Origin of the sequence: Streptomyces sp. TSRI0107 (assembly GCF_001905845.1) — a bacterium.
Classification (GTDB): Bacteria; Actinomycetota; Actinomycetes; order Streptomycetales; family Streptomycetaceae; genus Streptomyces.
In genome coordinates, this window is the sequence record NZ_LIVZ01000001.1 from 226,605 (window position 1) to 454,983 (window position 228,379).

General features: G+C 72.5%; 198 protein-coding genes, 2 tRNA genes and 1 pseudogene (1 of these 201 running past the window's edge). 95 read left to right on the top strand and 106 right to left on the bottom strand.

What is annotated here, in order from left to right:
- Nucleotides 1–25: 25 nt before the first annotated feature.
- Nucleotides 26–1,885 (top strand): putative bifunctional diguanylate cyclase/phosphodiesterase, encoded by a 1,860-nt coding sequence (locus AMK31_RS00990; RefSeq protein WP_073938328.1) that lies wholly within the window; start codon nt 26–28, stop codon nt 1,883–1,885.
- On the opposite strand, the gene AMK31_RS00995 is transcribed toward AMK31_RS00990, so the two are convergent.
- The 5 genes from AMK31_RS00995 to AMK31_RS01015 form a co-directional block, all read right to left on the bottom strand.
- Nucleotides 1,864–3,063, bottom strand: coding sequence for an LLM class flavin-dependent oxidoreductase (locus AMK31_RS00995; RefSeq protein ID WP_079186672.1), 1,200 nt, complete (start codon nt 3,061–3,063; stop codon nt 1,864–1,866). The two genes, AMK31_RS00990 and AMK31_RS00995, sit on opposite strands and share 22 nt — an antisense overlap.
- Before the next feature lie 223 nt (nt 3,064–3,286).
- Nucleotides 3,287–4,645 (bottom strand): AAA domain-containing protein, encoded by a 1,359-nt coding sequence (locus tag AMK31_RS01000; RefSeq protein ID WP_073938329.1) that lies wholly within the window; start codon nt 4,643–4,645, stop codon nt 3,287–3,289.
- On the bottom strand, nt 4,642–6,240 hold the full coding sequence (locus AMK31_RS01005; RefSeq protein ID WP_073938330.1) for a hypothetical protein: 1,599 nt from the start codon (nt 6,238–6,240) through the stop codon (nt 4,642–4,644). The genes AMK31_RS01000 and AMK31_RS01005 overlap by 4 nt, the downstream gene beginning before the upstream one ends.
- Nucleotides 6,231–7,388 (bottom strand): hypothetical protein, encoded by a 1,158-nt coding sequence (locus AMK31_RS01010; RefSeq protein ID WP_073938331.1) that lies wholly within the window; start codon nt 7,386–7,388, stop codon nt 6,231–6,233. The genes AMK31_RS01005 and AMK31_RS01010 overlap by 10 nt, the downstream gene beginning before the upstream one ends.
- Nucleotides 7,339–8,292 carry a phosphatase PAP2 family protein gene (locus AMK31_RS01015; protein ID WP_073938332.1) on the bottom strand — a complete coding sequence of 318 codons (954 nt, stop codon included), beginning with the start codon at nt 8,290–8,292 and terminating at the stop codon, nt 7,339–7,341. The genes AMK31_RS01010 and AMK31_RS01015 overlap by 50 nt, the downstream gene beginning before the upstream one ends.
- A gap of 156 nt (nt 8,293–8,448) precedes the next feature.
- Here AMK31_RS01015 and AMK31_RS01020 point away from each other — a divergent pair, with 156 nt between their 5' ends.
- The gene (locus AMK31_RS01020) at nt 8,449–9,045 is read left to right on the top strand and encodes a histidine phosphatase family protein (protein ID WP_073938333.1); all 597 of its coding nucleotides are present in this window, start codon (nt 8,449–8,451) and stop codon (nt 9,043–9,045) included.
- Nucleotides 9,046–9,051: 6 nt separating this feature from the next.
- Here the strand turns inward: AMK31_RS01020 and AMK31_RS01025 are convergent, their stop codons facing one another.
- Nucleotides 9,052–10,491 (bottom strand): tetratricopeptide repeat protein, encoded by a 1,440-nt coding sequence (locus AMK31_RS01025; protein ID WP_073938334.1) that lies wholly within the window; start codon nt 10,489–10,491, stop codon nt 9,052–9,054.
- 307 nt (nt 10,492–10,798) lie between these two features.
- On the opposite strand from AMK31_RS01025, the gene AMK31_RS01030 reads away from it, so the two are divergent.
- Together AMK31_RS01030 and AMK31_RS01035 are read left to right on the top strand one after the other, a co-directional pair.
- Nucleotides 10,799–11,260: a hypothetical protein gene (locus AMK31_RS01030; protein ID WP_073938335.1), complete on the top strand. Its 462-nt coding sequence runs from the start codon at nt 10,799–10,801 to the stop codon at nt 11,258–11,260.
- 71 nt (nt 11,261–11,331) lie between these two features.
- Nucleotides 11,332–12,201, top strand: coding sequence for a spermidine synthase (locus AMK31_RS01035; protein WP_073938336.1), 870 nt, complete (start codon nt 11,332–11,334; stop codon nt 12,199–12,201).
- Between the two features lie 21 nt (nt 12,202–12,222).
- On the opposite strand, the gene AMK31_RS01040 is transcribed toward AMK31_RS01035, so the two are convergent.
- Nucleotides 12,223–12,750: a hypothetical protein gene (locus AMK31_RS01040; protein ID WP_073938932.1), complete on the bottom strand. Its 528-nt coding sequence runs from the start codon at nt 12,748–12,750 to the stop codon at nt 12,223–12,225.
- A gap of 138 nt (nt 12,751–12,888) precedes the next feature.
- Here AMK31_RS01040 and AMK31_RS01045 point away from each other — a divergent pair, with 138 nt between their 5' ends.
- The 3 genes from AMK31_RS01045 (at nt 12,889) to AMK31_RS01055 (ending at nt 16,603) form a co-directional block, all read left to right on the top strand.
- Nucleotides 12,889–13,608, top strand: a complete 720-nt coding sequence (locus AMK31_RS01045; RefSeq protein ID WP_073938337.1) for a response regulator transcription factor — start codon at nt 12,889–12,891, stop codon at nt 13,606–13,608.
- Entirely contained in the window at nt 13,605–15,014 is a 1,410-nt protein-coding gene (locus tag AMK31_RS01050; protein ID WP_073938338.1) for a sensor histidine kinase, read from the top strand. The genes AMK31_RS01045 and AMK31_RS01050 overlap by 4 nt, the downstream gene beginning before the upstream one ends.
- 116 nt (nt 15,015–15,130) lie before the next feature.
- Entirely contained in the window at nt 15,131–16,603 is a 1,473-nt protein-coding gene (locus tag AMK31_RS01055) for a glycoside hydrolase family 18 protein (RefSeq protein ID WP_073938339.1), read from the top strand.
- 125 nt (nt 16,604–16,728) lie between these two features.
- On the opposite strand, the gene AMK31_RS01060 is transcribed toward AMK31_RS01055, so the two are convergent.
- The 4 genes from AMK31_RS01060 to AMK31_RS01075 form a co-directional block, all read right to left on the bottom strand.
- Nucleotides 16,729–18,189, bottom strand: a complete 1,461-nt coding sequence (locus AMK31_RS01060; RefSeq protein WP_073938340.1) for a GH1 family beta-glucosidase — start codon at nt 18,187–18,189, stop codon at nt 16,729–16,731.
- A 111-nt stretch (nt 18,190–18,300) separates the two neighbouring features.
- On the bottom strand, nt 18,301–19,206 hold the full coding sequence (locus AMK31_RS01065) for a carbohydrate ABC transporter permease (RefSeq protein ID WP_073938341.1): 906 nt from the start codon (nt 19,204–19,206) through the stop codon (nt 18,301–18,303).
- Nucleotides 19,207–19,217: 11 nt separating this feature from the next.
- Complete coding sequence (locus AMK31_RS01070) at nt 19,218–20,237, bottom strand: carbohydrate ABC transporter permease (RefSeq protein WP_073938342.1); 1,020 nt, start codon at nt 20,235–20,237, stop codon at nt 19,218–19,220.
- 5 nt (nt 20,238–20,242) lie between these two features.
- On the bottom strand, nt 20,243–21,562 hold the full coding sequence (locus AMK31_RS01075) for an ABC transporter substrate-binding protein (protein WP_073938343.1): 1,320 nt from the start codon (nt 21,560–21,562) through the stop codon (nt 20,243–20,245).
- A gap of 354 nt (nt 21,563–21,916) precedes the next feature.
- Between AMK31_RS01075 and AMK31_RS01080 the strand changes: the two genes are divergently transcribed.
- Nucleotides 21,917–22,972: a LacI family DNA-binding transcriptional regulator gene (locus tag AMK31_RS01080; RefSeq protein WP_073938344.1), complete on the top strand. Its 1,056-nt coding sequence runs from the start codon at nt 21,917–21,919 to the stop codon at nt 22,970–22,972.
- A gap of 97 nt (nt 22,973–23,069) precedes the next feature.
- Nucleotides 23,070–23,579 (top strand): hypothetical protein, encoded by a 510-nt coding sequence (locus AMK31_RS01085; protein ID WP_198948393.1) that lies wholly within the window; start codon nt 23,070–23,072, stop codon nt 23,577–23,579.
- A 33-nt stretch (nt 23,580–23,612) separates the two neighbouring features.
- Here the strand turns inward: AMK31_RS01085 and AMK31_RS01090 are convergent.
- From AMK31_RS01090 to AMK31_RS01105, 4 genes are all read right to left on the bottom strand, one after another.
- Nucleotides 23,613–23,685 (bottom strand) — tRNA-His (locus AMK31_RS01090).
- Between the two features lie 121 nt (nt 23,686–23,806).
- Nucleotides 23,807–24,415 carry an oligoribonuclease gene (gene orn / locus AMK31_RS01095; RefSeq protein WP_073938346.1) on the bottom strand — a complete coding sequence of 203 codons (609 nt, stop codon included), beginning with the start codon at nt 24,413–24,415 and terminating at the stop codon, nt 23,807–23,809.
- A 119-nt stretch (nt 24,416–24,534) separates the two neighbouring features.
- The gene (locus AMK31_RS01100; protein WP_073938347.1) at nt 24,535–25,833 is read right to left on the bottom strand and encodes a helix-turn-helix domain-containing protein; all 1,299 of its coding nucleotides are present in this window, start codon (nt 25,831–25,833) and stop codon (nt 24,535–24,537) included.
- A gap of 378 nt (nt 25,834–26,211) precedes the next feature.
- On the bottom strand, nt 26,212–26,514 hold the full coding sequence (locus AMK31_RS01105) for a hypothetical protein (RefSeq protein ID WP_073938348.1): 303 nt from the start codon (nt 26,512–26,514) through the stop codon (nt 26,212–26,214).
- A 349-nt stretch (nt 26,515–26,863) separates the two neighbouring features.
- Between AMK31_RS01105 and AMK31_RS01110 the strand changes: the two genes are divergently transcribed.
- Together AMK31_RS01110 and AMK31_RS01115 are read left to right on the top strand one after the other, a co-directional pair.
- A complete protein-coding gene (locus tag AMK31_RS01110) occupies nt 26,864–27,391 on the top strand; it encodes a universal stress protein (protein WP_073938349.1) in 528 nt (175 codons plus the stop codon).
- Between the two features lie 163 nt (nt 27,392–27,554).
- Nucleotides 27,555–28,112 carry a GPR1/FUN34/YaaH family transporter gene (locus AMK31_RS01115; protein WP_073938350.1) on the top strand — a complete coding sequence of 186 codons (558 nt, stop codon included), beginning with the start codon at nt 27,555–27,557 and terminating at the stop codon, nt 28,110–28,112.
- A 115-nt stretch (nt 28,113–28,227) separates the two neighbouring features.
- On the opposite strand, the gene glmS is transcribed toward AMK31_RS01115, so the two are convergent.
- From glmS to AMK31_RS01130, 3 genes are all read right to left on the bottom strand, one after another.
- Complete coding sequence (gene glmS, locus AMK31_RS01120) at nt 28,228–30,045, bottom strand: glutamine--fructose-6-phosphate transaminase (isomerizing) (protein ID WP_073938351.1); 1,818 nt, start codon at nt 30,043–30,045, stop codon at nt 28,228–28,230.
- A 24-nt stretch (nt 30,046–30,069) separates the two neighbouring features.
- Nucleotides 30,070–30,327 carry a hypothetical protein gene (locus AMK31_RS01125; protein WP_073938352.1) on the bottom strand — a complete coding sequence of 86 codons (258 nt, stop codon included), beginning with the start codon at nt 30,325–30,327 and terminating at the stop codon, nt 30,070–30,072.
- A gap of 86 nt (nt 30,328–30,413) precedes the next feature.
- Nucleotides 30,414–31,295: a DUF4429 domain-containing protein gene (locus AMK31_RS01130; RefSeq protein ID WP_073938353.1), complete on the bottom strand. Its 882-nt coding sequence runs from the start codon at nt 31,293–31,295 to the stop codon at nt 30,414–30,416.
- Nucleotides 31,296–31,372: 77 nt separating this feature from the next.
- Between AMK31_RS01130 and AMK31_RS01135 the strand changes: the two genes are divergently transcribed.
- A complete protein-coding gene (locus AMK31_RS01135) occupies nt 31,373–32,962 on the top strand; it encodes a beta-N-acetylhexosaminidase (protein WP_073938354.1) in 1,590 nt (529 codons plus the stop codon).
- A 64-nt stretch (nt 32,963–33,026) separates the two neighbouring features.
- Here AMK31_RS01135 and AMK31_RS01140 read toward each other — a convergent pair whose 3' ends face one another.
- The 11 genes from AMK31_RS01140 to AMK31_RS01195 all read right to left on the bottom strand — a co-directional run bounded on the left by AMK31_RS01140 (nt 33,027) and on the right by AMK31_RS01195 (nt 47,641).
- On the bottom strand, nt 33,027–34,796 hold the full coding sequence (locus AMK31_RS01140; protein WP_073938355.1) for an IucA/IucC family protein: 1,770 nt from the start codon (nt 34,794–34,796) through the stop codon (nt 33,027–33,029).
- Entirely contained in the window at nt 34,793–35,323 is a 531-nt protein-coding gene (locus AMK31_RS01145; RefSeq protein ID WP_073938356.1) for a GNAT family N-acetyltransferase, read from the bottom strand. Before AMK31_RS01145 ends, AMK31_RS01140 begins: the two co-directional genes overlap by 4 nt.
- Nucleotides 35,320–36,603, bottom strand: coding sequence for a lysine N(6)-hydroxylase/L-ornithine N(5)-oxygenase family protein (locus AMK31_RS01150; protein WP_073938357.1), 1,284 nt, complete (start codon nt 36,601–36,603; stop codon nt 35,320–35,322). Before AMK31_RS01150 ends, AMK31_RS01145 begins: the two co-directional genes overlap by 4 nt.
- A complete protein-coding gene (desA, locus tag AMK31_RS01155) occupies nt 36,587–38,029 on the bottom strand; it encodes a lysine decarboxylase DesA (RefSeq protein WP_073938358.1) in 1,443 nt (480 codons plus the stop codon). Before desA ends, AMK31_RS01150 begins: the two co-directional genes overlap by 17 nt.
- Nucleotides 38,030–38,172: 143 nt before the next feature.
- Nucleotides 38,173–39,030: a siderophore-interacting protein gene (locus tag AMK31_RS01160; protein ID WP_073938359.1), complete on the bottom strand. Its 858-nt coding sequence runs from the start codon at nt 39,028–39,030 to the stop codon at nt 38,173–38,175.
- A 121-nt stretch (nt 39,031–39,151) separates the two neighbouring features.
- The gene (locus AMK31_RS01165) at nt 39,152–40,198 is read right to left on the bottom strand and encodes an ABC transporter substrate-binding protein (RefSeq protein ID WP_073938360.1); all 1,047 of its coding nucleotides are present in this window, start codon (nt 40,196–40,198) and stop codon (nt 39,152–39,154) included.
- Nucleotides 40,199–40,390: 192 nt separating this feature from the next.
- Nucleotides 40,391–41,662, bottom strand: a complete 1,272-nt coding sequence (locus AMK31_RS01170; RefSeq protein ID WP_073938361.1) for a serine hydrolase domain-containing protein — start codon at nt 41,660–41,662, stop codon at nt 40,391–40,393.
- A 323-nt stretch (nt 41,663–41,985) separates the two neighbouring features.
- A complete protein-coding gene (locus AMK31_RS01180; RefSeq protein WP_073938362.1) occupies nt 41,986–43,146 on the bottom strand; it encodes an acyl-CoA dehydrogenase family protein in 1,161 nt (386 codons plus the stop codon).
- Nucleotides 43,147–43,152: 6 nt separating this feature from the next.
- On the bottom strand, nt 43,153–44,097 hold the full coding sequence (locus AMK31_RS01185; protein ID WP_073938363.1) for a hydroxymethylglutaryl-CoA lyase: 945 nt from the start codon (nt 44,095–44,097) through the stop codon (nt 43,153–43,155).
- Nucleotides 44,094–46,010, bottom strand: coding sequence for an acetyl/propionyl/methylcrotonyl-CoA carboxylase subunit alpha (locus AMK31_RS01190; protein WP_073938364.1), 1,917 nt, complete (start codon nt 46,008–46,010; stop codon nt 44,094–44,096). The genes AMK31_RS01185 and AMK31_RS01190 overlap by 4 nt, the downstream gene beginning before the upstream one ends.
- A 14-nt stretch (nt 46,011–46,024) precedes the next feature.
- Nucleotides 46,025–47,641 (bottom strand): carboxyl transferase domain-containing protein, encoded by a 1,617-nt coding sequence (locus tag AMK31_RS01195; RefSeq protein ID WP_073938365.1) that lies wholly within the window; start codon nt 47,639–47,641, stop codon nt 46,025–46,027.
- An 86-nt stretch (nt 47,642–47,727) separates the two neighbouring features.
- On the opposite strand from AMK31_RS01195, the gene AMK31_RS01200 reads away from it, so the two are divergent.
- From AMK31_RS01200 to AMK31_RS40845, 4 genes are all read left to right on the top strand, one after another.
- Nucleotides 47,728–48,354: an SACE_7040 family transcriptional regulator gene (locus AMK31_RS01200; RefSeq protein ID WP_073938366.1), complete on the top strand. Its 627-nt coding sequence runs from the start codon at nt 47,728–47,730 to the stop codon at nt 48,352–48,354.
- A gap of 137 nt (nt 48,355–48,491) precedes the next feature.
- Nucleotides 48,492–49,649, top strand: a complete 1,158-nt coding sequence (locus tag AMK31_RS01205; protein WP_073938367.1) for an acyl-CoA dehydrogenase family protein — start codon at nt 48,492–48,494, stop codon at nt 49,647–49,649.
- A gap of 8 nt (nt 49,650–49,657) precedes the next feature.
- Nucleotides 49,658–50,524, top strand: a complete 867-nt coding sequence (locus tag AMK31_RS01210; RefSeq protein ID WP_073938368.1) for an acyl-CoA thioesterase — start codon at nt 49,658–49,660, stop codon at nt 50,522–50,524.
- A gap of 302 nt (nt 50,525–50,826) precedes the next feature.
- Nucleotides 50,827–51,174: a hypothetical protein gene (locus AMK31_RS40845; RefSeq protein ID WP_198948394.1), complete on the top strand. Its 348-nt coding sequence runs from the start codon at nt 50,827–50,829 to the stop codon at nt 51,172–51,174.
- Between the two features lie 87 nt (nt 51,175–51,261).
- Here AMK31_RS40845 and AMK31_RS01220 read toward each other — a convergent pair whose 3' ends face one another.
- Both AMK31_RS01220 and AMK31_RS01225 read right to left on the bottom strand, forming a co-directional pair.
- Nucleotides 51,262–52,050, bottom strand: a complete 789-nt coding sequence (locus AMK31_RS01220; protein ID WP_073938370.1) for a phosphatase — start codon at nt 52,048–52,050, stop codon at nt 51,262–51,264.
- 85 nt (nt 52,051–52,135) lie between these two features.
- Nucleotides 52,136–53,611 (bottom strand): PucR family transcriptional regulator, encoded by a 1,476-nt coding sequence (locus AMK31_RS01225; RefSeq protein ID WP_073938371.1) that lies wholly within the window; start codon nt 53,609–53,611, stop codon nt 52,136–52,138.
- 164 nt (nt 53,612–53,775) lie between these two features.
- Here AMK31_RS01225 and AMK31_RS01230 point away from each other — a divergent pair, with 164 nt between their 5' ends.
- The 5 genes from AMK31_RS01230 (at nt 53,776) to AMK31_RS01250 (ending at nt 59,379) form a co-directional block, all read left to right on the top strand.
- A complete protein-coding gene (locus AMK31_RS01230; protein ID WP_073938372.1) occupies nt 53,776–55,239 on the top strand; it encodes a sodium:solute symporter in 1,464 nt (487 codons plus the stop codon).
- 61 nt (nt 55,240–55,300) lie between these two features.
- Nucleotides 55,301–56,290, top strand: a complete 990-nt coding sequence (gene speB / locus AMK31_RS01235) for an agmatinase (protein ID WP_073938373.1) — start codon at nt 55,301–55,303, stop codon at nt 56,288–56,290.
- Nucleotides 56,287–57,984: a thiamine pyrophosphate-binding protein gene (locus tag AMK31_RS01240; RefSeq protein WP_073938374.1), complete on the top strand. Its 1,698-nt coding sequence runs from the start codon at nt 56,287–56,289 to the stop codon at nt 57,982–57,984. Before speB ends, AMK31_RS01240 begins: the two co-directional genes overlap by 4 nt.
- A 35-nt stretch (nt 57,985–58,019) precedes the next feature.
- On the top strand, nt 58,020–58,661 hold the full coding sequence (locus AMK31_RS01245; RefSeq protein WP_073938375.1) for a DUF7019 family protein: 642 nt from the start codon (nt 58,020–58,022) through the stop codon (nt 58,659–58,661).
- Nucleotide 58,662: 1 nt separating this feature from the next.
- Nucleotides 58,663–59,379 carry a hypothetical protein gene (locus AMK31_RS01250; protein ID WP_073938376.1) on the top strand — a complete coding sequence of 239 codons (717 nt, stop codon included), beginning with the start codon at nt 58,663–58,665 and terminating at the stop codon, nt 59,377–59,379.
- 16 nt (nt 59,380–59,395) lie between these two features.
- On the opposite strand, the gene AMK31_RS01255 is transcribed toward AMK31_RS01250, so the two are convergent.
- From AMK31_RS01255 to AMK31_RS01280, 6 genes are all read right to left on the bottom strand, one after another.
- Complete coding sequence (locus AMK31_RS01255) at nt 59,396–60,613, bottom strand: protein kinase domain-containing protein (protein WP_241842499.1); 1,218 nt, start codon at nt 60,611–60,613, stop codon at nt 59,396–59,398.
- On the bottom strand, nt 60,610–64,146 hold the full coding sequence (locus AMK31_RS01260; RefSeq protein ID WP_073938377.1) for a WD40 repeat domain-containing serine/threonine protein kinase: 3,537 nt from the start codon (nt 64,144–64,146) through the stop codon (nt 60,610–60,612). The genes AMK31_RS01255 and AMK31_RS01260 overlap by 4 nt, the downstream gene beginning before the upstream one ends.
- A gap of 39 nt (nt 64,147–64,185) precedes the next feature.
- Complete coding sequence (locus AMK31_RS01265) at nt 64,186–64,989, bottom strand: endonuclease I family protein (RefSeq protein WP_073938378.1); 804 nt, start codon at nt 64,987–64,989, stop codon at nt 64,186–64,188.
- Between the two features lie 128 nt (nt 64,990–65,117).
- A complete protein-coding gene (locus AMK31_RS01270; RefSeq protein ID WP_073938379.1) occupies nt 65,118–65,579 on the bottom strand; it encodes a hypothetical protein in 462 nt (153 codons plus the stop codon).
- Nucleotides 65,576–65,797: a DUF397 domain-containing protein gene (locus AMK31_RS01275; protein ID WP_073938380.1), complete on the bottom strand. Its 222-nt coding sequence runs from the start codon at nt 65,795–65,797 to the stop codon at nt 65,576–65,578. Before AMK31_RS01275 ends, AMK31_RS01270 begins: the two co-directional genes overlap by 4 nt.
- Nucleotides 65,790–66,587, bottom strand: coding sequence for a helix-turn-helix domain-containing protein (locus tag AMK31_RS01280; protein WP_073938381.1), 798 nt, complete (start codon nt 66,585–66,587; stop codon nt 65,790–65,792). The genes AMK31_RS01275 and AMK31_RS01280 overlap by 8 nt, the downstream gene beginning before the upstream one ends.
- Before the next feature lie 117 nt (nt 66,588–66,704).
- On the opposite strand from AMK31_RS01280, the gene AMK31_RS01285 reads away from it, so the two are divergent.
- Both AMK31_RS01285 and AMK31_RS01290 read left to right on the top strand, forming a co-directional pair.
- Nucleotides 66,705–66,887 (top strand): hypothetical protein, encoded by a 183-nt coding sequence (locus AMK31_RS01285; RefSeq protein WP_073938382.1) that lies wholly within the window; start codon nt 66,705–66,707, stop codon nt 66,885–66,887.
- Nucleotides 66,888–66,895: 8 nt separating this feature from the next.
- Nucleotides 66,896–67,198 carry a hypothetical protein gene (locus tag AMK31_RS01290; RefSeq protein ID WP_073938383.1) on the top strand — a complete coding sequence of 101 codons (303 nt, stop codon included), beginning with the start codon at nt 66,896–66,898 and terminating at the stop codon, nt 67,196–67,198.
- 6 nt (nt 67,199–67,204) lie between these two features.
- Here AMK31_RS01290 and AMK31_RS01295 read toward each other — a convergent pair whose 3' ends face one another.
- Nucleotides 67,205–67,582, bottom strand: coding sequence for a hypothetical protein (locus AMK31_RS01295; protein ID WP_073938384.1), 378 nt, complete (start codon nt 67,580–67,582; stop codon nt 67,205–67,207).
- 87 nt (nt 67,583–67,669) lie between these two features.
- On the opposite strand from AMK31_RS01295, the gene AMK31_RS01300 reads away from it, so the two are divergent.
- The 5 genes from AMK31_RS01300 to AMK31_RS01320 all read left to right on the top strand — a co-directional run bounded on the left by AMK31_RS01300 (nt 67,670) and on the right by AMK31_RS01320 (nt 75,471).
- The gene (locus tag AMK31_RS01300; protein ID WP_073938385.1) at nt 67,670–68,527 is read left to right on the top strand and encodes a serine hydrolase; all 858 of its coding nucleotides are present in this window, start codon (nt 67,670–67,672) and stop codon (nt 68,525–68,527) included.
- Nucleotides 68,528–68,618: 91 nt separating this feature from the next.
- A complete protein-coding gene (locus tag AMK31_RS01305) occupies nt 68,619–69,638 on the top strand; it encodes an esterase-like activity of phytase family protein (RefSeq protein ID WP_073938386.1) in 1,020 nt (339 codons plus the stop codon).
- Nucleotides 69,639–69,742: 104 nt separating this feature from the next.
- Entirely contained in the window at nt 69,743–73,450 is a 3,708-nt protein-coding gene (locus tag AMK31_RS01310) for an ABC transporter ATP-binding protein (RefSeq protein ID WP_073938387.1), read from the top strand.
- Between the two features lie 109 nt (nt 73,451–73,559).
- Nucleotides 73,560–73,949 carry a hypothetical protein gene (locus AMK31_RS01315; RefSeq protein WP_073938388.1) on the top strand — a complete coding sequence of 130 codons (390 nt, stop codon included), beginning with the start codon at nt 73,560–73,562 and terminating at the stop codon, nt 73,947–73,949.
- 103 nt (nt 73,950–74,052) lie between these two features.
- Complete coding sequence (locus AMK31_RS01320; RefSeq protein WP_073938389.1) at nt 74,053–75,471, top strand: S28 family serine protease; 1,419 nt, start codon at nt 74,053–74,055, stop codon at nt 75,469–75,471.
- 28 nt (nt 75,472–75,499) lie between these two features.
- Here AMK31_RS01320 and AMK31_RS01325 read toward each other — a convergent pair whose 3' ends face one another.
- A complete protein-coding gene (locus tag AMK31_RS01325) occupies nt 75,500–76,141 on the bottom strand; it encodes a hypothetical protein (RefSeq protein WP_073938390.1) in 642 nt (213 codons plus the stop codon).
- Nucleotides 76,142–76,250: 109 nt separating this feature from the next.
- Entirely contained in the window at nt 76,251–78,068 is a 1,818-nt protein-coding gene (locus tag AMK31_RS01330) for a glycoside hydrolase family 3 protein (RefSeq protein WP_073938391.1), read from the bottom strand.
- Between the two features lie 391 nt (nt 78,069–78,459).
- Here AMK31_RS01330 and aroA point away from each other — a divergent pair, with 391 nt between their 5' ends.
- Nucleotides 78,460–79,701, top strand: a complete 1,242-nt coding sequence (gene aroA / locus AMK31_RS01335) for a 3-phosphoshikimate 1-carboxyvinyltransferase (protein WP_073938392.1) — start codon at nt 78,460–78,462, stop codon at nt 79,699–79,701.
- A gap of 77 nt (nt 79,702–79,778) precedes the next feature.
- On the opposite strand, the gene AMK31_RS01340 is transcribed toward aroA, so the two are convergent.
- From AMK31_RS01340 to AMK31_RS01350, 3 genes are all read right to left on the bottom strand, one after another.
- A complete protein-coding gene (locus AMK31_RS01340) occupies nt 79,779–80,582 on the bottom strand; it encodes a sugar phosphate isomerase/epimerase family protein (protein WP_073938393.1) in 804 nt (267 codons plus the stop codon).
- A gap of 31 nt (nt 80,583–80,613) precedes the next feature.
- Nucleotides 80,614–81,555, bottom strand: a complete 942-nt coding sequence (locus tag AMK31_RS01345) for a bifunctional helix-turn-helix transcriptional regulator/GNAT family N-acetyltransferase (protein ID WP_073938394.1) — start codon at nt 81,553–81,555, stop codon at nt 80,614–80,616.
- A 107-nt stretch (nt 81,556–81,662) separates the two neighbouring features.
- Nucleotides 81,663–82,259: a dihydrofolate reductase family protein gene (locus AMK31_RS01350; RefSeq protein ID WP_073938395.1), complete on the bottom strand. Its 597-nt coding sequence runs from the start codon at nt 82,257–82,259 to the stop codon at nt 81,663–81,665.
- 166 nt (nt 82,260–82,425) lie between these two features.
- Between AMK31_RS01350 and AMK31_RS01355 the strand changes: the two genes are divergently transcribed.
- Nucleotides 82,426–83,175: a bleomycin resistance protein gene (locus AMK31_RS01355; protein ID WP_073938396.1), complete on the top strand. Its 750-nt coding sequence runs from the start codon at nt 82,426–82,428 to the stop codon at nt 83,173–83,175.
- A gap of 29 nt (nt 83,176–83,204) precedes the next feature.
- Here the strand turns inward: AMK31_RS01355 and AMK31_RS01360 are convergent, their stop codons facing one another.
- Nucleotides 83,205–84,251, bottom strand: coding sequence for a LacI family DNA-binding transcriptional regulator (locus tag AMK31_RS01360; protein ID WP_073938397.1), 1,047 nt, complete (start codon nt 84,249–84,251; stop codon nt 83,205–83,207).
- 357 nt (nt 84,252–84,608) lie between these two features.
- Here AMK31_RS01360 and AMK31_RS01365 point away from each other — a divergent pair, with 357 nt between their 5' ends.
- From AMK31_RS01365 to AMK31_RS01380, 4 genes are all read left to right on the top strand, one after another.
- A complete protein-coding gene (locus tag AMK31_RS01365; RefSeq protein WP_073938398.1) occupies nt 84,609–85,760 on the top strand; it encodes a Gfo/Idh/MocA family protein in 1,152 nt (383 codons plus the stop codon).
- A complete protein-coding gene (locus AMK31_RS01370; protein WP_073938399.1) occupies nt 85,757–86,908 on the top strand; it encodes a dihydrodipicolinate synthase family protein in 1,152 nt (383 codons plus the stop codon). Before AMK31_RS01365 ends, AMK31_RS01370 begins: the two co-directional genes overlap by 4 nt.
- Nucleotides 86,909–86,940: 32 nt before the next feature.
- Nucleotides 86,941–87,738: a sugar phosphate isomerase/epimerase family protein gene (locus tag AMK31_RS01375; RefSeq protein WP_198948413.1), complete on the top strand. Its 798-nt coding sequence runs from the start codon at nt 86,941–86,943 to the stop codon at nt 87,736–87,738.
- 62 nt (nt 87,739–87,800) lie between these two features.
- Nucleotides 87,801–88,532 (top strand): MOSC domain-containing protein, encoded by a 732-nt coding sequence (locus tag AMK31_RS01380; RefSeq protein ID WP_073938934.1) that lies wholly within the window; start codon nt 87,801–87,803, stop codon nt 88,530–88,532.
- Nucleotides 88,533–88,726: 194 nt separating this feature from the next.
- Here AMK31_RS01380 and rbsD read toward each other — a convergent pair whose 3' ends face one another.
- The 8 genes from rbsD to AMK31_RS01420 all read right to left on the bottom strand — a co-directional run bounded on the left by rbsD (nt 88,727) and on the right by AMK31_RS01420 (nt 97,560).
- A complete protein-coding gene (gene rbsD / locus AMK31_RS01385) occupies nt 88,727–89,116 on the bottom strand; it encodes a D-ribose pyranase (RefSeq protein WP_073938401.1) in 390 nt (129 codons plus the stop codon).
- Entirely contained in the window at nt 89,113–90,015 is a 903-nt protein-coding gene (locus AMK31_RS01390) for a ribokinase (protein WP_073938402.1), read from the bottom strand. The genes rbsD and AMK31_RS01390 overlap by 4 nt, the downstream gene beginning before the upstream one ends.
- Before the next feature lie 18 nt (nt 90,016–90,033).
- On the bottom strand, nt 90,034–91,998 hold the full coding sequence (locus AMK31_RS01395; RefSeq protein ID WP_073938403.1) for an ABC transporter permease/substrate-binding protein: 1,965 nt from the start codon (nt 91,996–91,998) through the stop codon (nt 90,034–90,036).
- On the bottom strand, nt 91,988–93,550 hold the full coding sequence (locus AMK31_RS01400) for a sugar ABC transporter ATP-binding protein (RefSeq protein WP_073938404.1): 1,563 nt from the start codon (nt 93,548–93,550) through the stop codon (nt 91,988–91,990). Before AMK31_RS01400 ends, AMK31_RS01395 begins: the two co-directional genes overlap by 11 nt.
- On the bottom strand, nt 93,547–94,566 hold the full coding sequence (locus AMK31_RS01405; RefSeq protein WP_073938405.1) for a LacI family DNA-binding transcriptional regulator: 1,020 nt from the start codon (nt 94,564–94,566) through the stop codon (nt 93,547–93,549). Before AMK31_RS01405 ends, AMK31_RS01400 begins: the two co-directional genes overlap by 4 nt.
- Before the next feature lie 628 nt (nt 94,567–95,194).
- Nucleotides 95,195–96,127, bottom strand: coding sequence for a DUF4344 domain-containing metallopeptidase (locus tag AMK31_RS01410; RefSeq protein ID WP_073938406.1), 933 nt, complete (start codon nt 96,125–96,127; stop codon nt 95,195–95,197).
- Nucleotides 96,128–96,265: 138 nt separating this feature from the next.
- Nucleotides 96,266–97,150: a hypothetical protein gene (locus tag AMK31_RS01415; protein WP_073938935.1), complete on the bottom strand. Its 885-nt coding sequence runs from the start codon at nt 97,148–97,150 to the stop codon at nt 96,266–96,268.
- Nucleotides 97,150–97,560 (bottom strand): ATP-binding protein, encoded by a 411-nt coding sequence (locus tag AMK31_RS01420; protein WP_073938407.1) that lies wholly within the window; start codon nt 97,558–97,560, stop codon nt 97,150–97,152. The genes AMK31_RS01415 and AMK31_RS01420 overlap by 1 nt, the downstream gene beginning before the upstream one ends.
- Nucleotides 97,561–97,785: 225 nt before the next feature.
- Here AMK31_RS01420 and AMK31_RS01425 point away from each other — a divergent pair, with 225 nt between their 5' ends.
- From AMK31_RS01425 to AMK31_RS01445, 5 genes are all read left to right on the top strand, one after another.
- Entirely contained in the window at nt 97,786–98,637 is an 852-nt protein-coding gene (locus tag AMK31_RS01425; protein ID WP_073938408.1) for a helix-turn-helix domain-containing protein, read from the top strand.
- Between the two features lie 4 nt (nt 98,638–98,641).
- Nucleotides 98,642–98,839, top strand: coding sequence for a DUF397 domain-containing protein (locus AMK31_RS01430; protein WP_073938409.1), 198 nt, complete (start codon nt 98,642–98,644; stop codon nt 98,837–98,839).
- Entirely contained in the window at nt 98,836–99,030 is a 195-nt protein-coding gene (locus AMK31_RS01435; protein ID WP_073938410.1) for a DUF397 domain-containing protein, read from the top strand. The genes AMK31_RS01430 and AMK31_RS01435 overlap by 4 nt, the downstream gene beginning before the upstream one ends.
- A 39-nt stretch (nt 99,031–99,069) precedes the next feature.
- Nucleotides 99,070–101,337, top strand: coding sequence for an SF1B family DNA helicase RecD2 (gene recD2 / locus AMK31_RS01440; RefSeq protein ID WP_073938411.1), 2,268 nt, complete (start codon nt 99,070–99,072; stop codon nt 101,335–101,337).
- 241 nt (nt 101,338–101,578) lie between these two features.
- Complete coding sequence (locus tag AMK31_RS01445) at nt 101,579–102,868, top strand: citrate synthase (protein WP_073938412.1); 1,290 nt, start codon at nt 101,579–101,581, stop codon at nt 102,866–102,868.
- A gap of 588 nt (nt 102,869–103,456) precedes the next feature.
- Here the strand turns inward: AMK31_RS01445 and AMK31_RS01450 are convergent.
- Together AMK31_RS01450 and AMK31_RS01455 are read right to left on the bottom strand one after the other, a co-directional pair.
- Complete coding sequence (locus tag AMK31_RS01450; RefSeq protein WP_073938413.1) at nt 103,457–105,736, bottom strand: heavy metal translocating P-type ATPase; 2,280 nt, start codon at nt 105,734–105,736, stop codon at nt 103,457–103,459.
- A gap of 89 nt (nt 105,737–105,825) precedes the next feature.
- A complete protein-coding gene (locus AMK31_RS01455) occupies nt 105,826–106,065 on the bottom strand; it encodes a heavy-metal-associated domain-containing protein (protein WP_073938414.1) in 240 nt (79 codons plus the stop codon).
- 168 nt (nt 106,066–106,233) lie between these two features.
- On the opposite strand from AMK31_RS01455, the gene AMK31_RS01460 reads away from it, so the two are divergent.
- The gene (locus AMK31_RS01460) at nt 106,234–107,277 is read left to right on the top strand and encodes a zinc-dependent alcohol dehydrogenase family protein (RefSeq protein ID WP_073938415.1); all 1,044 of its coding nucleotides are present in this window, start codon (nt 106,234–106,236) and stop codon (nt 107,275–107,277) included.
- On the opposite strand, the gene AMK31_RS01465 is transcribed toward AMK31_RS01460, so the two are convergent.
- A complete protein-coding gene (locus AMK31_RS01465) occupies nt 107,258–107,848 on the bottom strand; it encodes a GNAT family N-acetyltransferase (protein ID WP_073938416.1) in 591 nt (196 codons plus the stop codon). The genes AMK31_RS01460 and AMK31_RS01465 overlap by 20 nt on opposite strands.
- A 70-nt stretch (nt 107,849–107,918) precedes the next feature.
- Nucleotides 107,919–108,119, bottom strand: a complete 201-nt coding sequence (locus AMK31_RS01470) for a helix-turn-helix transcriptional regulator (RefSeq protein WP_073938417.1) — start codon at nt 108,117–108,119, stop codon at nt 107,919–107,921.
- 338 nt (nt 108,120–108,457) lie between these two features.
- Between AMK31_RS01470 and iolC the strand changes: the two genes are divergently transcribed.
- The 5 genes from iolC to mmsA all read left to right on the top strand — a co-directional run bounded on the left by iolC (nt 108,458) and on the right by mmsA (nt 114,587).
- The gene (gene iolC, locus AMK31_RS01475; protein ID WP_073938418.1) at nt 108,458–109,408 is read left to right on the top strand and encodes a 5-dehydro-2-deoxygluconokinase; all 951 of its coding nucleotides are present in this window, start codon (nt 108,458–108,460) and stop codon (nt 109,406–109,408) included.
- Nucleotides 109,409–109,479: 71 nt separating this feature from the next.
- Nucleotides 109,480–110,373, top strand: a complete 894-nt coding sequence (locus AMK31_RS01480; protein ID WP_073938936.1) for a Cgl0159 family (beta/alpha)8-fold protein — start codon at nt 109,480–109,482, stop codon at nt 110,371–110,373.
- Nucleotides 110,374–110,380: 7 nt separating this feature from the next.
- Nucleotides 110,381–111,196 carry a 5-deoxy-glucuronate isomerase gene (gene iolB, locus AMK31_RS01485; RefSeq protein WP_073938419.1) on the top strand — a complete coding sequence of 272 codons (816 nt, stop codon included), beginning with the start codon at nt 110,381–110,383 and terminating at the stop codon, nt 111,194–111,196.
- A complete protein-coding gene (gene iolD, locus AMK31_RS01490; RefSeq protein WP_073938420.1) occupies nt 111,193–113,070 on the top strand; it encodes a 3D-(3,5/4)-trihydroxycyclohexane-1,2-dione acylhydrolase (decyclizing) in 1,878 nt (625 codons plus the stop codon). The genes iolB and iolD overlap by 4 nt, the downstream gene beginning before the upstream one ends.
- 14 nt (nt 113,071–113,084) lie before the next feature.
- Nucleotides 113,085–114,587: a CoA-acylating methylmalonate-semialdehyde dehydrogenase gene (gene mmsA / locus AMK31_RS01495; protein ID WP_073938421.1), complete on the top strand. Its 1,503-nt coding sequence runs from the start codon at nt 113,085–113,087 to the stop codon at nt 114,585–114,587.
- Between the two features lie 59 nt (nt 114,588–114,646).
- Here the strand turns inward: mmsA and AMK31_RS01500 are convergent, their stop codons facing one another.
- The gene (locus AMK31_RS01500) at nt 114,647–115,492 is read right to left on the bottom strand and encodes a hypothetical protein (RefSeq protein ID WP_073938422.1); all 846 of its coding nucleotides are present in this window, start codon (nt 115,490–115,492) and stop codon (nt 114,647–114,649) included.
- Between the two features lie 208 nt (nt 115,493–115,700).
- Here AMK31_RS01500 and AMK31_RS01505 point away from each other — a divergent pair, with 208 nt between their 5' ends.
- The 3 genes from AMK31_RS01505 (at nt 115,701) to AMK31_RS01515 (ending at nt 120,878) form a co-directional block, all read left to right on the top strand.
- Nucleotides 115,701–118,355 carry a CocE/NonD family hydrolase gene (locus AMK31_RS01505; RefSeq protein WP_073938423.1) on the top strand — a complete coding sequence of 885 codons (2,655 nt, stop codon included), beginning with the start codon at nt 115,701–115,703 and terminating at the stop codon, nt 118,353–118,355.
- On the top strand, nt 118,352–119,212 hold the full coding sequence (locus AMK31_RS01510; protein WP_073938424.1) for an ABC transporter permease: 861 nt from the start codon (nt 118,352–118,354) through the stop codon (nt 119,210–119,212). The genes AMK31_RS01505 and AMK31_RS01510 overlap by 4 nt, the downstream gene beginning before the upstream one ends.
- Nucleotides 119,213–119,354: 142 nt before the next feature.
- Nucleotides 119,355–120,878 (top strand): vWA domain-containing protein, encoded by a 1,524-nt coding sequence (locus AMK31_RS01515; protein WP_073938425.1) that lies wholly within the window; start codon nt 119,355–119,357, stop codon nt 120,876–120,878.
- A gap of 258 nt (nt 120,879–121,136) precedes the next feature.
- On the opposite strand, the gene AMK31_RS01520 is transcribed toward AMK31_RS01515, so the two are convergent.
- Together AMK31_RS01520 and AMK31_RS01525 are read right to left on the bottom strand one after the other, a co-directional pair.
- Complete coding sequence (locus tag AMK31_RS01520) at nt 121,137–121,544, bottom strand: rodlin (RefSeq protein ID WP_073938426.1); 408 nt, start codon at nt 121,542–121,544, stop codon at nt 121,137–121,139.
- A gap of 212 nt (nt 121,545–121,756) precedes the next feature.
- Nucleotides 121,757–122,167: a rodlin gene (locus AMK31_RS01525; protein ID WP_073938427.1), complete on the bottom strand. Its 411-nt coding sequence runs from the start codon at nt 122,165–122,167 to the stop codon at nt 121,757–121,759.
- 272 nt (nt 122,168–122,439) lie between these two features.
- Between AMK31_RS01525 and AMK31_RS01530 the strand changes: the two genes are divergently transcribed.
- The 3 genes from AMK31_RS01530 to AMK31_RS01540 all read left to right on the top strand — a co-directional run bounded on the left by AMK31_RS01530 (nt 122,440) and on the right by AMK31_RS01540 (nt 124,465).
- A complete protein-coding gene (locus tag AMK31_RS01530) occupies nt 122,440–122,850 on the top strand; it encodes a rodlin (RefSeq protein WP_073938428.1) in 411 nt (136 codons plus the stop codon).
- A 190-nt stretch (nt 122,851–123,040) separates the two neighbouring features.
- Nucleotides 123,041–123,295 (top strand): chaplin, encoded by a 255-nt coding sequence (locus AMK31_RS01535; RefSeq protein ID WP_198948395.1) that lies wholly within the window; start codon nt 123,041–123,043, stop codon nt 123,293–123,295.
- Nucleotides 123,296–123,433: 138 nt separating this feature from the next.
- Complete coding sequence (locus AMK31_RS01540) at nt 123,434–124,465, top strand: chaplin (RefSeq protein WP_198948414.1); 1,032 nt, start codon at nt 123,434–123,436, stop codon at nt 124,463–124,465.
- Between the two features lie 41 nt (nt 124,466–124,506).
- Here AMK31_RS01540 and AMK31_RS01545 read toward each other — a convergent pair whose 3' ends face one another.
- A complete protein-coding gene (locus AMK31_RS01545; RefSeq protein WP_073938431.1) occupies nt 124,507–125,715 on the bottom strand; it encodes a carboxylate--amine ligase in 1,209 nt (402 codons plus the stop codon).
- A gap of 382 nt (nt 125,716–126,097) precedes the next feature.
- Here AMK31_RS01545 and AMK31_RS01550 point away from each other — a divergent pair, with 382 nt between their 5' ends.
- The 8 genes from AMK31_RS01550 to AMK31_RS01585 all read left to right on the top strand — a co-directional run bounded on the left by AMK31_RS01550 (nt 126,098) and on the right by AMK31_RS01585 (nt 131,573).
- A complete protein-coding gene (locus tag AMK31_RS01550) occupies nt 126,098–126,337 on the top strand; it encodes a chaplin (RefSeq protein WP_073938432.1) in 240 nt (79 codons plus the stop codon).
- A 244-nt stretch (nt 126,338–126,581) separates the two neighbouring features.
- A complete protein-coding gene (locus tag AMK31_RS01555; RefSeq protein WP_241842500.1) occupies nt 126,582–127,478 on the top strand; it encodes a hypothetical protein in 897 nt (298 codons plus the stop codon).
- A gap of 235 nt (nt 127,479–127,713) precedes the next feature.
- Nucleotides 127,714–128,004 carry a hypothetical protein gene (locus AMK31_RS01560; RefSeq protein WP_073938433.1) on the top strand — a complete coding sequence of 97 codons (291 nt, stop codon included), beginning with the start codon at nt 127,714–127,716 and terminating at the stop codon, nt 128,002–128,004.
- A 195-nt stretch (nt 128,005–128,199) separates the two neighbouring features.
- Nucleotides 128,200–128,697 (top strand): DUF5949 family protein, encoded by a 498-nt coding sequence (locus tag AMK31_RS01565; protein ID WP_073938434.1) that lies wholly within the window; start codon nt 128,200–128,202, stop codon nt 128,695–128,697.
- Nucleotides 128,697–129,314 (top strand): vitamin K epoxide reductase family protein, encoded by a 618-nt coding sequence (locus tag AMK31_RS01570; RefSeq protein ID WP_073938435.1) that lies wholly within the window; start codon nt 128,697–128,699, stop codon nt 129,312–129,314. The genes AMK31_RS01565 and AMK31_RS01570 overlap by 1 nt, the downstream gene beginning before the upstream one ends.
- A gap of 128 nt (nt 129,315–129,442) precedes the next feature.
- Complete coding sequence (locus AMK31_RS01575; protein ID WP_073938436.1) at nt 129,443–129,958, top strand: hypothetical protein; 516 nt, start codon at nt 129,443–129,445, stop codon at nt 129,956–129,958.
- A gap of 159 nt (nt 129,959–130,117) precedes the next feature.
- A complete protein-coding gene (locus AMK31_RS01580) occupies nt 130,118–130,723 on the top strand; it encodes a tyrosinase family oxidase copper chaperone (protein ID WP_073938938.1) in 606 nt (201 codons plus the stop codon).
- Nucleotides 130,707–131,573, top strand: coding sequence for a tyrosinase family protein (locus AMK31_RS01585; protein WP_073938437.1), 867 nt, complete (start codon nt 130,707–130,709; stop codon nt 131,571–131,573). The genes AMK31_RS01580 and AMK31_RS01585 overlap by 17 nt, the downstream gene beginning before the upstream one ends.
- 87 nt (nt 131,574–131,660) lie before the next feature.
- On the opposite strand, the gene AMK31_RS01590 is transcribed toward AMK31_RS01585, so the two are convergent.
- The 3 genes from AMK31_RS01590 to AMK31_RS01600 all read right to left on the bottom strand — a co-directional run bounded on the left by AMK31_RS01590 (nt 131,661) and on the right by AMK31_RS01600 (nt 132,688).
- The gene (locus AMK31_RS01590; RefSeq protein ID WP_073938438.1) at nt 131,661–131,984 is read right to left on the bottom strand and encodes a chaplin; all 324 of its coding nucleotides are present in this window, start codon (nt 131,982–131,984) and stop codon (nt 131,661–131,663) included.
- Between the two features lie 249 nt (nt 131,985–132,233).
- Nucleotides 132,234–132,458 (bottom strand): cold-shock protein, encoded by a 225-nt coding sequence (locus tag AMK31_RS01595; protein WP_073938439.1) that lies wholly within the window; start codon nt 132,456–132,458, stop codon nt 132,234–132,236.
- Nucleotides 132,459–132,612: 154 nt separating this feature from the next.
- Nucleotides 132,613–132,688, bottom strand: a tRNA-Arg gene (locus tag AMK31_RS01600).
- 320 nt (nt 132,689–133,008) lie between these two features.
- On the opposite strand from AMK31_RS01600, the gene AMK31_RS01605 reads away from it, so the two are divergent.
- The 7 genes from AMK31_RS01605 (at nt 133,009) to AMK31_RS01635 (ending at nt 142,467) form a co-directional block, all read left to right on the top strand.
- The gene (locus AMK31_RS01605) at nt 133,009–134,613 is read left to right on the top strand and encodes a dynamin family protein (protein WP_073938440.1); all 1,605 of its coding nucleotides are present in this window, start codon (nt 133,009–133,011) and stop codon (nt 134,611–134,613) included.
- Between the two features lie 597 nt (nt 134,614–135,210).
- The gene (locus tag AMK31_RS01610) at nt 135,211–137,121 is read left to right on the top strand and encodes a GTPase (RefSeq protein ID WP_385310545.1); all 1,911 of its coding nucleotides are present in this window, start codon (nt 135,211–135,213) and stop codon (nt 137,119–137,121) included.
- A gap of 219 nt (nt 137,122–137,340) precedes the next feature.
- Nucleotides 137,341–137,823 carry a single-stranded DNA-binding protein gene (locus AMK31_RS01615; protein ID WP_073938442.1) on the top strand — a complete coding sequence of 161 codons (483 nt, stop codon included), beginning with the start codon at nt 137,341–137,343 and terminating at the stop codon, nt 137,821–137,823.
- Nucleotides 137,824–138,086: 263 nt separating this feature from the next.
- Entirely contained in the window at nt 138,087–139,502 is a 1,416-nt protein-coding gene (locus tag AMK31_RS01620) for a Cys-Gln thioester bond-forming surface protein (RefSeq protein WP_073938443.1), read from the top strand.
- A 213-nt stretch (nt 139,503–139,715) separates the two neighbouring features.
- A complete protein-coding gene (ettA, locus tag AMK31_RS01625) occupies nt 139,716–141,380 on the top strand; it encodes an energy-dependent translational throttle protein EttA (RefSeq protein ID WP_073938444.1) in 1,665 nt (554 codons plus the stop codon).
- 2 nt (nt 141,381–141,382) lie between these two features.
- Nucleotides 141,383–141,793: an acyl-CoA thioesterase gene (locus AMK31_RS01630; RefSeq protein WP_073938445.1), complete on the top strand. Its 411-nt coding sequence runs from the start codon at nt 141,383–141,385 to the stop codon at nt 141,791–141,793.
- Entirely contained in the window at nt 141,790–142,467 is a 678-nt protein-coding gene (locus AMK31_RS01635; RefSeq protein ID WP_073938446.1) for a hypothetical protein, read from the top strand. Before AMK31_RS01630 ends, AMK31_RS01635 begins: the two co-directional genes overlap by 4 nt.
- A 97-nt stretch (nt 142,468–142,564) precedes the next feature.
- Here the strand turns inward: AMK31_RS01635 and AMK31_RS01640 are convergent, their stop codons facing one another.
- Nucleotides 142,565–142,978, bottom strand: a complete 414-nt coding sequence (locus AMK31_RS01640; RefSeq protein WP_073938447.1) for a globin — start codon at nt 142,976–142,978, stop codon at nt 142,565–142,567.
- Between the two features lie 102 nt (nt 142,979–143,080).
- On the opposite strand from AMK31_RS01640, the gene AMK31_RS01645 reads away from it, so the two are divergent.
- Complete coding sequence (locus tag AMK31_RS01645; protein WP_073938448.1) at nt 143,081–144,067, top strand: methyltransferase domain-containing protein; 987 nt, start codon at nt 143,081–143,083, stop codon at nt 144,065–144,067.
- 19 nt (nt 144,068–144,086) lie between these two features.
- Here AMK31_RS01645 and AMK31_RS01650 read toward each other — a convergent pair whose 3' ends face one another.
- The 11 genes from AMK31_RS01650 to AMK31_RS01700 form a co-directional block, all read right to left on the bottom strand.
- Nucleotides 144,087–145,700: an FHA domain-containing protein gene (locus AMK31_RS01650; protein ID WP_073938449.1), complete on the bottom strand. Its 1,614-nt coding sequence runs from the start codon at nt 145,698–145,700 to the stop codon at nt 144,087–144,089.
- An 83-nt stretch (nt 145,701–145,783) separates the two neighbouring features.
- Nucleotides 145,784–147,133, bottom strand: a complete 1,350-nt coding sequence (locus AMK31_RS01655; protein WP_073938450.1) for a vWA domain-containing protein — start codon at nt 147,131–147,133, stop codon at nt 145,784–145,786.
- Between the two features lie 102 nt (nt 147,134–147,235).
- Entirely contained in the window at nt 147,236–148,903 is a 1,668-nt protein-coding gene (locus tag AMK31_RS01660) for a protein phosphatase 2C domain-containing protein (protein WP_073938451.1), read from the bottom strand.
- A 3-nt stretch (nt 148,904–148,906) separates the two neighbouring features.
- The gene (locus tag AMK31_RS01665) at nt 148,907–151,438 is read right to left on the bottom strand and encodes a serine/threonine-protein kinase (RefSeq protein WP_073938452.1); all 2,532 of its coding nucleotides are present in this window, start codon (nt 151,436–151,438) and stop codon (nt 148,907–148,909) included.
- Nucleotides 151,435–152,727 carry a hypothetical protein gene (locus AMK31_RS01670; protein ID WP_073938453.1) on the bottom strand — a complete coding sequence of 431 codons (1,293 nt, stop codon included), beginning with the start codon at nt 152,725–152,727 and terminating at the stop codon, nt 151,435–151,437. Before AMK31_RS01670 ends, AMK31_RS01665 begins: the two co-directional genes overlap by 4 nt.
- A 27-nt stretch (nt 152,728–152,754) precedes the next feature.
- The gene (locus AMK31_RS01675; RefSeq protein ID WP_073938939.1) at nt 152,755–153,771 is read right to left on the bottom strand and encodes a glutamate ABC transporter substrate-binding protein; all 1,017 of its coding nucleotides are present in this window, start codon (nt 153,769–153,771) and stop codon (nt 152,755–152,757) included.
- Nucleotides 153,772–153,785: 14 nt separating this feature from the next.
- Nucleotides 153,786–155,210, bottom strand: a complete 1,425-nt coding sequence (locus AMK31_RS01680) for a hypothetical protein (RefSeq protein ID WP_073938454.1) — start codon at nt 155,208–155,210, stop codon at nt 153,786–153,788.
- A 298-nt stretch (nt 155,211–155,508) separates the two neighbouring features.
- Nucleotides 155,509–156,480: an N-acetylglucosamine kinase gene (locus tag AMK31_RS01685; protein WP_073938455.1), complete on the bottom strand. Its 972-nt coding sequence runs from the start codon at nt 156,478–156,480 to the stop codon at nt 155,509–155,511.
- The gene (locus AMK31_RS01690) at nt 156,471–157,739 is read right to left on the bottom strand and encodes a 6-phospho-beta-glucosidase (RefSeq protein WP_073938456.1); all 1,269 of its coding nucleotides are present in this window, start codon (nt 157,737–157,739) and stop codon (nt 156,471–156,473) included. The genes AMK31_RS01685 and AMK31_RS01690 overlap by 10 nt, the downstream gene beginning before the upstream one ends.
- A 25-nt stretch (nt 157,740–157,764) precedes the next feature.
- Complete coding sequence (locus AMK31_RS01695; RefSeq protein WP_073938457.1) at nt 157,765–158,979, bottom strand: ROK family transcriptional regulator; 1,215 nt, start codon at nt 158,977–158,979, stop codon at nt 157,765–157,767.
- Between the two features lie 178 nt (nt 158,980–159,157).
- Complete coding sequence (locus AMK31_RS01700; RefSeq protein WP_073938458.1) at nt 159,158–160,246, bottom strand: mechanosensitive ion channel family protein; 1,089 nt, start codon at nt 160,244–160,246, stop codon at nt 159,158–159,160.
- A gap of 305 nt (nt 160,247–160,551) precedes the next feature.
- Here AMK31_RS01700 and AMK31_RS01705 point away from each other — a divergent pair, with 305 nt between their 5' ends.
- The gene (locus AMK31_RS01705; RefSeq protein ID WP_053763139.1) at nt 160,552–161,088 is read left to right on the top strand and encodes an HNH endonuclease; all 537 of its coding nucleotides are present in this window, start codon (nt 160,552–160,554) and stop codon (nt 161,086–161,088) included.
- 80 nt (nt 161,089–161,168) lie between these two features.
- Here the strand turns inward: AMK31_RS01705 and AMK31_RS01710 are convergent, their stop codons facing one another.
- The 4 genes from AMK31_RS01710 to AMK31_RS01725 all read right to left on the bottom strand — a co-directional run bounded on the left by AMK31_RS01710 (nt 161,169) and on the right by AMK31_RS01725 (nt 166,697).
- Nucleotides 161,169–162,521, bottom strand: coding sequence for an FtsX-like permease family protein (locus AMK31_RS01710; RefSeq protein WP_073938459.1), 1,353 nt, complete (start codon nt 162,519–162,521; stop codon nt 161,169–161,171).
- On the bottom strand, nt 162,518–163,228 hold the full coding sequence (locus AMK31_RS01715) for an ABC transporter ATP-binding protein (protein WP_073938460.1): 711 nt from the start codon (nt 163,226–163,228) through the stop codon (nt 162,518–162,520). The genes AMK31_RS01710 and AMK31_RS01715 overlap by 4 nt, the downstream gene beginning before the upstream one ends.
- Nucleotides 163,225–163,758 (bottom strand): PadR family transcriptional regulator, encoded by a 534-nt coding sequence (locus AMK31_RS01720; protein WP_073938940.1) that lies wholly within the window; start codon nt 163,756–163,758, stop codon nt 163,225–163,227. The genes AMK31_RS01715 and AMK31_RS01720 overlap by 4 nt, the downstream gene beginning before the upstream one ends.
- A gap of 77 nt (nt 163,759–163,835) precedes the next feature.
- A complete protein-coding gene (locus AMK31_RS01725) occupies nt 163,836–166,697 on the bottom strand; it encodes a beta-N-acetylglucosaminidase domain-containing protein (RefSeq protein WP_073938461.1) in 2,862 nt (953 codons plus the stop codon).
- A gap of 277 nt (nt 166,698–166,974) precedes the next feature.
- On the opposite strand from AMK31_RS01725, the gene AMK31_RS01730 reads away from it, so the two are divergent.
- From AMK31_RS01730 to AMK31_RS01740, 3 genes are all read left to right on the top strand, one after another.
- Nucleotides 166,975–167,202 (top strand): hypothetical protein, encoded by a 228-nt coding sequence (locus tag AMK31_RS01730; RefSeq protein ID WP_073938462.1) that lies wholly within the window; start codon nt 166,975–166,977, stop codon nt 167,200–167,202.
- Nucleotides 167,203–169,317: a 4-alpha-glucanotransferase gene (gene malQ, locus AMK31_RS01735; protein ID WP_073938463.1), complete on the top strand. Its 2,115-nt coding sequence runs from the start codon at nt 167,203–167,205 to the stop codon at nt 169,315–169,317.
- A gap of 71 nt (nt 169,318–169,388) precedes the next feature.
- Nucleotides 169,389–169,667 (top strand): hypothetical protein, encoded by a 279-nt coding sequence (locus AMK31_RS01740; RefSeq protein ID WP_073938464.1) that lies wholly within the window; start codon nt 169,389–169,391, stop codon nt 169,665–169,667.
- Between the two features lie 125 nt (nt 169,668–169,792).
- Here the strand turns inward: AMK31_RS01740 and AMK31_RS01745 are convergent, their stop codons facing one another.
- Complete coding sequence (locus AMK31_RS01745) at nt 169,793–170,374, bottom strand: TetR/AcrR family transcriptional regulator (RefSeq protein WP_073938465.1); 582 nt, start codon at nt 170,372–170,374, stop codon at nt 169,793–169,795.
- A 130-nt stretch (nt 170,375–170,504) separates the two neighbouring features.
- On the opposite strand from AMK31_RS01745, the gene AMK31_RS01750 reads away from it, so the two are divergent.
- Nucleotides 170,505–171,977 carry an FAD-dependent monooxygenase gene (locus AMK31_RS01750; protein WP_073938466.1) on the top strand — a complete coding sequence of 491 codons (1,473 nt, stop codon included), beginning with the start codon at nt 170,505–170,507 and terminating at the stop codon, nt 171,975–171,977.
- On the opposite strand, the gene AMK31_RS01755 is transcribed toward AMK31_RS01750, so the two are convergent.
- Together AMK31_RS01755 and AMK31_RS01760 are read right to left on the bottom strand one after the other, a co-directional pair.
- Nucleotides 171,974–172,684 (bottom strand): alpha/beta fold hydrolase, encoded by a 711-nt coding sequence (locus AMK31_RS01755; protein ID WP_385310558.1) that lies wholly within the window; start codon nt 172,682–172,684, stop codon nt 171,974–171,976. The genes AMK31_RS01750 and AMK31_RS01755 overlap by 4 nt on opposite strands.
- A gap of 79 nt (nt 172,685–172,763) precedes the next feature.
- A complete protein-coding gene (locus AMK31_RS01760) occupies nt 172,764–173,285 on the bottom strand; it encodes a MarR family winged helix-turn-helix transcriptional regulator (RefSeq protein ID WP_073938468.1) in 522 nt (173 codons plus the stop codon).
- 137 nt (nt 173,286–173,422) lie between these two features.
- On the opposite strand from AMK31_RS01760, the gene AMK31_RS01765 reads away from it, so the two are divergent.
- The 4 genes from AMK31_RS01765 (at nt 173,423) to AMK31_RS01780 (ending at nt 176,895) form a co-directional block, all read left to right on the top strand.
- Nucleotides 173,423–174,376 (top strand): EamA family transporter, encoded by a 954-nt coding sequence (locus tag AMK31_RS01765; protein WP_073938469.1) that lies wholly within the window; start codon nt 173,423–173,425, stop codon nt 174,374–174,376.
- A 42-nt stretch (nt 174,377–174,418) separates the two neighbouring features.
- A complete protein-coding gene (locus AMK31_RS01770; RefSeq protein WP_079186631.1) occupies nt 174,419–175,327 on the top strand; it encodes a DMT family transporter in 909 nt (302 codons plus the stop codon).
- Between the two features lie 29 nt (nt 175,328–175,356).
- Complete coding sequence (locus AMK31_RS01775) at nt 175,357–176,262, top strand: LysR family transcriptional regulator (protein ID WP_073938470.1); 906 nt, start codon at nt 175,357–175,359, stop codon at nt 176,260–176,262.
- 108 nt (nt 176,263–176,370) lie between these two features.
- On the top strand, nt 176,371–176,895 hold the full coding sequence (locus AMK31_RS01780; RefSeq protein WP_079186632.1) for a hypothetical protein: 525 nt from the start codon (nt 176,371–176,373) through the stop codon (nt 176,893–176,895).
- A gap of 217 nt (nt 176,896–177,112) precedes the next feature.
- On the opposite strand, the gene AMK31_RS01790 is transcribed toward AMK31_RS01780, so the two are convergent.
- Nucleotides 177,113–177,745, bottom strand: coding sequence for an NADPH-dependent F420 reductase (locus tag AMK31_RS01790; RefSeq protein WP_073938471.1), 633 nt, complete (start codon nt 177,743–177,745; stop codon nt 177,113–177,115).
- A 302-nt stretch (nt 177,746–178,047) separates the two neighbouring features.
- On the opposite strand from AMK31_RS01790, the pseudogene AMK31_RS41255 reads away from it, so the two are divergent.
- A pseudogene (locus tag AMK31_RS41255) lies at nt 178,048–178,282 on the top strand (alkene reductase); the annotation flags it as partial.
- 91 nt (nt 178,283–178,373) lie between these two features.
- Here AMK31_RS41255 and pepN (AMK31_RS01800) read toward each other — a convergent pair.
- Nucleotides 178,374–180,953 carry an aminopeptidase N gene (gene pepN / locus AMK31_RS01800; RefSeq protein ID WP_073938472.1) on the bottom strand — a complete coding sequence of 860 codons (2,580 nt, stop codon included), beginning with the start codon at nt 180,951–180,953 and terminating at the stop codon, nt 178,374–178,376.
- Nucleotides 180,954–181,065: 112 nt separating this feature from the next.
- Here pepN (AMK31_RS01800) and AMK31_RS01805 point away from each other — a divergent pair, with 112 nt between their 5' ends.
- Nucleotides 181,066–181,548: a DUF1203 domain-containing protein gene (locus AMK31_RS01805; RefSeq protein ID WP_073938473.1), complete on the top strand. Its 483-nt coding sequence runs from the start codon at nt 181,066–181,068 to the stop codon at nt 181,546–181,548.
- A 3-nt stretch (nt 181,549–181,551) separates the two neighbouring features.
- Here the strand turns inward: AMK31_RS01805 and AMK31_RS01810 are convergent, their stop codons facing one another.
- A complete protein-coding gene (locus tag AMK31_RS01810) occupies nt 181,552–182,445 on the bottom strand; it encodes a LysR family transcriptional regulator (protein WP_073938474.1) in 894 nt (297 codons plus the stop codon).
- Between the two features lie 69 nt (nt 182,446–182,514).
- Here AMK31_RS01810 and AMK31_RS01815 point away from each other — a divergent pair, with 69 nt between their 5' ends.
- Nucleotides 182,515–183,735 carry an MFS transporter gene (locus AMK31_RS01815; RefSeq protein WP_073938475.1) on the top strand — a complete coding sequence of 407 codons (1,221 nt, stop codon included), beginning with the start codon at nt 182,515–182,517 and terminating at the stop codon, nt 183,733–183,735.
- Nucleotides 183,736–183,752: 17 nt separating this feature from the next.
- Here AMK31_RS01815 and AMK31_RS01820 read toward each other — a convergent pair whose 3' ends face one another.
- The gene (locus tag AMK31_RS01820) at nt 183,753–184,781 is read right to left on the bottom strand and encodes an aspartate-semialdehyde dehydrogenase (protein WP_073938476.1); all 1,029 of its coding nucleotides are present in this window, start codon (nt 184,779–184,781) and stop codon (nt 183,753–183,755) included.
- Between the two features lie 118 nt (nt 184,782–184,899).
- On the bottom strand, nt 184,900–187,161 hold the full coding sequence (locus AMK31_RS41260) for a TerD family protein (protein ID WP_241842502.1): 2,262 nt from the start codon (nt 187,159–187,161) through the stop codon (nt 184,900–184,902).
- A gap of 106 nt (nt 187,162–187,267) precedes the next feature.
- Here AMK31_RS41260 and AMK31_RS01830 point away from each other — a divergent pair, with 106 nt between their 5' ends.
- Both AMK31_RS01830 and AMK31_RS01835 read left to right on the top strand, forming a co-directional pair.
- Nucleotides 187,268–187,816, top strand: coding sequence for an RNA polymerase sigma factor (locus AMK31_RS01830; protein ID WP_198948396.1), 549 nt, complete (start codon nt 187,268–187,270; stop codon nt 187,814–187,816).
- 1 nt (nt 187,817) lies between these two features.
- Nucleotides 187,818–188,579, top strand: coding sequence for a hypothetical protein (locus AMK31_RS01835; RefSeq protein ID WP_107468487.1), 762 nt, complete (start codon nt 187,818–187,820; stop codon nt 188,577–188,579).
- Nucleotides 188,580–188,643: 64 nt separating this feature from the next.
- On the opposite strand, the gene AMK31_RS01840 is transcribed toward AMK31_RS01835, so the two are convergent.
- Nucleotides 188,644–191,949: a S8 family serine peptidase gene (locus AMK31_RS01840; protein ID WP_073938944.1), complete on the bottom strand. Its 3,306-nt coding sequence runs from the start codon at nt 191,947–191,949 to the stop codon at nt 188,644–188,646.
- 204 nt (nt 191,950–192,153) lie between these two features.
- Nucleotides 192,154–192,696 carry a CGNR zinc finger domain-containing protein gene (locus AMK31_RS01845; protein WP_073938479.1) on the bottom strand — a complete coding sequence of 181 codons (543 nt, stop codon included), beginning with the start codon at nt 192,694–192,696 and terminating at the stop codon, nt 192,154–192,156.
- A 125-nt stretch (nt 192,697–192,821) separates the two neighbouring features.
- On the opposite strand from AMK31_RS01845, the gene AMK31_RS01850 reads away from it, so the two are divergent.
- From AMK31_RS01850 to AMK31_RS01870, 5 genes are all read left to right on the top strand, one after another.
- Nucleotides 192,822–193,265: a VOC family protein gene (locus AMK31_RS01850; RefSeq protein ID WP_073938480.1), complete on the top strand. Its 444-nt coding sequence runs from the start codon at nt 192,822–192,824 to the stop codon at nt 193,263–193,265.
- A gap of 11 nt (nt 193,266–193,276) precedes the next feature.
- Entirely contained in the window at nt 193,277–194,164 is an 888-nt protein-coding gene (locus AMK31_RS01855) for a pyridoxamine 5'-phosphate oxidase family protein (RefSeq protein WP_073938481.1), read from the top strand.
- Between the two features lie 9 nt (nt 194,165–194,173).
- Nucleotides 194,174–194,617 carry an NUDIX hydrolase gene (locus tag AMK31_RS01860; RefSeq protein WP_198948397.1) on the top strand — a complete coding sequence of 148 codons (444 nt, stop codon included), beginning with the start codon at nt 194,174–194,176 and terminating at the stop codon, nt 194,615–194,617.
- Nucleotides 194,618–194,644: 27 nt separating this feature from the next.
- Nucleotides 194,645–196,099 (top strand): argininosuccinate synthase, encoded by a 1,455-nt coding sequence (gene argG, locus AMK31_RS01865; protein WP_073938483.1) that lies wholly within the window; start codon nt 194,645–194,647, stop codon nt 196,097–196,099.
- Nucleotides 196,100–196,382: 283 nt separating this feature from the next.
- Complete coding sequence (locus AMK31_RS01870; RefSeq protein ID WP_073938484.1) at nt 196,383–198,155, top strand: TIGR03767 family metallophosphoesterase; 1,773 nt, start codon at nt 196,383–196,385, stop codon at nt 198,153–198,155.
- 27 nt (nt 198,156–198,182) lie between these two features.
- Here the strand turns inward: AMK31_RS01870 and AMK31_RS01875 are convergent, their stop codons facing one another.
- Complete coding sequence (locus AMK31_RS01875; protein ID WP_073938485.1) at nt 198,183–199,226, bottom strand: hypothetical protein; 1,044 nt, start codon at nt 199,224–199,226, stop codon at nt 198,183–198,185.
- 221 nt (nt 199,227–199,447) lie between these two features.
- Nucleotides 199,448–202,027, bottom strand: coding sequence for an aminopeptidase N (pepN, locus tag AMK31_RS01880; RefSeq protein WP_073938945.1), 2,580 nt, complete (start codon nt 202,025–202,027; stop codon nt 199,448–199,450).
- A gap of 146 nt (nt 202,028–202,173) precedes the next feature.
- On the opposite strand from pepN (AMK31_RS01880), the gene AMK31_RS01885 reads away from it, so the two are divergent.
- Nucleotides 202,174–202,818: a mycothiol-dependent nitroreductase Rv2466c family protein gene (locus tag AMK31_RS01885; protein ID WP_073938486.1), complete on the top strand. Its 645-nt coding sequence runs from the start codon at nt 202,174–202,176 to the stop codon at nt 202,816–202,818.
- A 23-nt stretch (nt 202,819–202,841) separates the two neighbouring features.
- Here the strand turns inward: AMK31_RS01885 and AMK31_RS01890 are convergent, their stop codons facing one another.
- The 9 genes from AMK31_RS01890 to AMK31_RS01930 all read right to left on the bottom strand — a co-directional run bounded on the left by AMK31_RS01890 (nt 202,842) and on the right by AMK31_RS01930 (nt 212,770).
- Nucleotides 202,842–203,933, bottom strand: coding sequence for a glycerophosphodiester phosphodiesterase family protein (locus AMK31_RS01890; protein WP_073938487.1), 1,092 nt, complete (start codon nt 203,931–203,933; stop codon nt 202,842–202,844).
- Nucleotides 203,934–203,960: 27 nt separating this feature from the next.
- Nucleotides 203,961–205,382 (bottom strand): FGGY-family carbohydrate kinase, encoded by a 1,422-nt coding sequence (locus AMK31_RS01895; RefSeq protein WP_073938488.1) that lies wholly within the window; start codon nt 205,380–205,382, stop codon nt 203,961–203,963.
- 171 nt (nt 205,383–205,553) lie between these two features.
- A complete protein-coding gene (locus AMK31_RS01900; protein ID WP_241842503.1) occupies nt 205,554–206,585 on the bottom strand; it encodes an NAD(P)-dependent oxidoreductase in 1,032 nt (343 codons plus the stop codon).
- Nucleotides 206,586–206,626: 41 nt separating this feature from the next.
- The gene (locus tag AMK31_RS01905) at nt 206,627–207,703 is read right to left on the bottom strand and encodes an ABC transporter ATP-binding protein (RefSeq protein ID WP_073938490.1); all 1,077 of its coding nucleotides are present in this window, start codon (nt 207,701–207,703) and stop codon (nt 206,627–206,629) included.
- Nucleotides 207,681–208,526 carry a DeoR/GlpR family DNA-binding transcription regulator gene (locus tag AMK31_RS01910; protein ID WP_073938491.1) on the bottom strand — a complete coding sequence of 282 codons (846 nt, stop codon included), beginning with the start codon at nt 208,524–208,526 and terminating at the stop codon, nt 207,681–207,683. Before AMK31_RS01910 ends, AMK31_RS01905 begins: the two co-directional genes overlap by 23 nt.
- On the bottom strand, nt 208,523–209,602 hold the full coding sequence (locus AMK31_RS01915) for an ABC transporter ATP-binding protein (protein ID WP_073938492.1): 1,080 nt from the start codon (nt 209,600–209,602) through the stop codon (nt 208,523–208,525). Before AMK31_RS01915 ends, AMK31_RS01910 begins: the two co-directional genes overlap by 4 nt.
- Nucleotides 209,599–210,423: a carbohydrate ABC transporter permease gene (locus AMK31_RS01920; RefSeq protein ID WP_073938493.1), complete on the bottom strand. Its 825-nt coding sequence runs from the start codon at nt 210,421–210,423 to the stop codon at nt 209,599–209,601. The genes AMK31_RS01915 and AMK31_RS01920 overlap by 4 nt, the downstream gene beginning before the upstream one ends.
- The gene (locus tag AMK31_RS01925) at nt 210,420–211,346 is read right to left on the bottom strand and encodes a carbohydrate ABC transporter permease (RefSeq protein WP_073938494.1); all 927 of its coding nucleotides are present in this window, start codon (nt 211,344–211,346) and stop codon (nt 210,420–210,422) included. The genes AMK31_RS01920 and AMK31_RS01925 overlap by 4 nt, the downstream gene beginning before the upstream one ends.
- Before the next feature lie 2 nt (nt 211,347–211,348).
- Complete coding sequence (locus AMK31_RS01930) at nt 211,349–212,770, bottom strand: ABC transporter substrate-binding protein (RefSeq protein WP_073938495.1); 1,422 nt, start codon at nt 212,768–212,770, stop codon at nt 211,349–211,351.
- Between the two features lie 176 nt (nt 212,771–212,946).
- On the opposite strand from AMK31_RS01930, the gene AMK31_RS01935 reads away from it, so the two are divergent.
- Nucleotides 212,947–214,425 carry an FGGY-family carbohydrate kinase gene (locus tag AMK31_RS01935; protein ID WP_073938496.1) on the top strand — a complete coding sequence of 493 codons (1,479 nt, stop codon included), beginning with the start codon at nt 212,947–212,949 and terminating at the stop codon, nt 214,423–214,425.
- A gap of 6 nt (nt 214,426–214,431) precedes the next feature.
- Nucleotides 214,432–215,040, top strand: coding sequence for a histidine phosphatase family protein (locus tag AMK31_RS01940; RefSeq protein ID WP_073938497.1), 609 nt, complete (start codon nt 214,432–214,434; stop codon nt 215,038–215,040).
- 170 nt (nt 215,041–215,210) lie between these two features.
- Here the strand turns inward: AMK31_RS01940 and AMK31_RS01945 are convergent, their stop codons facing one another.
- Nucleotides 215,211–216,590, bottom strand: coding sequence for an amino acid permease (locus AMK31_RS01945; RefSeq protein WP_073938498.1), 1,380 nt, complete (start codon nt 216,588–216,590; stop codon nt 215,211–215,213).
- A gap of 359 nt (nt 216,591–216,949) precedes the next feature.
- On the opposite strand from AMK31_RS01945, the gene AMK31_RS01950 reads away from it, so the two are divergent.
- On the top strand, nt 216,950–217,534 hold the full coding sequence (locus tag AMK31_RS01950; RefSeq protein ID WP_073938499.1) for a biotin transporter BioY: 585 nt from the start codon (nt 216,950–216,952) through the stop codon (nt 217,532–217,534).
- A 13-nt stretch (nt 217,535–217,547) separates the two neighbouring features.
- On the opposite strand, the gene AMK31_RS01955 is transcribed toward AMK31_RS01950, so the two are convergent.
- Nucleotides 217,548–218,855, bottom strand: a complete 1,308-nt coding sequence (locus AMK31_RS01955; RefSeq protein ID WP_079186633.1) for an FAD-binding oxidoreductase — start codon at nt 218,853–218,855, stop codon at nt 217,548–217,550.
- Between the two features lie 62 nt (nt 218,856–218,917).
- Nucleotides 218,918–219,637, bottom strand: coding sequence for a hypothetical protein (locus AMK31_RS01960; RefSeq protein WP_073938500.1), 720 nt, complete (start codon nt 219,635–219,637; stop codon nt 218,918–218,920).
- A 145-nt stretch (nt 219,638–219,782) separates the two neighbouring features.
- Here AMK31_RS01960 and AMK31_RS01965 point away from each other — a divergent pair, with 145 nt between their 5' ends.
- Nucleotides 219,783–221,243 (top strand): protein kinase domain-containing protein, encoded by a 1,461-nt coding sequence (locus AMK31_RS01965; RefSeq protein WP_443333937.1) that lies wholly within the window; start codon nt 219,783–219,785, stop codon nt 221,241–221,243.
- A 63-nt stretch (nt 221,244–221,306) separates the two neighbouring features.
- On the opposite strand, the gene AMK31_RS01970 is transcribed toward AMK31_RS01965, so the two are convergent.
- On the bottom strand, nt 221,307–222,779 hold the full coding sequence (locus AMK31_RS01970) for an amino acid permease (RefSeq protein ID WP_073938502.1): 1,473 nt from the start codon (nt 222,777–222,779) through the stop codon (nt 221,307–221,309).
- Nucleotides 222,780–222,983: 204 nt separating this feature from the next.
- Here AMK31_RS01970 and AMK31_RS01975 point away from each other — a divergent pair, with 204 nt between their 5' ends.
- Nucleotides 222,984–223,472 carry a ribose-5-phosphate isomerase gene (locus AMK31_RS01975; RefSeq protein WP_073938503.1) on the top strand — a complete coding sequence of 163 codons (489 nt, stop codon included), beginning with the start codon at nt 222,984–222,986 and terminating at the stop codon, nt 223,470–223,472.
- A gap of 36 nt (nt 223,473–223,508) precedes the next feature.
- On the top strand, nt 223,509–224,318 hold the full coding sequence (locus AMK31_RS01980; RefSeq protein ID WP_073938504.1) for an Fpg/Nei family DNA glycosylase: 810 nt from the start codon (nt 223,509–223,511) through the stop codon (nt 224,316–224,318).
- 10 nt (nt 224,319–224,328) lie between these two features.
- On the opposite strand, the gene AMK31_RS01985 is transcribed toward AMK31_RS01980, so the two are convergent.
- On the bottom strand, nt 224,329–225,570 hold the full coding sequence (locus tag AMK31_RS01985; protein WP_073938505.1) for a GNAT family N-acetyltransferase: 1,242 nt from the start codon (nt 225,568–225,570) through the stop codon (nt 224,329–224,331).
- Between the two features lie 168 nt (nt 225,571–225,738).
- Between AMK31_RS01985 and AMK31_RS01995 the strand changes: the two genes are divergently transcribed.
- Nucleotides 225,739–226,950 carry a PP2C family protein-serine/threonine phosphatase gene (locus AMK31_RS01995; RefSeq protein ID WP_073938506.1) on the top strand — a complete coding sequence of 404 codons (1,212 nt, stop codon included), beginning with the start codon at nt 225,739–225,741 and terminating at the stop codon, nt 226,948–226,950.
- A 33-nt stretch (nt 226,951–226,983) separates the two neighbouring features.
- Nucleotides 226,984–227,421, top strand: a complete 438-nt coding sequence (locus AMK31_RS02000; RefSeq protein ID WP_073938947.1) for an HD domain-containing protein — start codon at nt 226,984–226,986, stop codon at nt 227,419–227,421.
- Nucleotides 227,422–227,438: 17 nt separating this feature from the next.
- Here AMK31_RS02000 and AMK31_RS02005 read toward each other — a convergent pair whose 3' ends face one another.
- Nucleotides 227,439–228,379: the 3' portion of an acyltransferase family protein gene (locus tag AMK31_RS02005; protein WP_079186635.1), read on the bottom strand. 256 nt of this gene lie beyond the right edge of the window; the window shows 941 of its 1,197 coding nt (coding positions 257–1,197); its start codon lies off the right edge, out of view — the gene reads right to left on this strand; it ends in the stop codon at nt 227,439–227,441.

Consider the following 228,379-nt stretch of genomic DNA (forward strand, 5'->3'; position numbering starts at 1 on the left):
ATCGAGTGCACTGCGGGAGCTTGCGGTGAGCGGAACCTCCGAAGGGCCGACGCCCGCGGCAGACCTCATCCGGACGGCCGTCACAGAGAGTAACTTCGAGGCGGCAGGTGGTACCGACGCCGGCGGTGTGCCCGGCCTCGGCGGGGCGGGCGGCGACCCCTACCGCCCGGCCTTCGCCGCCGCCCCGCTCGCCATGGCCGTCATCGGCCGCGAAGGGCAGGTCGTCACCGCCAACGACGCACTCGCCGCCCTCTTCGGCGGCACCCCCGAGGCACTCGTCGGACGGGTCGCCGCCGACTTCCTCGACCTCGCCTCCGACGCCCGCACCTGGCACGCCTACCGCGAGGTGCTGCGCGGCCGGCAGGCCAGGCTGCGCTGCACCCGCCGGCTCAAACACCCCGACGGACACGCGATCTGGGCGCAGATCAGCGTCGTCCCGCTCGCCGACCGCGCCCCCGGAGTGCTGCTGTCCATCACCGACATCAGCGCCCGGCGCGAACTCCAGGCACAGCTGCGGCACTTGCAGATGCACGACCCGGTGACCCGGCTGCCCAACCGCACCCTGTTCTTCGAACGCCTCTCGGCCGCCCTCGACACCGAGTCCTACACCCGCGGCGGCACCGGCCGGATCGGGCTGTGCTACCTGGACCTGGACGGCTTCAAGGCCGTCAACGACACCCTCGGCCACCGCGTCGGCGACCGGCTGCTGGCCGCCGTCGCCGAGCGCCTCACCCGCTGCGCCGACGAGGCGGGTTACGCGCGGGCCGGCACCCCGCTGGTCGCCCGGCTGGGCGGCGACGAGTTCGCCCTGCTCGTCGAGGACTCCACCGGCACCGAACAGCTGGCCGACCTCGCCGAATCCGTCCTGACCGCGCTCCAGGAGCCGTTCGACCTCTCAGGGCAGCGGCTCAGCCTCTCCGCCTCCATCGGCGTCATCGAACGCCAGGCCGCCGGGACCACCGCCACCGGGCTGATGCAGGCCGCCGACACCACGCTGTACTGGGCGAAGGCCGACGGAAAGGCCCGCTGGACGCTGTTCGACCCCGAGCGCAACGCCCACCGCATGACCCGCCAGGCGCTCGCCTCCACCCTCCGCCCGGCCATCGACCGCGGCGAGTTCACCCTGGAGTACCAGCCGCTGGTCGGCATGGCGGACGGACGGCTCAGCGGTGTCGAGGCGCTGGTGCGCTGGAACCACCCGCAGTTCGGAACCCTGACGCCGAATCGGTTCATCGGACTGGCGGAGGAGGAGGGCGCGATCGTCCCGCTCGGCCGCTGGGTCCTCGCCACCGCCTGCCGCCAGGCCCGCCGCTGGCAGCTCGAACACCCCGACGAGCCGCCCATCTTCGTCAGCGTCAACGTGGCGGTACGCCAGGTGTGGGACTCGGACCTGGTCGCGGACGTCGCCGAGATCCTGGCGGAGACCGGCCTCGCCCCGCACCTGCTGCAACTGGAACTGACCGAGTCCGCCGTGATGGGCTCCTCCGGCCGCCCCCTGCGCACCCTGCAGGCGCTCAGCGACATGGGCGTCCGCATCGCCATCGACGACTTCGGCACCGGCTACTCCAACCTCGCCTACCTCAGCCGGCTGCCGGTGTCCGTGCTGAAGCTGGACGGGTCCTTCGTGCGCGGCTTCCAGTACGAGGACGCCGCCGCGCACGCCAGCCCCGCCGACGAGGTCATCGTCGAGGCGATGATCCAGCTCGCGCACCGGCTCGGGCTGACCGTCACCGCCGAGTGCGTGGAGACCTCCGCGCAGGCCGGGCGGCTGCGCCGGATCGGCTGCGACACCGGCCAGGGGTGGCTGTACTCCCGGCCGGTGGCGGCGGATCGTATCTCCGAGCTGCTGGCCTGCCCGGAGGGTCAGGCCGCGGGCAAGCCGTAGGCGTCGGCGATGAGTTCGTAGCTGCGCAGCCGCACGTCGTCGGTGGGTGTGTTGGCGTTGATCATCAGCTCGTCGGCGCCGGTGCGCTTCTGCAGGTCGTCGAGACCGGTGCGGACCTCGTCCGGGGTGCCGTGGATGATGTTCGAGCTCCACGACGCCGCGAAGTCCCGCTCCATCGGGCTCAGTTCGTACGCCTCCGCCTCCTCCGCGCTGGGCACCAGACCGGGACGGCCGGTGCGCAGCCGGATCATGCTCAGCACCGATGCCTTCACCTCACGCCGGGCCACCCGCTCGTCCTCGGCGGCCAGCGCGGCGACACCGATCAGCGCGTACGGCTCCGCCAGCACCTCCGACGGCTTGAACGACTCCCGGTACAGATCGAGGGCCGGGATCGTGTTCTGCGCCGAGAAGTGGTGGGCGAACGCGAACGGCAGGCCCAGCAGACCGGCCAGCCGGGCGCTGTAGCCGGAGGAGCCCAGCAGCCAGATCGGCGGGCGGTTCGGGGACTGGACGCCGCCCGGGGAGGTGCCCTGCACGGGGCCGGGAACCGCGTGGATCCTGCGATACGGGTGGCCGTCGGGGAAGTCGTCGTCCAGGAACCGGGTCAGCTCGGCGAGCTGCCGCGGGAAGTCGTCGGCGGCCTCCTCCGGGCGGTCCGTGCGGCGCAGGGCGGCCGCGGTCGCCCCGTCGGTGCCGGGGGCGCGGCCGAGACCCAGGTCGACCCGGCCCGGGGCCATCGCCTCCAGCGTCCCGAACTGCTCCGCGACGACCAGCGGGGCGTGGTTGGGCAGCATCACGCCGCCCGAGCCGAGCCGTATGCGGTCGGTGTGGGCGGCGAGGTGGGCCAGGATCACCGCGGGCGAGGAGGACGCCACGCCCGGCATGGAGTGGTGCTCGGCCACCCAGTACCGGTGGAAGCCCCGGGACTCCGTCAGACGGGCCATGGCGACGCTGTTGCGCATCGCGTCGCTCGAGGTCCGGCCGGCGCTCACGACGGCCAGGTCGAGGACCGACAGGGGCACGGGGGCGGAGCCGTGGACGGTGCCTCGGATGCCGTGGCCTTCGCCGCTGGGGTTCCCGGCGTCCCTGTTGTCGTCTGCCGCCACGGTGGGGCCTCCTGCTCTCGTCGCGCATGCGGTGGGGTCATGAGCGTCAACGGGAGGCGGAGGGGGGTTCATTCCCCGGGGGGCGGACATAGGGGGGTGGGGGGCGGGGAACGCCCCCGTCCCTCAGGGCCGCCAGCTCACCCGGTGCTCCGACAGATGCGCCAGCACCGCATGGTTCGCCTCCCAGCCGTCCGGGGCTGTGACCATCGGCCGCCCCCGGCGGCGTGCCGGACTCCGTCCGGCCGTTGAGCGGGGTCGGGCCGCGTGCTCGCTTATCGGGCGCCCGGCGCGTCGGTCAGGGCCGCCAGCTCACCCGGTGCTCCGACAGATGCGCCAGCACCGCATGGTTCGCCTCCCAGCCGTCCGGGAACTTCACCAGCGTTCCCAGCTGGACCGGTTCCGTCGACGGATAGTCGTCCAGCAGTTCGTCGACGCCCGCGCGGCAGACCACCACGCACGCGTGCCGGTGCCGGGAGGCGAGTACGCACAGGCGGCCCGTCTCCAGGTGGAACGCGGTGGCGTCGGGGCGGCCGGAGAGCGGGTGCAGGACGACCGTCACGTCGTACTCCCGGCCCTGGAGGCGGTTCGCCGTGTCCACGGTGACGTCGCTCACGCCCAGCTCGGCGAGGGCCGCGCGGACGGCCGCCGCCTGGTCGCGGTGGGCCGTGCCGACCGCGATCCGGTCGGCGGTCAGCGGGGTGGGACCGGAAGACCGCTCGGAGGTGGCCGCGCCGCCCCGGTCCAGCAGCCGGCGCACCACCGTCGCCACCGCCCGCACCGCCTCCGGGTCGGTGCGCGGGGTGTGCCGCGCGGGCAGCTCCAGCAGGCCCCAGCCCGACTCGGCGGCCTCGTCGATCACCCGGTCCGGGCCCGAGCCGTCCGACGGCACCGCGAAGGCCAGCCTCCGGTCGCCGTGGCCCGTGCCGCTGCGGAACCGGGTGTACGGATAGAAGGCGTCCGAGACCAGCGGCGCGGCCGAGGCGGGCAGCCGCCAGGACACCGGCAGCCGGTGCTGCGGCAGCCCCGGGTTGTGCGCGAGCAGCGTGCTGACCGCGGAGGCCGACGGGTCGTACGACAGCCCCGCCCACTGCTCGCTGCCGACGATCGCGAACGGGTCGAGCTGCCCCGGGTCACCCACGAACAGCGCCCGCTCGAACAGTCCGGCGACGGCGAGCAGCGAGTCCGAGCGCATCTGGTACGCCTCGTCGACGATCGCGTGCCGCCACGGCTCGTCGACCTTGACGTGGGCCCACTTGGCGGCGGTCGACAGCACGACGGGCAGCCCGGCCAGGTCCGCCGCCTTCGCCGACGTACGGACGTTCGTCAGGTCGTCGAGCGCCTTGTCGTACGGGTCGGCGTCGCTGCTGTGCAGGCGGCCCACCGGCATCTCGGGGTCCTTCTCGGCGAGCCGCAGTACCAGGTCGTCGACCTGGGCGTTGGTCTGCGCGACCACCATCAGCGGACGCCCCGCGGCGGCGAGTTCGAGGGCTGCGCGGACCACGAGCGTGGACTTCCCCGCGCCGGGCGGGGAGTCGACGACCACACCGCGGTCCGGGCCGTGCAGGGTGTCGCGGAGGATCGCCTCGGTGGCCCGGGCGGCGGCGGTACCCGGGTCGAACGGCGTACCGGGGGCGGCGACGGCCTCGGCGGTCACAGGATGTCCTCCTCGGTCACGGGGTCGGCGACTTCGGGTACGGCGGCCTCCTCGCCGGGCGGCCCGCCGTGCGTCCAGGGGGTGTCCTCGGGGTCGGGCAGCTTGGCGCCGCCGCGCTGCTCGTGCTCGAACAGGGTGAAACAGAGCCGGTCGCCCTTCTCGGGCACCGAACCCGGCTCCGGCTCCTTGCCCCGGCCCATCTTGTCCAGGACGCGCAGCACGACCAGCGCGCCCTCCTCCTCGCTCGCCACGAACTCCGCGGACTGCGGCTTGCCGCCCAGCGAGCGGTACACCTTGGCGCGCTCGCCGAGGTGCGGCCGGTCGTCCGTGCGGACCGTGACCAGCGGGCGCGGGCTGGGGCGCTTGCCCTCGCTGTACGCCATCGTCACCTCGACGACCTCGCCCGCGAACGCCTCCCCGGACAGCCGACGGCCCGCCATCACCAGCGGGTCGTCGAGGGCTTCCTGCGCCTCCAGCCGGGCCTGCTCCCGTTCGCGGGTGGCCAGCTTGTTCGCCGCGGTCACCGCGTCGTCGTGGCGCGGCTGCGGCGGCTCGCCGGACCGCACCCGGTCACGGTGGCCGGTGAACGACCAGCGGTCGCGCGTCCAGCGCTCCTCGACCCGCCCGCCCTCGGGCAGCGCCCGCAGCAGGTCCAGGCCCCGCCACACCGCGTCCCACGTGGGGCGCGCCACGCTCTCCACCAGGGCGCGGATCTCCCGCTCGGCGGCGGTGAGGGCGCCGAGCCGGTCGTCCGCCTCCAGGCCGTCCTCGGCGGCGGCGAGGGCGCCGCGCGCCCGGTCGTAGCGCTCGATCGCCGGGGCGAGCAGCTTGTTGTCGAACGCCGGGTCGGTGGCCGGGCCGGCGGGCGGGCACAGCAGCTGCCCCCGCTCGTCCCGGGCCAGCTCGGCCCGCAGCGCCGCCTCGGCGCCGGAGCCGCCCTCGGGCGGGTCGATCCAGGCGAGCAGCGCGCCCAGGTGCTGGTCCTCCAGGCCGGACTGACCGGTCGCCCAGTGCCGGGACAGCACGTCGGTCATCGCCAGCAACAGGGAGGAACCCGGCACCCGGGAGCGCTCCGCGTAGTGCGTCAGCCAGCGGCCGAGCAGCGGCACGCGCGGCGGGGCCGGATGCGGTGTCTCCGGGTCCTGCTCGGCCGTGCGGCGGAACCGCATGGAGCGGCCCAGCAGGCGTACGAACTCGATGCCCGCGCGGCTCGGCACGATCAGCTGCGGGGCGTCCGCGCACAGGTCGACCTCGACCTTGGTCCGCTTGCCGGTCTCCGGGTCGGTCTCGGTGCGCTCGGCGGCCTCCACGGCGTCCGTGTACGCGTCGACGTACGGCAGCACGACGTCCGCGAGCTCGGCCAGGAACGCGAACCGCAGGTCGCGGTCGCGCGGCTGCGGGACGACCAGCAGACGCGGCGCGTCCCGGTCGGTGCCGACCAGCGCGCCGAGCGGCGCCCCGGCCTCACCTGCGGTGATCAGCGGCACGAACACCAGCGGCCGCTCGGACACCCGCCGGTGCCGGACGGTGGTGACGGGCTGCGCCCGGCCGCTGTCGACGGCCTCCAGCCGCGCGAGCGTGGTGATCAGGGACACGGGACGACCTCCTGTCCGGCGCTGTCCCGGCCGGAGGCCGCCGCGGACAGGGCCTCCGCGCGGAGCCGGGCCGCCCGGCGCAGGGCGGCCACCGCCGGATCGTCCGGGTCGCCGCTCTCGCCGCGGGCCGCCGACAGGACGGCCTCGACCGTGGTCAGCCCGCCCAGCTCGGCGCGGGCCGCGCGGCCGAGGGAGGTCACCGCGCCGGCCGCGCGGGACCGGCCGCGGCAGTGGAACGCCAGCTCGCAGGCGGACAGGCACTCGGGCGCGTACGTCGCCGGGACCGACTCGACGGCGGCGGTCAGCTCGGCGGCCGGCAGCTCAGGGGAGAAGCAGGTGCCCTCCGGGAGGGTGTCGACGATCTCCTCGATCCGGGTGAGCCGGGCCAGCTGGCGGCTGGTCACCGCGCGCTGCTTGCGCACGTCCACGGCGGACGCGGCGGGCAGGTTGGAGAAGTCCTTCGGGCACACCAGCAGGATCCGGTGCCGCACCCGCGGGGCCGGGTCCAGCCGGGCCGCGACCGCCTCCAGCGCCAGCACGTACACCGCCGCCTGGCGGGCCGCCGCGCCCACCTTCGCCGGGTCCGCGGAGCCGTCCAGCAGCGGGAAGGACTTGATCTCGACGACCGTCCAGCTCCCGTCCGGATGCACCACGACCGCGTCCGGCTCCAGGAACGCGGGCGACCCGGCGACGTCGAGCGCGAGCATCGGATGGTCGAGCAGCGTCCAGCCGCCGGCCTCGACGGCCTCCCGCAGCGCCAGCGCCGTACGCGCCGCCCGCCCCGCCGGGCCGATCGCGGACAGGTCGGGCACCCCGGCCTGCTCCGGCGGCTCGGCGCCCGGGTCCAGCTTCCGGTGCGCCAGCCGCAGCAGCTCCGCGCCGCCGTCCGCCTTGACGCGCGCCTCGAACGCGTTGCCGCGCGTCAGCGCGAACTGGGACTGGCCGAAGCCGGACGGCGAGCCCAGCGCGGTCGCCAGTCTCGTCTTGTCCACCCCGGCGCCGTCGAGGATCGCGCGCCGCGCGCAGCCCGGGTTCGCGGCGAGCGCCGCGAGGGCACGCGCGTCGAGCGTCTTGGCCGGTACGTCGGGACCGCGCAGCTCAGCGAGCCGCTGCCGGAGCTCCGCCCCCCGCGTCCGAGGGTGCGGCACTGGGCTCGGCTCCCGGTCCGAACCGTGACTCGCGCTGCCGTGGAATTCGCTCACCCGCCGAAGTCTGGCATCCGGCACTGACAATCGTGGCCTGTGCGGTCCCCGCGGTCACCGTGACCGGTGTGGTCCGCGCCGTCAGACGGGCCTTGGCCCGGTCCGCGCCGCGCATCACGAGCGGCGCGAGCAGCAGCCCGGCGCCCATCACCGCCGCGCCCGCGGCGGCGTCGAGGAAGTAGTGGTTCGCGGTGCCCATCACCACGATCGTGGTCACCAGCGGGTACACCACCGCCGCGATCCGTGCCAGGCGCGTCCCGCCGTACCGCCACAGGATCACGCCGCACCACAGCGCCCAGCCGACGTGCAGGCTCGGCATCGCCGCGTACTGGTTCGTCATCCCGCCCATGCCGCGCGGCGCACTGGCCTCGCCGCCCCACCAGCCGTACGAGCTGTACTGGGCCATGGTGTCCACGAAGCCGTACCCCGCCGACAGCAGGCGGGGCGGGCAGGTCGGCAGCAGGGTGAAGCCGATCAGGCCGATGAACGTCGAGGTCATCAGCCAGGTGCGGGCCGCGCGGTAGTGCACGGTGCGGGAGCGGAAGAGCCAGATCAGGAGCGCCGGGGTGACCAGGTAGTGCAGCGAGGCGTACCAGAAGTCCGCCGGAATCCCTATCCACGCCTCCCGGGTGAACAGGCGGTTCAGCGGGTGCTCGGCGTTGAGGTGGAGCGCCTTCTCGATCCGCAGGATGGCCAGCCCGTGGTCGACGGCGGTGGAGACGTCGCCGCGGGCGAGGAGCCGTCCGGCCGAGTAGCAGGCGTACACCAGGACGAGCAGCGGCAGCTCGGTCCACCAGCGCGGCCGTGTCCCCTGGGCTGCCTCGATGCCTGCGCACTCGGACTGCGGCATCCGATCGCCCTCCCCCTTCGACTCACATTTCACGGTCACGCCTCTCAGGGGGTGTCCCGGCCCTCAAGACGCAGAGATCGCCCCCCAGGTTGCCCCATCAAAGGGTGCGCGATGATGGAGGGGTCACGCCTCTGGTTTCCCTGGGAAAGGTCGTCCATGGCACCGCGCATCCTGCTGGCCCGGCACGGACAGACGGAATGGTCGCTGTCCGGCAAGCACACCGGGAGGACCGACGTGCCGTTGCTGGAGGAGGGCCGGCGCGGCGCGAAGCTGCTCGGCGAGCGGCTGCACCGGGCGCCGTTCGACGGCCTGCCCGGTGTCGAGATACGCACCAGCCCGCTCTCCCGCGCGCGCGAGACCTGCGAACTCGCCGGGTTCGGGGACCGCGCGCACACCTGGGACACGCTGATGGAGTTCCACTACGGCGCCTACGAGGGCATGACCCCGGCGGAGATCCAGGCGGTCCGCCCCGGCTGGCTCATCTGGCGCGACGGGGTGCCCGAGGGCGAGACGCTGGCCGAGGTGGAGGCCCGCGCGGACGAGGTCGTCGCCTGGGCCAGGGAGGCCGACCGCGATGTCCTGGTGTTCGCCCACGGGCACATCCTGCGCACCATCGGCGCGCGCTGGCTGGGCCTCCCCATCGCCTTCGCGTCCCGCATCCGCCTCAACCCGACGTCGCTGTCGGTCCTGGGCTGGGCGTACGGCGAACCGGCGATCGAGAGCTGGAACGACGTGGGGCACCTGGCGGGATAGACCCGCTCACGCCGTCCGCTGCGCCCCCGCGTGGCGCTCCAGGAACTCCGACACCCCCGACGCCCGCCGGTGCGGCCCCAGCAACCGGGCCGTGCCCGCCAGCATCGTCTGCACCCGCGACGACTGCACCTGGTCCAGCAGATCGAGCACCCGCATCCCCGCCGCCGCGGCCTCGTCCGGCCGCCCCCCGCGCGCGAGGTCGTCGGCCAGCTCGGCGGTGTACAGCGCGATGTTGCGGGTGAAGTGCGGGTCCTGCAGCTTCGCGGCCCGGCCCGCGTGCCGCGCGGCCCGCTGCCAGTCGCCCAGTGTCGACCAGCACTGTGCCTCGAGCCCTTCCAGCTCGGCCTCGCCGTAGAAGCTCATCCACTCGGGGTCGGCGTCCGAGGGGCCTCGTCCGAAGAGGGCCTGCGCGCGCGTGAGGGCCTGTTCGCAGCCCGCGCGGTCCGCGAGCCCCGCCCAGCCGCCCGCCTCGCGCAGTGCGAGCAGCGACATCAGCCGGGCCGAGCCGAGGGGGCGCGCGATGCGCTGCGCGGCCTGCGCGGCGCGCACCGCCTCCCGGGGGCGCCCGGCGTCGCGCGCGAGGAAGGCCGTGTTGCAGAAGGCGTGGGCCTCCAGCGCGTCGTCGCCGGTCATCCGCGCGGTGGCGAGCGCTTCGGCGTAGTGGGAGCGCGCGTCGTCGTACCGCCCGGAGTCGTGCGCCAGCCAGCCCACGGAGATGGCCAGTTCACCGGCGCCGGAGTGCAGCCGGTCGGCGGTCGCCTGCCGGGTCGTGCCGGCGTCCAGCAGCGCGTAGGCGGCGCGCAGGGGGGCCGCCGCGCGCCGGTAGAGGCCGTCCGCGCCGTGCCGGTCGTCGAGCAGCCGGATCCGGCGTACGGCGTCTTCCAGGGCGCTCGCCTCGCTCGCCCCGACGCGGCGGACGGGGCGTTGTGCCGCCTGCGCGTCGAACGCGAGCCCGAAGGGGCCCAGCGAGGCGGCGGCCACGGTGGCGCCTCCGCCCGTCATGAATGCGCGACGCAGCACGTCGCTCTCCTCGTAGTTGATGTGCGTGTCGTACGGATCCTGCGTGTCATACGGCTCGTACGCCCCGCGTGTCTCACCGCTGGTGTCCGCCGGGGCCGGATCGTGCACGGGGGGCGTGTCGGCGGCGCGCGCCCCGCGTCCGCGTACGGACGAGCGGGGCGCGAACCCCAGATCGGTGAGCGTGCGGCCGGGGAACATGTGCAGGAACACCCGCTCGTACGCGTAGTTGGGGCAGCGGATCTCGCCCGCTTCCACCCGGCCGATGTAGCGCGCGTCACAGCTGACCCGCTCGCCGATCTCCCGCGCGGCCCGCCGGACCGCCGCGGCGAACTCGGCGGGCGAACGCCGTCCGCGCAACTGCCGGAAGGCGGTGTTCGGCCGCGGGGGCCGACTGGGCTGAGACGAGGTCACCGTTGACGACGCCATGGCCGGGTCCTCTCGTGCGAACCGTCGAACCATGCCGGACGCCGGGCGAGTTGACCCGAGTTTGACCCATGTGACGTATGTCTGGCTTTATCGGTGTCAGGCCCTGTTTCCGGCGGGCAAGAACGTACCTGCTGTTACGGCTTCGGCACGCAGTGTTTAGCTACAAACCGGATATGTCATCCGCGATCTGCCATGAACTGCCATCCTTTGCGGCGCACTTCCGCCGTAGCCGTTGACGCCGCCGCGCGTTGAGCACGACGGACCGGGAGCCGCCCGACTCCCGACCCGCTCGCCCAAGGAGGATTCCGTGGTGGAGGCCGGGATGGAGACCAGCCAGAGAATCGATCCTCGTACGCCGCCGCCCGCGCCGCACACCGCGTGGGACCTCGTGACGGTGCCGGCCCGGCAGGGGCTGGAGGCGGTCGACATCCTGCGACGCGGTGACGGCGACGGAGTGGGCCCCGTCCTGCACGACGACGACGGCGACACCCTCGGCTTCCTGGTGCCGCCGGGCACCGCGGCCGGCTGGGACGTACCGGGCAGCACCTGCACCGAGACGAACGGCCGCGGCCTCGTCCTCGCCCCCGAACCGCCGGCCGCGGGCACGGCCGGCGCGGGGAGCGTCGCAGCCCGGGCCGCCGCGGGCGCCGACTGCACCTGCTGGCTCCTCCCGCCCGGTGAGGCCGACCTCGCGACCGACCCCGTGGTGCTGCGCCGGGCCCTGGGCGAGGCGGCCCGGATGATCGAGGCCGCGGACAGCTGCCGCTGAGCGGCCGGACCGGCGGGCGGGGCCTGACGGCCGCCTGCGCTGATCCCGCCGTACCGCCCGATAATGGGTTGATGGGAAAGTCCAGGAACCCCCGGCGCGCGTCGGCCGCCGCCGACGCCGTCGTCGAGACCGTCGACGGCGGGCTCGCGCAGCTGATACCCGACCGCGACCGGGCGCGGGCCTGGACGCTGCTGATCGACGGGGCGCCGCAGTCGCACGTCGACCTGGACGACCCGGCGTACCTGTCGTTCGAGTACCAGCGGCGGCTCGGCCATGTCATCGACCTCGCCGCCCCGCCCGGCAAGCCGCTGACCGCCGTCCATCTCGGCGGCGGCGCCTTCACGCTGGCCCGTTACGTCGCCGCCACCCGCCCCCGCTCCACCCAGCAGGTCGTCGAGAAGGACGCGCCGCTCGTCCAACTGGTCCGGCGGGAGCTGCCCTTGGCGCCGAACGCCCGCATCCGGGTGCGGTCGACGGACGCCCGGGAAGGCCTCGCCAAGGTGCCGGACGGCTGGGCCGACCTGATCGTCGCCGATGTGTTCAGCGGCGCCCGCACGCCGGCCCACCTGACCTCGACGGAATTCCTGGACGAGGTCCGCAGGGCCCTGAAGCCCGGCGGCCTCTACGCCGCCAACCTGGCCGACGGCCCGCCGCTCGCCCACCTGCGCGGCCAGATCGCCACCGCGGCCGCCCGGTTCGCCGAACTCGCGCTGGTCGCCGACCCTGCCGTACTGCGCGGCAAACGGTTCGGCAACGCCGTCCTCGTCGCCTCCGACCTGCCCCTGCCGGTCGCCGAACTGACCCGCCGCGCGGCCTCCGACCCGCACCCCGCGCGGGTCGAGCACGGCCGGACGCTCACCGACTTCACCGGCGGGGCCCTCCCGGTCACGGACGCGGCGGCGGTCGCCTCGCCCGCGCCCCCGGCCTCCGTGTTCCGCTGACGGACCGGCCTCCCACGAGGCTCAGTACGTGCCGATCTCCACCCGCGGCGGGCCGTCGTGCCAGGTGCAGAACACCGAGACCCGGTCCGCGCCGGAGGTGAACTCCACCCGGATCCACGTCTCCGTCTTCCACACCTGCATCGACCAGCCGGCCCCCGGCGTCGCCGTCACCAGCGTCGCGGAGCGCTCACCCAGGTCGAAGACGGCCCTGCCGCCCTCGGTGGTGTAGCTGCGGACCCGCCCGGAGGCGGTGGCGGACGGCGAGGGGGACGCGCTCGGGCGGGCCGTCGGGGTGCGGGAGGGCGCCGGGTCCGGCGCGGGGGCGGTCGACGAGCCGGTGCTCCGCGACGGCTCCGGGCGACGGGTGCTCGCCGAGGTGGCCAGGGGCTTGTCCGACGCGGGGGTCGTCTCGGCCGAGACGACCGGCAGGGCACGCGGCGGGTCGTACGCCGTGCCCGCCATCACCGAGTGGACGCCCCACCACGACAGCGTGGTCGCCGCGCCGGTGGCGAGCGACCAGGCCAGTACGTGTACGACTCCTCTGAGCATCGCGGCCATACTGCACCACGACCGCCACCCCTGTCCCACCGGTCACCGCAGTCACGAGGCGTCAGGGGGTTTTCCACAGCGCGTCAGTTGTCCACAGGCGCCGGACCGGTCCCGCTCGCATGGCGTACGGTGCGGCGCATGGCAAGTGTGCTCGTGGTCGAGGACGACCAGTTCGTACGCTCCGCGCTCATCCGGCATCTCACCGACGCCGCACACACCGTGCGCAGTGTCGGGACCGCGCTGGAGGCGCTGCGCGAGGTCGCCCATCACCGATTCGACGTGGTCATCCTGGACCTCGGACTGCCCGACCTGGACGGGTCCGAGGCCCTGAAGATGCTGCGCGGCCTCACCGACGTCCCTGTGATCATCGCCACCGCCCGCGACGACGAGACGGAGATCGTGCGGCTGCTCAACGCGGGCGCGGACGACTACCTGACCAAGCCGTTCTCCGTCGAGCACCTGTCCGCGCGGATCGCCGCCGTACTGCGCCGCTCCCGCGCCGCCACGGGCGAGACCCCGCCGTCCCCGGTGCTCCGGGTCGGCGGACTGACCGTCGACCCGCTGCGCCGCCAGGCCGAACTCGACGGCGTGCGGCTCGACCTGACCCGCCGTGAGTTCGACCTGCTCGCCTTCCTGGCCGGCCGGCCCGGGGTGGTCGTCTCCCGCCGGGAACTGCTCGCCGAGGTCTGGCAGCAGTCCTACGGCGACGACCAGACCATCGACGTCCACCTGTCCTGGCTGCGCCGCAAGCTCGGCGAGACGGCCGCCCGGCCCCGCTATCTGCACACCCTGCGCGGCGTCGGCGTGAAGCTCGAACCCCCGGCCGTGGAGCCGCCGGTCATGGAGCCGTCCCGATGAGGTGGGCGCTGGTCAAGGTGTCGCTCGCCGTCACCGCGATGGTCGTCGTGGCCTTCGCCGTGCCGCTCGGGCTCGTCATCAGGGAGATGGCCCGCGACCGCGCCTTCTCTGACGCGGAGCGCGACGCCGCCGAGATCGCCCCCGCGCTGTCCATCACCACCGACCGCGCCCAGCTCGAACGCGTCGTCGCCTCCGCCGGCTCCGACGCCGGGATCGCCGTGCACATACCGGCGGCCGACGGCAGCGCCCCCGTCGAGATCGGGCGGCAGCGGGCCGCCGACGCGGACATCAGCACCACCCGCGACCTGGGCCGGGCCTCCACCGCGGACGTGTCCGGCGGATCCGCGCTGCTCCAGCCGGTCGCGCTCAGCTCCGGGAAGTTCGCCGTCGTCGAGGTGTACATCCCCGACACGGCGGTCACCAAGGGCGTCGGCACCGCCTGGGCGGTGCTCGCCGGGGTCGGCCTCGCGCTGATCGTCGGCTCCGTCGCGGTCGCCGACCGGCTGGGCGTGCGGATGGTGCAGCCCGCGCAGCGCCTGGTCGAGGGGGCGCGCGAGCTGGGCGACGGCAAGCTGGGCGCCCGGGTCCCGGAGGAGGGGCCGACCGAACTGCGGCTCGCCGCGGTCGCGTTCAACTCGATGGCCGACCAGGTCGTCCAGCTCCTGGCCAACGAGCGGGAGCTGGCGGCCGACCTCTCGCACCGGCTGCGCACCCCGCTGACCGTGCTGCGCCTCAACACGGCCTCGCTCGGCGACGGCGCGGCGGCCGAGCAGACCCGGGCCGCCGTGGCCCAGCTGGAGCGTGAGGTCGACACCATCATCCGCACCGCCCGCGAGGCCAAGCCGCAGACCGCCGCGGCCGGTCCGGGCGCCGGATGCGACGCGGCGGAGGTGGTGCGCGAGCGGATGGCGTTCTGGTCGGCGCTCGCCGAGGACGAGGGCCGCAAGGTGCGGCTGGCCGGCGTGGACCGGCCGGTGCGCATACCCGTCGCCCGGGCCGACCTCGCCGCCGCGCTGGACGCCTTGCTCGGCAACGTCTTCCGGCACACCCCGGAAGGCACCGCCTTCGCGGTCGACGTGCACAACGGCGAGGACGCGGTGATCGTCCTGGTCTCGGACGCGGGCCCCGGCATACCCGACCCCGAGGCGGCGATGGCGCGCGGCCGGGGCTCCGGCAGCGACGGCTCGACCGGCCTCGGGCTGGACATCGTGCGCCGGCTCGCCGAGTCCACCGGCGGTGACGTGCGGATCGGCTCCTCGGTGCTCGGCGGCACGGAGGTGCGGATCTGGATCCAGCTGGACGGGCGGGAGCCGGGGCCGTCGCGGCGGGGTCACCGAGGGGCCGTACGACGGCGCAGACCGGGCAGGACGGCCGTCGGCTTTAACCGGTCCCGATCCCTTCCTTAAGCGCACCCTAAGATCCGCAACCTCGGTCCGGATCAGGCGATTTGCCGGATTCCGGATCGCTAGCGTGCTGCCGCACCCGACCACGCAACCCCGTGAACAGTTAAGGCAGGCACGCGATGAGCACGCACCGGCGCAGGATCAGCGGCAGGAACAAGGCGATCGGGGGCGTGGTCGCGGCGGCCGTGGTGGGCGGCGGGGCCGTCCTGTTCACCGGCACCGCGCAGGCGGCCGGCGTCGGCGCCGCGTACACGAGGACCAGCGACTGGTCGACGGGCTACACCGCGCAGTACGTCGTCACCAACGACAGCGGCAAGGCGAAGGCCGACTGGACCCTGGAGTTCGACCTGCCCGCCGGGTCGAAGCTCGGCTCGCTGTGGAACGGCGAGTCCAGCGTCAGCGGCCGGCACATCACCGTGAAGCCCCCGAAGTGGGACGCGGACGGCTTGGCCGTCGGCGAGTCCGTCACCGTGGGCTTCGTCGTCAACGGCTCGGGGGACCCGACCGGTTGCCGCATCGACGGCACGAAGTGTTCCGCCGACGGCGGTGCCACCCCGGAGCCGACCGGCCGCCCCACCCAGTCCCCGACACCCACCGCGACACCGTCCCAGAGCCCCTCCCAGACCCCGGCCCCCACCTCGACCCCGACGCCCACCGCCACCCCTAAGCCCTCGGAGAGCACCGGCACCGGCAGCCCCGCCACCGCCGGCTTCGCCCCGTACGTCGACACCTCCCTCTACCCGGCCTTCGACCTGCTCGCCGCCGCCGCCGCCACCGGCGTGAAGGACTACAACCTCGCCTTCGTCACCGACGGGGGCGGCTGCACCCCGAAGTGGGGCGGTGTCACCGACCTGGCGAACGACGCGGTGGCCGCGCAGATCGGCGCGCTGCGCGCCAAGGGCGGCGACGTCCGGGTCTCCTTCGGCGGCGCGGCCGGCTCCGAGCTGGCCACCGCCTGCTCCTCGGCGGACGCGCTGGCGGCGGCGTACGGCAAGGTCGTGGACGCCTACGCGCTCACCAAGGTCGACTTCGACGTCGAGGGCGGCGCGCTGCCCAACGCGGCCGCCAACACCCGCCGCGCGCAGGCCATCGCCAAGCTCCAGAAGCAGCACCCGGACCTGGACGTCTCCTTCACCCTCCCGGTCATGCCCGAGGGCCTGACCCAGGACGGCGTGAACCTGCTCGCCGACGCCAAGAAGAACGGCGTCGGGATCGACACCGTCAACATCATGGCGATGGACTACGGCCCGGCGTACAGCGGCGACATGGGCACCTACGCCGAGCAGGCCGCCACCGCCACCCAGGCCCAGATCAAGAGCGTCCTCGGCCTGTCCGACAGCGCCGCGTGGAAGACGGTCGCGGTCACCCCGATGATCGGTGTGAACGACGTGACCTCCGAGATCTTCAAGGTCGACGACGCCGCGCAGCTGGTGGACTTCGCCAAGGCCAAGGGCCTCGGCTGGCTGTCGATGTGGTCCGGCACCCGCGACAAGCAGTGCGCAGGCGGCGCGCAGAACCACGCCGACGCCACGTGCAGCTCCATCGTGCAGGAGAAGTACGCCTTCACGAAGGCGTTCGCCGCCTACAAGTAAGCCCCGGCCTCCGGCCCCGGCCCCGGACCGCCGGCCCGGCAGCCGGCTCCGGCCCCCACGAGAAACGCGGGGCGCGACACCCCCCACGGTGTCGCGCCCCGCCCCCTTTCCCAAGGGTCCCCGGGTCAGGCGGTCTCGGTCGCCGGCTCGGGCAGCGCGCCGGAGCGTGCCGCGCGCCCGTACCAGAGGGCGCTCGACTTCGGGGTGCGCTCCAGCGAGGAGTAGTCGACGTACACCGCGCCGAACCGCTTGCCGTAGCCGTAGGCCCACTCGAAGTTGTCCATCAGGGACCACAGGTAGTAGCCGCGGACGTCGGCGCCGTCCGTGATCGCCCGGCGGACGGCCGACAGGTGGCCGTGCAGGTAGGCGATCCGCTCGGGGTCGTGGACGCGGCCGTCCGGGTCGGGCTTGTCGTCGTAGGCCGCGCCGTTCTCGGTGATGTAGAGCGGCAGCCCCGGGGCCTCCCGGGTGTAGCGCATGATCAGGTCGTGCAGGCCGGTCGGGTCGATGGTCCAGCCCATCTCGGTGCGCTCGCCCGGCGTCTGGTGGAACGCCACGTCGTCCGCGCCCGGCCACGGCGAGTGCTCGCTGGCCCCGTGACCGTCGGCCCGCGGCCCCTTCGCCGACGGGTCGGCCGCGGAGACCAGGGTCGGCGTGTAGTAGTTGAGGCCCAGCGCGTCCAGCGGCTGGTTGATGATCGCCAGGTCGCCGTCCTGGACGTACGACCAGTCGGTGACCGACGCCGTCGCCGCGAAGAGGGTCTCCGGGTAGGCGCCGTGCAGCATCGGGCCGTGGAAGACCCCGTTGGCCAGGTCGTCGATCTTCCGCGCCGCCGCCAGGTCCGCCGGGTCCTGCGAGACCGTGCGGATGACGGAGGAGTTGAGGGAGGCGGCGACCGAGTTGCGGGCCGGCATCACCGAGCGCAGCGCGGTCGCGCCGAGGCCGTGCGCCAGGTTGAGGTGGTGCGCGGCGCGCAGGGTCGCCGCCGGTTCGGTGCGGCCCGGGGCGTGCACACCGGAGCCGTAGCCGAGGAAGGCGCTGCACCACGGCTCGTTGAGGGTGATCCACTGCTCGACCCGGTCGCCCAGGGCCTCGCCGACGATCTGCGCGTACTCGGCGAAGCGGTAGGCGATGTCGCGCTCCGGCCAGCCGCCCGCGTCCTCCAGCTCCTGCGGCAGGTCCCAGTGGTAGAGGGTGACGGCCGGCTTGATGCCGTGCGCGAGCAGCTCGTCCACCAGCCGGCGGTAGAAGTCCAGGCCGACCTGGACGGCGGGGCCGCGGCCGGTGGGCTGCACCCGGGACCAGGAGATGGAGAAGCGGTACGCGGTGAGGCCCAGCTCCGCCATCAGGGCCACGTCCTCGCGGAAGCGGTGGTAGTGGTCGACAGCGATGTCACCGGTGTCGCCGCCGGCCGTCCTGCCCGGCGTATGGCTGAAGGTGTCCCAGATCGACGGGGTCCGGCCGCCCTCGCGGACCGCGCCCTCGATCTGGTAGGCGGAGGTGGCCGCGCCCCAGAGGAAGGCCGGGGGGAAGGAATCGGGGGTAGCCGGGGTCGCCGGGGGCACCGGATTGACGGGCTCAGGCATGGAAGCGCTCCCATTGGGGTCGTGGAGACCGACGTAGGAAAAGGTGAGGGAGAGGGGGAAGTGAAGAGGGGCCGAGGCTGCGGTGACCCGGCCCCCTGGGAGAAACGGGCGTCAGCCCTTGACCGCGCCCTGCATGATGCCGCCCACGATCTGCTTGCCGAAGATCGCGAAGACCAGCAGCAGCGGCAGCGTGCCGAGCAGCGCGCCCGCCATGATCAGGGACTGGTCGGGGGTGTAACCGCGGCCCAGGCCCGCCACGGCGACCTGCACCGTGGGATTGCCGGTCTGGGTCAGCACCAGGAACGGCCACAGGAAGTCGTTCCAGGTCTGCACGAACATCAGCATGCCCAGCACGGCCATCGCGGGCCGCGCCGCCGGGAACACCACGTGCCACACCACACGCCAGCTGCTCGCGCCGTCCATCCGGGCGGCCTCGATGATCTCGTCCGGCAGCGCCTGGATCAGGTACTGCCGCATGAAGAACACGCCGAACGCGCTCACCAGCGACGGGAAGATCACCGCCTGGAGCTGATCGGTCCAGTCGAGCTTGGCGACCATCATGTACAGCGGGATCACGCTGAGCTGCGGCGGCACCATCATCGTGCCGACGACGATCAGCATCAGGGCGTTGCGGCCCTTGAAGCGCAGCTTGGCGAAGGCGAAGCCGGCGATCGTCGACAGGAAGACGATGGTGACCGCGGAGATCCCGGCCACGATGGTGGTGTTGAGGAACGCCTCGCCCAGGTTGGCGTCGGTCCAGGCCAGTTCGAGGTTGTCGAAGAGGTTGGCGCCGAACCAGAGCGGCGGCGGGGTCTCGGCCAGCCGGTTGTTGTCGCGGGAGGCGGCGATCGCCGTCCACACCAGCGGGAACAGCGAGCCGATGGTGAACAGGGCGAGGATCACGTACGCGACCGGGCCGGCGTGCATCTGCCCGCCCGCGCGCGCGGACCGGGGCCGGCGCGAGCGCTTCGGCTGCTCCTCGATGTCCGGATCCGGCTCAGTCAGTGTCGTCGTCACGGCCGGTTCTCCTAACTACTGGCGCGCAGCCGGCGCGAGATGACGTAGTTGACGATCCCGATCAGGATGAGAATCAGGAACATCGTCCAGGCGATGGCGGAGGCCCGGCCGAGGTGCTGGTTGACCCAGCCCTGCTCGTACAGGTACAGGCCGAGCGTCTGGAACTGGTGCTGGGACCCGCCCGAGGCGCCCTTGTTCGCGTCGAACAGCAGCGGCTCGCCGAACAGCTGCGAGGCGCCGATCGTCGAGACGACCGTGGTGAACAGGATGGTCGGCCGCAGCGACGGCAGCGTCACATGGAAGAACTGCTGCCAGCGGTTGGCGCCGTCGAGCGCCGCCGACTCGTACAGGTCCTGCGGGATCGCCTGCATCGCCGCCAGATAGATCAGCGCGTTGTAGCCGGTCCATCGCCAGATCACGATCGTCGACACGGCGACCTGGGAGGCCCAGGTCTCGTTCTGCCAGTCGATGTTGTCGATGCCGACCATGCCCAGCGCCCAGTTGATCATGCCGTAGTCACGGCCGAAGAGCAGCACGAAGACCAGCGAGGCGGCGGCGATCGAGGTCGCGTACGGCGCGAGCATCACGACCCGGTAGAAGGTCGAGGCGCGCAGCTTGTAGTTCAGGATGTGGGCGATGCCCATCGCCATCAGCAGCTGCGGGACGGTGGAGATGATGCCGATGGTGAGGGTGTTCTGCGCCGCGTTCCAGAAGAACTCGTCGTCGAAGATCCGGGTGTAGTTGCGCAGCCCGACCCAGTTCATGTCGGTGGGCGCGGTCAGCTCCACCTGGTGCAGCGAGGCCCAGCCCGTGTAGATCAGCGGGAACAGGCCGAAGGCCACGAACAGCAGGAAGAACGGGGAGACGAACGCGTACGGGCTCCAGCGGACGTCCCGCTGCCAGCGGCGGGACAGCCGGGTCCGTCGGCGCTGCTCCTTCCCGTCGGACGCGGGGGCGCCGGCCGGGCGGCCCGGGGCCGCGCCCCCCTCCTTGGAGGGGGCCGCGGCGGCGGTGTCGTGCCCAGTGGTCATACGGGTCACTGGTCCAGGTTGTTGTCGATGGTCTTCACGGCCGTCTCCCAGGCCTCCTCGGGCGACTTGCCCTGGGTGACGAGGATGACGCCGTTGTCGGTGAGGCCCTGCTGGATGATCTGGTCCTTCGGGCCGATCACCTGGACGGGGGCGTTCTTGGCGGCCTCGGCGAAGATCTCGCCGATCGGGGCGTCACCGGTCATCTCGTTCTTGGCGCCGGTGACCTCGGGCATCGTGTACGCGGCCGGGGTGCTCGGGAAGCCGCCCTGCACCTTGAACAGCTTGGCCTGCTGCTCGGGCGCGGTCAGCCAGGCGGCCAGCTTGGCGGCCTCCTCGGTGTTCTTGCCGGACTTGGGCACGGCGAGGAAGGAGCCGCCCCAGTTGCCGGACCTGGGCGCCTGGGCGACGTCCCACTTGCCCTTGGACTCCGGCTTCGACTTGCCCTTGATGGTGCCGAGCATCCACGGCGGGCAGGAGACCGCGGCGAACTTGCTGTTGGCGATGGTCTGGTCCCAGGCGGGCTGGAACTGGGTCTGGTTGCCGAGGATCCCGTCCTCGGCGGCGGCCGCGGTGAGGTCGAAGGCGTCCTTGACGGCCGGGTTGGACTTGTAGATGACCTTGCCGGAGGAGTCGTAGAACCGCTCGGTCTCACTGCTGAGGATCGCGTTGATCAGACCGCCGGGGGAGTCCATGAAGTAGGTGCCCTTGGGCGCGTTCTTCTGGTAGTCGCGGCCGACGTCGACGAGCTTCTTCCAGTCGCCCGCCCAGAGCTTGCCGACCTCCTCGCGGTCGGTGGGCAGTCCGGCCTTCTCGAAGAGGTCGGTGCGGTAGCAGATGGCCATCGGGCCGACGTCGGTGCCGAGGCCGATCGTCTGGCCGTCCTGGGTGGTGGCCTGCTGCCACTTCGGCTTGAGGAAGTCGCTTTCCTTGCCGTACTTCGACAGGTCGAGCAGCTTGGCGGACTGGGTCGCCACGACCTCGGCGATGTTGCCGACCTCGACGGCCTGGATGTCCATCAGGCCGCTGTTGGTGGTGAGGTGGTTGACCAGCGCGGGGTAGTAGTTCTCGTTCCGCTCGGTGACGTTCTCCTTGATGGTGATGTCGGGGTTGAGTTTCATGTACTCGTCGTAGAGACCGGCTTCCTTGAAGCCCATCGTCCCGAAGAGTCCCAGCGTGATCGTCGTCTTGCCGCCGCCGTCGCCGCCGTTCGACTGGCCCGACTCGTTTTCGCCGTCGTCGGCACAGCCGGCCAGCAGCCCGGCGCCCAGCGACGCGACGGCCGCGAGGACGACCGCCTTGCGGCGGGTACGGGTAGATGCTCGCATTGGGTCCTCCAGTTGCCCTGACGTGCCGACCCCCCGGCCAGAAATACTTGGTTGGTCCCGTGGTGCGTGGTGCTGCGTGGGTGTCCCGTGGTGCTGTGTGACGCTGCGGCTCGGGCGGGGAACGTGCGGGTTGTGTATGTGCCAGGTAGTGTGGGAGCGCTCCCATCGGTGATGTGTTGAAGGTTCGTGGGTTCGAGCGGGGGTGTCAAGGGAGCGGACGCGGAGAACTGCGTTCAGTTATCGGCCTGTTAACTGGAATCCGGGAACCGGGATCACCCCCGGTCCGTCGGCGCCAGATGGCCGGGGCACTGTTACATTCCAGGCCAACGGGTGTACGACGGGAGGGCGAAGCCCATGGCAAGCCACGGAGCGCGGGGCCGCAGCGGCGGCCGGCCGACCTTGGAAGAGGTCGCCGCACGCGCCGGAGTCGGGCGGGGCACGGTCTCCCGGGTGATCAACGGCTCGCCGCGGGTCAGCGACGCGACCCGCGCCGCCGTCGAGGCGGCCGTCGCGGAACTCGGCTACGTCCCGAACACGGCGGCCCGCGCCCTCGCCGCCAACCGCACCGACGCGATCGCGCTGGTCGTCCCGGAACCGGAGACGCGGTTCTTCGCGGAGCCGTACTTCTCGGACATGCTGCGCGGTGTGGGCGCGGAGCTGAGCGAGACGGAGATGCAGCTCCTGCTGATCTTCGCGGGCAGCGACCGCGAGCGTCAGCGGCTCGCCCAGTACCTCGCCGCGCACCGCGTCGACGGCGTCCTGCTGGTCTCCGTGCACGCCGACGACCCGCTCCCGGACCTCCTCGCCCAGCTGGAGATCCCCGCGGTGATCAGCGGTCCCCGCTCGGCCGCGGAGACCCTGCCGTCGGTGGACTCCGACAACTACGGCGGCGCCCGCTCGGCCGTCGAACACCTGCTGTCCCGCGGCCGCCGCCGGGTCGCGCACATCACCGGCCGCCTCGACGTCTACGGCGCCCAGCGCCGCGTCGACGGCTACCGGGACGCGCTCGCCGACGCCGGCCACCGGGCCGACGAAGGGCTCATCGAGGCCGGCGACTTCACCGAGGAGGGCGGCCGCCGCGCGATGGCCGCCCTGCTGGCCCGTCACCCCGACCTCGACGCGGTCTTCGCGGCGTCCGACGTCACCGCGGCGGGCGCCCGGCACGCCCTGCGCGAGGCCGGCCGCCACATCCCCGACGACGTGGCCCTCGTCGGCTACGACGACTCCGCGATCGCCCGGCACCTGGACCCGCCCCTGACCAGCGTCCGCCAGCCCATCGAGGAAATGGGCCGCCGCATGATCGACCTCCTCCTCACCGAGATCGCGGACCGCCGCCCGGCGGCGTCGCGGGGGCTGGAGCGCAGGCAGATGGTGCTGGCCACGGAGCTGGTGGAGCGGGCGTCGTCATAGCGGAGGGGCGGATCCCGTTCCGTCTCCGCCGCGGGGCGGAGACGCGCTGCCGCAGCGGACGATGTGCGGCCGCCCCGCCCGGAGCCAGCATGTCCGCATGACGACAGCGACCGCCCCCGCGCCGGCGCCCCTGTGGGCCCGCCGCGCCGCCCACGCCATCGCCCTGTGCGCGCTCCCGTCCGGTCTGTGGCGCATCGCCATGGCGTCCGGGATATATGTCGGCTACAGCGACCGGGTCCTGCGCGACGTCTTCGGCATCCCGGGCTGGGGCGTCGCCTACGTCGTCGGCCTCTCCGTGCTCGCCGAGCTGGCCGCCCTGGCACCGCTGCTGCTCGTCAGCGACCGGTGGCGTCCGCTGCGCCCCCGGACGCTGGGCACCGTGGCCTGGATCACCTCGGGCGTCCTGGTCCTGGTGGCGCTGTGGCAGCTGGTGATCGCGTTCACCGTCGAGAGCCGGACGTACATGTCGAGCGGTACGGCACAGACGGTCTGGGCCCTGGCGTTCGCCCCCCTGTGCGCCATCCCGTTCCTGATGACGGCGCTGAGCTGGTCGTACACGAGGCGGCACCGGACGGGACCCCACCGGCCGAACGCAATCAGCCGGTGACTCTCTTCCGAGAGCCACCGGCTGATTACTCAGGGTGAGTGACGGGACTCGAACCCGCGGCATCCTGGACCACAACCAGGTGCTCTACCAGCTGAGCTACACCCACCATGACCGGCGATGGACTTTGTCGTTTCCCCGACCGGCCGAGAAAAAGTGTACAGGGTCCGAAGGGGTGCTCGCGCACGTGTTTCGCGGCGCCCCTTCCGGCGGGCTTCCGGCGGGCTTCGTCAGGCCTGCTGAGCGGGCAGGACGTGCTTGGCGGCGATCGCCTTCGCGGTGTCCGAGTCGGGGCCGGGCTGCGGCACGAAGACGGCCTCGCGGTAGTAGCGCAGCTCGGCGATGGATTCGCGGATGTCGGCGAGGGCCCGGTGGTTGCCGTTCTTCTCCGGGCTGTTGAAGTAGGCCCGGGGGTACCAGCGGCGGGCCAGCTCCTTGATCGAGGAGACGTCGACGATCCGGTAGTGGAGATAGTCCTCCAGCGTCGGCATGTCGCGGAGCAGGAAGCCCCGGTCCGTGCCGACCGAGTTGCCGCACAGCGGGGCCTTGCCGGGCTCCTTGACGTGTTCGCGTACGTACGCCAGGACCTGTTCCTCCGCGTCCGCCAGCGTCGTGCCGTTCGGCAGTTCCGCGAGCAGACCGGACGCGGTGTGCATCTGACGCACCACCTCCGGCATCGTCTCCAGCGCCTGGTCCGGCGGACGGATGACGATGTCCACGCCCTCGCCGAGCACGTTCAGCTCGGAGTCGGTGACGAGGGCGGCCACCTCGATGAGAGCGTCGTCGGACAGCGAGAGGCCGGTCATCTCGCAGTCGATCCACACCATGCGATCGTTCATGCGTCCACATTACGGCCGACGGCCGCGCGCGGATCCCCCGCGTCGGCGCCTTGCGCGGGCGGAGAACGCCGCGGGGCCACGAGGAAGGCTCCTCGTGGCCCCGCGGTGCGATCACACGGTCACGTTCCGCTGCGCTGTCCCGGGAGACTGGCGCGCGACGCCACATAGGCGTCCCGGTGGTCCCGGTGGTCCCGGTGGTCCCGGTGGTCCAGGGAACCCGCGCCGACGGCGCTCGCGGCCGCCGTGCGGCGGGCCTGGAGCGGGACCGGGTGGTCCTGGTGGTGCGCGGCCGCGTGCCCGGGGTGGCCGGGCTGACCGGCGCCCGGCTGCCCGGGACCCATGCCGAGGGCGCCGTGGCTCGGGGCCGGCGTGGCCTCGACGTCGGCCGGCTTGTCACCCTGCGGCCGGCGGGCCCGGTACGCGGCCCGGTACGCCGCCGGGGACGAGCCGAGCTGACGGCGGAAGTGGCCGCGCAGCGCGACGGGGGAGCGGAAGCCGCAGCGGCCCGCCACCTCGTCCACCGAGTAGTCCGACGTCTCCAGGAGGCGCTGCGCCTGGAGCACCCGCTGGGTGATCAGCCACTGCAGCGGGGCGCTGCCGGTCAGCGAGCGGAACCGGCGGTCGAACGTACGCCGGCTCATGTACGCCCGTGCCGCGAGCGTCTCCACGTCGAACTGCTCGTGGAGGTGCTCCAGTGCCCAGGCGACGACCTCGGCGAGCGGGTCGGCGCCGATCTCCTCCGGTAAAGAGCGGTCCAGGTAGCGTTCCTGGCCTCCGCTCCGGCGCGGCGGCACCACCAGGCGGCGGGCCAGCGCGCCGGCCGCCTCGTTGCCGTGGTCGGTGCGCACGATGTGCAGGCACAGGTCGATGCCGGCCGCGGTGCCCGCCGACGTCAGTACGTCTCCGTCGTCGACGAAGAGTTCGCGCGGATCCACGTGCACCGACGGATAGCGTTTCGCCAGCGTCGGCGCGTACATCCAGTGTGTGGTCGCGGGACGGCCGTCCAGCAGGCCCGCCGCCGCGAGGACGAAGGCGCCGGTGCACAGCCCGACGATGCGGGCGCCTTCCTCGTGCGCCCGGCGCAGTGCGTCGAGCGCTTCCTCGGGTGGTGGCGAGGTGATCGACCGCCAGGCCGGCACGACGACCGTGCCCGCCCGCGAGATCGCCTCCAGGCCATGAGGTGCGGTGAGTTCCAGGCCCCCTGTGGTCCGCAGGGGGCCTTCCTCGCCCGCGCACACCAGCAGCCGGTAGCGCGGCACTCCGGCGTCCTGGCGGTCGATGCCGAACACCGACAGCGGTATGGAACTCTCGAAGATGGGGCCGCCGCTGAACAGCAGTACCGCGACGACCTCCTTGCGGCGTCGCCCGGAGAGCTTCCGGGCCGCGGCGTCCGGCGTGGCAGTGGAGTCGTGGCTCATCCTGCTAAGCCCCCCTCGGTGGTCGCGGCTCCTCGGTTGTGTCGCTCCTGCACGTTTCCCCTCGGTCCTGCACGAGTCCCCCGCCGTAAAGACAGTCAAGATCGAATCTACTGCGTCACGCCGAGCCCCAATGGCCGGTTCGCACCGGGCTCATTGTCGACTTGGCAACTTGGCGTAAAGCATTCGATCACGAAGCGTTGCACTCACGGGCCGCGCAGGGAAGTGCGCCTCGTCGCAGTGGCCAAACCGCGTAGGGTGTGCGAGCCGCCGGAGACCCTTTCCATGCAGGTCAAACGGGGGGTGGAGGGTGTTCCGGACAGGGGATGCGCGACATCCAGAAGTTGGCTGAAAAGATGCGGGCGCGTGCGCGAAAACCGGTCAGCCGACCGGTGTATTTCCCCGCCCGCCGGAACGCCCGCCGCGATGCGCCCCGGTGCCCGTCCGCTGGTGCCTGCCGCGGTGCGGAGTGCCCTCCTCGGCGAGCAGCCGGGCCGCCCCGCGCTCCGACTGGCGCAGCAGCAGCCGGCACACGGCCGTGACCGCCCCGAGACCGAGCGCGGTGCCCGCCGCGCCGGCGAGCGAGGCGCCGAACCAGAGGAGGACCACCGGGACGATGACACAGCTGAAGGCCGCCCAGCGGACGATCTCGGTGGCGCCGTCCGGCCCGGACCGTGAGGACATGGTGGTGTGTGCTCCCTGTGGCACTGTGACGCCGTGTCGCTGTGACGCGGCGGCGCTGTGCGGGTCGTTGCGGCTGTTGCAGGGGGTTCAACGGCGGTTCGGCCGGTCGGTCACCTTGACATGGCCTGAATCCTGCGCAAACCGCCTGTACGGGGCAGCAACCATTGCGTTACGGGCGCACCCTCGTGCATGCTCCGGGGAACCGCCACGGACGGTGCGCGGGATCTGGGCGAAGGAGGCGTGCCGCCGTACCCTTGGGGGTATGGGGTTGGGAAGATGATTCCCGGACACAGCCCGCCTGCCGCACAGTGTCGTCCCACCCAATAAGGATCACAACGCCGAGACAGCCATGGCCGGTCACGAATTCTTCGAACCCGCGGACCGCAAGCGGCCCGTCGCCGATCCCACGGCGGCCGAGCCCCTGGCGGCCGAAGAGCCACGCCATGCGTGCGACCCCGCCTTCAAGCACGGGGTCGTCGTCGGCTTCGACGGCTCCACGTCCAGTGAGCGCGCCCTCGCGTACGCGATCGGCATGGCCCACCGTTCCCGTTCGGGCCTGATCATCGTCCATGTGGCCAACCGGCTTCCGACGACGGTGTGGGCGGGCTGCGAGCCGCCGGTCTTCGTGGATGTGCCGGACCACCGCACCGAGGTGCTGGGGCTGGAACTGGCCTGCGCGGACTATCTGTCCGAGGTGCCCTGGATCCTGGTCGAGCGCGGCGGCGACATCTGCCACGAACTCGAGGAGGTCGGGCGGGAGTACGAGGCGGACGCCATCGTCGTCGGCTCCACGCACGGCATCGTCGGCCGGATCTTCGGCTCGGTCGCCGGGCGGCTCGCGAAGCGGGCGAAGCGCCCGGTCATCGTGATTCCCTGACGTGATTCCGTAACTTGCCTCCATTCCGGGTGACATGGGCCGTGGGTACGGCCAACTCCCTTTGTGCGACGGGTGAATCTACTCACGCGTAGATGTGTTTGTGCTCTTGTGAAGGGCATATACCGGTCACCGCACAACTGCACATGCATGAAGGGAGCCCGCCGTGGACAACGACGTCTCTGCGGGAAGCACCACCACGATCGTCGGCCGACTCGCCCTCGGGATCACCCTCCTCGCCGTCGGTGTCGGGCACACCGGCGTGATCGACGGCGTGACGGCCTCCGACGCCGCCACCGTGGCCCAGTACGTGGGCGGGATCGCCCTCTTCCTCACCGGCCTGCTGGCCTTCCGCGACCATGACGCCGGCAACGGCACCGCCTTCACCGTGCTCGGGGCGCTCTGGTTCACCTGGGCCGTCTCCGGTGACGTCTCCGCCAACGCGGCGGGGCTGTTCCTGCTGCTGTTCGCCCTCGTGGTGCTGTCGCTCACGCTGGCCGGCGGGGACCAGCTCGGGCAGGTGTCGTACGGGCTGTTCTTCGTGGCCCTGCTGCTTCTCGCGGTCGCCGCTTTCGCCGGCAGCGGCGGACTGGGCAAGGCCGGGGGCTGGTTCGCCGTGGCGGCGGGGGCCGTCGCCTGGTACGCGGGGACGGCGGCGCCGGCCCACTGGCCGACCTCGTTGTCGCGGCGCGCGGCGGGCCGGGGGGTGACGGCCACCGGCTAGCCGCCGATGCCGGGGACCGGGGCTGCCCCGGCACATGAAACGGACCCCCCGTGTCCGGTGGCGACACGTGGGGGTCCGTCCTTTGTCCGTCGTTCGTCCGGCCTTCGAAGGCCTGCTACTCGACCGTCACCGACTTCGCGAGGTTCCGCGGCTTGTCGATGTCCCGGCCCAGGGCCAGAGCCGTGTGGTACGCGAGGAGCTGGAGCGGGATGCCCATGAGCATCGGGTCCAGCTCGTCCTCGTTCTTCGGGACGACGATGGTCTGGTCGGCCTTCTCCTGCTCCTGGTGGGCGACCGCGAGGATCTTGCCGCTGCGGGCCTTGATCTCCTCCATCGCGGCGCGGTTCTTCTCCAGCAGGTCGTCGTCGGGGACGATCGCGACGGTGGGGAGGGCCGGCTCGATGAGGGCCAGCGGGCCGTGCTTCAGCTCGGACGCCGGGTAGGCCTCGGCGTGGATGTAGGAGACCTCCTTGAGCTTCAGGGAGGCCTCGCGGGCCACCGGGTAGCCCCGGACGCGGCCGATGAAGAGCATCGAGCGGGCGTCGGCGTAGGCCTTGGCCAGCTTCTCGATCTCCGCTTCCTGCTCCAGCATCTCGGCGATCTGGCCGGGCAGCTTGCGCAGGCCCTCGATGATCCGCTTGCCGTCGCGCACGGAGAGGTCGCGGGTGCGGCCGAGGTGCAGGGCGAGCAGGGCGAAGGAGACGCAGGTGTTGGTGAAGCACTTGGTCGAGACGACGCAGACCTCGGGGCCGGCGTGCACGTAGATGCCGCCGTCGGCCTCGCGGGCGATCGCGGAGCCCACGACGTTGACAATGCCCAGGACCCGGGCGCCCTTGCGCTTCAGCTCCTGCACCGCGGCCAGCACGTCGTACGTCTCACCGGACTGGGAGACGGCGATGTACAGGGTGTCGGGGTCGACGACCGCGTTGCGGTAGCGGAACTCGGAGGCCGGCTCGGCGTCGGCGGGGATGCGGGCCAGCTCCTCGATCATCTGGGCGCCGATCATGCCCGCGTGGTACGAGGTGCCGCAGCCGAGGATCTTCACCCGGCGGATCCGGCGCGCCTCACGGGCGTCCAGGTTGAGGCCGCCGAGGTGCACGGTGGAGAAGCGGTCGTCGATCCGGCCGCGCAGCACGCGGTCCACGGCCTCGGCCTGCTCGTGGATCTCCTTGTGCATGTAGGTGTCGTGGCCGCCCATGTCGTAGGAGGCGGCCTCCCACTCGACGGTGGTGGGCTCGGCCGTCGTACGGGTGCCCTCCGTCGTGTAGGTGCGGAAGTCGTCGGCCTTCAGCGTGGCCATCTCGCCGTCGTCGAGGGTCACTATCTGCCGGGTGTGGGTGACCAGCGCGGCGATGTCCGAGGCGACGAACATCTCCTTCTCGCCGATGCCGAGGACGACCGGGGAGCCGTTGCGGGCGACGACGATGCGGTCCGGGAAGTCGGCGTGCAGGACGGCGATGCCGTAGGTGCCCTCGATCAGGCGCACGGTCTCGCGGACCTTGTCCTCCAGCTTCTCGGCCTGCGAGCGGGCGATCAGGTGGACGAGGACCTCGGTGTCGGTCTCGGAGAGGAACTCGACGCCGTCCGCCTCCAGCTTGCGGCGCAGGTCGGCGGCGTTGTCGATGATGCCGTTGTGGACGACGGCGACCTTGCCCTCGGCGTCCAGGTGCGGGTGGGCGTTCACGTCGGAGGGGGCGCCGTGGGTGGCCCAGCGGGTGTGGGCGATGCCGGTGGTGCCCTTGAAGCGCGCCGGGACCTTGGCCTCCAGGTCACGGACCCGGCCCTTGGCCTTGACCATCTTCAGGCCCGAGGCCTTGGGGGAGGTCACGACGATGCCCGCCGAGTCGTAGCCCCGGTACTCCAGGCGCTGGAGCCCTTCGAGGAGCAGCGGCGCCACGTCACGCTTGCCGATGTATCCGACGATTCCGCACATATAAAGGTGTTCCTAGCCGTAGATCTAGCCGTAGACGATCCGCCGCAGCTGCCGGAGCGTGAGCTCCGGCGGGGCCACCGCGCGATATTTGAGATCCGCCTCGATCCGCTCGAAGATCGTCGCGTTGACCAGGCCCTGGGCCTGGAGCTCGCGGTGGCGGCGACGGACGTATTCCTCGGTCGTCTCGTCGAAGAAGGCGAGCACGTCCTGGACCACGCGCAGCGCCTCGCCCCGGCTGAGGGGCGTGGACCGCGTCAGATGATCAACAAGTTCGTCGTGCACCCGGTAGATCCTGGAGTAAGGGGCTGGGTTTTGCAAGAATCCTGCCCGATTGCGGGCAGGACCCTGTGTGTAGGCCGTGTACGCCCTTATTGCATCCGCTTCAGGACCGCCTGCTTGGCCATCGTGAACTCCTCGTCCGTGAGGACCCCGGAGCGGTGCAGCTCGCCCAGCTCCCGCAGCCGGCGCAGCAGGGCGTCGTGGTCGTCCTCGGCGGCGGGCGCGGGCGTCGCCTCAGGCTGCCGCGGCGGGGCGGGGGCGGCGTCCGGTGCCGACGGGTGCGGCAGACGGGCCTGGACGGCCGCCGCGACCAGGGCCATCAGCGGGTCCTTCTTGAAGCCCCACAGCTCGACGGAGTTCGGGTCGTACTTGGGCGGCGCCTTGGTCGGGGCGTTCCTCACGGTGAAGCGGAGGTGGCCGTTCTCCAGGCCGACCGCCGGATACCACTCCACGGCCGTGATGTCGCCGACCGCCAGGGTGCGGGTGCCGGCGGCGGCCTTGGCGTCCTCCGTCTTCCAGTTCCACTCCAGCCGGACCCGGTCGCCGTCGAAGCTCGCGCTGCCGTCCCCGGCGGCGGCCGACAGCGGGACGGCCGGGCCCGGCAGCAGGTACTCGGTGGCCGGTTCCGCGGGCACCCGGTCCAGCAGCAGGGCGTTGCGCACCTCGTCCACGAAGTACTCGGCGACGCCGTACCGGCCCGGCTCGACGACCAGCTGGTACGGGTCGTGAGGTTCCGTCAGCCGCCCGCCGGTCGCCTGGATCAGCGGGTCGGCGCCGTCGCGCAGTCTGAGGCGCAGGCGCCCGGACTTCTTGCCCTGCTCGAACGATATGCCCGCCAGCGCGCCCAGGGGGACGACGAGTTCACCGAGCGTCCGGCGCAGCAGGCCGACGCTCTTGTCGCGTCCGGGAGTCAGCCGCAGGGCGTCGCCGTCGAAGGTCCAAGTGCCGTCCTTTTGAAGGATTTCCGCCATGCGGGGATTGTTTCACTCGTTCTGCGGGAGAGTGGTCTACACCCCTTGTGGTCTATACCCATCCGAAGGGAGCACGTGTGAGACGGCACAGACTGCACCTTCTCGGTTCGCTGCTGCTGGTCGCGGCGGCCGGCGTCCTCACCTCCGGCGCGGCACCCCGGCCCGCGCCCGGCCCCGCCGAGGCGAGGCCCCTCGGCCAGGTCGTCCCGGCCCCCGCCTCGGTCGCCCCGGGCGGATCCCCGTACCGCATCACCGACGGCACCCGCATCCGCGTCGACGGCACACGGGAGGCCCGCCGGGTCGGCGACTACCTCGCGGACGTCCTGCGGCCCTCCACCGGCTACCCGCTGCCCGTCACCGACCGGGGCGCGGGCGGCATCCGGCTCCGGCTCGCCAAGGGCCCGTACGGCGCCGAGGGTTACCGCCTCGACAGCGGCCGCACCGGCGTCACCATCACCGCCGCCGAGCCCGCCGGGCTCTTCCACGGCGTCCAGACCCTGCGTCAGCTGCTGCCCGCCGCGGTCGAGAAGGACACCGTGCAGCCCGGACCCTGGCTGGTCGCGGGCGGCACCATCCGGGACACCCCGCGCTATGCCTGGCGCGGCGCCATGCTCGACGTGTCGCGGCACTTCTTCACCGTCGCCGAAGTCAAGCGGTACATCGACCAGCTGGCCCTCTACAAGCTGAACAAGCTCCATCTGCACCTCAGCGACGACCAGGGCTGGCGGATCGCCGTCGACTCCTGGCCGCGCCTCGCCACCCACGGCGGCTCCACCGAGGTCGGCGGCGGTCCCGGCGGCCACTACACGAAGGCGGACTACACGGAGATCGTCCGCTACGCGGCCTCCCGGCACCTGGAGGTCGTCCCCGAGACAGACATGCCGGGCCACACCAACGCGGCCCTCGCCTCGTACGCCGAACTCAACTGCGACGGCGTGGCACCCCCGCTGTACACCGGCACCGACGTGGGCTTCAGCTCGCTGTGCGTCGGCAAGGAGGTCACCTACGACTTCGTGGAGGACGTCGTCCGCGAGCTGGCCGCCCTCACCCCCGGCCGCTACCTCCACATCGGCGGCGACGAGGCGCACTCCACCAGCCACGCGGACTACGTGCGGTTCATGGACCGGGTGCAGCCGGTCGTCGCCGAGTACGGCAAGACCGTCGTCGGCTGGCACCAGCTGACCGGCGCCACCCCGGCCGCCGGCGCGCTCGCCCAGTACTGGGGCCTGGACGGCACCGGCGCCGAGGAGAAGGCGCAGGTGGCGAAGGCGGCACAGAGCGGGACGGGGATCGTCCTGTCCCCGGCCGACCGGGTCTACCTCGACATGAAGTACGACAGGAACACCCCGCTGGGACTGTCCTGGGCCGGATACGTCGACGTCCGGCGGTCCTACGACTGGGACCCCGGCGCCTATCTGCCGGACACGCCCGCCTCCGCGATCCGCGGGGTGGAGGCGCCGCTGTGGACGGAGACGCTCGAGAACTCCGCGCACATCGAGTACATGGCGTTCCCGAGGCTGCCCGGCGTCGCCGAGCTGGGCTGGTCGCCGGCCGCCACGCACGACTGGGAGGCGTACCGGACGCGGCTCGCGGCGCAGGGGCCGCGCTGGGACGCGCTCGGCATCGGCTACCACCGGTCGCCGCAGGTGCCGTGGCCCGCTGAGTGAGCCGAGCGGAACGCCGACGGGCACCCCGGAGGACCGTCTCCGGGGTGCCCGCCTGGTCAGGGGGTCAGAACCCGGCGATCGGGTTCCTCAGGGTGCCGACGAGCTGGAGCGCGCCGGACGGGTCCGCGAGATCGACCATCTGCCTGTTGTTGCGCAGCTGGAGCCGGTTGAGGCAGGACAGCGCGAACTCCGGGGCGAACATGTCGTACTGCCGGAACTTGTCGGCGAGTTCGGGCATCGACTCCTGGTACTCGCGGGTGACCTCGGCGACCGTGCGCCAGAAGTCGTCCTCCTCCAGAACTCCCTCGGAGGCGAGGCCCGCGGCGAGGAAGCGGAAGAAGCAGTCGAAGACGTCCGTGAAGACGGACAGCAGCTTCTTGTCCTCGGGGACCTCGGCGCGGATCCGCTGGACCTCCGGCGGCAGCACCGCGTCCGGGTCCATGACGCAGATCTCCTCGGCGATGTCCTTGTAGATCGCGCGTTCGACCACGCCGTCCTTCAGGACCAGGATCACGTTCTCGCCGTGCGGCATGTAGACCAGGTCGTAGGCGTAGAAGCTGTGCAGCAGCGGGGTGTAGTAGGCCCGCAGATAGCGGCGCAGCCACTCCGCCGGGGCCAGGCCCGAGCGGGCGATCAGCGCGCCCGCGAAGGAGGCGCCCGCGTGGTCGACGTGCAGCAGCGAGGCCATGGTCGCCAGGGACTCGCCGTCCCGCAGCGACGGCACCGGGCTCTCCCGCCACAGCGCGGCGAGCATCTTGCGGTACGGCGAGTAGCGGTCGGTGGCCTTCTCGTACTCCAGGTGCCGGTAGCCGACCGCCGCCCGCTCCCGGATGATCGTCAGGCCCGTCGCCTTCAGCACCGGGTCGCCCTCGATCAGCTGGGCCAGCCAGTCGTTGATCGCCGGGGTGGCCTCCATGTAGGCGGCCGACAGCCCGCGCATGAAGCCCATGTTGATGACGGACAGCGCCGTCTTCACGTAGTGCTTCTCGGGGTGGCTGGTGTTGAAGAACGTCCGGATGGACTGCTGGGCCAGGTACTCGTCGTCGCCCTCGCCCAGGCACACCAGGTGCTGCCGGGCCACCTCGGCGGCGAAGGTGACGGAGAGCTTGTTCCACCACTGCCAGGGGTGGACGGGGATGAACAGGTAGTCGGCCGGGTCCAGGCCGCGCTCGCGCAGCACGCCGTGGAAGCGGTCGACGGTCTCCTCGCCCAGCTCCTGCCGGACGAAGGACTCGTAGTCGATGCCCACACCCGCCGTGAACGCGGCGCGCGAGCGGTGCGCGGCCAGCCAGACCAGGCGGACGGGGCTCGCGGTCTCCGGCGCGTACGACAGGTACTCGTGGATGCCGAAGCCGAGCCGGCCGTTGTTGGCGACGAAGCAGGGGTGGCCCTCGGTCATCCCCGTCTCGATGGCCTGGAAGCCGCCGGCCGCCAGTTCCGCGGCGGTGATCCGCGGCTTGGTGAGCTTGTAGCAGGTGCCGGAGAGGGTGGAGGAGATCTCCTCCAGGTAGACCGGCAGGATCTCGTCGCTCAGGCCGAGGGAGTCCTTCAGCTCGATGAAGAAGTCCAGGGCGGCGAGCGGGAGCTCTTTGCCGTCGCGGTGCCGGGATATGGAGTCCGCGTCGATCTGCCAGTGGTCCAGGGTGCGGACGGCCGCGGTGAAGCGGTAGCCGGTCAGACCGTCGTCGCTGCGGACGACGTAGACGTCGCCGTCCCGCTCGGGCGTGATCAGCCGCTCGTGCGCGAACTCGGCGAGAGCCTTGCGTATCAGGAGACGGTTGGCCTGCTCCCAGCGCTCGGGGGAGAGATGGGCCACGGAGTCGGCGAGGCTCATGCGGACACCCCCGTCGCGGCCAGGAACTGCGCCCGGGTGCAGAAGCTCAGCAGCGCCTTCTTCTCCGGCTTCTGGATCTCCCGCTCCGGGACGAAGCCGACGGCCGCGTTCAGGGCGTGCACGGCCTTGTTGCGGACGTCCGGTTCGACGACCACGCGTTCGGTCGCCGGGTCCTCGAAGAGGTGCGCCATGACGGCGGTGATGACGGACTTGGTGAAGCCGTGCACCGGCTTGTCCGTGGGCGGGGTGAGGAAGTGCATGCCGACGTCCCCGGGCCGGGCCTCGTACAGGCCGACCAGTTCCCGGTGGGCGGGGTCGTACTTCTCCATGAGGAAGGCAGGCTCGCCGTCCTGGAGGCCGAGCAGCGCGTGATGGTGCTCGTCGGCGGCTATCTCCATGTAGGCGCGCTCGACGTCCTCCAGTTTCGCGTCCTGCATCATCCAGAACGCGGCCTTGGGGTGGGTGACCCAGCCGTGCAGGAGCTCGGCGTCCTTCAGCGGGTCGAGGGTGCGGAACGTGAAGGTCATACCGAGAACTCCTGGAACGCGATCGTCTTCTCCACCGGGTAGTACTCGGTGCCGAGCAGCTCCCGGATGATGTAGCTGTTGCGGTAGGCGCCCATGCCCAGGTCGGGGCTGGTGATGCTGTGGGTGTGGACGCCGGCGTTCTGCAGGAAGACGCCTCTGCCGGTGACGTCGATCGCGTAGTTGCGGCCGACGTCGAAGCTGCCCTGGGAGTCGCGGACCAGGCGGTCGCCGATCGGCTTCAGGAACTCGGGCTCGACGTACTTGTAGCCGGTGGCCAGGATCAGGCCGTCGGAGCTGAGCTGGAAGTCCTTCTCCTGCTCCTCCTGGCGGAAGCCCAGGGTGTACGTGCCGTTCTCGTAGGACGCGCTGGTCAGTGCCGAGTTGGTGAGCAGCCGGGTGGGGACCGGGCCGCCGAGGTTCTTCTGGTAGAGCAGGTCGAAGATCTCGTTGATCAGGTCGCCGTCGATGCCCTTGAACAGGCCCTTCTGCTGGGCGGTCAGGCGGTAGCGGGTCTGCTCCGGCAGGGCGCGGAAGTAGTCGATGTACTCCGGGGAGGTCATCTCCAGCGTGAGCTTGGTGTACTCCAGCGGGAAGAACCGCGGGGAGCGGGTGACCCAGTTCAGCCGGTAGCCGTGGACGTCGATCTCGCCGAGGAGGTCGTAGTAGATCTCGGCGGCGGACTGGCCGCTGCCGACCAGCGTGATCGACTTCTTCTTCTGCAGCTCCGCCTTGCTCTGCACATAGCGGGAGTTGTGGATGAAGTCGCCGCCCAGGCCCCGGCAGGGCTCCGGGACGTACGGCGGGGTGCCGGTGCCGAGCACGAGGTGGCGGGCGCGGTACGTCTCACCGGCCGCGGTCGTCACGGCGTACAGCTCGTCCGTCTCGTCGTACGTCACCTCGGTGACGGTCGTGCCGAAGCGGATGCTGCTCAGCTTGTTCGCGGCCCAGCGGCAGTAGTCGTCGTACTCGACGCGGAGCGGGTAGAAGTTCTCGCGTATGTAGAACGAGTAGAGGCGGCCCTTCTCCTTCAGGTAGTTCAGGAAGGAGTACGGCGACGTCGGGTCCGCCAGGGTGACCAGGTCCGACATGAACGGCGTCTGGAGGTGGGCGCCTTCGAGGAACATGCCGGCATGCCACTCGAAGTCGGGCTTGGACTCCAGGAAGACGCCGTCGAGTTCGTCGATCGGCTCGGTGAGACAGGCGAGGCCGAGGTTGAAGGGCCCGAGTCCGATTCCCACGAAGTCGTAGGTCTTGGTGGCGGATTCAGGAAGCGCGGTCAAGGGAGTCTCCCAGGTACTGCTCGGCGTGGCCGGCGATCAGGTCGAGGACGGCGGCGATGTCGGACACCATCGTCTCAGGGTTGAGCAGGGTGAACTTGAGGTAGTGGCGGCCGCCCACCTTGGTGCCCGCGACGATGGCCTCGCCGGAGGCGAACAGGGCCTTGCGGGCGTAGAGGTTGGCGCGGTCGATCTCCGCGGGGTCGGTGACGGCGGCCGGGATGTAGCGGAAGACCAGGGTGGACAGCGACGGCTCGACGACGACGTCGTAGCGCGGGTCGGCGGCCAGCAGCCGCCAGCCCTCCTGCGCCAGGTCGCAGACCTCGTCGAAGAGCTGCCCGATGCCGTCGGCGCCCATGACGCGCAGGGTGACCCAGAGCTTGAGGGCGTCGAAGCGGCGGGTGGTCTGGAGGGACTTGTCCACCTGGTTGGGGATACGTTCCTGCACCATCCGGCGCGGGTTCAGGTACTCCGCGTGGTAGGTGGCGTGGCGCAGCGTCGACGCGTCCCGCACCAGCACGGCGGACGAGCTCACCGGCTGGAAGAAGGACTTGTGGTAGTCGACGGTGACCGAGTCGGCCCGCTCGATGCCGTCCAGCAGCGCGCGGCGCTTGAGGGAGGTGAGCAGTCCGCAGCCGTAGGCCGCGTCGACGTGCATCCAGGTGCCGTACTGCGCGCACAGCTCGGCGATCTCGGGGAGCGGGTCGATCGAGCCGAAGTCGGTGGTGCCGGCGGTGGCGACGACGGCCATGGGGACGAGGCCGTCCTTCGCGCAGCGCTCCAGCTCGTGGGCGAGCGCGACGGTCTGCATCCGCTTGTCGTGGTCGACGGGGATCGACACGACGGCGTCCTGGCCGAGGCCGAGCAGTTTCGCCGACTTCTTCACGCTGAAGTGGCTGACCTCGGAGGCGAAGACGCGCAGTTTGCCGAGGTCCTCGGTCTTGGCCTCCTCGCGGGCCAGCAGCAGCGCCTGGAGGTTGGACTGGCTGCCGCCGGAGGTGAACACGCCGTCGGCGTTCTCGCCGAGGCCGATGCGGGCGGCGGTCCAGTCGACGAGTTTGCGCTCGATGAGGGTGCCGCCGGCCGACTGGTCCCAGGTGTCCAGGGAGGAGTTGACGGCGGACAGGATCGCCTCGCCGAGCACGGCCGGGATGACGACGGGGCAGTTGAGGTGGGCGAGGTAGCGGGGGTGGTGGAAGTAGATCGCGTCCCGGAGGTAGACGTCCTCCAGCTCGTCGAGGACCGCCGTGGTGTCGTGCAGCGGCTGGTCGAGGTCGATCCGCTCGATGGCGGGAGCCAGGGCGTCGACCGTGACGCCGGTGAACGGGCGCCGGGTGGTGGCGAGTTTGGCGGCCACCCGCTCGACTCCTTCGGTCACGGAGCGGCGGTACTGCTCCGCGGTCGTGTCATTGAGCAGGTGCGAGCGCATGTGGGGGTCCTCCGGTGGGGACTGGCCGAGCGGACGGGAAGGGCCGGGGCGGAGCCGATGACTCCGGCTTACTTAGGTTAGCCTAACCTAAGTTGGCTGATCTCCGTGCGGTCGGAGAGTAACTTCCGTCACTTTCAACTGAATTACTCGCCCTGCTCCCGCAACTGCTCTTCCGTCAGCCCACGGCGCCAGTAGCCCACGAACGTCACCCGGCGCCGGTCGACGCCGCGCTCGCCGACGAAATGCCGGCGCAGCGCCTTCACCGAGCCGGACTCGCCCGCGATCCAGACGTACGGGTGCTCCGCCGGCGGCAGTCGCGTGTCGCGGATCGCGTCGAGGGCCATGGGGGACCCCTCGGCGTGGTCGCCCTCCTGTACCAGCCAGGTCACCTCGGCGTCCGCCTCGGTGGCCAGGTCCAGCACGTTCCCGGCGTCATGCACCTCCAGCCACACCCGGGCCCGCTGCCCGGCCGGCAGCGACTCCAGGATCGCGGCGACCGCCGGAAGCGCGGTCTCGTCACCCCAGAGCACCACCAGATCGGTGTCCTCCGGCGGCCGGAACCGGATCGCCCGGTTGTCCGCGATCGCCGGGCCGAGCAGCAGCACCTTGTCCCCGGCGGAGGCCCGCGCGGCCCACGTGGAGGCGGGTCCGGCGGGAGTGGCGGAACCCGGCTCCACGCCGTGCAGCACGAAGTCGATGTCGATCTCGTCGGGGTCGCGGCGCAGCGAGCGCAGCGTGTACGAGCGCATCACCGCCCGCACGTCGTCCGGCAGCGCCATCCACCCCTTCCACCAGTCCTCGCCCAACTCGATGGGGACGACCGGGGCGTCCTGCCCCGGATGCGGAATGAACAGCGACAGCGACTGGTCGCATCCGTCGGAGTGGAAGTCGGCGAGGTCGCCCCCGGCGAAGGTGACCCGGACCAGGGACGGCCCGAGCCGCTCCGTCCGCACGACCTGAAGAGAGAAGAAACGAAACGGAACGGCGACGGTCGTGGACATGCGGTGACTCCTGAACTGGCGGGGTGGGCGGCCGGCCTCAGGGGCGCGGGGAACTGCGCGACCAGCCACCAACTACCCGCAGCCGCCGGACTTCAGGAGCCCCCCGCCCCGAAGGCGCAGCTCAGCTGACCTTCTTCGCGTTCTCGATCGCCTCGGCGAGGTTCGTCAGCAGCGGCGTGCACTTGCCGTACGACAGGATCGGCTCCGGCGAGCGGGGGATGACCTGACCGGCCTTCACCGCCGGCAGCTTCTTCCAGGTCGCCTCGGTGATGGCGTCCGGCTGCGTCGCCTGCGCCCGGTCGTCCATCATGATGATGTCCGCGTCGTACTTGTCGACGTTCTCCCAGCTGAGGGCCTCGAACCAGCCGCCGCCCTGGGCCTTCGCCTTCTCCGACGGCTCGATGAAGTTCACGCCGAGCGCCTTGAAGTACTCGAGGTCGATCGACAGGTTGGTGCCGGAGACGTAGAACAGCTCCGCGCTCGCGGACCCGGCCATCACCTTGATCTCGGGCCGGGCCTTCGCGGCCTTCCGCAGGCGCTCCGCGGCGGCCTCGAACTCCTGCTTCGCCTTGACGGTCTGGTCGGCCTTCAGGTCCGCGCCCAGCGAATCGGCCAGCGCCCACATGCGCTCCAGCGACTGGGTCAGCTGGCGGTCGTAGACGGAGATGCCGACGCTCGGGGCGAGCTTGGTGATCTTGTCCTTGGACTCCTCGGGCACGTACCAGAGGGTGCCGGCGTCGTCGAACATCGTGGTGATGAGGACCTCGGGGGCGAGCGTCGCGTACTTCTCGACGTTGAACTGGCCCCAGACGTTGCCGAGGATCTCGACCTTGCTGATGTCCATGTCGCCGGCCTGGACGTCCGGCTTGCCGTCCTGGGTCTTGGTCGGGCCGAAGACGCCCTTGACCTCGATGCCGTAGTCGTGGAGCGCGGCGGCCACGCCGACGAAGGCGACGATGTTCGTGGGAACCTTGTCGAGCTTCACGGTCGTGCCGCGGTCGTCCTTGAACGTCCAGGGGCCGGACGGCTTGGCGGCCGCCGACGAGTCCGAGCCACCGCTTTTCGTGTCTTCGTCGCCGCACGCGGCGAGAACGGCACCGAGGCCGAGGGCACCGCCGGCGGCGAGGATCCCGCGACGGGTGAGGTGGGTGGCACGGGCGTTGGACATGAGCGTGGCTGCTTTCGAACAGGGCGGATGCCCGCCGGACAATTCGAAGGTAGGTTAGCCTAACCTCAGATCTTGTCCAGGGGTGGGGAGCCCCGGGTTCACGACCGTGCGCGACCCACACCTGTTCGCATTCCCAATGCGCCTACCCACTGCGGGAGTTGGCCGAAACGCCCTCCCGGAAGATGATCCAGATCACTTCTTCGGCGTCGGCGACACAGGGAGGTTGAAGACGTGGTCCGGCGTGACGATGCTCGTGATCGCGTCGCCGAACAGCGTGCTCGGCTCCTGCCCGTCGTGGACGATGTCGGTGTTCAGCAGGACCACCAGCGTCGCCTCCGCCGACGGCAGATAGATGGTCAGGGACTCGTAGCCCGGCAGTGAGCCGTTGTGCCCGATCCAGCCCTGCACGTCGAAGATGCCGAGGCCGTACCCGGCCCCCTTGATGCCGGTCGGGGGCGTCTCCAGGCGCTGCTTCTGCGTCGCGGGTTCGACCATCGCGCCGCCGTCGGGGAACTCGCCCGTGGCCACCGTGCGCGCCCAGGTGCGCAGGTCGTCCCGGGTCGAGATCATCGCTCCGGCGGCCCAGCCCCAGGACGGGTCCCAGTCCGTCGAGTTCTCGACCTCGCCGGTCGCGGTCTGGTTCGTGTACCCCTGCGCGTGCGGCTCGGGGAAGTCCGCGTTCGTCGCGAGGAAGCTGTCCCGCATGCCGGCCGGGTCGAGGATGTTCTCCTTGATGACGTCCTGCAGCGGCTGCTCGGCCACCTTCTCGACGACCAGGCCGAGCAGGATCAGATTGGTGTTGCAGTAGGAGAACTTCTCGTTCGGCTGGAACAGCACCGGGTGCTTGAAGGCGTAGTCCAGCAGTTGCCGAGGCGTGAAGCTGCGTTGCGGATCCGACGTCAGCGCCTTGAAGAAGTCCGGGTCCTCCGAGTAGTTGTACAGACCGCTGCGCATCCCGGCGAGTTCGCGCAGGGATATCTCGTCGCCGTTCGGAACTCCGTCCACGTACGCGCTGATCGGGTCGTCCAGGTCGACCTTGCCCTGGTCGACGAGCTGGAGCAGGGCGGTCACGGTGAAGGTCTTGGTCTCGCTGCCGATGCGCATGAACAGATCCGGCGACATCCGCTGCCCGGTGCTCTTGTCGGCCACGCCGAAGGAGCGCTCGTAGACGCCCTTGTCGGGGGTCCACAGCCCGACGGTGACGCCCGGTACGTTCGCTTCCTTCATGACCCGCTGGACGGCGTCGTCGAGCTGCCGGCGCACCTCCGGCGTCAGCTCGCGGAAGTCACCGTCCGCGGTGGTCGGACTCGGCGGATCCGTCTGCGTGACGGCCCCGGACACGGCCTCGGGGCCGACGGCCCGTGGCGTCGCCACGGCCGACACGGCGGTCACCGGCAGCAGCAGAACCGCCGCCATGGCGGCGGCGACGGCCCCCCTGCGAAGTCCTCTGCACGCGAACGTCATGAGCTGCTCCCGGCGGGTGGGAGATGGCCGTGGCCATGAGCGCGGACCTCTCGAGCCGAACAGCACCAGCTTAGGAGCGCCCCCGCCGGATCGCCTGTCGAGCCGACGGGGGCGCTCCCGGGCCCGGAGGCGGCGCTCTAGGCTCTTTCGTTTGGGTCAGCCCGGCTGTGAGGGACGGTGCGTCCCGGCCGAGTCGAGCGGGGTCTGGTGCGTGCAGCTGCAAGGCGGAGGAGGGAGTCGACGCGGCGCGTCGGCGACTGACGACAACGCGGCAGATGTGCGTGCCAGACCCCGCGACGCCGGGATGATCCAAACGGCAGGGCCTAGCCCGCCAGGCCCAACTCCCGGGCGATCAGCATCCGCTGCACCTCGCTCGTGCCCTCGCCGATCTCGAGGATCTTGGAGTCCCGCCACATACGGGCCACCGGGTACTCGTTCATGAAGCCGTAGCCGCCGTGGATCTGGGTGGCGTCCCGGGCGTTGTCGACGGCGATCGTGGACGAGTACAGCTTCGCCAGCGCCGCCTCCTTCTTGAAGGGCTCGCCCGCGACCAGCCGGGACGCCGCGTCGCGCCAGGCGAGGCGGGCCGTGTGGGCCTTCATCTCCATGTCCGCGATCTTGAACTGGATCGCCTGGTTCGCGCCGATCGGGCGGCCGAAGGCGTGCCGTTCCTTCGCGTACGTGACCGACTCGTCGACGCAGCCCTGCGCCAGGCCCGTCGCCAGCGCCGCGATGGCGATCCGGCCCTCGTCGAGGATCCGCAGGAACTGCGCGTACCCGCGGCCCTCCTCGCCCAGCAGGTTCTCGGCCGGCACCCGCACGTCGGCGAAGGACAGCTCACGGGTGTCGGAGGCGTTCCAGCCGACCTTGGAGTAGGGGGCGGCCACCGTGAAGCCCGGGGTGCCGGAGGGGACGATGATCGCGGAGATCTCCGGCCGGCCGTCCGGCTTGCGGCCGGTCACCGCGGTCACCGTGACCAGGCCCGTGATGTCCGTGCCGGAGTTGGTGATGAAGCACTTGGTGCCGTTGATCACCCACTCGCCGGTCGCCGGGTCCCGGCGCGCCGTCGTCCGGGTCGCCCCGGCGTCGCTGCCGCCGTCCGGCTCGGTCAGGCCGAAGGCGCCCAGGATCTCGCCGGAGCACAGCCGGGGCAGCCACCGCCGCTTCTGCTCCTCGGTGCCGAAGAGATGGATCGGCATCGCGCCCAGCGAGACGCCCGCCTCCAGGGTGATGGCGACGGAGGAGTCCACCCGCGCCAGCTCCTCGAGGGCCACGCCCAGGGCGAGATAGTCGCCGCCCATGCCGCCGTACTCCTCCGGGAACGGCAGCCCGAACAGGCCCATCCGGCCCATCTCGCGGACGATCTCGTACGGGAACTCGTGCCGCTCGTAGTAGTCGCCGATCTTCGGGGCCACCACGTCGTGCGCGAACTCCTCCACGGTGCGGCGGAGTTCTTCCAGCTCGGGGGAGAGACGGTGGTCCATCGTTCTTCACTGCTCCTTGTGGGAGAGGGCTCTGACGGTGCGGGACGGGCTGGGGCGGCCCAGTTGCTCGGCCATCCACACGCTGGTGGCGGTGAGCCGGCCGAGGTCGACGCCGGTGTCGATGCCGAGTCCCCGCAGCATCCACACCAGGTCCTCGGTGGCGAGGTTGCCGGTGGCGCTCCTGGCGTACGGGCAGCCGCCCAGGCCGCCCGCGGAGGCGTCGACGGTCGTCACCCCGTGCTGCAGCGCCGCGAGGGTGTTCGCGAGCGCCTGTCCGTAGGTGTCGTGGAAGTGCACGCCGAGCGCGGCGGTGGGGACGCCGGCGGCGTTCAGCGCGGTGAGGAGTTCCCGCACGTGTCCGGGCGTGGCCACGCCGATCGTGTCGCCGAGGCTCAGCTCGTCGCAGCCCATGTCCAGCAGGGCCCGGCAGACGCGGACCACCTGGGGGACCGGCACCGGGCCCTCCCAGGGGTCGCCGAAGCACATGGACAGATAGCCCCGCACATGCCCGCCCTCCGCCTTCGCCCGGCTCACCACCGGCTCGAACATGGCCAGCGCCTCGTCCACCGTGCGGTTGAGGTTGGCCTTCGCGAAGGACTCGGTGGCGCTGGCGAACACGGCGATCCGGCGCGCCCCCAGGGCCAGGGCGCGGTCCAGGCCGCGCTCGTTGGGGACCAGCACCGGGAGCGCCACCCCGGGCAGGTCGCTGACGAGCGGGAACAGCTGCTCGGCGTCCGCCAGCTGGGGCACCCACTTCGGGTGGACGAAGCTGGTCGCCTCGATAGTCTTCAGGCCCGCGCCGGCGAGGCGGCGGACGAACTCCGCCTTCACCTCCGTGGGCACGGTCGCCTTCTCGTTCTGCAGTCCGTCGCGCGCGCCCACCTCGTGAATGCGGACGCGGGCGGGCAGATCCGCCGCGGGGACGGCCATGGGGAGCCCGTCGACCGTCATTCCGCCGCCTCCTCGTGAGGGGTGATGACCGCCAGCACCTGGTCCATGGCGACCGTGCTGCCCGGGGTGACGTCCAGCTCGGCGACCGTGCCGGCGTGCGGGGCGGAGATGACGTGCTCCATCTTCATCGCCTCGACGACGACCAGGCTCTGACCGGCGGTCACCTCGTCGCCGACGGCCACCTTCACCACCGTGACCGTCCCCGGCATGGGGGCGGTGAGGGAGTCGGCGCCCGCGTGCGCGGCCCGGTCCAGGGAGGCGGCCACCGGGTCGTGGTCGCGCACCTGCCAGGCGTCGCCGTCGCGGCCCAGCCAGTCGCCGGCGCGGTGGAAGGTGTGGCGGACGCCGTCGAGGGTGACGGAGACGTGGTCCGGGGTGACGGTGTGGGTGCCGCGCGGGGTGTGCTCCACCGGGTCGGTGACCCGCAGCGGGAAGCCGAGCGGCCTGGGCGTGCCGCCGAGCCGCCAGCCGCTCGGCACCGAGAACGGGTCCGTCCAGCCGTCCCCGCGCGGCCGCAGCGCGTCCAGCCGTACGGCCGCCGCCGCCTCGTACACCTCCTCCGGCACCTCGGCCGGGATCAGCCCCGCCGCCTCCCGCTCGACCAGCCCGGTGTCCATGTCGCCCGCGACGACCGCCGGGTGGGCCAGCAGCCTGCGCAGGAACCCGGCGTTGGTGGGCACGCCCAGCGTGACCGTCTCGGCGAGGGCCGCGCGCAGTCTGCGCAGGGCGGTGGCGCGGTCCGGGCCGTACGCGATCACCTTGGACAGCATCGGGTCGTACAGGCTGCCGACCTCCGTGCCCTCGCTGAGCCCGGAGTCGGTGCGGATGCCGTCGCCCTGCGGTTCGCGGAGCTTCAGCACCGTGCCGCCGGAGGGCAGGAAGCCGCGCGCGGGGTCTTCGGCGCAGATGCGGGCCTCGACGGCGTGCCCGGTGAGCCGGACGTCCTGCTGCCCGAAGGGCAGGGGTTCGCCCGCGGCCACCCGCAGCTGCCACTCGACCAGGTCCCGGCCGGTGACCAGCTCGGTGACCGGGTGTTCCACCTGGAGGCGGGTGTTCATCTCCATGAAGTAGTACTGGGAGGGGTCGCCGCCGGGGACGATGAACTCCACCGTGCCCGCGCCGACGTACCCGCAGGAGCGGGCGGCCTGGACCGCCGCCTCGCCCATCGCCGCGCGGGTCTCCTCGTCGAGGAGCACGCTCGGCGCCTCCTCGATGATCTTCTGGTGGCGGCGCTGGAGGGAGCACTCGCGTTCGCCCAGGTGGACGACGTTGCCGTGGCCGTCGGCCAGGACCTGGATCTCGATGTGCCGAGGGCGGTCGATCCAGCGTTCGACGAGCAGCGTGTCGTCGCCGAAGGAGGCGCGGGCCTCCCGGCGGGCGGCGGCGATCTCGTCGTCGAGCAGGTCCAGGTCCCGCACCAGCCGCATGCCCTTGCCGCCGCCGCCCGCGGACGGCTTCAGCAGCACGGGCGCGCCCAGCTCGCGGGCGGCCTCGGCCAGCTCCGGATCGCGTCCGCCGGGCACCACGGGCACTCCGGCCGCGCGCACCGTCTCCTTGGCGCGGATCTTGTCGCCCATCAGGGAGATGGCGTCCGCCGGAGGCCCGATGAACACCAGCCCGGCGTCGGCGCAGGCGCGGGCGAAGCCGGCGTTCTCGGCGAGGAAGCCGTACCCGGGGTGGACGGCCTGCGCGCCGGTGCGGGTCGCGGCCTGAAGCAGCCGCTCCACGGACAGATAGCTCTCGGCGGCGGGCGCCGGACCGATCCGTACCGCGGTGTCGGCCTCGCGGACGTGCCGGGCGCCGGCGTCGGCGTCGGAGAAGACGGCGACGGAGCGCACGCCGAGCGCGCGCAGCGTGCGGATGACCCGCACCGCGATCTCGCCGCGGTTGGCCACAAGAACGGTGTCGAACATAGTCGTGAACCCCCTCACATCCGGAAGACGCCGAACTGCGGCTCGCCCAGCGGGGCGTTCGCGCAGGCCGTCAGGGCCAGGCCCAGCACCTGCCGGGTCTCCAGCGGGTCGATGACGCCGTCGTCCCAGAGGCGGGCCGTGGCGTAGTAGGCGTTGCCCTGGCGCTCGTACTGGGCGCGGACGGGGGCCTTGAAGGCCTCTTCCTCCTCCAGGGGCCAGTCCTCGCCGCGCGCTTCCAGCTGGTCGCGCTTGACGGTGGCGAGGACGGAGGCGGCCTGCTCGCCGCCCATGACGGAGATCTTGGCGTTGGGCCACATCCACAGGAAGCGCGGTGAGTACGCCCGGCCACACATGGAGTAGTTCCCCGCGCCGTACGACCCGCCGACCACGACGGTCAGCTTGGGGACGCGGGTGCAGGCGACGGCGGTGACCATCTTGGCGCCGTGCTTGGCGATGCCGCCCGCCTCGTAGTCCCGGCCCACCATGAAGCCCGAGATGTTCTGCAGGAACAGCAGCGGGATGCCGCGCTGGTCGCACAGCTCGATGAAGTGGGCGCCCTTCTGGGCGGACTCGGAGAAGAGGATGCCGTTGTTGGCGACGATGCCGACGGGGTGGCCGTGGATGCGGGCGAAGCCGGTGACCAGGGTCTGCCCGAACTCGGACTTGAACTCGGCGAACCGGGAGCCGTCGACCACGCGGGCGATGATCTCCCGGACGTCGTAGGGCGTGCGGGGGTCGGCCGGGACCGCCCCGTACAGCCCGTACGGGTCGACCTTGGGCTCCACGGCGGGACGCACCTCCCAGGGGAGCTCGCGGCGCGCCGGGAGGGTGGCGACGATGTTCCGGACGATGCGCAGGGCGTGCGCGTCGTCCTCCGCGAGGTGGTCCGTCACGCCGGAGACGCGGGAGTGCACCTCGCCGCCGCCCAGCTCCTCGGCGGTGACGACCTCGCCGGTGGCGGCCTTCACCAGCGGCGGCCCGCCCAGGAAGATCGTCCCCTGGCCGCGCACGATCACGGCCTCGTCGCTCATCGCGGGCACGTAGGCGCCGCCGGCCGTGCAGGAGCCGAGGACGGCGGCGATCTGCGGGATGCCCGCGCCGGACATCCGGGCCTGGTTGTAGAAGATCCGGCCGAAGTGCTCGCGGTCCGGGAACACCTCGTCCTGCATGGGCAGGAAGGCGCCGCCGGAGTCGACGAGGTAGAGGCAGGGGAGCCGGTTCTCGAGGGCGACCTCCTGGGCCCGCAGGTGCTTCTTCACCGTCATCGGGTAGTACGTCCCGCCCTTGACGGTGGCGTCGTTGGCGACGACGACGCACTCGCGCCCGCCGACCCGGCCGATCCCGGCGATCACGCCCGCCGCCGGGGCCTGCCCGTCGTACATCCCGTCGGCCGCGAGCGGGGCCAGCTCCAGGAAGGGCGAGCCCGGGTCGAGCAGTGTGTCCACCCGGTCCCTCGGCAGCAGCTTGCCACGCGCGGTGTGCCGGGCGCGCGCCTTCTCACCGCCCCCGAGCCGGGCGGCGGCCAGCTTGCCGCGCAGCTCCTCGACCAGCGCCTGATGCGCCGCCTCATTGGCCTGCCAGGCCTCCGACGCGGGGTCCGCCGCGGTCGTCAGCTCCGGTGCCTGGTCCATCCTGCGGTCCCCTCACCTTGTTAATGAGCGTTAACGCATTTCCTTCAGGTTAACGACCGCTAACCTCCCTGTCTAGAATCGACTTCATGGCCACCAGAACCGACGCCCCCACCCGTCGCGAGCAGATCCTCAAGGAAGCCGCGCGGCTCTTCGCCGAGCGCGGCTTCCACGGTGTCGGGGTGGACGAGATAGGCGCCGCCGTCGGAATCAGCGGTCCCGGTCTCTACCGCCACTTCCCGGGCAAGGACGCGATGCTGGCGGAGCTGCTGGTCGGCATCAGCGGCCAGCTCCTGACGGGTGCGAAGCAGCGGCTGAAGGAGGCCGCCGCGGCCGGGGGCGTGGACGGCGCGGCCCCGGAGACGGTCCTCGACTCGCTCATCGAGGGGCACATCGACTTCGCGCTCGACGACCGTCCCCTCATCACCCTGCACGACCGCGAGCTGGACCGCCTCCGGGAGAGCGACCGCAAGCTGGTCCGCCAGCTCCAGCGGCAGTACGTCGAGCTGTGGGTGGAGGTGCTCCGCGCGGTCTACCCCGCCCTCGCCGAACCCGCCGCCCGTTCGGCCGTCCACTCGGTCTTCGGCCTGCTGAACTCCACCCCGCACCTGGGCCGCCGCGGCTCGCTGCCCGGCCGGGGCGCCACGGCGGAGCTGCTGCACCGGATGGCCAGGGGGGCGTTCGAGGCGGCCGGGACGGACCCCGCCGCCGGCTGAGCGCCGTACGCGCCGGGCGGCGCGGGCGTGACGAGCGTTACGGCGTCCCCTGCCTCCCCACTCTGGACGCCCCTACCTACCCGCCGGTACGGTAAGCCTGAGCAAGCGCTTAGATACGTACCGGTGGAGGTGGCGGCGTGCGCCGTACGGTGTTCAACGAGGATCACGAGGCGTTCCGGGAGACCATCCGCGCCTTCATCGAGGCCGAGGTCGTCCCGGTCTACGACGAGTGGTTCGCGGCCGGCCAGGCGCCGCGCGAGTTCTACTACAAGCTCGGCGAGCTGGGCATCTTCGGCATCAACGTGCCGGAGGAGTTCGGCGGCGCGGGCCTGGACAGCCACAAGTTCGAGGCCGTCCTGTACGAGGAGACCGCCCGCGCGGGCGTCCAGTTCGGCGGCTCCGGCGTGCACGTGCTGCTCGCCCTGCCCTACATCAAGATGCTGGCGACGGACGAGCAGAAGAAGCGCTACCTGCCGAAGTTCGTCACCGGCGAGGAGATGTGGGCCATCGCGATGACCGAGCCGGGCACCGGCTCCGACCTCGCGGGCATGAAGACCACCGCCAAGCTCTCCGAGGACGGCACGCACTACGTCCTCAACGGCGCCAAGACCTTCATCACCGGCGGTGTGCACGCCGACAAGGTCATCGTCTGCGCCCGCACCTCCGCCCCGACGGCCGAGGACCGCCGCCACGGCATCTCCCTTTTCGCCGTGGACACCAAGTCCGAGGGCTACTCCATCGGCCGCAAGCTGGACAAGCTGGGCCTGCGCACCTCCGACACCGCCGAGCTGGCGTTCGTCGACGTGAAGGTGCCGGTCGAGGACCTGCTGGGCGAGGAGAACAAGGGCTTCTACTACCTCGGCCACAACCTGGCGTCCGAGCGCTGGGGCATCGCCTTCGGCGCCTACGCCCAGGCCAAGGCCGCCGTCCGGTTCGCCAAGCAGTACGTGCAGGAGCGCACCGTCTTCGGCAAGCCGGTCGCCCACTTCCAGAACACCAAGTTCGAACTGGCCGCCTGCCAGGCCGAGGTGGACGCCGCCGAGGCGGTCGCCGACCGTGCGACCGAGGCCCTGGACGCCGGCGAGCTGACCCCGGCCGAGGCCGCCTCCGCCAAGCTGTTCTGCACCGAGGTCGCGCACCGCGTGATCGACCGCTGCCTCCAGCTGCACGGCGGCTACGGCTACATGAACGAGTACCCGATCGCCCGCCTGTACGCGGACAACCGTGTCAACCGCATCTACGGCGGTACCAGCGAGATCATGAAGACGATCATCGCCAAGGACATGGGCCTGTAAGGACACGGGTGAGCCAGGCACTCCAGGATCTCCTCGATCTGCTCGACCTCGAGCAGATCGAGGAGAACATCTTCCGCGGCCAGTCCCGGTCCGCCGTCGTCCCGCGCGTCTTCGGCGGGCAGGTCGCGGCCCAGGCGCTGGTCGCCGCCGGGCGGACGGTCCCCGCGGACCGGCCCGCCCACTCCCTGCACGCGTACTTCCTGCGCATGGGCGACCCCGGCGCGCCCATCGTCTACAACGTGGAGCGCCTGCGCGACGGCCGCTCCTTCACCACCCGCCGGGTGGTCGCGGTCCAGCACGGCAGGCCGATCTTCGCGCTGTCCGCGTCCTTCCAGACGTACGAGGACGGCCTCGACCACCAGGCCCCCATGCCGCCCGCGCCGGACCCGGCCGCGCTGCCCACCTCCCGTGAGCGGTTCAGCGGCTACGACCACCTCGACCCGCAGGTCGTCGCCCGCTTCCTGGAGGCCCGCGAGGCGATCGACCTGCGCTATGTCGAGGAGCCGCCGTACGGCAGGTTCGGCGAGCCGCGCGAGCCGCACTCCCAGGTGTGGTTCCGGACCAACGGCAAACTCGCCGACGACCCGCTGCTGCACGTCGTCCTCGCCACCTACGTCTCCGACATGACCCTCCTCGACTCGGTGCTGCTCGCGCACGGTCGCGGCGGCTGGGCCGTCGGGGACGTGGTCGGGGCCTCGCTGGACCACGCGATGTGGTTCCACCGCCCGTTCCGCGCCGACGAATGGCTGCTCTACGACCAGGAGTCGCCATCGGCGTACGGCGGCCGTGGCCTGGGCCAGGCCCGGATCTACACACAGGACGGCCGCCTGGCCATCTCGGTGATCCAGGAGGGTGTCGTCCGCGTCCCCCGGTGACGGTGTGGTGCGCGGTGTCTCCCGAGGTGCCGATCAGCGATCGCGTAGCTAGGCTGAACGAGTGAGAAGCCGCACGCACGGCATGGCCGGTCGACCTGGCCCCCGAGAGCGTGAGCCAGGGCCACAGCGCTCGCTCGTGAACCAAGGCGAGTGTCCTGGAGGCGTCGGCGGTCACGCCCGTGCTTCAGAAAACATGCGGTGACGCCCGAGACCCTGTCGCAATGTTCACTTGCGGCTGCGGCCATCCATTCCCGCAGGGCCGTCCAGGCGAAGCGGGAGACGATGGAGCGAAAGGTATATCCATGCGAGCACAACGCGCGAAGCGTCTCGCCGCGGCGTCCGCTGCCGGCCTGATGTTGGCCGGTGGTATCGCGGTCGGTACTGCTGGTACCGCCACGGCGTCCGACACCAAGTCGTACAACGACAGTCGCTACTGCGACGACGACTGGTGGGACGACTGCGATGACGACGACTACGGCCGTGGCGGCAATGGCCACTACGACGACCACGACAACGGGCGTGGCGGCAACGGTGACCACGACCACGACAACGGGCGTGGCGGCAACGGCGACCACGACAACGGGCGTGGTGGCAATGGCGACCACGACAACGGGCGTGGCGGCAACGGCGGCCATGGCGGCCACGACTGAAGGAACTGACACACCGACGACGGCGTGCTGTGCGGTCCCGACAGGACCGCACGGCACGCCGTTCGTCTGAGCCGGGAGCCGGCCGGCCTACGCCAGCCCCGCCTCCGCCAGCAGATACGCCGTCATGGGGTCGTAGTACCGCGGGCTGACCACGTGGTCGTCCAGCGGCACCGTCACCTGTACGGTCCCCTCCGCCTCGGCGACGAACAGCGCCGGGTCGTTGCAGTCCGCGTACCCGACGGAGTCCACGCCGTGCTGTCCGGCGTAGCCCGCCCAGCCGTGGTCGGCGACGACCAGGTCGGGCAGCGGGCGGCCCGCGCGTTCCAGCCCGGTCAGGATGGCCTTCATCGGGTCGCCGGAGTGGGTGTGCCACAGCGTGGCGCCGTGCTCCAGCACCGCCACGTCCGCGAACTGCATGACGTAACCCTCCTCCGTCTGCAGCCCCTCCGGGATGACGACGATCTCGCAGCCGGCGGCGCGCAGCGCGGCGGCCGTCGCCCGGTGCACGTCGAGGAGCCCGCCGGGGTGACCGGTGGCGAACAGCACCCGCTGCTGCCCGTCCGCCGCCTTGCGCAGCCGCCCGGCCATCCGCTCCAGCGCGGAGACGGTGAGTTCCGGGTCGATGGTGTCCTGGCCGAACCGGTGCTCGGGGTCGTCGTTCACGCCGACCCGCTCCGCCATCACCGCGAGCACGTCCTGCTCGTCGGTCCAGCGGTCGCCGAGTTCCAGGCCGAACCAGTAGTTGCGGTTGCCGTTCGCCAGCTGGCGGTAGTGCGAGAGGTTGTTCTCACGCGGGGTGGCGACGTTCCCCGAGATACGGGTCCTCACGAGATGGTCGACGAGTTCGGCGCGGCTGGGTGTCCCGGGTATCGGCATGGCTCCCATTGTGGGGGCTGACGACCGGCTCCGTCCTTGCCGTGAGGGGCGCTGGGATGTGGATCACGCCCGCCCGTGCGCGCCCTCACGCCTGCCGCAGCGCGAACCACAACTCCATCCGCACATCCGGATCGTCGAGGTCCGCTCCCAGCAGCGCGGCACACCGCGCGATCCGCTGCCGGACGGTGTTGCGGTGGACGGACAGGGCGACGGCGGTGCGGTCCCAGCTGCCGTGGAGGGAGAGCCAGGTGCGCAGGGTCTCGGCGAGGGGCGGGGTGAGCGGGGCGAGCAGGGCACGGGCGTGGGACTCCGCCTCGGCGGGCGGCACCAGGTCCGCGAGGGACGGGCGGGGCGCCGGGCGGAGCAGGGGAGTGCGGGTGGCACGGGCGCGGGACAGGGCGCGGGCCGCCTGGATGTCCGCGGAGGGCAGGGCGTCGGGGGTGACCGGGGCGCTGACGCCCAGGGTCCAGCCGGGCTGCGGGGCGGGATCGCGGTCGGCGGGCAGCAGGACGCGTACGACGTCGTCGGCCGCGTCGACCAGCGGGGAGCCCAGGGCGGCGCCGAGGGCCGACGCGGTCACCGGGTCCGGTGCCCCCGGCGGCTGCGGGACCGCGTGGACGACCAGCCAGCGGTCCGTGCCGCCGAGCAGGGGAGTCACCTCCTGCGGCGGGGCGCCGAGGAGGAGGCGGACCAGGGCCGAGGAGCGGGCCGCGCCGGTGCCGCTCTGGTGTTCACCGGTGAGGAGGGAGAGGAGCACGGCGGCGACCGAGGCGATGGTGTGGTCGCCGGGGTCCCGGCGGGGGGACGCCACGCCGAGGACGAAGCCGTGTCCGGCTCCGAGGGCGTACGCGGAGAGATGGGTGCCGGCGACGGTGTCGGTGGCGGTGGTGGAGGCCCGGGTGAGCAGCACGTGCGCCAGGTCCGTCAGGGCCCGCGTCACCGGCTCGTCCGGGGCCCGGCCCGCGGCGGCGATCTCCGTGCCCTCCGGGCCGTACAGCACCGTGCGGCCGCCGACGCGCTGGGCGAGCTGCCGCAGGACCGACGGCACCGGGTCCGGGCGGGCCGCGGCGGCGGCGAGGCTCTGCTGGGCCTCCGTGACGCGGCGCAGTTCCGCCACACGGGCCTGTGCCATCAGCTGCCAGACCGCGCGGGCCACACCGGAGAAGGTGGTCTGGGGAGGGACCTCCAGCAGGGGCAGGTGGTACGCCTCGCAGGCGATGACCAGGGCGCGCGGCACCGTGTCGTGCACCGGGGCCAGCCCGAAGCCGAGCGCCGCGCCGCCCGCCTCGACGACCCGGGCGACGTAGTCGTCGAAGTAGGTGCCCGACCCCGCCGCCTCCGGGATGTGCACGCCGGCCGTCAGGAGCAGTTCGCCGCCCAGCATGTACGGGTAGGGGTCGGACATCTCCGACGTGTGTGCCGAGTGGACCGCGATGCCGGTGGCGGGCGGGCCGGCGATCTGGCGCAGGGCGAGGTCCTCGCGGGCCAGCAGGGCGGACAGCGGGACGGACGGGGTGGGCGGAACCGCCGGTGTCTCGGACATGATGTGCGTTTCCTCCATGCCGTTCTGCCCGAATGGATGAAACGTACACTTCGCAGTCGCTTTTCGGCCACCTAGGGTCGGTCGGGACCGGTGGCCGCGGGTACGGGCGGATGTCCCCGCGACCAGCCACCGCGCATCCCATCTGCACGACACGCCACCGAGAGTGCGCGAAGGAGGCCCCCATGGCCGTCGACTACATCGTGATCGTCGTCTATCTGGCCGGCATGCTGGCCATGGGCTGGTGGGGCATGCGCCGCGCCAAGTCCAAGAGCGAGTTCCTGGTCGCGGGCCGCAGGCTCGGCCCGGCCATGTACTCCGGCACCATGGCGGCGATCGTGCTCGGCGGCGCGTCCACCATCGGCGGCGTCGGCCTCGGCTACCAGTACGGGCTGTCCGGCGCGTGGATGGTCTTCACCATCGGCCTCGGCCTGCTCGCCCTGTCGGTCTTCTTCTCCGCGCGGATCGCCCGGCTGAAGGTCTACACCGTCTCCGAGATGCTCGACCTCAGATACGGCGGCCGGGCCGGCGTGATCTCCGGTGTCGTCATGTGGGCGTACACCCTCATGCTCGCGGTCACCTCCACCATCGCCTACGCGACGATCTTCGACGTCCTCTTCGACGTCAACCGCACCCTCGCGATCGTCCTCGGCGGCTCGATCGTCGTCGCCTACTCCACGCTCGGCGGCATGTGGTCGATCACCCTCACCGACATGGTGCAGTTCGTGGTGAAGACCATCGGCGTGCTGCTCCTGCTGCTGCCCATCGCGGTCGTCAAGGCGGGCGGCTTCAGCGAGATGAAGGCGCAGCTGCCCACCGAGTACTTCGACCCGCTGGGCATCGGCGGCGAGACGATCTTCACCTACGTGCTGATCTACACCTTCGGCATGCTCATCGGCCAGGACATCTGGCAGCGCGTCTTCACCGCCCGCAGCGACAAGACCGCCAAGTGGGGCGGCACCGTCGCCGGCACCTACTGTCTGGTGTACGCCGTGGGCGGCGCGGTCATCGGCACCGCCGCCAAGGTGCTCTACCCGAACCTCGACAGCGCCGACGACGCCTTCGCCACCATCGTCAAGGACGAGCTGCCGATGGGCGTGCGCGGACTCGTGCTCGCCGCCGCGCTGGCCGCCGTGATGTCCACCTCCTCCGGCGCCCTCATCGCCTGCGCCACCGTCGCCAACAACGACATCTGGTCCCGGCTGCGGGGCGTCGTGCGCTCCTCGGGCGAGGAGCACGACGAGGTCAAGGGCAACCGGACCTTCATCCTCCTCATGGGCGTGGCCGTGATCCTCACCGCCATCGCGCTCAACGACGTCGTCGAGGCGCTGACCGTGGCGTACAACCTGCTCGTCGGCGGCCTGCTGGTGCCGATCCTCGGCGGGCTGCTGTGGCGGCGCGGCACCGCGCCGGGCGCCCTCGCCTCCGTCGTCGTCGGCGGTCTCGCGGTGATCGGCCTGATGGCGACGTACGGAATCCTCGCCAACGAGCCGGTCTACTACGGCCTGCTGGCCTCCCTCGCCACCTACGTCGTCGTCTCCCTGGCGACGAAGCCGACCGACGAGGCGGTGCTCGCCGCATGGCGCGAGCGTCTCGCCGGACGAGCCCCCGAACCCGTGTCCGAAGAACCGGTGGCGGCTCAGCAGTAGAGTCGGTACCGCTCGGTAGTAGTACATACGCGATGAAGCGTAGGAAAGAAGGCATTTCCCGATGAGCAGCAACGAGACGCCCCGCGGCCCGGTCGACTCCTCCCGCATCCCGCGGTACGCCGGTCCGGCCACCTTCGCCCGGCTGCCGCGCCTCGACGAGGTCGGCACCGCCGATGTCGCCGTGGTCGGCGTGCCGTTCGACTCCGGCGTCTCGTACCGGCCGGGCGCCCGCTTCGGCGGCAACGCCATCCGTGAGGCGTCCCGGCTGCTGCGGCCGTACAACCCGGCCCAGGACGCCTCCCCCTTCGCCCTCGCCCAGGTCGCGGACGGCGGCGACATCGCCGTCAACCCGTTCAACATCAACGAGGCCGTCGAGACCGTCGAGGCCGCCGCCGACGACCTGCTCGGCACCGGCGCCCGCCTGATGACCCTCGGCGGCGACCACACCATCGCGCTGCCGCTGCTGCGGTCGGTCGCCAAGAAGCACGGCCCGGTCGCGCTGCTCCACTTCGACGCGCACCTGGACACCTGGGACACCTACTTCGGCGCCGAGTACACCCACGGCACGCCGTTCCGCCGCGCGGTCGAGGAGGGCATCCTCGACACCTCGGCGCTGTCCCACGTCGGCACCCGCGGCCCGCTCTACGGCAAGCAGGACCTCACCGACGACGAGAAGATGGGCTTCGGCATCGTCACCTCCGCCGACGTCTACCGGCGCGGCGCCGACGAGATCGCCGACCAGCTGCGCCAGCGCATCGGCGACCGCCCGCTGTACATCTCCATCGACATCGACTGCCTCGACCCGGCCCACGCCCCCGGCACCGGCACCCCCGAGGCCGGCGGCATGACCTCCCGCGAGCTGCTGGAGATCCTGCGCGGCCTCGCCTCGTGCAACCTGGTGTCGGCGGACGTCGTCGAGGTGGCCCCCGCGTACGACCACGCGGAGATCACGTCGGTGGCGGCGTCCCACACGGCGTACGAACTGACGACGATCATGAGCCGCCAGATCGCCGCGGCCCGTGAGACGAACAAGGAGAACGAGGGCAAGTGACCCACGACCACGACCTGGAGCTCCGCCCGACGGCCGCCCAGACGGAGGCCGCGCTGAACCCTCCCCCCGGCCGCAACGGCGGAGACCTGGTCGTGGAGACCCTGGCCGGGCTGGGCGCGACCACCGTCTTCGGCCTGCCCGGCCAGCACGCCCTCGGCATGTTCGACGCCCTGCGCCGCTCCGACCTCCGGTACATCGGCCTGCGGGTCGAGAACAACGCCGGGTTCGCGGCGGACGCGTACGGGCGGATCACCGGCGAGGCGGCCCCGCTGCTGCTGTCCACCGGCCCCGGCGCGCTGACCTCGCTCGCCGCGCTCCAGGAGGCGGCGGCGGCCTCGGCGCCCGTCCTCGCGATCAGCAGCCAGGTCCCGACGGCCGGCCTGGGCGGCGGCCGCCACGGCTACCTGCACGAACTCCCCGACCAGTCCGCCTCGTTCCGGGGCGTGGTGAAGTCGGTCCACACCGTGCGCACCCAGTCCCAGATCCCGTCCGCGATCGCCGCCGCCTGGAAGTCCGCGCTGACCGCCCCGCACGGACCCGTCTGGGTGGAGATCCCGCAGGACGTGCTCCTCGCCGGGACGCACCTGCCGGTGGTGACCGCCGTGGACGCCACCCCCGAGGACCTGCCGCCGCGCCCCGAACTGACCGCCGTCGCCGCCGACATGCTGTCGAAGGCGGCCCGCCCGGCGATCATCGCGGGCGGCGGAGTGGTCCGCGCGGACGCCTCCCGCAAGCTGCTGCAGCTCGCCGAACGCCTCCAGGCGCCGGTCGTCACCACCCCCGGCGGCAAGGGCGCCTTCCCCTGGGAGCACCCGCTCTCCCTCCAGTCCTGGCTGGAGGACCGGTACACGACGGACTTCCTGGAGGACGCCGACGTCCTGCTCGTCGTCGGCTCCGGACTCGGCGAACTCTCCTCCAACTACCACACGTTCAAGCCGCGCGGCCGGGTGATCCAGATCGAGGCCGACCTCGGCAAGCTGGAGTCCAACCACCCGGCGCTCGGCATCCACGCGGATGCCTGGCTGGCGTTGCAGGCACTGCTGGAGACGGTGGGGGAGCGGACCGACGCGACGGCCGAGGAGCGGGTGCGGGAGCTGCTGCGGCGGGTCCGCGAGCGCATCGACGCGCAGGAACTCACCCTGGAACAGAACCTGCTGGCGTCGATCCGCCGGGCGCTCCCCGCGTCCTCCCCGTCCTTCTGGGACATGACGATCCTCGCCTACTGGGCGTGGTCCGCCTTCGACGCCAAGGGCCCCAACACCCTGCACTCCGCCCAGGGCGCGGGCGGCCTCGGCTACGGCTTCCCGGCCGCCCTCGGCGCGGCGGCGGCCGACCCGACCACGCCGGTCCTCGCGGTGTCCGGCGACGGCGGCGCGCTGTACTCCATCGCCGAGCTGGCCACGGCCCGCCAGTACGACCTGAACGTCACCTGGCTGATCGTCGACGACGGGGGTTACGGCATCCTCCGCGAGTACATGACGGACGCCTTCGGCCAGGCGACGGCGACGGAACTGGCCCGGCCGGACTACGTGGCCCTCGCCGAGTCGTTCGGCGTCCCGGGAGTCCGTACGACCCCCGAGACCCTGGAGGCGGACCTGGCGAAGGCGTTCGCCACGCCGGGCCCCTCCGTCGTCGTACTCCCCGCGGTCCTGCGGATGTTCGCGCCGACGCATCTGGGCGGCGCGGAGCGGTAACCTCCGGCTTAGCCGTCGCGCCGGAGGAGGCGGGTGTGTCCGTCCGCTACTACCTGTACATCAGTGACGCCAAGGTCGACATGCTGCTCTCGCAGGTCGACCCGGCGTACGACCGCAAGCGGGTCACCGAGTTCAGCGTCGGGGTGACGATGGCGGGTGCGAAGCGCAGCGTGGAGTCCGCGGCACCCGATCGGGTGAACCGGCTGGAGCGGGTGGTTCGGCACCTGGAGGACCACGCCGACCTCGGCACGGTGGACGAGCCGGGGCAGTACGTGCACGGCGTGCTGCCCATGCAGTGGGCGGCGCTCGGCGACGACACCCTCTACTTCGGCGGCCGCACCGAGCGGACCGTCGTCGGGCTGGGCGGCTCGGCGGGCCACGCGCTGGGCACCGTCCCGGGCGAGGCCCCGCCGCGGGACCGGCTCAGTGCCTCCCTGCCGCTCGTCCTGCTTACCCGGCTCGCCGCCCTCGCCGCGCAGGACGGCACCGCCGACGCGGACCCCGACGCCCTGGCCTCGGTCCTCCACGCCAACGGGGCGCTGCGCGGCCCGGCGATGACGGTGGAGTTCGCCGCCAAGCGGCTGCTGCACGGACCGTGCCCCTACCCCGAGTTCTTCCCGGACCGCGCCATGAGCGTGCTGCTGGGCAGCCCGCTGTACGTCGCCCTGGTCGACTGACATGTGGCGGAATTCCGGGCCGAACCCCGCGGAACTGGTCCGTGCCACGTCCGACGTCATCACCGACCTGGCGCTCCACCCGCTGACGCTGGACCTCGACCGCCGGGGCGCGCTGATCACGGCCACGATGGACGAGACCGCGCTGGAGACCCGCAGCCGTGGCCCGTACGGCCCCGACAACCTGCCCCCGGAAGCCCTCGGCACGGCCGACGACGTCCTGCTGCGGTGGAGGTCGGGACTGGAACGCCCCGAGTTCACCGTCGAGGGCGGCGGAGCGTGGCCCGTACTGCTGGTGACCCTGCCGGCGAGCCGGGTCCGGGTGCGCTACGTCGTCCCGGAGGACGCCCCGCCCGTCTACCGGCCCGACCCCGGCAACGGATCCATGAGCGGCGGCATCAGGATGACGCTCCGGTACCTGGCCGACGCGCTGGACCTGCTGAACCGCCGCACCGGACCGCCCGTCGCCCTGACCCTCTCCTACCCGGACGACCCGCGCTACGAGGAGTACATCGCCGGGCTCGACGGGGACGCCCTGGATCTCGTCCCGCCCGTCGTCGCCCACTTCGAACTCGACGGCAGCCGCCTCAGGGCGCGGGATCGTGCCGCGCTCGGCGACGCCCTGCGCCGGGTCCTCGACGGCGGCTGGAACGTGGAACCGCTCGGTCCGCACGGCCTCACCTGCCGGTTCGGCTGGGCCCGGCTCCGGTACGGCGGGTGACCAGCCGTACGGCGGACTACCAGGCGTCCCGCAGCGCCGCCGCCAGTTCCTCCGCCCGGCGCACCGTGATGTCCGGGGTGTCGACGAGCGCCTCGTCCAGGACCCGCGCCAGCCGGTCCGGCACCGCCGGCTCGCGCTCCCTGACCGGCACGACCGGCTCGCGCAGCGCCACCGCCACCGGGTCCCGGTCCGGCGGGAAGTCGCGCGGGGTGGCGCCGGTCAGCAGCCAGTACAGACAGGCCGCCGTCGCCCAGACGTCCACCTCGGGCCCGGCGTACTTGAAGCGGAGCAGCTGGGTGCGCGGCGTGAAGGGGATCGTGCCGCCCATCGCGCCCGTCCTGGTGTGCCCGGACAGCCCCGCCAGCTCGAACGCCTTGGCCAGCCCGAAGTCGGCGAGCCTGACCCGCGGCCACTGCTGCCCGGCCGGTTCCGCGAGCAGGATGTTCGCGGGCTTCACATCGCGGTGCACCAGCCCGCGCACCACACCGGCCGCGCCCTCGGGGCGCAGCACCGCCCGGTGCGCGTGGTCCAGCGCCGACAGCACCTGCCGCACGACCGGCACGGCCTCGCCGGGCGGGACCCTGCCGCCGTGCCGGGCGGCGAACTGTTCGAGTGTGCCGCCGGGACAGTACGCGTAGGCGAGGAAGAACCCGTCGGGCCGCTCACCGCTGTCCCGTACACCGACGATGTGCGGGTGCCGCAGCGCCCGGATGCTCTCCACCTCCCGGCGGAACGCGAACCGCGCGCTCTCCCCGAGCATCCCGTCGAACGGCACGTGCTTCAGCGCGACGAGGTCCCCGGTGTCCAGGTGCCGGGCCAGACGGACGACCCCCTGGGAGCCGCGGCCCAGTTCGCCGAGGACTTCGTAGCCGTCGAACTCCGGGTGCGCCTCGTCGCGCGTGTCCCCGTCGGGCCCGCGTTCCTCCTCGACCGTGATCCGCAGCCGTACGTCCCCGATCCGGATCTCGTCCCCAGGGGCCACCGGGTGCTCGGTGAGCCGGTCCAGGCGGCGGCCGTTGACGTGGGTGCCGTAGCTGCTGCCCAGGTCGCGCAGGCGGACGTGGGGCGGGTCGATGTCGAGGCGGCAGTGGCGCCGGGACACCGAGCGGTGCCGGTCGCCGACGCGGATGGCGCACCCGTCCGCGCGGCCGACCTCGCAGGTGGCCGCCGCGCGGTAGACGTACGAGGTCCGCGCGGCGCCGGCCGTCACGACGACCGTCACCCGCGCGGTCACGACTCGCTCCCGGCGGCGCGGGCCCCGAAGTCGAAGTCCCAGTCCAGCACCCAGAGACGGATCGCGGGCCGGGCGTCGGCGGTCACCGCGTAGCGGCCGTCGGCGGTGAGGACGGCCGACGTGACCATCTCGGGATGCGGGTCGAGGGTGTGCGCGCAGGTGCCGGTGCGGACGTCCCACAGGCGCGGCACCCGGTCGGAGCCGACCGTCAGCACATGGCGGCCGTCGGGCGTCACGTCGAACACGTGGCTGTGGACGGGGAGTTCGCACAGGGTGCGGCCGGTCTCCGGGTCCCACACCTCGACCGTGCCCGGACCGCACGTCACGGCGGTGCGGGCGTCCGCGCTCAGCGCCAGGGTGTCGTGGTGGTACGTGGCCCTGCTGTGCACCTGCCGGCGGGTGCGCACGTCCCACACCGTCGCCCGCCCCGCGTCGTTGACGAGGAGACGGCGGCCGTCCGGGCTGAACCTGACGGTGCCGGAGCCGAACCCGACGGGAAAGCGGAGCAGCGGCATCCCGGTGGCCGTGCGCCACAGGGTGCCGGAGTGGTCCTCGGCGGCGATCGACACGGCGTGCTTCCCGTCGTCGCTGAGCCGGACCGCGTGCACCCGCCCCTCGGGCCCCAGCATCGTACGGACCCGGCGGGGCGCTCCCCGCGAACCCAGCCGCCACAAGGACAGCGCCCCGTCGTCGTCCCCGACCATCGCCAGCGTCCCGGCCCGGTCGACGCTGACGCACTTGACCCGGCCACCCCCGTTCCCGGCCAGAGTGCCCCGCCGGGTGCCGGTCTCCAGGTCCCAGACGTGGGCGGTGCCCGACCAGTCCGCGGTGACGGCGAGGCGGCTGTCGGCGGTGAGCAGCACGGTGTGCGGCGCGCCCGCCCGTTCGGGGAAGGCGTGCATCTCGCCGGTCTGGACTTCCCAGGCCCGTACGACCCCGTCGCCGCCGCCGGTGACCATCACCTCCCCGTCGGGGCTGAGGGCGAGGGTGACCCGCCGGGTGAAGGTGAAGGTGCCGCCGCGCAGTTCCCAGCGGCGCCAGATGCCGAGCAGGCCGGTCTGCCGGGCTCCGGCGAGGCGGCCCAGCCCGGACCACGCCTCGCGCACCGCGCGGTGCCGCTCGTAGCCGGGCACCGCGCGGGCCGCCCGCACCAGTGCGGCGGCATCCGCCGCACTGCCCTGCCCCGCCAGCTCCTCCGCCCGCTCCAGCAGGCGCCGGACGCGGGTCTCGTCGTCGTCCAGGGCGGCGGCGTGGCGCGGCCGGGCGTAGCTCCAGCCGGCGCGGAAGCCGAGTGGGGGCAGGTGGTGGACCTGGATGCCGCCCCGGTCGTCGCCGAGCACCGCGATCCGGCCGTCGCCGCTGAGCCGCAGGCACCGCTGCCCCACCAGGGGCATGCCGTCCGGCCGGGTGCCGAGCGTGCGCAGACAGCGGCCCGAGTCCGTCTCCCACACGCGCAGCGGCTGGTCCGTTCCCCCGCGCGGCACGGAGACGGCGATCCGGGCGTCCGCGCTCACCTTCACCGCCTGATGGGAGTTCAGCCCGCTGGGCACGGTGCGGCGGGTCCGGTCGGACCGGGTCTCCCAGACGTGCATCGTCCCCGCGAGTCCGCGCACCAGCAGGGCGTGCTCGGCACCCGGGCCGAGGGCGAGCGCGCTGATGCCGGTGAGGTGCCCGTCCCGGGACCGGACGAGCTGGTGCAGGGGCCGGCCGCGGGCCACGTCCCAGACGGCGACGGTGCCGTCCTCCGGCGCGGCCGTCACCACCAGGCCGGAGTCCCCGGAGACCGCCACGTCGTACACGGCGGCGGGCCGGTGACGCACCTCCGGATCGACCCGGCCGGTACGGATGTCGCCCTTCTGGTACGGCGTAGCGGGATGGGTCAGTTCCCGCAGCAGCCGCCCGCTCCGGGTGTCCCACACCTGGACGTGCCCTTCGTGGCAGCCCAGCACGGCGGTGCCGGCGTCGTTCAGCGCGACGGCGGTCACGGTCGACGGCGGGGCGGTGAGGGTGCGCAGCAGGTCACGGCGGGTCAGGTCCCAGACCTCGACCGGCTCGTCCCGGCGTACCACCAGCGCGGACGTACCGTCCCCGGACACGGCCGCATGCGTGACCTCGCCCGCGCCGCGGACCAGTTCGTGGCGCGGCCGCCGCTCGGCGGGCGCCCAGACCAGGACCCGCCCGTCCGCGCCGCCGCTGACCGCGACCGTGCCGTCGGCGTTCACGGCGAGGGCGGTCACCGCGCCCTCGTGGCCGTCCAGGCGTACGGCCTCCGGGCGCGGCTCACGCCGGGTCAGCTCCGCGCGGGCCGCCCGCACTTCGGGGACGTCGGGCGCGTCGGCCAGCAGGGCGCGGGCGGTGTCGTCGTCACCGCGCTCCACGTGGACGAGCCCGAGCAGCGGGTCCGTCTCCCCGTGCCCGCCCGTCAGGGAGCGGGCCGTGGTCAGCATCGCCACGACCTGATCGTCGGAGAGCAGGCCCCGCCGCCAGCGGTACACGGCCCAGTTGTAGACCGTGGGCGGGTGGTGCGGGTCGGCGTCCGAGGCCCGGCGCCACAGTTCCTCCGCCTCCTCCGCGCGGCCCAGGTCGAGCAGGGACAGCGCCTGGTTGGACAGCCCGTCGGCGAGCAGCCGGGGCCCGTGGGGCGGGGTGCGGGGATACGGGCCGCCGGCGGACTCCTCGTACACCTTCGTCACCGCCTCGGCCACCTCGTCGAGGCGTTGCGGACGGCGTGCCGGATCCGGCTCGAAGCACCGCCGCAGCAGCTCGGCGAGTGCGGCGGGCATGGGCGGCGTCCACGGCCGGCGCCCGGCCAGCAGGGCGTCGAACTCCTCGGGCGCCGCCTGCCCCAGGTCCCAGTCCCGGCCGCCCGCGAACAGTTCCAGGACGCACAGCGCCCAGGACCAGACGTCGGTCGCGGGGGTGAGCCCGACCTGCGGGTCGTAGCGCGCGAGGGCCTGCTCGGGGGAGCAGTACGCCCTCGTCTGCCCGCCGTAGCGCGCCCCGGACGTCTCCGTGTCGTAGGCGCGGGCGATCCCGAAGTCGGTGACCTTGGCGGTCCAGCCGTCGTCGACGTCGACCATCACGTTGGCCGGTTTGACGTCCTGGTGGACCAGTCCGGCCTCGTGGGCGTGGTGGATGCCCCAGGCGGTCTGCACCGCCAGGTCCAGCAGCCGGGCGAGGCCGCTGTCGTCGCCCTCGTACAGCCGCCGTCCGCTCAGCAGTTCGGCCAGGGATCCGCCGTCCACCCACTCGGCGAACACGCACGGATGTTCGTCGACGCGGCGGACGTACACGCAGTTGACGACGTTCGGATGCGGGCCGAGGCCGACCCAGGTGCCGGCCTCCCGCTCGAAGCGGGCGCGGCGGGCGAGCGTGTCCGTGCGGTCGGGTCTGGGCACCTTGACCGCGAGATCCGTGTTCCAGGCGCGGTGCCGGACCCGGTACACCAGGCCCATTCCGCCGCTCTCCACGAGGTCGAGCACTTCGTACAGCCCGAGAAGGACCGCCCCACGCCGCCAGCCCACCTGCTTCATGGGACAAAAGTGGCGTGGGGCGACGGGCTTTGACAACCGCTACCAGATCGCCTCGACCCACTCCGGGTGGTCGATGAACGGGTTCCGGTTGCCCTGGTAGCTGTCGTAGATGACCTCGTTGCGGCGCTCCTCGAAGGCGTCCGGCGGGTCCTCGGCGCTCCACTGCTTGAGGACCGAGATCCGGCCGTGGTAGGGGACGCTGCCGTTGCTGGTGGAGTCGTTGGCCTCCAGGTCGGGCCAGCTGTCGTCGCCCTCGTAGCGGACGGCCATGTAGAGGACCATCCGGGCCACGTCGCCCTTGACGGCGTCGCGCGGCTCGAAGGAGTTGGAGTCGGTCAGGCTGCCACCGGAGTTGGTGAACGAGCTGCCGCCGTTGTCGAAGTCCTTGTTGCCGCGGATGGAGTTGACCTGCACGTCCTCCGCACGCAGATGGTGCAGGTCGGTGCCCGGCCCCGCGGAGGTGCCGAAGTCGCCGTGCGACTGTGCCCACACGTGCTCACGGTTCCAGTTGCCGGTGCTGCCCCCGTTGAGGGACTTGCTGCGGGAGATGCCGCTGTACAGCAGGATGACGTTGGCGCTGTTCCTCGGGTCCTGGTCGGTGACCTTCAGCGCGTTCCAGACGGCCGAGTACGAGATGGTCGTCTGATCGCTGATGATCGTGTGCAGGGAGTCCTTCAGCGCCGTACCGCTCTTGCCGATCGCGTCGGCGTAGTACGTGTCGTCGTACGCCGTGGTCGTCGCCGCGGCGGGGGCTGCGGTGAGGGCGGGAGTGGTCAGGCCGACCAGAACGGCGGCCGTGGCGAGCGCCACTGACTTCCAGCGGCGGAGGGGTGTCGCCGGCATGTGGGGTCCCATCTACGCGGGTTGAATGAAGGCGGCAGAGGGAGGGTGTCATGGACATGTTGGCGATTGGGTGACGTTGAGGTGTCGGGTTGATGACGGGATCCACGTCCGTGTCCGCGCCGGCAGGATCAGCAGGGCCCTTCCCGCACGTCCACCGTGAGCGTGACGGTCGCGTCGAGCATCAGCTCCGGTTCCGGCTGGGGTGGGGACACGGTCAGGCAGTAGGAGGTGCCGACGTCCTTCGTCCCGGCCTCGAAGGTCGTCGAGTCGATCTCCTCGACGCTCACGAGCGGGATCTCGGGCGCGTCATCCGCCTCCTCGACGGCTTCCTGGATCAGGTCCTCGTACCCGATGGAGAAGCCGAGGATCCTCTGCGGCTCCGCCTCCAGGCGCTGCTCGGCCTCCCGCACGGCGTCCCGGAACTCGCCCTCACTCCACTGCGAGCTGTCGTGGAGGTGGTACATGTACGCGATCACTCCCACAACGGTCAGCACGATCAACGCGAGCCCGATGGGGTTCCTCGGGTTGTAGACGAAGCGGGTGCCGCGCTCGCGGAGGAATACCGGCTCGTCGTTGTCGTGTCCGCTCACGCCGGGAGTTCGCCGTTCCTGACCGCCGTGACGAACGAGGACCAGCCGGCGGCCGGGAAGACCACGGCGGGGCCGTCCGGGTTCTTCGAGTCGCGGACGGGGACGCCGGTTGGGTGGTGGTCGAGGACTTCGAGGCAGCTGTCGGCCTCCGGCCCGCTATAGGACGACTTGCGCCAGCCGTTCAGCTTGGCCGCGTTCGGTATCGCTCGGTCAGTCATGATGCCCGTACTCCTTCGCAACGGCCCTGAGCAGGGCCAACGACTCCTTCAACGGCAGCGCGTCGCTCAGCGCGAGACTGTAGCGATTCTCCAACTCGCGAACCACGGACGGGGAGTCGTGCAGTTTCCCCATCCCGTGACCCTCGGTGTAGGCGAGAGGCGGCTGATCCTCGAAGCACATCAGCGTGAGCATGCCTTTGGCGAGCGGATGAAGACCCACGCCGAACGGCATCACGTGCGCGCGGATACGTCCGGCCTCGGCGAGGCGTACGACGTGCATGATCTGCTCCGCCATGACGTCGGCGCTGCCGATGGGGCGCCGCAACACCGTCTCGTCCAGCACCGCCCACACCACAGGCGTCACCGGATCTTCGAGGATCCTCGCGCGCTCAAGCCGTGTGACAACGCGCCTGTCACACTCCTCTTCACTCACCGGAGGGAACGCCGCGCCCAGAACCGCACGCGCGTACCTCTTCGTCTGGAGGATGCCCGGGAAGTACGCCACAGCGAACTCGCGGATCACCGTCGCCTGTTGTTCGAGTACGCGCACCCTCTCGAAGTACTCCGCGACCGACACGTCATCGTCCTGCGGCAGAAAGCTGCTCAGCACATTCCCCGTGTTCAGCGCCATGTCCAGCCGCCGCGCATCCTCCTTGGACGGCACCCGCCGCCCCGCCTCGATGTGCGCGATGTGCGAACGCGTCATGAACGCCATCTCCGCCAGCTCCTGCTGCGTCAGACCGGCCGCCTCGCGCTGCTGCTTGAGCCAATCGCCGTAGATGGTGCCCATCGCCTCAACTCCCTTGTGACAAAACCCCGGTCACACTCCACCCCCTGGCGAGCCTAGCCGCGCCCCTCTCACTCTGTGAACGAATCGCCACACAGAGCGAACATGAGGAGCTGAGAGATGACCCGCCGTATTGCCCGTCTCGTCGCCGCGCTGCGTCGGCCGCTGCGCAGACCGCTGCGTCGGCCGACCGTCCAGCACACCGGATCCCAGCCTCCGCAGGCGGAACATCCGGCCACGGTCCTCGGCGTCGGCCTGGGCTCGCTCGGCATGCCCGTGGTGAAGGTGAGGGGCGGCAAGTGAGGAACGACATGAGCGACGGCACGACCAGTCCGCGGCTGCTGCCCTGGACGGGCGCGGAGGGCAAACGCTGCCTGCTGGTGACGGACGGGACCGGCCCGCTCTCCCGCCTGGCCGACACCGTCGAGCGCGTACAGCTGGAGATGGCCCTCGGACTCCTCGACCACGCGGCCGACATCCTCGCGGACCGGCGTGTGACACCCGCGCAGCTCCGCTTCACGCTCGCCCGCATGCACGAGGCGCTGACCGACGTCCACCGGATCGCCGAGAGCCGGGGTGCCAGACTGCCCGCGCCCGCCTGCGGCGACGGGTGACCGCGCTCAGTTCAGCAGCGCGCCGAACTGCTCCTCGTAGGCCGACCTCTGTGCCGTGTGACCCCGGGTGAACGCCTCGCGCTGCTCCTCACCGAAGTTCCCGGTGGGGATGCCGCCGGTGGGGATGAAGCCGGGCAGCGCCCGGAAGAGTTCCGTGGCCGCCGCCGACCGGGCCTCCCCGTGCCAGGCCCTGGCCGCGTGCACCTGCTCGCCCACATGGCGCAGCAGCCGCTGGAACTTGTCCCGGGGCCCGTTGGATATCACCTTCTGCCACGCGCCCGGCCGGCCCAGGGTGCCTGATCCGGTGGCTATCCGTTCCAGCGCCTCCAGCGTGGCGTACAGCCGCCCGCACAACTCGGCGACGTCCTGCCGGCTCTGTCCCATGCCATCCCCTCCCGCCCGTGCCTACCCCGACGCCGCGCGCCTCGAACGCCCGTACAACCGTGCGCCCCGGTCGCGAGTCAACCGAGCATGACTTTCGGCAGATCCCGTTCCACCCGCCTGCTCGGCACCGCCCTCGCCGGCGGTGTGCTCATATCCGGCGTGGCGGCGGCCGCCCCGGCCGCCGCCGCGCCCGCCCCCGCCGTCAGCTGCACGTCCTCGAACGCCGCGCTCGCCGCGAAGCTCCAGCAGGACATCACCGCCGCCCTCGCGGGCCGTGGCGGCACCGTCGCCGTCGGTCTCCACGACCGTACGACGAACACCACCTGCACCCTGCGCCCCACCACCGCCTTCGACTCGGCCAGCGTCGTGAAGGTGACCGTGCTGGCCGCGCTGCTGTGGGACGCGAAGAAGCAGGGCCGGTATCTCACCGAGCGGGAGGCCACCCTCGCCCGCGCCATGATCACCAAGTCGGACAACGCCTCCACCAGCACCCTGTGGAAGCAGCTCGGCCTGCCGAAGATCAACGCTTTCCTCGCCGCCGCCGGCATGACCCAGACGAAGCCCGGCGCGGACGGTTACTGGGGGCTGACCCAGATCACGGTGACCGACGAGCAGAAGCTCCTCAAGCTCATCACCGGGCGGAACCCCGTTCTCAGCGACAAGTCCCGCTTCTACATCATGAAGCTGATGAGCCAGGTCGTGTCGGACCAGCGCTGGGGCACCCCGTACGGCGTCCCCTCCGGGGTCACCGTCGCCGTCAAGAACGGCTGGCTGTCCCGGGCCACGAACGGCTGGCGGGTGCACAGCGTCGGCGCCTTCAAGGGCGGCGGCCACGACTACACCATCACCGTGCTGACCCACGGCAACAGCACCATGAGTTACGGCATCACCACCATCCAGGGCGTCGCCAAGGTGATCCACCGCGACCTGGCCGCCGCCGGCTGACGGTTCACCGCGCGGGCCGCCGACCGTTCACCGGCTGACGCTTCACCGCGCGGTCTCCCGTCCGTCACCGGCCCGCCCTACGGTGGCGCCCATGCGCCTGAGATCCGTCCTCGCCACCGCCTGCGCCGCCCTCGCGGCGGCCGCCTGTCCGACCGCCGCGAGCCCCGCCCACGCCGGGGCCCGGCACGCCTGTTCGCCGTCCGTCTCCGTCGAGGGCTTCTCCGACGCCCTCGACAAGACGACGTACGACGGCACCTTCGTCGGCAACCTCTCCGCGCTCGCCACCGACCGGGACGGCTCGCTCGCGGCCCTCTCCGACCGGTCGGCCCTGTTCTCCCTCGACCGCCGGACCCTCCAGCCGCGCGCCGTGCGCCCGCTCGCCGACGAGAACGGCGCCGCGCTGGACTCCGAGGGCCTGGTCGTCGACGGGGACGGCACCTACCTCGTCTCCTCGGAGACCGAGCCGTCCGTACGCCGCTACTCCCGCGACGGCCGCGTCCTCGGCCGGCTGCCCGTGCCGGACGCCCTGCGCGTCACCCCCGCCGGCCGCGCCGCCGTCAACGGCACCTTCGAGGGCCTGACCCTGGCGCGCGACGGCCGTACCCTCGTCGCCGCCATGGAGTACGCCCTGTCCGGGGACAGCGCGGGCACCGTCCGCGTGCAGACCTGGCGGCGGACCGCGGGCGGCGACTTCGCGCTCGCCGCCCAGTACGCCTACCGCGCCGATCCCGGCCTCGGCGTCCCCGAGATCACCGCGACGCCCGACGGGCGCCTCCTCGTCCTGGAGCGCGGCTTCACCGCCGGCGTCGGCAACACCGTCCGCCTCTACCTGGCCGACCCGCGGCACGCCACGGACACCGGCGGGATCGAGTACCTGACCGGCCAGGACGGCGTCCGGCCGGTCCGCAAGACCCTGCTCGCCGACCTCGCCGACTGCCCCGACCTCGGCGCCACCGCCAAGCAGCCGCAACCCAACCCGCTCCTCGACAACATCGAGGCGATGACGGTCACCGGCCGCACCGGGAACCGGCTGAACGTGCTGCTGGCCAGCGACGACAACCAGAACGCCGCCCAGACGACCCGTTTCTACTCCCTGCGCGTCCGCCTCTGACCCCGCCCAATTGTTGCGGAGGGATGAAATCCGCATCCGCCCGCGTTGGTGCCTTCCGGAAGATCAGGTCGACCGGGCCTGTCGAGAACACGGAGGGCACCCGCGTGAGCACGCAACGGGGATGGGCACGACGACTGTGGGGCTACGCCTGGCGCTACCCACGGGACGTCGTCCTCGCCCTCGGCTCCTCCCTCGGCGGCATGGCCCTCATGGCCGTCGTCCCGCTGATCACCAAGGTGATCATCGACGACGTCATCGGTGACAAGACCCGCGACATGGCCCCCTGGGCCGGAGCCCTCGTCGGAGCCGCGCTGCTCGTCTACGTCCTCACCTACATCCGCCGCTACTACGGCGGCCGTCTCGCCCTCGACGTCCAGCACGACCTGCGGACCGAGATGTACGAGACGATCACCCGGCTCGACGGGCGGCGCCAGGACGAACTGTCCACCGGGCAGGTCGTCGGCCGGGCCACCAGCGACCTCCAGCTGATCCAGGGCCTGCTCTTCATGCTCCCGATGACCATCGGGAACTTCCTGCTCTTCCTGATCTCCCTGGTGATCATGGCGTGGCTGTCGGTCCCGCTCACCCTGGTCGCCCTCGCCGTGGCGCCCGCCCTGTGGTGGATCGCCAGGCGCAGCCGCAGCAGACTGCACCCCTCGACCTGGTACGCCCAGGCGCAGGCCGCCGCCGTCGCGGGCGTGGTCGACGGCGCCGTCAGCGGTGTCCGCGTGGTGAAGGGCTTCGGGCAGGAGGAGCAGGAGACCGGGAAGCTGCGCGAGGTCGGGCGGCGGCTGTTCGCCGGACGGCTGCGCACCATCCGGCTGAACAGCAAGTACACCCCCGCCCTCCAGGCCGTCCCCGCCCTCGGCCAGGTCGCCATGCTCGCCCTCGGCGGCTGGCTCGCCGTGCGCGGCGACGTCACCCTCGGCACCTTCGTCGCCTTCTCCACCTACCTCGCCCAGCTGGTCGGCCCGGTCCGCATGCTCGCCATGGTCCTCACCGTCGGCCAGCAGGCCCGCGCCGGCACCGAACGCGTCCTGGAGCTGATCGACACCGAGCCGACGCTCACCGACGGCACCAAGGAACTCCCCGCCGACGCGCCCGCCACCGTCGAGTTCGACGACGTCTCCTTCGGCTACGACCCCGACCGGCCCGTCCTCGACGGCCTCTCCTTCGAGATCCGCCCCGGCGAGACCCTCGCCGTCGTCGGCGCCTCCGGCTCCGGCAAGTCGACCGTCTCCCTGCTCCTCCCGCGCTTCTACGACGTCACGCGCGGCGCCGTCCTGATCGGCGGCCACGACGTGCGCGAGCTGACCACCGCCTCGCTGCGCGCCGCGATCGGCCTGGTCCCCGAGGACTCCTTCCTCTTCTCCGACACCGTCCGCGCCAACATTGCCTACGGCCGGCCCGACGCCGGCGACGAGGAGATCGCGAAGGCCGCCCGCGCCGCCCAGGCCGACGGCTTCATCGCCGGCCTGCCCGACGGCTACGACACCGTCGTCGGCGAACACGGCCTCACCCTCTCCGGCGGCCAGCGCCAGCGCATCGCGCTCGCCCGCGCCATCCTCACCGACCCCCGGCTGCTGGTCCTCGACGACGCCACCTCCGCCGTCGACGCGCGCGTGGAGCACGAGATCCACGAGGCGCTGAAGCAGGTCATGGAGGGCCGCACCACCCTCCTCATCGCGCACCGCCGCTCCACCCTCAACCTCGCCGACCGCATCGCCGTCCTCGACGGCGGCCGGCTCGCCGACCTCGGCACCCACGACGAACTGCAGAAGCGCTCGGCGCTGTACCGCCGGCTGCTCACCGACCCCGACGAGCTGGGCGGCGTCTCCCCGGGCCACACCCCGAAGGCCGCCCCGCAGGACGAGGACACCTCCGTCCGCGAGGAGCTGGACGCCGAGTTCGACGCCGAGCGCGGCGTCACCCCGAGGCTGTGGACCGGCGACCGCGAGCCGAAGGACACCGCCCTGTCCGGCACCCCGGCCACGCCCGAGCTGCTGGCCCAGGTCGACGCCCTGCCCCCGGCGACCGACACCCCGGACGTCGACGAGGCGCGGGCGGTGCGGCCGGAGGAGTCGTACAACCTGCGGCGTCTGCTGACGGGTTTCGGGCTGCCGCTGCTGGTCAGCCTGGCGCTGGTGGCGGTGGACGCGGGCATGGGCCTGCTGCTGCCCGTCCTGATCCGGCACGGCATCGACAGCGGTGTCTCCGAGCTGGCCCTCGGCGCGGTCTGGGCGGCCTCCGTGCTCGCCCTGGCGGCCGTGCTCGCCCAGTGGGCGGCGCAGATCGGCGAGACCCGGATGACCGGCCGGACCGGCGAGCGGGTGCTGTACTCCCTGCGCCTGAAGATCTTCGCGCAGCTCCAGCGGCTCGGCCTCGACTACTACGAGCGTGAGCTGACCGGCCGGATCATGACCCGGATGACCACGGACGTCGACGCGCTGTCCACGTTCCTGCAGACCGGCCTGGTCACCGCGTTCGTCTCGGTCGTCACCTTCTTCGGGATCATGGTGGCCCTGCTGGTGCTCGACGTGCAGCTGGCACTCGTCGTGTTCGCGACACTGCCGCCGCTGATCATCGCCACCTTCTTCTTCCGCCGGGCCAGCGTCAAGGCGTACGAGCTCGCCCGCGAGCGGGTCTCCGGGGTCAACGCCGACCTCCAGGAGACCGTCGCCGGGCTGCGGATCGTGCAGGCGTTCGGGCGGGAGCGGGACGGCGGACGCCGGTTCGCGGAACGCAGCGACGGCTACCGGCAGGCCCGCGTCCACGGCCAGTGGCTGATCTCCGTGTACTTCCCGTTCGTGCAGCTCCTGTCGTCCGCCGCGGCGGCGGCCGTGCTCGTCGTGGGCGCCGGACGGGTCGACGCGGCCACCCTGACCACCGGCGCCCTGGTGGCGTACCTGCTCTACATCGACCTGTTCTTCGCGCCGGTGCAGCAGCTCTCCCAGGTCTTCGACGGCTACCAGCAGGCGTCCGTCTCCCTGGGCCGCATCCAGGAACTCCTGCGCGAACCCACCTCCACGCGGAGCGCCGACGAACCCCTCGCCGTGCGCTCCCTGCGCGGCGACATCGCCTTCGAGGACGTGCACTTCGCCTACGGCGACGAGGAGGAGGCCCTGACCGGCATCGACCTGCGCATCCCCGCCGGGCAGACCGTGGCGTTCGTCGGGGAGACCGGCGCCGGAAAGTCGACGCTGGTGAAGCTGGTGGCCCGGTTCTACGACCCGACCGGCGGCCGGGTCACCGTCGACGGCCAGGATCTGCGCGCCCTCGACCTCACCTCCTACCGGCACCGGCTCGGCGTCGTCCCGCAGGAGGCGTACCTCTTCCCCGGCACCGTCCGCGACGCCATCGCCTACGGCCGTCCCGACGCCACCGACGCCGAGGTGGAGGCCGCCGCCCGCGCGGTCGGCGCCCACGAGATGATCGCCGGGCTGGAGGGCGGTTACCTCCACGAGGTCGCCGAGCGGGGCCGCAACCTCTCCGCCGGTCAGCGGCAGCTGATCGCGCTGGCCCGCGCCGAGCTGGTCGACCCGGACATCCTGCTCCTCGACGAGGCGACGGCCGCCCTGGACCTGGCCACGGAGGCCCAGGTCAACCAGGCCACCGACCGCCTCGCGGGCCGCCGCACCACACTCGTCGTCGCCCACCGCCTGACCACCGCGGCCCGCGCGGACCGGGTCGTCGTCATGGACCACGGCCGGGTCGCCGAGGACGGCACCCACGAGGAGCTGCTGGCGCGCGGCGGACGGTACGCCGAGCTGTGGCGGACCTTCGTGGGGGAGGACGCGCCCGTCGGGGCCTGACGGCTCCCGGCGCAACCATCCGGCGTACGCCGCGCGTCCGTACATCCGTACGTCAATCTGCCGAACCGTACTTCAGGCCGCCGGGGGCGTGGCAGGGGAGGGGACGACTGTGGACTCGGGTGCGATACGACGCCGGCTGGCGCTCGGGCTGTCCGTACTGACCGTGTCCGGGCTGTTCGCGCTCGCCGCGCCGGCCGACGCCCACGCGGCGGCCGGGCCCTGCCCCGGCCGCAAGGTCAGGACGCTGCCGTTCCCCACCGGCTCCGTGCACGTGTACAAGAGCGGCGGCTACGTCTGCGCGGCCACCTACGCGAAGAACCCCGGCCCCCGCCGGACCATGTCCGTCAGCGTGCAGCGGCGCGGCCACAACCCCGTCCCGTACAAGGGCAAGCACCGCAAGCACACGCCCGGGGTGACGGTGTACGCCGGGCAGCGCTGTGTGCGGGTGGAGGGCTCGGTGGGGCGGGGATCGGTGAGCTCCGACTGGATCCTCTGCTGAACCCGCGGGCGCCGGTCCGGCGGCCGTCGCCGAACTCCCCCTGGTGTGAACCGGGTTGCTCCGATAGCTTCCGGCGCACATCTGTTCTTACAGGGGAGGGTGCATGCGCAAGGCGCTCAGATGGCTGCTCGCGCTCACGGTGCTCATAGGCACACTGAGCACGGCGGGGACGGCCACCGCCGTCCAGCCGGAGGCCACCGACATCAAGGACCGGCTCCTCGCCATACCGGGCATGAGTCTGATCGAGGAGAAGCCGTACCCCGGCTACCGCTTCTTCGTCCTGAACTACACCCAGCCGGTCGACCACCGCAGGCCCTCCAAGGGCACGTTCGAGCAGCGGATCACCGTGCTGCACAAGGACGTCTCCCGCCCGACGGTCTTCTACACCGGCGGCTACAACGTCTCCACGACGCCCAGCCGCCGCGAGCCGACCCAGATCGTGGACGGCAACCAGGTCTCCATGGAGTACCGCTACTTCACCCCGTCCCGGCCCAGCCCGGCCGACTGGACCAAGCTGGACATCTGGCAGGCGGCCAGCGACCAGCACCGCATCTTCAAGGCCCTCAAGCCGCTGTACGACCGCAAGTGGCTCTCCACCGGCGGCTCGAAGGGCGGCATGACGGCGACCTACTACGAGCGCTTCTACCCCCGCGACATGGACGGCGTCGTCGCCTACGTCGCCCCCAACGACGTCGTGAACAAGGAGGACTCGGCGTACGACGAGTTCTTCGCCACCGTCGGCACCAAGGAGTGCCGCGACCGCCTGAACGGCGTCCAGCGCGAGGCACTCGTGCGCCGGGAGGCCATGGAGAAGCGGTACGCGGCGTACGCGGCCGAGAACGGCTACACCTTCGACACCGTGGGCAGCCTCGACAAGGCGTACGAGGCGACCGTCCTCGACTACGTCTGGGGCTTCTGGCAGTACAGCCTGCTCTCGGACTGCGACACGATCCCCGCCGACGCGAAGAACGCGACCGACGACGAGATCTGGACCTCGATCGACACGATCGCCGGCTTCTCCTTCTACACCGACCAGGGCCTGGAGCCGTACACGCCGTACTACTACCAGGCGGGCACCCAGCTCGGCGCGCCCACCATCCGGTTCCCGCACATCGAGAAGAAGTACATCCGCTACGGCTACCTGCCGCCGCGCCACTACGTCCCCCGGGACATCGAGATGACGTTCCAGCCGGGCGCGATGCGTGACGTGGACACCTGGGTCCGCCACAACGCCACCCGGATGCTCTACGTCTACGGCGAGAACGACCCGTGGGGCGCGGAGCCGTTCCGCCTCGGCAAGGGCGCACGCGACTCGTACGTCTTCACGGCCCCGGGCGCCAACCACGGCGCGCGTGTGGCGGGCCTGGTGGACGACGAGAAGGCCCTCGCCACGGCCAAGATCCTGGAGTGGGCGGGCGTGGCCTCCGCCACGGTCCAGGCCGACCCGTCCGCGGCGAAGCCGCTGGCGAAGTTCGACGCGAAGCTGGACAAGCGGGGCGTGGAGCGCACACTGCGTCCGTGACCCCTTCCGCCGCGCCCGTCCCCGGTGGCTACAGGGGGCGGGCGCAGCCCACCGGGTTCTCGCCGCCCAGCTGGACGTACAGCGCGGTGGGCGTGGGGCAGTCGGTGCGTCTGGCGACCGCCTCCGACACCCGGTACTCGGGCGGGCGTTCGCCCTCGCCGTCGCAGCGGGTCTCACGGACCTCGCCGTCGCCGGAGCCGTAGACGCAGTCGCCGACGATGGTGCGCGGGCCGCCCCCGCCGCCCGGGTCGCCGGGGTGCGGGGGCTGGAGGGAGCGCATACAGGCGTAGCCGCGCGGGATCGCGCCGTCGCCGTCCTCGTCGGAGGACGGGCGCTGCTCGCTGATGTGCAGCACGAAGTCGGTGGTCGCGGGGCACAGCGGCCCGGCGTCCGCCCTGCCGTCGTGCCGGGCGACGACCCGTGCCGCCGCCCGCTCGCTGCCGCAGGACACCTCGGTGAGGCCGGCCGTCCCGAACGAACTGCACTCGTCGACGCCGAGGAACTCCGCCCCGTAGCCCGACGGCCGCGCCTCGGCCGCCGGTACGGTCGCGCTGGGCGGCGGGACGCCACCGCCGCCGTCGTCCTCCCCGCCCGGCGGGCCCTGACAGGCCGCCAGCAGGGTCACGAGCAGCCCCAGCGCGGCACCCCGCACCACACGTCTCCCGCCCATGCCCATTCCCCCACCCCCGCCCAGCGTGACCCGCCGCGGCGGGCACACGCCAGACTCGCCGGGTGCTTTGCGTCACTTGGGGGTGGTGCGCCGGGTGTGTGACGTAGGGCTAGTACGTCAGGCCGTGCCCGAGGGGGTACAGCACCCGCGTCGGATCGTCGGCCCGCTGCACCGGCACCGGCAGCTTCCCGCGCGGTGTCACCGTCCCGGCGATCGTCCGGGCGGCGGCGCGCACCTCGACGTCCGTCCAGGAGTAGGTCGCCAGATACGCCCGTACGCCCGGCAGGTGGGCGATGTCGTACGGGTTGCGGATCGCCACCGCCACCACCGGCCGGCCCGTCGCCAGCAGCCTTTCGACCAGGGTCTTCTGAGTGCTGGCGGCCGTGACGTTGTACGTCGCCACCACCACCGCGTCCGCGTCCCCGGCCGCCGCGACGGCCCGCTCGACGACCGCGGCGGACGGGGCGGTGCCCGTGGACAGCGCGGTCGCGGTGAAGCCCAGTTCCGTCAGGGCCACCGCGAGGACGCCGGTCGGGGGACCGGTGGTGCCGGACGGGGAGGCCGGGTCGGCGCCGACGACCAGCAGGCGCGGGGTCTTCGCCGGGGACAGCGGCAGCAGTGCGCCCTCGTTCGCCAGCAGGGTGGTGGTGTGCTCGGCGATCCGGTCGGCCGCCGCGAGATGGACGGGCGTCCCCACGGTGCGGTCGACGCGGTCCGTGTCGGTCCACGGATCGTCCAGGAGCCCCAGCCTGGCCTTCAGGCGGAGCACCCGCAGGATCGATTCCTCCAGGCGTTCCTCCGTCAGTTCCCCGTCCTGGACGGCCTTCAGCACCGCGTTCCACGCCAGGTCCAGCCTGGGCGCGTTCAGCAGCTGGTCCACGCCCGCCTTCAGCGCCAGTACCGGCACCCGTTCGTCGCCGTACTTCTGCCGTACGCCCGCCATGTCGAGCGAGTCGGTCACGACGACCCCGTCGTAGCCGAGCTGTTCGCGCAGGATGCCGGTGAGGACGGGACGGGAGAGGGTGGCCGGGTCGCCGGAGTCGTCGAGGGCCGGGAACAGGATGTGCGCGGTCATGATCGAGTCGATGCCGGCCTCGATCGCGGCGCGGAACGACGGCGCGTCCAGCGTCTCCCACTGCTCGCGGGTGTGCTTGATGACCGGGAAGCCGTAGTGGCTGTCGGTCTCGGTGTCGCCGTGCCCGGGGAAGTGCTTGGCGGTCGCCGCGACCCCCGACCGCTGGTAGCCGGCGACCTCCGCCGCGACCAGCCTCGCCACCGCCCGCGGGTCGGCGCCGAAGGAGCGCACGCCGATGACGGGGTTGGCGGGGTTGACGTTCACGTCGGCGACGGGGGAGTAGTCCTGCCGTACGCCCATCGCGCGCAGCTCCTTGCCCGCGATCCGGCCGAGGGTGCGGGCGTCGGTGCGGGAGCCGCCGGCCCCGATGGCCATGGCGCCCGGGAAGAGCGTGGCGGGCTTGCCGATGCGGGCGACGATGCCGTGCTCCTGGTCGGTGGAGATCAGCAGGGGCAGGCGGTGCGGCAGGGCCAGCGAGGCGCGCTGGAGACCGTTGGAGAGGTCGGCGATCTGGCGCGGGTCGCGGGTGTTGTGCGCCCAGGCGAAGTAGATGACGCCGCCCAGCCGGTATCTGGCGACCAGTTCGGCGGCGGTGCGGACGCCGAACTCCCTGAGGTTGGCGTCGATGTCGGCCTGGTCGGGGGCGGTGGCGGAGTGGCCGTAGGCCCGGGAGACGAAGAGCTGGCCGACCTTCTCCTCGAGTGTCATCCGGGAGATCAGGCGGCGCAGCTTGCGGTCGCCGACCGCGTGGGCGGGGCTCGCGACCGTGAGGGCCGCGGTGACGCCGGCGCCGGCGGCGAGGACCGTGCGTCTGGAGGGTTTCGCGGTGTTTCCTGTGCTGGTGTCGTGCACGTGCGCTCCTTCCGGAGGAGGTCCGCTGAAGGAAACTTCCGAGGGGTCACCAATATCCGGGAAGTTTCTGCCAGTCAAGGGAACGCACAGTACCCAGGGTGGGGGCCGCCATCGGCGCATTGGAGGGGGGCGCGCCGATGGCGGCATGCTGCCGGCCGCGGTACGGCGGAGAGGGTGGTCAGCGTTCGCAGCCAGCAGCGAGGCCGACACCGCACCACGGTGACTCTCCGGCAGTCCGGCGGTTGGACGCGGCCGGCTCGGGGCGGGTTCCCGGCCCGCCCCGCTCCGGGCGAAATCGGTGCCGGTGTGCCCCACGGGACGGCTGCGCCGCCGCCGGTCCATCCCGTGGACGCTCCGGCGCGCGAGGGGGCCGTCGGCAGATCATGAGGGCATGCCCGTAGTCGACATCCCCGGTTCCAAGTCCATCACCGCCCGCGCCCTCTTCCTCGCGGCGGCGGCCGACGGCGTCACCACCCTGGTACGGCCGCTGCGGTCCGACGACACCGAGGGCTTCGCCGAGGGCCTGGCACGGCTCGGCTACCGGGTCGGCCGCACCCCGGACACCTGGCAGGTCGACGGCCGCCCCGAGGGCCCCGCGAAGCCGGAGGCCGACGTCTACTGCCGGGACGGCGCGACCACGGCCCGCTTCCTGCCCGCCCTCGCCGCCGCCGGCCACGGCACCTACCGCTTCGACGCCTCCCCGCAGATGCGCCGCCGCCCCCTGCTGCCGCTCACCAGGGCCCTGCGCGACCTGGGCGTCAAGCTGCGGCACGAGGAGCAGGAGGGCCACCATCCGCTGACCGTCGAGGCGGCCGGAGTGGAGGGCGGCGAGGTCACCCTGGACGCGGGGCTGTCCTCGCAGTACCTGACCGCGCTGCTCCTGCTGGGCCCGCTCACCCGCAAGGGCCTGCGCGTCACCGTCACCGACCTGGTCTCGGTGCCGTACGTCGAGATCACGATCGCGATGATGCGCGCCTTCGGCGTGGAGGTACGGCGGGAGGGGGACACCTTCGTCGTCCCGCCCGGCGGCTACCGCGCCACCACCTACGCGATCGAACCGGACGCCTCCACCGCCAGCTACTTCTTCGCCACCGCCGCGCTCACCGGCACCGAGGTCACCGTCCCCGGCCTCGGCGAGGGCGCGCTCCAGGGCGACCTGGCCTTCGTGGACGTGCTGCGCCGCATGGGCGCGCACGTGGACGTCGGCGCCGACCGGACGACCGTGCGCGGCACCGGCGAACTGCGCGGCCTCACCGTCAACATGCGGGACATCTCCGACACCATGCCGACCCTCGCGGCGATCGCCCCGTACGCCTCCGGGCCGGTGCGCATCGAGGACGTCGCCAACACCCGCGTCAAGGAGTGCGACCGTCTGGAGGCCTGCGCGGAGAACCTGCGGCGGCTCGGCGTACCGGTCGGGACGGGCCCCGACTGGATCGAGATCCACCCCGCGGCACCCGCGCACGACGTGGACGTCAAGTCCTACGGCGACCACCGCATCGTCATGTCCTTCGCGGTGGCCGGCCTGCGCGCGCCGGGCATCTCCTTCGACGACCCGGGGTGCGTACGCAAGACCTTCCCCGGCTTCCACGAGGAGTTCGCGAAGCTGCGCGCGGCCGTCGGCATCGGCTGACCGCGCGGCTCACGCCGGTGCGCCGGGCGACCCGGTCACGCCCAGCCGGTCACGCCCAGCCGGTCACGCCCAGCCGGTCACGCCGAGTCGTGGAGCAGCCGGTCCAGATGGTCACGGCCCCCGTCCAGCAGCTCGGGCAGCGGGGCCGCGGACTCGTACCAGCGCTTCTCGTACTCCCAGCACAGCCAGCCGTCCCAGCCGTGCCGCGACAGCACCTCCACGCACTCGGCGAGCGGCAGCACGCCCGCGCCGAGCGGGAGCGGGGTCGTGTCGTCGGCGGAGGCGATGTCCTTCACCTGGACATAGCCGAGGTGCGGGGCGAGCGCCGCGTACGTCTCCGAGGGCTGCTCGCCGCCCAGCCAGGTGTGCATCACATCCCACAGGGCGCCCACGTGCCGGTGCCCGACCGGTCCGAGGATCCGGATCGCGTCGGCGCCGGTGCGGTGCGAGTCATGGGTCTCCAGCAGGATCCGCACACCCGAGTCGGCGGCCCACTCGGCGGCGACACCCAGGCGGCGGGCGGCCGCCGCGTCGGCCTCCTGCGGCGGCTGGCCCAGCAGGTCCGCGCCGGGGAACACCCGGACGTACGGGGCGCCCAGATCGCGGGCCAGGTCCAGCAGCCCGCGGATCTCCGCCAGCACCGGCTCGTCGTCACCCGGCGCCGCCACACGCGCGTACCCGGCGAGGCCGAGCAGCCGGACGCCGGACGCCTTGAACTCGGCGGCGACGTCGGCGCGTTCGCCCGGTCCGATGCCGGGATGCACCGGTTCCTCGCGGTGCGCGCGCAACTCGACCCCGTGATAGCCGTGCGCGGTCGCGAGGCGCAGTACGTCGGGGAGGGGGAGACCGGGGACGCCGAGAGTGGAGAACGCCAGTTTCATACTCAGCGACCCTACTCGCCCCTCCGCCGCGTCACTCCGCTGCCGCGCGCAGATCCAGCCGCCAGTCCTGCCCGACGAGATCCGCGCCGAAGGAGCGGTGCGGCTTCTCGGAGACCAGCGTGAAACCGTGCCGCAGGTAGATCCGCCGGGCCGCCGCCAGGACGTCGTTCGTCCACAGCACCAGCTCCCGGTACCCGACCCCGCGCGCGAACTCGACGACCGCCGTGACCAGCCGGTCCCCGATGCCGAGGCCGCGCGCCTCCGGTTCGACGAGCAGCAGGCGCAGCCGGGCGGTGCCCGCACCGGACGCCTCGTCCCGTACGCACATCACGGCCCCCACCGGCGCCCCGTCCAGCTCAGCGATCCACACCCGCTCCAGATGCGGATCGTGGTCCTCGGCGAAGTCGGCGACGATCCTCGCCACCAGCCCCTCGTAGTCGGTGTTCCAGCCGTACTCGGCGGCGTACAGCGCGGCGTTGCGCTGCACGATCCAGCCCAGGTCGCCGGGCGCGGGCGCGCGCAGCACGACGTCCTCCGGCCGGGGCGCCGACCGCTCCCCGGACAGCAGCGCACGGACGGTCCGCAGCGCCTCCGCCAGCCGTGGCCGGTCCTCCGGCGCGACCCTGTTCAGCAGCGCGCCGACCGTCTGCCGGGCCCGCTCGTCCAGCAGATCGGCGGTCTCCCGCCCCCGCGCCGTCAGCCGGATCCGCCGCCGCCGCGGATCCCGCTCCGACGGGCCGCGCTCCACCAGCCCGTCCTGCTCGAACTTGTTGAGGATGCGGGTCAGATACCCCGCGTCCAGATGCAGCTGGGTGCGCAGGTCGGCGACGTCGGTGCGGGGGGAGTGCGCCAGCTCGTACAGCACGCGGGACTCGGTGAGGGTGTACGGGGCGTACAGGTGGCGGCCGTAGTCCAGCGCGCCGATCACGTTCGTGTAGAAGCGGTTGAAGGAGCGGATGTCCTGGACGGTCATGGTCGGCCCCGATGGCGACTCGGTGAGTCTTTGACTCAGTCAGAGGTTCCGTCGGTGTCGAGCGTAGACCCGGGGCCGCTCCCCGTCCACGGCCGGCGGCCCGCCGGCTACTCGGCCGCGGCCCGCCGGTAGACGTTCACCAGCGTGCCGGTGCCGGACTTCGTCGTGGAGACCAGCTCGAACGGGAACATGCCCCCCTCGGCCGGGAAGATCGACTTGCCGCCGCCGAGCACCACGGGCATCACGATCAGCCGCAGCTCGTCGGCGAGCCCCTCGGCGATCAGCGTGCGCGCGAGGGTCGGGCTGCCCATCACCAGCAGCCGGCCGCCGTCGCCCTCCCGCAGCTTGCGCAGCTCGGCGACCGCCTCGGAGCCGGGGATGCGGACGGAGTTGTCCCAGGTCAGGTCGGAGTCGCTGAGGGTGTCGGAGACGACGTACTTGCGGATGGAGTTCATCCGGTCGGCGAACGGGTCCCCCGCCCGCTCCGGCCACGCCGCCGCCATCGTCGCCCAGGTCCGCCGCCCGAAGAGCAGCGCCTCGGCGTCCGCGAGGGCCGCGTCGAAGGCGCCGCCGACGACCTCCGGGTCGAAGTACGGGTGCGTCCAGCCGCCGTGCGCGAAGCCGCCGTCGGTGTCCTCCTGCGGACCGCCGGGGGCCTGGACGACGCCGTCGAGGCTGATGAACTCGCTGATGACGATGTGCATGGTGGTGTCTCCCGGGGCGGCTGACGTGCTGTCGGAGGTAAGACGGCCGACGGGGCCGAAAGTAATCGCCCGAGAGGAAGAAATCCTGAGACCGGCCAACTCTGCCTCTCGTCCGCACAGGGGAAACGCGATACGCGCCTAGTCAAACTTGACTAGACTGCCCGGCATGGCCGAGACGACGATCCCGATCCTGCCTTGCCGGACGCTCCAGCCCGTCCTCGACTTCTACACGGCCCTCGGATTCGAGGTGACCTTCCAGCAGCGGAGCCCGAACCCGTACGCGGCCGTCGCCCGCGGCGGCGTCCAGCTGCACTTCTTCGGCATGAAGCGCTACGACCCCGCGCAGTCCTACAGCACCTGCTACATCCGCACCGAAGAGATCGACGCGCTGTACGACTCCTTCCGGGCCGGCCTCAAGGCGGCGTACGGAAAGGTCCCGCTCCGCGGCCTACCGCGCCTCGGCCCGCTGAAGGACACCTCGCACGGCATGCGCCAGTTCCTCCTGACCGACCCGGGCGGCAACTGCCTCCGCGTCGGCCAGGAGATCAGCGAGCACCACCACCACCGCCCGGCCCCCGAGGAGACCTTCGCCAAGGCCCTGCACCACGCCGCCCTGTTCGCGGACTCCAGGGACGACCCCCGCGCCGCGGTCGCGGTCCTCGACCGCGCGCTGAACCTCCCGGACGAGCGCCCCACCCCGGTACAGCTGCTGCGCCTGCTCGTCCTCCGCGCGGACCTCGCCGCCCGCCTCGGCGACGACACCACCGCCGCGTCCACCCTCGCCACGGCCGCCGCGATCCGGCTCACCGACGAAGACCGGGCATCCCTGCGCGACGACCTCCACCGCCTGGAGGAACTGCGAGACCTGCTCACCACCACCGACGCCGAACACCGGGAGCCACCCCGGCGCCCGTGACGGCGCGCAGGCCGCAGAGGGCCGCCCTCTCAGCCCCGCGGCACCCCCGAAGACCCCCGCACCATCAACTCGCCCCGCACGGTCGCGATTCCGCCGGGCGGCGGTTCCTCGCGGGTCATCGCGATGCGGCCGGCGCGGGCTCCCGCCTCGGCCAGCGGCAGTCGTACCGTCGTGAGGGACGGCACCGCGTCGATGCTGAAGGGCAGGTCGTCGAAGCCGGCGACGGAGACGTCCTCCGGGATGCGCAGCCCGGACTCGCGCAGGGCGGCGCAGGCGCCGAGCGCGACGGAGTCGTTCGCGGCGACCACCGCGGTGATCGTCGGATCGCGGCGCAGGAGTTCGAGCGTGGCCTCGTAGCCGGAGCGGCGGTCGTAGCGGCCGTGGACCGTCCAGCGGGGGTCCTCCTCGATGCCCGCGGCGGCGAGCGCGGCGCGGTGGCCCTCCAGACGGTGCCGGGTGGTGGTGCGCTCCTCGGGGCCGGCGATGTAGCCGAGCCGCCGGTGGCCGAGGCCGAGCAGGTGTTCCGTCAGTTCCTTGCCGCCGCCGCGGTTGTCGAACGTCAGGGCGACGGCACCGGTGTCGGGCGCGGGCGGGCGCCCGCACAGCACCACCCGGGTCCCGGCCTCGGTCAGCTTCCGCAGCTTCGCCGCGACGGCCGCCGCGTGCGGGGCGTTCTCGACGGCCCCGCCGGTCAGCACCACGGCCGCCGCGCGCTGGCGTTGCAGCAGCGTGAGGTAGGTCAGTTCGCGCTCCGGCGAGCCGCCGGTGTTGCAGACGACGGCGAGCCGTTCGCCGCCCGCGCGTCCGCCGGGTCCGCCGATCTCGGACTGGATGGCACTGGCCATGATCCCGAAGAACGGGTCGGCGATGTCGTTGACGAGGATGCCGACGAGGTCCGACGTCGCGGCGGCGAGTGCGCTCGCGGGGCCGTTGAGGACGTAGTCCAGTTCGTCGACCGCCTTCAGGACCCGCTCCCGGGTCGAGGCGGCCACGGGATAGTTCCCGTTCAGCACGCGCGACACCGTCGCGGGCGAGACCTGGGCGCGGGCCGCCACGTCCGCCAGGGTCACCGTCATCTCGTCGTCCTCCGGTCGCGCGTCTCGCGCATCTCGCGCATCTGTCGTGCCTCGTCGTACGTCGTCGGCGTAGCAGGCGTCGCGGGGGGAGGCCGTCTCCCCGTCACGACGTCGTACACGGCCTCTTCGCCGCTCACGGTTCCGTGGCCGCTCACGGTTCCGTGCAGACCATAAGCCTGACGGCCCCGCTTGTTCGCCCCCTCGAACAAGTCGAGTGTGCAGTGGGCTTGTCCGGACCCCTGCCGAGAGGCTAGCTTCTCATCACATAGAAAGCGCTTGCTGTACCGCTCACCAGTCAGTGCCAGGGGGCGTACGCGGCGCGCACACCCCGCGTACGACGCCTACGAAGGGACCGACGTGACACGCAAGACGGTGCGTATCGCCATGAACGGTGTGACCGGGCGCATGGGCTACCGCCAGCACCTCGTCCGCTCCATCCTCGCCATCCGCGAGCAGGGCGGCCTCGACCTCGGCGACGGCACCGTGCTGTGGCCGGAGCCGATCCTGGTCGGCCGCCGCGAGCACGCGCTCAGGGCGCTCGCCGAGAAGCACGGCCTGGAGCACGTCTCCACCGACCTGGACGCCGTCCTCGCCGACCCGGCCGTCGACATCTACTTCGACGCCCAGGTCACCTCGGCCCGCGAGGAGGCGATCAGGAAGGCCATCGCCGCCGGCAAGCACATCTACACCGAGAAGCCCACCGCGACCGGCCTCGACGGCGCCCTGGAACTGGCCCGCCTCGCCCACGCCGCCGGCATCAAGCACGGCGTCGTCCAGGACAAGCTGTTCCTGCCGGGCCTGCTGAAGCTGAAGCGCCTCATCGACGGCGGCTTCTTCGGCCGCATCCTGTCCGTCCGCGGCGAGTTCGGCTACTGGGTCTTCGAGGGCGACTGGCAGACCGCCCAGCGCCCCTCCTGGAACTACCGCGCTGAGGACGGCGGCGGCATCGTCGTCGACATGTTCCCGCACTGGGAGTACGTGCTCCACGAGCTGTTCGGCCGGGTGCGCTCCGTCCAGGCCCTCACCGCCACCCACATCCCGCAGCGCTGGGACGAGAACGACAAGCCCTACGACGCGACGGCGGACGACGCGGCGTACGGCATCTTCGAACTCGACGGCGGCGCCATCGCCCAGATCAACTCCTCCTGGGCGGTCCGCGTCAACCGCGACGAACTGGTCGAGTTCCAGGTCGACGGCACCGAGGGCTCCGCCGTCGCCGGCCTGCGCAACTGCCGTGTCCAGCACCGCAGCGCCACCCCGAAGCCGGTCTGGAACCCGGACATCCCCGCCACCGAGGTCTTCCGTGACCAGTGGCAGGAAGTCCCCGACAACCAGGAGTTCGACAACGGCTTCAAGGCCCAGTGGGAGCTGTTCCTCAAGCACGTCTACGCGGACGCCCCCTACCACTGGGACCTGCTCGCCGGCGCCCGCGGCGTCCAGCTCGCCGAGCTGGGCCTGCGCTCCTCGGCCGAAGGCCGCCGTCTCGACGTACCGGAGATCTCGCTGTGACCATCCAGCTCCCCGACTCCAGGGGCGGGCTGCGGGCGTACGAACCGCGCACCGAACCCCTCGCCGTCACCCCCGGCGCCGCCTTCACCTCCCGTACGGTCTTCTCCGCGGCGCACGTCGTCGCCGACCCCTACGCCGACGTCACCCCCGACTCCCCGGCCGCCGTCGACTGGGACGCCACCCTCGCCTTCCGCCGCCACCTGTGGTCGCACGGACTCGGCGTCGCCGAGGCCATGGACACCGCCCAGCGCGGCATGGGCCTCGACTGGGCGGGCGCGGCCGAGCTGATCCGCCGGTCCGCCGCCGAGGCCAAGTCGGCCGGCGGCCTGATCGCCTGCGGCGTCGGCACCGACCAGCTCGCCTCCGGCACCCTCGCGGAGGTCCGCGCGGCCTACGAGGAGCAGCTCGCCGTCGTCGAGGAGGCCGGCGCCCAGGCGATCCTGATGGCGTCCCGCGCGCTGGCCGCCGCCGCGCGGGGCCCCGAGGACTACCTGGAGGTCTACGGCCACCTCCTGCGCCAGGCCGGCGAACCGGTGATCCTGCACTGGCTCGGCCCCATGTTCGACCCGGCGCTGGAGGGCTACTGGGGATCCTCCGACCTGGACGCGGCGACCGACACCTTCCTGGAGGTCATCGCCGCGCACCCGGACAAGGTCGACGGCATCAAGGTCTCCCTGCTGGACGCCCGGCGCGAGATCGACCTGCGCCGCAGACTGCCGCGCGGCGTCCGCTGCTACACCGGCGACGACTTCAACTACCCCGAGCTGATCGCGGGCGACGACCAGGGCTTCAGCCACGCCCTGCTCGGCATCTTCGACCCGCTCGGCCCGCTGGCCGCCGAGGCGGTCCGGGTCCTCGACACGGGAGACGTGCCGGGCTTCCGCGCCCTCCTCGACCCGACCGTGGAACTGTCCCGCCACCTCTTCCAGGCACCCACCCGCTTCTACAAGACGGGCGTGGTCCTCCTGGCCTGGCTGGCCGGCCACCAGTCCCACTTCACCATGGTCGGCGGCCTGCAGTCGGCCCGCTCCCTCCCGCACTTCGCCCGCGCCTACGAACTCGCCGACGGCCTCGGCCTGTTCCCCGACCCCAAGCTGGCGGAGGAGCGCATGAAGACCCTGCTGGCGATGTACGGAGTGACCCGGTGAGCGAGTCGCTGGAACGCTTCTCCATCAACCAGATGACGGTGAAGCAGCTGTCGATGCCCGAACTGACGTCGGCCTGCGCCGACCTGGGCGTCCGCAACGTGGGCCTGTGGCGCCAGCCGGTCCGGTCGTACGGCGTCGAGGCCACCGCCAGACTGGTCCGCGACGCGGGCCTGACGGTGACCACCCTGTGCCGGGGCGGCTTCCTCACGGCGATCGACCCGGAGGCGCGCGTGGCGGCCCTCGCCGACAACCGCCGGGCGGTCGACGAGGCGGCGGCCCTCGGCACCGACACCCTGGTCCTGGTCTCCGGCGGCCTGCCCGCCGGCTCCAAGGACCTGCACGGCGCGCGGGAACGCATCGCCGACGCGCTGGCGGAACTCGGCCCGTACGCGGAGCGGCACGGCGTACGGCTCGCCATCGAGCCGCTGCACCCGATGTACGCCTCCGACCGCTGTGTGGTGTCGACCCTCGCCCAGGCCCTCGACCTCGCGGAACGCTTCCCCGCCCACCAGGTCGGCGTCACCGTCGACACGTACCACATCTGGTGGGACGACCGGGCCCCGGAACAGATCGCCCGCGCGGGCGCGTCCGGCCGCATCCACACCTTCCAGCTCGCCGACTGGACCACCCCCCTCCCCGAGGGCGTCCTCAACGGCCGCGGCCAGATCGGCGACGGCGCGATCGACATGCGCGAGTGGAAGTCCTGCGTCGAGGCCGCCGGCTACACCGGCGCCATCGAGGTGGAACTGTTCAACGAGGAGCTGTGGGCACGGGACGGGCGGGAGGTGCTGGCGGAGACCGCCGCTCGTTTCGCCGAGCACGCGATGTGAGCGAGCAAGCGACTTCCCCGAACACGTGATGGAGTGAAGTCCTCCGTGTGATGCTCGGAGGCATGTACACACAGCTGGGCACGGTCACCGCACTCTGGCGCTACCCCGTCAAGGCCATGCTCGGTCAACGCCTCCGCGCCGCCGATCTCACCGCCCACGGCATGGCGGGAGATCGGCGGCTCGCGTTGCTCGACCCGGCGAGCGGACGGCCCGTCACCGCGGTCCAGCCACGGCTGTACCAGACGGTGCTGCGGTGCGCCGCGGCCATGGACGAGCGGGGCGTGGGCGTCCGGCTCCCGGACGGCACCACCGTGCACAGCACGGACACCGACGCCGACACCGCGCTCTCGGCCTGCGTCGGCAGACCCGTCACCCTCGCCCCCGCACCCGTACCCGCCTCCGTCTTCGAGGGCGCGCCGGTCCACCTGATCAGCACGGCCACCCTGAAGCGCCTGGCCGCCGAGAACCCGCGCGGTCTCGCCGAGCCCGAGCGGTACCGGCCCAATCTGCTGGTGGACACCGGCGGCGACGGCTTCGTCGAGAACGACTGGATCGGCCGCGAGCTGCGCGTCGGCGACGAGGCCGTGCTGCGCGTGGTCGCCGGAGCACCCCGCTGCGCCATCCCCACCATGGTCCACGGGAGCCTCCCCCGCGACCCCGAGGCACTGCGCATCGTCCGCCGCACCAACAGCATGCCCGCCCAGCCGGGCCGGGAGCCGGAGCCCATCGCCGGGGTGTACGCGGAGGTGGTGCGGGTGGGGAGGATCGCCGAGGGGGACGCCGTACGGGCGTGAGAACCGCGCGGTCGGAAAAATCTTGGAAACGCCGTGCAACCATCTCCCCACCACGCCGGTCGTACTAGGCATCAGGACTTCTGGAGGGGGATCCGGGGGGATCGCGGGGGTTCTGGCAGAGGGGGTAAGCCGAGGGGCCCGGTCGACGACCGGGCCCCTCGAAGCATTCCCGAGCGCTCTGAATCACACCCCGCTCAGAAGAACACCCCGCAACGCAGCAGCACGTTCGCGTACGGCCGTACCTCACCCGTGCGCACGACCAGCCGCGCGCCCGCCGACAGTGCCTTCAGACGGTCGTGCGGGACCAGGGCCAGCTCCGGGAAGCGCCCCTCCAGCAGCTCCGCCGCCGCCGGGTTCGACTCCCGGACCTCCGTCGCCGCCGTGGCGCCCTCGACGACCAGCTCCTCCAGCAGGCCCTCCAGCACCTCCGCGAACGACGGCACCCCGGCCCGGAAGGCCAGGTCGACCACGCGCGGGCCGTCCGGTACCGGCAGGCCGGCGTCACACACCAGCACCCCGTGCCCATGGCCGAGTTCGGCCAGCGCCCCGGCGAGATGGCGGTTCAGGATTCCGGCCTTCTTCACAGCGCCGCCACCTCCGCCGCGGTCGGGTACGACTCCTGCGCGCCCGCCCGCGTGACGGCCGCCGCACCGACCCGCGCCGCGTACGCCGCCGCCCGCGCGAGCGGCTCCCCGGCACCCAGCCGCCACGCCAGCGCCGCCGTGAACGCGTCACCCGCACCCGTCGTGTCCACGGCGTCCACCTTCACGGACGGCACCCGCGCCACCCCCTCCGACGACGCCACCAGCGCGCCCGCCGCGCCCAGCGTCACCACCACCGAACGCGGGCCCTTGGCGAGCAGCAGCCGCGCCCAGTCCTCGGGCTCGTCACCGACGCACGACTCGCCGAGCAGCACCTTCGCCTCGTGCTCGTTGACGATCAGCGGGTCGCAGGCGGCCAGCACCTCGGTCGGGAGCGGGCGGGGCGGAGACGGGTTCAGGACGAAGCGGCTGCCCGGCGGCAGGTTCCGTACGACCTCCTCGACCGTCTCCAGCGGGACCTCCAGCTGCGTCGAGACCACCCGGGAGGCGTGGAAGAGGCTGCCCGCCGCGCGGATGTCGCCCGGCGTCAGCCTCCCGTTCGCGCCGGGCGACACCACGATGCTGTTGTCGCCGGACGGGTCGACGGTGATCAGCGCGACGCCGGTCGGCGCCCCGCCCACCAGCACGCCCACCGTGTCCACACCGGCCGCCCGCTGCGCGTCCAGCAGCAGCCGGCCGTACGCGTCGTCGCCGACCCGGGCCAGCAGCGCCGTACGGGCACCGAGCCGGGCGGCGGCGACCGCCTGGTTGCCGCCCTTGCCGCCCGGGTGCACGGCCAGGTCGGAGCCGAGCACCGTCTCGCCGGGGCCGGGCCGCCGCTCGACACCGATCACCAGGTCGGCGTTGGCCGACCCCACGACCAGGAGGTCGTAGTCGTACATCAGTTGACTCCCCGTGTGTCAGCCGCCGAAGCCGGCCACGTTCTCCTCGGTGACCACCTTCACCGGCACCTTCACCGTCTCCGCGGTCTTCTCGCCGTCGGCGGCCCGCAGCGCGTTGCGCACCGCGATCCGGCCCAGCTCCTTCGGCTGCTGCGCGACGGAGGCGAACAGTGTGCCCGACTCCACCGCCTTCAGCCCGTCCGGCGTGCCGTCGAAGCCGACGACCTGCACGGACCTGCCGGCCTTGGCACCCAGCGCCTTGATCGCGCCGAGCGCCATCTCGTCGTTCTCGGCGAAGACGCCGTCGACGTCCGGGTGGGCCTGAAGCAGGTTCGTCATCACGTCCAGGCCCTTGGTGCGGTCGAAGTCGGCCGGCTGCTTGGCGACCACCTCGATGCCCGGGAACTCCTTCAGCCCGGCGGCGAAGCCCGCCCCGCGCTCACGGCTGGCGGACGTGCCCGCCTGGCCCTGCAGGATGACGATCTTCCCCTTGCCGCCCAGCTTCTCGGCGAGCGCGCGGGCTCCCAGCCTGCCGCCCTCGACGTTGTCGGAGGCGACCAGCGCCGCCGTGTCCGCCTTGTTGACGCCCCGGTCGACGCCCACGACGGGGATGTCCGCCTTGTTCGCCGCGCGCACCGAGGGGCCCGCCGCGTCGGAGTCCACCGGGTTCACGATGATCGAGCCGACGCCCTCGCTGGTGAAGTTCTGCAGCTGGTTGGCCTGCTGCGAGGCGTCGTTCTGCGCGTCCGTCACGGTCAGGTCCACGCCCAGCTTCTTCGCCTCCTCCTCGGCACCGGCCCGGATCTGCACGAAGAACGGGTTGTTCAGCGTCGACAGCGACAGACCGACCTTCTCGTTCCTCGCCGCCGAGGACCCGTTGTGCAGCAGCGAGGTCGCACCGACGACCGCCGCCGCGACCACCGCCGCGAGCACGTACGTCAACGCCTGCCTGCCCTTGTCACCCCCGCCGCCGGCCACCGGGGTCGCCGCCCCGGCCTTGCGCCGCACCGTGTCCAGCAGCACCGCCAGCGCGATCACCACACCGATGACGACCTGCTGCCAGAACGCCGACACCGACAGCAGGTTCAGGCCGTTGCGCAGCACCGCCAGGATCAGCGCGCCGATCAGCGTCCCCGACGCCTTGCCGGTGCCGCCGGCCAGCGAGGCGCCGCCGATGACGACCGCCGCGATCGCGTCCAGCTCGTAGCCCTGCGCGGCCTGCGGTTGCGCCGAGGACAGCCGGGACGCGAGCACGATGCCCGCCGCGGCGGCGAACAGGCCGGACAGCGCGTAGACGGCGAGCTTCTGCTTCTTCACCCGCAGCCCGGACAGACGGGCCGCCTCCTCGTTGCCGCCGATCGCGTACATCGAGCGGCCGATGTACGTCCGGCCCAGCACGAACGCCGTGAGCAGCCCCATGACCACCATCACCAGCACCGGCACGGGCAGCCAGCCGCCCAGCGTGTCACCGAGATGCGACACCGACTCCGGGAACGCGATCGGGGAGCCCTGCGAGATCACCAGGGACAGACCGCGGGCCACCGACAGCATCGCCAGCGTCGCGATGAACGGCGGGAGTTTGCCGTACGAGATCAGGAAGCCGTTGATCAGGCCGCACACGATGCCGGTGGCGACGGCGAGGAGCACCGCCAGCGCGACCGGCACGCCCTCGCTGGTCGCGCTCCACGCCAGCACGGTCGCGGACAGCGCCGCCACCGAGCCGACCGACAGGTCGATGCCCGCCGAGACGATGACGAAGGTGACGCCGAAGGCGAGGATCGCGGTGACGGCCGCCTGGACGCCGATGTTCAGCAGGTTGTCCGTCGTCAGGAAGTCCCCGGACAGCGCCGACAGCGCGACGACGAGGACGATCAGCGCGGTGAGCGCGCCGTTGTCGAGCAGCAGGCGGCGCAGGCCGCCACCCGGCCCGGAGGCGGAGGCGCCACCCGCGCCCGCCTTGCTGTTGAGCGTGTCAGTGGCCACGGGAGGCCTCCGTTTCCGTATCCGTTTCCGCAGGAGTGGTGGGGGCGGCGGGGGTGCTGACGGCGAGCGCCATGACGGCGTCCTGGGTGGCCTGCCCGGCGGCGAGTTCACCGGCGATCCGGCCTTGCGCCATAACCAGGACCCGGTCGCTCATGCCGAGGACCTCCGGCAGATCGCTGGAGATCATCAGCACGGCGGCGCCCGCGGCCGTCAACTCGTTGATCAGCTGGTAGATCTCGACCTTCGCGCCGACGTCGATACCGCGCGTCGGCTCGTCGAGGATCAGCACCTTGGTGTCGGCGAGCAGCCACTTGCCGATGACGACCTTCTGCTGGTTGCCGCCGGACAGAGTGCGCACATGCTGCCCGAGGCCCGCCATCCGCACGCCGAGCTGCCCGGCGATCCGCGCGGCGGCCTCGCGCTGCCCCTTGAGGTCGACGAGCCCCGCGCGGGTGGCCTTGCGCAAGGTCACCAGCCCCAGGTTCTCCTCGACCGAGGCGTCCAGCACCAGCCCCTGCCCCTTGCGGTCCTCGGGGACGAGCCCGATCCCGGCGGCCATCGCCGCGTTGACGTCGTGCCCGCGCAGGCGACTGCCCGCGACCTTCACGGCACCCTTGTCGTACGGGTCGGCCCCGAACACCGCCCGCACGACCTCCGTCCGCCCGGCGCCGACCAGCCCCGCGACACCGACGACCTCACCGGCCCGCACCTCGAAGCTGACGTCGTGGAAGACACCGTCCCGGGTGAGCCCCTCCACGGAGAGCAGCGCGGGACCGGTCTCGGCGCGCTCACGCGGATACTGCTGCTCGATCGACCGTCCGACCATGAGCCGCACGAGCTCGTCCTCGGGGGTGGAGGCGGGCACCTGCCCCACACTCCGCCCGTCCCGGATGACGGTCACCCGGTCCCCGAGGGCGGCGATCTCCTCCAGGTGATGCGTGATGAACACGATTCCGACGCCGTCCTCGCGCAGGGCACGCACGATCGCGAACAGCCTCTCCACCTCTTCGGTGGTCAGCACGGCCGTCGGCTCGTCCATGATCAGCACGCGCGCGTCCAGACTGAGCGCCTTGGCGATCTCGACCATCTGGAGCCGCGCGATACCCAGGTCCCGGACACGCGCGCGTGGCGACACGTCGACCCCGACGCGCTCCAGCAGCACGGCGGCCTCGGCCTCCATCCGCTTCCGGTCGATCATCCCGAGACGACGCGGCTGCCGGCCCAGGAAGATGTTCTCGGCGACGGTGAGGTCGGGGACGAGATTGAACTCCTGGTAGATGGTCGCGATCCCGAGCCGCTCGGCGTCCTGCGCCCCGCCGATCCGCGTCTCCTCACCCCCGACCACGATCCGCCCGGCGTCGGGACGGTAGGCGCCGGAGAGCATCTTGATGAGCGTGCTCTTGCCGGCTCCGTTCTCACCGAGCAGGACGTGCACCTCACCGCGGCGCAGATCGAAGTCGACACCGTCGAGGGCGACCACGCCGGGGAAGGCCTTGCGGATGCCTTCGATACGCAGCAACTCGTCACGCTGCAACTCGTCGGGGTCGCTCACGGCGTACTCCTTCGTACCGGGGAGGGGGTTTCACCGCAGGAGCGGCGTACGACGAGTCGGGCGTGCAGGGTCACGGACCGCGGGGTCCGCCCCTCGATGCGGTCCACCAGGGCCCGTACGGCGGCCCGGCCCAGCTCGCCCGTCGGCTGGGCGATCGCCGTGATCGGCGGATCGGTGTGCACGAACCAGCGGATGTCGTCGAACGCGGCGAGCGCGATGTCGTCCGGTACGCGCAGCCCACGCGCGCGTACGGCGTCCAGCGCGCCCAGCGCCATCAGGTTGTCGGCGGCGAAGACGACCTCGGGCGGCTCGGGCAGGTCCAGGAAGCCCTCGGTGACCCGGCGTCCGCTCTCGGCCTGGAAGTCGCCCTGGCCGATGTAGGCGTCGGGGAGCGGCAGCCCGTACTCGGCCATGGCCTCCCGGAACGCGGCCACGCGCTCGCTGCCGGTGGTGGTCGCGGCGGGGCCCGCGATGATGGCGAGCCGCCGGTGCCCGAGCCCGTGCAGGTGCGCGACGAGGTCCCGTACGGCGTCCCGCCCGTCCGCGCGGACCACGGGTACGTCGACCCCGGGGATCCACCGGTCCACGAACACCATCGGCGTCCCCGCGCGGGCGGCGTCCAGCATCAGCGGGGAGCCGCCGTCCGTGGGGGAGACGAGCAGCCCGTCGATCCGCCGGTCGAGCAGCGTACGGACGTGATGATCCTGGAGCTCGGGCCGCTCGTCGGCGTTGCCGATGATGACGCTGTACCCGAGCGCGCGGGCCTCCTCCTCGACGGAACGGGCCAGCTCGGTGAAGTACGGGTTGAGGACGTCGCTGATGACCAGGCCGAGCGTGCGGGTCTGATCGGTACGCAGCGACCGGGCGACGGCGTTCGGCCGGTACCCCAGCGCCTCGACGGCGGCCAGCACACGGGCCCGCGCGTCGGCACTGACCGACGGATGATCGTTCAGTACCCGCGAAACCGTGGCCACGGAGACGCCGGCCTCGGCAGCGACGTCCTTGATGCTCGCCATCGCCGGTTCCACCTCCTCGTGGAATCGATTACATCGGTGCTGGGGGTGATTGGAATCGATTACACGGGGGTTGATCAAGCCCGGGGGGTGTTGTCGCAACCGGATTGTGATGTGGGGGGCTCGGATGAGCGGGGGTGATGAGGGGGCGGCGTTTTCGGCGCCGCGTGCTTGAGATGTGGCTGTTGGGGCCGCCCGCTTCTTGGTCAGTGTCGTGCTTCCGCGAGCCGAGTAAAGGGCGCTTCACTCCGCTGCGCTGCGTTCCGCGTCGGCTCCGCCGATGGGCCTGCGGCCCACCCTTGACTCGGCTCGCTCCAGCACGGGGGAGAAGCGAGCGGGCGGCCCGGAGAGTGGGGGCCCTCTGTCGGTTTCCGGTGCCGGGGGTTGGCTTGTTGGGCGGGGCGGGGGCGCGTCGGCGGGATGGGGGCACGCCGGGTGGGCTTGGCGGCTTTCGGTCGGTGGGGGGTGATGGTCGGTTGGGGGGGGTGACGGGCGGGGGGATGGTTGGAAGGTTTGGGACGCCGAGTGGGAGGGGCGGCGTAATCGGGAGGCGGGGGTGGCCGTGATGGGCTGGCCCAAAGGTTCCGATGGTCCAGGTTGGCCGGAGGTGTGAGGGCATGGCCCTGGGTGCTCATTGCTCCTGGCGGAGTTTGTCGAGCTCCTTCGCGAAGGCCTTCATCTCCGCGATCAGATGGTCGCGTGCGGTCGCCTGCGTCTTGTCGCCCTGGTCCTTGAACGCGTCGCTGAAATGTGGCTGGAGCTGGGTCCACCAGCCGAAGTCCAGCATCGCCCACGCCTGCGGACACAGCGGGGCGCGGGTTTTCGGGAGGTAGCCCGCGTCGACCAGGGGCCCGTGGAACTTCTTCGGGTCGCTTCCCTCCAGGTAGCAGAGGAAGTTGAAGACGCGTTGCTGGGTGACGGGGTGATCGCTCGAGAGCCCTTCCAGCGTCAGCTTGCCCTCCTCGCGGGCGAGCTCGTCGAAGAGGAGTGCGGCTGCCAGCGATGGGCCCGGTCCGACCTCGTTGACGGTGTAGAACGAGGCGAACCCGTCGGCGGCGTCCTCTTCGAGGCCGAGGTTCGCGAGCAGGAGCTGACGCTGGAGGGCGTGGCCCATCTCGTGGCCGAAGACGAACTGGGTCGACAGTGCGGTCAGGTCGTCGGTGTTGTAGCTGGCCGGGGGGAACGGAGCGGGGCGCTCGACCGTCTTGACCACCTTGCCGAGGACTTCCTGGATCTGGGTCAGGAACGGCGGGGGCACGAAGATCGTCCTGCCGTCGGGCTGGGTGACCGCGTCGGTGACCCCCGGTGGGACCTTGTCGGTGACCTTCACGACCATGTCGTGGGGGAGGGCGACCGAGGCGTTCACCCAGTCGGCGACCTGCTCCAGCACGCGGGACTTTTGGATGACGGTCACGGCCTGCTGGTCCTTCGGCTTGATCGTGTCGTCCTCGTAGACGACCGTGACCTTGCCGTTCGCGTCGTCGGCCTTGTCGCTGCCGGCGGCGCAGGAGACGACTGTGAAGCCGGCGATGAGCAGTGTCCCCGCGAAAGCTGTCCTCCACATGGTCGAGTGCAGAGCTCCCTCGCAGATCCGGAACCAGCTGAGCGTCGGCCCCGCCGGGGTGACACGCCCAGCATGTCCACGCATCTCGACGCCTGTCGCGCCGGGCTCCGCCAACGGGTGGGCAAGCCCGGCACCGGCTCACTCCGTTTCGAACAGCTCCGCCGCGTCCGTGGCCTGCACGGCTCGCTTGGCCCAGACGTCGAGCTGGTCCAGGTCCGTGCAGTTGTTCACTCGCTCACGAACGGTGTCGGGCACGGGGATGCCACGCCACTGCAGGATCTGAAGCACCATCTCGGCCTTCCCCTCGGCCCGCCCCTGCTCCCGCCCTTCCTCGCGTACCTGCTCGGCCAGCGGGTGTCGCCAGAAGTACTGGATCGCCGTCATGAGGTCCCTCCACATCTGCTTCGCCTGGGGATCGGCCAGGCATGAGTCGACGAACTGCACGAAGACCGCGGCACTGTCGGAGTCGATGGTCCGCAGGGCGGATGCCAGGGCTTCCAGTATGGCCGGGGCCTGCCGGCCGCGCCCGTGTGTCATGGCCGAGAGCACCGCGAGGGGTACGTCCCTCTCGGCTTGCCGCTCGTCCGCGATCACCGGCACGTTGTCCGGGCCCAGCACAAGCGGTCTTACCGTCAGGGAGTCCCAGCCCGGGAAGCCGAACCGGATCGGCTGCGAAGCCCACTTCGCCGTCGCGCGGCTCTGGGTGATGACGATGAGCACCGGCTCGCACCGGTACTTCTCGTGCAGGTAGGACAGGTAGTAGGGCCAGCTGCCCCGCTTGCGGGGGTCCACCTCCCCCTGCGACTCGACGACGAGGAGGTACGTGCCCTCGTCCGTCTCCGCTCGCAGCAGCGTGTCCACTCGGCGCTCGACCGGTTCGATCTCCGTCAGGTCGACGTTCAGTGCGGCGATCTCCCGTGGTTCGGGAAACGGCACGTGCAGCACCCGCTGTAACGCCCGGGTCAACAACGCCGGGTCCTTCTGGAAGATCCGGTGCAACGCCTCATGCGACGAACCGACCATCACGCTGCCTCCAACTCGCACCACACGTACTTCCCCCGGTCGCCGTGACTCGCCAGCGGGTGCCACCCCCACAGAGCGGCGCAGGCCCGTACCAGTGCGAGCCCCCGCCCCTCCTCCAACTCCGTCACCTGCTCGCAGGTCACCGGTGGTTCCGGTGGTTCCGGATCCGTGTCCCACGCCCCGATGCGGAGCGTCCCCGGCGGTGTCCAGCGCACCCGCAGGGCGGCCGGCCCCTTGGTGTGCCGTACGGCGTTGGAGATCAGCTCCGTCGCCAACAGCTCGGCGGCGTCGGTGATGTCGCTCAGCCCGTGCATGGTCAGGATCAGGCGGAGGGTGCGGCGGCTGATGGTGACGGCACGGAGGTCGTTCGGGATGGAGAGGGAGTACACCCACGGTTCGCTATCGGGCATGCGTCAACTCCGTCAGGTCGGTTGGGAGTCATGGGGAGGGGCGGGCGGTGTCATGTCGCCGCGTCATGGCAGGAGGGAGCGGTGCGCTTCCGGCGCCCCGGTTTCGCACGGTGTGCGTTGCTTCGCTGAAAGTAGGGCCACAATTTGGGACCGTGCAAGTCGTTGCCGTAATCTGCCGCTCGAACGAGTTGCTGCCGCCCGGTAGTTGAGAGCAAGGAGGGACCCATGCCGCGCAGGCGACAGCCCACCGCTCGACAGGAGCGCCTGGGCGCTGAACTGCGCAAACTGCGTGAGGCTGCCGGCCTCAAAGGGCGGGATGCCGCCGCGCTGCTCGGAACGGACTCGACTCAGGTAAGCCAGATCGAGTTCGGTACGGCAGGCGTGAGTGAGGAACGTGTCAGGCGGCTGGCGGCTCACTACTCCTGTGCGGACGCCGAACTGATCGAGGCGCTCGTGGCAATGGCCACGGACGGGACCCGAGGCTGGTGGGAGGAGTTCCGCGGCCACTTGCCCACCGCTTTCCTCGACCTCGCCGAGCTGGAGTTCCACGCCTGCTACCGCTGGGACGTGGACTTCTTGCATGTCCCCGGCCTTCTGCAGACCGAGGACTACGCCCGAGCGCTCTTCTCCTATGTGAACCCTGAGTTCCCGCAGGACGAGGTGGCCCGCAGGGTGGAACACCGCATGAAGCGCAGGGTCATCATCGAAGGTGCCGACCCGATCCCGTACGAGGCGGTGATCCACGAAGCGGCACTACGCATCAGGGTGGGCAGCCGAGCCGCAGCACGGGCTCAGCTGACCCGTGTGCTGGAGCTCTCTGAAGCAGACCACGTCAACGTGCGCGTCATCCCCTTCGATCTGGACGACTTCGGCGGAGCCGGCAGCGCCATGGTGTACGCGGGTGGCCCGGTCTCTCAGCTGGACACTGTGGTGCGCGACGGCCCTCACGCCACGTCGTTCATTGACGCCCAAGCTCAACTGGACCGCTTTCGAACGCTCTTCCGTAGGCTGGAGGCAGTGTCCCTGGAGCCTGAACGCTCGCGGGACTTCATTCATCGGCTGGCGAAGGAGCTGTGAGGCCATGACCCCCGAGACCTGGCGGAAGTCGTCATACTCCGGCGGCGGCGAAGGCAATGCCTGCGTGGAGGTCGACCAGAGTCACTCCCGCATAGCCATCCGCGACTCCAAGGCCCCGGCCAGAGCTCACCTCACCTTCCCGGCCGATGCCTTCACCGCCTTCCTCGAAGCCCTGAAGAAGCCGACGCAGGCACGGCCATGACTACCCCGGGTACTTGGCGGAAGTCGTCCTACTCCGGCGAGGGCGACGGCAACGAGTGCGTGGAGGTCGCCACCTCTCACACACGCATAGCCATCCGTGACTCCAAGACCCCGGCCAGAACCCCCCTCACCTTCCCGGCCGACGCCTTCGCCGCCTTCCTCGAAGCCCTCAAGAACCCCCCGCGCCCCTGACAAGTACCCACTGTCACACCCCACCGGTACCGTCGGATCATGCCCAACCAGACGGCAGCCGCCCCCGGCGAGCGACGACTCGCCGTCCTTGAAGGTGTGCTCGAACGGATCACGTACGCCAATGAGGAGAACGGCTACACGGTCGCCCGTGTGGACACCGGCCGCGGTGGGGGTGACCTCCTCACGGTCGTCGGTGCGCTGCTCGGTGCGCAGGTCGGGGAGTCCTTGCGCATGGAGGGCCGCTGGGGGTCGCATCCCCAGTACGGCAAGCAGTTCCATGTGGAGAACTACACCACCGTGCTGCCGGCGACCGTGCAGGGTATCCGCCGGTATCTGGGGTCCGGGCTGGTGAAGGGCATCGGGCCGGTCTTCGCGGACCGGATCACGCAGCACTTCGGCATGGACACCCTGAGGATCATCGAGGAGGAGCCGAAGCGGCTCGTCGAGGTGCCGGGGCTCGGGCCCAAGCGGACGAAGAAGATCGCCGACGCGTGGGAGGAGCAGAAGGCGATCAAGGAGGTCATGCTGTTCCTGCAGACGGTGGAGGTGTCCACCTCGATCGCCGTGCGGATCTACAAGAAGTACGGCGACGCCTCCATCGGCGTCGTGAAGAACCAGCCCTACCGGCTCGCCGCCGACGTCTGGGGCATCGGGTTCCTCACCGCGGACAAGATCGCCCAGTCGGTCGGCATCCCGCACGACAGCCCGGAGCGGGTGAAAGCGGGGCTGCAGTACGCGCTGTCGCAGTCCGCCGACCAGGGGAACTGCTATCTCCCCGAGGAGCGGCTGATCGCCGATGCCGTGAAGCTGCTCCAGGTCGACACCGGGCTCGTCATCGAATGCCTCGCCGAACTGGCCGAGCCGGGCGAGGACGGCGGCGACCCAGGGGTCGTACGGGAGAAGGTGCCCGGCCCCGACGGGTCCCCGGATCCCGTGACCGCCGTCTACCTGGTCCCCTTCCACCGCGCCGAACTCTCCCTCTCCGCCCAGCTCCTGCGCCTGCTCCGCACCGAGGAGGACCGGATGCCGGGCTTCCGGGACGTCGACTGGGACAAGGCGCTGGGCTGGCTGAAGGGGCGCACCGGCGCCGACCTCGCGCCCGAGCAGGAGGCCGCCGTCAAGCTGGCGTTGACGAAGAAGGTGGCCGTACTCACCGGTGGGCCCGGCTGCGGCAAGTCGTTCACCGTGCGGTCGATCGTGGAGCTGGCCCGTGCCAAGCGGGCCAAGGTGCTGCTGGCCGCGCCGACCGGCCGGGCCGCCAAGCGGCTCGCCGAGCTGACCGGTGCCGAGGCCTCCACCGTGCACCGGCTGCTGGAGCTGAAGCCGGGCGGCGACGCGGCGTACGACCGGGAACGGCCGCTGGACGCCGATCTGGTCGTCGTCGACGAGGCGTCGATGCTGGATCTGCTGCTCGCCAACAAGCTCGTGAAGGCCGTGCCGCCGGGCGCCCATCTGCTCTTCGTCGGGGACGTGGACCAGCTGCCCAGCGTCGGGGCGGGGGAGGTGCTGCGAGACCTGCTCGCCGACGGCGGCCCCGTTCCCGCCGTTCGGCTCACCCGCGTCTTCCGGCAGGCCCAGCAGTCGGGCGTCGTCACCAACGCGCACCGCATCAACGCGGGCCAGCACCCGGTCACCGACGGACTGCAGGACTTCTTCCTCTTCGTCGAGGACGACACGGAGGAGGCCGGACGGCTCACTGTCGATGTCGCGGCCCGCCGGATTCCGGCCAGGTTCGGGCTCGATCCGCGCCGGGACGTGCAGGTGCTGGCGCCGATGCACCGGGGGCCGGCGGGCGCGGGCACGCTCAACGGGCTGCTTCAGCAGGCCATCACCCCGGGGCGGCCGGATCTGCCGGAGAAGCGGTTCGGCGGGCGCGTTTTCCGTGTCGGGGACAAGGTCACCCAGATTCGTAACAATTATGAAAAAGGGAAGAACGGTGTCTTCAACGGCACCGTCGGTGTCGTCACCTCCCTCGACCCGGTCGACCAGCGCCTGACGGTGCTGACGGACGAGGACGAGGAGGTGCCGTACGAGTTCGACGAACTGGACGAGCTGGCCCACGCCTACGCGGTGACCATCCACCGCTCGCAGGGCAGTGAGTACCCGGCCGTGGTGATCCCGGTCACCACGGGCGCGTGGATGATGCTCCAGCGCAATCTGCTCTACACGGCGGTCACCCGGGCCAAGCGGCTGGTCGTCCTCGTCGGTTCGCGCAAGGCGATCGGCCAGGCGGTGCGCACGGTGTCCGCCGGACGGCGGTGCACGGCGCTCGACTTCCGGCTCTCCGGCGGGTCGCCGGCGGCGTGAGGTCGGGCATCCCGGGGCGTGTCCGCGAGCGGACGGAAAAATGATCGATCAAACGAGTCGCAAACGTCACAGAGGACTTCCGGATGGCGAATCAAGGGGGCAGGATGTGCAAGTTGGCGGCACTGAGTGCCGCCGATAAGCCCAATGGTCGACCCCGAGTGCACTCTCCTGCGCCAAATGGGGGATGGTAGAGACAGTCAGGGCACCTCGAAGAAGAGGCACAACGTCGGTGAGGGATGACGTGAGCGACAACTCTGTAGTACTGCGGTACGACGGCAGCGAGTACACCTACCCGGTGATCGACAGCACCGTCGGCGACAAGGGCTTCGACATCGGCAAGCTCCGCGCCCAGACCGGTCTCGTGACCCTGGACAGCGGCTACGGCAACACGGCCGCCTATAAATCCGCCATCACGTACCTCGACGGCGAGCAGGGCATCCTCCGGTACCGCGGCTACCCGATCGAGCAGCTGGCCGAGCGCTCCACCTTCCTGGAGGTCGCCTACCTGCTGATCAACGGCGAGCTGCCCACCGTCGACGAGCTGTCCTCGTTCAAGGACGAGATCACCCGGCACACCCTGCTGCACGAGGACGTCAAGAACTTCTACCGGGGCTTCCCACGGGACGCGCACCCGATGGCGATGCTGTCCTCGGTGGTCTCCGCGCTGTCCACCTTCTACCAGGACAGCCACAACCCGTTCGACGAGCAGCAGCGCAACCTGTCCACGATCCGCCTGCTCGCCAAGCTCCCGACGATCGCGGCCTACGCGTACAAGAAGTCGGTCGGCCACCCGTTCGTCTACCCGCGCAACGACCTCGGCTACGTCGAGAACTTCCTGCGCATGACCTTCTCGGTGCCCGCGCAGGAGTACGAGCTGGACCCGATCGTGGTCTCGGCGCTCGACAAGCTGCTGATCCTGCACGCCGACCACGAGCAGAACTGTTCGACGTCGACGGTCCGCCTGGTCGGTTCCTCGCAGGCGAACATGTTCGCCTCGATCTCCGCCGGCATCAACGCGCTGTGGGGCCCGCTGCACGGCGGCGCCAACCAGTCGGTGCTGGAGATGCTGGAAGGCATCCGCGACGCCGGCGGCGACGTCGACTCCTTCATCCGCAAGGTGAAGAACAAGGAGGACGGCGTCCGCCTGATGGGCTTCGGCCACCGGGTCTACAAGAACTTCGACCCGCGTGCCAAGATCATCAAGGCCGCCGCGCACGACGTGCTGTCCGCCCTCGGCAAGTCCGACGAGCTGCTGGACATCGCGCTCAAGCTGGAGGAGCACGCGCTCGCCGACGACTACTTCGTCTCGCGCAACCTCTACCCGAACGTCGACTTCTACACCGGCCTGATCTACCGGGCCATGGGCTTCCCGACCGAGATGTTCACGGTCCTGTTCGCCCTCGGCCGGCTGCCGGGCTGGATCGCCCAGTGGCACGAGATGATCAAGGAGCCGGGCTCCCGCATCGGCCGCCCGCGCCAGATCTACACCGGCGTGGTCGAGCGTGACTTCGTGCCCGTCGAGGAGCGCTGAGCCGTAGCGCGCTGACGCCTCGGGCCCCGTATCCGGTTCGCCGGTGCGGGGCCTTTCGCGTACCCCCAGGAGAGAACAAGTGAAAGGCGCCCCGGTGCGCCGGTCCCCCCACGGGCCGACGACCAGGGCGCCTTCCCATGTCCCGGTGCGGATTCCCCCCACGGGATCCGGCCGGGCGTCTGTGAGACCAGCGCCTGAATCGCTGTGAGCACAATGAGCAGAACTCGTCGCGCTCGGGTCTTGCCTGTTCGGTTGTCGTTCGTCCGGTTGTTCGTCCGGTCTTCGTCCGTCGTTCGTGACTGCGGTCTGCCGGGACAACGCACGCTGGGAGGGCCGCTCAAAGCTTCCCGGTGTACGTGCCCCGGCAACGCATCTCTGGAGAGGTCCCCCAAGACATCCCCAGATGCCAGCCGACGCCCCCCAAGACGCCTTCTGACATCGCCAACTTAGACCTTCGAACCCCTTCGATGGTTACGTTCACATCACTGTGATCTGCGTCTCTTGCATATGTCCCAATAGATACGTAAGAGGCCCGATACGACGAACGGGGCTCAAGCGTAAGGATGATGCGCGAGCCTTGTGAAGAGCTTATGTGAGGCTTGCGTCGGAATGAAGAGGGGTCTCGCGGAACGTGCGCAATCGCAGGCTGTTCGTGACCACGAACACCGACGAGAACGCCATCGCCGCCCCCGCGATCATCGGGTTCAGCAGACCCGCCGCGGCCAGCGGCAACGCGGCGACGTTGTAGCCGAACGCCCACACGAGATTGCCCTTGATGGTGCCCAGGGTCCGGCGGGCGAGCCGGATCGCGTCCGCGGCGGCCCGCAGATCACCGCGGACCAGGGTCAGATCGCCGGCCTCGATCGCCGCGTCCGTGCCCGTGCCCATCGCGAGCCCGAGATCGGCGGTGGCGAGCGCGGCCGCGTCGTTGACGCCGTCACCGACCATCGCGACCGTCCGGCCCTCCGCCTGGAGCCGCCGGACGACGGCCACCTTGTCCTCGGGCAGCACCTCGGCGATCACCTCGTCGACGCCGACCTCCGCGGCCACGGCCTCGGCGACCGCCTGGTTGTCGCCGGTCAGCAGCACCGGCGTGAGCCCCAGCGCGCGCAGCTCGCGCACCGCTTCCGCGCTGGTCTCCTTCACCGCGTCCGCGACGGCGAGCACCCCGCGCGCCGCCCCGTCCCAGCCGACCACGACGGCCGTACGACCGCCGCGCTCGGCCCGCTCCTTCGCCGACGCCAGCTCCTCGGGCAGCCGCCCGTCGAAGAGCCGCCCCACGGTCACCTCGTGACCTTCCACGTGCCCGCGTACGCCCTGCCCCGGCAGGTTCTCGAACCGCTCGACTCCGGGCAGCTCCCCGGCCCGCTCCTCGGCGCCCGCGGCCACCGCGCGGGCGACGGGGTGTTCGGAGGCGTGCTCGACGGCGCCCGCGAGCCGCAGCAGCTGCTTCTCGTCGGTGCCGTCGGCGGCGTGGACGTCCTGGAGGGTCATCCGGCCGGTCGTCACGGTGCCGGTCTTGTCGAGGACGACGGTGTCGACGCGGCGGGTGGACTCCAGGACCTCGGGGCCCTTGATGAGGATGCCGAGCTGCGCCCCGCGGCCCGTGCCGACCAGCAGCGCGGTCGGCGTGGCGAGGCCCAGCGCGCACGGGCAGGCGATGATCAGGACGGCGACGGCGGCGCTGAACGCGGCGACGGTGTCGCCGGTGGCGCCGAGCCAGCCGCCGAAGGTGGCGACGGCGATCAGCAGCACGACGGGCACGAAGACCGCGGCGACCCGGTCGGCGAGCCGCTGCACCTCGGCCTTGCCGTTCTGCGCGTCCTCGACCAGCCGGGCCATCCGGGCGAGCCGGGTGTCGGCGCCGATCCGGGTGGCCTCGACGACGAGCCGGCCCCCGGCGTTGACGGTGGCGCCGGTGACGGTGTCGCCGGCGGTCACGTCCACCGGCGCGGACTCGCCGGTCAGCATGGAGGCGTCCACGGCGGACGTGCCCTCGACGACGGTGCCGTCGGTGGCGATCTTCTCGCCGGGCCGTACGACGAACCGGTCGCCGACGGCCAGCCGGTCGACGGGTATCCGCACCTCGCGTCCGTCCCGCAGCACGGCCACGTCCTTCGCGCCCAGCTCCATCAGCGCCCGCAGCGCGGCGCCGGCGCGGCGTTTGGCGCGGGCCTCCAGGTAGCGGCCGAGGAGCAGGAACGCGGTGACGCCGGCGGCGACCTCCAGGTAGATGGTGGCGGCGCCGTCGGTGCGGGAGACGGTCAGGTCGAAGCCGTGCCGCATGCCGGGCATGCCCGCGTCGCCGAGGAACAGGGCCCACAGGGACCAGCCGAACGCGGCGAGGGTGCCGACCGACACCAGCGTGTCCATGGTGGACGCGGCGTGCCGGGCGTTGGTCCAGGCGGCCGTGTGGAAGGGCAGGCCGCCCCAGACGACCACGGGCGCGGCGAGGGTCAGGGAGAGCCACTGCCAGTTGTCGAACTGGAGGGCGGGGACCATCGCGAGCAGCACGACGGGCACGGCGAGGGCGGCGCAGACGACGAGTCGCTGCCGCAGCGCCGCGAGCTTCGGGTCCTGCTCCGGCCCGTCCGGCCGTACGGCTTCGGGGGCGGGCCGGGGCGGTGGCGGTTCCTGCGCGGTGTAGCCGGTCTTCACGACGGTGGCGATCAGGTCGGCGACCTCGACCCCGGCGGGGTAGGTGACCTTGGCCTTCTCCGTCGCGAAGTTCACCGTGGCGGTGACCCCCGGCATGCGGTTCAGCTTCTTCTCGACGCGGGCGGCGCAGGCGGCGCAGGTCATGCCGCCGATCAGCAGCTCGGCCTCGGACGCCGGCGGGGCGTCCACGGGGGTGTCTGTGGTGGTCATCTCGGGGCTCCGGACGACGGACCGGACCGTACGGCGCGCGGGTCGGCGCTCGGTACGGCCCGGTGTCGGAAGGTGTGGCGGGCTGCCGCTCAGGCGCGGTCGACCAGCTCGTACCCGGCCTCGTCGACGGCGGCGCGCACGGCTTCCTCGTCCAGCGGAGCCTCGGAGACGACGGTGACCTCGCCGGTGGCGGCCACGGCCTGCACGGAGGTCACGCCCGGGAGCTGGGTGAGCTCCGCGGAGACGGAACCCTCGCAGTGTCCGCAGCTCATCCCGCTCACCTTGTAGACGGCGGTGACGGAACCCTGGGTGTCGGTCTGGGCGGTCATGTCGTTACTCCTCATCGAGGCGTATGGGGTTGTGGTGGCCCCCGAGGAGGGGCTCACACCCTTCACGCTATACCCCTAGGGGGTATTAATCCAAGAGGGATCCCGGCGCGTCGTCCCGGTGGGGGGCGGTTACCGTTCGGCGTCCAGGCGGACGGAAGCGAGGGGCGTATGCGCGCGGTGGTGTTCGAGCGGTTCGGGGAGCCGGCCGAGGTGCGGGAGGTGGCGGACCCGCGGCCCGCCGAGCACGGGGTCGTGGTGCGGGTGGAGGCCACCGGGCTGTGCCGCAGCGACTGGCACGGCTGGCAGGGGCACGACCCGGACATCACCCTGCCGCACGTCCCGGGCCATGAACTCGCCGGAGTCGTCGAGGCGGTCGGCGCCCGGGTGACCGGATGGCGGCCCGGCGACCGGGTCACCGTGCCGTTCGTCTGCGCCTGCGGCGGCTGCCCCGCCTGCGCGGCGGGCGATCAGCAGGTCTGCGAGCGGCAGACCCAGCCCGGTTTCACCCACTGGGGTTCGTTCGCCCAGTATGTGGCGCTCGACCACGCCGACGTCAATCTGGTCGCCGTGCCCGAGGACATGTCGTTCGCCACCGCCGCCTCCCTCGGCTGCCGGTTCGCCACCGCGTTCCGGGCCGTGGTGCAGCGCGGGCGGGTCGCGGCGGGGGAGTGGGTGGCGGTGCATGGCTGTGGCGGTGTGGGGCTGTCCGCGGTGATGATCGCGGCGGCGGCCGGGGCGCGAGTGGTCGCCGTCGACGTGTCGCCGGGGGCGCTGGAACTCGCGCGGCGGTTCGGCGCGGCGGAGTGCGTGGACGGCGCCCGGACCGCGGACACGGCCGCGGCGGTCCGCGACCTCACCGGTGGCGGCGCCCATCTCTCCCTGGACGCCCTCGGCGCCCCCGCCACCTGTGCCGCCTCGATCGACGGCCTGCGCCGCCGCGGCCGCCACGTCCAGGTCGGCCTGCTGCCCTCCCCGACCGGCACCACCCCGGTCCCGATGGCCCGCGCGACCGCCCTGGAGCTGGAACTCCTCGGCAGTCACGGCATGGCCGCGCACACCTACCCGCCGATGCTGGAGCTGGTCCGCGCCGGCACCCTGCGCCCGGACCTCCTGGTGACCTCGGCGATCCCGCTGTCCGCCGCGCCGGACGCGCTCGCCGCGATGGGTACGGCGCCCGGCGCGGGGGTGACGGTCATCGAGCCGTGGAGCTGAGACCGGCCGTCTCCGGACGCCCCCGGTGGACGGCCCACTCGGGGGCGAGGACCGCCATCCGTACGGCGTCGACCCAGGCCCCGGACTGCCACACCGTCTGCCGGTCGGTCCCCTCGGCGACGAAACCGGCCTTCTCGTAGACGTGCCGGGCGCGCGGGTTGTGGGTCAGGACGTACAGCGACACGCGGTGCAGCCCGAGCTGCTCGAAGGCATGGCCCAGCATCAGCCGCACGACCTCGGAGCCGAGGCCCCGGTCCCGTCCGCCGGGGCCGATGAGGACGCGGAAGTTGCAGTTGCGGTTGGGCTCGTCCCAGTCGTTCAGCACGGCCTCGCCGACGAGTTCGCCGCTCGCCCGGTCGACGATGCCGAGGTCGAGCCGGTCGGTCTGTTCGTTGCGGCTGCCGTACCAGGCGCGCAGCCGGTCGAGGCCGAACGCCTCCTGCGGGCTGCCGGTCATGCGTATCACCTCGGGGTCGGCCAGGATCCGCGCCATCACGGGCACGTCGTCCTCGGTGAACGGCCGCAGCACGGCCCGCTCGCCGGTGAGCACGGGTTTCTCGGAGAAGTCCATCGCAGCACTGTGCCCCACGGCGAGGTGGGGCACGGAGTGATTTTCGGGGGCGGGGGTCAGGGGGCGGGGGTCAGTCCCGTTGCCGGCCGCGGTTGCCGGGCCTCGACGCCACCCAGGCGCGGACCGTGTCGGCGTACCAGTAGGGCTTGCCGCCCTCCACGTGGTCGGGTGGGGGCAGCAGGCCGTGCTTGCGGTAGGAGCGCACGGTGTCGGGCTGGACGCGGATGTGCGCCGCGATGTCCTTGTACGACCAGAGCCTTCGGTCGGTCATGGGTTGCACCTCCCCGCGTGCGCCACGGCGGCGGCCGGGGGAGCCGTCGGGGGAGCCGGGCGCATCCGCTGGTGATCATCAAGCCTGTGCCCGGTCAACGACGCTCGGTGATCGACGGGAAGGGGCTGTCGGGGAGGTGTGACCCGGAGCGTGCGTACATGCGACATCTGTGACACGCGTGTGGTGTTTGTGACAGAGGCGCGGCACGGGCGGGCGTTCCCCGCGTGCCCCGACCGGCTGTATCTGGTCCGTATGTCTGGACAAACTATTGACAGGGCTGTCCGCCCGCGACTAGAAACCCTCACAGAGCCGCGAAGGCGCGACGCGAAGGGATCTCGATGGCGTACGACCTGATCACCATGGGGCGCATCGGTGTGGACCTCTATCCGCTGCAGACCGGCGTCCCGCTCGCGCAGGTGTCGTCCTTCGGCAAGTTCCTCGGCGGATCCGCCGCCAACGTCGCGGTCGCCGCCGCCCGCCTCGGCCGCCGCACGGCGGTCGTCACCCGCACCGGCGACGACCCCTTCGGCACCTACCTCCACCAGGCGCTGCGCGACTTCGGCGTGGACGACCGCTGGGTCACCGCCGTGCCCGGACTGCCCACCCCGGTCACCTTCTGCGAGGTGTTCCCGCCGGACGACTTCCCGCTCTACTTCTACCGGCGGCCCAAGGCGCCGGACCTGGAGATCGACGCCCACGAACTCGACCTCGACGCCCTGCGCGACGCCCGGATCTTCTGGGTGACCGGCACCGGCCTGAGCGAGGAACCCAGCCGTACGGCCACCCTGGCGGCCCTCGCCCACCGCGCCAAGGCCGCCACCACCGTCTTCGACCTCGACTGGCGCCCCATGTTCTGGCAGGACCCGGACACAGCCCGCCCCTTCTACGCCGAGGCCCTGAAACACACCACCGTCGCCGTCGGCAACCTCGACGAGGTGGAGATCGCCACCGGCGTCCGCGAACCGCACGCCGCCGCCCGGGCCCTCCTGGACGCCGGGGTGGCGCTGGCCGTCGTCAAGCAGGGACCCAAGGGCGTCCTCGCGGTCGGCGAGAACGGCGAGTCCGCCGAGGTCCCCCCGCTCCCCGTGAACGTCCTCAACGGGCTCGGCGCCGGTGACGCCTTCGGCGGTGCCCTCTGCCACGGGCTGCTGCACGACTGGGACCTGGAGCGGACCATGCGCTACGCCAACGCCGCCGGCGCCATCGTCGCCTCCCGCCTGGAGTGCTCCTCCGCGATGCCCACGCCGGACGAGATCGAGGCCGCGCTGAACGCGGGAGCCGTGCTGTGAGGGCGGGCCGCGTGACGGGCGCGCACCACGAGACCGGCGGCACCGCCGGCGGGGGCACTCCCGCGGCAGCCGTGGCGGACGTCCCCGGCGTCGACGTACCCGAACTGGTCCGCCTGCGCACCCACCACCCGGAGGCCGTCGCCGAGGCCGCCGCCCGCCGCGCCCGCCGGCCCCTGATCGAGGACGACGGCCGGCTGATGATCGTCGCCGCCGACCACCCGGCACGCGGCGCGCTCGGCGTCGGCGACCGCAGACTCGCCATGGCCAACCGCGCCGACCTGCTGGGACGCCTCTGCCTGGCGCTCTCCCGCCCCGGCGTGGACGGCGTCCTCGCCACCGCCGACATCCTCGACGACCTGCTGCTGCTCGGCGCGCTGGACGGCAAGGTCGTCATGGGGTCGATGAACCGCGGCGGTCTCCAGGGCGCCCGCTTCGAACTCGACGACCGCTTCACCGGCCACCGCCCCGAGGACATCCAGCGCCTCGGCTTCGACGCCGGGAAACTGCTCCTGCGCATCGACTACGACGACCCGGGCTCCCTCAACACCCTGGAGGCCACCGCCCGCGTCATCGACGAGATGGCCGCCCGCCGGCTCCCGGTGTTCGTCGAGCCGTTCATCAGCCGCCGGGGCCCGGACGGACGGCTGCGCAACGATCTTTCGGCCGACGCGGTGACGAGGTCGATCGCCATCGCCTCCGGCCTGGGCGGCAGTTCGGCGTACACCTGGCTGAAGGTCCCGGTCACCGACGACCCCGCCGACATGGCCGAGGTCATGGAGACGTCGACCCTGCCGGCGGTGCTGCTCGGCGGCGAGGCCGGGGACGACCAGGACGGGACGTACGAGAAGTGGCGCGGCGCCCTGCGCCTGCCCACCGTGCGGGGCCTGGTGGTGGGCCGGTCGCTGCTGTACCCGGCGGACGGCGACGTGGCCGCCGCCGTGGACACCGCCGTAGGACTGCTGTGAGGGCCGCATGACACGCAACGAGCTGTACGTCCCCGCCGGCACCACCGCCGACGCCGATCACACGCTGTACATCGACCCCAAGCGGGCCGGCTGGACCCACAGCGGCCTGCGGATCGTCGAACTGCCGCCCGGAGGCGAACACACTCTCCTGGCCGGGAACAGCGAGTGGATCGTGCTGCCCCTCAGCGGCGGTTGTACGGTGCACGTGGAGGACCGGGCGTTCCAACTCCTGGGCCGCGACAGCGTCTTCGCCTCCGTCACCGACTTCGCGTACGTCCCCCGGGAGACCCGGGCACAGATCGCCTCCGGCGCGGGAGGCCGCTTCGCCCTGGCAGGAGCGAAGTGCGAGCGACGACTCCCCGCCCGCTACGGCCCCGCGCCGGAGGTACCCGTCGAACAGCGCGGCAGCGGCACCTGCGCCCGCACCGTGCGCAACTTCGCCTCCGCCGACGCCTTCGACTGCGACCGGCTCATCGCCGTGGAGGTGATCACCCCCGGCGGCAACTGGTCGTCGTACCCGCCGCACAAGCACGACGAGCACCGGCCCGGCGAGGAGGCCGAGCTGGAGGAGATCTACTACTTCGAGATCGACGGGCCCGGTGGCTTCGGCTACCAGCGGGTGTCCCCCTCCCGCGCGGGCGGCGCCGACGTGCTCGCCGAGGTCCGTACGGGCGACGCCGTCCTCGTGCCGGACGGCTGGCACGGCCCGTCCGTCGCCCAGCCCGGCCACGACATGTACTACCTGAACGTCATGGCGGGCCCGGGCGAGACCCGGGAGTGGCGGATCCGCTTCCACCCTGACCACACGGAGGGGTACCGATGACCATCCGGCTCACCGTCGCACAGGCCCTCGTCCGCTTCCTCGCCGCCCAGCACACCGAACGCGACGGCACCCGGCAGCGGCTGATCGGCGCCACCTGGGGCATCTTCGGCCACGGCAACGTCGCCGGCATCGGGCAGGCGCTCGTCGAGTACGCCGACGTCATGCCCTACCACCAGGGCCGCAACGAACAGGCCATGGTGCACGCGGCCGTCGGCTACGCCCGCCAGTCGAACCGGCTGTCCACGCACGCCGTGACCACCTCGATCGGGCCCGGCGCGACCAACCTGGTCACCGGCGCCGCCCTGGCCACCATCAACCACCTCCCGGTCCTGCTCCTCCCCGGCGACGTCTTCGCCACCCGCCCCGCCGACCCGGTCCTCCAGCAGCTGGAGGTGCCGTACGCGGGCGATGTGTCGGTCAACGACAGCCTGCGCCCGGTGTCGAGGTACTTCGACCGCGTCACCCGGCCGGAAGCCCTGATCCCGGCCGCCCTCCAGGCCATGCGGGTGCTGACCGACCCCGTCGAGACCGGCGCCGTCACCCTCGCCCTGCCGCAGGACGTGCAGGCCGAGGCGTACGACTGGCCGGAGGAGTTTTTCGCCGAGCGCACCTGGGTGGTGCGCAGGCCGGGCGCCGACCCGACCGAGCTGGCCGAGGCGGTCCAGGCGATCCGGGCCGCCGAACGGCCGCTGATCGTCGCCGGCGGCGGCGTCCACCACAGCCGCGCCGAGGCCGCCCTCGCCGAGCTCGCCGAGACCACCGGCATCCCCGTCGCCGCCACCCAGGCCGGCAAGGGCTCCCTGCCGTACGACCACCCCCAGGACGTCGGCGGCATCGGCCACACCGGCACCGCCACCGCCGACGAGCTGGCCCGCACCGCCGACCTGGTGATCGGCGTCGGCACCCGCTGGACCGACTTCACCACCGCGTCCAACACCCTCTTCGCGGCGGCCGGCGTCCGCTTCCTCAACCTGAACATCGCCCCCTACGACGGCCACAAGCTGGCCGGCCTCCCGCTGGTCGCCGACGCCCGCAGCGGCCTGACCGAGCTGACCGACGGACTGCGGCTGCACGGCCACCGGGTCGCCGACGCGTACCGCGCCGCGTACGGGGCGGCCAAGGAGGCCTGGGAGCGGCGCGTCGACTACGCCTACGCGGCCGCAGATCCGGACGCCCGGCCGACCCAGCCGCAGGTGCTGGGCGCGCTGGACGCCGTCGTCGACGAGACGGACGTGATCATCAACGCGGCCGGCTCCATGCCGGGCGACCTGCACAAACTCTGGCGGGCACGGTCGTACGACCAGTACCACCTGGAGTACGGCTACTCCTGCATGGGCTACGAGATCCCGGCCGCGATCGGCGTGCGGCTGGCCGCCCCCGACCGGCCGGTGTGGGCGCTGGTCGGCGACGGCACGTACCTGATGATGCCGACGGAGATCGTCACGGCGGTCCAGGAAGGCATCGCGATCAAGGTGCTGCTCGTGCAGAACCACGGGTACGCCTCGATCGGCGGCCTCTCCGAGTCCGTCGGCGGCGAGCGGTTCGGCACCGCCTACCGCTTCCCGTCCGACGACGGCACCTACACGGGGGCGCCGCTGCCGGTCGACCTGGCCGCCAACGCGGAGAGCCTCGGCATGCGGGTGCTGCGCGCCCGCACCGTCCGCGACCTGCGCGCCGCGCTCGCCGAGGCGCGGGCCGCCGACACACCCACATGTGTCTACGTGGAGACCGAAACGGCAGACACAGTGTCGGGCGCACCCGAGGCGCAGGCCTGGTGGGATGTACCCGTGGCCGAGACCGCGACCCGACCGTCGGCGGTCAAGGCACGTGAGCTGTACGAACGGCACGTCTCGACCCGACGCCGCCATCTGTGAAGGAGAAACCGGTCATGACGAAGATCGTCAACCACTGGATCGGCGGCAAGACCGTCGAAGGCGCGTCGGGCACGTTCGGGCCGGTCACGGACCCGGCGACCGGCGCGGTCACCACGAAGGTCGCGTTCGCGTCGGTGGACGAGGTGGACGCGGCGGTCGCGGCCGCGAAGGAGACGTTCGCGACCTGGGGCCAGTCCTCGCTGGCCCAGCGCACCACCATCCTGTTCCGGTTCCGGGCGCTGCTGGACGCCCACCGCGACGAGATCGCCGAGCTGATCACCGCCGAGCACGGCAAGGTGCACTCCGACGCCCTCGGCGAGGTGGCGCGCGGCCTGGAGATCGTCGACCTGGCCTGCGGGATCAACGTGCAGCTGAAGGGCGAGCTGTCCACGCAGGTCGCCAGCCGCGTCGACGTGGCCGCGATCCGCCAGCCGCTGGGCGTGGTCGCCGGCATCACGCCGTTCAACTTCCCGGCGATGGTGCCGATGTGGATGTTCCCGCTCGCCATCGCGTGCGGCAACACGTTCGTGCTGAAGCCGAGCGAGAAGGACCCGTCGGCGTCGGTCAGGATCGCGGAGCTGCTCTCCGAGGCCGGTCTCCCGGACGGCGTCTTCAACGTGGTGCACGGCGACAAGGTGGCGGTGGACCGCCTCCTGGAGCACCCGGACGTCAAGGCGGTGTCCTTCGTCGGCTCGACCCCGATCGCCCGGTACATCCACACCACCGCCTCCGCCAACGGCAAGCGCGTGCAGGCCCTGGGCGGCGCCAAGAACCACATGCTGGTGCTGCCGGACGCCGACCTGGACGCGGCGGCCGACGCGGCGGTCTCGGCGGCGTACGGCTCGGCGGGCGAGCGCTGCATGGCGATCTCGGCCGTGGTCGCGGTCGGCGCCATCGGCGACGAGCTGGTCGACAAGATCCGCGAGCGCGCCGAGAAGATCAAGATCGGCCCCGGCAACGACCCGACGTCCGAGATGGGCCCGCTGATCACCAAGGTCCACCGCGACAAGGTGGCCTCGTACGTCTCCGGTGCCGCCGCGGAGGGCGCCGAGGTGGTCCTCGACGGCACCGGCTACACCGTCGAGGGCTTCGAGGACGGCCACTGGATCGGCATCTCGCTGCTCGACAAGGTGCCGACCAGCGCCAAGGCCTACCAGGACGAGATCTTCGGCCCGGTGCTGTGCGTGCTGCGCGTCGACACCTACGAGGAGGGCGTCGCCCTCATCAACGCCTCCCCGTTCGGCAACGGCACCGCGATCTTCACCCGGGACGGCGGCGCTGCCCGCCGCTTCCAGCTGGAGATCGAGGCCGGCATGGTCGGCGTGAACGTCCCGATCCCGGTCCCCGTCGGCTACCACTCCTTCGGCGGCTGGAAGGACTCGCTCTTCGGCGACCACCACATCTACGGCAACGACGGCACGCACTTCTACACCCGCGGCAAGGTCGTCACCACCCGCTGGCCGGACCCGGCGGACGCCCCGGCGGGCGTCGACCTGGGCTTCCCGCGCAACCACTGAGCGGGCCCCCGGTGCCCCCGGTCCGCCGAGCGACACGGCGGACCGGGGGCACCGGCGTGTCACTGGCCGATCGAGGCGTCCCGCTGTTCCCTGACTTCCTTGCTGAGGTCACCGGTCTCGGCGGCGGGCGGCGCCGTGATCTCCTCGGTGGCCCCGAACTTCAGGAAGTCCATCGTCACGGTCATGCCGGCGCCGGTCTGCTCCATGCGCACGGGCAGGTCCTTGCCGTCGATCCAGATGTCGCAGGTGATCTTCCCGCCGCCCGCCTCCAGGGCGGCCAGGGCGGCCTTCTTCTCCGCCTCCGTCAGCTTCGACTTGTTGATGTGCTCCGCGCCGACGCTGCCCCGGTAGTGCGTGGTCTTCTTGCCGAGCACGGTCTCCTCGCCGAGGTCCTTCACCTTCGTGGACGAGGTCATGTAGCGCAGGGACGCCGTCGGGTCGGCGTTGGCCGCCATGTTGTCCGCGCCCGCCTCGCCGGCCACGGCGGAGACGTCGATGCGCATCCACTCCTTGCCCGCGAGCGGACCGCTCGGCTGGGGGTCGATGTCGTAGTAGTAGGCGCCGTCCACCATGATCATCCGGGTCGTCGGGGCGTCCTGGAGCGCGGTCATCTGCGCCGCGGCGGTGTCCATCTCGACGTCCATGGCGGCGCCGTCGCCCCACGAGTAGGTGCCGTCCATGGAGACCGGCTGCCCGCCGGCCGCCTCCAGCGTGGTCGTGGTCTCGATCTGCGCCGAGCCGAGCTCCGCGGTCCGGTCCGTGGCACGCGTGAGCGCCGCCATGATCTGGTCGGCGCCGTCGACCGCCTCGGCCGCCTTGTCCTTCGTCTCGGCGCCGCATCCGACGGTCGCCAGCAGCGCCGCCGCGGTGACCCCGACCCAGGCGACGGTGTGCCGCATCCTCATGTGTCCCCACCCCAAAGCTGTGTGTCGGTTGTGGAGGGTGACTCTAGCGGGCCCCACTGACACCCGTATGACGTTCATACCCGACTTCGGACAACCGTTCGTACGACGAGTGCGGTACGCGAGGGCCCGTCCGTACACCCCGGGGAGGGCGCCGGGCTCCGTCCACAAGCTGTCTACCGCCGACAGGTCGGCCCCGTACCGTTGACGCATGGATCTTCGACTGCCCGGACTGCGCGGGGCGTGGTCGCGCGGGCCCAGGCGGCTGCTCGCCGCCGGTGCCGCCGTCGCCGTCCTCGCCGGCGCCGGTACGTGGACGGCCGTCGCCTCCGACGACCCGCCCGCGGTGTATCGCGCCGACCGGGTCCTCGCCGTCGGTGACGGGGTGCGGCTGGACACGTCGTACTTCACCTCCGGCGGCGACGGCCGCCGCCCCGCCGTCCTGCTGGCGCACGGCTTCGGCGGCAGCAAGGACGACCTGCGGCAGCAGGCGGAGCAACTGGCCCGCGACGGCTACGCGGTGCTCACCTGGTCGGCGCGCGGCTTCGGCAAGTCCACCGGGAAGATCGGGCTGAACGACCCGGACGGCGAGGTCGCCGACGTCTCCGAACTCCTCGACTGGCTGGCGGAGCAGCCCCAGGTCCGGCTCGACGAGGACGGCGACCCGCGCGTCGGCATGGCGGGCGGCTCCTACGGCGGCGCGATCTCCCTGCTGGCCGCAGGACACGACCCGCGCGTGGACGCCATCGCCCCCGCCATCACGTACTGGAACCTGGCCGACGCGCTGTTCCCGAACGGTGTCTTCAAGAAGCTGTGGGCGGGCATCTTCGTCAACACCGGCGGCGGCTGCGCGGAGTTCGAGGCGCGGATCTGCCGGATGTACGAACGGGTCGCCGAGGCCGGCACGCCGGACGCCGAGGCGCGCGAACTGCTGGAGGAGCGCTCGCCGTCCGCCGTCGGCGACCGCATCAAGGTCCCCACCCTCCTGACCCAGGGCCAGTCCGACTCCCTCTTCCCGCTCGACCAGGCCGACGCGGCCACGAAGGCCATCCGCGCCAACGGCGCCCCCGTCGACGTCGACTGGATCGCGGGCGGCCACGACGGCGGCGACCCGGAGACCGACCGCGTCCAGGCCCGCGTCACCGCCTGGTTCGACCGGTACCTGAAGGGCGACAAGGACGCCGACACCGGCCCCACCTTCCGCGTCACCCGCACCGGAGGCGTCGACTCCACGGACGGCGAGGCCCAGCTGCGCGGCGCGAGCGCCGACACCTACCCCGGCCTGGCGAGCGGCGGCACGCCCGTCGCCCTCACCGGCCGCGAGCAGACCTTCGACAACCCGCCCGGCGCGAACCCGCCCGCCGTCTCCGCCCTGCCCGGCCTCGGCGGCAGCGGCGGCCTCGCCCGGCTCTCCTCCCTGGGCGTCGGAGTCTCCCTGGACTTCCCCGGCCAGTACGCCCGCTTCCCGTCGGCGCCGCTCGCCGACGACCTGCGGATCACCGGCTCCCCGACGGTCACCGTCCACGTCGAGTCCACCAGCGAGGACGCCGTGCTCTTCGCCAAGGTGTACGACGTCGGCCCGGACGGCAGGCAGCAGGTGCTGCCCTCCCAGCTGGTCGCCCCCGTGCGCGTCGAGGACGCCGAGTCCGGCAAGGACGTCACCCTCACCCTCCCGGCGATCGACCACGAGGTCGAGAAGGGCCACCGGCTCAGCCTCGTGCTGTCCGCCACCGACCTCGGCTACGCCTCCCCGGCCGCCCCGGCGACCTACACCGTCTCCCTGAAGAGCGACCTCAGGGTGCCGACCGCCCCCGGCGTCAGCACGGCCGCCGCCCCGCTGCCCTCCTGGGTGTGGTGGCTGCCGCTCACCGGCGCGCTGACCGCCCTCGCCCTGCTGCTCACCGCCCGCCGCCGCACCGCGAGCCCCGCCCCCGACCCGGAACTGGCGGACGTACCGCTGGAGATCACCGGCCTGAGCAAGCGGTACGCGAAGTCGGCGGACCGGTACGCGGTGCGGGACCTGTCCTTCCGCGTGGAGCAGGGCCAGGTCCTCGGCCTGCTCGGACCGAACGGCGCGGGCAAGACGACCACCCTGCGCATGCTGATGGGCCTGATCACCCCCGACGGCGGCGAGATCCGCGTCTTCGGCCACGCCATCCGCCCCGGCGCCCCGGTCCTGTCCCGGGTCGGCGCCTTCGTGGAGGGCGCGGGCTTCCTGCCGCACCTGTCCGGCCGGGAGAACCTGGAGCTGTACTGGAAGGCGACCGGCCGCCCCGCCGAGGACGCCCGCTTCGACGAGGCGCTGCGGATCGCCGGACTCGGCGAGGCCCTCGCCCGCGCGGTGCGCACCTACTCCCAGGGCATGCGCCAGCGCCTCGCCATCGCCCAGGCCATGCTCGGCCTGCCCGACCTGCTCATCCTCGACGAACCGACCAACGGCCTCGACCCGCCCCAGATCCGCGAGATGCGCGAGGTGATGATCCGGTACGCGGCCGGCGGCCGCACGGTGATCGTCTCGAGCCATCTGCTCGCCGAGGTCGAACAGTCCTGCACCCACCTGGTCGTCATGGACCGCGGCCGGCTGGTGCAGGCGGGCCCGGTCGGGGAGATCGTCGGCTCCGGCGACACCCTGCTCGTCGGCACCCCCGCGCCCCTGGAGGACCCGGTCGTCGAGAAGGTCGCCACGCTGGAGGGCGTCGCCTCCGCCGTCCGCACCGACGACGGGCTGCTGGTCCGCCTCGACGCCGACGGCAGCGCGTCCCGCCTCGTCGCCGAACTCGTCCGCCTGGAGGTGCCCGTCCAGTCCGTCGGCCCGCACCGCCGCCTGGAGGACGCCTTCCTCACCCTGATCGGAGGTTCCGCATGAGCACCCCCGCTCTCACCGACGTGGCCTCCGGCTACCGGGCGGCCCGCACCCTGCCGCTCCGCGTCGAACTGGTCCGCCAGCTCAAACGCCGCCGCACCCTGGTCATGGGCGGCATCCTCGCCGCCCTGCCGTTCGTGCTGGCCGTCGCCTTCGCCATCGGCGGCGAGCCGGACGGCCGCGGTGACCGCATCACCCTGATGGACACGGCGACGGCGTCCGGCGCCAACTTCGCCGCCGTGAACCTGTTCGTCTCCGCCGGCTTCCTGCTCGTCATACCCGTGGCGCTGTTCTGCGGCGACACGGTCGCCTCGGAGGCCAACTGGTCCTCGCTGCGCTATCTGCTCGCCGCGCCGGTGCCGCGCGCCCGGCTGCTGTGGTCCAAGCTCGCCGTGGGCCTCGGGATGAGCCTCGCCGCGATGGTGCTGCTGCCGGTGGTCGCGCTGGCCGTCGGCACCGCCGCCTACGGCTGGGGGCCGCTGGCCATCCCCACCGGCGGCTCCCTCGACGCGGGCACGGCCGCGCAGCGGCTGGTGGTGGTCGTGGCGTACATCTTCGTCTCCCAACTGGTCACGGCGGGCCTCGCGTTCTGGCTGTCGACCCGCACGGACGCGCCGCTCGGCGCGGTCGGCGGCGCGGTCGGACTGACCATCGTCGGCAACGTCCTCGACGCGGTGACCGCCCTCGGCGACTGGCGGCACTTCCTGCCCGCGCACTGGCAGTTCGCCTGGGCGGACGCCGTCCAGCCCCGCCCGGAGTGGTCCGGCATGATCCAGGGCACCGCGGTCTCCGTAACGTACGCCCTGGTGCTGTTCGCGCTGGCCTTCAGGGGTTTCGCCCGCAAGGACGTCGTCTCCTAGGTCAACGGAAGATCACCCACCGGTCTCGGAGGGCGCGCTCCGTGGCCCCTTCGAGACGTTTCCGCAACGCTTCGTCACGCACGTTCCGGCCCCCCGAGGCGTCACAGTCACAGATGCGACGGACACTAAGGGGGCACGGACGATGGAGCGGTACCGGATACGACGCGCGATGCTCGCGCTCACGGCGGGCGCGGGCCTGCTGCTGACCGGCTGCAGCGGCACGGGAGCCGGCGAGGGCAGCAAGGCGGAGGGCGCCTACGACAAGGGCGGCGACCGGGCCCCGCTGCCCGGCTTCGAGAACGGCGAGGAGTCCTCGGGGGACTCCCGCGAGGTGGCCCCCTCACCGGACCACCTCTCCACCTTCGCCCTCGACGTCGACACCGCCTCCTACGACTACGCCCGCCGCTCCCTCGCCGACGGCCGTATGCCCGACCCGTCGACGGTCCGTCCCGAGGAGTTCGTCAACAGCTTCCGGCAGGACTACGACCGCCCCGACGGCAACGGCTTCACGGTCACCGTCGACGGCGCCCGCACCGGCGACGACGACTGGTCCCTGGTCCGCGTCGGCCTCGCCACCCGCACCGCCGACGACGACCGCGAACGCCCGCCCGCCGCCCTCACCTTCGTGCTGGACATCTCCGGCTCCATGGACGAGCCCGGCCGCCTCGACCTCGCCAAGGAATCCCTCGGCGTGATGACCGACCGGCTGCGCGACGACGACTCCGTCGCCCTCGTCACCTTCAGCGACAACGCCGAGACCGTCCTGCCGATGACCCGGCTCGGCGGTCACCGGGGCAAGGTGCACGACGCCATCGACAGCGTCACGAGCGCCTACTCGACCAACCTCGGCGCGGGCGTCGAGACCGGCTACGCCACCGCCGTCGAGGGCCTGCGCGAGGGCGCCACCAACCGGGTCGTGCTGATCTCCGACGCCCTCGCCAACACCGGGGACACCGACGCCGACACCATCCTGGAGAAGATCTCCGGCGAACGCCGCGAGCACGGCATCACCCTCTTCGGCGTGGGCGTCGGCAGCGACTACGGCGACGAACTCATGGAACGCCTCGCCGACCGAGGAGACGGCCACACCACCTACGTCTCCACTCCCGAGGAGGCCCGCGAGGTCTTCTGCGAACAGCTCCCGCGCCATGTCGACCTCACCGCCCGCGACGCCAAGGCGCAGATCGCCTTCGACCCGGAGACGGTCACCGACTTCCGGCTCGTCGGCTACGAGAACCGCGAGGTCGCCGACGACGACTTCCGCGACGACCGCGTCGACGGCGGCGAGGTCGGCCCCGGCCACACGGTCACCGCCCTGTACGCCGTGCGCACCGAGCCCGGCGCCGAAGGCCACCTCGCCACCGCCACCGTCCGCTGGCTCGACCCGGAGACCCGCGACCCGCACGAGGAGACCGGCCAGCTGGAGACCGGCGCCCTCGCCGACTCGGTCGACGCCGCCTCGCTCCGCTTCCAGGTCACCGCGACCGCCGCCCACTTCGCCGACGCCCTGCGCAACGAGGGCGTCAGCCATCTGCCGGGCGCCCCGCGCTCCCTGTCCCGGCTGGCCGACCGCACCTCGGAACTGGCGCACGACACCGGGGACACGGCGGTACGGCGGCTGGCCGACGCCGTGGAACAGGCGAGCGACCTGCGCGCGGACCATTGACCTTCCCTTACGGCCGAGTAGGTTGACCTGGCGTCGACGACGACGGGCACCACGCCGGCACCGGGAGCCGCCATGGGCGTACGCAGGGATCTGAAGCGGGCCGGTCAACGCACCGATCTGGAACGACGCGCACAGATCGAGCTGATCCCGACGCGGTGGTCCTGCGCCCTAGGGCTGAAGCGCCCAAACCCCGGGCATGCGGAACGGCGGGCCACCGGCGCTGAACACCGGTGACCCGCCGTCGGCGGAGCGGAAGGCTCAGCCGTTGCCCTCGCCGTTGCCGGAGAGGGCCGAGATGTCGTCCAGGATGTGCGACAGCGGCTCGTCGCCCTTGGCCTGGGTCGAGTTCTCGACGCACTGCTGGTTCTGCGGCGAGGACAGGACCGGGATGTCCTGGACCGTGATCGGGATCAGGCCGACGAGCGAGCCCACGTTGGCCTTGACGGGCAGGCCGACGCACGGCTTGTTCAGCGAGCCCTGGACCAGCGAGAGCTGCGGGCTCTGGTCGCCGAACGTGCCCGAGTTGCCGAATTCCTGAGAGGCGAAATTGCCACTGGCGGACGTGGTGCCGTTGTCGTCACCGATGGCCAGCGCCTGGGGGGCGGCCGTGGCCGAGAGACCGGCGACCGAGGCGGCGACAGCCGCGGTTGCCCACAGCTTCTTCATGTTCGTTCCCTTCGAAAAGCGGGCTCCGGTGGGGAGTTGCATGATCGACAACGGCTCCGCCCCCTCCCGGGTTGCGGAGTGTGCCCCGATCGGCCCAGCGCATTCGGATGATGGGACGAACGCCCCTGGTCAGGCGGCCGTCCCCGGGCACGCGAAGAGGCCGGCGGGCCGCCGAGTGATCGACGGCCCGCCGGCCTGCGTGCGTGAAGGGATCAGCCGTTGCTGTCGCCGTTGCCCGCGAGCAGCGAGATGTCGTCCAGGATGTGCGACAGCGGCTCGTCGCCCTTGGCCTGGGTCGAGTTCTCGACACACTGCTGGTTCTGCGGGGACGAGAGGATCGGGATGTCCTGGACCGTGATCGGGACCAGGCCGATGAGCGAGCCGACGTTCGCCTTCGCGGGCAGGCCGATGCAGGGCTTGTTGAAGGAGCCCTGGATGAGCGCCAACTGCGGGCTCATGTTGCCGTAGGTGGCCGAGTTGCCGAACGACTGGTGGGCACCGTTGCCGCTGAACGACGTGGTGCCGTCGTCGTTGCCGATGGCCAGCGCCTGCGGAGCGGCGGCGGCGGAGGCGCCCACGACGGAGGCGGCGACCGCGGCGGTAGCCAGAACCTTCTTGATCACTTGCTAGTCCCTTCTGGAGAAACCCCGTCCACCGGAGCCACCTGATCAACTGCCCGTGACGCGCATGGTTGCCCCCATTCACCCGGATGGCGCACGGAGTGCGACCGGTCCGGCCTACGGACAGGCGTCGCGTTTCCCTCGGAGTCGCCGGTCCGAACGGTCCGTCCGGGTGACGTCGGCGGGTCAGGCCGCAACCAATCCGGAAAGCGCCGGTTGATGCCGGGCAGGAACTTGTGTCTTGGCCGGATGTCTTGGCCGGAAAGGAAAGCGAAATGCTGAAGAAGGCAATGGCCATGGCGGCGGTCGCCGTGTCCGTCGTCGGCGCCTCGGCGGCGGCAGCCCCCCAGGCGCTTGCCATCGGTGACGACCGGGGGACCACCTCCGGCAGCGGGAACCACGCCACCTCGAAATTCGGCAACCAGGTGACCGGCGGCGACCAGAGCCCGCAGGCGACGCTGGTCCAGAGCTCGCTGAACGAGCTGTGCGTCGGCCTGCCCGCCAAGGCCAACGTGGGCTCGATCATCGGCGCCGTCCCGATCACGGTCCAGGACATCCCGGTCCTGTCCGCCCCGCAGAACCGGCAGTGCGCCGAGAACTCCTCCCAGGCCAAGGATGACGAGCCGCTGTCGCACATCCTGAACGACATCTCGGCCCTCTCCGGCAACGGCGAGGAAAACGGCTGACGCGTTCGCTCGCACCGCCGCCCGGAATTGCCGGGCGGTCGGTCTGTAAATTCTTCGAAGGCGTTCGAGTGAATTACCGTACGGCACGCGTTCCGGAGTTTCTTCGTTTGTCTATCCCTCGTTCTACAGCCTGTCGGTCATGGTGCGAGCCGCCCAATCGCGCTCGCTCGGTTTCGGCCGTCATTGGGGCATGACCGCAGAGAAGGGAAAGTTCATGAAGAAGGCCGCTGCTGTCGTCGCGGGCGCGATTCTGTGTCTGGGCGGGGCCGCTCCGGCGTTCGCCGACTCCGAGGCCCTGGGCGCCGCGTACCACTCCCCGGGAGTGCTCTCCGGCAACGTGGTCCAGGTCCCCATCCACGTTCCGGCCAACGTGTGCGGCAACACCGTCGACGTGATCGGTCTGCTCAACCCGGCGCTCGGCGACGAGTGCGACAACGAGGACTGAACGACGTAACCGCAGCCATTCGGCTGGGTGACGGCCGGCTCCGGGGACTCATGTCTCGCTCCGGGGCCGGCCATTCCCATTTCTCCCATTTCTTCAAGCAGGAAGACAACGAGAGTGCGACAGACCCTCAGCAAGGGAGTGGTCGCGGCCGCCGCCGCGACAGGCATTCTGTCCTTGTGCGGAAGTTCCGCCCTCGCCGACACCACGGCGGCCGGCAGCGCCGGGGGCTCGCCCGGTGTGGTCTCGGGCAACCAGGTCCAGGTCCCGGTGAACGTGCCGGTCAACGTGTGCGGCAACACAGTCGACGTGGCCGCGGCACTGAACCCGGCCTTCGGCAACGACTGCGCCAACGGCTCGGACACCGACCCCGTCGACAAGGACGAGACCGCGGACAAGTCCGTCCACAGCGGCTCCTCGGCCGAGGGCACGACCGCGGGTTCGCCCGGCGTCGCCTCCGGCAACCAGGCACAGGTGCCGGTCGACGTGCCGGTGAACGCCTGCGGCAACACCGTCGACGTGGTCGGGGCGCTGAACCCGGCGTTCGGCAACGACTGCGAAAGCTCGGACGGTTACGGCGAGACGCCGGGTTACGGGGAGACGCCCCCCGACGACGCGGAGCCGCCGTCGGACGACGAGACGACGCCTCCGGGTTACGGCGAGACGACCCCTCCGGGTTACGGCGAGACGACCCCTCCGGGTTACGGCGAGACGACGCCTCCGGGCTACGGCGAGACGACCCCTCCGGGATACGGCGAGACCACGCCTCCGGGCTACGGCGAGACGCCCGAGCCCACGCCCACGCCTACCAAGCCCACTCCCACGAAGCCCACGCCCACCAAGCCTCCGACGCACACCCCGCCCACCCACACTCCGCCCACTCACACCCCTCCGACCAGCAAGCCGCCGCACACGCACACCCCGCCCACCCACACGCCCCCGCACCACACCACGCCGCCGAAGCACACGCGCCCGCCGCACGACGAGCACACCCCGCCGTCGCACGGTGGAGAGAAGCCCCCGTGGCACGGCGGACACCACCAGAAGCCGCCGTCCATGGCCGAGACCGGCGGCAACGGTGAGGCCATGCTCGCCGCCTCGGGCGTCAGCGCCGCGCTGATCGCCGGCGGGGCCCTGCTGTACCGGCGGGGCCGAGCCGCGTCCCGCCGGTAACGGACGCCGGACGTGTCAGGGGCGCCCCGGGTGACGGCGGCTCACCGCCGCCCGGGGCGCCCCGGTGCCGTCGCGGCCGGGCGCAGCCGCCCGCTCAGCCGACGGGAGACATGGGCGCCCCACAGCGTCCACATCGCCAGGCCGGGGGCCCGGTCGTCAGGGGCGTGCCAGGCCAGCTCCCGGCCGTCGGGAGCGGGGCGCAGGGCCGTCAGCGGGGCGTAGTTCTCCACCACGAACCTCCGGCCCGGCCGTGGCTCGCCGGCCGGCAGCGGACGGTGGGTGAGGTCCAGGTGGAGGGCGCGTACGACGTCCAGGCCCGCGGTGTCGGCGAAGAGCCGGAACTGGGCGCCGGGGCGTGGGTTGAAGTCGAGCAGGTGGTAGCGGCCGGTCCGGGCACAGCGGCGGAAGTCCAGGTCGAGGACGCCCCGGTAGCCCAGCTCGTCCACCAGACGGGCCGTGAGCTGCCACAGCCGTGGGTTGGGTGACCACACGCCGACCGCGGTCAGGCCCGCGCCGCGCGGCCACGAGTACAGCTTGCGGCCCGTGCCGCCCGCCACGAGGACGCCGGAGTGGTCGGCGTACGCGTGGACGAACCAGTCGAGGTCCGGGCCGGGCGGCAGGAACTCCTGGAGCAGCAGCGGACTGCCCGCCTCCCTGGTCCGCTCGTACAGTTGCCGGGCCTGCCGAGGGGTGTCGACCAGGACGGTGCTGCGCAGGCCGGTCCCGGGCGGGAGCAGCCAGGGGCGGCTCCACTTCGCCACCACCGGCAGTCCCAGGCAGCCGGCGGCGGCCGCCGCCTGGGCAGCGCTGTCCGGGACCACGGTCACGGGGTGCGGGACGTCCAGGGCGGTGCACACCCCGGCCAGTTCGGTCTTGTCGGCGACGTGCTCGGGCAGCAGGTCGGAGGGGGCGGGCAGCAGATAGCCGGCGGCGAGTTCCGTGCGCAGGGCGCCCACCGCGACGGCGGTCGCGTCGTCCATGGGGAGCAGGACGGCGGGACGTCCCACCTCGGCGGCGACCCGGCGCAGCGTGGCGGCGACGCCGTCGGAGCCGGCGTGCGGCGCGGGCGGCGGATGCAGCCGCCGTACGAAGCGGGACCGGCCGACGGGGCTTCCCGCGCGGTCGGCGACCAGGTGGACCTCCACCCCGGCCCGGCCGAGGGTGCGCACGGCGCCCAGGGTTCCGTGATGGAACGGATTCCGGTCGGTCCGCAGCAGAACGGCGGGGACGCGGGTGTCGAACGGCGACACAGTGGCTCTTTCCTTCGGTGGTTTGCTCACGGGTCTCACTGGTGCGGGCGAGGGCGCGTCGCGCCCGCCCCGGCGGCTCCGTCCGTCTCCCGGCCGCCCGCGCCCACGGCACCCGTGGTGGACGCCCCCGCGGCCCAGGCCGCGTCCGGCTGGGGAACGAGCCGGGAGGCCCGCTGGTCACCACCGTTCCCCAAAGCATCACCGAGATCGATCGCTATCCGTACCAATAAGGAGAAACCAGTCAAGGTAGTCCGAAGCGTGAAACCACGACACCCGGGAGATCACTCCTTCGGAGGCACAACCCCGGCGCGTCCCGCGCGTTGACACAGCGCCGGGCATCCCGCCCGGATGTTTTTGCGTCAACCCCAAGGAGCACCTCTCCATGTCGCGTATCGCGAAGGGCCTGGTCCTGACCTCCGCCGCCGTCGCCGCGGTGGCCGGCACCGCCGGAGTCGCCGCCGCCGACTCCGGCGCGCACGGCGCGGCCGCCCACTCCCCGGGTGTGCTGTCCGGCAACGCCGTCCAGATTCCGATCCACATCCCGATCAACCTCTGCGGCAACACCGTCGACGTGATCGGCCTGCTGAACCCGGCCTTCGGCAACAACTGCCTCAACCACTGAGGTCGCGTCACCCATAGACCACCGGCCGCTCTCCATGGGGAGGGTGGCCGGTTTCGCGTGCGCTGACCCGATTGGAGGGCCGCGGCGCCGACGCGGAGCACGGCGCTTGACGAGGCCCCTCACCAGCGGTGATGCCCTACGGAGGGCGGTACGGGCGGTTGCGGAGAGTATCCGTCGGTTGCGGAGCGCAATCGGTGCTTCCACGGTGGAGACAAGCCCGACGCAATCGAAAGGAACAACAGACATGCGTGGTCTGCCCGTTCGGCGTATCGCCTCCACCGCCCTCTGCGCCACCCTCGTTCTCGGAATCGCCGGACCGGCCGCCATGGCGGCCGACCACGACCCCGCCCGCGAGCGCACCCCCGCCACCTCCCAGGCGCCGGTCGCCGACGCGAAGGCACTGCTGGGCCAGACGCAGACGCTGAACGACCTCGGTGTCGTGCTCGACCCGGTCACCAAGATGCTCGACGCCGTGCTCAAGGCCGACGAGGGCCAGCTCTCCGCCGAGGAGGCCAAGAAGCTCGGCGACGCGGCGAAGGCGTCGATCGCCAAGCTCGGCACGGCGGCCTCCGCGGCCCCGGCGGCCCCCGCCGCCCCGGCCGTTCCCGCCGTCCCGGCCGCCCCCTCGGCCCCGACGGTCCCCTCCACGTCCAACGCGCCGATCGTCACGCTCCCCGCCCCCGCCTCGCTGGTCAAGAACGACCCGGCGGCGTCCGCCACCGACGTCAGGGCCGGTGTGCTCGACGACCTGCAGAAGGCGATCGACGCGCTGATCGAGGCCGCCACCTCCGGCCTGGTCGACCAGGTCGTCCCGGCCGCCACGGCCGTGGTGACCGGGCTCGTCAACGTACTGACCACCACGCTGGTCGGCGGCGCCCTGCCCGCGCACACCGTCGCCGGCCTGCCCCCGCTGCCGTCCCTGCCGGCCGCCGAGGCCTCCGCGCCGCAGTCGCCGGCCGCGCTGCCGGAGGAGCCGTCCGCCGCCGCGGAGGCCGCGCCCGCGCAGCCGCAGTCGCCGGTCGCCCTGCCGGAGGAGCCGTCCGCCGTGTCGGAGGCGGCGCCCGCGCAGCCGGAACTGACGCCGGCCCTGCCCGAGGCGCCGCAGACCGTGCCCACGGTCGGACTGTTCATGACCCCCTGACCCTTGGCCTCCAGGCCCCCTGGTCCCTGTCCTCCCGGGGACCCCGTCTGACCCTCTCTGACCCCCTCTGAACCCCTCTGACCTTCAGGAACCGAGTCGTCGTGCCGGCCGTGCGGGCCGGCTCGACGACCGTTCATATGTCTTCCTCGCACAGGGTTTCCGACCAGCGCGGCACTCGTTGGGCACGGCGTCCGGATTCCCCCCGGCGGCACGAGTCGCCGAAGAAAGGAACACGATGAAGTCCCTGAAGGCCGCCGCTGTCGTCGCCGGGTCCATGGTCATCGCGGGTGCCGCCGCGCCCGCGTTCGCCCACGACACCGCCGACCTCACGCCCACCAGCCTCAACGGCGCCGTCAACACGCTCACCAACCGCCCCATCGAGCCGATGGACGTCATGCCGCTGAAGCAGCAGTCGAACGCCCTCGACACCGAGAACAAGGACTCGGTGCTCAGCACGGTGAACGGCGTCACCAAGACCCTCAACGCCAAGGGCGGCCTGCTCGGCGGGCTGCCGCTGCGGGGCTGACGGACACCCCGGCCCGGCCCGCGGGCCGGCGCCCCAGGGACCGGGCCGATTCCGCCCCACCGGGAATCGGCCCGCTTCGGTCTGTTCGAGCGGAATCCGGGACCGTCCCTCGTTCGTGTGGAGAGCACAGCGGCCGTCGCCCGCTCGGGTGAGAAGGCGTCCGGGCCGGTTCCGGTACGCCGATAAGGTCGCGCGGTGACCTCAACCCCCAACGAAACCCGCCCCTTCCGCGCCATGGACATGGGCACCCTCGTCGTCATGGCCTGGAGCGGCGAGGCCCCCGGCGGCGACATGCCGTACCTCCTCGCCTACACCCTCGGGGACGGCCCCGACGGCCCCGAGGCCGCCTCCGCCGCCGTCGCGCGCATGCTGAACGACAACGGCCTCCCCGTCGGCGGCGACCTCGTCGACGGCGCCTCGAAGCCCGGCCTGCCGGTCGGCCTGCTCGTCGAGGCCGGCCAGGCCGTCGTCAACATGCCGCACCTCAACGCGCAGTGCACCCCGCCCCCGGAGTGGCTCGCGGCCGTCGGCGAACGCGGCTTCGCCTACTTCGTGTTCACCACCCGCCCCTGGCCGGAGGCCCAGCCCGGGAAGCCGGTCGACCCCGAGGCCCTGGCCGCGTTCGCGGGCGCCGACGAGACCCTGGACGCCGCCGCGCACGTGGTCCTCCCGGTCCGCAGCCTGCGCTCCTGATGGCGGCCGCCGCCGGACGGCACGCCCACCCGGCGGTGCCGGCCGTGGGCGGGGGCCGCGGATTCGCGCTGCTGCTGGTGCTCACCGGGGCGGCCGGGCTGCTGGCCTCCTGGGTCATCACCCTCGACAAGTTCAAGCTGCTGGAGGACCCGGACTTCACCCCCGCGTGCAGCCTGAACCCGGTGGTGTCCTGCGGCAGCGTCATGGAGAGCGACCAGGCCTCCGCCTTCGGGTTCCCCAACCCGATGCTGGGCCTGGCCGCCTACGCCGTCGTCGTCTGCGTCGGCATGAGCCTGCTGGCGGGCGCGGCCTTCCCCCGCTGGTACTGGTTGACCTTCGACGCCGGCTGCCTGTTCGGCGTCGGCTTCGTGTCCTGGCTCCAGTTCGAGTCGCTGTACCGGATCAACGCGCTGTGCCTGTGGTGCGCCCTCGCGTGGCTCGCGACCGTCGTCCTGTTCTGGTACGTCACCTCCTTCGCCGTACGCCACGGCTTCCTGCCCGCGCCCGACGGGCTGCGCTCGTTCCTCACCGACTTCACCTGGGTGCTGCCGCTCGCGCACCTCGGCGTGATCGGCATGCTGATCCTCACCCGCTGGTGGGACTTCTGGACGAGCTGACTGTGCGGACGTAGTACTACTGCGGCACCCGGGGGAATTCCGCGCGAGTGCCGCACTCGGGACGCTTCCCGGGCTCGTTGGGGGTACGGACGCCCAGCCCCCGACTCCTGAAAGGGACCGTTCCTGAGATGAAGCCGACCACCCGAGGAACCCTTGCCGCCGTCGTCACCGGCGTCGCGGCCGCCGTCGGAGCCGCCGCCTCCCCCGCGGTCGCGGCCGACACGGTCCCCGTGCCCGTGCCGCTGAACGGGGCCGAGAAGTCCCTCGGCATGGAGCTGCCCGAGATCGGCGCCGAGCTGCCCCTGCCGAAGCCGGGCAGCCCCGAGGGCCCGCGGTACGTCGAGGGCCGGCTCGTCCCGGACCGGGCGGTCCCGCAGCTGCCGGTGCGCGGCGGGCTGCCCGGCGCGGACGTACGGGCGCCGCTGCCGCGCCTCCTCGGCGACGACTTCGACCACGTCGGCGTCCACGCCCCCGCCTCCGACCTGCGCACCCTCGGCCCCGGCCTGGCCGTGGACGCCCCGCTCACCCCGCCCAACCCCGACAACTACGGACTGCCCGGCCTGAAGCCGCCGCAGGCGGGCGTGGTCACGCCGGTGCTGCAGACCGTGCCCGGCGCCGAGCTGGGCACGGGACCGGGACTGTAAGGACGGCCCCGCCTCGTCGAAGGGCCACGGGCCCGGGAGCCGCACACCGGCCGCCCGGGCCCTTCGGCTGTCCGGGGGGTAGCGGCCACGGACAGTGACCGTGGGGGCGGGCGGGCGGTTAGTCCCGTACGGACAACCGAACCGTACGAGGAGCACATGATGGCCGTCAGCGTCGGCGCAGCCGCGGTGAACATGGAGAACGAGCCAGGGAGAGCGGCGGGAACGCCCGACCCGCCGGCGGGAACGCCGGACCCGCCAGCGGGGCGCGGCACCCGCCGCGACCTGGCGCGCGGCATGTTCGCCGCGGCCGTCGCCCTCACGATCGCGCCGCTGGTCGTGGCGTCCCGGCCGGCCCGCCGGGAGGACCCGCAGAACCCGCAGGACCCGCAGAACCCGCAGGACCCGCCCGCGGACGTCGCCTTCGACGAGATCTACCGGGGCCGGCGCATCCGCGGCCTGCGCGCGCCCGGCGCGGTCCCGGCCTCCGCCGCGGGCCGCGTCTTCGGCACGGACGGGTGGCACGTCACCGTCGACGGCCACCCGCTGCACCTGATGCGCCGCGCCGACGGCGGCTGGCTGACGATGGTCGACCACTACCGCTCGTACCCGACCCCCCTGGAAGCCGCCCGCGCGGCCGTCGACGAACTGGGCCCGGGACAGAGCCTGGGAACGCCGGACGCGGACACGGCGAGCGGGGAGGGAACCCACGAGGGAACCCATGAAGGAACCCGGGGACAGGGGGGCCACCATGGTGTACACCCGTAAGGACGTCAGCACCCTCACCGCCACCGAGCGACGGCGTTTCGTCAAGGCGCTGCTGGAGCTCAAACGCCGTGGCGAGTACGACGAGTTCGTGCGCACGCACATCGAGTACTACGTCGCCGACGGCGAGAACGGACTGCGGACGGCGCACATGGCGCCCTCCTTCCTGCCCTGGCACCGCCAGTTCCTGCTGGAGCTGGAGAAGGCGCTGCGCCGCATCGACTCGTCGGTGTCCGTGCCGTACTGGGACTGGACCCGCGACCGCACCACGACCTCCGTGCCGTGGACCAAGGACCTGCTGGGCGGCAACGGACGCCCCTCCGACCGGCAGGTGACGACCGGCCCGTTCGCCTACGCGGAGGGTAACTGGACGCTCAAGGTCGGTGTCACCAACGGCAAGTTCCTGACCCGGGACCTCGGCCGGGCCCGGGACCCCCTCCAACTGCCCACCGCCGGCGAGCTGCAGTGGGCGCTGAAGGATCCCGTCTACGACGTCGCTCCCTGGGACTCGACGGTCACCCAGGGCTTCCGCAACAAACTGGAGGGCTGGGGCACCGGACGCGGCAGCGCCTCCTGGCGCAACCACAACCTGGTGCACCGGTGGGTCGGCGGCGCGATGGTCAGCGGCGCGTCCGTCAACGACCCGGTGTTCTGGCTGCACCACGCCTTCGTCGACCTGGTGTGGTCCCGCTGGCAGCAACGCCACCGGGACGACCGGTACCGCCCGGTGAAACAGCCGGCCGCGGGCGACCCCCAGCGGGGACGCGTCGTGGCACGGCACGAGAAGCTGCCGCCGTGGGACGTGACGCCGGACGAGCTGGACGATCACGGGAGCATCTACCGGTACGCGTAACCGTGTGCGCGGGGGCGGGTGGCGGCCCGTGGCGGACATGGGAGAGCCCCGGCGCTCGGGGTGCCGGGGCTCCTCTCGGGTGGGGCGTCAGTGGCCGTAGCCGTGGCCGCCCCCGTGACCCTTGCCGTCGTCGTGACCCTTGCCGTCGTCGTGGCCCTTGCCCTTGTGGTCGCTGTGGTTGAGGCAGGTGTTGCCGAAGGCCGGGTTCAGCAGACCGATCACGTCGACGGTGTTCCCGCACAGGTTGATCGGGATGTTCAGCGGCACCTGAGCGACGTTGCCCGACACCGCGCCGGGCGAGTGGACGGCCGCGCCCTGGGCCCCCGCGTCCGCCACGGCGAGACCGGCCCCGCCAAGGACCACGGCGCCCGTACCGAGGGCGACTCCGGCTGCCTTCGTGATGCGCGACATCACGTTCTCCTTAAGACTCGTTGATCGCGACGACAGTTGGAGCCGCCGCACTCCCCGTTCAACGCGACGGATCATGCCGGGTCACGCCGATCCGCCATGGATCACCCATCCTTCTCAGAAGGGCACAAACGGCGGCGCGCACGCGGGGAGCGCATACGGGGCGCGCAAACGACAGCGCATACGAAGCGAGCGGGGTTCGCACGCCCTGGACGGGCACTGCGAACGAGACGATGGGGCACAGGAGTGGCGTCAGGCAGGCCGAGGCACGATGCTCACCGCGCGATAGTCGTACCCGTCCTGTTTGAAGCCGGGGGCTTCCCACGTGAGGTCGACCCGCTGCCCGGGCGACAGCGTGCGGAAACCGGGCGCCTGGATGTCGGAGTAGTGGCCGAAACAGCCGCCGGGGGTCTCTGGGGAGTCGAGTACGCCCCACCCTTCCTCGTCGTACCACTCGCGGACGGTCGCAGTCACCATGCGCGGGACTCTACGGGTAACAACTCGGCCAAGCCCTCTCGGGGTGAGGGCGGAGACTGGGCGGCGCCCCGGCGACCCGGTGATCTCCCGCAGTGTGTCGAGTGTCACCCCGCCCTGAGCGGCAAAAACGCCCTCCCGAGGGGAGGGCGGAGACTGGCGCCCCCGGCAGGACTCGAACCTGCGGCCAAGCGCTTAGAAGGCGCCTGCTCTATCCACTGAGCTACGGGGGCCGGTGTGGTGGCCTCTGTCGTGGTGCCCGGGTGCGGGCTGATCCGTGACGTTGCCGGGGACAAGGATAGGGCTCCCGGATCCTTGACCCTGTTGCTTCGCCTCCGTGGCTCAATGTGGAGGTTCGGTGAAGCGGTCCTGATAATCGCAGGCAGGTACGAATCGTGCATCGCTTTTGACGCATCGCGCACCGGGTGTTGTGCACTCGTTATGCCTCAGTCACCTCCGTGTCCCAGTCGTCCCTTCCGTCCCTTGTGTCCTGTCGGCGCGCAGACATGCTCATATGCTTCAGAAATCCCATAAAATTGGGCATTCTTCGCATGTGGTGACCTTGGACGTACGGCCTCAGCTGCTCGACGCACTCTCCACGCTGCGCGACCGCGTCGCCGCCGCACGCTTCCCGCTGCCCCTGTCGGGGGCTCCACGCGCGCGTGCCAACCGCGACGAACTGCTCGCCCAGCTCGACGACTACTTGGTGCCCCGGTTGAGACAGCCCGAAGCGCCGGTACTGGCCGTAGTGGGCGGCTCCACCGGCGCCGGGAAGTCGACACTCGTCAACTCGCTGGTCGGACGTCGGGTCAGCGAGGCGGGCGTACTGCGGCCGACGACGCGGACACCGGTGCTGGTCTGCAACCCGGAGGACCACCACTGGTTCAGCGGGATGCGCGTGCTCCCCGACCTCACGCGCGTCTGGGTGCCCCAACAGGAGTCCGGTGACGAGCTGCTGCTCCCCGGCGAGAACCCCACGCGCGTACTGCGCATCGAGACCACCGAGACCCTGCCGCCCGGCCTCGCCCTCCTCGACGCGCCCGACATCGACTCGCTGGTCGCCGACAACCGCGTCCTCGCCGCCGAGCTGATCTGCGCCGCCGACATCTGGATCATGGTCACCACGGCGGCCCGGTACGCCGACGCCGTCCCCTGGCATCTGCTGCGCACCGCCAAGGAGTACGACGTCACGCTGGTGACCGTCCTCGACCGCGTACCGCACCAGGTCGTGTCCGAGGTCTCCCGGCAGTACGGCGCCCTCCTCACCAAGGCCGGCCTCGGCCACGTGCCCCGGTTCACGGTGCCCGAGTTGCCCGAGTCGGCCGGGGGTGGCGGGCTGCTGCCGGTCACCGCCGTCGCACCACTGCGCACCTGGCTCATTCACCAGGCCCAGGACCCCGCCGCCCGGCAGCACACCCTGGCCCGCACCGCGCACGGCGTCCTGAACTCCCTCAAGTCCCGGATGCCCGAACTGGCCAGCGCCGCCGCCGCCCAGTACGCCGCCGCCCTCCGCCTCACCGCCGCCGTCGACACCGCCTACGACAGCGAGTACGCGCGCGTGCGCGGACGGCTCCAGGCGGGGGCCGTCCTCGCCGGGGACGCCCTCAAGCGCTGGCGGGCCTTCCCGCTGGACTGCACCCCCAAAGAGCTGCTGGACGCGCTCGTGGAGAGCCTCGGCGACCTTCTGCTGTGCGCCGTCACCGCGGCCGACGAGCGCGTCGACGACGCCTGGCGGCTCGAGCCCGCGGCCGGCGCCCCCGAGCTGGCGGACGACGCCGAACCACACCACGCGGGGCACCGGATCGGGCTGGCCGTACGGCGGTGGCGGCGGGAGCTGGAGGAGTACGCCGAGGAGGAGGTGCGCCACTTGGAACGGAGCGTCGCGCCCGACCCCGAGATGATCGCCGCACTCGTCGCCACCGTGCTGCTCGGCGGGCGGCGCGCCAGGTCGGCGGGGGAGGGGCTCGCCGAGCGGATCGGCGCACACGGGGCGCTGCGGCTGCGTGACCGGGGCGGCCGGCTCCTCGCCGAGCACCTGGATCGCGTGATCCAAACCGAACGCGAGCGCCGACTCGCCCCGCTCGACGCCCTCGACGTCCATCCCGAACCCCAGGCCGCACTCATCGCCGCGCTGTCCGTATTGCAGAAGGAGAGGTGACCGGTGGCCGCCGTCACTGACCAGGACCACACGGATCACGCCGATCGTGCTCACCGTGCCGATCACGTAAGTCACTCGGCTCTTGCCGGTGCCCGCATCGGTATCGGCGCCTCCGAGCGTCAGACGGATCACGTCGAGCGGGCGGATGACAAGACCTCCGAGGTGGAGAACGACTTGCGTGACGAGGGTGGTTCCGAGGGCACGGACAAGCCGTCTGGGGAGACGGAAACCGGTGCCGCCGGGGAGCGAGGGGAGGCCGCGGACTGCGAGAGCAGTGAGGAGGGGGAGAGGGGAAAGGGCACGGAGAGCTCGGAGAGCGTAGAGAGCGCAGGCAGCGCAGGGAGCGCGGAGAGCTCGGAGGGGGCCGGGGTCGCCGAGGAACCCGCGTCTTCCGCGCCTTCCGAGGCTGCCTCCGCTGCCCCCGGACCGGCCTCGGAGACCGGCACCGACGAGGAAGCGCGGCGTGCGATGGCGGGAGACGGTGACCACGCGCGCGTGCGGGGTGAGAAGCGGGGGCGCGCCAGGGCGCGTGCCAAGGCCGACACCAGTACGAAAGGCAAGGTGATTGCCGACGTAAGGGTGAACGGCGAGACGAAAGTGACCCCTGACGCAGGTGTGAAGGCCGACACCGTGAAGGCCGACACCGGCGCGAAGGCCCGTGCCCCGAAGGCAGACACAGGCGTGATCGCCGACACCGTGAAGGCCGACCCGCGCGGGCAAGCGCGTGCGCAAGCCGACCCGCGCGGTCACACCGACCCGCGCGCCGAAGCCGACGACAGCTCCGCGCGCCGTACCGACGCCGAGCCCGCCTGGGACGACGGGCTGATCGCGCGGCGGGTCACCGAAGGGGCCGCCCCGGTCGAGCAGGCCGTCGTCGTGGAGACGCGGAGCGGCAAGTCGCAGGGGGTGACGCCGCTGGCGTACGACGGGTCGCTGCGGTCGCGGCTGGACGCGCTGCGTGAGCTGGTGGGGCTGTCGCGGACCCGGCTGGACAGCCGGACGCTCTCCGAGGCGGGCCGGGTGCTCGACGAGGCCGCCGCGCGGCGCCGCCTCTCCGGGCAGCACACGGTCGTCGCCATCGCCGGGGCCACCGGCAGCGGCAAGTCGCAGCTGTTCAACGCGCTCGCCGGAGTGACCATCTCGGAGACCGGCGTACGCCGTCCCACCACGGCCGCGCCCATCGCGTGCAGCTGGAGCGACGGCGCGGCGACCCTCATCGACCGGCTCGGCATCCCGCCCCGGCTGCGGCGGCGTCCCGCGCAGCACGCGGACGCCGAGGGGCAGCTGCGCGGCCTCGTCCTGGTGGATCTGCCGGACCTGGACTCGGCGGTCGTGCAGCACCGGGAGCAGGCGGACCGGGTACTGGCGCTGGTCGACGCGGTGATCTGGGTCGTCGACCCGGAGAAGTACGCCGACGCCGTCCTGCACGAGCGCTATCTGCGCTCCATGGCCGGGCACGCCGAGGTCATGTTCGTCGTCCTGAACCAGATCGACCGGCTGCCCGGCGAGGGGACCGAGCAGGTCCTCGACGACCTGCGGCGGTTGCTGGACGAGGACGGGGTCGCGCTCGGCGAGTACGAGGAGCCCGGCGCGACCGTGCTCGCGCTGTCCGCGCTGACCGGGGACGGCGTCGGGGAACTGCGCGAGGCGCTCGGTCAGTTCGTCGCCGAGCGGGGCGCGCCGGCCCGCCGGATCTCGGCCGACCTGGACGCCGCCGCGGGGCGGCTGCGGCCCTTGTACGCCACCGGCCGGCGCTGTGGGCTCAGCGAGCAGGCGCGGGACGAGTTCTCCGCGCGGCTCGCCGACGCGGTGGGCGCCACCGCGGCCGGGGAGGCGGCCGAGCGGGCATGGCTGCGCAACGCCAACCGGGCGTGCGGGACGCCCTGGCTGCGGCTGTGGCGGTGGTACCAGGGCCGGGGCGAACCGAACACGGGATCGGTGCTGCTGCGCGCCCAGGCGGACGAGGAGGCCACGGCCCGCCAGCGGGTCGAGCAGGCGGTGCGCACGGTGGCCGAACGCGCGGCGGCCGGACTGCCCGCGCCCTGGGCGCAGGCGGTGCGGGAGGCGGCGGTCCGGGGGGCGCAGGGGCTGCCCGAGGCGCTCGACCAGCTGGCGGCTCGGGCCGGGCTGCCGCCGGGGCGACCGCCTCGGCCCGGCTGGTGGCCGGTGGCCGTGCTGGCGCAGGCGTCCATGACGATCCTCCAGGTCCTCGGCGGACTGTGGCTGCTGGGGCAGATCATCGGGGTCATGTCACCGAATCTGGGGGTGCCGGTGCTGCTGATGCTGACCGGGATCGCCGGCGGCCCGGTGGTGGAGTGGAGCTGCCGGATGGCGGCACGCGGACCGGCCCGGCGGTACGGCATGGAGGCCGAACGAAGACTCCGTGAGGCGGCCGCCGGGTGCGGGCGGGCGCGGGTACTGGATCCGGTGGCCGCGGAATTGCTGCGGTACCGGGAGGTGCGCGAGCAGTACGGGCGGGTCGTGGGGGTGGGCGCCGGGGGGAGATGACGCTGAGACGACGCTTCCGGCGACACCCGTCGGTGCCGCGGGCGGGACGACCCCGTCACCCGTTCGGGTGGCGGGGTTTTCCACAGGTCGGGGGCGGTCCACAGGGCTCGGCGGGCTTCGCGGGACCGAGGCAGTCTGGCGGTGCGGCGATCGCGACGGACGCGGTCGCCGGACCAGACGCTGCCGTACGGGAGGGCCCGTACGAGGGAGGGGCTGACGATGAACGAGACGATCATCTGCGCGGTCGGCAACGTGGCGACGCCGCCGGCCTACCGGGAGCTGCCCACGGGGCCGTCCGTGCGGTTCCGGCTGGCGGTGACCGCGCGCTACCTGGACCGGGAGAAGAACACCTGGACCGACGGGCACACCAACTTCTTCACGGTGTGGGCCAACCGCCAGCTCGCCGTGAACGCGGGCGCCTCGCTGAACCTCGGTGACCCCGTCGTCGTCCAGGGCCGGCTGAAGGTGCGCACGGATGTGCGCGAGGGGCAGAGCCGGACCTCGGCGGACATCGACGCCATGGCGATCGGGCACGACCTGTCGCGCGGCACCGCGGCCTTCCGGCGGTCGGGCCGGGCCGAGGGCACCCCACCGCTGCCGGCACCGCGCCCCGAGCCCAACTGGGAGACCGTTCCGGCCGATTCGGCGTCGGCTGAGTCCGCGGACGAGCAACCACTCGCGAAGGCAGCCGCCGTGACGTGACGTCAGGTCGTGTACCGGACTGGCTGACCGAAGTGCGGCTTATCGGCGAGTGCGTGCCGAACGACCCGGTGGATTTGCCGGTAAGCCCTGCTCAAGCCCGCCCCGGCGATAACGATTCCGAGTCGGATCATGCCTCGGAAGGGATCACCGGGAAAGGCGGTGCGTCCGCGTCCCTAGGATGCCGGACATGGTTCTAGGGGTTTGACGACTCTGCTGGCGGGACCTCCCCCCACGTCAACGGGTCCTGCTCGAAGGGGAATTCTGTGTTTTCTTCGTTCTCCGCACGGTCCGCGTGCGGGCGAGGCGCGGCCGGGATCGCCGCCGTGACCCTGGTGTCCGGGCTCGCCCTGGCCGCCGTGACGGCCGGCGCCGGAGCCGCCGCGGCCGACGGCGGGGCGGGGCAGGCCCAGGGCGGGGCGACCGCCACCATCGGCGGCCTGAAGACGTACGGCGCCGCCGTGGTGCACACCGACGCCGGGGACCAGGAACTGTCGGCGGGCCTGTTCGAGATGTCCGTCGACGGCGGCGGCACCCTTCAGACCTACTGCGTCGACATCCACAACCCCACGCAGCGGGACGCCAAGTACCACGAGACCCCCTGGGGCGGCACGTCGCTGGGCGCCAACGAGGACGCCGGCCGCGTCCGCTGGATCCTGCAGAACTCCTACCCCCAGGTCAACGACCTCGCGGCGCTCGCGCGAAAGGCGGGCGTCCAGGGCGGCCTCACGGAACAGGACGCGGCGGCCGGCACCCAGGTGGCGATCTGGCGCTACTCGGACGGCGTGGACGTCGAGGCCGTCGACCCGCAGGCCGAGAAGCTGGCGGACTACCTGGAGGGCAACGCACGCGACGTCGCCGAGCCCGAGGCGTCCCTGACCCTGGACCCGCCCGCGCTCTCCGGCCTGCCCGGCGGGCTGCTCGGCCCGGTCACGGTGCGCACCACCGCGGACAGCGTCACCGTGACCCCGCCGGCCGACGCCACCACCACCGGCGTGCGGATCGTCGGCGCGGACGGTGAGGACGTCACCACCGCGAAGGACGGCAGCCGGCTGTTCTTCGAGGTGCCCGACGACGCGGTGGACGGTACGGCCGAGCTGGTCGTGCAGGCCTCCACCACCGTGCCGGTCGGGCGGGCCTTCGCCTCCGACAGCCGCAGCCAGACCCAGATCCTGGCGGGCTCCAGCGAGTCCACCGTCTCGGCGACGGCGAGCGCGACCTGGGCGGAGACGGGCGCCATACCGGCCCTGTCCGCGGCGGAGAACTGCGCCGAGGGCGGCGTCGACATCACCGCCGCCAACGCGGGCGACGCGCCCTTCACCTTCGAGCTGATGGGCATCGAGCACACCATCGCGGCCGGAGAGACCCGGACGGTGACGGTCCCGCTCCAGGAGGACCAGGCGTACGACTTCACGATCACCGGGCCCGGCGGTCACCAGGAGCGCTTCACCGGAGTCCTCGACTGCCGCACCCAGGCCGGTGAGGCCGACGAGGCCGGCACCACCACGCAGACCCTCGGCGAGCCGAGCCCCGCCACCGTCCCCGCACCCACCGAGGACGTGAACCTCGCCGCCACCGGCAGCTCCGGTGCCACGCCCCTGATCGGCGGCGTGGCCATCGGTCTCGTCGTGGTCGGCGGCGCGGCCCTGCTGCTGGTCCGCAAGAAGAAGGCCAAGGACTGATCACGGGTCCCGCGCCTCGCTCCTTGACATCTCGACAGTGGATTCCCCGGCGTCGGATTCCCGGACGCCGGATTCCTTGACACTGAGTGACACCGCGCTCACCCGCCGCCATGAGGTGTACGCCGCGCTCGGACGGGTTTCCGCCCGGGGGTGGCGGTGCGGCAAGATGGGGTGTATCTGCCCCCCTGCCTTCAAGCTGCCGGACGGTTTCTCTTGGCTGAGTTCATTTACACCATGCGCAAGGCGCGTAAGGCGCACGGCGACAAGGTGATCCTCGACGACGTCTCCCTGAACTTCCTTCCGGGAGCGAAGATCGGTGTCGTCGGGCCGAACGGTGCCGGTAAGTCGACCGTGCTGAAGATCATGGCCGGCTTGGAGCAGCCCTCCAACGGTGACGCCTTCCTCGCCCCCGGTTACAGCGTCGGCATCCTGCTGCAGGAGCCCCCGCTCAACGAGGAGAAGACCGTCCTGGAGAACGTCCAGGAGGGTGTCGGCGAGATCAAGGGCAAGCTCGACCGGTTCAACGAGATCGCCGAGCAGATGGCGACGGACTACTCCGACGCCCTGCTCGAGGAGATGGGCAAGCTCCAGGAGGAGCTGGACCACGCCAACGCCTGGGACCTCGACGCCCAGCTCGAGCAGGCCATGGACGCCCTGGGCTGCCCGCCCGGCGACTGGCCCGTCACCAACCTCTCCGGTGGTGAGCGCCGCCGTGTCGCGCTGTGCAAGCTGCTCCTGGAGCAGCCCGACCTGCTGCTGCTCGACGAGCCCACCAACCACCTCGACGCCGAGTCGGTGAACTGGCTGGAGCAGCACCTCGCCCAGTACCCGGGCACCGTCGTCGCCATCACCCACGACCGGTACTTCCTCGACAACGTCGCCGGTTGGATCTGCGAGATCGACCGCGGCCGCCTCCACGGCTACGAGGGCAACTACTCCAAGTACCTGGAGACGAAGGCCTCCCGTCTGAAGGTCGAGGGCCAGAAGGACGCCAAGCGGCAGAAGCGGCTCAAGGAAGAGCTGGAGTGGGTCCGCTCCAACGCCAAGGGCCGCCAGGCCAAGTCCAAGGCGCGTCTGGCCCGCTACGAGGAGATGGCTGCCGAGGCCGACAAGATGCGGAAGCTGGACTTCGAGGAGATCCAGATCCCGCCGGGCCCCCGTCTGGGCAACGTGGTCGTCGAGGTCAACAACCTCAGCAAGGCCTTCGGTGACAAGGTCCTCGTCGACGACCTCAGCTTCACCCTGCCGCGCAACGGCATCGTCGGCGTCATCGGCCCGAACGGCGCCGGCAAGACCACGCTGTTCAAGATGATCCAGGGCCTGGAGGAGCCGGACTCCGGGTCGATCAAGGTCGGCGAGACCGTGAAGATCTCGTACGTCGACCAGAGCCGCGAGAACATCGACCCCAAGAAGACGCTGTGGGCCGTCGTCTCCGACGAGCTGGACTACATCAACGTCGGCCAGGTCGAGATGCCCTCGCGGGCGTACGTCTCGGCGTTCGGCTTCAAGGGCCCGGACCAGCAGAAGCCGGCCGGTGTGCTCTCCGGCGGTGAGCGCAACCGGCTGAACCTGGCGCTGACCCTCAAGCAGGGCGGCAACCTGCTGCTCCTCGACGAGCCGACCAACGACCTCGACGTCGAGACGCTGTCCAGCCTGGAGAACGCGCTGCTGGAATTCCCCGGCTGCGCCGTCGTCGTCTCCCACGACCGCTGGTTCCTCGACCGCGTCGCCACGCACATCCTCGCCTACGAGGGCGACTCCAAGTGGTTCTGGTTCGAGGGCAACTTCGAGTCCTACGAGAAGAACAAGATCGAGCGGCTGGGTCCGGACGCCGCGCGTCCGCACCGCGCCACCTACAAGAAGCTGACCCGGGGCTGATCTTGCGGCACATCTACCGCTGCCCGCTGCGCTGGGCGGACATGGACGCGTACGGCCACGTCAACAACGTGGTGTTCCTCCGCTACCTGGAAGAAGCACGTATCGACTTCCTGTTCCGCCCGGACAAGGATTTCAAGCAGGGGTCCGTGGTGGCACGCCATGAGATCGACTACAAGCGGCAGCTCGTCCACCGGCACGAGCCGGTGGACATCGAGCTGTGGGTCACCGAGATCAGGGCGGCGTCCTTCACCCTCACCTACGAGGTGAAGGACGGCGACCAGATCTACGTCCGCGCGTCGACGGTGATCGTGCCGTTCGACTTCGAACATCAGCGGCCGCGCCGGATCACCGCGGAGGAGCGGGAGTTCCTCGAGGAGTACCTGGAGGCCGAGGAGGAGGCCGTCGCCGCATGACGGTGCTCCATCTCGCCGACGAGGGGGAGGCGGCGGATCTCGCCGCCTTCCTCTCCAGGCTGCTCCACTACGACCGTGGAGCCGCGGTGCGCCTCCAGGCGGCGGGCACCGCGCTCGCCGTCTTCGGACGGCCACCGTCCTTCGAGGTCCTCGCGATCCGTGCGGTGCGGCTCGCCAAGCCGTACGAGAACGGGCTCGACGTGACGCTGGACGTCACCGTGTCCGCCGGTGAGCTCCTGGAGGCCGTGGACGAGAAGGCGGCCACGGCCGCCGTGCCCAGCGCGGTGACCGGGCCGCCGTGGGCGGGTGTGCTGCCGCCGCGCGGCGGCTGGCAGGCGGAGCCCGGACTGCCGGCGACGGACGCGCTGCGCGCGATGGTCGCCGCCGGGGTCGGCGAGTTCCGGTCCCGCACGGGGGAACTCGCGCCCGAGGCGCGTACCCGGGCCGAGCTGGACCGGATCGGCCGGGAGATCTGGTCCCGGACCGTCGGCGCGACCAGGCTGCCGGTGCGGGCCGTGCACGCGGCCCAGTCGCTGGGCTTCCTGCGGCCGGTTCCCGGCGCCGAGGAGCCTGCGCTGCTCTCGTCCGGGGCGTGGCTGCGGCTGCGGACGCCGTACGGCTCGATCGCCGTACGCCGCGCGGGGCTCGGGACACTCGGCGTCAGCGTGCGCTGAGGGCGGCGGCCCCGGGACGCCCCGGCCACCGCCCCATTGGCTCAGTCGGCCGTGCGCAGCTGGCCGTGCTCAGACGGCCGTGCTCAGCTGGCCGTGCTCAACCGGCCGTGTTCACCATCGACGCCGCCGCGTACGTCAGGTAGTTCCACAGCGTGTGCTCGTGCTCCTCGGACAGGCCCAGCTCGTCCACGGCGACCCGCATGTGCTTCAGCCAGGCGTCGTGCGCCGCGCGGTCCACGGTGAAGGGGGCGTGCCGCATCCGCAGCCGGGGGTGGCCGCGGTTCTCGCTGTACGTCGTGGGACCGCCCCAGTACTGGATCAGGAAGAGCGCCAGACGCTCCTCCGCGGGGCCAAGGTCCTCCTCGGGATACATCGGCCGCAGGATCGGGTCCTCGGCCACTCCCTCGTAGAAACGGTGGACCAGCCGGCGGAAGGTCTCCTCCCCGCCGACCTGCTCGTAGAAGGTCTGCTCCTGAAGCGTGCCACGCCGAATCTCATTCACGTCCCCCATGGTCTCAGACCGGACGACCGAGGACTCGAGGCTTAGGACCTCCCCTCGCCTCGCGGACCTGCGATGCTCGCCTCGCGCTGTGATCCGCAGCACAGTGGACCCATGGGTGCGCACACTCGGGACACGGACTGGGACGAACTCGCCGCCGCCGCGCGGGCCGCGCTGGTGCGGGAGATCGAGGCGAGCGGTGCCTGGGCCGAGGACCCGGTGTGGCGGGAGGCGTTCGCTCAGGTGCCACGGCATCTGTTCGTGCCGTACTACTACGTCGCCGGGGAGCGCGGCTTCGAGCGGCGCTGGGGTGAGCATCCGGATCCGGAGGCGCGGGAGCAGTGGCTGCGCGGCGCGTACGTCGACACACCGCTGGCGATCCGGCTGCGCGACGGGGAGCTGCTGTCGTCCAGCAGCCAGCCCTCCCTCATGGCCCTGATGCTGGCCGCGCTGCGGGTCGAGGACGGCGACCGGGTCCTGGAGATCGGCGCCGGCAGCGGCTACAACGCGGCACTGCTCGCGCACCGGCTCGGCGACGACGACCTCGTCACCACCGTCGACCTGGACCCTGAGATCAGCGAGTCCGCCCGACGGCATCTGGACGCCGCCGGGCACCACCCGGTCGTCGTCACCGGTGACGGGGCCCGCGGGGTGCCGGAGCGGGCGCCCTTCGACCGGATCATCGCCACCTGCGCGCTGCCGTCGATCCCGCGCACCTGGCTCGCCCAGTGCCGCCCCGGAGGCCTGATCCTGACCCCGCTCGCCACCGGGCTGGTCCTGCTGACGGTCCGGGACGCCGGGCAGGCCGAGGGCCCCTTCCTGCAGACGCCCGCCTTCTTCGTGCCACTGCGCGGCGGCGGCCGGGGCGGGGCCGAGCCGGCGGGGCTGGGCGCGGTGCCGCGCCGGGGCCGCGACGACGACCTGTTCCGGTTCCTGTACGTCCTCACGCGCGGCAGCCTCGATCCGCAGGAGGCGTACGCGCTGTGGGAGCGCGAGGGCCGGCCGGGCCGTGAGCGCTACGGCGTCACCGTCACCGGCGACGGGCAGTGGGCCTGGCTGGACGACCCGGAGGGGCCGTACGCCTGGCCCCTCCAGCTATGAACCGCCGTTTCGGCTCTCGTCAGCCGCGCCGGACGGTGATCGTCGTCCAGGCGCCCACATGCACCCGGTCACCGTCCTGGAGCGGCACCGGGACGAACGGCTGGATCGGCTCCTCGGAGCCGTTGACCGTGGTGCCGTTCGTCGAGTTCTGGTCGACGACCGCCCAGCTGCCGTCCGGCTGCTGCACCAGCACCGCGTGCTGGTGCGAGACACCCGGGTCCTCCGGCGGGACCGACAGGTCGATGTCGGGGGTGTCGCCGGTGGAGTGGCGGCGGCGGCCGATGGTGACCTGGTTGCCGGTGAGGGCGCGCTGCTGCTCCGGCGAGTACGCGGGCAGGTTCAGGCCCGCGGCCTCGGGGCCGGAGCGCTGCATCATCGCCATGAAGTACTCGCGGTCCGGGCCGATCGTCGCCGTCCAGGTCACCGGGCCCTGCGGGGCGGCCGGGCCGGGCGGCGGCGGTGCCTGGGTCGCACCGGGGTGCGGGTAGCCGTAGCCGCCGGGCTGACCGGGAGCACCCGGACCGCCGGGACCACCGGGGCCGTTCGGCGCGCCGGTGCCGGACGGCGGGGAGATCACCCAGTCGTCGCCACCGCCGCCGAAGGACGGGCCACCGGGCTGCGGACGTCCCGGCTCCTGTGGGAAGGCGGGCGGGGCAGGCGGACCGGAGGGGCCGCCGGGACCGGGCTGATGGAACGCCTGCGGCGCGCCGCCCGTCGCACCCGGGCCACCGGGAACGCCAGGACCGCCCGGACCGCCATGACCACCCGGGGCGCCGGGCGGCTGCGGGACGGGGCGGGACGGGTCCGCGCCGAAGCCGGGCGGCGGGCCGGCCTGGCCGGGGATGGAGGGACCACCGGGACGCTCACCGAAGGGCGAGCCGGGGCCGCCAGGAGCGCCGGGACCAGGGCCGCCGGGGCCGCCCGGACCGCCGAAGCCGCCGGGGCCACCGGGACCGGAAGGCGCCCCCGGACCACCCGGGCCACCGGGACCGCCGGGAGCACCCGGCGCACCGAAACCACCGGGCCCGCCAGGACCACCGGGACCGCCAGGCCCAGCGGGACCGGGGAACCCACCAGGTCCGCCAGGCCCACCGGGAGCACCGGGACCCCCAGCACCAGGCGGCATACCAGGAGCACCGGGCGCACCCGGACGCCCCGGACCCGCGCCCGGTCCGCCCGGCTCACCCGCGAAGTGCGGGCCCGGAGGGATCGGCTCGGCGGGCCGGTTCACCTGGGACGGCCGGGAGCCCTGGTACTCGTACTGGTCGGTGCCGCCGTACGACGGCGGGCCGGGCGGCCGCTGGAAGCGCGGGTCGGGGCCGGGCCCGGAGCCGGGCGCCGGCGGGCGCGGGGCGGCCGGGGTGTACGAGGTCGCGGTGTTGGTGAGGAAGTTCCACCGGCACTCCTCGCAGAACGGCGCGCCGCCCTCGCGGGGCGTACGGCACTGCGGGCACAGCTCCGGCTGCGCGTTCGGGCCGGGAGCCGGGCCGCCGCCCGCGGGCGGCGGGAAGCCGTAGCCGCCACCGCCGGGAGACGGCGGCGGAGGCGGGGGCACGGCACCGGCCATGCGGTGACCGCAGACCTCGCACCAGTCGTCGGAACCCGACTGGTGTCCGTTCGGGCAGGTCGGCATGTCGGCGCTTCCCCCTCTCCTTTTCCGGTCGTTCTGACCGGATTTCTCCAACCCCAAGGGGGTCGGGCTCGTGGCTCTTTACGTCACTTCTTTACACGAACAGTCTTTGTCGACCGGGTTTCGAGAGTCATCTCGTCGGCCTCCGCGACCTTCGCCTTCAGTCGCACAGTACCTGTCGCGGCGTCGACCACGTCCACCACCTTCGCAAGGAGTTTCGCAGTGTCCGCGTTTCCGGAGGCGCCGGCGAGCTGAACCGCGCGACCCAGTTTGGCCGTTGCTCCGTCGATGTCTCCCGATTTGCGCAGATCGAGCCCTTCTTGGATGACCTGGGCGAGTTCCGCCTGTCCCGTGTAGTGGGCGACCTGGGGGTTGATCGACGTGGACGCGGCCATGTCGTCGGTCCACACGGCCCGTACGAGACCCTGCGCGCCCAGGTTCTGCGCCGTTCCGTCGGAGGACTGCGGGATCACCAGCGAGACCCGCGCCGCCAGCATCTCCTGGCCGATGTTCGCGGCCGGGACCTCGACGCATACGTGGTAGTCGCGGGACTCGTCCCCCCAGGAACCGGTGGGGTAGTCCCCGGCGCGCGGGCCCGCCTCGGTGCGCCGGCCGGTCAAGTCCTCCACCGTCGGTGCGACTTGCTTGACGAACTTGATGGTCGTGCCGACCGGCGTCCACAGCCGCAGCGCGACATCCGCGACCTCCTTGCCCATCGCGGTTTCCATCATCCGGGTGAAGTCGGCGGCGAGGCCGGCCGGATCGGCGACGATGTCGGCGCTGCCGAGGAGGGCGGAGGCGATGCCTGTGACTTCTTTCACTTCCCAGTCGGTGCCCACGCCGCGGGCGTCACAGGTGAAACGCCCGGCGCAGGACTCCAGGGCGGCCTTCAGGTCCTCCGGTGACTCGTGCTCATTGCGGCCGTCGGTGAGCAGGATGCCGTGCCGGATGGCCACGTCCGCCGCGGACAGCAGGCGGTCGGCGAGCCGCAGCCAGGTGCCGATGGCCGTACCGCCGCCCGCGCTCAGTTTGCGCAGGGCCTGCTTGGCCTGTTCGCGGGTGGTGGGATCGGCGACGGCGAGGCGGCCGCCGCCCGGATAGACCTCCTTGGCCACGTGGGTGCCGCCGATCACCGCGAAGTGCACTCCGTCGCGCAGGGTGTCGATGGCGGCGGCCGTCGCGTCCCGCGCGTTGCGCATCTTGGTCGGCGGATAGTCCATCGAGCCCGAGCAGTCGACCATGATCGCCACGGCCGCGGACGGACCGTGGCCGGGCGGGTAGAGGTGCGGTGCCGTGACGGCGCTGCCGATGGTGCCGCCGCCGGTCGCGGTCACCGTGACGATCGCGTTGACCTCCCGGCCGCCCTCCGGGAGGTACTCGTTCTGGTACACGTCGACCGAGAACTGCGGCACGTTCGACTTCGACAAATTGGCCATGCGTACTCGAATCCCCCTTGCGACCCCGCCGGAGCGGGGTGACGACTAAGGCCGGACCGGTCCCCTCCGGTCCGTCGAGGCTTCCCCGTCTCGCTCAAGGCCTCAGGCGGATCCTGCCCCCTGCGGCGGGGCCGGGAACGGCAGGACGGCCACTGTTACGTTGTCGTGGCCGCCGCCGTCCAGGGCGTGGCCGACCAGGACCCGCGCGCTGTGCAGCGGCCGGGCGGCGGCGTCGAGAGGGAGGACGTCGGCCATCTCCTCGGCCGCCTCCGCGTAGTTCCACAGGCCGTCCGTGCACACCACGACCACGCCGGGCCGGTCCGGCTTGAAGGAAGCGGTGTGCGGCTCCAGTTCGTAGGCGTCCGCGCCGAGCCAGCCGGTGATCGCGTGGGCGCGCTCGTCGGCGTACGCCTCCGCCTCGTTCATCAGGCCCGCGGCGACCATCTGCGCCGCCCAGGAGTCGTCCTCGGTGAGCCGGGCCGCCGGGGCGCCGCGGTCCAGCGGCACCCAGTAGGCGCGGCTGTCGCCGACCCAGCCGACCACCAGCAGACCGGCGGTGACGACCGCGCCGACGAGGGTGCAGGCCGGGGCGTTCTGGTGCGGGGCGTGCTCGCGGGCCGTGGCGGGTTCCTCGGCCAGCGAGTTGACCGCCTGGGAGGCGGCGACGATCGCCTCGTGCATGGCCTGCTGCGGGTGGGTGCCCTGCGGCAGCGCGGCGAGCAGCGCGGCGCCGGCCGCCCGGGACGCGGCGAGGGAGGCGTCGTCCGGGCGGGTCGCCGAGGAGACGCCGTCGCAGACGATCGCCACGGTGGCGGGAGAGCCGTCCGGGAGCGCGGTGGTGCCGATGGAGAACGCGTCCTCGTTGCGGTGGTGGCGCAGGCCGCGGTCGCTGACGGCGGCGACCGGGCCGGACTCCTGCTCCATGTGGTCGCGTTCGCGGGGCTGGGCGTGGCCGCAGTTCTCGCAGTAGCCGTCGTCGTCGACGCGTCCGGTCCGGCAGGCGACGCACACCTTGGCGGGCTCGGCGGGCGGCACGGGGTGCGCGGGCGCCGCCTCAAAGACCCGCGGGTCCGGGGCCTGGAGCGGGTAGTCGTCGGGCTCGGTGGCACGCCGGTCGAAGCGGACACCGGAGGCGGGGGCAGTGCTGTACGGGTCGGCCGGCGCCGCCGGCGGGGTGGCCGGGGGCACGGCCGGCTCGCCGGAGCCGGGGTTCGGCACGTCACCCGCGGCACCGGGCCGGTCGGCGGACCCGGCCGGGTGCGGAGCGGGGGCGCCGGAGGGGGGCGGTGGGCCGTACCCGGCAGGCGCCGGACCGCTTCCGGTGGCCGCCGTGCCGTACCGGGGCGTCGAGCCGTCCGGCGCGGGCGGTGTCCCGTAGCCGGCGGAGGCCGGGCCGCCGTATTCGGGCGTCGGGCCGTTTCCGGGCTGCGGCACGCCGTAACCCGGCGTCGGGCCGTTCCCGGCCTGCGGCACGCCGTAACCCGGCGCCGAGCCCTCCCCAGGCTGCGGCACGCCGTAAGCCTCCCCTGCGTTCGCCGGGCCGTACCCGGATGCCGAGTTCTCCCCGACGGGCGGTGGGCCGTACGCCGGGGCGGAGCCGTCGCCCGTGCGGGGGACGGCCGTCGCGGCGGGCGGGCTCTGCTGCGGCAGGGGCGGTACGGCCGACAGGTCGTACCCGCACACCTCGCAGTAACGGTCACCCGGTACCAGCGGTTCGGCGCAGCTCGGGCACTGCGTCAGGGCGGCCTGCCGGGGCGGCATCTGGGACATCAACTACACCCACGTCCGGGGGCGGTAACGATTGGCACGTTCCACCAGGTCGATCCTCTCCTCGCCGCCTCGCGCCAGCCGGGCCAGCGTGCGGTACGAACGCTCCAGGCCGAAACGCAGGCCTCGTTCGTCCAGTTCGCTGCCGAGCAGTGTCCGTCCCCCGGCGGCGGGGAGGACGGAACCCTGGCCACCGGAGAGTATCCAGTCCAGGGCACAGCCGAGCACTTCCGTGGCCAACTGCTCGCGCCGCGTCGGGTCCAGACCGTACGCGTCGAGCGCCTCGACCTGACCGGCGGCTGCGGTCAGATCGTCCAGGAAGGGTACGTCGGAGGCGGTCGCGGTGCGCTGCCGCAGCCGGGCGCGGACGGCGGCGACGCGGGCGGCCGTGTAGTGGATGGACGACTCCGGCACCGACTCCAACGTCCGTACGGCGCCCCGCCGGTCACCGGAGGCGAGCTGCACCCGGGCCAGTCCGAACGCGGCGCTCACACAGCTCGGGTCGGTCGACCACACCAGCCGGTAGTACTCGGCCGCGTTGTCCAACTGGCCCAGCACCTCGGCGCACAGGCCGAGGGCGAGCTTGGGGGCGGTCTCGCCGGGGAACGCGTCGTAGATCGCGTCGAAGGCGAGCGCGGCGCCCTCGTGATCCCCGGTCACCAGCGCGGCGACACCCCGGTACCAGACGACCCGCCAGTCGTCGGGGCGTTCCGCCTCCAGCGCGGCCAGGACGTTCAGCGCGGCCGCCGTGTCGCCGTTCTCCAGGAGCGCGCGGACCTGCCGCAGCCGGGTCTCGGCCGACTGCGCCGGTACGGCGGTCAGCGCGGCGATCAGCTCGGCCGTCGCGGACGTCAGCAGACCCGCCAGGAAACCGGCGTTGGGGTCGCCCGGGTCGACGTGCGGGACGGGCAGGGCGAGCGCGGAGGAGGGAGTCTGTACGGGCTTGACCAGCGCCGGGGCGAGGCCAGTCACCGCCGCGACAACGGGCGCAGCCGCCACCACGCCCGCCGCCGCGGGCGCACCGCGCCGCGACCGCACCGCCCGCGCCCCCAGCCGCGACACCTCCCCGTCCAGCGCGGGGAACAACTCGCTGTCCGTCACCCGCAGTTCCGGGCCGAACAGCGTCGACAGAGCGGGCCGCGCGCGTCCCGTCTGGAGGGACACGACCTCGCGCAGCACGCCGGTCAGCTGCTCCGCCATCTCCTGCGCGGAGGCGAACCTGCGGGCCGGGTCGGGATCGGTGGCGCGGACCAGGAGGCGGTAGAAGGACTCGTACTGCCGGAAGACGTCGATGGTGTCGGGGTCGGGCAGGGAGTCGGCGTAGACGTTGGTGTAGCCCTGGAAGTCGAAGGTCAGCACGGCGAGGGTGCGGCCGACCGTGTACAGGTCACTGGCGACCGACGGGCCGACCTCCGCGACCTCCGGCGCCTGGTAGCCGACCGTGCCGTAGATCGCGGACTCGTCGTCGTCCATGCGGCGCACCGCGCCCATGTCGATCAGCTTGAGCTGGTCCTCGGTCTGGATGGCGTTGTCGACCTTGAAGTCGCAGTACAGCAGGTTGCGGCTGTGCAGATGGCCGAGGGCCTCCAGCGCCTCGATGCCGTACGCGCAGGCCTGCTCCACCGGCAGCGGGTCGCGGCGGCCCTCCGGGGTGCGGCGGGCGTTGGCTATCTCCTTCAGGGACTTGCCGCCGACGTACTCCATCACGATGTACCCGTCCAGCGAGCCGGTGCGCTGGTCCAGGTGCTCGACGAAGTTGTAGATCCGCACGATGTTCGCGTGCTCGATCTCCGCGAGGAACCGCCGCTCGGAGATCGCCGCCGCCATCGCGTCCTGGTCGCCGGTGTCCAGCAGGCCCTTGAGGACCACCCAGCGGTCGGAGACCGCACGGTCCACGGCCAGGTAGATCCAGCCGAGGCCGCCGTGCGCCAGACAGCCCGCCACCTCGTACTGGCCGTGCACGATGTCGCCGGAGCGCAGCTTCGGCACGAAGGAGTACGGGTGACCGCACTTGGTGCAGAAGCCCTCCGTACGGCCGGGCCGGTCGCCCCGCGCGCGGCCCACCGGCGCCCCGCAGTCCGAGCGGGAGCAGAACCGCTTGCGCTCCGGCACCTCCGGGTTCTCCAGGACCATCGCCCGCGGGTCGGGGCGCGGCACGTCCGGCACCTGGACCAGGCCCGCGCCGAGCCGCCCGCGCCCGCTGGACGCGGAGGCGGAGCCGGAGCTGCGCACCGACACCGAGCGGCTGGTGGACCGGCCCGACACGGAGCGCGAGAGCCGCCCCGACACCGAGCGCCGGGACTTCGACGACTGCGACGACGTACGCGAGCTGCCCCGGCTGCCGGAGCGGGCGCTGCCGCTGCCCGCGGAGCCCCGGCCGCCGCCGCCCGTCACGCCCGTCGGCGGCGAGCCGACCATGCCGGTCGCCGACACGACCGGCGCCAGGCCGCAGGTGTCGCAGTACAGTTCGCCGCCGCCGACGTCCTCGTACGTCCCCGAGCAGTCGGGGCGCTGGCAGGCGTGCGACGCCTCGGTCATGACGCATCCCCCCTCTGGTCCACGGGCCCGCCCTGCCCCGGTACGCGCGGGGCGCCGAGCAGTTCGGCCGCCGCCTGCTGGTAGCGCAGCACCGCCTGTTCGGCGACGCGCAGGTCGCAGGGCGCGCTCCACAGCATGCGGCGCGCCGCGTCGTACCGCTCCACCAGCAGCGGGTCCTCCGCCAGGCCGTGCCGGGCCACCTTCGCCTTGTACGCGTCGAGCCGGCCGCGCAGTTCGGCGCGGACCGCGAGCGGCGCGGTGACCGCGGTCAACGACTCGCGGGCGCGCAGCAGTTCGTCCTCCGCCTTCTGCTCCAGGGACTCAAGGAGCGGGGAGAGGCGGTGCCACTGCGCCTGTCTGCGGTACTCGGCGGCGGTCGCCAGCTGCTCCTGCAGCACGGTCGGCGGGCCGCTGACCACGGGCACCTCCGTCGCCGCGATCTTCGCCAGGACCTCGCCGCGCGCGGTGCGCGCCTCGGCGAGCGTGCGGTCCGCGCGGGACAGCAGGTCCCGCAGCCTGATCAGGCGCTGCTCGGCGTCCTGGCGGACCGTGAGCACCGCGTCGATCTCCCGGCGCACCTCCTCCAGGGCGCGCGCCTCCCGGTCGTACACCGTCGTGTCGGGCTTGCCGCCGCCCGGCGCGGAGCTGCCCTCGGCGGGCTTCCAGTAGGCCAGCGGGTCGGACACCACCTGCTCGCGCAGCTTCTTCAGCGTGCGCGTGATGCGTTCCAGGTCGTCGCCGGAGGGGTGTTCGCCGGGGCGGACGCCGACCGAGTGGGCGAGCGTGCGGGTGCGCTGGAGTTCGGCGGCGAGTAAATCGATCCTGGCGGGCAGCGCGGACCACACCGCGTCGGCGGCGACCACCATGTCCAGCGAGGCCGCGTACAGCTCGTTCATCCGGTCGACGAGCGCGGCCAGCGAGAAGTGGTCGCTGAGCCGGCCCGTGCCGCCGGCGACGGTGACCGACTCGCCGCGCAGCAGCTCGGTCAGCTCCACCAGGTCGTCACGGCTGGACCAGCGACGGCGGGAGCGGATCTCCCGGGCGCTGCGCAGGGCGGCCGTGTAGGCGTCGAAGTACGTCCACAGCAGGGTGATCGCCGCCTCGGTGGCGGCCCAGCGTTCCCGGGTGACGCCGGTGAGTTCGGCGCCTTCCAGGAGCCGGCGGCCCGCGTGGTCCTGGAGGGCGAGCAGGGAGGTCTCTATCGCCTCGTGCTCCGCACCGAGCCGCGCCAGCGCACGGTCCACCTCGTCCCTGTCCATGACCGGACCGGAGGTTCCCGTGACGCCCATCGATCACCTCTCGTGTGGTGGTTGCGGTTACTTGTAACGCGGCGTCGGCGGAGTCGCCGACTCGGAGTCCTCACCCAGCGTCGCCGACAGCCAGTCGTCGTACGACTCCTTCCAACCGCCGTCCTCGCGGTAGTCCTCGAGTATCCGGTTGACCCGGCGTACCAGATCGTCCGCGCCCTTCTTCATCGCCACGCCGTAGTACTCGGTGGTGAAGCGGTCGCCCTTCAGCTCCACCGTCGGGTCCTGCGCGGCCTGGCTGGCGGCGAGCGCGCTGTCCGTCACCACCGCGTCCACCTGGCCGAGTTGGAGCCGGACCAGGCAGTCGAGCTGGTTGGGGACAGTGGTGGAGATGTCGGTGGAGGCGGGCAGGTTCCCCGACTCGCGGTCCGCGGCGAGCTTCTCGTACGCCGTCGAACCCTCGGCGGAGCAGACGCGCTTGCCGGCCAGGGTGTCGTCGTAGCCCTTGACGGCCGAGGAGTCGGGCGCGAGGACCTGCTGGCCGGTGAGGAAGTACGGCGCGGAGAACGCGACGTCCTTCAGGCGCTGACAGGTGATGGTCATCGTGCGGACCACCATGTCGACCTGGCCGCTCTGGATCGCCGGGACGCGCTGGTTGGTGGGGATGGCCTTGAAGCGGATCTTGTCGGGGGAGCCGAGCAGTTCCTCGGCGATCCGGCGGGCGAGGTCGATGTCGAAGCCCTCCAGCTCGACCGTCCTCGCCGAGCTGTTGGGGTCGCGGTAGCCCCAGCGGTAGCTGTTCTGGTCGACGCCGACCGAGACGTAGCCGCGCCGCTTGATGGTGGCGATCGCCGAGCCCTCCGCGTTCGACGGGGGCAGGCTCCGGTCCTGGGGGTCCTCGCACGCGTCGGCCTTCGCGGGCGTGCCCTCGGCCACGCCCTGACCGCCCTGGCCGGTGCCGCCGTCCCGGTGCGACTGGGTGTGCGGCAGCAGCAGGGCGAACGCCACGGCGAGGGCGCAGACGAGCGCCATCGCGCCGACGCCGCCCCAGCCCCTCAGCCCGGCCCGCATACGTCGTGCGTACATCGTCACGCCCCCTCTCACCGGTACTCCGACAGCCTGCGGCCGATGCCGAGCACCGCGCCGGCCGCGCCGAGCAGCGCGAGGACGGCGGCGCCGGCGGCCAGGCCGGTCATCGCGTCCCGGCCGTCACCGGCCGCCTGCTCGAACTCCCGTTCCTCGTGTGCGATCGCGGTCCGGAGGTTGCTGTCGACGTTGTCGAAGCACTCGCCGGTCGGCTCGTCGCTCTTCGCGCCGATGACCTTGTCGAGCGCCGCCTGGTAGTCGCCCGCGTCGTCGGCGTCGCGGGCCTGCCGGTGGCGGTCCTGCCAGACGTCCATGTTGCCGGTGGCGGCCTCGACGGGCTGCTCGCCGGCCGTGTCGTCGGCAAGGTCGGCGGCCCGGGCCAGCCCCTCGGCGAGGTCCTTCATCGACGCCTCGTACGCCACGTCGAACTTGTCCTCGAACTTCCCGGGCTCCACCTCGACCGTCTCCGCGCCCCGGTTGACCAGGGTCAGGTTCTCGTTGCCGCGGGCCTTGAGGGAGGCGATGCGGGCGTCGTGGAGGACGTTGAGGGAGCGCACGCCGTGGTCGTAGGAGTCGTTCAGTCCGGCGCGGGCGACGCTGTGGCCGACGACCAGCCAGAGCAGCACGACGGTGGTGGCCGCCGTGGCGGCGACCAGGCCGTGGTTCAGCACCCGGTTCGTCCGCCGGTAGTTGCGGCGCTGGGCCCAGGCGAGCGCGGCGAGCGCGATGACGCCGAGCGCGATCGCCGCCCACGGGTAGGGGGTGGCGTCGTCGTAGTCGCCGCGCAGGCGGCGGTTCTCGGAGGTGTACAGCTCCTCGGCGGCCGGGAGCATCTCCGTCTGCATCTTGTTGTTCGCGTACCGCAGGTAGGCGCCGCCCAGGGGGTAGCCCTGGCGGTTGTTGGCGCGGGCGCGTTCGATCAGGCCCTTGTACTCCGGGAGCAGCCGGTTGAGTTCGGCGATGGTCCGCGCGGACGGGGAGCCGGGGTCGGAGCTGTTCGCCGCGGTGACCAGCTTGGTGGCGGCGGTGCGGATGTCCTTCTCGTAGCGGTCTCTACTGGCCTTGGTCTCCTGGCCGCCGGCGAGGAAGCCGCTGGAGGCGGCGGTGTCGGCGTCCGCGAGGGAGCGGTAGATGTCGGCGGCGGCGGACGTCAGGGGCTGGCTGTTGGTCAGGACGTCGTCGGCGGCGGCCGCGCGGTCCGTCGTCTGCCAGGCGGTGACGGCGCCGAAGGCGACGACGAGGAGCGCGAGGACGGCGCCGATGACACGCAGCCGGCCGGGTTCCGTGGTGGCGGCGGCGCGCAGCCGGTCCACGCCTTCCGCGAACGCGGTGCGGCGGGCGGGCACGTCCGGTGCGGGCGCCGGAGCCGAGGCCGGTGCCGGTGCCGACGCCGGGACGGGCGGCGGCGGTGCCGCGGTGCTTTTCGGCGTCTGTGTCACGCTTGACCTCCCCCATGGCCATCTGTCGCCGCAAGTATCGCTGCCCGCGACGACATCCGCACCGGCCTTCACTCGATCTTGATCGGATCGCAGTGCGCGCCGCGCGCTTCCCCGTCTCCCCGTCCTTCCCCAGCCTCGCCCCCGGCGATGCCCCCACTCGCCCCCTACTCTTCCCCCACGCTCCCCTGGCTCTCCCCTGACTCGTCCCTGGCTCTTCCCCTGCTCTGTATACGCCGCTTGTGGCGATTCGGTTCCCTGTGCGACGGTCACGGCTCCCCGTTCGACGGTCAGGTGAGCGTCAGGCGCTGAAGTGGCCCCGCAGCCGCGCCCGTACGTCCGCGCCCGCCCCCACCCGGTCCAGCCCCAGCAGTGCCGCCCCGAGCACCGGCCGGGCCGTGACGACGTGCGGGACCGCCTTCGGGGCGCGGGCGGACAGCAGTTCCCGTACGCCCTCCTCCAGTTGCGGGTGCCGGGCGGCGAGGACGCTGCCGCCGAGGACGACGGGGGTCTCCTCGGTCAGCAGGTCGAGCCGGCCGAGGGCGACCACGGCCATGGTGACGATCTCGTCGGCGAGCCGGTCGACGAGGGACCGCGCGACGGGGTCGCCGGACGCGGCGGTGCCGAACAGGACGGGCGCCAGTTCGTGCCGCCGGGCTGCGGGAACGCGGCCCAGGTGCAGGGCCTCGATCAGCGCGTACATGGAGGTCAGGCCGAAGTGCGCGGGCAGGGTGGTGGCGAGCCGGGTCGCCGGGCCCCGGCCGTCCTCCGCGCGGGCCGCGTGGAACAGCGCCTCCTCGGCCAGGCCCCAGCCGCCGCCCCAGTCCCCGGAGATCCTGCCGAGGGCGGGGAAGCGGGCGGTGCGGCCGTCGGGGCGCATGCCGACGCAGTTGATGCCGGCGCCGCAGACGACGGCGACCCCGCGCGGTTCGGTGACCCCGGCCCGCAGGATGGCGAAGGTGTCGTTGCGGACCTCGACGCTCGCGCCCCAGCCGCGCGCGTCCAGCGCGGCCGTCAGGGTCTCCTCCTCGACGGGCAGGTCGGCGTTGGCGAGGCAGGCCGAGACGTGGGCGACGGAGCCGACGCCCGCCGCGTCGAAGGCGCGGGCCACGGTGTGCGCGAGGGCGGTCACCGCCGCGTCCACGCCCACGGCCGGCGGGCGGAAGCCCTCGCCGCGGGCGGTGGCCAGGACGGTGCCGTCGGCGGCGACGACCGCGACGTCGGTCTTGCTGTTGCCCGCGTCGACGGCGAGGACTTCCGCGGTCAGGCCCACGCCAGGTGCTCCCGGTTGTGTGCGATCAGCCGGTCGGTGAGGGTGTCGGCGTGGTCGTACCGGCCGACGAGGGGATGCGCGAGGAGCGCTTGGAAGACCCGGTTGCGACCCCCGCGGAGGGCGGCTTCCAGCGCCAGGTCCTCGTACGCCGTCACGTTCGCCATCAGGCCCGCGAACAGCGGGTGCACCTCGGGCACGGGCAGCGGGACCGGGCCGGCCGCGGGGCTCACCGCCGCCGGCACCTCGATCACCGCGTCGTCCGGCAGGAAGGGCAGCGTGCCCCGGTTGTATGTGTTCACCACCTGGTACGCGCTGCCGGTGCCGCCGAGCAGGGCCGCCGCCAGGTCCACCGCCGCCTCCGAGTAGTAGGCACCGCCCCGCCTGGCGAGCAGTTCCGGCTTGGAGTCCAGTGCCGGGTCCGCGTACATCCGCAGCAACTCGCGTTCCATCGCGGCGACTTCCGCCGCCCGGGACGGCTTGGAGCGCAGCTCGCGGACCACCTCGTCGTGGGCGTAGTAGTAGCGCAGGTAGTACGAGGGGACCACGCCGAGGCGGTCCAGGAGGGCGCGGGGCAGCCGCAGGTCGGCGGCGACGGCGTCGCCGTGCTCCGCGAGCAGTTTCGGCAGCACCTCCTCGCCGTCCGGGCCGCCCAGGCGCACCGAGGTCTCCCAGGTGAGGTGGTTGAGGCCCACGTGCCCGAGGTGCACGGCGGCGGGTTCGGCGCCCAGCAGCGCGGCGAACTTGCGCTGCAGGCCGATCGCCACGTTGCACAGCCCGACCGCCTTGTGCCCGGCCTGGAGCAGGGCGCGGGTGACGATGCCGACCGGGTTGGTGAAGTCGATGATCCACGCGCCGGGGTTGGTCCGGCGGACCCGCTCGGCGATGTCCAGGACCACCGGCACCGTGCGCAGCGCCTTGGCGAGGCCGCCCGCGCCGGTCGTCTCCTGGCCGACGCAGCCGCACTCCAGCGGCCAGGTCTCGTCCTGCTCGCGGGCCGCCTGGCCGCCGACGCGCAGTTGCAGCAGCACGGCGTCGGCGCCGTCGACCGCCGCGTCGAGGTCCGTGGTGGTGACGATCCGGCCGTCGTGGCCCAGCCGCGCGAACATCCGGCGGGCCAGACCGCCCACCAGCTCCAGCCGGTCCGCCGCCGGGTCGACCAGGACGAGTTCGTCGACCGGGAGGGTGTCCCTGAGCCGGGCGAAGCCGTCGACGAGTTCGGGGGTGTAGGTGGAACCGCCGCCCACCACGGTGAGTTTCATACGTCGTCAACCCTTCACTGAGGGGTCAGCGCGAGGTGTCGAAGACCTCGTCGCGGGTGCTCGCGAGCGCGCTCTCCAGCGCGCCGCGCAGTACGGGGTGTCCGTTGACGCCGCCGACGACCAGCCGGGGCCGGGACGCGGCCAGCTCCGCCAGCTCCGCCTGGACCAGGGCGCGCAGCGGCTCCCCGCCGGAGGTGAGTGAGGTGCCGCTGAGGACGACCAGTTCCGGGTCCAGGACGGAGACGAGGGACGCGAGACCGGTGGCGAGGCGGGTCGCGTACGCGCGCAGGAACCGCTGGTGGCGCTCGTCGCCGGGGTGCCGTGCGGCGCGGGCCAGCAGGGCGGCGGCGGCCTCGGCAGGCGGGCCGGCCGGGATGTCCGTGAGACCGGCCTCGCGGGCCAGGCCCGGGATCGCCTGGGAGCCGGCCAGTTCCTGGTAGCCGCCGCTGCCCGCCCTGGTGACCTGGCGCACCAGCGGGGTGCCCGGCACCGGCAGGAAGCCGACCTCGCCGGCGCCGCCGGTCCAGCCGCGGTGCAGCCGGCCGCCGAGGACCAGGGCGGCGCCGAGACCGCCCTCGTTCCACAGCAGCACGAAGTCGTCGTGCCCGCGGGCGGTGCCCAGGCGCTGCTCGGCGATCGCGACGAGGTTGACGTCGTTCTCGTACTCGACCGGCATCGGCAGGGCGGCGGCGAGTTCGGCGAGCAGGGTGGGGGAGTGCCAGCCCGGCAGGTGCGAGGCGTAGCGCAGCCGGCCGGTGTTGGGGTCGAAGGCGCCGGGGGTGCCGACGACCAGCCGGTGGAGGTCGTCCCGGGCGAGTCCGGCCGCCTTCACGGCACCGTCCAGGGCCTCGGTGACCTGCTGGACGACGGGCCGGTCCGGGCGCCGGCCGGGGGTGGCCACCTCATGGACGCCGAGGGTGCGGCCGGTGATGTCGGCGACGGCGGCCCGGACGCACTCGGGGGTGACGTCGAGGCCGGCGGCGTGGGCGGCGGCCGGGTCGAGGGCGTACAGCTGGGCGTTGGGACCGGGGCGGCCCTCGCTGGTGCCGGTGGCCCGGACGAGTCCGGCGGCTTCCAGGCGGGCGAGGAGCTGGGAGGCGGTGGGCTTGGACAGGCCGGTGAGCTTGCCGATCCGGGTGCGCGAGAGGGTGCCGTGCTCCAGGAGGAGGTCGAGGGCGGCGCGGTCGTTCATGGCGCGCAGCACGCGGGGGGTGCCCGGGGTGTCCGAGGGTCCTGCCATCCGAGTCGCCACCTGCCAGTAACTGTTAGGAAGGTTTCCTGTCGGTACGTCGGTGCGAGGAAGCTAGTGGCGCATCGAACGAGCCGTCAAGAGACGACGACGCCCCCGTGGCGGCGACTTCGCCGCGACAGGGGCGCCAAGCACTGGGAAAGGGGTCCGGGCAGGTCCCCGGAACGGCCTACTTCGACAGCGGCGGAGAGATCGGGGAGGCCGCGGCGGACTGCGGGGAGGTGGAGTTGGCGAACACCGACGGCGCCGCCATGCCCGCCGTCGGATCCGCGTCGGCGTCACCGTCCGCCTGGGCCGGCAGGCCGCCGACGATCCGGATGCCCTCGGCGTCGAAGGCGCGCTTGATCCGCCAGCGCAGCTCCCGCTCGATGGTGAGGGCCTTGCCCGGCATGGTCTTCGCCGTGAGGCGCACGACCATCGAGTCCAGCAGGAGGCTGTCCAGGCCCAGGATCTCGACCGGGCCCCACAGCATCTCGTTCCAGGGCTCTTCCTTGCTCATGGTGTCGCCGACCTGGGTGAGGACCGCCTTGACGTGGTCCAGGTCCTCCGACGGGCGGACGGTGACGTCGACGCCGGCGGTGGCCCAGCCCTGGGAGAGGTTGCCGACCCGCTTGACCTCGCCGTTGCGGACGTACCAGATCTCGCCGTTGTCGCCGCGCAGCTTGGTGACCCGCAGGCCGACCTCGATGACCTCGCCGGAGGCGACGCCCGCGTCGATCTGGTCGCCGACGCCGTACTGGTCCTCCAGGATCATGAACACGCCGGACAGGAAGTCCGTGACCAGGTTGCGGGCGCCGAAACCGATCGCCACACCCGCGACACCCGCCGACGCCAGCAGCGGGGCGAGGTTGATCTCGAAGGTGGCCAGGATCATCAGCGCGCCGGTGCCGAGGATCAGGAAGCTCGCCACCGAGCGCAGCACCGAGCCGATCGCCTGCGAGCGCTGCCTGCGGCGCTCCACGTTCACCAGCAGGCCGCCGATCGCCGTGCCGTCCACCGCCTGCGCGGTGCGGTTCATCCGGTCTATCAGCTTGGTGATCGCCCGCCGCACCGCCACTCTCAGCACCGCCGCGATCACCACGATCAGCAGCACGCGCAGGCCGATCGCCAGCCACGTGGACCAGTTCTCCTCGACCCAGCCGGCGGCGTTGCTCGCGCTCTGCTGGGCGTCCTGGAGCGTCGGCACCGACGGGGCCGTCTCCGAGGGGGAGGGTGACGGCGACGAGCCGGCGGCCAGTAGGACGGCGGACAAGGACACGGCGGGTACCTCCAGGTGCAGCGGTCTGCCGTCGGGCGGGGTGGCTCAGGTCACGGAAAGGTCACCGGACAGGCAGAACCACCACACTAACGGGGCATTGTGAGTGCACCCGCCCGGTTCGTGAAGGAGAGACGGGACTCACCAGGGCTTGAACCGGTCCCCACCTGGGGGATGAATCAGATGTGGTCGAAAACACTCCCAGCCCGTTACCGGGACATGGTGGCGCGTTCACCAGGCATGAGGGGAGACTGACTGCAGATCGTCCCGGCGCGAGCCACGCGCCGCCGGCGTACAAGGAGGCATCCGTGCCGCATGTCCTGGTCCTCAACGCGTCGTACGAGCCCCTCGGCGTCGTACCGCTCCGCCGCGCGCTCGTCCTCGTCCTCGAGAACAAGGCCGTATGCCTCGAGGAGTCCGGCGCCTATCTGCACAGCGCGACCGTCACAGTCCCCGCACCCAGCGTGGTCCGGCTCAAGCGTTTCGTGCGGGTTCCCTACCGGGGGCCCGTTCCTCTGACCCGCCGGGCGCTGTTCGCCCGCGACGGGGGCCGGTGCATGTACTGCGGTGGCGTCGCAACCAGCGTCGACCACGTCATCCCGCGCAGCCGCGGGGGCAAACACGTCTGGGACAACGTGGTGGCGTCCTGCCGCCGCTGCAACCACGTGAAGGCCGACCGCCACCTCGGCGAGATCGGCTGGCGGCTGCGTCACAAACCCGCTCCGCCCACCGGCCTGGCCTGGCGCATCATCGGGACCGGCCACCGGGACCCGCGCTGGCTGCCGTACCTGCAGCCGTACGGCGCGGACGACGCCTTGGCCCGGATCGACGGCATCTCAGCCTGACGATCCGGGCTTTCGCATGGCGGCGGTCCTGAGCGGGGGACCGGGGAGACCCCCGTCCACCCCGGTCCCCGGCAGGGCCGTTACGCGTACCGCAGCTCGCCGGGGTGCACCGACCGGCGCAGCAGCGGCAGCGAGGTCGCCGCGGCCAGCAGGCAGGTGGCGTAGACGGCGACCGGGACCAGCAGGGCCGCCCACGGCACCGACCGGCTGCCGCCGTCGTCGGTGAGCGCGGCGTACCCGGTGCCGATCGCCATCCCGCCGAGGCCGGCGAGCAGCACCGCGGGCGCCAGCGGCAGCGCGGTCTCCAGCAGCAGCGCCCGGCCGAGCACCGCCCGCGGCACCCCGGCGGCGGCCTGCGCGGCCAGTCCGCGGCGGCGCGTGGCGAGCGACTCGGCGGTGCCGACGGCCAGCCCGGACAGGACGATCAGCAGGGCGACGCCGATGGCGGCGGCGGTCAGGTCGATGCCGCCGGTGTAGAAGTCCCGCGACTCGGCGAGGTGCTTCTGCGAGTTCAGGACCTCCAGCAGGGTCTGCCGGATGCCGACGAACGCGGTGGCCACGACGGTCACCAGCAGCACGGCCGCATGGGTACGGGCCGCCGCCCACGGGTCGTCGCGCAGCCGCTCGGCCGCGATCAGCACCGCCGGACGCCCGGTGCGGGCCGCGAGCAGCCGCCCGGTCAGCCGGGCCGTCGCCCCGACCAGCCACAGCGCCGCCGTCCCCGTCACCAGCAGCAGGGTGAATACCAGCAGCGGCCCGGACAGGACGGCACCGCGGCTGCGGTGGTCCGACATCGAGACGTACGCCAGGCAGGCGGCACCGGCGAACAGCACCACCGCCGCCAGGAACATCGGCCCCGGCCGGGTCTGCGGCCGCACCCGGCGCACCCAGCCCAGCGGCGACGCCACCACGCGGCGCAGCGCCAGCACGCTCACCGCGGCGCCCACCACCGGGACACCGGCCGCGACGGCCGCGATCCCCGCCCAGGCGTAGCCGGACGGCACCCGCCAGTTCGTCAGCAGGACCAGCACCGAGAACACGGTGGCGAGCAGCGAGCCCGCCAGGCAGGTCAATCCCGCCTCGGCGGCCGCGATCCGCCGCACCTGACGCGGGGTGGCGCCCGCGAGCCGCAGGTTGGCCAGCCGCCGGTCCCGGTGCACCGCGCCGATCCGGGCGCACTGCCCGAGGAACCCGAACACCGGCACCAGCAGGAGCAGCAGGGCGATCACGATGCCCCGGCGCTCCCCGGGGTTGGCCGGCAGGCCGCCGGCGAAGCCGATCGGGTGGTGGCCGCGCAGCGCGCCCAGGACCACCGCCACCAGCGCGATCCCGGTCGCGAGCAGCGCGCCGAACGCGGTCAGCGTGATCCGCCACCACTCGCGCCGGTCCGAGCCGGACACCAGCAGCCGGGCCAGTCGCAGCTCCGTCGTCACCAGGCCACCTCCCGCACGTCCGCGCCCTCGGCGACCACCGTGCCGTCGCGCAGCGACACCTCGCGGTCGGCGTACGCCGCGACCCGCGCGTCGTGCGTGATCACCAGGACGGAGGTGCCGGCCTCACGGGCGGCGTGCACCAGCGCGGTCATCACCTGCTCCCCGGCGAGCGAGTCCAGCGCCCCGGTCGGCTCGTCGGCGAAGACCACCTTCGGGCCGGTGACCAGGGCCCGCGCCAGCGCGACCCGCTGTGCCTGGCCGCCGCTCAGCTCGCCGGGCCGCAGCTCGCCCTGCCCGCGCACCCCGAACCGCTCCAGCCACTCCCCGGCCGCCGTGTGCGCCTGCCCGCGGCCCTGCCCGGCCAGCAGCAGCGGCAGCGCCACGTTGTCCAGCGCGGTCAGCTCCGGTATCAGCTGCCCGAACTGGAACACCACGCCGAACTCGGTGCGCCGCAGCTCGCTCAGCCGGGCCTCCGGCAGCCGGTCGACGCGTTCGCCGCCGTAGGCGACCGCGCCGCCGTCGGGCCGGACGATGCCGGCCAGGCAGTGCAGCAGCGTGGACTTGCCGCTGCCGCTGGGGCCGGTCACGGCGAGGATCTCGCCGGCCGCCAGTTCGACGGAGGCGCCGCGCAGCGCCTCCGTCCTGCCGTGCGCCTTGACCAGGCCGCGGGCCGCGAGCAGCGGTGCGGTGCTGTGGTCGGCCGTCATGTGGGATCTACCTCCGCGGTCAGGGTCGTCAGCCGGGCCGCGGTGGTGGTCATCCAGCGCAGGTCGGCGTCGAGGTGGGTGAGGGCGTAGTCGGCGGACAGGACCGTCGACAGATCGGCGCCCGGGGCGGTCTTCACCGCTGTGAGCTCGCGCATCCGCGCCATGTGCGCGGCGCGCTGGTCGCGCAGATATCGCTCGGGGTCGCCGTCGGCGAGGATCGCGACGACGACCTTGGCGAAGATCTCGTTGGCGACGAACGGCGCGGGCGGGGTGACTTCCCCCGCCCAGCGGGCGAGTTCGCCGGCGCCCTCCTCGGTGGAGCGGTACAGGGTGCGCTCGGGGCCGCCGTCGGCGTCGGTGCCGTCGACCTCGGCCAGTCCGTCGCGGACCAGTCGTTGCAGGGTCGTGTACACCTGCCCGTAGGCCAGCGGACGGGCCTGCGGGAAGCGTTCGTCGTGCCGTCGCTTGAGGTCGTAGCCATGGCTGGGACCGGCGGCGAGCAGCCCGAGCAGGATGTGGCGGGTGCTCATGTCGATCATTATGTACTCGGTATATGTACTGAGTGAATAGCGGCTCGAAAAAACTTTTCGGAGCGCCGCCCTCGGGATCAGTCCCGGACCGCGTACGCCTCCACCGACCACAGCGAATAGCCGTACCGCGTGGCCCGCTTGTCGCCCTGCACCCGCACGTAGCGCACGTCCCGCTCGTCCATGCGCAGCTCCTCGCGGCCCCCGCGGCCGTCCCGCACGGTCGCCGCCGTGCGCCAGCGGCGGCCGTCCGCGGAGACCTGGATCCGGTACGCCGACGGATACGCGTCCTGCCAGTGCAGCACCACCCGGCCCAGCCGGACCGGGGCGGCCAGCTCCACCTGCCACCAGGCGCCGTCCGCCACCGGCGACGACCAGCGGGTCTCCGGGTCGCCGTCGTTCGCCGCGGCCGCCGGGAAGTCGGGCGTCTCGTCACCCGAGGACCGCGCGGTGCCGGTGCGCGCCAGATCCGGGCCGCCGGTGGGCGGCACCGCGCGGACGGTGACCGTACGGCTCACCCCGCCGAACGCGAGCCTGACGTCGTACGACCGGGCCGGCGTCCCGCGCGGCACGCGCACGTCGACCGGCACCTCGACCGCCGTCCCGCGCGGGAGGGCCAGCACGCCCTCCGGCACTCGCACGTCGACGCCCTTCGGCGCCTCGGCGGTGAGCCGCCCGCGCACCTCCTGCGGCCGCAGGGACGCCAGCCGCACCTCGATGCGCCGTGTCCCGCCGATGTCCGCGTCCACCTCGTCGCGCGCCACGCCCAGGGACGCGGCGGGCGAGTCGGCGTACCAGGGCACCAGATGCCGTACGCGCGACGGCGCGGGGCCGGTGACGCGCAGGGCGTCGGCACGCAGCCGGGCCTGGAGCTCCGTCGCGCCGGACGCGTCCAGGCTGCCGAGCGGGCGCCAGCCCTCGCCCGGCACACGGGCCTCAACGGTCCCGCCGGTCCCCGGCTCCGTCAGCACCGTCACCGCGCTCAGCGCGCGGGCGCGCGGGAGGCGCACCATGCGGCCGTCGGCGGGCTCGCCGGGCCGCGCGTCCGGCTCGCCGTCCAGGCCCGCCCACGTCTCGTACGACCGCTGCGCCCGCGCCAGGAACGGGTCCAGCACCCCCTCGCCGACCGTCACCCGGGACTCCGCGAGCCGCTTCCGCAGCTCGCCGAGGGCGCGGTACGCCGTCCAGGCCGCCGCCGGGTCGCCCGCGCGCTGGGCGCGGAGCATGTCGAGCGCCAGCACACCCCCGTCGCCGTACCGGGACAGCTGCTCGGACCAGGGCGCCACCTCGTCGGCCAGCGCGGTCGGCGCGAGCCGGTCCGGGGTCTCGCGCATCACCGTGAACGCCTCGCGCAGCCGGCGCTCGGCGCCCTCGTCGCCACCCGCGCGCGTGCGCCAGAACTCCGCCATCAGCGGCCGCAGATACGCCGACTCCGTCCCGCCCAGCACCGACGACGCGTCGTTCCCGGCGAGCGCCGCCAGCGCCGCCTCCCGGCCGTCGTCGCCGCCCGCCAGGTCGTCGATCGCGGCCCGCCAGGATTCCTGGGGCCGGTAGGCGCGCGGGTTCCAGGCGTAGTCGGCGGCCGTGAACAGCGGGATACGGGAGGCCGTGGCCTGTTCCATCGCGTTGGCGAGCAGCGCCGCCGAGCCGGTCGCGACGGCCGGTTCCCGGCCGGTGTACGGGCCGAGGAAGACCCGGCCGGGCGCGTAGTCGTTGACCGGGTAGTTGTCCATGGTGGCCAGCGGATGCCGGAACACCTCCCGCGCGGTGGCCAGTTCCCGCCCGGTGATGGTCCGGGGCACCACCCCGACACCGGTCCACGCCACCGTCACGTCCGCGTCCAGCGCGCCCGCCAGCGCCTTCCGGTAGTCGGTCGTGCCGTCCTGGTAGTACTCGGTCGGCATCAACGTCAGTGCCGCCGAGCCGGGGTGACGTTCCGCCAGGTGCCGGGCCACGGCGTTCGTCACACGCGCCTGGGCCCGCGCAGCCGCCTCCGGACCCGACCCGAACCGCTCCTCGTCCGCCTCGCAGTGCCACTCGCTGTAGCTGACGTCCTGGAACTGGAGCTGGAACGCCCGGAAACCCAGCGCCCACATCGCGTCCAGCTTCCGGTTCAGCGCCCGCACGTCCGCGTCCGACGCGAAGCACATCGCCTGGCCCGGCGCCACCGCCCAGCCCAGCGTCACATGGTTGCGGCGCGCCCGCTCCGCCAGCTCCCGGAACTCGGCGCGCTGCTTGGCCGGGTAGGGCTCCTGCCAGCGGGCCTGCCGGTACAGGTCGTCGCCGGGGGCGTACAGGTAACGGTTCTGCTTGGTGCGGCCCATGAAGTCCAGCTGGGCGAGCCGCTCCTGATGCGTCCACGGGGTGCCGTAGAAGCCCTCCGTGGTGCCGCGCACGGCGGTGCCGGGCCAGTCGCGGACGTCGGCGCCCGCGATCGTGCCGTCGGGGCGCACCAGCTGACGCAGCGTCTGCACCGCGTGGAACAGGCCGTCCTCGCCCGCGCCGGAGAGGGTGACGCCCGAGGGGCCGGCGGAGAGGCGGTAGCCGCCGGAGGGCAGCGCCTGCCGGTCGCCGGCGCGCGCCCGCTCCGTGCCCACCCGCACCACCATTGCGCCCGGGGGCAGCGGGTCACCCGCCGAGAGCGCCGCGATCCGGCGCGCGCCCGCCGCCCGCAGCACCGCGCGCAGCTCCTCCAGGTCGGACGGGCCGGCCGTGCCGTCGGTGACCAGCGCGACCTCGTCGGTGACGGTGGCGGGCGTGCCGGTGGCGCGCAGCGACTGGGGGCGGGGCCACACGGAGAGCTCGGGGGACGCCGACTCCGGCGTCTGCGCGGCCGTGCCGGGCGCGGGCGGGGCCGCCACGGCGGCCGGGGCGCCGCCCAGGGCTCCGGCGACGACGGCGAACGCGAGCGCGGCCGCGCCCTTTCCACGCCGCAGCTGCACGGGCCCCTCCTCGTTCTCGCACGGCTCCGTCCCGGGTGACCGAGCCCACCATCCGGGGGTGAGGGTGTCAACGGGGGTGGCCGTAATGCGTGGATTGCCGGAGTCTGGAGAGGGCGGGTGGGCGTGGAATGTGGCGAGAAGTGCGTTGTTCGTCATTCGGGCGTCTGCCGACGCGTTCACTGGGTAGGGCTGCGGTAGGCCCCGTCGTGATCCGGCAGGGCCCGACCTTCCCGGCGCCGTACTCGGCGGCGGGACCGCGACCGACAAGGAGGCCACCGTGGCCGCACCGGCACACCTGCTCATCACCGCCCTGTCCAAACCCACGGCGGAACTCTCCGCCCACCTGCCGGAACAACCGGGCCCCGAGCCCCACCTGTGCTCCTTCAGCGCCGAGGGCGCCTGCGCCCAGGCCCCCCTCACCAGCGAACCCCCGCTCCCCGACGCCGAACCCCTCACCAGCGAGCCGCCGCTCGCCACTCCGGACGCCGACTCCATGAGGCCGTAGATGACCGCGCCCCGCCCGGCACCCCCTCTCGAGGACGAGCTTCCCGGCGAGGAGCTGACCCGGCTCGCCGAGCTGCACGGCGTGGCCACCTCCTACCGGCCGTCCCCCGACCGCACGGTCACCGCCTCCGCCGCCGCCGTCGTCCGCGCCCTGCGCGCGCTCGACGTCGACGCCGGCACCCCCGAGGCCGTACGCGCCGCGCTCACCGCGTGCCTGCGGGAACGGGACGAGCGGCTGCTGCCGCCCACCCTGGTCCGCTGGGCCGGCGGCGCAGCGCCGGAGGCCGTCGCCGCGCTGCCCGCCGGGACCCGGCTGCGGATCGAGACCGAGCAGGGCGAGACCCACACCACCACCGACCAGCTGCCGCCCGGCGTCCACCGCCTCACGGCCGCCGCGCCCGACGGCCGCACCGCCGACGCCCATCTGGTGGTCGCCCCGGCCCGGCTGCCCAGCCCGCCCGGCCGCGCCTACGGCCTGCTCGTACAGCTGTACTCGCTGCTCTCCCGGCGCTCCTGGGGCATGGGCGACCTCGGCGACCTGGGCGAGCTGGCCGGCTGGGCGGGCCGCACCCTCGGCGCCGGATTCGTCCAGGTCAACCCGCTGCACGCGGCCGTCCCCGGCGCCCCCACCGACCCCTCCCCGTACCGCCCCTCCTCCCGGCGCTTCCCCGACCCCGCGCACCTGCGGATCGAGGACGTCCCCGAGTACGCGTACGCCCTCGGCGGCCCGGACGGCGAGCGGCTGCGGGCGCTGCTGGAGCGGGCCGGCAAGCTGCGGGACGCGGTGCTGGACAAGGGCGCGCTGATCGACCGGGACGCCGTCTGGGAGCTCAAGCGGGAGGCGCTGGAACTGCTGTGCCGGGTCCCGCTCGGCCCCGGCCGGCAGGCCGCCTACAACGACTTCCTCGCCGCCCAGGGCCAGGCCCTGGAGGACCACGCCACCTGGAACGCCCTCGCCGAGGTCCACGGCTCCGACTGGCACCGGTGGCCCGCCGGGCTGCGCGACCCCCGCTCCCCGGAGACCGCCCGGGCCCGCGCCGGCCTCATGGACCGCGTCGACCTCCACTGCCGCCTCGCCTGGCTCACCGACAGCCAGCTGCGCGCCGCCCAGCGCACCGCGCGCGAGGCGGGCATGCCCGTCGGCGTCGTGCACGACCTGGCGGTCGGGGTGCACCCCGGCGGCGCCGACGCCTGGGCCCAGCAGGACTGCTTCGCCGCCGGCATGTCCGTCGGCGCCCCGCCCGACGCGTTCAACGCCCGCGGCCAGGACTGGGGCCTGCCGCCCTGGCGCCCCGACCGCCTCGCCGCGACCGGCTACGCCCCCTACCGCTCCCTGCTGCGCGCCCTGTTCCGCTACGCGGGCGCGCTGCGCATCGACCACGTCATGGGCCTGTTCCGCCTGTGGTGGGTGCCCCAGGGGCAGCCGCCCACCGAGGGCACCTACGTCCGCTACGACGCCGAGGCCATGCTCGCCGTCCTGGTGCTGGAGGCCTCGAGGGCGGGCGCCGTGGTGATCGGCGAGGACCTGGGCACCGTGGAGCCCGGCGTCCGCGAACGGCTGCGCGAACGCGGTGTGCTCGGCACGTCCGTCCTCTGGTTCGAACGCGACTGGGACGGCGACGGCCGCCCCCTGCCCCCCGAGGCCTGGCGCGCCGACTGCCTCGCCACCGCCACCACCCACGACCTGCCGCCCACCGCGGCCCGGCTCACCGGCGAACACGTCGACCTGCGCGACCGGCTCGGCCTGCTCGCCCGCCCGCTCGCCGACGAGCGCGCGGAGGCGGCGGCGGACACCGCGGAGTGGCTGGCGTTCCTGTCCCGGCTCGGCCTGCTGCCCGGCACCGGCGGCGGCTCGGACGGGGCGTCGGAGGAGGCCGAGGTGCAGGCCGTCCACCGTTTCCTGCTGCGCACCCCGGCCCGCATGGTCGGCGTCTGGCTCCCCGACGGCGTCGGCGACCGCCGCCCGCAGAACCTGCCCGGCACCTGGGACCAGTACCCGAACTGGCGGCTGCCCGTCGCGGACGCGCGGGGCCGGCCGATGCCGCTGGAGGAGCTGACGGGCTCGGCCCGGCTGCGGGCCCTGGTCGAGGTGCTGCGGGCCGAGGCGGGGCGGTGACGCGCCGGGGCCGCGCCTCGTACGGCACCCCGGGCGCGCGGCCCCGACCGGCGTTCGCTACTTTTGGGACCGTGGACAAGAAGAACGCCCTGCGCGCCGGCGCCCTGGCCGCCGGTACGACGCTGATGATGTTGCTCATGTCGTCTCCCGCGAGCGCGCTGACGCGCGACGACGGCGACGACCCCGGCTCGGGCCTCAGCGTCATCGAGACGCTGGGTCTGTACGTCATCGCCCCGATCGCGCTGTTCGCGGTCATCGCGGGTCTGGTGATGGTCCTGGACAAGTCCCAGGAGAAGCACCGGGTGACCACCAAGAACATCAAGACGAAGGCCACGGCCTCCAAGGCCTGACCGGCACCACACGTTCCGCCGAGGGCGCCGGCCTCGCCGCACGTACGCGCGTCAGCCGTACGACGGTGAGGCCGGCGCCCTCGGCGTGTTCTCTTCCGGTTCCGAGGCGCCCGTCCTCGCCGGTGTCAGGGGCTCGGCGCGGTGAGGTAGCGCTGGAGCGTCGGCGCCAGCCAGGCCACGATCTCCTCGCGGGGCAGCGCCACGGCCGGCGGGACGCGCAGCACATACCGGGTCAGCGCGAGACCGAGCAGCTGCGACGCGACGAGCACGGCCCGCGCGGGCACCTGCTCGGGGTCCGGGCAGACCTGGCGGGCGACCGGCAGCACCTGGTCCCGCAGGATGCCCTGCATCCGCTCGGCCCCGGCCTGACCGGCGACACCGACCCGCAGCAGGGCGGTCATCACCTCGTTCTCCTCCCACACGCCGAGGAAGTGCGTCACCAGGGCCCGGCCCACGGTGGGACGGGGCAGGGCGGAGAGATCGGGCAGCTGCAGGTCGACGGCGACGGCCGCCGCGAACAGTCCCTCCTTGTTGCCGTAGTAGCGCATGACCATCGACGGGTCGATGCCCGCGTCCCTGGCGATGGCCCGGATGGTGGCGCGGTCGTACCCGTCGGCGGCGAAGCGTTCGCGGGCCGCGTCGAGGATGGCGACGCGGGTGGCGTCGGAGCGGCGGGCTCTGCGGGTGTCGGCGGCGGTGTCGCTCATGCGGACGAGGGTAAGTCAACGTGTGTTGGCCAACAAGTGTTGACTCGGCGGCCGAGCCGTCCTACGTTTTTGCCAACAGACGTTGGCCAACAGTTGTTGGCAAACGGGCGTTGAGATCCAGGAGGCCACCATGAACGGCACCACTGGCACCAACGGCACCACCGCCGGCTCGGTGATCGTCGTCGGCGCCGGCCCCACCGGCATGCTCCTCGCCGGTGACCTCGCCACCGCCGGCGTCCCCGTCACCCTCCTCGAAAAGCGCCCCGAGAAGATCAGCAACCTCTCCCGCGCGTTCGCCGTGCACGCCCGCACCCTCGAACAGCTCGACGCCCGCGGCCTCGCCGACGAACTGGAGGCCGTCGGCCGCCCCCTCGACCGCCTCGGCCTCTTCGGCAGCCTCACCATCGACCTGGGCACCCTGCCCTCCCGCTTCCGGCACGTCCTCATCACCCCGCAGTACGAGGTGGAGAAGATCCTGAAGCGGAGGGCGGTGGAGGCGGGCGTGGACTTCCGGTACGAGACGGAGGTGACCGGCCTGAGCCAGGACGCGGACGGTGTGACGGTCGAGGTCACCGAGGCGGACGGCACGCCCGCGTCACTGCGCGCCGCGTACGTCGTCGGCGCCGACGGCATGCGCAGCGCCGTACGCACCGCCGTCGGGATCCCCTTCCCGGGCCACTCGGTGATCCGCTCGGTCGTCCTCGCGGACGTCCTGCTCGCCGAGCAGCCGGAAGGCCTGCTCACCGTCAACGCCGTCGGTGACGCCTTCGCCTTCATCGCGCCCTTCGGGGACGGCTACCACCGCGTCATCGGCTGGCACCGCGGCCGGAACGTCCCCGACGACACGCCCCTCGACCTGGCGGAGATCAAGGAGATCACCCGCCTCGCGCTGGGCCGCGACTACGGCATGCACGACGCCCGCTGGATGTCCCGCTTCCACAGCGACGAACGCCAGGCGCCCACCTACCGCATGGGCCGCGTCTTCCTCGCCGGGGACGCCGCGCACGTCCACAGCCCCGCCGGCGGCCAGGGCATGAACACCGGCATGCAGGACGCGGCCAACCTCGGCTGGAAGCTGGCGCAGGTGCTGCACGGCCACGCGGGCCCGGAACTCCTCGACACCTACCAGTCCGAACGCCACCCCGTCGGCAAGGCGGTCCTGCGCAGCAGCGGCGGCATCGTCCGCCTCGCCATGGCCAAGCGCCCCTGGACCCTCGCCCTCCGCGCGGCCCTGACGAGCTTCCTCGACCACGCGGCCCCGGTCCGCCGCAGGGCCGTCGGTCAGATCACCGGCATCGGCTACCGCTACCCGGCACCCCGCGGCACCCACCCGCTGACGGGCACCCGCGTCCCGGACGTCGCCCTCGCCGGGGGCGGCCGCCTCTACGAGGCCCTGCGCGGCGGCCGGTTCGTCCTGATCGCGCCGGACGCGCACGACGCGGGCGACGGCCGCGAGGACCGCCTCACGACCGCCCGCTGGGCGAGCGACCGCCGTACGACCCTCCTCGTCCGCCCCGACGGCTACGCGGCCTGGGCATCGGAGTCGGCCACTTCGGCGGACGTGGAGGACGCCCTGGCCGCACATGTGGGCGGCAAGGCCTAGCCGAGCTGCCGGGCGAAGCGGCGGACGGCGTCGGTGAAGGCGTCCGGATCGTCGAAGTTCGAGAGATGTCCCGCCCGGGGGATCAGCTCGACGCGAGCGTCGGGATGCGCGCGGGCGAAGTCCGCCTCGCCGGTTCGGAAGACGGTGTCCTTCTCGCCGTTCAGGATCAGTACCGGAGCCTTCAGGCAGCGCATCGCGTCGGCGTCGAAGCGTCCCAGCACCTCGCCCCAGGCGGCGGGCAGGGTGTGGAAGGCGTAACCGGCACGGATGGTCGCCTCGACCACCTCCGGCGGGTAGAGCCGCCGCAGCAACCGGTCGTTCCACCGGGCCAGCCGATGCTCCGGTATGCGCGGCACCAGCCCGGCGACCCACCGGTACGGCACGGCCCACGGACCGCGGGTGGAGGCGCTGGCTCCCGCGAGGACCAGCCCGCGCACGAGCTCCGGACGCCGCCGTGCGAACTCCAGCGAGGCGTACCCGCCGAGCGAGTGCCCGACGACCAGAGCCGGCCCGTGGCCGAGCGAGTCCACCGCGGACGCGATGACCTCGCTCGCGCTGTCCAGGCTCCAGGGCTGGGCCGAGCGCTTGCCGTGCCCGGGCAGGTCGACGGCGACGACCGGGAACTCGTCCCGGAGCGCGGCGAGCTGCGTGCTCCACTGCCCCGCGCTGAAACGCGTCCCGTGGACGAAGACGATCGGAACTGGCACTGCGTCTGGTACCACGTCTGGTGCCGCCATCAATCCCCCCACCGGTGCCGACCAGCCGACTCTACGCGGGCGAAGGCGGCTACGCGGTCGCCGCCAGCAGCCGGCGCAGCAGGTCCGCCAGGTGGTCGGCCTGTTCGTCGGTGAGGGAGGCCAAGGCTTCCCGCTGGGTTTCGACGCCCGCGCCGACCGCCTGTTCGATGACGGACAGGCCCTCGTCGGTGAGGGTGACCTGGAGGCCGCGGCGGTCGTGGGGGTCGGGGGAGCGGCGGAGCAGGCCCGCGCGTTCGAGCTTGTCGAGGCGGCCGGTCATGCCGCCGGTGGTGAGCATCAGGGTGGCGGAGAGCTCGCGCGGGGAGAGGGTGTACGGCTCGCCGGAGCGGCGCAGGGTCGCCAGGACGTCGAACTCGCCCCGGGAGATGCCGAAGCGCGCGTACGCCTTCTCCGTGCGGTCGGCCATCGCGCGGGAGAGCCGGTAGACGCGGCCGAAGACCTCCATCGCGCGGGTGTCGAGGTCGGGGCGTACGGCGGCCCACTGCTCGATGATCGCGTCCACCGCGTCGGGGGCGGGCTCGCTCGGCTTGCTCTGGGCGCTCTGCGTCATGGGAGGAGTATCCGCTCTCGGACACTCGGTCGCAAGAAAGTAGCTTGACGGAAACTTGCTTAGCGCTAAGCTACTTTCCATCAAGCTGACGTCGAGTCGATCTCCCGCGCAGCCCCCTCCGCTGAAGGGACCCGGTCATGAAGCGGTCCGCGACCGTTCTGCTCACCGCCCTCGCCCCCGTCTCCTGGGGCACCACCTACGCCGTCACCACCGAGTTCCTGCCGCCGGACCGCCCCCTCTTCACCGGTCTGATGCGGGCCCTGCCCGCCGGTCTGCTGCTGCTCGCCCTCGCCCGGGTGCTGCCGCGCGGCATCTGGTGGGTGAAGGCGGCGGTGCTCGGCGCGCTCAACATCGGGGCCTTCTTCCCGCTGCTGTTCCTCTCGGCGTACCGGCTGCCGGGCGGCATGGCCGCGGTCGTCGGCTCGGTCGGGCCGCTGTTCGTCGTCGGGCTGTCCGCTCTGCTGCTGTCGCAGCGGCCCACCGCGCGGTCCGTGCTCGCCGGGGTCGCGGCGGCGTTCGGTGTCAGTCTCGTCGTGCTGAAGGCGGCCGGCGCCCTGGACACACTCGGTGTCCTCGCCGCCCTCGGCTCCACCGCCTCCATGTCCGCCGGAACCGTCCTGACCAAGCGCTGGGGCCGTCCGGGCGGCGTCGGTCCGCTCGCCCTCACCGGCTGGCAGCTCACCGCCGGCGGGCTGATCATCGCCCCCGTCGCCTTCCTCGTCGAAGGCGCGCCGCCCGCCCTGGACGGCCCGGCCGTCGGCGGCTACCTCTACCTCGCGCTCGCCAACACCGCCGTCTCCTACTGGCTCTGGTTCCGCGGCATCGGACGGCTCAGCGCCACCCAGGTCACCTTCCTCGGTCCGCTCTCCCCGCTCACCGCGGCCGTCGTCGGCTGGGCCGCCCTCGGGCAGGCGCTGACGCCGGTGCAGCTGGCGGGCATGGCGCTGGCGTTCGGGGCGACGGTGGCCGGGCAGCTCGCGCCGCGCACGCCGGCGAAGCCCACCCCTGTCGTCGCGTCATCGTTCAGTTCTGCTGAAAAGAACCATCGAGAAGTTTCGATGGACGTGACAGGTTCCGCGCTGCGACGGTAGGTCCGCCCCGATCTCACCGAACAAGCCGGCGAAAGGACCTCCGTGGCCGCCGTCCTGCACAGGACCAACCGCTCCACCACCACCCCGAGAACGGCCGCCCCCGTTCTCGGGATCGCCCTCGCCGCCCTCGCCACGGTCGTCTGGTCCGGCTCCTTCGTCACCTCACGTGCCCTGCACGACAGCGTCCCGCCCGTGCAGCAGGCGTTCTGGCGCTGGCTCGTGGCCCTCGCCGCGGTCGCCCCGTTCGGGGCCCGCCAGGCCTGGCGGCAGCGCGCGGTCATCAGGCGGCACCTCGGGTTCGTCGTCCTCGCGTCCCTGCTCGGCGTCACCGTCTACAACACGCTCGTCAACCAGGCCGGACTGACCACGTCCGCCGCCAACATGGGCATGATCATGGCCGCGTCGCCGGTGCTGATGGCGGTGTTCGAGCGGGTGGGCGGCGTCCGGCTCGGCGGCCGCCGGGTCGCCGGGCTGCTCATCGCCTGCGCCGGCGTCCTGCTGCTGATCGGCCGGGGCGGCGCCCACTTCGCCGCCGGCGACCTGTGGATGATCGCCGCCGCCTGCTGCTTCGGCTCGTACAGCGCCCTGCTCCGCCGCAAGCCCGCCGAACTGGGCGGTACGGCCTTCCTGTTCACCACCTTCCTCATCGGCGCCGCCCTGCTGCTGCCCGCCCAGGGCGTCAGCCTCGCCGTGCAGGGCGGCTTCACGCCGACCGCCGGCACGGTCCTGCCGCTGCTGTACGTCGGGATCGCCTCCTCGGCGGTCGCCTTCTTCGCCTGGAACCGGGCGATCGCCCTCGTCGGCCCGAGCCGCGCCGGGGTCGTCTACTACCTCCAGCCGGTCTGCGTGGCCCTCCTGTCCTGGGCGCTGCTGGGCGAGGCGACCGGCTGGCCGCAGTTCCTGTGCATGGGCCTGATCCTCGGTGGGGTCGTCCTGGGCGCGCGCCGCTGAGGCGGGGCCGCTCACGTAGGTTGGCCGCCATGGCCGCCGAGTGGGACATCCGCAAGCTCCGGATCCTGCGCACCCTGCGCGAACGCGAGACCGTCACCGCGACGGCCGAGGCGTTGCGGATGACCCCGTCGGCCGTCTCCCAGCAGCTGACGAACCTCTCCCGCCAACTCGGCGTACCCCTGCTCCAGGCGCAGGGGCGGCGGGTGCGGCTCACCGACGCCGCCCGGCTCGTGCTCCGGCACGCGGAAGCGGTCTTCGAGCAACTGGAGCGCGCGGACGCCGAGTTGGCCGCCTACGCGCAGGGCGAGGTCGGCGAGGTCCGCGTCGGCGCCTTCTCCACGGCGGTGCCCGCACTGGTCGTACCGGCCGTACGGGCCCTGCGGGCGACGCACCCGGGCGTGACCGTACGCGTCCGGGAGGCCGAGGCGGGGGAGGCGTACGACCTCCTCGCCGCCCAAGACGTCGACCTCGCCCTCTCCCTCGCCGCCCAGGCCCCCACGGCGGCGGACCCCCGCTTCACCGTGCTGCCCCTGCTCGCCGACCCCCTGGACCTCGCCCTGCCGGACGGCCACCCGCTGGCCGCCGCACCGCGCCCGCGCCTCGCCGACCTCGCCGCCGAACCGTGGATCTTCGGCGGCAGCGGCCCCTGGTCGGACATCACCCGCGGCGCCTGCGAGGCGGCCGGGTTCAGCCCCGTCCAGGGGCACTCCGCGGCCGGCTGGACGGCGATCCTGGCGATGGTGGAGGCGGGGATGGGTGTCGCCCTGGTGCCGCGGATGGTGGGGGCGCGGCGCGCCGGGGTGGTGATGCGCGAACTCGCCGAGGACCGCCCGCACCGGCATGTGGTGGCGGCCGTACGCAAGGGCGCGGAGGAGGCACCGGCGGTGGGGAGGGTGCTGGGGGTGCTGCGGGAGGTGGCGGACACTTCGCCGTGATCACCTGTTCGAACCTGGAGTTAAGATCACTTCCCTCAGGGGTGGGACGGGACGAAGATCACGGGGGCCGCGATGCCGCGTCGGCGTGTGCGCAGAACTGCCGGTGTCATGAGTGCGCTGCTGCTCACGGCGGCGGTCGCCGGATGTTCCTCGAAGGAGGAGCTGCCCGACATGACCGGCTCGCAGCTCCAGAGGGCGCAGGACCGGGCGCAGAGCGCCGGGTTCACCAACCTCACCTCCGAGGACGCCACCGGTCAGGGCCGCGCCCAGGTCTGGGACCGCAACTGGCGCGTCTGCTCGCAGGATCCGGAGCCCGGCGAGGCGGAACCCGACACCCTCGTCGTCTTCCTGGTGGTCAAGGAGGGCGAGTCCTGTCCCGCATCCACCGAGGGCTATCTGGCCATGCCGGGCGACGAGATGCCCGCATACGCCGGCCGCAACCTCATGGACGCGATCGACCAGATGGCGGCCCTCACCGGCGACGTCACCGCGGTCGACGCCACCGGCAAGGGCCGTGGCACGGACAACGAGAACGACTGGCGGGTGTGCGCCACGACCCCCGCCGCCGGGGAGACCATCGAGGACAGCGTGTTGTTCGAGGCCGTCCCCAACGGGGAGAAGTGTCCCGGCTAGGCTCTGTCGTTTGGGTCAGCCCGGTTGTGAGGGACGGTGCGTCCTGGCCGAGTCGAGCGGGGTCTGGTGCGTGCAGCTGCAAGGCGGAGGAGGGAGTCGACGCGGCGCGTCGGCGACTGACGACAACGCGGCAGATGTGCGTGCCAGACCCTGCGACGCTGGGATGATCCAAACGACAGGGCCTAGCGGTGCCGGACGCCGGTCGTGACGCGCCCGGTCAGGCGGCCTCCTCCACCACCCGTATCCCGAACCCGTACGACCCCAGCGCCTGCGCGATCCCGATGAACAGCAGGCTGTAGTGCTCCTGGCCGCGGGCCGTGGCGATGCCGCCGAGGTCGAGCAGCGAGTCGTCGGACCAGCCCAGGTCGCCCAGCAGTCCGGCGACCGTCCGCTTGGCCTCCGCGTCCTCGCCGGACAGGAACAGCGTGGACGGGCCCTGGACCGAGTCGGGCGCGATCATCAGCTTGCGGTCGATCGTGCAGAGCGTCTTGACGACCCGGGTCCGCGGGAAGGTCCGCTGGATCTCCTCGCCCAGGCTCTCCCCGAGGTGGGACAGCGAGCCGTCCTCGGTGAAGCCGACGGCCACGTCCAGCAGCACCTTCCCGGCCAGCGCGTCCGCGCCCACGGAGTGCAGCAGTTCCACGGACGCCGTGCCCGGCGTCGCGTTGACCACGACCGGCGCGTCCGCGACGGCCGAGGCGAGGCCGGCAACCGGTAATCCCTTCAGCTCGGCCCGCAGCCGGGCCTCCTCCGGCTGCCGCGAACCGATGACGACTTCATGACCGGCCCGCAGCCAGCCCTGGGCGAGGGCACGGCCCACAACGCCCGTTCCGAGAATGGCGATCTTCATGCCCCGACGGTACGGCGGCGGGGTGTAGGCCCGCGTCCCTCCATGGAGGGGTTCGCCATACCCCGTGAGTCCTAGGCCCTGTCGTTTGGATCATCCCGGCGTCGCGGGGTCTGGCACGCACATCTGCCGCGTTGTCGTCAGTCGCCGACGCGCCGCGTCGACTCCCTCCTCCGCCTTGCAGCTGCACGCACCAGACCCCGCTCGACTCGGCCAGGACGCACCGTCCCTCACAGCCGGGCTGATCCAAACGACAGAGCCTAGGCCGTCCGACGGGGCGGGCCCTGCGCGCGCCGTCCCGCCACGAGTGCCCGGGCACCTTCGTCCTCAACCCGTTCACCGGCACGGAGCCACCGGCCCCGACGCGCTGGAGCTGATCGAGGACGGCACCGCAGACCTGATCGCCTAAGGGGCCTCTTCCCCGCCAACCCCGACCTGCCCGCCCGGCTTGCCGCCGGCGGCCCCTTCAACCCGCCCGACCGCGCCACGTCCTTCGGCGGTGACCACCGCGGCTACACCGACTACCCGGCCCTCGGCTGACGTGCGAGTGGTTGTCCGGACAGGTGAGCAGCGGAAGGGGCGCCCGGTGCGACACCGGGCGCCCCGTCGGCGCGACAGGACGTGAAGGCGCCTACTCGGCAGCCGCCGCCGCGTCCGCCGACTGGGCCCGCAGGGCTCGCTCCACGCCCGCGCGGGACTCCGAGACCAGGCGGCGCAGGGCCGCGTTCGGCTCGGCGGCGGCGAGCCAGGCGTCCGTCTTGTCCAGGGTGTCCTGGGAGACCTGGACCGACGGGTACAGGCCGACGGCGATCTGCTGGGCCATCTCGTGGGAGCGGGACTCCCAGACGCCCTTGACCGCCTCGAAGAACCGGTCGGTGTACGGCGCCAGCAGCTCACGCTGGTCGGTCTGGACGAAGCCGGCGATGACCGCCTCCTGGACGGCGTTCGGCAGCTTGTCGGACTCGACGACCGACGCCCACGCCTCCGCCTTCGCCTCGGGCGTCGGCCGGGCCGCGCGGGCGGTCGCCGCGTGGCGCTCGCCCGCGGCCGTCTTGTCCCGCTCGTACTCGGCGGCGATCTCCGCCTCGTCGAAGCGGCCCACCGCGGCCAGCCGCTCGACGAACGCCCAGCGCAGCTCGGTGTCCACGGCCAGGCCCTCGATCGTCTGCGAGCCGTCGAGCAGCGCCTCCAGCAGGTCCAGCTGCTCCGGCGTGCGGGCGGTCGCGGCGAACGCGCGCGCCCACGCCAGCTGGTGGTCGCCGCCCGCCTCGGCGGCCCGCAGGTGCGCCAGCGTGGCGTCGGTCCAGCGGGTGAGCAGGGCCTCGCGGGCGGCAGGGTCGGCGTACAGGTCCACGGCGAGCTTCACCTGGCGGTGCAGCGACTGCACCACGCCGATGTCGGACTCCTTGCCGATGCCCGACAGGACCAGCGACAGGTAGTCGCGGGTGGCGAGTTCGGCGTCCCGGGTCATGTCCCACGCCGACGCCCAGCACAGGGCCCGCGGCAGGGAGGCCTCGAAGTCGCCGAGGTGCTCGGTGACGAAGGCCAGGGACCGCTCGTCCAGGCGGACCTTGGCGTACGACAGGTCGTCGTCGTTGAGCAGCACCACGGCCGGGCGGCGCTTGCCGGTCAGCTGCGGCACGGCGGTCAGCTCGCCGTCGACGTCCAGCTCGATCCGCTCGACGCGCACCAGCTTGCCGGACGCCTCGTCGAGGTCGTACAGGCCGACCGCGATGCGGTGCGGGCGCAGGGTCGGCTCGCCCTTGGCGCCCGCCGGGAGCGCCGGGGCCTCCTGGCGGATGCCGAACGAGGTGATGACGCCATCGGCGTCCGTCTCGATCTCCGGGCGCAGGATGTTGATGCCGGCCGTCTCCAGCCACGCCTTCGACCAGGTCTTCAGGTCCCGGCCGGAGGTCTCCTCCAGGGCGGACAGCAGATCGCCGAGGCGGGTGTTGCCGTAGGCGTGGCGCTTGAAGTACGCCTGCACGCCGCGGAAGAACTCGTCCATGCCGACGTACGCGACGAGCTGCTTGAGGACGGAGGCGCCCTTGGCGTACGTGATGCCGTCGAAGTTGACGAGCACGTCGTCCAGGTCGCGGATCTCCGCCATGATCGGGTGTGTGGACGGCAGCTGGTCCTGGCGGTACGCCCACGTCTTCATGGAGTTGGCGAAGGTGGTCCAGGCGTGCGGCCAGCGGCTGTCGGGCGCGTAGGCCTGGCAGGCGATCGACGTGTACGTGGCGAACGACTCGTTCAGCCACAGGTCGTTCCACCACTCCATGGTGACCAGGTCGCCGAACCACATGTGGGCCAGCTCGTGCAGGATGGTCTCGGCGCGCAGCTCGTACGCCGCGTCGGTCACCTTCGACCGGAAGACGTACTGGTCGCGGATGGTCACCGCGCCCGCGTTCTCCATCGCGCCCGCGTTGAACTCCGGCACGAACAGCTGGTCGTACTTCTCGAACGGGTACGCGTAGTCGAACTTCTCCTGGAACCAGTCGAAGCCCTGCCGGGTGACCTCGAAGATGGCGTCCGAGTCCAGGAACTCGGCGAGCGAGGGGCGGCAGTAGATGCCGAGCGGGACGGACTGGCCGTCCTTCTCGTACACGCTGTGGACGCTGTGGTACGGGCCGACGATGAGCGCGGTGATGTACGTCGAGATGCGCGGCGTCGGCGCGAACTCCCAGACGTTGTCCTTCGGCTCCGGCGTCGGCGAGTTGGAGATCACCGTCCAGCCCTCCGGCGCGCGCACGGTGAACTGGAACGTCGCCTTCAGGTCCGGCTGCTCGAACGAGGCGAAGACGCGGCGGGCGTCCGGCACCTCGAACTGGGTGTACAGGTACGCCTGGTCGTCGACCGGGTCGACGAACCGGTGCAGGCCCTCACCCGTGTTGGTGTACGCGCAGTCGGCGACGACGCGGAGGATGTTGCGGCCCTCCAGCAGGCCGGGCAGGGCGATCCGGGAGTCCTGGAAGACGTCGGCCGGGTCGAGGGAGTCGCCGTTGAGGGTCACCTCGTGGACGGTCGGAGCCACCAGGTCGATGAACGACTCCGCCCCGCTCTCCGCGACGTCGAAGCGCACCGTGGTCGCGGACCGGTAGGTACCGCCCTCCTGCGCGCCGGAGAGGTCGAGATCGATCTCGTACGAGTCAACGGTGAGCAGCTTCGCCCGCTGCTGCGCCTCTTCGCGAGTCAGGTTTGTGCCAGGCACGCGGTCATCTCCTCGTTATGTGTGGGTTGCGCCATCCTTCCACGGGACCTGCACGAAACGCGATGTCCGTTTCCCGCCGGTGAGCGGGGCGTACGCGCGCGACGCTGGGCGCATGACGCCGTACACCGCACATGCCGTCCCGCCCGGGGTCCTGAAGGAGCTGCGCACTGCTGACGACGCGGGACGCCCGATGGTTCCCGTCACCGACGAGGAGGGCGGCGCGCCGCTGCGCTGCTGTCTGCGCCGCAGCGCGCCCGGCGAGTCGATCGCCCTGGTCTCCTACGCCCCGCTGCGCCGCCGCGCGGCACGCACGGGCACCGACCCGGGGGCCTACGACGAACAGGGCCCCGTGTTCATCCACGCGGACGAATGCCCCGGCCCCGAGGGCGACGAGCTGCCCTTCACCGACTCCCACCGCGTGGTGCGCCGCTACTCGGCCGACGGCCGCATCCTCGGCGGCCGGCGCGTGACGCCCGAGGAGTCCTTCGAGGACGCCTTCACGGAGGCCTTCGCCGACCCGGACGTCGCGCTGGTGCATGTGCGGGCGGTGGAGTACGGCTGCTTCCTGTACGAGGTGCCGCGCCGCACCCCGTGACCGTCACAGGTCCGCCACCGCCCGCGCGAACGCCCGTACCGTCTCCGTCTCCCGCTCCCGGTGCCACGTCAGGGTCAGCGCCGAGTCGGGCAGACCGGCGACGGGCACGTAGGTGACGTCCTCGCGATGGTGGTGGGCCGCGGTGGGCCGGCACAGCAGCAGGGCGGCGCGGCCGGTTGCGGCGTGCGTCAGGCCCTCCTGAAGGGTCGTCACCGCCGGGCCCGAGGTCGGGCCGGGCGCCTGGGCGGCACGCCAGTAGGCGGGCGCCGGGGGCGCGGCCGTGACCAGCGGGACCGACGCCAGGTCGGCGGCGGTCACCGAGGAGCGGCCGGCGAAGGGATGCCGGGCGGAGACGGCGACCGTCTGCCGCTGACGGGAGAACACCGGCCCTCGGACCAGGTCCGGTTCCTCCATCGGCAGCAGGACGACCGCCGCGTCCACTGAGCCGTCCCGCACCGCGCCGAACGGATCGGCGAACGGGATCTCCACCAGCTCCGTGGCACAGCCCGGGTGGGCTTCCTGGAACGCGCCGATCGCCTCGACCAGCCGCGCGTTCGCCGTGCCCTGGAAGCCCAGGCGCAGCGTGCCGGTGACGCCCCGGGCCGCCGAGCGGGCGTGGTCCACGGCCGCGCTCAGGGCTTCGTAGGCCGGCCGGAGGTCCGCCAGGAGGCGTTCGCCCAGCGGGGTCAGGGACACCCGGCGGCTGGTGCGGTGCACCAGACGGGCGCCGATCCGCTGCTCCAGGGAGCGCAGCAACTGGCTGACCCGGCTCTGCGAGACGTACAGCCGCTCCCCGGTCCGCCCGAAGTGCAGTTCCTCGGCGAGGACGAGGAAGCACTCCAGCTCGCGCAGCTCCCACCCGGACGACGGCACTCGGGCCTCCCCGCCTCGATCCATGAGTCCCGCTCATGGAAGGCTGAGAACTTCGCCGTTGTTCCCCGGGCGGCCCGGCAAAAGGGTGGAGGCATGTCCTCCTCCACTTCCCTTCCCTCCACCGCCGTGGGCGGTCCGCCCGCTGCCACGTCCGGTCCCCGGCACCCCTGGGCCGCCGTCCTCGCGCTCGCCGCCGCCACCTTCTCCGTCGTCACCACCGAGATGCTGCCGGTCGGCCTGCTCCCGTCCCTCGGGGCCGAACTGGACGTCTCGGCCGGCGTCGCGGGCCTCGCCCTCACCCTGCCCGGACTCGTCGCCGCGGTCGCCGCGCCGCTGCTGCCGGTCGCCCTGGCCCGCGCCGACCGCCGTACCGTGCTGTGCGGGCTGCTGCTCCTGCTCGCGGCGGCCGACCTGCTCTCCGCCCTCGCCCCGCACTTCGCGGTGCTGCTGCTCGCCCGCGCCCTGGTCGGGGTGTGCATCGGCGGGGTGTGGGCGGTGGCCGCCGGGCTGGGCCCCCGGCTGGTGCCCGGGGCGGCCGCGCGGGCCACCTCGCTGGTGTTCAGCGGCATCGCGGTCGCCTCGGTGCTCGGCGTCCCCGCGGGCACGTTCCTCGGCGCGCTGGCGGGCTGGCGCTGGGCGTTCGCCGCGCTGACCGGGCTCGCCCTGGCCGTCGCCGGGGGGCTCGCGGTGGCGCTGCCGCCGCTGCCCGCCGAGCGGCCGGTGCGGCTGGGCACCTTCCCGGCACTGCTGCGCACCGCGCCGGTGGCGCGAGGGCTGATCGCGGTCGCGCTGCTGGTCACCGGGCACTTCGCCGCCTACACCTATGTCCGCCCGGTGCTGGAGCGCGTCCCGGACACCGGCCCGGCCCTGGTCAGCGCCCTCCTGCTCGGCTACGGCCTCGCCGGTGTCGCCGGCACCTTCGCGGGCGGCGCGCTCGCGGCCCGCCACCCGCGCCGGGCGCTGACGGCGATCGCCGCCGGGCTCGGCACGGTCGTCGCGCTGCTGGCCCTCGCGGGCGGCTCCCTGCCCGCCACGGCCGCGCTGCTGCTGCTCTGGGGACTGGTCTACGGCGGTGTCTCGGTGTCGGCCCAGACCTGGCTGTCGGCCGCCGCGCCGCGCTCCCGCGAGGCGGCCTCCGCGCTGTTCGCCGGGGTGTTCAACGCGGCGATCGGGCTCGGCGCGTTCCTCGGCGGCCGGGTGGCGGACGGGCCCGGGCCGACCGCCGTACTGCTGCTGGGGGCGGGAGTGGCGCTGCTCGCGGTGCCCGCCGCCGGGCGTGCGAAGGGGGCGGTCACCGCGACCCGCTCCCGGTGACCGCCCCCTCGCGTGCGTTACTGCTGCTTCTTGGCGGTCAGCTCGGCCGCCACCAGCTCCGCGATCTGCACCGCGTTCAGGGCCGCGCCCTTGCGGAGGTTGTCGTTGGAGACGAAGAAGGCGAGGCCGTTGTCGACCGTCTCGTCACCGCGGATGCGGCCGACGTACGACGGGTCCTGACCGGCCGCCTCCAGCGGGGTCGGCACCTCGGTGAGGGCGACGCCGGGGGCGCCGGCCAGCAGCTCCTTGGCGCGCTCGACGCTGATCGGGCGGGCGAAGCGGGCGTTGACCTGGAGGGAGTGGCCGGTGAAGACCGGGACCCGGACGCAGGTGCCGGAGACCTTCAGCTCCGGGATCTCCAGGATCTTGCGGGACTCGTTGCGGAGCTTCTGCTCCTCGTCCGTCTCGTGCAGGCCGTCGTCGACGATGGAGCCGGCCAGCGGCAGCACGTTGTACGCGATCGGGGCGACGTACTTGTGCGGCGCCGGGTACTCGGCCGCCGAACCGTCGTGGGCCAGCTTCGGCGCGTCCTCGCCGACCTTCTTGACCTGCTCGAACAGCTCGTCCACACCGGCGAGGCCGGAGCCGGACACGGCCTGGTAGGTGGCGACGACCAGGGCTTCCAGGCCCGCCTCCTCGTGCAGCGGCTTCAGGACCGGCATGGCGGCCATGGTCGTGCAGTTCGGGTTGGCGATGATGCCCTTGGGACGGTTGGCGACCGCGTGCGGGTTCACCTCGGACACCACCAGCGGCACCTCGGGGTCACGACGCCACGCGGACGAGTTGTCGATCACCACGGCGCCCTGGGAGGCGACCTTCTCGGCCAGCGCCTTGGAGGTGGCGCCGCCCGCCGAGAACAGCACGATGTCCAGGCCGGTGTAGTCGGCCGTGGACGCGTCCTCCACCGTCACGCCGTCGAGGACCGTCCCCGCGGAGCGGGCCGAGGCGAACAGGCGCAGCTCGTCGACCGGGAAGTCCCGCTCGGCCAGGATCCTGCGCATGACCGTGCCGACCTGTCCGGTGGCTCCGACGATTCCGACCCTCACGGCGACTCCTTTGCGTGGCGTGCGTACACCCGACCTGTGGACGGGTCCCTTCCATCATGCGGGGGACCCCGGCGGGTGTGTCCAATCTTTTGCCCGAGGGATGGACGATCAGGCCTGGTCAGCGGCGCTGCTCCAGCCCCCACTCGCCGAAGCCCCGGATCTGGAGGAATCCGTTCGGGAGCCGGTGCCGACCGCGGGATCTTCCGATATGACGCACGGGGAACAGGTTTTCGTCCAGTTCGAAGAGGTGGATCAGGTCGGACAGCATGTCGTAGTCGTGCGTGAGCAACATCTCGGTTTCCGGTCCGGTGTGACGTACGACTCCGAATCCGCGTCCCGTGACCCGTTCGGTCCCTCCGCCGATCACGGGGGCCTCGTCGAGGGGCACCGGCTCGACGCGCCAGCCGACCCCGTCGCCCGCCTGGACGCGCACGAAGCAGGAGCCCTCCGGGGCGACCCAGACCGGGCCGACGACGGGGCGGCGGCGGGTGTCCGTGTCCGCGATGAGCGTGCGCTGACCGCGCGGATGGTTCAGCGCGTGGGCCGCCAGATACCCGGCCTCCTCGCTCGTCCGGCCCAGCCTGAGCAGCGTGGGCGGGCCCTGATAGCGCAGCAGCGTGCTGCCGGTGCCCTCCACCGGGCCGTTCAGCAGGGGTGCCTCCTCGATGGGCAGCACCCGCAGACGCCACTTGCCCGCCCGGCGGATCTGGAGGGTGCGCTGCGCCTGGCCCGCGGCGAACAGCACGTGACTGCCGCGCTCGCCGTGCCGGCTGCCGTTCATCCACTCGCCGTCCGAGTCGCCGTACTCGTCGAGCAGGATCACCTCGTGGCCCCGGTCGTCGGCGTTGCCGATCTCGTACTCCAGCAGGGCCGGATGGCCGGGCCGGGGGCTGACCAGGGTGACGGTCGTGTCCCCGCGCCCCTCGTAGACACCGTCGGCGGGGGCTGCCGAGCCGCCGCGGACCGGGATCGGGGTCGCCTGGAGCCGCCAGTCGCCCTCGCCGTTGGCCACGGTGACGAGCAGCGGACCGCGGGGGAGCGGCGCGGTCCTGTCGACCCGGCCGAGCTCGTTGACGAGGAGCTTGTAGTCGTAGAGGTCGTTCAGCCGGTCCGGCTCGTGGCTGTGCACACAGAACAGCTCGGAGTTCCGCCCGCCGTCGAACCGCGCCCGGAGATCGGCCGCGGGACCGTCGTACCGCAGCACCTCGGGACCGGAGCCCGTCGCCTCCTCGCCGGTCCGCAGGGCGCGCGCCGCCGACAGGGGCCGTACGGCGATCTCCCAGTCGCCGTGGAACTGCACCCGCAGCCGCAGCCGGCGGTCGGCCGGCACGGTGGCCAGACCGCGGCCCCGGAAGCGGGGCCGAGCGCTGTTGAGGACGAGGCGGTCGGGCTGTTTGTCGTCGTCGAGGGTGTCGACGCAGAACAGGCCCTCGCCGTCGTGGCGGCCTTCCACGATCACCGGTCCCGCGGGCAGCTTCACGGACACCACGCGCTCACCGCGCCCGCTGCGGGTCCAGGGGCGGAAATCCTCGCCGAGACGGGTGGGGGAGGACTTCCGCGCAGGGGACGCGGCCGAGGCGGTGGACGCGGCCGAGGCGGGGGAGGCGGACGCGGGGGAGGCTGCCGAGGCGGTGGAGGCGGACGAGGCGGGGGAGGCCTTCGTCGCGGGCGCCGCACCGGCGGGCTCCACCGCCGCCCTGGCGGGCTCCCGTGTCGCTCCGGGCTCCCATGTAGCCTTGGGCTCCGGCATCGCCCCGGGCTGCCGTGTCGCCCCGGGCAGCGGCAGCGCCCCGGGCGGCGGCCCCGCCACCTTCGACACCCCCGTGTTCGGCACCGGCCCCCTGGGCGCGGCCGGCTGCGCCGCCGCGATCCCGAAGTCCGTCGCCAGCCCCGCGAGCCCCGAGTCGTAGCCCTGCCCGACCGCCCGGAACTTCCACTGCCCGTCCCGCCGGTAGAACTCGCCGAGCACGAAGGCCGTCTCGGTGGCGGCGTCCGTCACCTCGTAGTGCACGAGGACCGTGCCGTCCGGCGCGACGGTCTGCGCCGCCAGTCCGGGCACCGCCCCGAAGGTGCCGCCGGCGCACGACGCGGCGACCAGCACGCGCTGGACCGCGGGCTCCACCCGGGGCAGGTCCAGTTCCAGCCACTCGGCGAGCTGCTTCTCGCTGTCACCGGTGCCCACGTGCCGTACCGCTCCCGACGGGTGCGCGGGCCGGTCGCGGAAGACGAGGTCGGCGTCGCCGCGCACCTTGCCCGCCGCGTCCAGCAGCAGCGCCGAGACGTCCACGGCGGGCGTCCCCGCCACCTTGTGGCGGCAGACGGCGACCCTCAGCAGACCGGCCGGGACAGGGGTGTTGGCACCTTTGGTGATGTGCGTCATGAGGCACATGCTGACAGCGCCGATCATGTGAAGAAAACATTCCGGAACTCCGGCCGAACGTTTCCGCCCCGGCCGGCGTCATAGGGGAAACGCGGCGAGGAGAGGGGTGGCTGTGCTGCGCAGAATGGCCCGCCGCGTTCAGGGGGCGGACCGGGCGGACCACGGTTCCGACGATCCCCTGGACGCGGCCCAGGAACGACGGGTGCGGGCGGTGCTCGCTCTCGGCGGGGTGCCGCAGGCGGACCTGCTGGACGGGGTACAGCAGGTCCGCCTGCGGTTGCTGGAACGCGCCGCGAGCGGACGCGAGGCGCCGCGGGACGTCTCCGCGTGGGCGGCGGTCGTCGCCTCCAACCTCGCCGTGGACTGGCACCGCGCCAAACGCCGGCAGGAGCGGATCGGGGAACGGCTCGCCTCGCTGCGGCAGCTGGAGCACCCCTCCGGTGAGGACACCAGCGTGCTCTCCGTCGCCGTCGCCCAAGGGCTGGACGAACTGCCCGACGCCCAGCGGCAGGTCGTCGTGCTGCGCTTCTACGCCGACCTGCCGGTGCGCTCCATAGCCGAGGAGCTGGGCATCCCGGAGGGCACGGTCAAGAGCAGGCTGCACACGGCGGTACGGGCCCTGCGCGCCCGGCTGCACGAGGACGAGGTGGTGTGACGTGACCGTCGAACACGACGGGCATGACGGCTCCGGCCGGGCCGGCCGTGACGACCCGTTGATGGCCGTCGTCACCGGGGAGCCGCTGTCCGAGGAGGCCCGCGCCGACGCCGCCCTGCTGGCCGAGTACCGGTCCGCCGAGGCCGACGTGGCCCTGCTGCGCGAACAGCTGGGGATCATCGGGCACGCGCTGGGCAGCGAGCCCGCCGCCCGTCCGGCCCCGGAGCCCGTGCCGCTGCGGCGGCCCGCGCGCCGCCGCCCGCTGCGCCTGGCCCTGACCGGCCTCGCCGCCGCCGCTGCCGCGACCGTCTTCGCCGGCATGGGCTGGCTGGTCGTCCAGGCCGGGGCGGGCGCCGACGACTCGGGGGGCGGGTCGAACGCCGAGAGCGCCGCCGACAGCGCCAAGTCGGTGGGCCCGCTCGGCTCGCCCGGCTATCTCGCCTGTACCCGGCTGCTCGTCGAGGGAGAGGTGACGGACGTCGTCCCGGTCCCCGGAACGGACCGGGAACGCGTCACCCTCGACGTCACCCGGTCCTACATCCCGGCGGGGAAGGACGGCGGGGACGAGACCACGTTCGTCAAGGGCGACGACGCCGTCTTCGGCGCGCCCCGTCATCTGCGCGTGGGCGACGACGTCCTGGTCGCCGTCCCGCGCCACGGCACCGCCGCCGACTTCTGGTTCGTCGGCGAGGACGACATCGCCCCGCAGCGGACGGTGATCGCCGACGCGCTGCCGGAGGCGCGGAGCATGTCCTGCGAGTGAGGGTCCGGAGACGGCAAAGGGCGGGCGCCCGCAACGGACGCCCGCCCTGGAGTCACGATCCGCGTTACGGAGTGACCTTGTCGATCTTCACGTTGCCCACGCCCGCGACCGTGCCGCGCGCGTTGACCAGCTGCACCTGGCCGAAGAACTCGCGGCCCTCGGGCGCGGCCGCGGCGGCGGTGACGCTGCCGGTGACCGTCGCCGAGGCACCCGTGCCGAGCTTCACCGGAGCGGACTCGTCGACCGTGACGGAGCCGAGCGCCTCGGAGAAGAACACGTCCAGGTAGTCGTACGCGGTGGAACCGGCGGGCACCGCGTAGCCGACGACCTCGATGGTGTACGTGCCGGCGGCCGGCGCGGGCACGGACACCGACTCCTCGGAGTCACCGTCGGCGGAGCTGCCGACCTCGTCGCCGGCCGCGTTCTTCACGACCAGGTCGAGGTCCGCGGCCGCGTCGGAGACGTTGCCGATGGTGACGTCCAGCGACTTCGCGCCCGCGGGCACCTGGACCGTGGTGGTCTGGGTGACGCCCTCCTCGATGGTCGGGCGGGCCGTCTTGGACGAGCCCAGCGGGCCGCCGACCAGCTTGCCGTCGAGCGCGGCGTAGTTGTTGGTCACCTTCCAGGAGGCGGCGGCCGGGGTGCCGACCTTGGCCTCGGGCACGGTCACCGTCTCCGGGTCGAAGCCCGCGCCGAGGACCGTGACGTCCAGCTTGTACGGGTTGTCCAGCAGCGGCGACGTACGGCGCGACTCGACCTCGATCTCCCAGACGCCCGGCTGCGGGTCGGCGTAGGAACGCACGTCCGGACGGCAGGTGTTGGCCGGGTTGGCGTAGTTCGGGTAGCAGTTGATCGTCGACGTCGGGTCGGCCGGGACACCGTACGGGTGGATCGCGATGAACCGGGTCTGGCTCTTGCCCTGCAGGCCGCCGATCGCCACCTCCAGCGACTTGGCGCCCTCGGGCACGGTCACGAAGTACGACTTGTGGCTGTTGCGCTGCACGGAACCGGACGCCGAGTAGGTGTACTCCAGCGGCGCGGAGACCACGACCGTGTTCAGGACCTGCTTGTCGATGCCCTCGGTGCGCGGGTCGTCGACCTCGAGGATCGCGCTCTTCAGCCCGGCGGACTTCGGCGCGGCCTGCACCTTGACGGTGACCGGCTGGTTCAGCGGCAGACGCACCTCGTCGGAGCCGACGATGCGGAAGGTGCCGCCCGCGTTGTTCTCGAAGTGCAGCTCGTGCCGGATCGCCTTGTCGGCGCCGGACGTACGGGTCAGGGTGATCTCGTACGTCTTCTTCTGGCCGGCCTTCAGGCCGCCCTCACGGTCGTAGAGGCCGGTGCCGAAGCCCGGCGTCTTCAGGAACTGGTCGATCGCGGTGTCGACCGGCGCCTTGACGGTGTAGTCGTGGGCGGCGGCACCGTCGCGGATCGAGTCCCAGGCGTCCTCGATGTTGATCAGGCCCGCGCCCTCCTCGTAGGCCTGCACGCCCGCGATGTGGTCGGCGGTCGAGGTGAGCGCCGTGCGCAGCGTCGCCGGCTTCAGCTCGATGCCCTTCTGCTTGGCCGCGGACAGCAGCAGCGCGGACGCGCCGGTCGCCTGCGGGGAGGCCATCGAGGTGCCCTGGAGCATGGAGTAGCCGGGCGGCAGGCTGTAGCCGGCCTCGGCGACCGGGCCGCCGGGCGACCAGGTCTGGGTGGTGTTGATGGCGGCGCCGGGCGCGGACAGCGTCGGCGTGAAGCCGCCGTCCTCACGCGGACCGCGCGAGGAGAACGGCATCATGGCGTACCGCTTCTCCACCTTGGAGCCGTAGTTGGCGGCCCAGGTCTCCTTGGAGATGGTCGCGCCGACCGAGATCACCTTGTCGGAGAGGGCGGGGTCGCCGATGGTGTTGGCGCCGGGGCCGGAGTTGCCCGCGGAGATCACCAGCTGGACGCCGTAGGTGTCGATGAGCCGGGTGTACAGCTCGGAGCGCGCGTTGTTGCCGTCGTTCAGCGCGGGCAGGCCGCCGATCGACATGTTGACGATGTCGACGCCGCGGTTGACGACGAGATCGATCATGCCCTCGGTGAGCGCGACGTTGGTGCAGCCGCCGGACCAGGTGCAGGCCCGCGAGGAGACCAGCTTGGCGCCGGGCGCCGCGCCGTTCATCTCGCCGCCGAACAGGCCGTTGGCGGCGGTGATGCCGGCCACGTGGGTGCCGTGCGAGCCCTCGATGACGCCGATGCTGACGTAGTCGGCCTTGGCGCCGGAGGCGTTGTAGACGACGTCCTTGCGGACCTCGACGACGAACGGGATGCGCTCGGCGATCTCGGTGGCCGGGTCGTCGGTGCCGAAGTAGCCGACCTGGAAGCCGTCCTTGTACGGCTTCATCGCCTCGTCGTCGGTGAAGTCGAGGTTGTCGTTCAGGTCGACGCGGACGGTGCCGGCGGCGGCGTCGTACAGCACGCCCCAGACGTCCGTCTTGTCGCCGTCCCGGTTCAGGTCTCCGGCCATGTCGCCGCCGGTGGTGGCGGACTCGGAGAAGTAGCTGAACTTGTAGCCGCCCCCGGGGGCCTTGAAGGTCTCCGTGCCGAGGCTGGCGGTGGTGATGGAGAAGGTGGGGCCGGAGACCGAGGTGGTCATCCGCCGCCAGGTGCCGTCGTTGTCGACGACCGGGTCGGTGGCCGTCACCCAGTCGACGATCTTCCGCTCACCCGTGGTGGTCTTCCGCAGTGCCGGGTGGCCGAGGTCGACACCGGAGTCCAGGATGCCGATGGTGACGCCGCGTCCGTCCGCCTTCGGGTGGTCCTCGACGAAGTCGACGGCACCGGTCTCGAAGGACGGGTTGTACGGGTTCTCGGCGGGGGTGTCCTCGCCGGGGGCCGGGTAACTCCCGGTCGCCTGCGCGCCCTTCGCGGCGCCCGCGTTCGGCGACGGGTCCTCCAGCGGGATCTCCTGGCGCAGGTCGATGCCGTGCACGGAGGAGAGCTTCACCGCGGCGGCGATGGCCGACTCGGCCTTGCCGGTGGGAACGGTCGCGCGGACGTAACCGAGCTTGTCGTACGTTCGGCCCACGAGACCGCCGTCGACGGAGTCCAGCTGCTTGGCGACCTGCTCGGTCTGGCCGGGGGCGGTCGCGACCATCATGGTCACGCTCTTGACGCCGTCGGCCTTCGCCTCGGCCAGCAGGTCGGCGTCGTCGGAGCCCAGCTTGTCGTGGGCGGACTTCACGCCCGGGCCGGCCGCGGCGGGGGCGACCGGGTCCGCGGCGAAGGCCAGGGGTATCGGCGCGGCCGCGGAGAGCGCGGCGACGAGACCGGCGGCCAGGGCGATACGGGCCACGCGTCTCGCGCCCGGTATCGGTTCGCTCTGGGGGGTGTGGGTCATCGGCATCCCTTGAAGGTGGAGGGAACGAGCGTGTCGCTTGTCGTCCGGAATGCGACACCGGACGACCGCTCAGCTTTATGCAAGGGACCGAAGTTTGGGGAGGGTTGACCGAAACGATATGGATGTATGGGGAAAACCCGCGATGACAATCAGGCGGATTCTTCCCCGAACACGGGCAACCAACCTCATTCCCGCAGGTGTTGCTCAGTCACCCTTCGAACGGGCGTAGTGGCGGGACGCCTTCGCGCGGTTCCCGCACACCGCCATGGAGCACCAGCGCCGCGTGCCGTTGCGTGAGGTGTCGAAGAAGTGCAGGACGCACGCCTCGTGGGCGCAGTGGCGGATCCGGTCCGGCGCGGTGGACAGCAGTCGCAGGTAGTCGCGGGCGGCGAGCCAGGCGGGGCCCCAGGAGGCGTCCGGGAACTCGGGCTCCTCGCCCGGGCCCGCCGGGGTGAGCGTCGCCCGGATCCGGCCGTGCGCGAGCACGGCGTCCACGCGTGCCGCGCCCGCCGTCAGGGAACCGTCGACCGCCGCCGCCAGCGCGTCCCGCGCCTGGAGGGTGTGCCGCAGGGTGGCCGGGTCGGCCGCGAACCGCTCCTCCAGCCCGTTCGCCGCGAGCCAGACCGCCAGCCCCTCCGTGCCGTCGAGCAGGTCGCGCGGGGCGCCGTCGTGGACCCAGCGGGTGTTGAGCAGGTCGAGGGAGAGGGGTTCGCCGGTGAGCGGGCGGGGGTCGCGGGCGGCGGACATCGGGGGCTCCTTCCGGTCTAACCCCTAAAGGTTAGATCACCGGTTGACGCCCGCCGAGTCTAACCACTAACGTCATTTATAGAGGTTAGAAAAATGAGGTTAGAGATCAGTTGAAGGGGACAGCCATGACCTTGCTCACCGGCCACATCGGCCTGAACGTCACCGACCTCGACCGCTCCCTCGCCTTCTACCGGGACGTCCTGGGCTTCGCCGTGCTGGCCGAGGGCAAGGAGGACGGCCGGCGGTACGCCTTCCTGGGCGAGGCCGACCGTCTGGTCCTCACCCTCTGGCAGCAGGCGGGGCAGCCGTACGACTCCGGGCGCGCGGGCCTGCACCACCTCGCGCTGGAGGTGGACTCCATCGCCCGGGTCGAGGAGTACGAGTCGGCGCTGCGGTCGTACGGCGCGGAGTTCGCCTACGACGGGGTGGTGGCCCACCGGGAGGGCGCGGCCTCCGGCGGCATCTTCTTCCACGACCCCGACGGGACGCGCCTGGAGATCTACGCCCCGCAGGGCGCCGAGGACGCCCCCGCCCCCGCCGAGTCCGCTCCCACCTGCGGCTTCTTCTAGGCGTGAGGGTCATGGGCGTCTATCACCCGGGCTCGCGGGCCGTGCAGGACCGGGTCGGCGTGCGGGAGCAGGCCGACCACGTGGGCCGCTCGATCGGGTCCGGCATCAAGCCGGTGGCGGCGGCCTTCCTGGAACTCCAGCCGCTGCTGGTGGTGGGCGCGGCCGACCCGGCGACCGGCGCGGTGTGGGCCGCGCCGGTCGCCGGCGACCCCGGCTTCGTCCGCGCCACCGGCCCGCACCGGGTCTCCGTCGCGGGCGGGCCCGCCCCGGCCGACCCGCTCGCGACGGCCCTGGCGACCCCCGGCACCCCCGTCGGCACGATCGCCCTCGATCCGCGCACCCGCCGCCGGATGCGCCTCAACGGCGTCGCCGAGCCGACGGCACGGGGGTTCGCGGTGACGGCGGGGCAGGTGTTCTCCAACTGCCCGAAGTACCTCCAGCGGCGGGAGTCGTACGAGGTGGTCGCGGACCGCGCGCCGGGGGAGCCGCGCACGGCGGAGGAGCTGACGCCTGCCCAGGCCGGGTTCCTCGCGGCGGCCGACACCGCCTTCCTGGCCACCGTCCACCCGCAGGGCGCCGACGCCAGCCATCGCGGCGGCCACCCCGGCTTCCTCCGGGTCGACTCCCCGCGCGAACTGAGCTGGCGCGACTATCCCGGCAACTCCATGTTCCTCACCCTCGGCAACCTCGCCGCCGACCCCCGGGCGGGCCTGCTCGTCCTGGACTGGACGACGGGCACGGTCCTCCAGCTGACCGGCACGGCGCGCACGGAGTTCGGGGCGGACGGCGCACGCGCGGTCCACTTCACCATCGCCCGGCTCGTCGAGACGCCGGCCGCGCTCCCACTGCGCTGGTCCGCCCCCGAACACTCCCCGGCCAACCCGCTCCCGGCGCGTTAACGTCCCTGGATGCGCCGGAAACTGAGGGTGGCGGCCTACGCCATATGCGTCCGTGACGACCATGTCCTGCTGGCCCGCTCGCCGGCCTGGGACGGAACCCTCGAATGGGTCCTCCCCGGCGGCGGCATGGAGCACGGCGAGGACCCGTACGACACGGTCGTCAGGGAACTGCTGGAGGAGACCGGCTACCACGTCGAGGTGGCCGGTCTCCTCGGCGTGAGCTCCAGCCGCCGCTCCCTGCCGCGCCGGGGGCTGCGCGGCCCCGTCGACCTGCACTCCGTACGTCTGCTCTACGAGGCGAAGGTCGTCGGCGGCGAGCTGCGCTTCGAGGTCGGCGGCTCGACGGACATGGCGGCGTGGCACGACCTGGACGCGGTGTCCGGGCTGGTCAGGATCCCGCTGGTGGACGCGGCGCTGCGGATGTGGCGGGAGAGGGACCCCGGTGTTGCATGATAATGCGAGATGTTGCATAGTTTTGCTATGTCCAAGGTCCTCACCTCCCTCCCTGTCGGCGAGCGCGTCGGCATCGCCTTCTCCGGCGGGCTCGACACCTCGGTCGCCGTCGCCTGGATGCGCGACAAGGGCGCCATCCCGTGCACGTACACCGCCGACATCGGCCAGTACGACGAGCCCGACATCGCCTCCGTGCCCGGCCGTGCCTCCGCGTACGGCGCCGAGATCGCCCGGCTCGTCGACTGCAGGGCCGCGCTGGTCGAGGAAGGGCTGGCCGCGCTCGCCTGCGGCGCGTTCCACATCAGGTCCGGCGGGCGCGCCTACTTCAACACCACGCCGCTGGGCCGCGCCGTCACCGGCACCCTGCTGGTCCGCGCGATGCTCGAGGACGGGGTGCAGATCTGGGGCGACGGCTCCACCTTCAAGGGCAACGACATCGAGCGGTTCTACCGCTACGGCCTGCTCGCCAACCCGCACCTGCGGATCTACAAGCCCTGGCTGGACGCCGACTTCGTCACCGAGCTGGGCGGCCGCAAGGAGATGTCCGAGTGGCTGGTGGCCCACGGGCTGCCCTACCGCGACTCCACGGAGAAGGCGTACTCCACCGACGCCAACATCTGGGGCGCCACCCACGAGGCCAAGACCCTGGAGCACCTGGACACCGGCATCGAGACCGTCGAGCCGATCATGGGCGTCCGCTTCTGGGACCCCGCCGTGGAGATCGCCACCGAGGACGTGACGGTCGGCTTCGACCAGGGCCGCCCGGTCACCATCAACGGCAAGGAGTTCGGCTCCGCCGTCGACCTCGTCATGGAGGCCAACGCGATCGGCGGCCGGCACGGCCTCGGCATGTCCGACCAGATCGAGAACCGGATCATCGAGGCCAAGAGCCGCGGCATCTACGAGGCGCCCGGCATGGCGCTGCTGCACATCGTCTACGAGCGCCTCGTCAACGCCATCCACAACGAGGACACCCTCGCCCAGTACCACGCCGAGGGCCGCCGCCTCGGCCGGCTGATGTACGAGGGCCGCTGGCTGGACCCGCAGGCCCTGATGATCCGCGAGTCGCTCCAGCGCTGGGTCGGCGCCGCGGTCACCGGCGAGGTGACGCTGCGGCTGCGGCGCGGCGAGGACTACTCGATCCTCGACACCACCGGCCCGGCGTTCAGCTACCACCCGGACAAGCTGTCGATGGAGCGCACCGAGGACTCGGCCTTCGGCCCGGTCGACCGGATCGGCCAGCTCACCATGCGCAACCTCGACATCGCCGACTCGCGCGCCAAGCTGGAGCAGTACGCGGGCCTCGGCCTGATCGGCAGCGGCAGCCCCACCATCGGCGCCTCCCAGGCCGCCGCCACCGGCCTGATCGGCACCATGCCGGAGCTGCCCGAGGGCGGCGCCGAGGTCATCGCCTCCCGGGGCGAGGTGTCCGAGCAGGACGCGCTGCTGGACCGCGCCGCGATGGAGTCCGGCACGGACTGATCCCGGCCCCCGGCCCACGGGCCCCGGCGGACACCTCGTCCCGCCGGGGCCCGTTCGCGTACCCCGCCGGATGAACGCCGGGTGACGCCGTCCCGGCCCGCGAAGGAGCGTCCGCGGACGCGCCGGGTGGAGGGTGATCCACGTACGGTGATCGGCGCTGCCCGTTGCCGCCGCGTTCACACGCAGGTCATTCCCGATGCCAACGATCCAGAGCGAGCGGGGGGTTCGCGCGAGCGGCCGTCCGCGCCACTGCCGACGCGTTCGCACTCGGGGAGACCGCGCCATGTCGCGCCTACGCTCTGTCGCCAGCTCCACCGCCCACGGACTGGCGGTCGACCGCCGCACCGTCCTCGCCGCCGCCGGAGCCGTGTCGCTGTCCGCGGGCGTCGGCTACGCCCTGCGCCCCACCGACAGCCGGGCCGCCACCCAGTCCCCGGCCACCGCGGGGGAGGCGCCGGTCGCGTCCTCCCGCAGGGCGCCGGCCGGCCCCCTCGCGCCCTACACCCGCGGCACCACCCTGTCCGGCGTCGCCGTCCCGCGCGGCGGTTCCACCGGGTACCGGCGGCTCGGCGACGGCAAGGGCTGGCCCCGGGTCGTCCGTAGCGAGCTGGCGACGCCCAAGTCCGGCCGCGCCGAGCGGCGTACCGCGCTCGCGGCCTTCGTCCAGCTCACCGACCTGCACCTGATCGACGCCCAGCACCCGCTGCGGCTGGAGTTCCTGCGCTCGGCCGACGTGCACGCCTGGCGGCCGCAGGAACTGCTGACCGTGCAGGGCGCGGTGTCGCTGGTGGAGCGGGTCAACGCGCTGCGCGGGGCGCCCGTCACCGGTGCGCCGCTGCACTTCGCGATGACGACCGGCGACAACACCGACAACAACGCCATGACCGAGCTGGAGTGGTTCCTGACGGTCCTCAGCGGCGGGCGGATCACCCCCAACACCGGTGACCCGCGCCGCTACGAGGGCGTCCAGAACAGCGGCCTGGGGCAGTACTGGCAGCCAGACTCCGCCCTGCGCGACGCCGACAAGCAGCGCGGCTTCCCGCAGCTGGACGGGTTCCTAGCCGCCGCGATGCGGGAGGTGCGCAGCCCCGGCCTGAACCTCCCCTGGTACTCGACCGTCGGCAACCACGACTCCCTCCCGCTCGGCTGCTACGGCCACGGCGACCCCTACCTCGCCGACTTCGCCGTCGGCGGCAGGAAGCTGATGACCCTGCCGGCGGCGGAGGCGAGGAAGCTCCAGGAAGCGATCAAGAACGCCACGGACCCGCTGGGCGTCCGGTTCCGCGACCTGCTCGAGGCGCACGCCCGCGACCTGCGCCCGGTGACACCGGACGAGCGGCGGGCGCCCTACACCGCCGCCGAGTACGTCAAGGCCCACCTCGACCCGGCGTACACCGGGATGGGCCCGGCCGGGCACGGCTACTCCACGGCGAACCTCGACGCTGGCACCCAGTACTACAGCTTCCGCATCGCCGACGACGTCATCGGCGTCAGCCTCGACACCACCGACCCCGGCGGCCACTACGAGGGCTCCGTCGGCGCGGCGCAGCTGCGCTGGCTGGACCGCACCCTGCGGGAGAACGCCGACTCCCACGCCGTCGTCTTCAGCCACCACACCAGCCAGACGATGGACAACGGCCGCCCGGACCCGGCCCGCCCGAACGAGCGGCGGTACCGCGGCGCCGACGTCCTGGCCGTGCTGGGCCGCCACCGCAACACCCTCGCCTGGATCAACGGCCACATCCACCGCAACGAGATCACCCCGCACACCGGAGCGGACGGCCACGCCTTCTGGGAGATCTCGACGGCGTCCCACGTGGACTTCCCGCAGCTGGCCCGGGTGGTCGAACTCACCGACAACAAGGACGGCACCCTCTCGGTCTTCACCACCATGGTCGAGTCCGCCGCCCCCCACCGCACCGACTTCACCGACCTCTCCCAGACCGGCCTGGCCGCGCTCTACCGCGAGCTGTCCTTCAACGCCCCGGGCGCCCGCACCGACCTGGCGGGCGGCACCCGGGACCGGAACACCGAACTGGTGCTGAAGAAAGGCTGATCCGAAGGCACGGCCCAGGGGGCACCTCTAGCGGGGCACGACGACGACGTACGCCGCCGGGTCGCGGTCCGCCGAGGCCATCAGGGCCGTGCGGACGACCGTGGCCTGCTGCTCCAGGGACTCGCGGAGCTTCCTCGGGGTGATGTGGACGACCGTGATGCCCAGGCGCTCCAGGTGCTCCCGCTTGCGGGCGTACTCCGACCACATCGCGTCCTCGTCCTGGCGCGGGGCCCGGGTGTCCAGTTCGACGGCGACCGAGTGCTCCGGCCAGAAGGCGTCCACGCCGCCGAGGTGGGGGCCGCCGGGCAGGCGCAGGTCCACGTTCCAGACCGGGTCGGGCAGGCCGTACTCCCGGACCATCCGGTACAGCCGGTCCTCCGCGATCGCCCGTCCTTCCGCGAGCAGCGAGTCCACCGCGTCCACCACGTGGGGCCGGCCCAGCAGCTTCGCCTGGGTCAGCTCGCGGACCACCGACGCCGGGTCGCAGTGACCGCCCCGGACGGCCTCGGTGAGCAGCCGGCGCACGGCGCCCGCGTCCCGCAGGTCCGCCACCGCGTCGGCCAGCGCGCGCGGCACGGGCGCGACGGGGAGACCGGTGACCTGCTCGGGGACGGGCAGGTGCGCGGTGCGCAGGACGCGGGCGAAACCCGTGGAGCGCAGCCGGCGCAGCCGGGGGACCAGGACGTCGAGCCGGTCCAGGGCGGGCAGCGGCGGTGACGTCGTGAAGCCGTGCAGGGTGAGCGCCGCGAGCCCGGTGACGACCGCGTCGGAGTAGACGGGGCGGTGCGGCTGCTCGGCGCCCGGCTGGGTCGGCACCGCCGGGAGGGTCGTCGTCTCGCGGGCCGCGTAGGTCAGCACGGCGTGCAGGCGCTCCTCGCTGGTCGGGGGGCCCGGGTGCAGGACGTAGACGCCGGGGAGCAGCTGCTGCCAGGGGCCGCCGGGGCGGCACTGCTCGGCCGTTTCCGCGGGGGAGACGCCGTGCGAGCGGAGCTGGGCGGCGGTCAGGACACGGCGGGTGCCCTCGGCGATGTGACGCAGGGGGCGGGGGGAGAGCGGGGTGTTGTGGGTCATGCACCGGGGATTCCCGCACTCGGAACGCCTCTTAACCGCTGTTACACACCCGTCGACAAATGCGGACAACCTTGCACTAAAGGACGGATGTTCGGATGCCGAGTAGGCACCGAAAACCCCTGGTCCGTATGGGGGCGGTCCAGGGGTTACGGTCTTTCCTGCCGGGATTTCGTAACGGTGACCTACGGCCCAAGCTCAGGCCAAAGGCCGTCGGGCGGGCCTCAGTTCGCCGCCGCGTCGCACTCCTGGCCGCGCAGCGCCCGCGCCAGGTCGTCCCGCGCCTCCAGCACCAGACGGCGCAGCGCCGGCGGGGCGCCCTCGTGGGCGGACAGCCAGGCGTCCGTCGCCCGCAGCGTCTCCGGCGAGTCCTGGAGCGACGGGAACAGACCCCGCACCACGTCCATGCCGATCTGGATGGACCGCTCCCGCCACACCCGCTCGATCACCGCGAAGTACTTCTCCGCGTACGGCGCCAGCAGCTCCCGCTGCGACGGCTGCGCGAAGCCCGCGATGGTCGCCTCCACCAGCGCGTTGGACAGCGCGTCCGACTCCACGACCTGCGCCCACGCCTGTGCCTTGACCGCCGCGGAGGGCCGCGCGGCCAGGCAGCGCACCTGGTGCCGCTTGCCGGACGCGGTGTCGTCGCGGGCCAGCTCCTCGGCCAGCGTCCGCTCGTCGGCCGCCCCGTGCGCGGCCAGCGGCTCCAGGAACGCCCAGCGCAGCTCCTGGTCCACTTCCAGACCGTCGATCTTCTCGGTGCCGTCCAGCAGACCGCGCAGCAGCCGCAGGTCCGCGTCGCCGGACGCCGTCGTCGCGAAGAACCGCGCCCACGCCAGCTGGTGCTCGCTGCCCGGCTCGGCCGCCCGCAGCTCACGCAGGGCGCCCTCCGCCAGCAGCCGCTCGCCCTCCGCGCGCCGGTCCGGGGCCACGTAGTGGACCAGCGCGGAGTTCGCCCACGCGTGCAGCATCTGCAGCACGCCGATGTCCGACTCGCGGCCCGCGAACCGCAGCACCAGGCCGACGAAGTCCCGCGCCGGCAGCAGCGCGTCCCGGGTCAGGTTCCACAGCGCCGACCAGCACAGGGCACGCGCCAGCGGGTCCTCGATCGCGCCCAGGTGGCCGCGCAGCGTGTCCAGCGAGGTCGCGTCGAAGCGGATCTTGCAGTACGTCAGGTCGTCGTCGTTGACGAGCACCAGCTCCGGCGCCTCCGCGCCCGCCAGCTCCGCCACGACCGTGCGCGGGCCGTCGACGTCCGCCTCGGCGCGCGCGTACCGCTCCAGCGCGCCGTCCGGCGTGCGGCGGTACAGGCCCACCGCCACCCGGTGCGGCCGCAGCTCAGGGTGCGATTCGGGGGCTTCCTGGACCACCGCCAGCTCGGCGATCCGGCCGCCCTCGGTGTCCAGCAGCACCTGCGGGGTCAGCGAGTTGACCCCGGCCGTCTGCAGCCAGGACCGCGCCCAGCCGCTCATGTCCCGGCCGCTGGTCTCCTCCAGCACCGACAGCAGGTCGCCCAGGCGCGTGTTGCCGTACGCGTGCCGCTTGAAGTAGCGCCGCGCGCCCTCCAGGAACGCGTCCTGCCCGACGTACGCCACCAGCTGCTTGAGCACCGAGGCGCCCTTGGCGTAGGTGATGCCGTCGAAGTTGAGCTTCGCGTCCTGCAGGTCGCGGATGTCGGCGGTGATGGGGTGCGTCGACGGCAGCTGGTCCGCGCGGTACGCCCAGGCCTTGCGGCGGTTGGCGAAGGTGATCCAGGCGTCCTTGAAGCGGGTCGCGCCGACGTTGGCGAAGGTGCCCATGAAGTCGGCGAAGGACTCCTTCAGCCACAGGTCGTCCCACCACTCCATGGTGACCAGGTCGCCGAACCACATGTGCGCCATCTCGTGCAGGACGACGTTGGCCCGGCCCTCGTACGACGCCTGCGTCACCTTGCCGCGGAAGATGAACTCCTCGCGGAAGGTCACCAGGCCCGGGTTCTCCATCGCGCCGAGGTTGTACTCGGGCACGAACGCCTGGTCGTACTTCCCGAACGGGTACGGGTAGTCGAAGTGGTCGTGGAAGAAGTCCAGGCCCTGCTTGGTGACCAGGAAGACGTCGTCGGAGTCGAAGTACGGGGCCAGGCCCTTGCGGCACATCGCGCCGAGGGGGATCTCCAGGCGGGTGCCGTCCGCGAACACCCGCTCGTAGGAGTCCGTCACATAGTGGTACGGGCCGGCCACCACACACGTGATGTACGTCGAGATCGGCTTGGTCTCCGCGAACCGCCACACGCCGTCGGCCCGCTCGCCGGCCCCGTTGCTCCACACCGTCCACTCCTCCGGCGCCCGCACCTCGAAGCGGAACGGGGCCTTGAGGTCCGGCTGCTCGAAGTTCGCGAACACCCGGCGGGAGTCGGCCGGCTCGTACTGCGTGTACAGGTAGACCTCGCCGTCCTCCGGGTCGACGAAGCGGTGCAGGCCCTCGCCGGTGCGGGAGTAGGCGCACCGGGCGTCCACGATCAGCTCGTTGTCGGCGGCCAGGTCCTCCAGCACGATCCGGGAGCCGTCGAACACCTCGCTCGGATCGAGGTCGCGGCCGTTGAGGGAGACCGCGGTGACGCTCGGCGCGATCAGGTCCGCGAAGCTCGACGCGCCCGGCTCGGCGCAGCGGAAGCGGATCGTGGTGACCGAGCGGAAAGTGCGCGGGCCGTCGCCCTCGTGCTCGCCGACGGCCGAACGCACGTCGAGGGACACCTCGTACCCGTCGACGGACAGCAGTGCGGCCCGCTCCCGGGCCTCGTCGCGGGACAGATTCTCACCGGGCACGGGCGGCACTCCCTCGTACGTCATGGCTACGGCTGAACAGGACCGATCCTGCCATGTGCCCCTGACACGGCACAGCAGGGAATGAGCGGGGACACCGGTGGCGTTCTCCCCCCTGTTCCCGGAGAACGCCCCCTTGAAGGAGAGACATGTCGGAGAAGACCCCCGTCGACTTCTGGTTCGACCCGGTGTGCCCCTGGGCCTGGATGACCTCCCGGTGGGTGCTGGAGGTCGAGCGGAGCCGCGACATCGAGGTCCGCTGGCATGTCATGAGCCTCGCCGTGGTGAACGAGGACAAGATGGACGACCTGCCCGAGGACTACCGGGAGATGCTGACCACGCGGGCCTGGCCGCCGATCCGGGTGGTCACGGCGGCCTGGCAGAAGCACGGCGACGCCGTGGTCGGCCCCCTCTACACCGCGCTCGGCACCCGCTTCCACAACAACGGCGAGGGCACCACCCTGGAGGCCATCGCGGGCGCGCTCGCCGACGTCGGCCTGCCCGCCGACCTCATCGACTACGCCCACCAGGAGGACTTCGAGTTCGAGGCCGAGCTGCGCGCCTCCCACAAGGAGGGCATCGAGAAGGTCGGCCAGGACGTCGGCACGCCGATCATCGCCGTGCCCGGCGCCGACGGCGAGCAGATCGCCTTCTTCGGCCCCGTCGTCACCCCGACGCCCCAGGGCGAGGAAGCCGCCCGCCTGTGGGACGGCGTCCTCGCCGTGGCGTCCGTGCCCGGCTTCTACGAGATCAAGCGCACCCGCACCAAGGGCCCGGACTTCAGCAACCTGTGACGCCCAGGGGTGTCTAGGGGTGTCTAGTCCGCGGCGATCCGCGCCAGATCCGGGAAGTCCGTGACCACCGCGTCCACGCCGAGACCGTAGTGCAGGGCGTACTCCGCGAACGCGTCGCCGAAGCCGGTCGCCGTCGCGCCGCGGCGCAGGGCGGGCGGCAGGTACTGGTTCTCGGCGCGGAAGGTGTACGCCCCGACGCGCAGGCCCGCCGCGTGCGCGTCCGCCACCAGCGAGGTGGGCGTGCCGGTGCCGCCGTCCGGGTTCACCGGCACGATCGAGGACTTGTCCGGGCCGATCCAGTCCGCGTACCCGGCGATCCGCGCCAGCCCGGCCGGGGTCATCATGTCCCGGTACGTCGTCGGATCCCCGGCCGAGACCAGGTCGTACGGCCCGCCCGTGGTGCCCAGCGCCTGCCACAGCGGCACGCCGAGCCGTTCGCCGGCGATCCGCCGCAGACTCGTCGGCTCGAACGACTGCACCACGCATTCACGGGGGCCCAGCCGGTTGCGGCGGACGGCCTGCGCCAGCTTCGGCTCCAGGGGCAGGCCGAGCGCGCGGAAGTACGTGGGGTGCTTGGTCTCCGGGAAAACGGCGACCGTCCGCCCGTGCGTCCTCGACAGGCGCCGGGCGAGGTCCACGACCTCCTGGAAGGTCATGATCCGCTCACGCCCGTCGAAGACCGTGTTGCGGTCGCGGACCAGGGGCAGGCGTTCCACCGCCCGCAGCGTCCTCAGCTCGGCGAGGGTGAAGTCCTCCGTGAACCAGCCGGTCACCGCCCGCCCGTCCACCGTCTTCGTGGTCCGGCGGTCCGCGAACTCCGGGTGCGCGGCCACGTCGGTGGTCTGCGAGATCTCGTTCTCGTGCCGGACCACCAGCACATGGTCCCTGGTCGGCACCAGATCCGGCTCGATCCAGTCCGCGCCGGTCTGCACGGCGTACGTGTACGAGGCGGCCGTGTGCTCCGGCCGCCAGCCGGCGGCGCCCCGGTGGCCTATGACCAGGGGCCGGCGCGGGCGCCCGGCGTCCTCGGCGGCCCGCGCCGCGGGGCCGGGAGCGGCGAGCGCCGGGCCGCCGGCGGCGGCCGCGAGCAGCACGGATCGGCGTCTCATCGGCATCGGAACGTCCTCTCGTCGTAGAGCGGTTCAGCCCTGTGCGCGGGCCCGGGCCTCCGTCAGCCGGGCCAGATGCTCCTCGTATCCCTTCGCGTAGTACGCCGCCCGGTCCGCGTCCGGCTCCACCACGGCCGTCGGCCGCGTCCACGCCTCCGCGTCCAGGCCGACGCCGAACCGCTCGGCCGCCGCGAGCACCGCGCCCCGCGCGCCCACCTCGCCCTCGACGACCCGCAGCGGCCGCCCCAGCACGTCGGCGAGCAGCCGCATCCACGCGGGGCTGCGGGTTCCGCCGCCGCACACCGCGAGCGAACCGGTCAGGCCCGCCGCCTGGAGGCAGTGCCGGGCCGCGTAGCCGATGCCCTCGCAGGTCGCGCGGACCAGGTCGGCGCGGGTCGACTCCAGGCTGACGCCGAGGAGTTCGGCGCGCAGCCGGGGCTCGACGAACGGGGCGCGCTCACCGGACGGGGCGAAGTACGGCAGCACCCGGACCCCGTGCGCGCCCGGCGGGGTGGCCTCCAGCAGGCCGTCCACCTCCGCGTGCCGGACGCCGGTGGTGGCGAGCACCCAGTCCAGGGCCGCAGTGCCGACCATCGCGGGCATGGCGCGCAGCCAGTGGCCGGGCCGGTCGGTGGAGATGTACAGGCCGGCCGGCTCGCCGGTCAGATCCAGGTCGGTGGTGGCCACCAGCGCGGCCAGACAGGTGCCGACGATCAGCAGGCCGTCGCCGGGATCGGTGACGCCCGCGCCGAGCGCGCTCGCCGGCAGATCGTACGGCCCGTTCGCGAGCCTCGTGCCCGCCGGCAGGCCCTCGCGGGCCGGCGCGGTCGCCACCGGGTCGCTGACCGGCGCGAGCAGGCCCCGGCGGTGGGTGAGGCCGAGGAGTTCGACGACCCCGTTGTCGTACGTCCTGCTCCGGGGGTCCAGGAACGGCATCGACGCGTCCGACACGTCCGTCGTCGCCGGTGCTCCCGTCAGCCGCCGGAACACCATGTCCTTGCAGTACAGGGCGGCCGCGGCGGCGTCCAGGGCGGCCGGCTCGTGCCGGTCCAGCCAGGCCAGCAGGGGGCCCGGGCAGCCGGGGAACATCGCGCTCCCGGTGCGCCGGAACACCGCCTCGAAGGTGCCGTCCGCCAGCCACTGGCCGAGCAGCTGATGCGCCCGCCCGTCCATCCAGGAGGCCGCCGCGCGCACCGGGCGCCCCTCCTCGTCCACCAGCCACACCCCGTCGCCCTGCCCGGTCAGCCCGGCCAGCGTCACCGGCCCCGGCACCCGCGCGGTCAGCGCGCCCAGCACCTCGACGACCGCCGCGTACACCTCCTCCATGTCCTGCTCGACGAACCCGCCCCGCAGCGCGAGCCGCACCGGCCGGGACTCGACGGCCAGCTCCCGCCCGCCCTCGTCGAAGACGGCGGCCTTCACGACGGACGTGCCCACATCGATACCGACGAACATTCCGACCTCCCCTTTCTTGGCTCGGTCGCCTCCGAGGCGCTTCATGCCGGTGTCGAGGCGCGACCGTGCTCGACCCTTCGGGCCTCCGCGCGCTCGCCCCCTCGACACCGGCGCGCCTCTCCGGCTCCCTCGCGGCCGACGCCCTTGGCACAGTGCCGGTTGGTGGGCCCATCAGGTCAGGCAGTGCGCCAGCGACTCCCCGCGCGCCCAGCGCCCCACCTCGGCGGCCGCGATGCGCGCGGCCTTCTCGGCGACGGCCCGGCTGGCGCCGCCCAGGTGCGGGGTCAGCACCAGCCGGTCCGCGAAGCCGTACAGCGGGGAGTCCGGCGGCAGCGGCTCGTGCGCGTAGGTGTCCAGTGCCGCCGCCGACACCCGCCCGCTCGCCAGCGCCGCGCACAGCGCGCCCTCGTCCAGCAGCGGCCCGCGCGCCGCGTTCACCACGACCGCGCCGGCCGGCAGCAGGTCCAGCTCACGGGCGCCGATCAGCCCCCGGGTCTCGGCGGTGAGCCGGGCGTGCAGGCTGAGCAGCCGGGAGCGGCGCAGCAGCTCGTCCAGGGAGGAGACGCGCAGGCCGTGGATCTCGCCGCGCGCATACGGGTCGTACACCATGACCTGCGCCCCGAACGCGCACAGCACCCGCGCCACCCGGCTGCCCACCGCGCCGTAGCCGACCAGCCCGACCGGCAGGTCCTCCAGCTCCAGACCGCTGTGCTCGTACGTGTAGTAGGCGGCGCCCTCCCAGCTGCCCCGGCCGGCCAGCGGGATGTGGGCCTGCGGGATGCGGCGCAGGGCGGCCAGCATCAGGCCGACGGTGAACTCGGCGGTGGCGGCGGCGTTCCGGCCGGGCGCGTAACAGACCCGTACGTCACGCGACTTGGCCGCGTCCAGGTTGACGTTCACCGGGCCGCCCCGGCACACCACGACCAGCCGCAGGCCGGGCGAGGCGTCGAGGACGCGGGCGGTGACCGGGCCCATCTGGGTGACCAGCACCTGACGGCCGTCGCCCAGCGCCTCGATCAGCTCGTCCTCGGCGTCGCTGGCCTCGGCCACCTCGGCCACCGGCCCGAACGGCTCCAGCGGCCAGCCGAGCCGCAGCTCCCGCACGTCCGCCGGGTGTTCGTGCCGGACCGCCTCCGCGATCAGCGACGGCAGCACGAAGCGGTCACCGGCGGCCACCACACGGACCGGGCCGGAGCTCGCCAAGGGAGCCGGTGAAGGGGTCGTCGCAGGGTTCGTCGCAAAGGTCATCGCAGGGACTCTCCTGTCTCGGCGTCGAAGACATGGGTGAGGCCGGGGTCGGCGGCGATCCGGACCCGTTCGTCGTGGGCGAGCCGCACCTCCGGGCCGGTCAGCACGGTGACGGGCCGGTCGACGCCCGCGAGGGCGACGGTGGCGATGCCCGACTCCAGCAGCGGTTCGTGCGCCAGCACCTTCGCGGGCAGCCCGCCGGCGCCGGTCAGCGAGAGGTCCTCGGGCCGGACGCCGACGACCACCTCGCGGCCCGCCTCGACCGGCACCGGCAGCGGCAGCTCCAGCCCGTCGGCGAGGCGGGCGGCACGGCCGCCGGGGGCCGTGATGCCGGGCAGCAGGTTGATCGCGGGCTCGCCGACGAAGTCCGCGACGAAGACGGTGGCCGGGCTGTCGTAGATCTCGTACGGGGTGCCGAGCTGCTGGATCACGCCGTCCCGCATCACGGCGATCCGGTCGGCGAGCGACAGGGCCTCCTCCTGGTCGTGGGTGACCAGGATCGTGGTGTGCCCCAGGTCGCGCTGGATGCGCTTCAGCTCGCGGCGGGTGGTGTCGCGCTGGGCCGCGTCCAGGTGGGAGAGGGGTTCGTCGAGGAGCAGGACGTCCGGTTCGCGGATCAGGGCGCGGGCCAGGGCCACCCGCTGCTTCTGCCCGCTGGACAGACCGGCGGGGCGGGCGCCGAGGATGCCGGTGAGGCCGATGCGTTCCGCCATCTCGCCGACCCTGCGGTCCACGTCCTTGCGGCGGCCCCGCGCCCGCAGCCCGAACGCCAGGTTCTCCGCGACCGTCAGCGGCGGGTACAGCGCGTAGTTCTCGAACGCGACGCCGATGTTGCGCCGCTGCGCGGGCCGGTCCACGACCGACGCCCCGCCGACCAGGATGTCCCCGCCGGTCACCGCCTCCAGCCCGGCGATCATCCGCAGGGTGGTGGACTTGCCGCAGCCCGACGGGCCGAGCAGCCCCAGCAGTTCGCCGGAGCGCAGCGCGAGGTCGAGACCGCGCACCGCGTCGACCGGGGGCCGCCCGCGCGGACGGTACGTCTTGCGCAGCTCACGTAGCTCCAGCTCGGTCATCGGCGGCGTCCCCTTTTTCCCGGCTCGCTGGCGTCGCGCACACCTCGTGGCGGACCTTGTGCTCGTCCAGGTCGCGCAGCGCCTCGGCGGACGCCCCGTCGTCGACCAGCAGCAGGTCGAAACGGGACAGCGGCACGACGCGGTGCAGGGCGACCCGGCCCAGCTTGGTGTGGTCGATCAGCAGGACGTTGCGGGCGGCCGAGTCGAGCATCGCCCGCTTCACGGACACGATGTGCTGCTCCTGGTGGTAGGCGTGACCGGCGTGCACGGCCGACGTGGAGGCGAAGCAGACGTCCACGCGCAGCTGCTGCACCGCCTCGACGCAGGACACGCCGAGGAAGGAGGCGTGCAGCGGGTCGTAGTCGCCGCCCAGCGCCATCAGGTGGATGCCGCGCTGGTCGGCGAGGAGGTTGATGGCCGGCAGGAAGTTGGTGACGACGGTGAGCGGGGTGATCTCGCCCAGCCGCAGCCGGCGGGCTATCTCCAGAGTGGACGTGGAGTCGTCCAGCATGACCGCCATGCCGGGTTCGATCAGCCCTACGGCCCGGTCGGCGACGGCGGCCTTCTCGGCCCGCATCGTCTTCATCCGGTACTGCACGTTCGACTCGAACACCCCGGACGGCTGCGCGGTCACCCCGCCCCGGAACTTCCGTACGATGCCCTGCCGTTCCAGCTCGTCGAGGTCCCGGTGGATCGTCATCAGACTCACCCCGAACCGCTCGGCCAGCTCGGCCGCCGTCGCCGACCCCTCCGCCAGCACCTGCTCGGCCATGGCGGCCTGCCGGGCCGCCGGTCCCTGAAACGCGTGGTTGCCGCTGCTCATCGTGTCCCGATCCGTCGTCCTGGGCCCTCCGGCCCGTCGGCCTCGAACAGCAGCAGGCTCTCAGGCCGCACCGACAGCCGTACCGGGTCGTCGGGACGCAATCCCGCGGCCTGCGCGCGGGAGGCGACCAGGGCGACCCGGTGGGCGCCCAGCCGCACGGTCACCTCCACGGACCGGCCGAGGACCTCGGTGACGTAGACCGTGCCGTCCAGCGGGTGGCCCGGCCCGCCGAGCGTCAGATCGCGGGGGCGTACGCCGATCTGCGCCCCGCCGCGCGCGGAGACCGCCACGGGCAGGGCGACCGCCCCGTCCGGCGTCCGGAAGACACCGTCGTCGACGGCCCCCGGCAGCAGATTGATCCGCGGCCTGCCGAACGCCCGCGCCACCTCCGTGTCGTGGGGCCGGTGCCAGATCTCCTCCCGGGTCCCGGTCTGCACGATCCGCCCGTCCCGGATCACCCCGATCCGGTCGCCGAGCGCCAGCGCCTCCACCGCGTCATGGGTGACGTACAGCGTGGTCGTGCGCCGCACCGTGCCGATCGCCTTCAGCTCGGCCCGCATCTGCTGGCGCAGCTTGGCGTCCAGGTGGGAGAGGGGTTCGTCGAGCAGGAAGGCCCGGGCGGGGCGGACCAGGACCCGGCCGAGGGCGACCCGCTGCCGCTGCCCGTTGGACAGCCGGCCCACCGGGCGGTCCAGCAGCCCCTCGATGCCGAGGAGTCCGGCCACCTCGTCGATCCGCCGGCGGGCCTCCGCCGCCGGGACGCGGTGGCGGGGGGAGCGCAGCGGGGAGGCCAGGTTGTCGTGGGCGGTGCGGTGCGGGTAGAGGGCGTAGCTCTCGAAACACATGGCCACGCCCCGGTCGTAGGGCTCGACCCCGCTCATGTCCCGCCCGTCGATCGCGACGGTCCCGGCGTCCGGCCGCTCCAGCCCGGCGACCGTCTTCAGCGTGGTCGTCTTGCCCGCGCCGGACGGGCCGAGCAGGCAGAAGAACTCGCCCTCCGCCACGTCCAGGTCGAGCCCGTCGAGCGCGACCGTGCGGCCGTAGGCCTTCCGTATCCCCCGCAGCGACACCGTCACGACTTCACCGCCCCGAACGACAGCCCGCGCACCAGGTACCGCTGGATGAGCAGCGCCAGCAGCAGCGGCGGTACGACCGAGACCAGTGCGGCGGCCGCCGTGAGGTTGTACTTGGGCCGGTCGCCGCCGAGGAAGGACAGCGCGCCCACGGTGACGGTCTGCGCCTCGCTGGAGGTGAGGATCAGCGGGAAGACGAAGTTGTTCCAGGCGAAGATGAACGCCAGCAGGGACACGGCCGCGATCCCCGGCTTGACCAGCGGGACCGCCACCTTGAAGAACGCCTGCTTGCGGGTGTAGCCGTCGAGCAGCGCCGCCTGTTCCAGCTCGGGTGTCAGATCGGCGAAGTAGGACCGCATGATCCACACGACCAGCGGCAGGGTGACGAGCTGGAGCACCCACACCATGCCGACGTAGGTGTCGAACAGGCCCAGTTCCTGGTACAGCACGAACAGCGGGATGATCACGGTGAGTTCGGGCGCGAACCGGAACGACAGCAGGGTGAACATCAGGTTGTCGGAGCCCTTGAACCGCCAGCGCGCCGAGGCGTACGCCGCCGGCAGCCCGACCAGCAGGGACAGCGCCACCGCGCCCAGCGACACGACCAGGCTGTTCACGAAGAACCGGGTGAAGGGGATGCCCTCGCTGTCGCCGAGCACCGTCCGGTAGCCGTCGAGGGTGGGGGTGAAGGAGAAGTACGTGCTGAACAGCTGGTCGGCGGGTTTCAGGGAGAGGATCACCATCCAGGCGATGGGGAACAGCGCGAAGACGAAGTAGAGGACGAGGGCGGCGTCCGCGAGCCACCCCAGCCACCGCTTTCTCACCCGGTCACCTCCGCGGCCCGGCGCTGGATCCGCCCCAGGTGCTTCACCAGCACCATCGCGGCGAGATAGACCACGGCCCACAGCACGACCGTGTAGCTGATGCCGAACGAGTAGCGCTGGAAGCGGATCGCCTCCAGGTAGGCCCGGATCTGCAGGACCACCGTGGAGTCGCCGGGCCCGCCCTCGGTGAGGGCGTAGATGATGTCGAACACCTTCAGCGAGTCCATGAACCGGAAGATCAGCGCGACCAGCACGTACGGCCACAGCATGGGCAGCGTCAGCCGCCGGAACGTGTACCACCGGCCCGCCCCGTCCACCGCCGCCGCCTCGAACGGGGAGGCGGGCAGCGAGCGCAGCCCGGCGAGCGCCAGGATCGCCACGAACGGCGTGTACACCCACACGTCCACGGCGATCGACGACAGCAGCGCCCCGGCCGGGGTGTCCGTCCACTGCACATCGCCCAGTCCGAACGGCTCCAGCAGATGGTTGACGACCCCCACCGACGGCTGGAGCATCAGCTTCCACATGATCGCGGCGATCACCGGGGCGATCATCAGCGGCAGGATCAGGATCTTCTCCAGCACCCGCCCGACCAGCGACGACCGGTTCAGCAGCAGCGCCACCGCGACCCCGAGCACGGTCTCGAACCCGGCCGCCCCGACCGCGTACAGCACCGTCACCCACGCGGAGTTCCAGAAGGACTCCTCGGTGAAGACGGCCCGGTAGTTGTCGAGACCGACCATGTCCGGCTGCGGCTTGCTCGCCGCGAAGTCGAAGACCGTGTAGTACAGGCCGAGTCCGAACGGGTAGAGGATCCCGCAGGTCAGCAGTAGTGCGGGGACGATCAGGAGATACGGGCGCAGGGTGAGCCGGAGCTGCTTGGAGCGTCCCGGAGGCGAACCGGAGGACGCGGCCGGACGCACGGTCAGCCGACCTTGCGGGCGAGGTCGGCCGCGAGCCCGTCGAGCACCGGCCGCGCGCCCTTCCCGCCGTAGATCTCCTGGAGCGCCGACGCCCAGCTGGTCGTCGCGTCGAAGAACTGCGCCTGCGGGGTGAACTGGATCTCCGTCTGCCCGGCGACCGTCTCGAAGGTCTCGATGAAGCCGGGGATGTCCTTCATCTTGTCCTTGTAGCCCGCGTCCTGGCTGACGGACCTGCGCACCGGGTCGATGTGGTTGTGGGTGACGGCGCCGCGCCGCAGATGCTCCTTGCCGGTCGCCCACTGCAGGAACAGCCAACCGGCGCTCTTGCGCTCGCTTCTGGCGTTCATGCCGAGCGACCAGATCCACATGTTGGTGGCGAGCGACCCGTCCGGTCCCTTCGGGCCCGGATGGAAGGCGATCTTCCCGGAGGCGGGACTGGCGCCCTTCACCGCCTGGAAGTAGGCCGCCGTGTCCGCGTCGAACAGCATCCCGGCCTTCTTCGCACCGAGGTCGCTGGAGCACTGGTACCAGGTGTACGACGTCCAGGACGGCGGCCCGCCCCGGCGGACCATGCCGGCCCAGTCCTCGGTGAACGCCACCGCCTCCGGGGAGTTCATCGCCGGGGTGAGCCGGTCGCCGGAGACGGTGAAGTCCTTCAGGCCGTGGCGGGCGTACATGGTCATGAAGCCGGGGTGGATGGTGGCCCAGCTGCGCGATCCGCGCACGGCGATGCCGTACATGCCGTCGAAGCCCGCGCCCGGCGCCTTCCGCTTGATCGTCTCGGCGAGTTCGCGCAGTTCGTCGAAGGACTCGGCGGGCTTGAGGCCCAGCTTGCGGAAGACGTCGGTGTTGTAGGCGACGACGTTGGTCTCCCAGCCCCACGGCAGCGCGTACTGCCCGCCCTGCCCGAGCGGCGCGCCTGCCTTCAGGTTCCACTGGTCGGCCTGGAGCAGGTTGGGGAAGAAGTCGTCCCGGTCCCACTCGTCGCCGGTCGCGGAGGAGTTGCGCATCCACGGCCCGAGGTCCTCCAGCCAGCCCGGCGGGCCGTACTGCCAGACCATGTACGCGCCGAGCATGAAGACGTCGTAGGAGGCACGCCCGCTGGAGAGGTCGACGGTGAGCTTGTCGAAGTAGTTGTCCTCGGGGAAGACGTCGTACTCGACCTCTATGCCGGTCTTCTCGGTGAAGGACTTCAGGTCGGCGAGGAGCGCGTCCGTGTACGGGTGCTTGTTCAGCAGCGCCTTGACCGTGGTGCCCTTCTCCCGCTTCCAGTCGAAGGCGCCGGTGATGTCGTCGGCGGCCGAGCCGTCGCTCTTGCCGTCGTTCCCGCCGAACCCGGCACCGCAGGCGCAGAGCAGGGGCGCCGCGGCCGCGGCGGCGGTGAGGGCGAGGAAGCGGCGGCGGTCGTGCACGGGCGTGTCCATCCGTGACCTCCACGTGAGGGCGGGTCGGGTCCGGGGCGGGGCGCGTTAACACGTCGAGTCGATTCGCTAACAGAGAGTGGAACGGCGGAAGTTGGGCGTCAATCCCTCGCGCACCCGAAAATCTCAGGGCAGAGTGAGAAGTTCACATCCCGGCACGCGAAGCGTGGGAGGACGCGATGGCGGACGAGACTGCGGCCTGGCTGGGCGTCGACCTCGGCACACAGAGCGTCCGCGCCCTCCTCGTCACCGGGGACGGCGCGGTCCTCGGCTCCGGCGCGGTCCCGGTGCGCGGCCGGCGGGACGGCGAGCGGCACGAGCAGGACCCGGGGGAGTGGTGGACGGCGGTGTGCGCGGCCACCCGGGAGGCGCTGCGGGAGCGCCCCGGGACCCGGATCGGCGGACTCGCGGTGTGCGGCACGTCCGGGACCGTGCTGCTCACCGACCACACGGGGCGCCCGCTGGGACCGGCGCTGATGTACGACGACGGACGGGCCGCGGCCGAGGCCGCCCGGCTGCGCGCGGCGGGCGTCACCGTCCAGGACACCTGGGCCCTGCCCAAGGCGCTCTGGCTCACCGCCGCCCACGGACCCGGCCGGATCACCCACCAGCCGGACGTGATCACGGCCCGGCTGGCCGGACACCCGGTGCCGGCCGATTCCAGCCACGCGCTGAAGACCGCGTACGACGTGGCGGCCGACGCCTGGCCCGGCCTGCCCGGCGTCCCCGAGGAGGCGCTGCCCGCCGTCGTCCGCCCCGGCACGGTCCTCGGCACGGTCTGCCCGGCCGCCGCCGAGGCCACCGCCGTCCCCGCCGGCACGCCGGTCGTCGCGGGGATGACCGACGGCTGCGCGGCCCAGATCGCCTCCGGCGCGCTGCGGGAGGGCGCCTGGAACTCGGTCCTCGGCACCACCCTCGTACTGAAGGGGGCGGCCCGCGAGCCGGTGCGGGACGGCACCGGCGTGGTCTACAACCACCGTGCCCCGGACGGGAGATGGCTGCCCGGCGGGGCGTCCAGCGTGGGCGCCGGGGTGCTCACCGCCCGCTTCCCCGACGCCGACCCCGCCGAGATGGACCGGCGGGCCGCGGCCCACGAACCCTCCGGCGCGGTGGCCTACCCCCTGGTGTCACCGGGTGAACGCTTCCCGTTCCAGGCCCCCGAGGCCACCGCCCTGCTCCTGGGCGAACCGGCCTCCGACGCCGACCGGTGGGCGGCCCTCCTGCAGGGCGTCGGCCTCGCGGAACGCCTGTGCCTGGACTACCTGGACCACCTGGGCGCCCCGCTCGACGGCCCCCTCGCCTTCACCGGCGGCGCCACCCGCAGCCCCTACTGGACCCAGCTGCGCACCGACATACTGGGCCGCCCGGCCCGCATCCCCGACCACCCCGAACCGGCCCTCGGCATGGCCGCGCTGGCCTGCCACGCCCTGACCCGCCCGACGGCCGCCCTCACCGACACGACCGACCGCATGGTCCGCGTCCGTACCACCGTCCACCCCCGCCCCGGTCACACCGACCGCTACACCGGCCCCTACCTCCGCCTCCTCGACGCCCTGGAGTCCCGCGGCTGGCTGCCGGCCCCGGTGGCGGCGCACGCGCGGCGGCGGGCCGGACAGGGCGCGGCGGCGGGCGGAGCGGGACTCGGAAAGGAAGACTGACGGCTCATGACCGCCACCCTTCTCCTCGCCCGGCACGGCCAGACCGTCTGGCACGCCGAGAACCGGTACGCCGGCGTCAGCGACATCGCGCTCACCGACACCGGCCGCGAGCAGGCGCGGGCCCTCGGGCGCTGGATCGGCGCGCACCCGGTCGACGCCGTCTGGACGTCGCCGCTGTCCCGGGCCGTGGCGACCGCCGAGCCCGCCTGCGCGGCGCTGGGGCTGATCCCGCACCGCGATCCCGACCTGCGCGAATGCGACTTCGGGGTGCTGGAGGGCCGGACGCTCGCGGAGTTCGCCGTCGAGGACCCGGCCCACGCGGACGCCTACCGGGCCGACCCGGTGGCCCATCCCTTCCCCGGCGCCGAGGACCCGACGGCCGCCGCCGGACGGGGCACCGCCGCCCTGCGCCGCATCGCGGCGGCACACCCCGGCGAGCGGGTCCTGGTCGTCGCCCACAACACCCTGCTGCGGCTGGTGCTGTGCCGGCTGCTCGGCATTCCGCTGAGCGACTACCGCCGGGTCTTCCCCAGGCTGCGCAACGCCGCCGTCAGCGAACTCCGCCTGGACGCCGGGCAGGCCGCCCTGCTGTCCCTCAACCTGCCCAGCGGGTGACAGCCCTGTGAGTCAGGTCCTCACAGGGCTGCCCCTTCACCGCGCCCGCCCGCGTGAAGGGTGAGAAGACGATCACGAGGCAGGCTTGTTGCAATCAACTTGCAATAACAAGCTAACAGCAAAAAGCCCCCGTGTGGATCGCACGGGGGCTTTCGTGTCGTCGCGGCGGGTCAGTCCCGGGCGCGCGCCCGCTGCCAGGCGTAGCCGACGACCGCCAGGACCAGCGTCATCGCGCCCGTCGAGTACAGCTGCACCCGGGTGTCCGGCTCCCGTGCCATCAGCACGAAGATCGCCGCCATGCCGGCCAGCGCCACCCACGTCAGCACGGGGAACGCCCACATCCGCACGACCAGCTTCTCCGGCGCCTCACGCTCCACCCGGCGGCGCAGCCGCAGCTGGGAGACCGCGATGAAGATCCAGACGACCAGGATCACCGCGCCGATCATGTTCAGCAGCCAGGTGAAGACGTCGTCCGGCCGCCAGTAGCTGAGCAGGACGCACAGGAACCCGAACACGCTGGACGCCAGCACCGCGATCCGCGGCACCCCGCCCGACACCCGGCCCAGCGCCTTCGGGCCCTGCCCGCGCTCCACCAGCGAGTAGGCGATGCGCGAGGCGCCGTAGATGTTGGCGTTCATCGCGGACAGCAGCGCGACCAGCACGACCACGTTCATCAGCTGGCCCGCGCCGGGGATGCCGAGGTGGTCGAGGGTGGCGACGTACGGGCCCTTCTCGACGACCTCCTTCGAGTCCCACGGCACCAGCGTCACCACGACCGCCATCGAGCCGACGTAGAACAGGGCGATACGCCACATCGCGGTGCGCACCGCGCTCGCCACACCCCGCACCGGGTCCTCGGACTCGGCCGCCGCGATGGTGACCGTCTCCAGGCCGCCGTACGCGAACACCGAGGCGAGCAGGCCGATGACCAGGCCCTCACCGCCGCCCGGCATGAAGTCGGAGAGGTTGCTGGTGCCCGGCGCGTCCGTGCCCGGCAGCACGCCCAGGATGGCGAGCACGCCCAGCACCAGGAACAGCGAGATCGCCAGCACCTTCAGCGCCGCGAACCAGAACTCGAACTCGCCGAAGTTCTTCACCGCCGCCAGGTTCGTCGCGCAGAAGACGACCATGAACAGCGCCACCCACGCCCACTCGGGCGTCCCCGGCAGCCAGCCGCTGACGATCTTCGCGGCGCCGATGCCCTCCAGGCCGACCGCCGTGCACAGCAGCACCCAGAACGCCCAGCCGGCGGTGAAGCCGGCCCACGGGCCGATCGCCCGCTCGGCGTGCGCGGAGAAGGATCCCGACGACGGGTACGCCGCCGACATCTCGCCCAGCATCCGCATCACCAGCATCACCAGGAGGCCGGAGAGGACGTAGGCGATGATGATCGAGGGTCCCGCGGCGGCGATGCCCGCGCCGGAGCCGACGAACAGCCCCGCGCCGATCACGCCGCCGAGGGCGATCATCGAGAGGTGGCGCTGCTTCAGGCCGTGGGAGAGGGAGGCGTCCGCCTGCGGCGAAGTCTCCTGCGTGCTGGTGCTGGGCATGGGCGCGGCTCGTCCGTCCAGGGGTGCGGGGACAGGGTAAAAAACGCCCACAGTCTGGGCGGCGGTGCCGAACGAGGGATACCGCCGTTCACTATGCGGACGCGCGAACTACGGAGTGTACGGCCCCCGTCACATCGACGGGTTGGCGGAACCCTACAGCCGACCCTTCCCAGGCGCACGTGAGATATACGTCCTCACCTCAGTGACGGGTATCACGCCAAGATAGGTGTCATCCGCACTCTTTGTGAGCATCCCACCACACTCGCGCTCCAGCCTTTGTCGAGCCGTAACGGTGATCCGCTCAGGTGCCCTGGGTTAGCGTCACCAGGTCCCGTACCGCCCTCATCCGCGGAGTCCCCATGAGCACCGCCACCGCCACGTCCCCCGCCCGCCCGGGGCAGGTCCTCGCCGACCTCCTCCCGGCCTCCCGCGTCCGCGACATCGCCCTCGTGGCCGGCGGCGCCCTGCTCACCGGCCTCGCGGCCCAGATCTCCGTGCCCGTGCCCGGCTCCCCGGTGCCGGTGACCGGCCAGACCTTCGCCGCGCTGCTCGTCGGCACCGCCCTCGGCGCCGGCCGCGGCTTCCTCTCCCTCGCCCTGTACGCCCTGGCCGGGCTCGCCGGTGTGCCGTGGTTCGCCGGCGGCTCCTCCGGCGTCATGCCCTCCTTCGGCTACATCGTCGGCATGATGCTCGCCGCGCTCGCCGTCGGCGCCCTCGCCCGCCGCGGCGCCGACCGCTCCCCGTGGCGCACGGCCGGCGCGATGCTGCTCGGCGAGGCGATCATCTACGCGGTCGGCGTGCCCTACCTGGCACTGGCGGCGGACATGTCCGCCTCCGCCGCGATCGCGGCCGGCCTCACCCCGTTCCTGATCGGCGACGCCCTGAAGGCGGCCCTGGCGATGGGCGTGCTGCCCACCGCCTGGAAGCTCGTCGACAAGCGCTGACCGCGAGGTTCTCTCAGGCGGTACGGAAGAGGTTCGCCGGGTCGTGAAGCGACTTCAGCCCGGCGAGCCTCTTCCGCGTCCCGGCGTCGTACAGCCCCTCGGTCCGGTCCCCGGCCCCGAAGGCGAAGTTGACGGCCCGTCCCAGGGTGTCCGGCGCGAGCAGCGCGAACGCCGGGTCCAGCAGCGCGCGGGCCCGCTCCCGGTCGCCCGTCGTCAGCAGCCGCACCAGGAACCGCCCCTCGCGGAACGGCACCGCGTTCGGCGCGCTGCGCGCCAGCGCCCCGCCCAGATGGTTGACCTGTACGACCACCATGGCCTCCGCGTCCGGCCCGGTGCTCCGCAGTACCCGGCCCGCCCGCGCCACGTCCAGCGAGCCCAGCACCGCGCTGTCGCCGTAGTAGGCGTGCGGGAAGTCCGGGTCGCTGTGGATGGTGTGGCTCTCGGCGTACGGCATCTCCCGCAGCGAGTCGGCCAGTACCGGCCCGATCTCCCGCAGCGGCGCCACCAGCCGCTCCCCGTCCGCGCCGGTGTACGCGACCCGTACGGACACCACGTACCGGCCTCGCAGATGCGGCGGCAGCGCGGGGATGTCCGGATACGGCACGGCCGCGAAGGACGACGTCAGTTCGTCCGGCACGGTCCGCGTCCACGCCTCGTACGCCGCCAGCACGGCCGCCGGATCCACGCGCCGCCCGTCGAAGGCGAGCGAACCGCCGTACAGCCGGGCCACCGGGACCAGCCCGGTCTCAAGACCGGTGACGACCCCGAGCCCGTGCCCGCCGCCCAGCAGCCCCCAGTACAGCTCCGAGTCCCGGGTCAGCCCGCGGTGCAGCCGCCCGTCGGCGGTGACGACGTCGAGGGAGCGGACGTGGTCGGCGGCGTAGCCGAACTCCCGGGCGAGGATGCCGAGTCCGCCGCCCAGGGTGTAGCCGACGGCCCCGACGGACGGCGCCGAGCCGTTCAGCGGCGCCAGCCCGTGGCGGGCGGCGGCCGCCACCACCTCGCCCCAGCGGACGCCCGCCTGCACGCGGGCCGTGCGGGCGACCGGGTCGACGGTGACGCGGTCCATGCGCCGCGTGGTGACGAGGACCCCGTCCTCGACGGTGCCGGGCACGCCGTGGCCGGTCGCCTGGACGGCGAGCGGCAGGTCCCGCTCGGCCGCGTACCGCACGGCGGCCGCCACGTCCCCGGCCGAGGAAGCGCCGACGACGACGGCGGGCCGCCGTACGAACCCGGTCTGGAAACCGGCGGTCTCCTCCGCGTAACCGGCGTCACCGGGGCGGAGGACGAGCAGATCTGCGGTGCTGTTCGGGAGGCTCATGGCGGCGAGGATGGCGCCATAACCTGACAAGCGCCGTCAGGTTTTCCCAGTCCGCTCCGGAATCAACTCCCGGTCGGCCGCCGCCGGGTCCACCACACCCCGGCCGCGCCTGCCGCGACCAGCGCCGCCCCTGCCGCGCCCAGCGGTACCAGCGCCTCCCGTGCGACGCCGGTCCTCGGCAGTTCGTCGCCGCCCGGCGCCACCGGCTGGTTGTCGGTGCCGAGCAGCAGGGGAGTGGCCGGGGCGTCCGGCGACGGGTTCACCGTGCCGAAGGGCACCGGGCCCTGCTGCCAGAACGTGGTGCCCCCGTCGGCGGACTGCACCGGCAGGCAGATCTTCCCCTCCTTGCCGAGGTCGTAGGTGGCGTCGACGTCGTACGACCGTGACTTCCCGGCACCGAGTGCGCCGACGGCGCAGCTGTAACCGCTGTTCGAACCCTCCGGCAGATCCGTCTCCGGAATCTCCGTGCAGCCCTTCACTTCATTGATCCGAAGTCCGTCGAATCCGACGACCAAGAGCCGGATGTCGCCGCTTTCCTTGGTTCCTCCGTTCTTTACCGTCGCGGTGATCGCCGTCTTTTTCGAACTGTTGTCGACGGAGATCCGCTCGGGCAGCAGCGTCGTCAGTTCGACGCCCGCCGGAGCCTGTTCGACGGCCTTTCCCCCTTCGCTGCTGCCAGGTCCCTCGTCCTTCGCGCCGGCGGCGGTGGAAAGGATCACCACCGCCGAGAAAGATGCCGCGACCAGCGATCCCGCGATGGCCGCCCTACGGCGAGAACTCATGTCCGTCCCCCTCGTCCCCCTTGGCTGCGCCTGAATTCGCAGCACTTGAAGAGGTACCACAAGATTTCGCCCCACTATGCTGGTACGGCGCGAAGTGGGGCCATTATGGGGGTGCAGCGAATTGCCGGGATCTTCGGGGCTGTTGGTGGCGGAGCGCTATCGGCTGGTCGAAAGCATAGGCCAGGGAGGAATGGGGCGGGTGTGGCGAGCCGCCGACGAAATACTCGACCGGGAAGTCGCCGTCAAGGAGATGCGGATAGACGGTCTCGACGCGGAGGACGCCCGCACCCGCCGCGAACGCGTCCTGCGCGAGGCACGGGCCACCGCCCGCCTCGACCACCCCAACGTCGTACGCGTCTACGACGTGGTCGACGAGGGCGAACGCCTGTGGATCGTCATGGAGTTGATCCCCGGCCGCTCCCTGGAGCAGATCATGACCGAGCAGGGCCCGCTCAGCCCGCGCGAGACCGCCCGCATCGGTCTCGGTCTGGTCGCCGCCCTGCGCGAGGTGCACGCCCGGGGCGTCCTGCACCGGGACATCAAACCGGGCAACGTGCTGGCCGGACCGGACGGCCGACGCGTCGTGCTCACCGACTTCGGCATCGCCGCCATCCAGGACGCCAAGGCGCTCACCATGGTCGGCATGCTGGTCGGCTCACCCGACTACATGGCCCCCGAGCGGGTGTCGGGCCGCCCCCAGGGCCCGCCGTCCGACCTGTGGTCCCTCGGCGCCACCCTCTGCGCGGCCCTCGCCGGGCACTCCCCGTTCTCCCGCGACACCACCCTCGCCACCCTGCACGCCGTCCTCTACGAGGAACCGCGGCTGCCGCACTCCGCGGGCCCGCTGTCCGACGTGCTGTCCGCCCTCCTCGCCAAGGACCCGGCGGCCCGCCCCGATCCGGCGGCCGTGGAGGCGGCCCTGCACCCCGTCGCCTTCCCCGCGCCGACGCCGACCCTCGAACCGACCCCGGTCCTCATCCGCCCCCCGGACCCGCGGCCCGCGACAGGCCGCCCCCGTCTCCAGGTGTTCCTGGCCGCGGCCGGCGTCCTCACCGCCGCCGCCCTGACCGCGATCGTCCTCACCGCCACCTCCGGCACCCCGGACCCCGGCGACGACCGGGCGGCCGGGTCGCCGGCCACCGGCGCGCACCCCACGGTCGAGGGAACCTCCCGGCCGCCGGGCCTCCCGCCGGGCGCCCGCAGGGAGGCGGGCGGATTCGCCTGGGCACCTCCGGAGGGCTGGCGCCGGGACGTGAAGACGGCGGCCGAGATCCACTACACCTCTCCGGACGGCACCCAGGAACTCGTCGCCAAGTCCGCCCTGGCCCGCGGCGACCTGATGGAGACGTGGCGCACCTCCGAACAGAACGCCCACCAAGGGCGCGACTACCGCAAGATCCGGCTGGAGGAGACGGAGTTCCGCGGCCATCCGGCGGTGGTCTGGGAGTACGCCTTCACCCTCGGCGGCGTCGACTGGCACGCCCGGCTGCTCGGCTTCACCGCGAAGGGGAAGTCGTACCAGATCAACACCTGGTACCGGCCGCGCACGGAGGCGGCGGCGCTGCGGGTCTACGACGACGTGAAGCAGGGCTTCACGGTGCTGTGAGACACGCGAGGGGCCCCGCGGCCTTGCGGCCGCGGGGCCCCGGAAGTGTCGGGCGACCGGAGGTCAGTCGGCCGTGACCGCCTCCTGCTCCCGCCGCTCCTCGCCGGCGCCGAGCTTCTGCCGGACGAAGGCGATGGCCAGCACCACGGCCGCCACCAGCAGCGACAGCAGCACGGTCTTGCGTCCGTCGTGCTCGGTGTCGGTGAGCATGTAGCCGAGGACGAAGACGATCAGCGCGGCGGCCGCCCAGGTCAGGTACGGGTACAGCCACATCTTCACGACCAGCTTCTCCGGCGCCTCGGCCTGGATGATCTTCCGCATGCGCAGCTGCGAGAAGCAGATGACGAGCCAGACGAACAGCGCGACCGCACCGCTGGAGTTGACCAGGAAGAGGAAGACGGAGTCCGGGAACTTGTAGTTGAAGAACACCGCCACGAACCCGAAGACGACGGACACCAGGATCGCGGTCCGCGGCACACCGCGGCTCGTGGTCTTCGCGAACGCCTTCGGCGCGTCACCGCGCTGGCCGAGCGAGAAGGCCATCCGGGAGGCCGTGTACAGGCCCGAGTTGAGACAGGACAGCACCGAGGTCAGCACGATGAAGTTCATGATCTGACCGGCGTGCGCGATGCCGAGCGAGTCGAGGGCGGCCACGTAGGAGCCCTTGTCCGCGATGGCCTTGGAGTCCCAGGGCAGCAGCGAGACGACGACGAGGATCGAGCCCAGGTAGAAGACGCCGATACGCCAGATGATGCTGTTGGTGGACTTGGTGACGGCCCGCTGCGGGTCCTCGGACTCACCGGCCGCGAGGGTGGCGATCTCGCTGCCCATGAAGGAGAAGACGACCAGCAGGACACCGGTCAGGATCGCTCCCGGCCCGTTGGGCAGGAAGCCGCCGTGCTCGGTGAGGTTGGACAGTCCGGCCTGCTCGCTGTCGACGCCGGGCAGCACCCCGAAGACGGCGAGACCGCCGACCACGATGAACGCGGCGATGGCGACGACCTTGATGCCGGCGAACCAGAACTCGAACTCGCCGTAGGAGCCGACGGAGACCAGGTTGGTGCCGGTCAGCACCACCATCACGATGAGGGCCCAGGCCCACTGCGGTACGGAGGGGATCCAGCCCTCCAGGATCACGGCACCGGCGGTCGCCTCGACCGCGAGCACCACGACCCAGAAGAACCAGTAGAGCCAGCCGATGGAGAACCCGGCCCAGCGGCCGAGGGCGCGGTCGGCGTGCGCGGAGAACGAGCCGGAGGTCGGGTTGGCGGCCGACATCTCGCCGAGCATGCGCATCACCAGCACCACGAGCGTGCCGACGAGCGCGTACGACAGGAGGATGCCCGGACCGGCGGTGGCGATACCGGAGGAGGACCCCACGAAGAGTCCGGCGCCGATGACGCCGCCGATGGCGATCATGGACAGATGGCGGTTCTTGAGCCCTGCGTGAAGCCCGCCACCGGAACCGGGATCGCCGGGTCCTCCGGGGCCTTCGTGGCCGTTTTCGGCCTTCGTCAGGGTCGGCTGCGAAGTCATGGGACGGATTCCTTTGCGCCGGATGATCAGATTCCCGTACGAGCGGCGTACGAGTCGGACCAGTGAATCCGAGGCGAAGGAATTCTTGAACCTTTGATTCCGGATCGTTACTTGAGGTTTTCCTGAGGTTTCGTGGCGGGGCTCACATTTCTCGGCGCCACACCCGGGCCTGCCGACCCGCAACACGCATGTCACACTCATCCCATGCGCGTGTATCTCGGCTCGGACCATGCCGGCTTCGAACTCAAGAACCACCTCGTCGAATGGCTCAAGGCGGCGGGGCACGAGCCCGTCGACTGCGGCCCGCACATCTACGACGCCCAGGACGACTACCCGCCCTTCTGCCTCCGCGCCGCCGAGCGCACCGCCGCCGACGCCGACGCCCTCGGCATCGTGATCGGCGGCTCCGGCAACGGCGAGCAGATCGCGGCCAACAAGGTCAAGGGCGTCCGGGCCGCGCTCGCCTGGAGCGAGGAGACCGCGGCGCTGGGCCGCCAGCACAACAACGCGAACGTGGTGGCCGTGGGCGCGCGCATGCACACCCAGGAGGAGGCGACCAAGTTCGTCGAGGTCTTCCTGGGCACCCCCTTCTCCGGTGACGAGCGTCACATCCGCCGTATCGACATGCTGGCGGATTACGAGACGACGGGCGACCTGCCGCCGATCCCGGCGCACCACCCGCAGCAGGACTGACGCTGCCCCCCGGGGGGCTGGAAGGAAACAGGCACCGTGCCAGAGGGGCACACGATTCACCGGCTGGCGTCCGACTACGCCGCCCGCTTCTCCGGCACGGCCCCCCGGGTGACCAGCCCCCAGGGCAAGTTCTCGGACGCCGCCGACCTCCTGGACAAGTCGGTCCTCACCGCCACCGAGGCCCACGGCAAACACCTGTTCCTGCGCTTCCGTGACACCGACTGGGTCCACATCCACCTGGGCCTGTTCGGCAAGGTCACCTTCGGCGACGCCCCCGCCCCGCCGCCCACCGACACCGTCCGCCTGCGCCTCGCCGACGACACCTCCTACGCCGACCTGCGCGGGCCGACCGCCTGCGCGCTCATCACCCCCGACGAGAAGCGGGCGATACACGACCGGCTGGGCCCCGACCCGCTCCGCGACGACGCCGACCCGGACGCCGTGTACCGGCGGATCTCCCGCAGCCGCACGACGATCGCCGCCCTGCTGATGGACCAGAAGGTCATCGCCGGAGTCGGCAACGTCTACCGCGCCGAGGTGCTCTTCCGGCACGGCATCGACCCCTACCGGGCGGGCAAGGACGTCACACCCGCCGAGTGGCGGGCGATCTGGGCCGACCTCGTCGAGCTGATGCGCGAGGGCGTGCGCAACAACCGCATCGACACCGTCCGCCCCGAGCACATGCCGGAGGCCATGGGCCGCCCGCCGCGCGTCGACGACCACGGCGGCGAGGTCTACGTCTATCGCCGGGCGAACCTGCCCTGCCACATCTGTGGCGGCGAGATCCGCACCGCCGGTCTCGCCGCCCGCAACCTCTTCTGGTGCCCCGCCTGCCAGCGCGCCTGACCCGGCCGGCTCAGAACCCGTGCGGCAGCCAGGGCGCCACCGCGGAACCGAACGCCACCGACGCCTCCGCCAGCGCCCCGGCCCGCAGCTCCCGCACCCGGCCGGCCGCGCCCAGCGCCGCCAGACCCACCCCGCCGAGATACGCCGACCCCAACTCCCGCACGGACAGCGCCAGGTCCGCCGCGTCCGTCGTACGCTCGCACGACGCGCCCTTGGCGTCACCGCTCAGCCGCCAGCGGCCCGTGTTCCACGGGCAGAAGTCGTCCGTCACGTCGAGCACCACGTCCACCGGCGCCTGATACGTCCGCGCCTCCAGAGCGGCGCCCACCTCCACCGGCCGCAGATACAGCGAGTCCCGCCGCCGCGGCCGGCACCGCCGGATGTCCGACACCAGGTACTGCCAGGCGTCGTCGAGCGGCCGCCCCCGCACGACCAGCGTGGACGTCAGGTCGATCCCGAACAGGAACCGCCACAGCGCCGCGTCCGCCGCCGGATCCAGCGCCGCCGTGTCCTCCAGGACCACCGTGCCGTCGTGGCCGCTCTCGCCCCAGCCGATCCGCACCCGGTACCGCGCGTACCCCACGGTCCGGCCGTCCCGCTCGGCGACCACGCACAGCAGCGGCGACGCCCCGTCCCGCTCGCTCTCCGGGTCCAGCAGGCCCACCCGCTCCCAGCCCGGCCGCCGCGCCAGCATGCCGGGCCGCCCGGGCACCAGCCCGGCGTAGACCGCCTCGCACGCGCCGAGCACCTCGCCGGGCGCCGCGAACCGCAGCCGTACGTCATCGGTCCCGGCCGGCACCGACAACCGCACCCGGGCCGTGTCGATCTCCGCGCCGAGCGCGTACGTCGCCACGCCGTACCCGAACCGGCCGTAGATGGCCGGCTCGGAGGCGGTCAGCACCGCCAGCGGCTCACCCCAGGAGCGGACGTCGTCCAGCTGCCGGCGCATCATCGAGGTCAGCACCCCGCGCCGCCGGTGCGTGCCCGCCACACCGACCATGGTGACGCCCGCCGCGGGCACCGACGCCCCGCCGGGCACGGTCAGCCGGAACGTGAACGCCCCCGCGGTGCCCACACACGCGTCGCCGTCCCAGACACCCAGGGAACGGTCGAACTCGGTGAGCGCACGCCACAGTTCCCGTTCCTCGGCCGCCTCCGGCACCCCGCCGAACGCGCGCAGCAGGGTGTCGTACCACACGTCCCAGTCGTCCGGCCGCAGGACGCGAGGCCCGCCCGAACCGTCACTCGCCATCGCCATGGTCCATGCCTACCAGGGCAAGCAGGGGCGAGCCAGGGAATTTCCGGCAGGTGGCGGCACGGCGGCTTTCCGTGAAGTTCACTGTGAAGTCGAGCCTCGGACGGGGGACAAGTGGGACCTCCCGTGCCAAGCGACTGGTCCGATGGATAGGGTCCCGAACTGATGGCAGCAGGACGAGAGCGGCGCGCGGCGGCCGAGACGTTCCCGGCCCGGTGGAAGATGCAGTGGCACCGGGTCCGCGTCGGCCTGCGCAGAAGCGCCGTCGACTACTTCCGCGGCGACGGCTCCGACTGGGTCGCCCTCGCCGGACTGCTGCTCACCGTTCCGCTGATCGCGGTCACCACACTGGCCAACCCGGTGTGGTGCTCCCCGGCCGCGCTGGTCCTGCCGATCGTCGCGGGCGGCCTGCTGCTGCGCCCGGCGAGCCTGCTCGGCCTGTACGCCGCCGCCGCGACCGCGCTGATCGTGGAGTCCATCCAGCTGGGCCCGTACACCGAGGGCCCCTCCCGGGTCACCCCGGGCGTGGTGCTGGTGGTCGCCGCCTGCGGGTTCTTCGGGCTGCTCATCGCCCAGTTCCGCAGCCGGGTCGGCGTGCCCTGGCGGCGCGGCGGGACCATGCTGTTCGACCTGCGCGAACGCATCCGCACCCAGAGCCGGCTGCCCAAGCTGCCGGCCGGCTGGCACCGCGAGATGGCGCTGCGCCCGGCCGGCGGCCAGTCCTTCTCCGGCGACTTCGTGGTCGCGGCCCGCACGGGCGGCGGCCGCACCCTGGAGGTCGTCCTCACCGACGTCTCCGGCAAGGGCATGGACGCGGCCTCCCGCGCCCTGCTCCTGGCCGGCGCCTTCAGCGGCCTGCTCGGCTCCCTGCCGCCGCACGCCTTCCTCCCGGCCGCCAACGGCTATCTGCTCCGGCAGGACTGGGACGAGGGCTTCGCGACCTCCATCCACCTCGTCCTGGACCTGGACTCGGGCGACTACGAGCTGTACTCCGCGGGCCATCCGCCGGGGCTCCAGCTGAGCGCGGGCAGCGGCCGCTGGGAGGAGAAGGCGGCCGAGGGCCCGCTCCTCGGTGTGTACGAGGGCGCCCAGTTCGACCCGGTGAAGGGCTCGCTGCGGCCCGGAGACGTGTTGATGCTGTTCACGGACGGACTCGTGGAGACCTCCGACCGCGACATCGTCGAGGGCATCGACCGCCTCACCGGCGAGGCCGACCGCTATGTCGCCGGCGGCTTCCAGGGCGCCGCCTGGCACCTCATCGAGGCCGTCGCCAAGGACGTCAACGACGACCGGGCCCTGCTGCTGATCTGCCGCGAGGGCCCCACGGCCACGGCCCAGGCCCAGCTGCACGCGCAGGCGCGGGCGGCTGTCCGCTGAGACACTGGCGGGGTGACCGAGACCCCGCGCACCATGCCCCTCGCCGAGGTGGAGGCCCTGGCCCGCGCCGCCCACGAGGGCCAGACCGACAAGGCCGGCCGCCCCTACGCCGAACACCTCCAGGCCGTCGCGGAGGGCGTCCGCGCCCGCGGCGGCGACGCCGAGCAGATCGCCGCCGCCTGGCTGCACGACGCCGTGGAGGACGACGCGCTGCCCGTACGGTGGCTGGACCAGGCCCCGCTGAGCCACCGCACGAAGGACATCGTGCGGGCGGTCACCAAGCGGCCGGGCGAGTCCCCGCAGGAGTACGCCGCCCGCATCCTCGCCACTCCCGGCGCACTGCTGGTGAAGGAGGCGGACCTGGCCCACAACGCGGACCCGGCCCGTCTCGCCGCCCTCGACGAACCGACCCGCACACGACTGACCGAGAAGTACGCGCGGATGCGCGGACTTCTCGGTCTCGAAGGGTGACGCCGGGCGAACCCGCCTCAGACGCGGGCGGTTTCGCGCCTGCTGTCGCTCTTGCCGCCGTTCGTCCCGTTACCGCCCGACTCGTTCTTCTGGCGGTCCCGGGCGAGTTGGGCGGCGTCCTGCTTGAACGCCCACTCCATCCTCGGCTCCATCGCGAACCGGAACACCCGCTGCACCGGCTTGGTGCACAGCAGGGTCACGCCGATCGCGGCGAGCACGGACACGAAGATCTCACCGAGCGGCCGGTGCAGCCAGGCGTGGTCGAACCAGCCGCGGTACTCGCCGGCCTTCACCACGAAGCCGTGCAGCAGATAGCCGTACAGCGTGCCCGCGCCCAGTGCGGTGAACCACAGGTGGCGGCGCGGCACCCAGGCGAAGAAGCAGGCGGTCAGCACCAGCGAGCAGCCGAACATGGCCAGCACCATCACCGGCCCGACCCACCACGGCACGCCCAGCTCCTGCGCGGAGTCCCGGTGGTAGAACCAGGCGGTGTTCATCCGCGGCACGGCCCACCAGCCCACGGCCATCGCCACGGCGAAGACCGGCACCGACAGGATCCGCACCGAGCGGCGGCGCACCATCTGGAAGTGCTCGGGCTTCATGCACAGACCGAGCACGAAGTACGGCAGGAACTGCAGCACCCGCTGCAGGTCCAGGTCGTCACCGATCTCCGGGGCGACCGACGCGGCCATCGCGATGCCGAGCGCGATCGGCAGCGGCCAGCGGATCAGCTTCCAGATCGGGGTGGTGAGCCGCCACAGGAACAGCGCGCACAGGAACCAGGTGAGATACCAGGGATCGAGAAGGCTGATCTCCTGTCCCGGATCGTGGTCGATCACCCGCTTGAAGAGCGGATAAGCCGTCTCGAAGACGATGTACGGCACGGCGACACCGGTGATCAGCCGCTTCAGCCGGCTGGGGCGCATGTCGAAACTGCGCGAGAAGAAGCCGGAGATGA

Bases quoted from the DNA above. Each gene is read 5' to 3' on its own strand.
- AMK31_RS00995 (WP_079186672.1), bottom strand. From the start codon at position 3,063: ATGAACCCCCCTCCGCCTCCCGTTGACGCTCATGACCCCACCGCATGC.
- AMK31_RS01015 (WP_073938332.1), bottom strand. From the start codon at position 8,292: ATGCCGCAGTCCGAGTGCGCAGGCATCGAGGCAGCCCAGGGGACACGG.
- AMK31_RS01020 (WP_073938333.1), top strand. From the start codon at position 8,449: ATGGCACCGCGCATCCTGCTGGCCCGGCACGGACAGACGGAATGGTCG.
- AMK31_RS01025 (WP_073938334.1), bottom strand. From the start codon at position 10,491: ATGGCGTCGTCAACGGTGACCTCGTCTCAGCCCAGTCGGCCCCCGCGG.
- AMK31_RS01035 (WP_073938336.1), top strand. From the start codon at position 11,332: ATGGGAAAGTCCAGGAACCCCCGGCGCGCGTCGGCCGCCGCCGACGCC.
- AMK31_RS01040 (WP_073938932.1), bottom strand. From the start codon at position 12,750: ATGCTCAGAGGAGTCGTACACGTACTGGCCTGGTCGCTCGCCACCGGC.
- AMK31_RS01045 (WP_073938337.1), top strand. From the start codon at position 12,889: ATGGCAAGTGTGCTCGTGGTCGAGGACGACCAGTTCGTACGCTCCGCG.
- AMK31_RS01050 (WP_073938338.1), top strand. From the start codon at position 13,605: ATGAGGTGGGCGCTGGTCAAGGTGTCGCTCGCCGTCACCGCGATGGTC.
- AMK31_RS01055 (WP_073938339.1), top strand. From the start codon at position 15,131: ATGAGCACGCACCGGCGCAGGATCAGCGGCAGGAACAAGGCGATCGGG.
- AMK31_RS01060 (WP_073938340.1), bottom strand. From the start codon at position 18,189: ATGCCTGAGCCCGTCAATCCGGTGCCCCCGGCGACCCCGGCTACCCCC.
- AMK31_RS01070 (WP_073938342.1), bottom strand. From the start codon at position 20,237: ATGACCACTGGGCACGACACCGCCGCCGCGGCCCCCTCCAAGGAGGGG.
- AMK31_RS01075 (WP_073938343.1), bottom strand. From the start codon at position 21,562: ATGCGAGCATCTACCCGTACCCGCCGCAAGGCGGTCGTCCTCGCGGCC.
- AMK31_RS01080 (WP_073938344.1), top strand. From the start codon at position 21,917: ATGGCAAGCCACGGAGCGCGGGGCCGCAGCGGCGGCCGGCCGACCTTG.
- AMK31_RS01085 (WP_198948393.1), top strand. From the start codon at position 23,070: ATGACGACAGCGACCGCCCCCGCGCCGGCGCCCCTGTGGGCCCGCCGC.
- orn (WP_073938346.1), bottom strand. From the start codon at position 24,415: ATGAACGATCGCATGGTGTGGATCGACTGCGAGATGACCGGCCTCTCG.
- AMK31_RS01100 (WP_073938347.1), bottom strand. From the start codon at position 25,833: ATGAGCCACGACTCCACTGCCACGCCGGACGCCGCGGCCCGGAAGCTC.
- AMK31_RS01105 (WP_073938348.1), bottom strand. From the start codon at position 26,514: ATGTCCTCACGGTCCGGGCCGGACGGCGCCACCGAGATCGTCCGCTGG.
- AMK31_RS01110 (WP_073938349.1), top strand. From the start codon at position 26,864: ATGGCCGGTCACGAATTCTTCGAACCCGCGGACCGCAAGCGGCCCGTC.
- glmS (WP_073938351.1), bottom strand. From the start codon at position 30,045: ATGTGCGGAATCGTCGGATACATCGGCAAGCGTGACGTGGCGCCGCTG.
- AMK31_RS01130 (WP_073938353.1), bottom strand. From the start codon at position 31,295: ATGGCGGAAATCCTTCAAAAGGACGGCACTTGGACCTTCGACGGCGAC.
- AMK31_RS01140 (WP_073938355.1), bottom strand. From the start codon at position 34,796: ATGAGCCTCGCCGACTCCGTGGCCCATCTCTCCCCCGAGCGCTGGGAG.
- AMK31_RS01145 (WP_073938356.1), bottom strand. From the start codon at position 35,323: ATGACCTTCACGTTCCGCACCCTCGACCCGCTGAAGGACGCCGAGCTC.
- desA (WP_073938358.1), bottom strand. From the start codon at position 38,029: ATGCGCTCGCACCTGCTCAATGACACGACCGCGGAGCAGTACCGCCGC.
- AMK31_RS01160 (WP_073938359.1), bottom strand. From the start codon at position 39,030: ATGTCCACGACCGTCGCCGTTCCGTTTCGTTTCTTCTCTCTTCAGGTC.
- AMK31_RS01165 (WP_073938360.1), bottom strand. From the start codon at position 40,198: ATGTCCAACGCCCGTGCCACCCACCTCACCCGTCGCGGGATCCTCGCC.
- AMK31_RS01170 (WP_073938361.1), bottom strand. From the start codon at position 41,662: ATGACGTTCGCGTGCAGAGGACTTCGCAGGGGGGCCGTCGCCGCCGCC.
- AMK31_RS01180 (WP_073938362.1), bottom strand. From the start codon at position 43,146: ATGGACCACCGTCTCTCCCCCGAGCTGGAAGAACTCCGCCGCACCGTG.
- AMK31_RS01185 (WP_073938363.1), bottom strand. From the start codon at position 44,097: ATGACGGTCGACGGGCTCCCCATGGCCGTCCCCGCGGCGGATCTGCCC.
- AMK31_RS01190 (WP_073938364.1), bottom strand. From the start codon at position 46,010: ATGTTCGACACCGTTCTTGTGGCCAACCGCGGCGAGATCGCGGTGCGG.
- AMK31_RS01195 (WP_073938365.1), bottom strand. From the start codon at position 47,641: ATGGACCAGGCACCGGAGCTGACGACCGCGGCGGACCCCGCGTCGGAG.
- AMK31_RS01200 (WP_073938366.1), top strand. From the start codon at position 47,728: ATGGCCACCAGAACCGACGCCCCCACCCGTCGCGAGCAGATCCTCAAG.
- AMK31_RS40845 (WP_198948394.1), top strand. From the start codon at position 50,827: ATGCGAGCACAACGCGCGAAGCGTCTCGCCGCGGCGTCCGCTGCCGGC.
- AMK31_RS01220 (WP_073938370.1), bottom strand. From the start codon at position 52,050: ATGCCGATACCCGGGACACCCAGCCGCGCCGAACTCGTCGACCATCTC.
- AMK31_RS01225 (WP_073938371.1), bottom strand. From the start codon at position 53,611: ATGGAGGAAACGCACATCATGTCCGAGACACCGGCGGTTCCGCCCACC.
- AMK31_RS01230 (WP_073938372.1), top strand. From the start codon at position 53,776: ATGGCCGTCGACTACATCGTGATCGTCGTCTATCTGGCCGGCATGCTG.
- speB (WP_073938373.1), top strand. From the start codon at position 55,301: ATGAGCAGCAACGAGACGCCCCGCGGCCCGGTCGACTCCTCCCGCATC.
- AMK31_RS01250 (WP_073938376.1), top strand. From the start codon at position 58,663: ATGTGGCGGAATTCCGGGCCGAACCCCGCGGAACTGGTCCGTGCCACG.
- AMK31_RS01260 (WP_073938377.1), bottom strand. From the start codon at position 64,146: ATGAAGCAGGTGGGCTGGCGGCGTGGGGCGGTCCTTCTCGGGCTGTAC.
- AMK31_RS01265 (WP_073938378.1), bottom strand. From the start codon at position 64,989: ATGCCGGCGACACCCCTCCGCCGCTGGAAGTCAGTGGCGCTCGCCACG.
- AMK31_RS01275 (WP_073938380.1), bottom strand. From the start codon at position 65,797: ATGACTGACCGAGCGATACCGAACGCGGCCAAGCTGAACGGCTGGCGC.
- AMK31_RS01280 (WP_073938381.1), bottom strand. From the start codon at position 66,587: ATGGGCACCATCTACGGCGATTGGCTCAAGCAGCAGCGCGAGGCGGCC.
- AMK31_RS01285 (WP_073938382.1), top strand. From the start codon at position 66,705: ATGACCCGCCGTATTGCCCGTCTCGTCGCCGCGCTGCGTCGGCCGCTG.
- AMK31_RS01290 (WP_073938383.1), top strand. From the start codon at position 66,896: ATGAGCGACGGCACGACCAGTCCGCGGCTGCTGCCCTGGACGGGCGCG.
- AMK31_RS01295 (WP_073938384.1), bottom strand. From the start codon at position 67,582: ATGGGACAGAGCCGGCAGGACGTCGCCGAGTTGTGCGGGCGGCTGTAC.
- AMK31_RS01300 (WP_073938385.1), top strand. From the start codon at position 67,670: ATGACTTTCGGCAGATCCCGTTCCACCCGCCTGCTCGGCACCGCCCTC.
- AMK31_RS01305 (WP_073938386.1), top strand. From the start codon at position 68,619: ATGCGCCTGAGATCCGTCCTCGCCACCGCCTGCGCCGCCCTCGCGGCG.
- AMK31_RS01320 (WP_073938389.1), top strand. From the start codon at position 74,053: ATGCGCAAGGCGCTCAGATGGCTGCTCGCGCTCACGGTGCTCATAGGC.
- AMK31_RS01325 (WP_073938390.1), bottom strand. From the start codon at position 76,141: ATGGGCGGGAGACGTGTGGTGCGGGGTGCCGCGCTGGGGCTGCTCGTG.
- aroA (WP_073938392.1), top strand. From the start codon at position 78,460: ATGCCCGTAGTCGACATCCCCGGTTCCAAGTCCATCACCGCCCGCGCC.
- AMK31_RS01340 (WP_073938393.1), bottom strand. From the start codon at position 80,582: ATGAAACTGGCGTTCTCCACTCTCGGCGTCCCCGGTCTCCCCCTCCCC.
- AMK31_RS01345 (WP_073938394.1), bottom strand. From the start codon at position 81,555: ATGACCGTCCAGGACATCCGCTCCTTCAACCGCTTCTACACGAACGTG.
- AMK31_RS01350 (WP_073938395.1), bottom strand. From the start codon at position 82,259: ATGCACATCGTCATCAGCGAGTTCATCAGCCTCGACGGCGTCGTCCAG.
- AMK31_RS01355 (WP_073938396.1), top strand. From the start codon at position 82,426: ATGGCCGAGACGACGATCCCGATCCTGCCTTGCCGGACGCTCCAGCCC.
- AMK31_RS01360 (WP_073938397.1), bottom strand. From the start codon at position 84,251: ATGACGGTGACCCTGGCGGACGTGGCGGCCCGCGCCCAGGTCTCGCCC.
- AMK31_RS01375 (WP_198948413.1), top strand. From the start codon at position 86,941: ATGACGGTGAAGCAGCTGTCGATGCCCGAACTGACGTCGGCCTGCGCC.
- AMK31_RS01380 (WP_073938934.1), top strand. From the start codon at position 87,801: ATGTACACACAGCTGGGCACGGTCACCGCACTCTGGCGCTACCCCGTC.
- AMK31_RS01390 (WP_073938402.1), bottom strand. From the start codon at position 90,015: ATGTACGACTACGACCTCCTGGTCGTGGGGTCGGCCAACGCCGACCTG.
- AMK31_RS01405 (WP_073938405.1), bottom strand. From the start codon at position 94,566: ATGGCGAGCATCAAGGACGTCGCTGCCGAGGCCGGCGTCTCCGTGGCC.
- AMK31_RS01410 (WP_073938406.1), bottom strand. From the start codon at position 96,127: ATGTGGAGGACAGCTTTCGCGGGGACACTGCTCATCGCCGGCTTCACA.
- AMK31_RS01415 (WP_073938935.1), bottom strand. From the start codon at position 97,150: ATGGTCGGTTCGTCGCATGAGGCGTTGCACCGGATCTTCCAGAAGGAC.
- AMK31_RS01420 (WP_073938407.1), bottom strand. From the start codon at position 97,560: ATGCCCGATAGCGAACCGTGGGTGTACTCCCTCTCCATCCCGAACGAC.
- AMK31_RS01425 (WP_073938408.1), top strand. From the start codon at position 97,786: ATGCCGCGCAGGCGACAGCCCACCGCTCGACAGGAGCGCCTGGGCGCT.
- AMK31_RS01430 (WP_073938409.1), top strand. From the start codon at position 98,642: ATGACCCCCGAGACCTGGCGGAAGTCGTCATACTCCGGCGGCGGCGAA.
- AMK31_RS01435 (WP_073938410.1), top strand. From the start codon at position 98,836: ATGACTACCCCGGGTACTTGGCGGAAGTCGTCCTACTCCGGCGAGGGC.
- recD2 (WP_073938411.1), top strand. From the start codon at position 99,070: ATGCCCAACCAGACGGCAGCCGCCCCCGGCGAGCGACGACTCGCCGTC.
- AMK31_RS01450 (WP_073938413.1), bottom strand. From the start codon at position 105,736: ATGACCACCACAGACACCCCCGTGGACGCCCCGCCGGCGTCCGAGGCC.
- AMK31_RS01455 (WP_073938414.1), bottom strand. From the start codon at position 106,065: ATGACCGCCCAGACCGACACCCAGGGTTCCGTCACCGCCGTCTACAAG.
- AMK31_RS01460 (WP_073938415.1), top strand. From the start codon at position 106,234: ATGCGCGCGGTGGTGTTCGAGCGGTTCGGGGAGCCGGCCGAGGTGCGG.
- AMK31_RS01465 (WP_073938416.1), bottom strand. From the start codon at position 107,848: ATGGACTTCTCCGAGAAACCCGTGCTCACCGGCGAGCGGGCCGTGCTG.
- AMK31_RS01470 (WP_073938417.1), bottom strand. From the start codon at position 108,119: ATGACCGACCGAAGGCTCTGGTCGTACAAGGACATCGCGGCGCACATC.
- iolC (WP_073938418.1), top strand. From the start codon at position 108,458: ATGGCGTACGACCTGATCACCATGGGGCGCATCGGTGTGGACCTCTAT.
- iolB (WP_073938419.1), top strand. From the start codon at position 110,381: ATGACACGCAACGAGCTGTACGTCCCCGCCGGCACCACCGCCGACGCC.
- iolD (WP_073938420.1), top strand. From the start codon at position 111,193: ATGACCATCCGGCTCACCGTCGCACAGGCCCTCGTCCGCTTCCTCGCC.
- mmsA (WP_073938421.1), top strand. From the start codon at position 113,085: ATGACGAAGATCGTCAACCACTGGATCGGCGGCAAGACCGTCGAAGGC.
- AMK31_RS01500 (WP_073938422.1), bottom strand. From the start codon at position 115,492: ATGAGGATGCGGCACACCGTCGCCTGGGTCGGGGTCACCGCGGCGGCG.
- AMK31_RS01505 (WP_073938423.1), top strand. From the start codon at position 115,701: ATGGATCTTCGACTGCCCGGACTGCGCGGGGCGTGGTCGCGCGGGCCC.
- AMK31_RS01510 (WP_073938424.1), top strand. From the start codon at position 118,352: ATGAGCACCCCCGCTCTCACCGACGTGGCCTCCGGCTACCGGGCGGCC.
- AMK31_RS01515 (WP_073938425.1), top strand. From the start codon at position 119,355: ATGGAGCGGTACCGGATACGACGCGCGATGCTCGCGCTCACGGCGGGC.
- AMK31_RS01520 (WP_073938426.1), bottom strand. From the start codon at position 121,544: ATGAAGAAGCTGTGGGCAACCGCGGCTGTCGCCGCCTCGGTCGCCGGT.
- AMK31_RS01530 (WP_073938428.1), top strand. From the start codon at position 122,440: ATGCTGAAGAAGGCAATGGCCATGGCGGCGGTCGCCGTGTCCGTCGTC.
- AMK31_RS01535 (WP_198948395.1), top strand. From the start codon at position 123,041: ATGACCGCAGAGAAGGGAAAGTTCATGAAGAAGGCCGCTGCTGTCGTC.
- AMK31_RS01550 (WP_073938432.1), top strand. From the start codon at position 126,098: ATGTCGCGTATCGCGAAGGGCCTGGTCCTGACCTCCGCCGCCGTCGCC.
- AMK31_RS01555 (WP_241842500.1), top strand. From the start codon at position 126,582: ATGCGTGGTCTGCCCGTTCGGCGTATCGCCTCCACCGCCCTCTGCGCC.
- AMK31_RS01560 (WP_073938433.1), top strand. From the start codon at position 127,714: ATGAAGTCCCTGAAGGCCGCCGCTGTCGTCGCCGGGTCCATGGTCATC.
- AMK31_RS01570 (WP_073938435.1), top strand. From the start codon at position 128,697: ATGGCGGCCGCCGCCGGACGGCACGCCCACCCGGCGGTGCCGGCCGTG.
- AMK31_RS01575 (WP_073938436.1), top strand. From the start codon at position 129,443: ATGAAGCCGACCACCCGAGGAACCCTTGCCGCCGTCGTCACCGGCGTC.
- AMK31_RS01580 (WP_073938938.1), top strand. From the start codon at position 130,118: ATGGCCGTCAGCGTCGGCGCAGCCGCGGTGAACATGGAGAACGAGCCA.
- AMK31_RS01585 (WP_073938437.1), top strand. From the start codon at position 130,707: ATGGTGTACACCCGTAAGGACGTCAGCACCCTCACCGCCACCGAGCGA.
- AMK31_RS01590 (WP_073938438.1), bottom strand. From the start codon at position 131,984: ATGTCGCGCATCACGAAGGCAGCCGGAGTCGCCCTCGGTACGGGCGCC.
- AMK31_RS01595 (WP_073938439.1), bottom strand. From the start codon at position 132,458: ATGGTGACTGCGACCGTCCGCGAGTGGTACGACGAGGAAGGGTGGGGC.
- AMK31_RS01615 (WP_073938442.1), top strand. From the start codon at position 137,341: ATGAACGAGACGATCATCTGCGCGGTCGGCAACGTGGCGACGCCGCCG.
- AMK31_RS01635 (WP_073938446.1), top strand. From the start codon at position 141,790: ATGACGGTGCTCCATCTCGCCGACGAGGGGGAGGCGGCGGATCTCGCC.
- AMK31_RS01640 (WP_073938447.1), bottom strand. From the start codon at position 142,978: ATGGGGGACGTGAATGAGATTCGGCGTGGCACGCTTCAGGAGCAGACC.
- AMK31_RS01645 (WP_073938448.1), top strand. From the start codon at position 143,081: ATGGGTGCGCACACTCGGGACACGGACTGGGACGAACTCGCCGCCGCC.
- AMK31_RS01650 (WP_073938449.1), bottom strand. From the start codon at position 145,700: ATGCCGACCTGCCCGAACGGACACCAGTCGGGTTCCGACGACTGGTGC.
- AMK31_RS01655 (WP_073938450.1), bottom strand. From the start codon at position 147,133: ATGGCCAATTTGTCGAAGTCGAACGTGCCGCAGTTCTCGGTCGACGTG.
- AMK31_RS01660 (WP_073938451.1), bottom strand. From the start codon at position 148,903: ATGTCCCAGATGCCGCCCCGGCAGGCCGCCCTGACGCAGTGCCCGAGC.
- AMK31_RS01665 (WP_073938452.1), bottom strand. From the start codon at position 151,438: ATGACCGAGGCGTCGCACGCCTGCCAGCGCCCCGACTGCTCGGGGACG.
- AMK31_RS01670 (WP_073938453.1), bottom strand. From the start codon at position 152,727: ATGGGCGTCACGGGAACCTCCGGTCCGGTCATGGACAGGGACGAGGTG.
- AMK31_RS01675 (WP_073938939.1), bottom strand. From the start codon at position 153,771: ATGTACGCACGACGTATGCGGGCCGGGCTGAGGGGCTGGGGCGGCGTC.
- AMK31_RS01690 (WP_073938456.1), bottom strand. From the start codon at position 157,739: ATGAAACTCACCGTGGTGGGCGGCGGTTCCACCTACACCCCCGAACTC.
- AMK31_RS01695 (WP_073938457.1), bottom strand. From the start codon at position 158,979: ATGGCAGGACCCTCGGACACCCCGGGCACCCCCCGCGTGCTGCGCGCC.
- AMK31_RS01715 (WP_073938460.1), bottom strand. From the start codon at position 163,228: ATGACGGCCGACCACAGCACCGCACCGCTGCTCGCGGCCCGCGGCCTG.
- AMK31_RS01720 (WP_073938940.1), bottom strand. From the start codon at position 163,758: ATGAGCACCCGCCACATCCTGCTCGGGCTGCTCGCCGCCGGTCCCAGC.
- malQ (WP_073938463.1), top strand. From the start codon at position 167,203: ATGACCGCGCCCCGCCCGGCACCCCCTCTCGAGGACGAGCTTCCCGGC.
- AMK31_RS01745 (WP_073938465.1), bottom strand. From the start codon at position 170,374: ATGAGCGACACCGCCGCCGACACCCGCAGAGCCCGCCGCTCCGACGCC.
- AMK31_RS01750 (WP_073938466.1), top strand. From the start codon at position 170,505: ATGAACGGCACCACTGGCACCAACGGCACCACCGCCGGCTCGGTGATC.
- AMK31_RS01760 (WP_073938468.1), bottom strand. From the start codon at position 173,285: ATGACGCAGAGCGCCCAGAGCAAGCCGAGCGAGCCCGCCCCCGACGCG.
- AMK31_RS01765 (WP_073938469.1), top strand. From the start codon at position 173,423: ATGAAGCGGTCCGCGACCGTTCTGCTCACCGCCCTCGCCCCCGTCTCC.
- AMK31_RS01775 (WP_073938470.1), top strand. From the start codon at position 175,357: ATGGCCGCCGAGTGGGACATCCGCAAGCTCCGGATCCTGCGCACCCTG.
- AMK31_RS01780 (WP_079186632.1), top strand. From the start codon at position 176,371: ATGAGTGCGCTGCTGCTCACGGCGGCGGTCGCCGGATGTTCCTCGAAG.
- AMK31_RS01790 (WP_073938471.1), bottom strand. From the start codon at position 177,745: ATGAAGATCGCCATTCTCGGAACGGGCGTTGTGGGCCGTGCCCTCGCC.
- AMK31_RS01805 (WP_073938473.1), top strand. From the start codon at position 181,066: ATGACGCCGTACACCGCACATGCCGTCCCGCCCGGGGTCCTGAAGGAG.
- AMK31_RS01810 (WP_073938474.1), bottom strand. From the start codon at position 182,445: ATGGATCGAGGCGGGGAGGCCCGAGTGCCGTCGTCCGGGTGGGAGCTG.
- AMK31_RS01815 (WP_073938475.1), top strand. From the start codon at position 182,515: ATGTCCTCCTCCACTTCCCTTCCCTCCACCGCCGTGGGCGGTCCGCCC.
- AMK31_RS41260 (WP_241842502.1), bottom strand. From the start codon at position 187,161: ATGACGCACATCACCAAAGGTGCCAACACCCCTGTCCCGGCCGGTCTG.
- AMK31_RS01840 (WP_073938944.1), bottom strand. From the start codon at position 191,949: ATGACCCACACCCCCCAGAGCGAACCGATACCGGGCGCGAGACGCGTG.
- AMK31_RS01845 (WP_073938479.1), bottom strand. From the start codon at position 192,696: ATGTCCGCCGCCCGCGACCCCCGCCCGCTCACCGGCGAACCCCTCTCC.
- AMK31_RS01850 (WP_073938480.1), top strand. From the start codon at position 192,822: ATGACCTTGCTCACCGGCCACATCGGCCTGAACGTCACCGACCTCGAC.
- AMK31_RS01855 (WP_073938481.1), top strand. From the start codon at position 193,277: ATGGGCGTCTATCACCCGGGCTCGCGGGCCGTGCAGGACCGGGTCGGC.
- AMK31_RS01860 (WP_198948397.1), top strand. From the start codon at position 194,174: ATGCGCCGGAAACTGAGGGTGGCGGCCTACGCCATATGCGTCCGTGAC.
- argG (WP_073938483.1), top strand. From the start codon at position 194,645: ATGTCCAAGGTCCTCACCTCCCTCCCTGTCGGCGAGCGCGTCGGCATC.
- AMK31_RS01870 (WP_073938484.1), top strand. From the start codon at position 196,383: ATGTCGCGCCTACGCTCTGTCGCCAGCTCCACCGCCCACGGACTGGCG.
- AMK31_RS01875 (WP_073938485.1), bottom strand. From the start codon at position 199,226: ATGACCCACAACACCCCGCTCTCCCCCCGCCCCCTGCGTCACATCGCC.
- AMK31_RS01885 (WP_073938486.1), top strand. From the start codon at position 202,174: ATGTCGGAGAAGACCCCCGTCGACTTCTGGTTCGACCCGGTGTGCCCC.
- AMK31_RS01890 (WP_073938487.1), bottom strand. From the start codon at position 203,933: ATGCCGATGAGACGCCGATCCGTGCTGCTCGCGGCCGCCGCCGGCGGC.
- AMK31_RS01895 (WP_073938488.1), bottom strand. From the start codon at position 205,382: ATGTTCGTCGGTATCGATGTGGGCACGTCCGTCGTGAAGGCCGCCGTC.
- AMK31_RS01905 (WP_073938490.1), bottom strand. From the start codon at position 207,703: ATGACCGAGCTGGAGCTACGTGAGCTGCGCAAGACGTACCGTCCGCGC.
- AMK31_RS01910 (WP_073938491.1), bottom strand. From the start codon at position 208,526: ATGAGCAGCGGCAACCACGCGTTTCAGGGACCGGCGGCCCGGCAGGCC.
- AMK31_RS01930 (WP_073938495.1), bottom strand. From the start codon at position 212,770: ATGGACACGCCCGTGCACGACCGCCGCCGCTTCCTCGCCCTCACCGCC.
- AMK31_RS01935 (WP_073938496.1), top strand. From the start codon at position 212,947: ATGGCGGACGAGACTGCGGCCTGGCTGGGCGTCGACCTCGGCACACAG.
- AMK31_RS01940 (WP_073938497.1), top strand. From the start codon at position 214,432: ATGACCGCCACCCTTCTCCTCGCCCGGCACGGCCAGACCGTCTGGCAC.
- AMK31_RS01945 (WP_073938498.1), bottom strand. From the start codon at position 216,590: ATGCCCAGCACCAGCACGCAGGAGACTTCGCCGCAGGCGGACGCCTCC.
- AMK31_RS01950 (WP_073938499.1), top strand. From the start codon at position 216,950: ATGAGCACCGCCACCGCCACGTCCCCCGCCCGCCCGGGGCAGGTCCTC.
- AMK31_RS01955 (WP_079186633.1), bottom strand. From the start codon at position 218,855: ATGAGCCTCCCGAACAGCACCGCAGATCTGCTCGTCCTCCGCCCCGGT.
- AMK31_RS01960 (WP_073938500.1), bottom strand. From the start codon at position 219,637: ATGAGTTCTCGCCGTAGGGCGGCCATCGCGGGATCGCTGGTCGCGGCA.
- AMK31_RS01970 (WP_073938502.1), bottom strand. From the start codon at position 222,779: ATGACTTCGCAGCCGACCCTGACGAAGGCCGAAAACGGCCACGAAGGC.
- AMK31_RS01975 (WP_073938503.1), top strand. From the start codon at position 222,984: ATGCGCGTGTATCTCGGCTCGGACCATGCCGGCTTCGAACTCAAGAAC.
- AMK31_RS01985 (WP_073938505.1), bottom strand. From the start codon at position 225,570: ATGGCGAGTGACGGTTCGGGCGGGCCTCGCGTCCTGCGGCCGGACGAC.
- AMK31_RS01995 (WP_073938506.1), top strand. From the start codon at position 225,739: ATGGCAGCAGGACGAGAGCGGCGCGCGGCGGCCGAGACGTTCCCGGCC.
- AMK31_RS02000 (WP_073938947.1), top strand. From the start codon at position 226,984: ATGCCCCTCGCCGAGGTGGAGGCCCTGGCCCGCGCCGCCCACGAGGGC.